This is a genomic window from Bradyrhizobium canariense, assembly GCF_018130465.1.
In the GTDB taxonomy this organism is placed as follows: Bacteria; Pseudomonadota; Alphaproteobacteria; order Rhizobiales; family Xanthobacteraceae; genus Bradyrhizobium; species Bradyrhizobium canariense_C.
The window spans coordinates 57,672-288,357 of record NZ_JAFCKJ010000010.1 but is presented as its reverse complement, the minus strand read 5'-3'; the positions used below and the strand labels follow the sequence as shown (position 1 = coordinate 288,357).

The following is a 230,686-nucleotide window of genomic DNA, read 5'->3' as shown; positions in this document are numbered from 1 at the left end:
TCTTCATCGGCATCAACATCGCATATGTCGTTACCCATGCTTCGCCGATTGATCCCGTCGAGCAGTCGATCTCGGCGGTGACCTCCTACGGCAACACCGCGCCGGCCGCGATCGAGCAGATGCGCAATTCCTTGCGCGAGCTCTATGGTCTCGGCGGTACGCCCGTCGAGCAATATCTCCAGTTCTGGAAGCGGATCCTGCGCGCCGATTTCGGTCCTTCGATGTCGGCATTTCCAACACCCGTCGGAACCCTCATCGCACGCGCATTGCCCTGGACCGTGGGACTCCTTGCGGTTTCGACCATCGTCGCCTGGGGGCTTGGAAACCTGCTCGGTGGACTTGCAGGCTACTACCGGCAGAGTCAGGGTCTGAAGCTGATGGGAGTGGTCGCGATGGGGCTGCATCCGATCCCGTACTACATTCTGGCAATGCTGTTGCTGATCGTGTTCGGATTCCTTTGGCCGGTGCTTCCGATCTCCGGCGGATCGGCGATGAATCTGCCCCAGACGTTGACGCCCGAATTCGTTCTGAGCGTGCTGCAGCACGCGATCCTGCCCGCGCTCTCGCTGATTCTGATCGGCGTGGGCAGCTGGTTCCTTGGCATGCGCTCCCTGGTGTCCCATGTCGTGGCCGAGGACTTCGTCGTCTATGCCGAGCTCGCCGGCGTGAGGCCCCGGCGCATCCTGACATCCTACGTGATGCGCAATGCGCTCGTGCCGCAGGTGACGGGGCTCGCCATGTCGCTGGGCGGAATCTTCAACGGCGCCGTGATCACCGAAAAGGTGTTCGGCTATCCCGGTCTTGGTTCGCTCCTGGTCGACGCCGTCTATGCCGGAGACTACGGGCTTGTCCTCGGCGTCACCACCATCTCGATCCTCGGCGTGTCGATCGGCGTGCTCGCCATCGATCTCCTGTATCCGCTGCTCGACCCGCGGGTGAAGATCAGCTGATGGCCATGCTCCTGCGCGACCTGCTGCGCCACAGCACCGAATTCCGGATCGGGGCGGTGCTGGTTGCCTTCGTTCTGTTGCTGTCCGTGCTGGCGAGCTTCTCGCCCTATGCGCCGGAGAGCGTGTATGTGGTCCCGCCCGATCTGCCGCCATCGCTGGTCTACTGGTTCGGCACGACATCGCGTGGCCAGGACGTGTTCTGGCAATTGAGCTTCGCCATCCGGAACACGCTGATGTTCGGATGCACTGTCGCCCTGGTCAGCCGCCTGATCGCGCTCGTGGTCGGGCTCGTCAGCGGCTACAAGGGAGGCTGGATCGATCGCGCCCTGATGTCGGTGAACGATAGCTTCATCGTCATTCCCCTGCTGCCGATCCTGGTGCTGTTCTATTTCATGATGCGCGACCGCATCTCCTGGCTGATGCTGGCCCTGATCATGGCCTGTTTCGGCTGGGCCTACGACGCGCGGCTGATCCGTTCTGTGGTCATGAGCCTGAAGGCGCGCGAATTCACACAGACCGGCCTGTTCTCCGGGATGAGCACGTGGGAAGTCCTGACCGAGGAGCATCTGCCCTATGTCATGCCGGTCGTGTTCTCTACGACCATGAACAACATGGTGTGGTCGATCGGGCTCGAGGTGACGCTCGCGGTGCTCGGCTTTACCGACATCAACACGCCGACGATCGGCGGCATGATCTATTGGGCCAACCAGCACACGGCCATGGTGGCCGGAATCTGGTGGTGGATCGCCTTTCCCACCGTCACGGTGATCATGGCGTTCATCGGGCTCTTCCTGCTCGCGGTATCGGCGAACGCCTACATCGATCCGCGAAGTCGCCTCTGGGGTATCGGAGGGGCCTCGTGATGCACGCCAACACCGAGCAGCCGCTTCCGCGCCAGGAGCAGCCAATTCTCCGGGTGCGCGACCTGCACGCCCAATACCGGACCAGCCCTTTCGGTGTCGGACGCGGCGTCAAGGCCGTCGACGGAGTGAGCTTCGCGGTTCGCCGTGGCGAGGTCTACGGGCTTGCCGGAGAATCCAGTTCCGGAAAGACCACGCTGATCAAGAGCATTGCAGGCGCGATCAGACCGCCGCTCGAGATCGTGGGCGGCAGCGTGGAGTTCGCGTTCCTGCCCGGCTATGGCGGACTCCAGCGCGCGCCGCGAGCGGACGTGGCGCGGATCCGCTGGCGGAATCTGTCCTACATCATGCAGGGATCGATGAGCGTGCTGAACCCGGTCCGCCGGGTCGGATCGGCGTTCGTCGATTTCGCATATCCGCATATCGGCGGCAGCCGAAAGCAGTTTGAGCGGCAGGTGATCGCCCATCTGGAGCGCGTGAGGCTGGACGCTTCGGTGCTGGCTGCCTTTCCGCATGAGCTGTCCGGGGGCATGCGTCAACGCGCCACGCTTGCCCTCGCAACGATTTGCCGCCCTGATTTCATCATTGCCGACGAGCCCACGACCGCACTGGATGTGGTGGTGCAGAAGGAGGTGCTCGGCATGATGCGTGGCATTCAGCGGGAGACCGGCTCGTCGGTCCTGTTCGTCACCCATGATATGGGCGTGCATGCGCACGTCACCGATCGCCTCGCCATCATGTATGCCGGGCGCCTTGTCGAAGAGGCCGCAACCGCGCGGATTTTCCGGAAGCCGCTGCACCCTTATACCAGGCATCTCATTTCCAGCCTTCCGCGCATCGGGGATGACGCGCCTCGCGAGGGACTTGGCGGATCCCCGCCAAATCTCGCCGATCCCCCGTCCGGATGCCGCTTCCATCCGCGCTGCCCGCTCGCAACCGAAATCTGCAGGCGTGAGGTCCCAGCCATGCTGGAGGCCGACGACGGGCATCGCGTTGCCTGCTTTGCCGTCGACCAGGGTGGCCGGGCATGAACGATCTGCTGCTCGACATCTCCGAGGTCAGCAAGTCCTTCGTCCGGGGAGGGCTGTTGTCGAGACAGAAGATTGCGGCTGTGAACCAGGTGAGCTTCCAGCTTGCCGCCCGGCGACCGGAGATCCTGGCGATCATCGGCGAATCCGGCAGCGGCAAGACGACGCTTGCGCGGATGATCCTGAATCTGGAAACGCCGACCAGCGGCAAGCTGGTGCTCGACGGCATCGACCTAGCCGGCATCAGCGGCAGCGCCGGTCGTATGGCCTTCATGCGCAAGGTGCAGCCGATCTTTCAGAATCCCTTCGAATCCTTCAACCCGCTGAAGCGGCTCGATCGATATCTGTTCATGACGCGGCGCCGGTTCTCCGGTGCGGCCGGCGAACCGGCAGCCGAAGCGGTGGTTGATGACGCGCTGCACAAGGTCGGCCTCTCGCTGAGGGAGGTGCGCGATCGATACCCGCATGAGCTGTCCGGCGGACAGCTTCAAAGGGTCGCAATCGCCCGCGCAATGCTCGCCCAGCCAAAATTGATTGTCGCCGATGAGCCGGTGTCCATGATCGATGCGTCGCTGCGCATATCCATCGTCAACCTGTTCAGGAGGCTGCGGGACGATCTTGGGATATCCATCGTCTACGTCACGCATGATCTGGCGACTGCCTACTACATCAGCGACCGAATCATGATCATGCAAAAAGGTCGCGTCGTCGAAAGTGGCGATGCGCGAGCGGTGCTGAAGGCGCCGCAGCATCCCTATACGCGCCAGCTGCGCGACGCCGTGCTATTGCCTGAGGTCGCCGACGCTGCTCCAGACCCGTCTCTCAGCATCAACGAGCTCATCAGCCCCGGGGCACCCGAGAGAAGACCATGAGGAAAGCCAGAGTTCTGATCGACCGCGACTTCACCATCGGTCACACCGATCCTCGTCTGTTCGGTGCGTTCGTCGAACATTTGGGTCGATGCGTCTATGGCGGCATTTACGAGCCCGGCCATCCGACCGCGGACGAGAAGGGTTTTCGAAAGGACGTGCTCGCGCTGGTGAAGGAGCTCGGTCCGACGCTGATCCGATATCCCGGCGGCAATTTCGTCTCAGGATACAATTGGGAGGACGGCGTTGGTCCGCCGAAGACGCGACCGGTGCGGCTGGACCTTGCCTGGTTCAGCACGGAACCGAACAGCTTCGGCACTAATGAATTCATGGACTGGTGCGGGGCTGCCGCCGTCGAGCCGATGATGGCGGTCAATCTCGGCACCCGCGGCGGCGATGCTGCGCGTAACCTGGTCGAATATTGCAACCATCCGGGCGGAACGGCCTGGTCGGACCTGCGTCGCGCACACGGCTGGGATAGGCCGCACGACATCAAGCTGTGGTGCCTCGGCAACGAAATGGACGGACCCTGGCAGATGGAGCACAAGAGCGCCGCTGCCTATGGCGCGGTCGCGAGCGAAACGGCGAAGATGATGCGATGGGTGGATCCGACCATCGAGCTTGCGGCATGCGGTTCGTCGGGGCGCAACATGCCGACATTCGGCCAGTGGGAGGATACTGTCCTCGAGCACACCTTCGATCACGTCGACTACATTTCGCTCCATACCTATCTCAACAACTACAGACAGGACACGGCCTCGTTTCTCGCGAGCGCCGACCTGATGGACAGGTTCATCGACGAGGTCGTCGCTTTGGCCGATGCGGTTGCGGCCAAGCGGCGCTCCAGCAAGCGTCTCATGTTGAGCTTCGACGAATGGAACGTCTGGTATCGAACGCGCCGCAGCCGCGCCGATCGGGTGAAGGAGGGCTGGCCGGTGGCACCGCCAATCCTCGAGGAGATGTATACGATGGAGGACGCACTCGCCTTCGGCGGCGCCTGCATTTCCCTGCTCAATCACGCCGATCGGGTCAAGGTCGCCTGCCTTGCGCAACTCGTCAACGTCATCGCACCGATCATGACCGAGACGGGCGGGGGCGCGTGGCGCCAGACCATCTTCTTCCCGTTCGCGCATATGAGCCGGTTCGGCCGCGGCAGCGTTCTGCGCACGCAGGTCGAGTCGGAGACCTACGATTCATCCTACTACGATCCCCGCGGTACCCAGGAGCAGACCTTTCCGGTGCCGAACGTGCCGTATCTCAAGATCGCGGCAGTTGCGCAAGACGGCGGCGGCCTCTCGCTCTTCCTGCTCAATCGGGATCTGGAGCAGGAGATGGAGGTGAGCGTCGCGGCCAGGAGTTTCGGCCGGCTCACGGTCGGCGAGCGGCTTGAACTCCGGCACGATGATCTCACGGCAACGAATTCCAAGGACGCGCCGGGCGAGATCAAGCCGGTGCCGCTGCAGGGGGTGACCTTCGACGGCGAACGGTTGCAGGCGACGCTCAAGCCGGCGTCGTGGAACGTGATCCATCTGCGGGCAAACTGAGGAAGGGGAGCGGCACGCTGTGAAAGCGGGCAGAAGGGAGCGCCGATCGCCGAGGCAATCAGCTCGGGACCTCGCGACGCGCACGCGAGTCGAGAACCTGACGAATCGAACGCGCCAGGTCCGCCGGCCGGTAGGGTTTGCTCAGCAAGGTGATGCCGGGGTCCAGCCGGCCGTCATGCATCATGGCGGCTTCCGGATACCCGGACATGTAGAGCACCGGCACGCCGGGCCGCTGCCGGGTGACGGTCTCGGCCAGTTCGCGCCCGTTCATTCCGCCGGGCATCACGACGTCGGTGAAGAGCAGGTCAAACGCCACACCCTGGTTCACCAGAACGAGTGCATCGGGACCATTGGCGGCGGCGATCGTGCGATAGCCGAAGCTCTTGAGCTGCGCCACGACGTAGTTGCGCACCAACTCGTCATCCTCGACCACGAGGATGGTCTCGCTCCCGCGTTGCAGTTCGCTCTTCGGCGCAGCCTGCGAAACTGCCGCGGCCTGAACCGAGCGCGGCAGATACAGACTGATCGTCGTTCCGCGCCCTTCCTCACTGTCGATCCTGATATGACCGCCGGATTGCTTGATGAAGCCGTAGACCATGCTCAATCCGAGGCCCGTGCCCTTGCCAAGCTCCTTGGTGGTGAAGAAGGGCTCGAAGATCTTGTCCCGGATCGCGAGCGGAATGCCGGTGCCGGTGTCGCTGACGGTGACCAGGACGAAGTCGCCGAGAAGCCCCTCCGGTCCGGAATTGTTCGCGTCGAAATTCGCATTCGTGGTGCCGAAGATTATCTTGCCTCCGCCCGGCATCGCGTCACGGGCGTTCACCGCCAGATTGATCAAGGCGGTCGAAAGCTGACTCGGGTCGATCAGGGCGTGCCATCCATCGGCTTGCAGCGTCGCGCCGATCTCGACATGTTCGCCGAGCGTCGGCCGCAGCAGCTTGGCGGTATCGACAATGAGGTTGTTGACGTCGATGTCGCGCGGTTGCAGGGGCTGTTTGCGGGCGAACGCCAGCAGTTGCATCGTCAGATCGGCCCCGCGCGTGGCGGCCCCGTCGATCATGCGGGCGATGGTAACGAGCTCGGGCTGGTCCGCAAGACCATCGATCACGATCTGTATGGTGCCCGTGATGACTGTCAGGATGTTGTTGAAATCATGGGCCACGCCGCCGGTGAGCTGGCCGATCGCATCCATCTTCTGCGATTGGCGAAGCTGCTGCTCGAGGCGCAGGCGGTGAGCGATATCGCGCGCGATGACGATGATCAGCTCTTGGCCGCCGGTCGATACGTGAGCGGCGGACAGCTCCGCGTCGAGACCTCTTGCGTCGGGACCATCCAGACGCAGTTGCAGGAGGCCGGCCGAACCCGGCGCAAGCAAGCTGTCGAATTCGATCGCTCCCGCGGGATCCAGAACGGAGCGGAACGGGACGCCGACAATCTGCTCCCGGGGCCGCCCGAGCATGGCCTCGGCGGTGCGGTTTGCTTCGATCACTAGCCCGTTCTGATCGAGCACCAGGATCGCATCCCGCGCTTGCTCCATCAGCAGGCGGTATTTCTCTTCCGCCTGCTTGCGCGCAGTGAGATCGAGCACGAACGAGATGCATTGATCGGACGACCCGGCAATCGAGGCGGAGCCGATCAGGACTGGAACGCGGCTGCCGTCCTGCCTGATGAACTCCTTCTCTCGAGGCGCGGTCTGACCCCATGCCCGGAGGTGTTCGATCCGGTGCGTGTCCTCGTCCCGGTATTCGGCCGGAGTTATGTCCCTCCAACGGACCGCACCGGAAACCAGGTCGTGGCTGGAGTATCCGGTCATGCCCAGGAAGGCATCGTTGGCGTAGCTGATGTCGCCGTTGCCGTCCCAGAACAGTATTCCGATGATGTTGGAATCGACGAGCCGCCGGATCCGGGCCTCACGTTCCTGGAGGTCACGGTAGAGGAGGGTGTTCTCGAGTGAAATTGCAGCCTGCGCTGCCAGCAGGTCGAGCACTGCGACACGGTCGGGCGTGAACGCGTGGGTCGTCAGCGTGTTTTCGAGATAGAGCAACCCGGTGAGCTTGGCCTGCTTCATGAGCGGCAGGCAGAGGATCGATCTCGGATGCCGGCGATGAACATAGTCTTGGCCGCAAAGCGGATCAGGCCGGGTCGCATCGTCGATGATGAGAGGCTTTTGCGAACGAATGACGTAGCGCACCAAGGCCTCGGGGCAGTCGGGCGCGGAGAGGGGAGTCCGCTCCGTCACCACTGCAAACTCGTCGCCCTTCGACTGGCCCTCGGCCTCGATCCAGAAGTCGTTCTGACGCGACAGGATCAGCAGGCCGCGATCCGCGCCCGCGTTCTGCAGCGCGATCTTCATCAGTGTCTCGATGAGCTTCGGCAATTCGATTTCGCTCGAGACCGCCTGGGACGCCTTCACCACGGTGGTGACGTCCATTTGCTGGACGGTCGGCCTGCCGACGGGACTGCTGTCCTCCGCGACGTGGAGGCGAGGATAGAGACGTTCGAGCTGTCTGACTTTGGCCTCGGCTCCCCAGCGAAGAAATCCATAATGAGCATCGTGCAAATAGGCATACGCGATCTTCTCGAACCCGCGCGTCGCGTAGAAGCGCCCTGCAAGTTCGTTCGCGATCGCCTCATTCTGAGGAAAGCCGTTCGCGCGGGCCGAGGCGATGGCTTGATCGTAAAGGCGCATCGCGTCGAGATCGCGACCTTCAAGCCGCGCGATCTCCGCGGTGATGAGAGCCGCGCGGTCGGCAAAATCTTCAGGACAGATCTCCGCCCATCGCTGAAGCTGGCGATGGTGAACGGTCAGGGCGCCGGGCTGCAGGACTCCCCCGAGGTCGGCTGCGGTTTCGCCCGACGAGGCTTGCGCCAGAGCGGCATAGTAGTGAAACTCGACCCGATCGAAGAGTGCCTTCGACGTCCACAGCAGCTGATCGGCCTTCGCCGCCGCGGCGATCGCGCACGGGTCGTCGGCAAGAACACATGCCTGCAGCTTGCGGACCCAATACCAGAAGCCGGCCTGTTCCAGGCGTGGGTCTGCCTCAAGACGATGTTCGAACTCGGCTTCGTTGAATCCGGCGTCATCGAAACAGCCGAACTTCGCGGTGAGACCGCGCAGCGTCCGGACAAGCTGGAGCTGCCCGGCAATTCGATCGACCGCCAGATCAACGCGCGCCCGGCGTGCGAAATCGAGGCCGGCCTCGGCCTCCAGCTGCACACCCGGGAGTGGATCGCCGCAGGCGAGAAGATGCGTGAGGAGATGATGTCGGGTAAAGCTGGCGTAGTTGATGTCGCCGACCTGCTGTGCGGCGTCGAAGGCTCGCCGCAGCCACGGACGGCCTGTCCTCAAATGGCGCGTCCAGCTCCCGAAGCCGAGATAGACGCGAGCCTTGAACCGATCCAGTCCTTGTCGTTCGACGAGGTCGAGGCCGAGCTGGGCGAAGCGGTAGCCGGCGGCATAGTCGTCAAAGTCGGGGCCAAGCACGGTACCAAGCACGATGTAGGCGAGGCACGAGGCGTCAGAGTTGCCGAATTCCATGCTCAGATTGGCCATGCGTCCAATGATGAGACGGCGCAGATTCTCGTCGATGTACCAAGCGGGGGACACAAGGACCGTGAGTACGTCCATGGTTCCGCGCGCGACCGGATCGGTCATCTGGGCCAGGTCGAGCAGGGCCTCGATCGGGCGCTCACCGATCTGTCGCCACATCCGCTCATATTCGCGCCGGACTACCTCCGGTGTCGGATGCACCGACCAGGTGATGCCGACGCGATGCAAATAGGCGAGAGCAACCTCGACGTCGCGGTCGCCAGGCTCCATCCGAAGTCGGGTGACGGCGGCGAGATCGGGCAGATTTGCCGCTTGGTTCGCCAGTTCGGCAAGGCGCGTTTTCGCCGTTGCCTGATCACCGACAAGGAACTCGCATTCGGCCCGCTGCAGCGCCAGGGCGAAGCTGAGCGAGTAGTGCTGCTCCCAGCGATCCTTCGGCAGCATGGCTTCACCGAGGGCGAAGTGAGCGAGTGCCATGCCGAACGCGGTCGCCGCCTTGGCGCGCCGGCCGGCCAACAAGTTCAACTCCGCCAGCTTCACCCGCTCCTCCGCCGCGGTGATCAAGGCCTCGCCGCGGTTGAGTTGGCTCACGATCTCGAAAACGTTTTCCTCGACCGCTTCCGGCGAGGTTCGCGCCGCGAACAGTCGGCCGATACGCAGATGGGCCGAGGCGCGTTCTTCCTCCGGTATCAGCGCGTAGGCCGCCTCCTGGAATCGGTCATGGACGAACCGATAGGCGTCGGCCTGGGGTTCTACGAATTCCTGGCGGACGGCGGGCCACAGGTCCGCATGGACCTGCTCACTCGACGTGCCAAGGACGATAGAGAGCACGGCGACCTCGGCAACATTTCCGAGACAGGCCATCTGCTGCAGGGCAGTGCGCGTTGCCACGGGCAGCCGCGTGAGCTTTCCGAGCATGAGGTCGATGACGTTGTCGGTGTATCGCTTGGCGTGGATGCGATCGAGATCCCAGGACCAGTGCGCCGCATCATGGTCGAACGCGATCAGTCCTTCGTCGACCAGCGAAAACATGAACTGGATGGCAAAGAACGGATTGCCACCCGTTTTATCGTTCACGAGCTGCACCAGCGGCGCAGCACGCCTCGGTTCGCAGCGAAGCGCGTCTGCAAGCAACTGGCCGAGATGTCTGCGGCCGAGCGGCGCAAGCCGGATCTCGACGACCCGTCCGCCCCGTGCCTTGATGGCCTCGCGCATGCGCACGACCGGATGAGTGGAGTCCACCTCATTGTCACGATACGCGCCGATCAGCATCAGATGCTTCAGATTCGACCTGGTCGAGAGATCCTCGAGCAGTTCGAACGTCGCCATATCGAGCCATTGCAGATCATCGAGAAACAGCACCAGCGGATGTTCGGGTCTGGCAAACAGCCCGATGAATTGCTCGAAGACGCGGTGAAAGCGGCTCTGCGCGTGCTGGAGTGGCAGCTCAGGGACAGGCGGTTGTTCGCCGATGATCGCCTTCAGGTCCGGGATCAGGTCGACGACGAGCTGCCCGTTGGGACCGAGCGCGCTCAGCAGATCAAGGCGCCATTGGCTCAGCTCGGTCTCGGGCTTGCCCAGAAGGGGCCGAACGAGGGTCTGGAATGCCTTGGCGAGCGTCGCGTACGGGACGTCGCGCTTGTGCTGGTCGAATTTGCCCGATGCAAACAGCCCTCGTGAGGGCACCAGCACCTTATGGAGCTCGTTGACGACAGATGATTTGCCAATTCCCGAATATCCCGAGACCAGCGCCAATTCCGGCACGCCGCTCTTGACGATGCGCTCGAACGAAGCAAGCAAAGTCTCGCGTTCGCGCGTTCGTCCGTACAGCTTCTCGGGAACGAGCAGCCGGTCAGGCGTGTCGTGCTGTCCCAGCGGGAAGTCGTCGATGCGGTGCCGAAGTTCCCACTCCGCAAGACAGTGCTGCAGATCCCTCTCGGCGCCGGCCGCAGTCTGGTAGCGCTCCTCGGCCATCTTGGAGAGCAGCTTCATGATCAGCCCGGAAACCGCAGCGGGGACGTTGCCGGATCGCTTGCTCGGCGGCTCCGCCTCTCTTGCGACGTGGCAGTGCACCCACTCCATCGGATCGGACGCTGCGAATGGAAGCGAGCCAGTGGCCATCTGGTAAAGCGTGACGCCGAGGGAGTACAGGTCGCTTCGGGAATCGATCGAGCGGTTCATCCGGCCGGTCTGCTCGGGTGACATGTAAGCGAATGTGCCGGCGATCGACTCGGGCGCGGCCAAGGACTGCCGTTCGCGCGGCCGCCGCGAGGCAAAGCCGAAGCCGGTGAAGCGGACGCTGCCGTTGCTGCGGTTCACCAGGATATTCGCTGGTTTGATGTCCTTGTGGATCAGACCGCGCTGGTGGACCTTGCTCAGAGCCGCAGCGATCTGGGCCGCAAGGCGCAGGAAGCTCCCCGTCTCCATGGGCGTGTGTACCAGCCAGGTGAGGGGCTCGCCGCCGAGATCCTCGAGGACAAGGATGGTGCGGCTGCGATCGTGGACAAGCTCAAGCGGCTTGGCAGCCCAGGCGCTGTCCAATTCGTCCTTCAGCGCAAATTCGTGCGCCAGCCGATCAAGACTTTGCGGGGTTGGATGCTCCGCCGCCGGGACGACGGCCAGCACAACCTGTCGCTCTCCGTCGATGCGTTCGCGGGAGGTTCGGCACAGGAGGACGCCTTCCTCGTCGCAGAGTACCTGCGGACCGTGGGTCCAGCCAGCGCCCATAAACGATGAAAGGTTCATGTCGGTAGACCATGTCGCGGTCGAGCCCAGGTCCGAGCCGAGCGGGCTCGTCCGGTACTCCGGTTCGTCCTCCTTAGAGCTGCCCTGATGCGGCAAGGCGCGCGCCGTTACCGATTCTCTGTTTCCGCGTGCGGGACGCACGAAGGGCAGGACGCAAGTGCGACGATTGAGACGATGGGGCGGGCCCCTCCCGCCTTCATTCCGGCGCCTGGTTCGATTGGTTTAGGCCAGGCGCCTCGAAATCGTATCATTTGCCCCAATCTCGTCAACGTGCCGCCTGCCTGCGGCAAGGCGACGCGCATCCAGTGCGGGCGCAAGCGTTCGTATATTATGGTGCCTTCATCTCTAATCTACTGAAATCGCAGTGCTATCCAATCTCCGTCGCGGCCAGGATGGATTGGGCCGAGAGTTTTGCTTGGAAGGCGATGTGTGCACGACGTGTGCGCCGAGAGATCAAGGACAATCTATCGCCAGCAAGCGCGGGAAGCGGTTCTGCCCCCGGGGACTTCGCCTGCGTGTGCATGGCCGCGAGGGTCTCACCACGGTTGTTGAGCATCGTCACGCGATATCTTCGATCGTGACCATGTCGCGATCAGGCACCGACGCCCGGGCGCCGGATGTCTTGTCCCTAACGCTAGGGACAGACGTGTCCCTGCGGTCCGCTTAGGGTGCGGACAAGGAGGAACAGGACATGAAGATCGGTTTCGCGCGAGTTTCGATTCTCGTGGCATGCGTCCTTTACGGAAATACTGCTAACGCGGAAATCAAAATTGGAATTGTGATTTCGGCAAGCGGGCCAGGATCTGCGCTGGGGCAGCCGCAGCTCAAGACGGTTGCAGCTCTTCCGAAAGAGATCGGAGGAGAGAAGGTGACCTATATCACCCTGGACGATGAGTCGGATTCGACCAAAGGGGTCCAGAACGCACGCCGGCTCGTGATCCAGGACAAGGTCGACGTGCTGGTCGGCTCCTCTCTGACCCCGGTGACCATGCCGATGCTGGATGTCGCGCTCGAATCGAAAACGCCGCTGTTGTCGCTCGCTGCCGCTACCGCCATAGTTCAACCGATGGATGAGAAGCGCGCCTGGGCTTTCAAGGTCGTTCCCAATGATGACCTCATGGCGGCCGCCATCCTCAAGCATATCGCGAAATCAGGCGTGAAGACGCTCGGCTATATCGGCGTTTCGGATGGGTACGGCGAGGGCTACTACAAGGAGGTGAGCCGCCTCGCGCCCGCGCTGGGGCTGACCGTAACCACACATGAGGTCTATGCGCGAGCCGACACGAGCGTCACCGGTCAGGCGCTGAAGGTGATGTCGACCTATCCCGATGCCGTCTTCATTGCTTCCGCAGGAACTCCGGCGGTCTTGCCGCAGCAGGCGCTCCGCGAGCGCGGATACGCCGGGAAGATCTTTCAAACACACGGCGTGGCTAGTGAGGAGTTCATCAAGCTCGGTGGCGCCAACGTCGAAGGTGCCATATTCGCAGGCGAGGCCTTTACCATTGCCGCCGATCTCCCCACAGGAGATCCGTTCCGTCGCTCGACGGAGGAGTTCGTGACCGCGTATGAAGCGGCGAACGGGCAAAAGCCCAACATGTTCGCTGCTCACCTCTGGGATGTCGTTGCGCTGATCGGAAAAGCTGCACCTGATGCGCTGAAGACGGCAAAGCCTGGCACAACCGAATTTCGCGCGGCGCTGCGCGACGCGCTCGAGCGTGGGCAGAACATCTATCTCAACAATGGGCTGTCGAACATGAGCAAGGCCGATCATAACGGCTACGATGAGCGCTCGGCCTTTCTGATCAAGGTCGAAGGCGGGAAGTTCCGCCTGGCAAAATAGCGGCGCGCCAGTCGGCGTCCCCAGCGATGCGTTCATCGCGCAGAAGCTGGGACCGTCCGATAACGCGGACTGCGGAAGCACTGCACACAGGCGTTTCGTGCCGCCGCGGATCTCAGACCCAGCCGCCATCGACGATGTAGTGCTGAGCTGTGCAGGCGGAGGCTTCGTCGGAAGCGAGGAAGACGGTGAACTTCGCGACCTCGTCCGGCATGAGCTTGCGTTTCAGGCATTGTCGTTGCATCAGCTCGACCTCCCCCTGTGGCGTCATCCATTTGTCGAGCTGGCGCTCAGTCATGATCCATCCCGGCGCTATCGCGTTCACGCGGATATTGTAGGAGCCGTAATCGCGCGCCAGAGAGCGTGTGAGACCGATCACGCCTGATTTGCTGGCGGTGTAGGCGGCCATGCCGCCTTGTCCGGCGATCCACGACACCGAGCCGAAATTGATGATGGCGCCGGCGTTCGCCGCCTTCATGTCCGGCAATACGGCCTGCGCAGCAAAGAACTGGTGCTTCAGATTGACCGCGATGCGGTCGTCCCAATACTCCGGTGTCATCTCCTCAGTGTTGTGCCGCTCGTCATGTGCGGCATTGTTGACGAGGATGTTGATCGCGCCGTGCACGTTGCGCGCCTCCGCGACACCGGCACGTAACGCGGCGATATCGGTCAAGTCGACACGCATGAAATGCGCGCTCAGACCTTGATCCGACAGCTCGCGTGCCAGGGATTGGCCCTCGTCAACTTTGATGTCGAAGAACACGACATTGGATTTCTGCTGTGCAAAGCGCCGCACGATCGCAGCGCCAATTCCAGATGCGCCCCCGGTGACGAGAACGACCTTGCCGGCGAGGTCGGAATAAACGGCAGCCATGGGTACCCTCGATTTGCGTTACGGCCAGTGCGGCGCGCCGCCCGACTCTCCCCGCCAACCTTAGCGATCTCCCTCGTGAGGTGCATAGATCAGAATTTTAGTTGCGCACCTCAAAAATCGAAGGCAGGATTGCAGCCAAAGAATAAAAGCCGTTGGGAGGAATGTGATGAGACTGCTCGGGAAACTGGGACTCGCCGTTGTCGCATGCCTGATTGGAGCGAAACTCGCTGCGGCCGAAACGACGGTTAAGTGGCTGCACATCGAGGCCAATCCGGCCCAGGTAAAAATCTGGGAGGAGGTCGCGCGCGCCTATGAGGGATCGCACCCGGGCGTCAAGGTCGAGATGCAGTTCCTCGAGAACGAGGCCTACAAGGCCAAGCTGCCGACCATCCTGCAATCCAAGGACCGACCCAACATCATCTACAGCTGGGCCGGCGGTGTCCTGAAGACGCAGATCGAGGCCGGCGTGCTCGACGACATTACCGATCAGGTGAAGGGTTACAGCGACAGTCTCACACCGGCGGCGCTCGCCGCCTTCACCAGCAACGGCCGCGTTTATGGTCTGCCCACAGCGCTCTCGCAGGTTGGCTTCCTCTGCAACAAGGAGCTGATGGCCAAGGCGAAGGTCGATCCTGCCGGGATCAAGAGCTGGGACGATCTGCTTGCTGCCGTGAAGGCGTTGAAATCTGCCGGCGTAACCCCCATCGTGGTCGGCGGCGCCGACAAATGGCCGCTGCACTTCTACTGGACGCATCTTGCCGTGCGCATCGGCGGCAAGGCGGCGTTCGATGCGGCGCTGCGCGGCGAGGGCGGCGGCTTCGCCGGGGAAACCTTCCAGAAATCCGGCGAGCTGTTCAAGCAACTCGTCGATCTCCAGCCGTTCCAGAATGGCTTCCTTGGTTTCAAAAATCCGCAGGCTGTCGGCTATTTCGGCGACGGCAAGGCGGCGATGACGCTCGCGATCAGCACGGTCTATCATCTGCAGCGCGCTCTCGCCGCCGACAAGGTCGGATTGAACGAAGACAAGCTGTGCTGGTTCGACTTCCCGGTCGTGACGGGCGGCAAGGGCGCGGCGACCGATACGCTCGGCGGCATCACCGGTTGGCTGATTACGAAAGGCTCGCCCAAGGAGGCTGTCGATTTCCTGAAATACTTCGTCTCCAAGGAGGTGCAGACGCGGCTTGCCGCCGGCAACTTCATCATCCCGGTAGTGCAGGGCGCGGACGTCGGCCTCAACAACACGTTCATGAAGCTGATCGCGGCCAATCTGGCGAAGTCGAACTACCACCAGAACTTCTATGACCAGAGCCTGGGTCCATCGGTCGGCCGCGTCGTCAACGACGTCACCGCCGAGATCGCCGGCGGCAGCATGAGCCCGCAAGACGCCGCCAAGGCGATCGAGGCGGCGTGGAAGCAGGGTAACTGACGATGGCGCGGCGGACCGCGAGCGTGTCGGCGATCGGCGCTGCTGGCGGCGAGATGGTACCGCAGGTCGCGGTCCGTGGCCCGAGTTGGGACGGCAGGCTGACGGTGCTTATCCTGTTCCTGCCGCCGGCGCTGCTATTGTTCACGCTGTTCGTTGTGCTGCCGATCGGCGAAGCAGCTTGGTATTCGGCCTTCAATTGGAACGGGTTCGGCAGGCCGACCAACTGGATTGGCTTGGACAATTACCGCTTTGTATTGGAGACACGCGCCTTCTGGCTCGCGCTGCGCAACAACGGGCTGATCATCGCTGTTTCGCTCGCCATTCAGCTGCCGCTTGCGCTCGCGCTGGCCCTGATGCTCGCCGAACGCTTTCGTGGGGCGGTGGCGCTGCGCATGCTGTTCTTCATGCCCTATATCCTGGCCGAGATCGCGACCGGGCTGATCTTCAGCTTCGTCTATGACGGCGACTACGGCCTTGTGGCTTCGATCTGGCGCACCTTCGGCGCCGAGCCCCCGCATCTGCTTGCCTCGACGAATACGGCCATGCCGGCGGTGCTGATCGTGATCGTCTGGAAGTATTTCGGCTTTCACATGATGCTGTTCATCGCAGCGCTCCAGAGCCTCGACAAGAGCCTGATCGAGGCGGCGCGCATCGACGGCGCGACCCGATCGCAAGCCTTGCGGCATGTGGTCATTCCCTTGCTCTATCCGACGATAAGGCTCTCCGTGTTCTTCGCCATCGTCGGCTCGCTGCAGCTGTTCGACCTCGTCATGCCGTTGACGCGCGGCGGGCCTGCGGACGCCTCGAACACGATGGTAAGCTTTCTCTACAACAACGGCATCTCGCGCATGCGCGTCGGCTACGGCAGCGCCATCGGTGTCATTCTGTTCGCGATCTGCGTGACCTTTGCCTTCACGTACAAGCGATGGTTCATGCGCGATGAGTGACACCAAGACCATCCGCGCGCCGTTCGATCCCTCAATGCTGTTCAAGATGGTGTTCCTCGCCGTCGTCGCCATCATCGTAGTGGTTCCGCTGCTCGCGACCTTGTTCGGCGGCTTCAAATCGCTGGGCGAACTGCGCGTCAATCCGTTCGGCCTGCCACGTCACTGGGAGTGGCAGAACTATGCTGATATTCTGTTCTCCGCACGCTACTGGCAGCTCTTGCGCAACTCGCTGATCATCTCGACCCTCACGGTCGTCCTGACCCTGATCGTCGCCTCGATGGCGGCGTTCACCTTCGCCCATATCAAGTTCTACGGCAGTTCGATGCTGCTGAGCTACCTGACGCTCGGCCTGCTGTTTCCGGCCGCGACAGCGGTGCTGCCGCTCTTCATCAAAGTGCGGGATCTCGGGTTGCTCGATACATATTTTGGCGTTGCCCTGCCGCAGGCGGCCTTCAGTCTTGCGATGAGCGTGCTGCTGCTGCGGCGTTTCTTCAAGGATATCCCGTACGAATTGCTAGAGGCCGCGCTGGTCGACGGCTGCAGCTATATCAAATTCTTCCGCTATGTGACGTTGCCGTTATCGCGGCCGATCCTGGCGACCGTCGGTACCATCACCTTCGTCAACAGCTGGAATGCCTATCTGTTGCCGCTGGTGATGCTCAACACCGACGCGCTCTATCCCTGGCCGCTCGGGATCATGATTTATCAGGGCGAGTATTCGTCCGAGTGGCATCTGATCCTGGCCTTCATCACGCTTACCATCCTGCCGACGATCATTCTCTTTCTTCTGGCGCAGAAACACATCGTCGCAGGACTCACCGCGGGCGCGGTCAAGGGATGAACGGTACCTCACGGAGATCGAAATGAGAAAAGTCGGCATCGGAATCATCGGTTGCGGTAATATCAGCACCGCCTATCTGAAGGCAGCCCAGCGCTTTCCGGTCATGGAGATCAGGGCGCTCGCCGATATGCGCAGCGATATCGCGGAGCGGCAAGGCGCCGCCTTCGGGCTGCCGGCGATGCGGGTTGATCAACTGCTCAAGCGGGACGACGTCGAGATCGTCATCAATCTCACCGTGCCACTCGCCCACACCGACGTCAGCCTCGCGGTGCTGAACGCCGGCAAGCACGTTCATTCCGAGAAACCGCTCGGCATCAACGTCACCGAAGCCCGCAAGGTAATGGATCTTGCCGCGCAGAAGAGTCTCCGCGTCGGCTGCGCACCCGATACGTTCCTTGGCGGTGGGCACCAGACCGCGCGCAAGCTGATCGACGACGGCGCGATAGGCACGCCCGTGGCCGGCAGCGCGTTCTTCGGTTGCCCCGGCCACGAGCGTTGGCATCCGGCGCCGGGTTTCTACTATTTGCGTGGTGGCGGGCCTATGCTTGACATGGGCCCGTACTACATCACCGATCTCGTGCAGCTGCTCGGCCCGGTCGCGAGCGTGATGGGCTCGACCGCGCGCCCGAAATCCGAGCGGCTGGTCACCAGCCAACCGATGAACGGAACGCTGATCCCGGTCGAAGTTTCGACCCATGTCGCCGGCACGCTCGAATTCGAGAGCGGGGCGGTCGTCTCGATCGCGATGAGCTTCGATGTGCCAAAGCACCGGCACGCGCCAATCGAGATCTATGGCGACAAGGGCAGCATGCTGGTGCCGGACCCGAACCGCTTCGGCGGCGAGGTGCAGGTCGCCAAGACCGGCGGCGAATGGGAGCCGGTGCCGCTGACTCACGGTCATGTCGATGGCGAGTTCCGTTCAATTGGCGTCGCCGACATGGCCTCCGCGATACTCAACAACCGGCCGCATCGTGCCAGCGGCGCACTCGCTTTCCACGTGCTGGAAGTGATGGAGGCGTTCCAGACCTCTGCCGACGAAGGGCGACGCGTCAAGATCGAGAGCTGCGTCGAGCGGCCGGCGATGCTGCCGGCCGGGCGTGAAACCGGACAGATCGACTAAGGACAAAAACATGCGCAAGGCAATGATTGTATGGGGCGGTTGGCCGGGGCACGATCCCGATCTCTGTGCTTCGATGGTCCGGGGCTGGCTGAAGGCGGAAGGTTTCGAGGTGCGGACCGAAACCACCACCGCCGCGTTCGCCGATCCCGCGATTCACGACCTGTCGCTGATCATCCCGATCTATACCATGTCGAAGATCGAGAAGGCGGAGGCGCTCAATCTCTGCGCAGCGGTCCGTAGCGGCGTCGGGCTTGCCGGCCATCATGGCGGCATGTGCGATGCGTTCCGCGATTCCGTCGACTACCAGTTCCTGTGCGGCGGGCAGTGGGTTGCACATCCCGGCAACATCATCGACTACAAGGTCGACTTGACGAAGCCGGATGATCCCATCATGAAGGGGCTGAAGAGTTTCGAGCATCGTTCCGAGCAGTATTACATGCATGTCGACCCCGCCAACGAGGTGTTGGCGACGACGACCTTTACCGGCGAGCACGCGCCCTGGATCGAGGGCGTGGTGATGCCCGTGGTCTGGAAGAAGCGCTACGGCGCGGGCAGGGTGTTCTATTCCTCGCTCGGCCACCGCGCTTACGAGCTCGACGTACCAGAGATCCGAACGTTGATGGTCCGCGGCATGCTGTGGGCGGCGCGCGAATGACTGCTGTCGCGACCCAGTCGGTGATTCGCGCCACGCTTGAGGACGTCGCGCGCACGGCGGGTGTTTCGCTCGCCACCGTCGACCGCGTCGTCAACCGGCGCGAGGGCGTGCGCGCCAAGACCGTCGCGCGGGTCGAGGCCGCGGTGGCAAAGCTCGGCTATCGTGCCGACGTCGCGGCCGCTCGGCTCGCCCGCGGGCAGACGTTCCGCTTTGCCTTCGTGCTGCCGACCGGCAGCAACAGCTTCATGACCAACCTGACCGAGCAAGTCCAGCGCACCGCGGACTGGCTCGCCGGCCAGCGCGGCTTCATTGATATCCTCCATGTCGACGTGTTCGATCCGGATGTACTCGCCGCGGCGCTGGAAAACCTGTCGCCCGCCTACCAGGGCGTCGCCGTCATCGCGCTCGATCATCCCAGGGTGCGCGCCGCGATCGACGAGCTCGCCGCGCGCGGGGTCGCGGTGGTGACCCTGGTGTCGGACGCGCCGAGCTCGCGCCGCCTGCATTATGTCGGCATCGACAATCCGGCCGCAGGCCGCACGGCCGCGACGCTGATGGGACGGTTTCTCTCTGGTCGCGAGGGGACGGTTGCCGTGATCGCGGGATCGTTGTCGCTGCGCGATCACACCGAGCGGCAATTCGGCTTCCACCAGATTCTGTCCAGCGAGTATCCGAAGCTGCTCGCGCTACCCGTGATCGAGGGCCGCGACGACAGCGAACGCACGCGGGAGCTGACTGCCGCGCTGCTGGCGCGCCAGGCCGATCTGCGCGGCATATACTGCTGCGGCGCCGGGAACCGTGGCATCGCCGACGCGCTCGAAGCCTCGGGACGCGCGCGCGAGGTGGTCTGGATTGCCCATGAGCTGACCCAATACACGCGGCGTTTCCTGGTCCGCGGCACGCTCGATGCCATCATCAACCAGGATCCCGGCCACGAGGCACGGTCTGCGGCGCGAGTTCTTCTCGCGCATTGTTCGGGTGAGCCGATCAGTCCCGACCAGGAGCGCATCCGCATCGACATTTTTCTGCGGGACAATCTGCCGTAACCTCGAGGCGCTTGCGGGATCATCAGAATCTCGCGGCCATTGCGGCCAGACGTTGGTGGGCTCTTTCGCGGGCCGCATCGATGGGCTGTTGCGGTCCGGTGGTTGGCCCGATCGGAATGAAGCGGACATTGTTGATGCCGACAAAACGCAAGATTTCGCGCAGGTAAGGCGTTGCCATGTCGATGCGCCCGCGGTTCATTCCGGTGGCGAAATCGCTGCCACTGGCGATGATGACCATGGTCGGCCGGTCCTTCAGCAACGGGACATATCCCAGGGCCGGGTCGAACCGAAAGGTGAGCCCGGGCTGGACGATGACGTCGAACCATTGCTTCAGCTTATAGGGAATGCTGAAGTTCCACATCGGCGTCGAGATCAGCACCCGATCGGCGAGCGCCAGGCGGAGCGCCACACGCTCGGCCTCCGCGAAGCTGTTCCGTTGCGCGTCGTTGAAGGCTTGCGCCTTCATCCGTGCATATTTGGCCTCGACGATAGGGCCTGAAAACTCCGGCAGGCGCTCGCGCCAGAGATCCATGACATCCACGTCCCAATCAGGCCGGGCGCGGCGAAAGCCGTCAAGGAAGACGCGTGCGCCGGCACTCGACTCGGAGTCGCCGCGGGGCGAGCAGGACAGGTGCAGGAGCTTTGCCACCGCTCATCCCAGCGCTTTGATGACCGCATCGGCCTTGGTCACGACGGCGACGTTCTGCATGGCGAAGTTGATCGACGCAGTGTGCCAATCGGCATTCATGGTCGAGCAGCAATCCTCAGGAACGATCATGAAGTAGCCTTTGTCGGCGCCGGTTCGCGCCGTATGCTCGACCGACATGTTGGTCCAGGCGCCGGTGTTGATGATCATGTCGCGGCCGGTGGCTTTCAGGATCGTTTCGAGCCTCGTGCCCTCCCAGGCGCTCATTCGTACCTTCTCGACCACGAAATCGCCGGGCCGTGGCTCGAGACCTGACACCGGTGCCGCGCCCCAGCTTCCGCGCACCATCGCCTTGCTGTCGACGAGCCCCTCGAACAGCGGCGCATTCAGCGTCACGCCGGGCGCGCCGGGCTCGACAACGAACCAGACATGGATGATGGCGACGCCGCGCGCCCGCGCGGTTTCCGCGAGACGGCGGACATTCTCGACGACGTGCTGCTGGCGCGCATGCCCCGGCGCACCAGAATCGGCAAACGCACCGCCGTCCATGATGACGTCGTTCTGGAGGTCCTGGATGATCATGGCGCAGCGCTGGGGATCGAGCTGCATTTCGCCGTCGGCGAGGACTGGTGCAGCGGAAGAAGAGCCGGCGGCTGCAGTCCCGCTGCCTCGCTTGCCACTCATATAGGGCTCGTGGCGCGGTCCGACCTTGGTGGGAATGGCATAGACCGAATGCGTCGATGTCAGATACAACGTGCGGAAATCCGGCCCGCCCCAGGCAAGGTTGGCGACGAGCTCGGGGAGGCGGAGCTTGCCGAGCAGCTCGCTCCGCGGCGAATAGACCCAGACCCCGCCGGGTGCCGTGACCCAGACATTGCCGTGCTGGTCGCACTTCATGCCGTCGGGCAAACCGGGCTCGAGCTCGGAGCGGATGCCGCTTGCGAACACCCGCGCGGTCGACAGAGAACCGTCGGGATTGACATCGAACACGCGGATCAATGCCTGTACGGTGTCGTTGACATAGAGCAGGCTCTCGTCCGGCGAGAAGCACAGCCCGTTCGGCTGGTCGAACAGATCGCGGTCCACGACGAGCTTCGGCTCGGCGCCGGGCACGACGCGATAGACGCCCTGGAAACCGAGCTGCCTTGGCCGCTCGACGCCATAGACCGGCATGCGGCCATACCACGGGTCCGAGAAATAGATCGCGCCAGAGGAGTGCACGCAGACGTCGTTGGGGCTGTTGAGCTCCTGGCCCTGGAAGTGCGAGGCCAGCACCTCGCGCCGCCCGTCCGGCCGCTCGCGGATCAACGACGATGTCGCGTGTTCACAGACGATCAGATTGAGCTCGGCATCGTAGGTCATGCCATTGCATTTGTTCGACGGGCGTTTGACCTCGGCGACGCCGCGCCGCGCATCCCAGCGCCGCCGAACGTCGCCCGGCATGTCCGAGAACAGCAGATAATGATCGACCGGATGCCAGATCGGTCCCTCCGTGAAGTCGAAACCCGTACCGACCTGGCCGACCGGCGCGTAGGGGTCGATCAGGGTTTCGAATTCGCCCCGCAGGGTGACATGCGTCATCGTCCATCCTCCGGCGTGCTAGGCTGGAAACCAGTTGCGCTGAGGCAGGGACTGCACGATCGGTCCGGGGACCTGATCGTGCAGCCGGCCGACGACGTTGCCGCCTTCGATCTTGGCGGGACGGTCGTGGACCGGCAGCAGGTAGCGCGAATTGCTCAGCAGCTTTTTGATGGCAGCCTTCTCGGCCCGCTTGGTGGTGCCGTGGTTGCCCGTAGTGCGCGGCTCCCAGTCGTGGATCTCGTTGAAGGGCGTCACGATCTGGTCGTTGAAATCATAGATGACGTCGCCGCAGATGGTCGCGATGCCGTCGGCGGTCTCGACGATGACGTTCATCGAGCCCTCGGTGTGGGCATTGGCGGCATCGCAATAGACGCCGGGCATCAGCTCGATCGGGCCGGTGATCTCGAGGTCAAGGAAGCGCAGCGCGCTCTTGGTGTGCAGGCGGTCGATCAAATGCTTGATGTCGGGTGCCGGATATTGCGGGTGCATCAAGCCGGAGACGGAATATTCGAGCTCCTTGCGGTTGAGGACCACGGTCGTGTTCATCGGGAACAGATCGTCCTTGCCGGCGTGGTCGATGTGCAGATGGGTGTGGCAGACGAAGCGCACGTCGCCCATGCGCACGCCGTGGCGGGCGAGCTGGTTCTCGATCATGTGCTCGTGATACTGCAGGCCGCGCATGCCCAGCGTTTCCATGATCTGGTTGGAGCGGTAACCCGTATCAACCACAACCGGATACTTGCCGCCGAGGATCAGGAAGCCGAGGGTGAGGACGCGGCGGGTGCGGCCGCAGTCGTGGCCGAGAACCAGAAAGCTCGATTCCAGCTCGATATCGCCATAGTCCAGGATCTTGATCTCCAGCGGCATTCCATCCCTCCTTATGTCCGTTCTCGTTCGTTTCCCCAGCGCTCAAAGCCGATAGACGCGCATGGCGGTGGTCTTGAAAATGGCTTCGCGCTGGTCATCGCTCAGCGGCGCTGCGGCTGCACGGAACGCATCGATCAGCTCGCGGTAACTGGTCCACAATTTCTCGATGGGGAAATTCGAACCGAACAGGCAGCGTTCGGCGCCGAAAATCGCAATCGTGTCGGTCAGGACGGATGCGATATGCGCGGGGTCGTTGCGGTGGATGAAGGTTCCGAGCCCCGACAGTTTCGACACGACGTTCGGGCAGGCGGCGAGGCGGGCCATCCCGGCGCGCCACGCCGCGCGGCCTGAGGGTGAAAGGTCCTCCAGCATGCCGGCGTGCTGGAGGATAAAGGTCACCTTGGGGCAGGCTTCCACAAGGTGCGCGGCGTCGGGCATCTGCGGCGTGAACACCTGGAGGTCAAAACTCCAGCCATAGTCCGCAAGGCGGGCGACGTTGCGCTGGATCACGGGATCGGTGCAGAGATCCCGCCGCGCGGCAAAGCGATAAAGCGGGTTCTCGTGCCAATGCAGTTGCATGCGGAGGCCGCGTACGAGGGAATAGCGCTTCAGGCGGTCGAGCTGCGGACGCACGTCGCCCACTGAGAAATCGGCGTAAGCCACGATGGCATGCGGCCAGCCGTGCCCCTCGGCGGTCTGCTGCACCCAAGCGGCCTCGTCCTCGAAGCGGTCATTGGCCCAGTTGGTCTGGACATAGACCGAGCGAGTGACGCCGCTGCCTTTGAGGTCGCCGAGATATTCCTCGATCGGGTAATCGCGCCGGATCGGCTCGTACGGCCCGAAGATGCGCGGCTGCATCGGACCCACCAGCCAGGGCAGGTCGGCCTGGCGCCAGATATGATGGTGCCCATCGACGATGTCGGTCACGCAACTCTCCTTTGTCCCAGCGCCAGCACATGCGCGACGATCGACGCGCTCGATCCACCATCGACGAGGTCGTCGACGAAGCGTTCGATCGCGACCAGCGCTTCGGTCTGCGGGCGAAAGCCGGGACCAGCCGCGAGCGGGGTCAGCCAGCTCACGCGCCACGCACGGCGCGATAGTTTCGCTACCGCATCGCGTAGCGCATTGGGTTCGCCCCGCTCCAGGCCGTCGGAAATGATGATCACGGCGGCTCCCCGCGCGTATCCGCCGAAGCGGGGCACGGCGAGAAAGGCCTGAAGCGCATCTCCGATCCGGGTGCCGCCGTCCCAGTCGCTGACGACATGGGCCGCGGCGTTGAGCGCCTGTTCTCGGCGCTTGAGACGCATCGGGCGAGTGATGCGGGTCAGCCGGGTGCCGAAGGTGAAGACCTCGACATTGGGCGCTGCCTGCACCAGTGTGTGTGCGAGCTTCATATTCTCTTCGGTGCGGGTCTTCATCGAGCCGGAGACGTCAATCAGGAGCAACACCTTGCGTGGACGCTGTCGCCGCTTCAAACGTCCCAGCCGAAGGATTTCGCCGTCGCTGCGAACGGAGTCGCGCAGGGTGCGACGCAAATCGGCGTAGGGCCCGCTGCGAGCCCGCATGCGGCGATGGCCGCGCCGCTTCGGCAGGCGCCTGGGGGCCTCACGGGACAGCCGGCGCAGCGCATCGGTGGTGGAGAGCTGCGCAAAGCGGCGCTCGACCAAGGCTTCGGCACGCGCAGCTGCGAGACCGGACTCGTTGGCCTCGTCCGACAACAACGGCTCGTCGTTTCCGCGGGCCTCCTCCTGTAGCCGAACTGTCTCGTCGTCCTCACCGTCATCGACGCGCTCGATTGCCTCGTTTCCGCGAAAGTGCAGATCGAACAGCCGATCGAACGTTGCACGACGCTCCGGTGGAGGGGCCAGTGTTGCGAGGGCTGCCTGCCGAATGTCTTCCAGGCTGCGGGGGCCGAGCAACTGGATCGCGGCCAGGAACGAGGTCGTCTGTTCCGGTGCGGCGGCAAACCTGTTCGTTCGCAACAGCCCGACGAAGGAGATGAAGACACGCGCAGCGCGCGGCAGTTCGGGTTCGGCGCTCATGCAGAGGCCTCCGCCAGCAGGGCGTCGAGGCGCGGCGAAATGAAGTGCAAATCCTCCTCGTCCTTCAGGGCAACGCCGATCGAGCGCCTGAAGGCATCGGGCCAGCGCGCGCCGCCCTGGTGCAGCAGCGTGGCGGCCTCAGCCCAGTCGACGGCCTCGGCGATCCCGGGCGCCTTGCTTAGCGGCTCGCGTCGCAGCTTCTCGACGGCCGCGACGACGGCCCGCGCGGTCCCCTCGGCGACGCTGGAGGCCCGCATCATCACGATGCGTGCCTCGCGCTCGGCGGAGGGATAGTCGATCCAGTGATAGACGCACCGCCTCCGCAAGGCTTCATGAAGATCCCGCGTGCGATTTGAGGTCAGTACGACGACCGGGCGCTCCGAGGCGCGCACCGTACCGCGTTCTGGGATCGAGATCTGGAAGTCGGACAGGAACTCGAGCAGGAAGGCTTCGAACTCCTGGTCGGCGCGATCGATTTCGTCGATCAGCAGCACAGTTGAGTCGGGCGCGCGCAGCGTCGCCAGCATCGGTCGCTCGATCAGAAACGCCTCGCCGTAGATGTCGATGCTCTCATCGCCGGCCTGGCGGATTGCGAGCATCTGGCGCGGATAGTTCCATTCGTAGAGTGCGGCGGACGCGTCGATGCCTTCGTAGCATTGCAGGCGGATCAGGCGGCGGCCGAGTACGGCGGCGATGGCTTTGGCGGCCTCGGTCTTGCCGACGCCAGGCGCACCTTCGAGCAGCAATGGCTTGCCGAGTGCCAGCCCGAGATAGGCTGCAGTCGCCAGCCCCTCGTCGGCGAGGTAATAGGCCGCCCGAAGCGCCTTCTCCAGTGCCTCGGGGCTGTCGATGCCGACGATGTTGCTGCGGACAGCCATCGCGACCTCAGCGCCGCGCCTGAGGGCGCGCGCCGCCCTCGGCCTTGATCGCGCGCAGCACTTTCTCGGGGGTAATCGGCAGGTCGTCGATGCGGACGCCGACGGCGTTGAAGATGGCGTTCGCAACGGCCGGCAATACGGGATTCGCGCACATTTCGCCGGGGCCCTTGGCGCCGAAGGGCCCATCGGGAGCAGGGCGTTCCAACACGGCGATGTCGTGCGGGCAGATGTCGCCGGGACCAGGCATGACATATTCGACGAAGTCGCGAGGGCCGTGGATAGGGTCGGGATAATAGGGTTCAGGCGTCTCGTAGAGCGCGTGGCTGACGCCCATCCACGCGCCGCCGACGAGCTGTTGCTCGACCAGGCGCGGGTTGAGCGCACGGCCGAGCTCATAGGCAGAGTCCATGCGGATCATCGTGACTTCGCCGGTCTCGTCGTCGACCTCGACCTCGGCGACAAGACAGGCATGGGCGTAGCAGGTCGCCGGCGACATCTCGCCGGTTTCCGGATCGACGTTGGAGAGAGGAACCAGGAAGATGCCACGGCCCGCGATGGTCTTGCCCTGTTTGAACTGCGCGGCGATGGCGACGTCCTTGGTGGAGATCGAGCGGTGCGGCGCGCCCTTGACGTGGATGTTGCCGCGCCCGTCGGTTTCGAGATCGGCGGCGTTGACCTCGAGCTCCTCTGCGGCGGCCTCCATCATCACGCCGCGCGCCTCGCGCGCCGCCGCCATCACGGCATTGCCGACGCGATGGGTGCCGCGCGAGGCGAAAGAGCCCATGCAATGCGGGCCGGTGTCGGAATCGGCGGTGTCGACATAGACGTCCTCGACGGGTACGCCGAGCGTCTCTGCGCAGATCTGCCGTGTTACCGACTTCATGCCCTGGCCGAGATCGATCGAGGATAGCGCCACGGTAAATTTGCCGCTTGGATTGGAATGAACCAGGGCCTGGCTGGGATCGCCGCCGAGGTTCATGCCGATGGGATAATTGACCGATGCGATGCCGCGTCCGCGATGTCTGGTCATCTCAACGTCTCCTGGTGCCGAACACGGATGAGAAGCGGCCCGCCCCATGCGAGGGCGCCGCCGGTCGCGGTGACGGCGGCGGGGGCGGTGGCGGCTCGCGCGGTGGTTCGCGCAACGCGGCCGTCGGCAGGCGATCATAAGTCGTGCGCTGCTGCGCCGGCGCGGTCGTCCGTGTGTGGGTGTCGGTAGGCGTCCGCGGGATGGCGGCGCGGCTGCCGCCGCCGTCCTTGCGGGAGGAGGCGCGCTTGAACTCGTCGCGGATCGGCCATTTGGCTTTCTCGGCGGCGACCTGGACGCATTCGATCAGCGCCGTGTTCTTGGCCTCGCGCCGGTGCGCCTTCATGTCGCCGTCGCGATAGGCATTGAGGATGCGGAACTCCATCGGATCCATGCCGACGAGGTTCGCGAGCTTGTCCATCTGGCACTCGATCGCAAAATCCATTGCAGTGACGCCGAAGCCGCGCATCGCGGTTGCCGGCGTACGGTTGGTGAAGACGCAGTAGACGTCGCCATAGACATTCGGGATGGTGTAGGGCCCTGGCAGATGGGCTGCGCATTTCACCGCGGCATAGCTCGAGAGCCGCGTATATGCGCCGCTGTCGAAATATGCGCGGACCTTTCGCGCGACGACACGGCCGTCGCGCATCACGCCGTCCTTGATGTAGATGCGCTCGGCGCCGCGCGGCGGGCCGTATTGCATCTCTTCTTCGCGTCCGAACACGTAGCGCACGGGACGTCCCGTCAGCATCGCGCCGAGGATGCATAAGGGCTCGGTCAGCGTGTCCACCTTGCCGCCAAAGCCGCCGCCGACAGTGCCGCCAATGAAATGGAAGGTGTTGGAGGGGACGTCGAGGATCTTGGCGCAGGTGTCGACCGAGAAGAACAATGCCTGCGTCGACGTATAGACGACATAGCGCCCGTTGGTGTCGGGCGCCGCGATCGACCCGTTGGTTTCGGTCGGCGCGTGCTCGATAGGCGACATCTGGTAGCGCTGTTCGAGCACGTGATCGGCGGTCGCGAGTGCGGCATCGGCGTCGCCGAAGCGGAGTTTTTGGTGGTCATATACGTCGTGATAAATGAAGGCATTCTTCGGATAAGTGTCATTGACGACTGGTGCACCGGCCTTCAGAGCATCTTCTACGTCGAACACGGCCGGCAGCGGTTCATAGTCGATCCGCACCTTCGCGATCGCCTCGAAGGCCTCGCGCTCGCTGTCGGCGACGATGGCCAGGATCGGTTCCCCCTTGTAGCGGACCTTGTCGACGGCCAGCGACGGCTCGTCGTCCTTGCCGAAATTGATCAGGCTCAGGAGCGTGTTAAGATTGCGGGGCACGTCGGAGCCGCGGATGATCCGGCGCACGCCGGCTGAGCGCTCCGCGTCGGCTGTGTCGATCCGCCGGATCCTTGCATGCGAATGGGTCGAACGGACGACTTTCAGGTGCAGCATGCCCTGGAGCTTGTGGTCGTTGAAATAGCTCGATGTCCCCGTGACATGGCCGAGCATGTCCTGGCGCTGTGTGCCCTTGCCGATCTCCTTGAGATTGTCGTCGCGCTCGTCGGCGAAAATGTCCTTGCGCAGTTCCAGCATGATCTGGTCCTTCAGGCGCTCGCCCGGCCGCCGGAGGCGGCGAGGATGGCGTTGATGATCGGCTCGTAGCCGGTGCACCGGCAGATGTTGCCGGAGATCGCCTCGACGACTTCGGCGCGGCTCGGGGAGGGATTGCGATCGAGCAGCGCCTTGGCAGCCATCAGCATGCCCGGCGTGCAATAGCCGCACTGGGCGGCAAAATTATCGGCGAAGGCGCGTTGCAGCGGATGGAGGTTGGGTCCCTGCTTCAGGCTATCCAGCGTCTCGACGGAGCGACCGGCGACGGTCTCGGCCAGCGTCAGACAGGAGAGATGGAGTTCGCCGTCGATCAGGACGCTGCACGTGCCGCAGCCCCCCTGTCCGCAGCCGAACTTCGGCGTCATGTCGCCGATCAATTCGCGAAGCGCGACGAGCAGGTTGGTGCCGCCATCAACGAAAATGGCGACATCGCTGCTGTTGTGACGAAATTGCAGGGCAGTCTTGGCCATACGATCTATTCCTGACCCAAGAGAAGACGACGCAGGTGTACGCCGACGATCTCGCGGCGGTACCAGGCGCTGCCGAGCGCGTTGTCGGACGGCGATGTTCCTTCCGCGGCTGCAGAGGCTGCGGCCGCGACGGTCGCGGCATCGAGCGAGCGGCCTTCCAGAGCGCGTTCGGCCGCCCGCGCACGTATTTGCGTCGGCGCCATCGATCCCAATGCAATTCGCGCCCCGGCGATCCGTCCGCCACTGATAGGCAGATGTGCGGCGAGCGTGATGACCGAGCCGCCCTTGGGCTTGATCCGTGCGATCTTGCGGTAGCGGAAAGCCTCCGCGCTGGTCGGTCGCGTGCAGGACACCGACAGCACGAGCGAGCCCGCCTGCCTTTCACGCGACTGCAAAAACTCCTCGATTGGAATGTCGCGCGATCCAAAGCCGCCTTGCAGGGCCACCGTGGCATCGAGCGCAAGCAGGGCGACGGTGAAATCGCCATAGGGATTGGGCGCGAACAGATTGCCACCGACCGTACCCATGTTGCGGACCGCCGGGCCACCGATCGAGCGGGCAGGAGCGTGCAGGAAAGCGAGGTCGCGCTCGCCCAGAATCCTTGCGAAGGTTACGCCAGCCCCCAGGGTGATCCGCGGGCCGGATGGATCGATGCGCATCAAGGCATGGTCATTGGCGCGCACGACGGTCGAGATCGAGACGTCGCCTTCGTTCAGTGCGCGCATCACCAGCGTGCCGCCGCCGAGATAGCGCGCGTTGCGATCGGACGACAGCGCGGCGGCGGCCTCGCTCGAGCTCGTGAAGGTCTTCACCGTCACAGTCATGTTGACACAGCCTCCTTGAGGTGCCGGCGGATCGCTTCGAATCCCGCCTGGTAGATGTCTTCCGCGACCATGTGCGTGATGCGGTCCTTGTCCTCCGGCCGCGTCGAGAAGCGGGATTCCCAGTGCCAGAAGGTGCGGTCGCCGTCCGTGACGGGCAGCAGCCGGACATGGGCCACATAGTTGAACATCGGGACCGGCGTATCGAGCAGGCAATAGCTGAAGGTCTGCTCCAGATCCGACAGCGTCAGCAATTGCTCGCGCAGCTCCGAGCCGTCCTGCAGCTTGAAGCGCCTGACACAGCCGATCTTGTCGGAGGCCTGCGCGCGCTCGATCGTGGAGGTCGCGACCGCCGGATGCCAGCGATCGTGCCCGTTGAAGTCGCGCAGAACGGCCCACACGGAGCCGGTCGGCGCATCCAGGATCGTGCTCTTGACGATATGCGGCACGGCGCTCAGCCTCCGAACTGGCGTTTGAGGGCGTCGAAGCCACCCTGGAACACGCCGCCGCCGATACTTGCGACGAGCTCCGCCTCCCGCTCGGGTGCGCAGTCGAACTCGGCGGTCCACTCCATGAAGGTCTGGTCGCCATCCGTGACCGGCGTCAGCCGAAGCGTCGCGACGTAGTCCTCGACCCCCATCGGGGATTCGAGGATCGAGTAGGTGCAGAACATGTCGTAATCGGACAGGCCGAGCAGCTTTTCCCGGATGCGATCGCCGTTGCGCAGGCGAAAATCCCTGACGCAGCCGATCTTGTCGGAGGGCTCGCCGCCCTCGATGCGGCTTTCCGCAATCGCGGGATGCCAGTTCGGCAGACCGTTGAAGTCGCGTACCCGCGCCCAGACGCGATCGTTGCGCGCGTTGACGACGGTTGAGACATAGACGCGGGCCATGGTGCGACCTCAGCCCTTCTTCCGCGGGCTGCGCTCGGCGGGCGGCTCGCCGTCGGCTGAAGGCGAGGGCGCAGCGGCCGGCTTCTCGCCGCCGCCGCCACCCTTGCGTGCGGAGTCCTTGATGCCCTGCATGTCGCGCGCTTCCCGGATCAGGCCCGGCATCTTGGCGAGGCTGCCGCCTTCGACGCCGATGTCCGCCAGAAGTGAGTCGATCAGCGGCGCCTGGACGCGGTAACGCAGCGCCGAGTCGATCACCTCGTCGGTGGCGCTGCGGCCGCCATTGCCGCCATGGCCGCTGCCGTTGAGGCCATCGACCTGAAGGATGCGGATGCCCTCGATCTTCTCCATCGGCTTGACGCTCTCACGGACGATGCCCTCGATGCGGTCGAGCAGCTTTCTACGGAACAGCGAGTAGCGCGCCTGGTCGGTCAGCACGTTCTCGGCTTCGTTGAGCATGCGCTGCGCCTCGGCCTCGACCGCGGCGCGGACCCGTTCGGCTTCCGCGGCAATTCGCGTCTCCTCGGCCTGCTTCTCGGCGATCAGTATCTCCACGGTCTTCCGGCGCTTCGCGATCTCGCTCTCGCGCGCGGTAATGACGCGCTCGGTGGCTTCGGTGGCATGCACCCGTGCCTCCTCGGCCGAGGCTTTGGCCGCGGATTCCTCCAACGACTTCAGGTGGATCGCAATCGCCTTCTCCATCAGAACGGTCTCGACCTCCTTCTCGCGATTGATTTCAAGCTTGCGCAGCTCGCGCTCGCGGCCGATGCGCGCCTCGTCAAGGCCGCGATCGGAGGCAATGCGGGCGCGATCGACCTCTTCGCGCGCGGCAATCTCTGCTTCCTGGAGCGACTGGACACGGGCGACTTCGAGTTGTTCGATCGAACGTCGGCGTTCGATCCGCGCCGCCTCCAGCGCTTGCTCGCGCGAGACGTCCGTGGTCTCGACCTCCTTGCGCGCGACGATCTCGGCCTGCCTGACCTGGCGGTCGGCGTCGATGCGCTCGGACTTCTTGGCCGAGAGCGCGATGACGCGGTCCTCATCCGCGATCTCGATCGCCTTCTTGTGCTCGATATTGAGCACTTCGCGCTTCCTGGAGGAGGTGATGCGCTCTGCTTCGAGCGCGAGATCGACGCCAATGCGCTGGCGCTCGATGGCGTCGCGCCGCTTCAACTCGGCGGCCTCGAGCACGCCTGTACGCTCGATCTCGAGCGCGCGTGTGTCACGCTCGGCCTGGATACGCTCGGCTGCAACGGACTTTTCCTGCGCGATCCGGGCGGCCTCGATGGCTTCGCGTGAGGCAATGTCGGCTTCCTCGACGGCGCGGTTGCGGGCGATTTCCAGGGACCGAACGCGTTCTTGCTGGGTGATGCGGGCAGCTTCCGTGGCTTCGCGCGCCGTGACCTCTGCGACTTCCAGCGTCTGATTGCGTTCGATCTCCAACTGCCGGGTATTCTGCTCGACCGCGATGCGCTCGACGGCGAGCCTGTGCTCGCGGGCGATGCGCGCCGCCTCGACCGCGCGCTGCGCCTCGATCTCGGCTTCCTGGATGTTACGCACCTGCTGGATCTCCAGCGCGCGGGTGCGCTCATCGGATGCGATGCGCTCGACATTGACAATCATGGTCTGGGCGATGCGGGCCTTTTCGGTCGTCTCGCGGGCTGCGATCTCGGCTTCGTCCACAGCGCGGGTCCGCTCGATCTCGCGGCGCCGGGTCTCCTCTTCGTTGGCGATGCGGGCGTCGGTCACGACGCGGTCTTGCTGGATACGCGCTTTCTCGATCGCCTCGCGGGCGGTGATCTCGGCTTCCTCGATGGTCTGCATCCGCTCGATTTCGCGCTGGCGTACCTCGCGCTCGGAGGCGATGCGGCTGGTGTCGATCGAGCGCTGGTTGGCGATCCGGGTCTTCTCGATCTCCTCCCGTGCGAGCAGCTCCTTCTCCTCGATAGTGCGAGTACGCTCGATCTCCCGCTGGCGGGTCTCACGCTCCGAGGCGATGCGGGCTTCGGCGATCGCCTGGTCGTTGGCGATGCGCGCCTTCTCGATGGTTTCACGGGCGGAAATCTGCGCCTGCTCGGCTTCGGTCTCGCGCAGGGCCCGCTCACGCGCGACCTCGGTGCGCTGCAGGGCGCGGCGCATCTCGATGTCACGCTCCTGTTCGAGGCGTGCCGTCTCGCTTTCGCGCTCGATCTCAAGGGCCTGCCGCTCGGCCTCCAAATTGCGGGAGCGGATCTTGATCATCGAATCCTGCTCGATGTCGTTGCGCAGCTTGCGCTTGGCCTCGATGTCCTCCATCAGGCGGGTCAGACCTTCGGCGTCGAAGCGGTTCGAGGGGTTGAAGAATTCGAGATCGGTCTGGTCGAGATCGGTGATCGCGACCGATTCCAGCTCGAGTCCGTTCTGGGCGAGCGCTTCTGCCGCGTTCGCCTTGAGGCGGGCGACGTACTCGCCGCGCTGCTCGTGCATCTGCTCGAGGGTCATCTCCGAGGCAACGGAACGAATGGCCGAGATGAATTTGCCGGCGAGGAGGGCGTGAAGCTGTTCGGGCTCCATGGTGCGGCGGCCGAGCGTAGCGGCCGCGATAGACACGGCTTCGCGGGTCGCCTGGACCCGGACATAGAAATCGGCCTCGATGTCGACGCGCATGCGGTCGCGGGTGATCACGGCGTCCTGCCGGGAGCGAACGATGCCCATCGGCTGCACGTTCATGTTGACCGGCGTGTAGTCGTGGATGAACGGCAGCACGAAGGCACCGCCGTTGATCACAACGCGCTCGCCGAGCAGGCCGGTCCGAACGAATGAGGTCTCCTTGGACGAGCGGTGATAGAGCCAGTTCAGGATATAGACGCCGACCACGATCACCACGACGGCGACGATGAGCCAGAGGATCAATTCACCGACCAGAGTCCCTGACATGTTTCCCTCCCTCGAGCTTTCGGCGTTATCGCGCGCCGATCGCCTTGAATTTGCGCACTTGATCCGTCAGCGCCCGCTCGACCGGCAGCCGTTCCATCGAGGAGGCGCCGTAGAAGCCGTGGCAATTGCGTGTGTTCCTCATGATGAAATCGGCATCGTCCGGATCGGAAATCGGTCCGCCGTGAGCGAGCACCAGAATGTCCGGATTGACGCTGAGCGCGGCGGAGGCCCAGGTGTCGATATGGGCCGGGCAATCCTTCAGCTTGAGTGCGGTCTGCGCGCCGATGGTGCCCCCGGTCGTCAGGCCTAGATGACAGACGATGATATCCGCGCCCGCGATCGCCATCGCGGCGGCTTCCTTCTCGCTAAAGACGTAGGGCGTCGTCAGCAGGTCTTTTTCGCGCGCCTTTGCGATCATGTCGATCTCGAGCGCATAGGACATTCCGGTCTCTTCGAGATTGGCGCGGAACACACCGTCGATAAGGCCGACGGTCGGAAAGTTCTGTACGCCGGCGAATCCGAGCGCCTTCAACTGGTCCAGGAAAAGATCCATGTCGCGGAACGGATCCGTGCCATTGACGCCGGCGAGCACTGGCGTCCTGGTCACGACGGGCAGCACTTCGCCGGCCATCTCGAGCACGATGGCGTTGGCGTCGCCGTAGGCCATCAATCCCGCGAGCGAGCCGCGGCCGGCCATGCGGTAGCGACCGGAATTGTAGATGACGATGAGGTCGACACCGCCGGCCTCCTCGCATTTGGCCGAAAGGCCGGTGCCAGCGCCGCCGCCGACGATGGGCTCGCCGCGCCTTGCCATGTCGCGGAACCGTTTCAACAGTGCAGCGCGTTCAAACCGGACCATCGGTCACCTCGCTAGTCTCCGGCGCGCCCCGGTGCGGCCGAACAATGTTCGGAACGCGCTGACAATGGTGGAGGCGAACTCGGGATCGTTGACGTTCTTGGAGACGCGGATGAGCTGACGGTTGGCGGTCTGCCGCACGTTCCGTTCCAGCGTTCGGAACAGCGCCGCATCGGCGTCCGTATCCCAGAATGGCTGTCCTCGTGCGTCGAGCGCGGAAACGCCGCCCTCGGGCAGGAAGAAGCGCACCGGACCGTCCATCCGGTTGAGCCGATCGGCGATCCAGTGCCCCATGCGCTCGTTCTCTTCCGCCGTGGTCCGCATCAGCGTGACCTGCGGGTTGTGGACGTGGAATTTCCTGCCGCGGTAGCGCTCCGGGATGGTCTCGGGGGCGCCGAAATTCACCATGTCCAGCGCGCCCACCGAGCCGACGTAAGGCACCCGGCTGCGGATGATGGCGCCGAAGCGGTCGTCGGTGGCCGGGAACACGCCGCCCATCAGGAGATCACCGACCTCCGTGGTCGTGAGGTCGATGACGCCTGCGAGCTGTCCGGAATCGACTAGCTTCTCCATTGAGCGCCCGCCGACGCCGGTGGCGTGGAAGACGAGGCACTCGAAATCCTCGCGCAAGTCGGCCGCGATCTTCTGCACCGCCGGCGTGGTGACACCGAACATGGTGATGCCGACCGATGGCAATCCGCTGTCGCCGCGATCCTTCCGTGCATGCTGATCGAGGCGCGCCTTGACCATGCCGGCCACCGCATTGGCGCCGTTGGCCAGCACGGCGCGCGAGATCGAGTTGAGGCCCTGCACGTCGGCGACCGAATGCATCATGGTGATGTCCGAGGGGCCGACGTAGGGCCCGACGTCGCCGGAGGCGACGGACGAGATGATGAGCTTCGGCACCCCGACAGGAAGGGTCCGCATACCCGGGGCGACCAGTGACGCCGCGCCCGAGCCGCCCGCCGAAATCACGCCGGCAACATTGCTCTGGCGCCGCAGCCAGCTGGCGAAGGCCTCGCCCATCGCGGTGACGGCGGCGCCGCGGTCGGGTCCGAACACCGCCGATCCGCCGCGACCATGATTCAAGGCGATCTCCTGAGCGGAGACGTCGCTGGCCGCGTGCCTGCCGCTGGTGGAGACATCGACCAATCGCGTTCGCAGGCCGGTCCCGGCGATGATGTCGCGGATGAAGCGGAGCTCCGTGCCCTTGGTGTCGAGCGTACCGACGACGAGCACGACCGGAGACCCCTGCGTTTGCGCCGCGACCGGTTCGCGCCGGCGCCGTGCCGTCTCGTCGAGAGACATCACCTGTGTCGAGAGCGTGCGGGCTGCGGCCTCGATGCGGGCGATCGGCACCGGCGGCGACCAGCGCGTCGGCGGCGTCGGGTTAGACACGTAGATGCGGATCGCGCCGCTTGGACGCGTTTGCTGCGGGACGGGCTTCGCCTCCGTCCCCGCCGCCGGCACATCGAGGTCGAGCTCGAGCTCGGCGTGCAACCCGACACCGAGCAGGCGCTGCTGCAGTTCGCGATCGGCGGCAAGCCGGGCCGAATCGATGATGCGGTTGACGCGACCGTTGACCATGATTGCGACGTTGCGCGACACGGCCGTGGCCACGCCGATATTCTGCTCGATCACAAGTACGGACATGTCGCCGTCCTCGCCAAGCCGCAGCAGCATCTCCTCGACCTGGGCGACGATGACAGGCGCAAGCCCCTCGGTGGGCTCGTCCATGATCAGGAGCCGCGGGTTGGTGAGCAACGCGCGGGAGATCGCAAGCATCTGTTGCTCGCCGCCGGAGAGCTGGCCGCCGCCGTGATCCTTGCGCTCGGCCAACCGCGGAAACGTCTTGTAGATGCGCTCGACCGTCCAGGCGCCGCGGCGCAAGCCGGCGGCGAGTTGCAGATGCTCGTCGACGCTGAGTGAACGCCACAGCCGCCGTCCCTGAGGGACGTAGCCGACGCCGAGTCGGGCTATATGGGCGGGCGACTGCCGGGTGATGTCATCGCCGCGGAGGCGGATCGAGCCGCCGCTGACCGGGGTCAGCCCCATGATGGCCTTGCACAGCGTGGTCTTGCCCATGCCGTTGCGGCCGACGACCGAGAACACGCCGGCTTCGAGCGTCAGGTCCACGCCTTGCAGCGCATGCGAATGGCCGTAGTAGACGTCCAGGCCGCGGACTTCGAGCGCGGCGGCGGAACGGCGGACCTCATTCATGGCCGCCTCCGAGGTAAAGCTCCTGCACTTCGGGATCGGACTGGATCTCCTGCGGACGGCCTTCCTTGAAGATGCGCCCGTTGTGCATCATCGTGACGCTCTCGACGACGCGCAGGGCCACGTCCATGTCGTGCTCGATGATGATGTAGCCGATATGCGCCGGCAGCGAGGTCAATATCTCGATCAGCTCGGCACGCTCGGTTGGCGACAGTCCCGCGGCCGGTTCGTCGAACAGGACGAATCGCGGCGCGCCGGCAAGCGCAAGTGCGATCTCGAGCTGGCGCTGCTGGCCATGCGCGAGCTCGGCAACGTGCCGATCCTTCACGCCGGTGAGATGGACGGCCTGCACGAGATTTTCGGCCGCGTGCATCAACGCGTCGTTCTGACCGGGGCGGAGAAACGAGAAGCGCCCCCGTGAGACGCCACGGCAGGCGAGGTAGACATTGTCCTGGACGGTGAGGCCGGGAAACAGCGCGGAGATCTGATAAGTCCGGCGCAGGCCGCGGCGGATGCGCTCATAGGGCGGGAAGTGCGTAACGTCCTCGCCGAAGAAGCGGATGGTGCCGGAAGAAGGTGGGAAGTCGCCGGTGATGCAGTTGAACAGCGTGGTCTTGCCGGCGCCGTTGGAGCCAAGCACGGCGCGTCGTTCGCCGGGGCGGACGGTAATGGTGACGTCGGTGAGTGCCGCGAGCGCGCCGAACAGACGCGTCACGCCGCGCAGTTCCAGCGCCGCGCCGGCGCCCACGACAGAGAGGCGTTGCGCGACGCTATCCATGGCTGGATCCTTGGGCAGATTCTCGGCCAGATTCTTGGCCACGTCGTCCGCTTGAACTCGCCGCCCCGAAGCGTTGGCGGTGTCGCCAGCTCTGCCAGAGCCCGATGACGCCGTCCGAGGACCAGAACACGATGGCGAGGAAGCCGAGGCCGATCAGGAGCCGAAATCGGTTGCCGTCGAGCCCCAGCTTGACCAGGAAGTCGAGTGCGAAAGTGCGCAGCAGCACGAAGATCAGGGCGCCGATAAAGGGGCCGACAGGGCGCGTGATGCCGCCGACGACTGCGATGATGAGGATATCGATGCAGGCTCCAACGCTCACGGATCCCGGCGAAATCTGCCGGTAATTCCAGACCTGGAGCACCCCTGCCAGTGCCGCAACGAAGGACGCGAAGGCGTAGGCCGCGACGCGATGCGCATTGACGTTGAAGCCGAGTGCCGCCATCCGGCGGGGATTGTCGCGTACGCCTTGCAGCGCGAGGCCGAACGGCGCGCGGGAGATGTAGTCGACGGCGAAGTAGCAGAGTGCGGCTACCGCGAGCACGATATAGTAAAAGGGAATGTCGGCGCGCCAGTTGACGCCCCAGAAATGCGGCGTGGCAACGGTATTGATGCCGGTATGACCGTTGAAGATCGCCCAGTTCTGGTTGGTGAAATAATAGAACGCCGCGCCGATCGCGAGCGTGATCATGATGGTGTAGATGCCCTCGGTGCGCACCGCCAGCGCGCCGCCGAGCGTGCCGAAGATGGTCGCGAGCGCGAGCGCCATCGGGACCGCAAGCCACCACGGCCAGCCCAGGCTGATATTGGCGTTGCCGCTGACGCCAAACACCGCGACCATATAGGCGGAGAAACCCGCGATGGTGAGCTGCATCAGGCTGACCATGCCGCCATAGCCAGCAAGAAACATCAGGCTCAGCGCCATGATTCCGAGGATCAGCGTGGTCGCAAAGATCTCGATCAGGAAGAAGCCGTTGGCGATCAGCGGCATGATCAGGAGAATGGCCGCGACGGTCCAGGCTGCCGGATTGTCGATCTCGGGCCATCCGCGCAATTTGGAGCGCTGCACCGCAGCGGTGGGACGAACCGTGACCCGGGCGTCGTGAGCGAGGGACATGTCAGCGCCTCGCCAACAGGCCCTGCGGCCGAATTGCCAGCACCAGAACCATGATCAGGAAGGTCACGACGATGGCGTAGGTCGGGATGTAGACCGAGCCGAGCTGCTCGGCGAGGCCGATGATGAGCGCGCCCAGCGCAGCCCCCGGGATCGAGCCCATGCCACCGACGATCACGACGACGAGGGAGGCGAGCAGGAAGCGGATATCTTCGCCGGGTGAGAGCGACTGGAACGTTCCGCCGACGACGCCGGCGATGCCGGCGAGGCCGGCGCCGAGCGCAAACACCCCCACGAAGACGAGCTGGATCCGCACCCCGGTCGCAGCCAGGATGTCGCGATCGTCGACGCCGGCACGGATGATCATGCCGATGCGCGTGCGGTTGAGCGCCAGCCACATCGCTACGCCGATCACGACGGAAGCGGCGAAGATCACGAGTCGGACCAGCGGATAGCGGAGATAGACCGGCTCGCCTGAGGATTTAACCGCGGTGACCAGCGGCAGCTCCACAGGTCCGATCAGCCAGTTCGGGGTCTGGATCTGATAGAAATCGCCGCCGCAGGCCCACAGCATCAAATCGGCGAACACGATCGAGAGACCGATCGTCACCATGGTCTGGCGCAGGTCCTGGCCTTCCATGCGGCGGAAGACGAGAACCTGGAGCAGGACGCCGACCAGCGCCGTCAGGATGAAAGCGACGATGAAGCTGAGGACCCATGAGCCGGTCGAGGCGCTGATGGCGTAGCCGACATAGCCGCCGAACAAATAGAGCGAGCCGTGCGCGAGGTTGACGTTGCGCATCAGGCCGAAGATCAGCGTAAAGCCGCTGGCGACGAGGAAATAAAGACCGCCAAGCGTGATGCCGTTGAAGAGAGCGTTGAGGAAGACCCGCTTGCGGCCGATCGCATCTTCAAGGCCCTGCGGCCATACTGCGAAAATCAGCCAAAGCGCCACCGCGATCACGATGATGACAATCAGTGCCCAGGCGGGATGACGTTCGACAAAGCGGGTCATGATAGCCGCTCCGTCTTCACGTCGCCCCAACTCTCGCCCCGCAAGTGGGGCGAGGGGGCACGCAAACCGTTGCCGGCCGCAAGCCCTGCCATGAACGTCCGCTCCCTATCGAGCGCGATCCTCTTTTCGGGATCGCGTTTGGCGCATCCTAATGCGGCTGTAAGGGAGGCGCTTGATCGTGAGTATCTTTTCGCGTGCCGTCAGGCGCGCAAAACCTTGGCCGCGCGGCGATAATCGGTCGGCGCCATGCCGACATTGGCGGCGAAGAAGCGGGTGAATCCGCTCTGCGACGAGAAGCCGAGATCGAAGCCGATGTCGGCGATCGGCGCTTCGCTCGCCACCAGCGCCTCCAGCGCCTGCTCCATCATCAGCGTGTTGAGATAGAGGTGTGGCGTAACGCCGGTCTGGGTGCGGAATAGCCGGTAGAAGTGCGGCCGCGACAGGCCGGATTCGCGCGCGATGGTATCGAGCTCGATCTCGGCGCCGGGACTCTCCGACATCATCTTGATGCACTTGCGCACGCGAAAATCCGTGACGGAACCGTTTGTGCGCGGATCACGCGCGGTCGCAGCCTGCTGCCAGCTTTCGTCGTAACAGATATCGATCAGACCTCTCAGCTCGCCATCGAGGCTGTTGAGCGAGGGTGCGCCGCACACGAGGGCGGCTGCGTGCCTGATATGCCTGTCCAGCGCAACCGACCGCGTGAACTGGGTACGGCCGAAGCGGAGGCGGTCGGCGCCGGGCGCATCGGGCGCGAACCACTCCGCATTGACGTAGAGCACGAAGAAAACGGCGCCGCCTTCGAGATCGGACGGCAGGAAATTATGCGGCTCCCACGGATTGACCGCGACGACGGAACCTTCGGTGAGCTCGTAACGTCCGTCGCTGACATCGATGCATGCGGAACGCCCGCCGACATGGAAGATCAAATGACCTTCGCGATGCGCGTGGATGTTGAAAGGGCGGTTCAACTGATAGACCGTCGCCCGACCAAAGCGGCCGTGGAAGACGGCGAGCGCCCGGCTCATGCCTTTCCTCCCAAAAGCTCTTGCTATTTTTTGGTAGCGTTCAACAACCGGGGAGAGAATGCAAGGGCGCACGATGTCCGCGCCTTGCAAATCTCTCCCCGGTCAACCATGGCTCGCGAACGAGATTACGTCAGTATTTCTTACATTCCGGTACTGTGCGGCTTGGCAAGCCGATCTTGGAAAACACCGCGGGATCGTAGCCCAGCGTTTGGTTGACGTTCGGGATCACCTTGACGACCTTTGAAAAAAGCGCGCCCTTGCCGTCGTCGACGACCTCGGTGACGAAGTTGGTGCCGATCGCCTGGCGGTTGGAGTCCAGCTTGATCTTGCCGTTGGGTGCGTCGAGCTCGATCTTGGCAAGGGCTTCCTTGTACTTGGCCTGGTTGTTGGAGAGATCGCCGTTGACCTGACGCAACGCCAGGATCAGCGCCATGGTCGAGTCGTAATAGTTGGTGGCGAGCAGCGAGGGGCTCGGGAAGCGCTTGTTGGGTGGGAAGGCGTCCTGATAGTCCTTCACGAACTTCTGCCAACTCGGGTTCTCCCAGGTGTCGGCCTGACCGCTGGCGGCCAGCGTGCCGACCAGCGCGTTCTTGGCGTTGCCCTTGGACGACAGAATGGTTTGGTCGATCATGATCGAGCCGCCCATCAGATGCGCCTTGCCGCCGGCCTGCTGGTACTGGTTCAGGAAGTTGACAGCGTCAGCGCCGCCGAGGCCGAGATAGATCGCATCGACATCATCGGGCAGCGCGGCGATAACCGAGGCAAAGTCCTTGGTGCCGAGCGGCACCCATTGCCGGTTGGTGACCTGTCCGCCGGCACCGCAGAATTCGAGCACGAGCCCGAACACCTGGGTATAGATGAAGGAATAGTCTTCGCCGACGGTCGCGATCTTGCGATACTTCTTTTCCTCGTAAGCGTATTTGCCGAGGCCCACCTGCCACTGCGCGCCGTCCATGTTGTAGCGGAAAAAGTTCGGAGCCGGATCGACATAGGTCGTTTCCTGCGCACCGGAGGCGGCGTTGATGAAGGTCAGTTCGGGATGGGTCTTCGCAAAATTCTTGACCGCGATGCCTTCGTCTCCGGACAGCGGCGACAGCAGGATCTGCACCTTGTCCTGCTCGATCAGCTTGCGCACTGCTCGCACAGCGGAGTCCGGCGTCGCGTCGGTCGAGGCGATGACAAACTCGAGTTCCTTGTCGCCGACCTTCTTGCCGAGCACGTTGAGAGCCGTCTGGAAGCCGCGGATGCCGTCCTCGCCGAGCACGGTGTAGGTGCCTTCGAGCGTCGCGGTGACGCCGACCTTGATCTTCTCCTGTGCGAAGGCGGTGCCCGAAAGTAACAGGCTGCTCAACGCGATCAGTCCTAGACTGCCTTTCAACATTGCTCTCCTCCCTGGGCGTTCTTGTCGCTGGTTTTCACCTCGCCCTGGCACGTCCGCCGCGCGGTGCGGCGTTCGGGCAAGGCCAACGGTTCTTGAAATGGAGGCTAACCGAACTCGGATGCAGTGCACGTGCCGGAGCCGTGCGTGGCTTAACGGGCAGTCTCATTTTGAATGTTGCGTCGCGATCAACATCGCGGTGCAATAGGCGTCAGGCTCGCCGAATTTTCACGCGCCTGCCGCATGGCGGTCGCGACTGCCGTGGACTGCCGCCGCGTGCAATAGGATCGCTTCGAATGAAAGAGAAATCAATCGCAAGCGTTGCCGGCCCAGCGCCTAGCGTAGCCCGTTTCCTTCCGAATTCGATCCGCTCTTCGCGGGTGATGTCCTGGAGTGGCACGCTCAGCTCTTGGCGCAGGGCGGACGAAGTCGTCTCGTACGAGCTACTACCCCGCGAGAAACCCGCCATCCACAGCAACGACGGTGCCGGTCGCATATTGCGAGGCGGGCATGCAGAGGAAGGCGACTGCGCCGGCGATGTCCTCCGGTTGTCCCCAGCGCTTGAACGCGGTGCGGTCGGCGATGCGCTGATAGTGCGCGCGATCGGTTCTGCCAGCAGCGTTAATCGCCGTTTCGATGTAGCCGGGAGCGACCGCTTTGACGCGGATGCCGTCTTCTGCCCACGCCAAGGCAAGCGCCTTGGTCAGCATCACGACGCCGCCCTTGCTGGCGCAATAGGCTGGAATCCGCGGCAGGGCCAGCGTCGCATTCATCGAGGCGATGTTGACGATCGAGCCCTCCTGCTCCGCCAGCATCGGGCGGAAAGCCATGCAGGTCCGGAACGTGCCGGTGAGATTGACGTCGAGCACCTTCATGAAGGTCTCGACCTCGAATTCCTTGTCGCGCGCGAGAATACCGGCGCAGTTAACGAGCGCGTCGACGCGCCTTTGCTCTCGCGCGAATGACGTCACGGCGTCGTCGTTCGTCACATCCAGTGCCGCGAGCGTCAGGTTCGCACGCGGCTTGAGCAGGGTGCGCGCGAGATCCGCCTCGTTGGCTCCGGTTGCGGTCACCGTCGCGCCAAGATCGCAGAACTGGTTGCTGATCGCAGCGCCAATGTCGCCGGCGCCGCCGATCACGACGGCATGAAAGTCGGGGGCGAGGGAAAAATTGGAATTCATCGGGAGGGTCTCACGTCAGGATTTGAGCGGCGGAGCCGTCGATTCGCGGACCACCAGCGAAAAGTCGATTTCGCGGTGGATGATGGTCTGCTCGCCGGCGAGGTTTCGCACCAGATATTCCCCGGCGCGCTGCCAGGTTTCCCCGGTCGGGACGTGGATCGTGGTCAGGCTCGGTCGCAGATGGCGGCTCCAGTCGAGGTCGTCGAAGCCGATGACTGACAAGTCGCGCGGCACGGAATAGCCGCTGCGCTCCGCCTCGAGCAGCACGCCATAGGCGATGACGTCGTTGCCGCACACTACGGCGGTCGGGCGGTCGTCGAGACTGAGGAGATAGCGGGCCGCCTCGCGCGCATCGTCGAGCGTATAGGGCACCTCGACGTGCCATTGCGGGGGCAGCTCGAGGCCGTTCTCGACGAGCGCGCGGCGAAAACCGGCGACGCGCGCGCTGGCGCGGTCGTTGTTGCGCTGAAGCGCCGAGACGATTCCGATGCGGCGGTGGCCGAGCTCGATGACATGTGCAGCTGCGCGGTGAGCAGCAGCTTCGTTGTCGGTTCCGACGCAAGGGTAAGGACGGTCGGGCTGATAGATGCCGACATTGATGAAGGGCACCGCATTGTCCGCGAGCAGCTTGCGCAATCCGTCATGATGACAATCGCCGCGCAGCACCAGGCCGTCGACGCCGCGGCTGACCAGGTTGCGCGCCTGCTCGAGCTCGACGTCAAGATCATATCCGCTGGTGGTGAGAAACAGCATGTATCCGACTGACGACAGATATTGCTGCAGGGAGGCGATACCGCGCGCGAACATCGTGTTGTCGATCGTCGGCACGATCGCGCCGAGCGTGCGTGAGCGCCGCGACGACAGGATGCGCGCCGGTGCGTGCGGGATGTAGCCGAGCGCGTCGATGGCCTGTTCGATGCGCGCGCGCAAGGAAGGGCTCACCGCGCCGGGATTGTTGAGTGCGCGCGAGACGGACGCCGTCGACACGCCGGCGCGCGCCGCCACCGCACGGATGCCCTGCTTCACAGATTTGGCGTTCGTCAGTCTCATGAATGTATCGGTACATCCAGCTAGGGGCTGATCAGTAGCGGCAATATTGTGAATTTGCCGCAGATTACCCGGCTTGTCCATCGCTTGACAGCGCTGCGACGATGCTTAGGATGTAACCGTTTTCAAGTAGTGTTCAGAAAAGGCCGCCAGCATAAGGCGGCCGGCCGGGAGGAGAGTTCGATGAAGGCCAGGATGCTCGCGACGCATGTCGCGTTGCCGGTTCTCGCAATTGCCGCGGTCAGTGCGCAGGCGCATGCGGCCGACTTCGACTGGATGAAGTTCAAGGGCAAGACCGTCACTTTTCTCGCCAATAACAACCCGGTGTCGCAGGCGCTCCTGACCTTCAAGGCCGATTTCGAAAAGCTGACCGGCATGACCTTGAAGGTTGACGGCTATCAGGAACAGCAGATGCGCCAGCGTCTGGTCACGGTCATGAATGCGAACAGCGACGAGGTCGACGTGTTCATGACGCTGCCATCGCGCGAGGGCGAGCAATTCGCCGCCGCCGGCTGGTACGCCGATCTCACGGCGATGGCCAAGAGCGAGGTTGCCAAGGACTACGAACCGGCCGGGTTGAGCCAGGCCTTGCTGAAGGCCGCGACCTTCGGCGGCAAGCTGACCAGCATGCCGATGAATCTGGAAGGGCCGATCTTTTATTACCGCACCGACATCTTCAAGAAGTGCGGCCTCGAGGCGCCGAAAACCATCAAGGACGTAGAAGCAGCCGCCGAGAAGATCAAGGCCTGCGACAGCGCAGTCACGCCGTTCGTTTCGCGCGGCCTGAAGCCCGCGGTCGCCTACACCTTCAGCAATATGTTGCACAATATCGGCGGAAGCTACATCGCCAACGGCAAGTCGAATCTCTGCTCGGCCAAGGCCAAGGAGGCGCTCGACACCTATAGCCGCCTGCTGCGCGATTTCGGACCGCCCGGCGTCGTCAATTACAGCTTCCAGCAGATTTCGGCACTGTACCGCAGCGGCCGCGCAGCGATGGCGTTCGAATCGTCGAATGAATTGCGCACGGTGACGGAAGGTGGTGCGCGCCTCAAGGACACCGGCCTGTTGCCGTTCCCGGCGGGTGAAGCCGGCCAGGTGCCGACCACGATCGGTTGGGGCATGGCGGTGTCCTCGCACAGCAAGCAGCCGGACGCGGCCTGGTACTTCGTGCAATGGGCGACCAGCCCGGAGGTGCAGAAGAAGATGGCGCTCCAGGGCATCGCGCCGCCGCGTCCGTCCGTCGCCAAGGATCCCGAGTACCGGAAGTGGATCGACGAGGAGCCGGTGCGCAAGGAATGGCAAGCCGCGCTCGACGTGCTCGCGACCAAGGGTTCCTCCGAGGTTGGTTATCCCATCGTCGCCAATCCGGAATCGCGCGAGTTCATCGGGCAGGCGGTACAGGATCTGATCCTGAAGCAGAAGCCGATCGACCAGGCTTGTGCGGATGCCGACAAGGCGCTCGATGCGCTGATCGCGCAGAAGTAATCGCCCGGTGCCGGCGGCTTCGCGCCGGCCGGCATCTCACTCGATCAAGGAAACGGACGCATGTCTGATGCGGCTGCGACACTCACGCAGGACCGGCAGAAGCTGGAGATGTCTGCGCTATCGGCGCCGGCCGTGATCTTCACGGTCGCGATGATCGCGTTTCCGGTCGTCTACACGATCTGGCTCGGCTTCCAGACGTTTTCCTCGACCGGCAAGCAGTCCTTCGCGGGCCTTGCCAATTACTCGAAGCTGATCTCCGACTACGAGTTCTGGCATGGGCTGTGGGTCACGGTTGCGCTCTTTGTGCTCTCGCTGGTGCTCCAGCTCGTCTTCGGTGTCTGGCTCGCGCTGGTGCTGTTTCACGCCAAGCGCCTGCCGGGAATCGTGCGTTCACTGTTCATCTCGCCCTTCATGATGCCGCCGGTGGTGGCCGGCATGATGTGGCTGGTGATCCTCGATCCCTCGCTGGGCGCCGCCAACTATATCCTGCAATCCTTCGGCCTGCCACCGTCGGACTGGCTGGCTTCGCCGACCTGGGTCATTCCGACCGTCGCGCTGATCGACAGCTGGCAGTGGACGCCATATGTCGCCTTGATCGTGCTGGGCGGCCTGCAATCCTTGCCTCCCAGTGTCTACGAGGCTGCTCAGATCGATGGCGCGTCGCCATTCAAGACCTTTCAGCGCATTACACTGCCTTTGTTGCTCCCGACGATCGTCACGGCGGCGATCCTGCGCAGCGTCGACCTGCTCCGCTTTTTTGACATCATCTACATCACGACCCAGGGCGGTCCCGGCAACGCGTCGAACACGCTCAACATCTACGGCTTCCGGGTCGGCTTCGAATTCTTCAACATCGGCTATGCCAGCGCCTTGATGCTGACGCTGACGGCGATCGTGTTCGGCGCCGTACTGGCCTTCAACCGCCTACGCGGCGCGGTGGCGTGGTCATGACGGACGCAGCCAATACCGATCGCTGGATACGATGGCTAAATTTGGTGCAGCTCGTGCTGGCCGGTGTCATCATCATGGCCCCTACAGTCTGGATGGTTCTGTCCTCGTTCAAGCCGTCGTTCGAGGTGACGGCTTATCCGCCGACGCTGATCTTCACACCGACGCTGGATAATTACGTCGAACTGACCAAGACCACACCGTTCATGAGCTACGCCGTCAACAGCCTGATCGTGACCGTCGGCTCGACCGCGCTCGGATTGCTGTTCGGAATTCCCGCCGCCTTCGCCGTGTCCTGGACGCGGATTTCGTGGCCGGCGATCCTGACGCTGGCGGCACGCATGGCGCCGGGCACTCTGTTCCTCCTGCCGTGGTACGTCATGTTCCGGCAGGTCGGCATGATCGGCTCCTACACTGCGCTGATCCTCAGCCATGCGGTGATCACGCTGCCGATCGTGATCTGGGTTCTGCTGCCGTCCTTCGATGGCATCCCGCGTAGCGTCTTCGAGGCCGCGCAAGTGGATGGATGTGGCGTTACGCGCATCCTCTGGCGCATCGCGCTGCCGCTGGTGGCGTCCGGCGTCGCGGTGTCGGCGATCCTCGCCTTCGTATTTTCGTGGAACTACTTCCTGTTTGCGCTGGTGCTCTCCAATGGCGACACCAAGACGCTGATCGCGGCGGCCTTCAATTTCATTGGCGAAGGCTCCACGCAATGGGGCGCACTCATGGCTGCGGCGACGCTGATCGCATTGCCGCCGCTGGTGCTGGCGGCTCTGGTTCAGCGCTGGCTGGTGTCGGGACTGACGCTCGGCGCGGTGAAAGGCTAGGTATCTGATGAACATATCGCCCCGTCCGAAGTCGATCATGCAAGCAGCGGTCTTTCACGGCAACGACCGCATCACCATCGAACGTGTGATGCTGCCCGACGTCGGGACGGGCGAGGTGCTGGTGCGCGTCTCCCGCACCGCGCTGTGCGGCTCGGACTTCAAGCTCTGGCATAAGGGCGCCGAATTCACCGCCGGGCACGAGATCTTTGGCGTGGTCGAACAGCCCGGTCATCGGCTGCATGGCAGCCGCTGCGCCGTGTACATTCCGTTGCACTGCGATCACTGCGCTGCCTGCAAGCGCGGCGACACCCAGATGTGCCTGGAGGTTTCCAGCCTGATCGGCTGGAACAGGCCGGGTGGCTATGCCGAGTATGTGCCAGTGCCGGAAAACTGCCTGCTGCCGGTCCCCGACGACATCGAGGACAGCCTCGCGCCGCTGCTGCTCGACACCATCGGCACGTCCGGCCACGCCGTCCGGTTCGTCAGTCGTGTCGTGCCTCCGGGCGAAGCGGGATCGGTCCTTGTGATGGGCGCTGGACCCGTCGGTCTTGGTGTCGTGCTGGCGCTGCGCGCGCTCGGCTACGACGACATCTACGTGGCCGATCCGAATGCGGCGCGGCTCGAGATCGCGCAATCGTTTGGCGCGAAGGCGCATCCGGTCGGAGATACCTCGAAGCGCTTCTCTCTCATCATGGAATGCTCCGGCGCGCATGCGGCCCGCAACCTCGGCATCGAGCTCGTCCTGCCGCGCGGTGCGCTGGTGCTGGTCGGCGAGAACGCCGCCCCCTGGACCATCGAGGAGGGCAAGGTGTTCCGCCGCAAGGATTTCTACATGATCAGGACGTTCTACTTCCCGGTGTCCGATTTCGAGCCGAATGTCGAGCTGCTGCGAAAGTACAAGGGCGAATACCGTGTCCTCGTCGATGGCGAGTTCGGCCTCTCGACTTTGCCTGAGAATTTCGCCCGCTTCGCCAAGGGCGAGCTGATCAAGCCCGTCTTGGCGCTGGATTAACCGATCATGGCCTCGATCTCGATCCGCAACCTCGTCAAGCGCTACGGCAATTTCACCGTGATCCCGGATCTCAATCTGGAGATCGCGGACCATGAGTTCGTCGTGTTCGTCGGGCCGTCCGGTTGCGGCAAGTCGACCTTGCTCCGGATCATTGCAGGCCTCGAGCCGATCACGTCCGGCGACATCTACATCGGCGACAAGCGCGTCAATGGCGTGCAGGCCGCGCAGCGCGACATCGCGATGGTGTTTCAGGACTATGCGCTCTATCCGCACATGCGAGTCTACGACAACATGTCGTTCGCCCTTGAGCTGCGGGGAACGCCGAAAGCGGAGATCGACGCGCGGGTGAAGCGCGCCGCTGCGCTCCTGCACATCGAGCCTTATCTCGACCGCAAGCCGAAGGAGCTCTCCGGCGGCCAGCGCCAGCGCGTCGCCATGGGCCGTGCGATCGTGCGCAATCCCAAGGCGTTCCTGTTCGACGAACCGCTGTCCAACCTCGACGCGAAACTGCGCGGGCAGGTCCGCGCCGAGATCAAGGCGCTGTCGCAGCAGCTCATGACCACCATGGTCTTCGTGACCCACGACCAGATCGAGGCCATGACCATGGCCGACCGGATCGTGGTGCTCCAGAGCGGCACGATCCAGCAATACGACACGCCCGAGACGGTCTACGAGCGGCCAGCCAACCAGTTCGTCGCCGGTTTCATCGGCTCGCCCGCCATGAATTTCTTCCCGGTCGCGTGGCGGGAGGAGCGGGCGACCCTGTCGCAGGGCGGAGCGGTTGTACCCGTGGACGGCGAGACCGCGAGCCACCTGCGGCAGGCCGGCAGCGCCGTCATCGGCATTCGTCCCGAGCATTTTGCCGTGGCCGCTGCTACTGCCGATGGCATTGCCATCAACGTCAAGCTCGTCGAGCCGCTCGGCTCGGATACGTTGATTCATTTCGATCTCGCCGGCGTATCGGCCATCGCGCGGGTCGATCCGTCGTTGCGGCCGAAGGTCGGTGATCGCCTCGGCCTTCGTCCGCAGCCAGGCAAGACGCATTTGTTCGATGCGGCGAACGGGCAGGTCTTGCGGTGAGTGCGGCGGCAGACATCGGAAATATGTCGGCGTTGGCGGACGTCGCGTCGAGGGCCCGGCATGCGCACGTCATTTGCCTCGGGCTTTCTGCGCTCGACCAGGTCTGGCGGGTCGATCGGCTCTTCGCGGGTCGGAGCGAGAAGATCAAGGCCGTCGGCTACGGCACTTTTGGCGGCGGCATGGCTGCCAATGCCGCGGTCGCGGTTGCGCGGCTCGGCGCTTCCGTCGCGTTCTGGGGGCGGGCGGGGGACGATGCCGCCGGGCACGAGATGCGGTCGGCCTTTGCCGCTGAAGGTGTCGATGTCGAGAACTTCCGGCTGTTTCCCGAGGGCCGGTCGTCGGTCTCCGGCATCGTCGTCGACAGTTCCGGCGAGCGGCAGATCGTCAATTTCCGCGGTCATTTTCCCGAGGCTGCTGATTGGCTTCCTCTGGAAGCGGTCGCCCGCGCATCTTCCGTGCTAGCTGATCCTCGCTGGGTTGAAGGGGCCGCGACTCTGTTCCGCGAGGCGCGCTCGCGAAGCATCCCCACGGTGCTCGACGGCGATATGGCCGACCCCGAGGTGTTCGAGCGACTGCTGCCCTTGACCGACCACGCCATCTTCTCAGAGCCTGCGCTCACGTCCTTTGCTGGGTCGGGTGGGGATGAATCCCTCGCCGCACTCGCGCGCTTCGGTTGCCGAGTCGTCGCCGTCACGCGCGGCGAGAACGGCGTGAGCTGGTACGAGAATGGCCAGTTGCACCGCCAGGCCGCCTTTGCGGTCGATGTCATCGACACCACCGGCGCGGGCGACGTCTTCCACGGCGCCTATGCGCTTGCGATCGGCGTCGGCCTCGATGTGCGCGACGCCATGGCGTTTTCGGCAGCGACGGCTGCGATGAAATGCGGCCACGCCGGCGGCCGCAACGGTATTCCTACGATCAACGAGTGTCTTGCATTCATGAGGACGAAGCCATGAGAACGATTGGAAAGAACCGCGGGCTGGCACGCCTTGCTGACGCGGGCGGCCACTTTCGTATGGTCGCGCTGGATCAGCGGCCGCCATTGTTCGATGCCATTGCAAAGGCAAAAGGCATCACGCGGGACCAGGTCGAATATTCCGATGTCACGGCGGCGAAGCGCCTGCTCGTGGAGAACCTCGCGCCGCATTGTAGCTCGATGCTGTTCGACCCGAATTTCGCGGTGCCGGCCGCGATCGACCTGCTGCCGCCGCGCTGTGGTCTCATCATGACGCTCGAGGAACACCGCGTCGAGGAAACCTCGGGCGGACGCAAGTCCCGGGCGATCACCGATTGGAGCGTGGAGAAGATCCGCGCCATGGGCGGCGACGCAGTGAAGGTATTGGCCTGGTACCGGCCGGATGCCGATGCCGCGGTGAACGAGCATCAGAAGCGCTTCGTCCGCGAGATCGGCGAGGACTGCGCCCGTCATGACATCCCTTATGTCCTGGAGCTCTTGGTCTATCCGTTCCTCGGCAGTGCCAATCACACCGCCGACTACGTGGAGTCGCCCGGGAAACTTCCCGGCCTCGTCATCGACAGCGTGCGCGAATTCGCCAAGCCTGAATACGGCGTCGATCTCTTGAAGCTGGAGAGCCCGCTTGCGGCCAACGGCCTTCCGGCCCGTGACGGCAGCGCCGAGGAGAGCGCCGCGCAGAAGGAATTCGACGCGATCGGGGACATCTGCCGCGAACGGAGCATCCCCTGGGTGCTGCTGTCGGGTGGCGCCGCGCCGGAGAAGTTCGAGCGTGTGCTGGACTTCGCCTACGCAGCCGGGGCAGGCGGCTTCCTCGCCGGCCGCACCATTTGGCTCGATGCAGTTCTGAGGAACTTTCCGGACCGCGCGGCGGTCTCGGCAAGTCTGCGCAAGGATGGCCTCGGCGTGCTCGAACGGCTCAACGAGCTGACCACGGCCAAGGGAACGCCATGGAAGGCGCGCTTTCCGGTGTTCACTGACATCAAGCAGGAAGGTGACTTCGCGCGCGCCTACTGACATGGTGGCGGCTCCGCGTGGTCTCAACTCGGTCGCAAGGACCCGTCGCATGACTGACAGCTTCACCATCCGTTCGGTCGGGGCGTTCTGCTATCGTTATCCGCTGGCAACGCCAGTGGTGACGTCGTTCGGCAAAATGCTGAACCGTCCCGCCGTCTTCGTTCGCGTCGTCGACCAAGATGGCGTCGAGGGATGGGGTGAGACCTGGTCCAACTTTCCCGCACCCGGCGCGGAGCACCGTGCCCGGCTGGTCGACGAGGTGCTCGCGCCCGGCCTTGTCGGACGCAGGTTTGACAATCCTGTTCAGGCCTTCGAGACCCTGACCAAGGGCACCGAGGTGCTGGCGCTTCAATGCGGCGAGCCCGGGCCGTTCGCGCAGGCCATCTCGGGTATCGATCTCGCGCTGTGGGACCTCTCCGCGCGACGCCAACGCGTGCCGCTGTGGCGGCTCATCGGCGGGCAGTCGAGCACGATCAAGGCCTATGCCAGCGGCATCAATCCCGGCGGCGCCGCTCAGACGGCTGAAGCCGCGCTCAAGCGTGGCCATCGTGCACTGAAGCTGAAGGTTGGCTTCGGCGCGGAGATGGATCTCGCCAACCTCGCTGCGCTACGCGCGACCGTCGGCGCCGGCATGCTCGCCGTGGATGCCAATCAGGGCTGGTCGGTCGCGCAGGCGCTGGAGATGCTGCCGCGGCTGGCCGAGTTCGACCTGCGCTGGCTGGAAGAGCCGATCCGCGCCGATCGGCCGCGCGAGGAATGGCGCAAGCTGCGCGCCCACGCGAAGATGCCGATTGCCGCCGGTGAAAATATTTCGAGCGCCGAAGGCTTCGAGGAGGTCCTGGCCGAAGATGTGCTCGGCGTGGTTCAACCCGATATCGCAAAATGGGGCGGGCTCAGCGCCTGCGCTGGACTGGCTCGCAACATTCTGAAAGCGGGCAAGACGTTTTGCCCGCACTATCTCGGCGGAGGCATTGGCCTGCTTGCGTCCGCGCATCTTCTCGCCGGTATCGGTGGTGACGGCTGGCTGGAGGTCGATGCCAATGACAACCCGTTGCGGGATCTGTTTTGTGGTCCGATCCTCAATCTGAGGGAAGGCACGGTTGAATTGAACGAAGACCCGGGGCTCGGAATAGTACCTGATCTTTCATGTATCGAGTGCTATCGCAGTATCTAGGCTTGCTGGAGACCTGTCAGCTTCTGACCACGGTGGATCACTCTTGATTGACCTCGGCCTCCTTGACCAAACATGGCTCAAATTGGTCCGTGATGGACTCGAGCGAGAGTTTAGGTTTTTCAATCGTTAGAAGGTGACGCGCACACGATATGTGCACCGCGAGGTCAAGAGAAGTGTCACCACAGCCAACGTGAGCAGACTTTATGAATTGGGCCCCTCGGGTGAGCAAGCGCGCCCCGGTCCATGGCGCACATCACGACAGAGTGCGCGGCCGAAGGGATGACCATCAGCGAAATTTCGCTATCGGCCGGCCGCTAACGCACCATGATCGCAACAGCAGACTTGCGTCTTCCGACGTGGTTAGCTCCAGACCGGTTGTTTCTGATGTGTCATTCGCGTTGCGATGAAGACAGAGAAAAGGATGGCCTCAGAATGCTTATGCTGGAAATCTTTCCTACCCATCGGTTCTGACCAGGCGCGCATCCGCATCGACATTTTTCTGCGGGACAATCTGCCGTAACTTCGAGCTCGTAGGTGATGCGCACCTTGCGGGCTGCTGGCGGTGTCAGTGTCGCGGGCCCGACATTCCGAACCCGTGTCTCGCGCGGCAGAACAGATCGACTTCGCCAACCTGCCCGCCCTTCAGCGCGATCTCGATTCTGGCATGCGCGCGATCCGACGACGCGCGGCAGAGCGGGGCTCCCTCTGCGAGCGGGGCGATCGCAGTTAGCGCGTAGATACCCATGGCCTGTAGCACGTGGCCGGATGTGTCCCCGCCGGCGACCACGGCGCGTTGGAGCCGCGCGGTTTCTAGAATAGAATCCAGCGCCTGGCCCAGCCCGACGCCGATGCGGTCGTTCACCGCGGCCGCCGTTCCGCCGCTCGCCCTGATCGCCGCGTTGAGAGCGCCGACCGCCGGATCGTCGGGGCCGCTTGCGGTGATCAGGAGCGCATCGCGCCCCGACGAGAGCGCGGCGAGCGCGCGCTCGACAGCGCGGCCGATCTCCTTGGCCCATTCAGCCGTATCGACGGCGCGCGCTGCATCGAGCCGCTCGACGTTGAAACCATTGCTTCCGGCATGAGCGATCTGCGCGGCAGTGACGGGTGAGCATGAGCCGGACACGCAGGCGATACGCTCGACGCCGGTAAGGCGAAGATCGGGCTTGCTGTCGGGAATCAGGCCCGCCGACCGCCAATAGGCAACCAGGGCCTGCTCGACCCCTTGCGAGCCGGCGACAAAGAGCCGCTCGCCGCGATATTCCCAGATCAGGCGGCCGGCTTCGATCAGCGATGCGTGGTCGAGCACGTCGAGCGAGATGATCTCGGTGCCCGCGCCCCTCGCGCGCATCAGCGCCAGATCCGCGCCGCCATTGGCCATGGTGACGAAGTCGATTAGTCCGATCGATCGCGTCGTCTGCTTTGCAAGATGCCGGCCGAGATCGGACTCGTCCATCGGCGTCACCGGATGACGCGACATGGTCGGATGCCGGTCGAGGCGATGGCCGACGCCGTTCACAGCCGCGAACAAATGGCCGAACATCTGGTAGCGGCCCATCGCCGGGGAGCCGACGAGGAGCGGATGCCAGCGGCCACCGAGTCGCGGCACGGCGAGATCAATCGCGCGCCCGATCGAGCCGATATGCGGCGCGGAATCGAAGGTCGAGCACACCTTGTAATGTGCGATTGGGGCGCCGATGCCGGCGAGCACGTCGAAGGCCGGCGGAAGGTTTTGCTCCATCCAGGCCGGGTCCTTTGCCCGCGCCGTGCCGGCGATGCCGATGCCGCGATACTGCCTGGAGGCCGCGAGATGCTCGGGCGTCGGCGGCTCCAGGAACAGGATTGTCGGCAGACCCGCGAAGGTGAGCGCCTCCATCGCCGCGGACGAGCCGGTGTAATCGTCGCCGTAGAAGGCGACGAGCGGACCGTCGGGCAGGGCGGACGTGTCGCTCATGGTTTGCCTGCGATCCCCGCGTCCCACGCCGCACGCAGATCGGCGACGCCTGCGGCGGGTCCATCGGGGTGTGCAAGAATGCCGCCACCGGCTGCGAAGATCAGATCGGTCGAGCCGAGCGCGCGCCAGGTCGGCACGGCCTGCGCCGGCGATTGGCCCGACGAAAACACAGGCATCGCGATGCACGGCTTGTGCGCGAACATCGGCGTCAGCGCGGCCTGCGCGGATTTGACCACGCTGTCATCGGTCTCGCTGAATTTGTTGCCGATGCCGTTGACATGCATGTGGTCGGCGCCGGCGAGCCGCCATATTTTGTGCCACGCGGTATAATCCCAGCCGAGCGCGGGATGACGGTTCAGCGCGCCCCAGCCGTTGCGATGCGCATGAACGGGGAGTTGCGTGTGGCGGCCGAGCTCGATCATGCCGGCGAGCCCGACCGAGTTGATGCTTGCCATCACGCAGGTGCCGCCCTCGGCCAGCACCAGATCGTGGCGGCGGCGCATCTGGTCGATCTCGCCGGTGAGGTTGAAGGCAACCATGACCTTCTTGCCGGTCCGGCCGGCGTGGTCGTTGACGACGCGCATCACGGCGCGCACCCGTTCGTCGAACGGACAATAAACGCCGTCCGATTGCAGCTCATCGTCCTTGATGAAGTCGATGCCGGCCTCGCACAGCGTGGTGACGAGATTAGCCGTCTCGGCCGGGCTCAGCCCGATGCTCGGCTTGATGATGGTGCCGATCAGCGGACGGCCGCTGACGCCGGTGAGCTCGCGTGTGCCGGCGACGCCGAACTTCGGCCCGGGATAGGCGGAGGCGAAAGCGACCGGCAACCGCAGGTCGAGCAGCCGCAGGCCGGTCAGCTGGCGCAATTCCCAGAGATTGCCGGCGATCGCCGTGACGAGATTGGGCAGCGAGGCGCCGATATTGTCGAGCGGCCATGACAAGGTGACGCGCGCGCGTCGCCAGGGGCCATCGGCGTTGATTGGCCGGGCGACCGGGAGCGATGGTGCGCCGACTGTATCCAGCAGGTCGAGGCTCTCGACCCGAGCAGCTGCACGCGCTTTCAGCTCCGGCGTTTCGCCGGGCACCGCGACGAACGTTCCGCTCGACTGCTCGCCCGCCATGGTCTCCGCGGCAAGCCGCGGATCGCTGGGCGTTTCGATCAGATAGTCGGCTTCGATGCGAACAGGATTTGGCGTCACGGGATCACAGACAGTCTAGAGCTTGGTGAGATCGGGAAATGGCCGCACGGGGTCGCGACCGTCCCAGTCCTTGGCGGCTTCGCGGATGAGGTCGAACATCTTGCCCTTGGGTCCTGCGACTTCAGACAGTTCGATCACCGTTCCCGGATGGTATTCCGTGTCGAAATAGACGAAGCGTCCGCGCGCGCCGACTTCGCCGCTCATGACCGGCTTGAAGCCCTCGGCCTCGAGGCGCGTCAGATCCGCGTCGTAGTCTTCAGTCCAGTAGGCGACGTGCTGCAGACCCTTATGCCCGGCTTTCAGGAAATCGGCATACATCGACGGCGCGTCGTTGCGGATCTGGATCAGCTCCATCTGCAATGGCCCCGAATTCGCAAGCGCCACCGAATTGTGCGGCTCATAGGCCTTGCCGCGATAATGGTAGTTCACGATCGGCACACGCGGATTGTAGAACCACGGCCCGATGCCGAGCTCGCGGCTCCAATGGTCCATGGCCTTCTCGATGTCGTCAACGACGTAGCCGGCTTGCCGGATCTCACCAAAAAAACGGCTCATTGCGTGATTCCCATGATCTTCAGAACTTGAGGAAGCCGATGGACAGCCACGGCACGGCTGCGACGACGGCGAGGCCGATGAAGAGCGCGGCGACATAGCCCCAGATATGCTTGAGGCCTTCGTCCGGCGATATCTTGCTGATCGCGCAGGCGCCGTAATAGCCGACGCCGAACGGCGGGGCGAACAGGCCGATGCCCATCGCGAGGATCACGACCATCGCATAGTGCACTTCGTGCACGCCGGCCTGCTTGGCGATCGGAAACAGCAACGGGCCGAACAGCACGATGGCCGGAATGCCTTCGAGCACGCTCCCGAGCACGACGAAGGCAAGGATCGAGATCGCGAGGAAGCCGTAGGCGCCGCCCGGGATCGCTGCCATCGCCTTCGCCAATTGTTGCGAGAAGCCGGATTGCGTCAGCCCCCAGGCCATCGCCGTGGCGCAGCCGATGATGAAGATGATCGCGCCGGTCAGCGAAGCCGTCTCGACCAGCATGGGTTTCAGCCGCCGCCAGGGAAACTGGCGATAGACCAGAAGACCCATCAGCACGGCGTAGGCGATGCCGATCGTCGAGACCTCCGTGGCGGTGGCGACACCTTCGACCACGGCCGTGCGGATCACGAAAGGCAGCAAGATCGCGGGCAGGGCGACCATCGAGAGTTTTGCGATCTCGCGCTTGGAGGCACGCCGCACATGGCTCAGATCTCCATTCCGGTAGCGCCGCCAGACCACCACACAGAGCGCCGTGCCGACGACCAGGGCCGGCAATAGCCCGCCGGTGAACAGCGCCGCGATCGAGACACCGGTCACCGAGCCGATGGTGATCAGCACGATGCTCGGGGGAATGGTCTCGGTTTGTGCGCCGGTGGCGGACAGCAGCGCCACGAGATCGCCGGGCTTGGCGCCGCGCCGCTGCATTTCCGGCAGCAGCACCGGCGCGATCGCGGCCATGTCGGCGATCTTCGATCCGGAGATGCCGGAGACGAGGTACATGGCGCCGATCAGCACATAAGACAGTCCGCCGCGGACATGGCCGAGTAGGCTCGCCAGAAACTGGATCATCGCCCGCGCCATGCCGGTCATTTCGATCAGCGCGCCGAGAAAAATGAACAGCGGCACCGCGAGCAGGATCAAATGTGACATGCCTTCGTCGAGGCGGCCGACCATCACCATCATCGGAACGCTCGTCGTCAGCGCCAGATAGCCGAAGGTCGCGAGCGCAAAGGAGAAGGCGATCGGCACGCCGGCGAACACGTTGGCCGCGACCACGCCGACGAAGAAGATGATGAGGTTGTACCGTCCGAGCGGGGCTAGCAGCGGCCCGGCAAGCCAGAATGCGGCGATCAGGATGGCGGTGGTGACGAAGGCCGCGGCGATTAGCGCGGGGCGGTGATGCGTCGCGAGCCGGATCGCGGCGACGACGGCCATCAGGGTCATCCCGACGGGAATTGCGGCTGCGCGCCAGGCGTTGCTGATCTCCAGCGCCGGGGTGACGATGATCTGCTCCTCGCTCGCATAGTCGAAGGCGGGGTGCAGGATCAGCGCCAGCAAGGCCAGCGGCGCCACCGCCGCGATCGTGTCGAGAAAAGCACGCGCGCCGGGGCCGACATGGCTGACGAGCCCCGTCATGCGCATGTGCTCGCCCCGGCGCAGCGCGATCACCGCGCCCAGCATCGACAGCCACAGAAACAGGATCGAGGCCAGCTCGTCCGACCAGATCAGCGGGTTGTGGAAGACATAGCGCATGATGACGCCAGCGAGCATGATGCCGATCTCGGCCAGCACGAGGCCGGCAGCGATGGTTTCGACCACCGCACCGAGCCAGCGGTCGACGGTGCCGAAGACGCTCGCGAACCTGCGTGTGCCCGCATCGGAAGCAGGATGAGCGGCTGCTTCCAAATAGTCCGTCATCTGATGCTCTGCGATCGTCATTGCGCTCAGGCCAGCTTGCCGACGGTGCCCTCGAGCAGCGCCCAGGCCTCGTCGCCGAAACGGCCCTTCCATTCGCCGTAGAAGCCGGAGTCGCGCAGCTTTGCGCGGAACGAGTCCGGCGAAGGATTGGTGAAATTCATGCCCTTGCTCTGGAGATCGGCCTGTACAGTCACATTGAACGCTTTGATGTCCTCGCGCTGCTTCAACCCGGAATCGTTGATGGCGTTGCTGACGATGGTCCTGAGGTCGGCGGGAAGGGCGTTGAAGGCGCGCGCGTTGGCGATGAACCAGAAGCCGTCCCAGATGTGGTTGCTGATGGCGCAGTACTTCTGCACCTCGTAGAGCTTCGCTACCTGGATGATCGGCAGCGGATTTTCCTGCGCGTCGACAATGCGGGTCTGGAGCGAAGAGTAGACTTCGCTGAATTGCAGGCTTGTCGGCGATGACGAGAGCGCCTTGAACATGGAGATGCTGAGCGGGCTTACCGGCACGCGGATCTTCAGTCCGTCCATGTCCTTGGCGCTCTCGATCGGCTTGGCGCCGCTCGTGATCTGGCGGAATCCGTTGTCCCACATCTTCTCGAAGGTATGGAGGCCGACCTTCGCCATGGCGGCACGGATATGCGCGCCGAGCGCGCCGTCCATTGTTTTCCAGACCTGGTCGTAGTCGGCAAAGGCAAAGCCCACGGCATTGATCGCAGCGAGCGGCACCAGCGTCGCGACCACGAGAGCGGAGGGCGTGAAGAAGGTCAGTGCGCCGCTGCGCACCTGGGCGAGCATGTCGGTGTCACCGCCGAGCTGGTTGTTCGGGAAGATGACCATCTCGACCCGGCCGTTGCTCTCCCTGGCAATGCGGTCGGCGGCTTCCTGGGCGCGGATGTTGAGCGGATGCGTCAGCGGCAGGTTGTTGCCGTATTTCAGCGAGAACTCCGCCGCATGGGCCGGGCGGGGGAAAGCGCTGATGAGGCCGGCCGCGGGAAGGGCGGACAGGGCTTGCAAGGCGCGCCGGCGGGTTAGGGACATGGCTTCTCCTCCAATAACGAGTTTGATGTTATTTGATGTCTCTGCGACAATCTTGATGCGAAAATTGCGACTTCCCGCTAGCGTGTCAAACGATAAAGATGATGGTTTTTGATGTAGACGAGGCCTCAACCCTGAGATGGACAAGTCGGTAGCACCGTCGCTGAGCCGCATCGTCGACGTGGCGCGCCGGGCAGGCGTGTCCACGGCGACGGTCGACCGCGTGCTCAATCGCAGGCCCGGTGTGCGGGCGATTACACAGCAGCGCGTGCTCGCCGCCGCGTCCGAGCTCGACTACATGCCGGCCGAGGATCTCCTGGCGGCGATGCGGCCGGAGCCGATGCGGCTCCTGTTCCTCCTGCCGGCGGGCACGAACCGCTTCCTGTCGACGCTTGGGCAGTTGATCGCGCATTCCGACGGCCGGCTCGCCCCTTTCAATGTCCGTTGTCAGGTCGACACCATCAAGAGCTTCAATCCAGAGCTCCTGGCACGTCGGCTCTGGCAGTCCCGTGACAAGGCCGACGGCATCGCTTTCATGGCGCTCGAGCATCCCGTCGTGAGGGAAGCCGTCGACAGGCTCGCGGAGCGGGGAGTGCCGACGGTGACGCTGATCTCGGATATTCTGAACGCGCGCCGCGCGGCCTATATCGGACTGGACAATCGCTCCATCGGGCGCACCGCCGGCTATCTGATCGCGCGCTTTCTGGGCGAGCGTCCGGCCAAGGTCGCTATGATCGCGGGCAGCCTCAGCTACCGCGCGCATGAAGAGCGCGAAATGGGCTTTCTGCACGTATTCGAAGAGTTGTTCCCAGCCATCAAGGTCGTGGGCCTACGCGAAGGCCACGATGATGCCGACCGCAACTATCGTCAGACCCGCATGCTGCTCGGCCAACATCCGGATCTTGCCGGCATCTACAACATCGGCGGCGCCGCCGACGGTGTCGCCCGGGCGCTGAAGGACATGAACCGAGCACGCGACGTGGTCTTCGTTGGTCACGGACTGACTTCGGATACCCGCAGCTTCCTGCTCGATGGAACGATGGACGCCGTCATCACCCAAAATCAGCTCAACACGATGATGACCTGCGTCGGCATCTTCGACAATCTGCGCGCCGGCCGCAGCGCCATGCACGGCATCGAGGCGCCGCGCAGCGAGATCATTTTTCGCGAAAACATTCCGGCGCTGAGGAGCTAGGATCCAACGGGATCTGCATCTCATCGCAGCCAATGTGAGAAGGCCTTCTGAAGTGGGTTCGAGGCGCCCCAGGTCGGGACGTGCACGTCTCTGGGTCGCGCGTGCTCAGACCTGAAGCACTTGCCGCGGCGAGCGCGTCAGACACTCGAGCGACCGCTATCGACAAATCTCCAGAATGGCCAGCATGTAGATGCGGATCATGTCGACGAAGTCGACGATGTCGACGCGTTCATCGGGCATGGTGTTGTAGCGGCCACCGGGGCCGCAGACGATGCCTTCCATCCCGCCGAAATGGTGCAGATGACCGGCGTCGGTGCCGTAGAAGCAGCTCGGGGCAACGGCGCCCGTCGGCTGCTCTTCCCCGCGTACTACGCGATAAGCGCGGTTGATGGCCGCGACGATCGGGCTCGTGCGTGCCACTTCGAATGGTGGCATGGTTGGGACACCGGAGCGGTCCTCCGACATGATCTCGGCCTTGAGGCCAGGAAACCGTGCTTCGAGCGTGTCGAGCTCGCGACGCATGTCGGCCAGCGCGCCGGCCTCGGTCTGGCCCGGTGCATAGCGGCCCGAGCCCTTGATCCGCACGAAATCCGCGACCTGGGGCGTGCGCCATTCATGCAGCTCGCGCCCGAGCGCGCCGTGGACAACGCCGACATGGACGCGATTGATCCGCTCATGTTCCGGCGAGAGCGCGCCCGAGAATTTCATCGCATTGAGGCGCGGAATGAGATCGCACGCCGCAGTGATGGCATCGACCGCCTCTTCGCGCTTGGACAGATGACGGGTATTTCCGGTCAACTCGATGATGAACATGAAGGCCGCGGCATGCATCGTCATGGCCTTCAGATCGGTCGGCTCGGAGTTGATGAAATAGTCGGCCCGAAGTCCCTGCTCAACCAACGAGTAGGTGCCGACGCCGCCTTGCAGCTCGCCCACCACGTAGGTGAGCACGACGTCGCCCCTGAGTTTGACGCCGGCGTCGATCAGCGTCTTGACCGCGCAGAAATAGGCGGCATCGCCGGCCTTCATGTTGGAAACGCCGATGCCGTAGATGAAGGTGTCGTCGACCTTGCCTGCCCAGGGATCGACGGTCCAGCCCTCGGTCACCGGGTTGGTGTCGAGATGGCCGTTGAACATCAGGCTCTTGCCGCCGCCCGCACCCTTCCAGCGGCCGACGGCGTTGACGCGCCCCTCACTGCCGAAGGCGGCGAGCTCGGTATCGAGGCCGATCTCGCGCATGCGGCCAGCCATGAAGGCTGCGAGCTGCTTCTCGCCGTCCGATTTGGAGTAGCTCTTTTGCTGCACCATGCGCGACAGGAGATCGAGGGCGGCGGGCACATCGATCCGGGCGAGAAGCGTGTCGTGATCCATGGGGGGAGTCCTTGTCGTCACCCGACCGGTATGGGCGAGGCGGCCATCAGTTCGCGGGTATAGGGATGAACGTGGTCTGCGTCGAAATCCTCGACCGGCAACAGGTCGACCATCTCGCCCCGGCGCATCACGGCGATGCGGTGGGCGATTTGACGGATGAGGTTGAGATCGTGGGTGATGAAGAGAAAAGCGGTTCCGGTCGCGGCGCGCAACGCCAGCAGCAATTCGATGATCTGTGCTTGCACGGAGACATCCAGCGGGGCGGTGATTTCGTCGCAGATCACGAGCTTCGGCCGCGCAGCGAAGGCACGCGCGATGGCGATGCGCTGCTTCTCGCCACCTGAAAGCTGATGCGGCCAGCGGTTGGCGTAGGATTGGGGCAGGCGCACCTGGTCGAGCAGGCGGGGAATATCCGCAAGATGACCGCCGTAGAGCTTGAGAGGACGCGACAGGATCTCGTCGATCCTGTGACGCGGATTGAGCGACGAATCCGGATGCTGGAAAATGATCTGCACGTCGCGGCGGTAAGCGGCGTCCATGTCGCGCATACCGTGGATCTCGTGCTCGTCGAAGGTGATCTTGCCTGAGAAGCGCGCAAGCCCGGTCAGGGCCCGCGCCATTGAAGACTTGCCAGAGCCGGACTCGCCGACGAGACCGAGGATCTCGCCGCCACGAACCTCAAGCCCGATTTTTTTTGTGGCCGGGGGCGGTGCGTCGCGGAACAGCCCGCCGCTGCCATATCGGACTTCGATCTCGGAGGCCGCGAGGAGGACCTGGTCGCGCGGCTTGTCATGGACAAGACGACGTTCCGGTCTAGGTACGGCGTCCACAAGTGCGCGCGTGTTGGCATGGCGCGGCGCACGGAAGATGTCGGCCGCCGGCGCCTGCTCGACCAAGCGACCGCGCTCCAGGATCGCGACCCGGTCGGCGACGCGCGTCACGAGCGCAAGATCGTGGGAAATATAGAGCGCGGCAACGCCCGTCTCCCGGCGCAGTCGCGCGAACAGTTCGAGGATGCGCGCGCCTGTGATGACGTCGAGTGCCGTGGTCGGCTCGTCGAACAGGATGACGTCGGGCCGGCAGCCGAAGGCAGTGGCAATGATGACGCGCTGTTTTTCCCCGCCGGAGATCTCGTGAGGGTAGCGCCGCATGATCGCGGCAGGATTGTTGAGATCGACGTGGCCAAGCAGATCGATGGCGAGCGCGTCAGCGTCGCGCGGCTTGAGGCCGCGGTGCTGGATCAGGGCTTCCGTGATTTGACGACCGATGGTGAGCGTCGGGTTGAGTGAGGTCGACGGATCCTGAAACACCATGCCGAGCCGGCGTCCGCGTATCCTGGTGAGCTCGCGTGGGCTCAATCGTTGCAGGTCGATGTCACCGAGACGCAACGAGCCGGCGACTTCGCGGGCATTGCCCGGCAAATGGCGCATCAGCGCCCAGGCGAGCGAGCTCTTTCCGGAGCCGGATTCTCCGACAAGGCCCAGCACCTCGCCTGGTTCGATCTGCAGCGAAATGTCGTGCAGCACACGTACCGGGCCAACGGACGAGATGTAGTCGAGTGTATAATTCTGGATCGAAAGTACGGAGGTCACCGCTCGTCCTTCGGATTGAGGGCGTCGCGAAGACCATCGCCGACCAGGTTGAAGGCAATGGCTGTGAGTGCAATCGCGGCCGAGGGCGCGATCAACCCCCACGGCGCCTGATGCATGTATTGGCGCGCGTCCGCCACCATGAGACCCCATTCGGATGCGGGCGGTTGGGCGCCGACGCCGAGAAAGCTCAGCGTCGCGAACAGCATGACGGCGAAGGACACGCGGATGGTGGATTCGATCACGATCGGCGCCATGACGTTCGGCAACATCTCGCGGAAGATGATCCAGGGCGCTGCCTCGCCACGCGCGATGGCGGCCTTGACGTAGTCCTGATTGCGTATGTTGAGCGCGGCCGAGCGGGTCACCCGCGCCATGCCCGGCGCAAAGGCCACCGCGATGGCAATGACGGCATTGCCGGCGCCGTTGCCGAGCGTTGAGACCAGCAACAGGGCCATCAGCAGGCCCGGGATCGCCATCACTGCGTCGATCGTGCGCATGATGGCTTCGTCGGTTCGTCCGCCGAGATAGGCCGAGCCAACGCCGATGATCGCTCCGGCTGCGCTGCCGACGAAGGTCGCGATGAAAGCGAGCGGCACGGTCGAACGCGCGCCGACCATCAGGCGGCTCAGGATGTCGCGGCCGAATTGATCGGCGCCAAGCCAGTTCTGCCAGCCGGGTGCGCGAAACCGGCCGAGAAAATCGATCTTCTCCGGCGCATAGGGCGCCAATGCGGGCCCGAACAGGCAGGCGGCTGCGATCAATGCCAGCAGCACGAGTCCGACGAAACCCTGCGGCTTCCGCATCAGGCGGATGAACAGCTCAGTCATAGCGGATCCGCGGGTCGAGAAACGCATAGGCCATGTCGGCCAAGGTGTTGGTGACGGCATAGGTCGCGGCCATGATCAACGCACCCGCCTGGATCGAGGGCAGGTCGCGCGTGGTGATGGCAACCATCAGCGCGCGCCCGATGCCGGGAATGGCGAAGATCTCCTCGATCACGATGATGCCGCCGAGCAAATAGCCGACGTCGAGCGCGATGATGGTGACGACCGGCAACAGCGCGTTGCGCAGGGCGTGGCGAAACAGCACCGTGCGTTCCGGCAGGCCCTTCAGGCGCGCGGCGCGGATATAGTCCGATTTCAGCACGTCGAGCGTCTCGGAGCGCATCATGCGCATGACATGTGCGACGAGGATCATCGAGACGGTGAGCACCGGCAGCACCAGGTGACGGATGCCGCCGCCGAAATCCTCCAATGGGGAGACGTAGCCGGTCGCCGGCAGCCAATGCCATGTATCTGCCAGCAGAAGGGCAAGCAGTGTCGCGGTGACGAATTCCGGCAGCGAGACCCCGAGATAGGCAATGAGGCTGACACCCGTGTCGGTGAGCCTGCCTTGCCGCAGCGCCGCTACCACGCCGAGGGGCACGGCAATAGCCAGCGTGACCAGGATGGCCGACACGGCAAGCAGCAGCGAGCGCGACAGCGCCGCCAGCATTTCCGGGCCGACCGGCAGGCTCGTGCGCATCGAGATACCGAAATCGCCGGTGAAGACGTGGCGGGCCCAGCGCACATATTGCTGCCAGGCCGGATCGCCGAGCCCGAGCTTTGCCCTGAGCGCGGCCAGCATTTCGGGCGTCGCGTTTTCCCCTAGCAGCGACTGGGCGGCGTCCGCCGGCAGGATCTGCGTGATGGCGAACACCAGCATCGAGACCACGATGACGGTGTAGATCATCAGCATCAAACGGCGCGCAAACCAGGCCAGTGTCACCGAGCGCCTCCGACCTCAGGCGCGCTTCGGCGCGGCAGCGCCGAGCGAGACCATGTCGAGGCGGAATACCGATCCGCGTGGGTGCAGCACGTAACCCTCGACGTAGGAGCGCTGTGCCGCGAGCAGGTCGAAGAATGCCGAAATCACGGAGGGGACCTCGGCGTTCATCATGTCCTGAGCCTTGGCGTAGAGTGCCGTGCGCTTTGCTTCATCGGTCTCGACGCGGGCAGCATTGACGACGGCGTCGAAGTCCGCATTGTTCCAGTGGGTCTCGTTCCAGGCGGCGTCGGAGGTGTAGAGCAGCTTGAAGACGGCGTCGGCGGTTGGCTGCATGTTGTAGAAGCCGACGTAGAAATTGCCTTTCTTCCAGACCTGGTCGAGATAGGTGGCATGCGGCATGGTCTGCACGTTGATGCGGAAGCCGGCTGCGGCCGCCATCTCGCGGACCGCGACGCCGAGCTGCGTGCGGGTTGACGGCCTGTCGGACGCGACCAGCGTCAAATCGATGCCATTGGGATAGCCCGCGTCGGCCAACAGCTTCTTCGCCTTGGCGATGTCGGGCTTCTTCAGCGGAATATTCTTGTAGAAGTGGTAGGCGGAGCTCAACGGCGTGTCGTTGCCTGGCGTGCCGTAGCCGCCCGCGACGAAGCCCACGGTTGCCTCGCGATCCACCGCCAACGCCAAGGCCTGGCGGACGCGCACGTCGTTGAACGGTTTCTGGTCACATCCGAGGTTGATATTCAGGAACTGGCCGGATGGGGTGCGTAGCGCCTTGACGCCATCGGCCTTGGCGAGACGCTCATAGTCGCCAGAAGTGGTCGTGAGCAGCAAATCAATCTCACCGGAGATCATTGCGGACGCTTCGGCGGTGCGGTCCGGATAGACCAGCAGCTCGATCCGGTCGAGGTAGGGCCGTGCCGGATCATAATAAGCGGGGTTACGTTCGACGACGATCCGGCGGTCGGGCTCGTACGACGCCAGCTTGAATGGGCCGGTGCCGTTTGCGGTGGTCGAAAGGCTCGCGAGGTCGCCGGCGATGACCTTGGCCGGAACGATACGCGCATTGAGATAGGTGAGTGCCACCGGCAGGTCGGCATAGGCGCCAGTGAGCGTAAACCTGACGGTCAGCGGATCCACCGCGGCGACCTCCTTGATCGGACCGACATTGGTGCGGCCGGGCGAAGCGGTCTTCGGATCGAGGATGGCATTGATGGTGGCGACGACATCGTCTGCGGTCAGTGGCGAACCGTCATGAAACGTCACGCCCGGGCGCAGCTTGAAGGTCCATTCTGTCAGTGTCGCGTTCGGCTCCCACGAGATCGCGAGGTCCGGCTCGACGGTCATGTCCGGCTTCAGCCGGGTGAGATTGGAGTAGAGCAATTCGGTGACGAGATATTCCGGGTTCACGCGCGCCAGCATCGGATGGATGACCGATGCTGCCTGGTCGACCGACATTCGGAGCACGCCGCCGCGCTTCGGGGCTTCGGCGAGGGCGGTCTTGGGCAGGCCGGCGAGGCTGATCGCGGTTCCCGCAAGGAAAAGACGGCGCGTGACGGACAGCATGGATGCGTGCTCCTTGAGCTAACGGGCGGCAGGTGTTTCGGGAGACAGATCGGAACGGAATTCGGCCGACAGATAGGCAAGGACCGATTTCGCCAGCGCGACGATGTCGGCGCGCGTGGTAAATTCGCCGGGCGCGTGAATGCGGCTTTCCGGCCGGCCGAGGCCGGTCAGCAGGATCTCCTGCATTCCGGTCCGTTGGACCCAACCGAAATCGGAACAGCCCGTCGCACCCCATTTGGCGAAATCGTCCGGTGCGTATCCGAATCCGGCCGACAGCGCCTCCTGCCAGCGCGGCCAGTGCGGGCCTGTCGGATCGGATGTCGGCATGAGGTGGCCGGTGAGAACGACGTCGACGTCGGCCCCGGGGGCCGCCGTAAAGATTGCGTTCTCGATTGTGGCACGCGCGGCCTGAAAGTCTTCTTCCGGCGCATAACGCCGACAGACGAGAACTTCAAAGAGCGATGGAGTCTGGCCGCCGCATTGGCCGCCATGGGCTGCGGAAATATCAAGCTGGGCTGCGAGCGGATGCGTCGCATGCGGCGGCGCAGGCAGGGCGGACGTCCGCGCGGCGATTTCTGGTTTCAATGCTGCGAGCGCATTGAGGATCGGCAGTGCGGCCTCGATCGCGTTGGCATTCAAGCCGGCGGTTCTGGCTTCGCTTGCGTGAACCGTCCTGCCGCGCACGCGCACCAGTAGCGTGAAGAGACCAAAGCAGCCGGCCCAGATGCGCGGCGCTGCGGCACCGTTGAAGTTCAGTATGTGGCCTTCGAGCAGACCCTGCTCCGCCAGATAACGCACGCCGGGATAGAGTCCGGCTTCTTCGTCGGTGCAAAGCAGGAGCATCGGGTCGTAGCCGAGTGGAAGACCGATCGCGTCGGCGGCGCGCAGCGCGAGCAGCACCGCCGCGATGGTGCCTTTCATGTCGGCGGCGCCGAGGCCGATCAGGCGATCGTCGTCGCGCGTCAACTGGAACGGATTGGTGGTCCACCCGGGCGCTGCCGGTACGGTGTCGACATGAAAATACAGCCCGAGCACCGGTTTGTCCGAGTGGCGGCGCGCGATGAGATTGGTTCTGCGCCCTTGCGCCGGGCCGCCCGCCACTCGCCACAAATGTTCGGGGACGTCGACGCGTTGGCAGTCCAGGTCGAGCGTTGCAACCGTGCTCTCCATCAATCCGGCAAACGCTTCGTATCCTGCGCCGGGCGGGAAAGTCGTGTCGATCGCCACCATCCGCGCAAGATCGTCGATCGCACGTTCTACCGTGCGCTCGATCTGGGCGAAACCGTCGGCCAGCGTCGGGCTGGCCCGTCCAGGGCCTGGCGATGGAGAAATCATTTGCGGCGGCTCATTTCTATATTCTATAAAGAAATAGGCAAAGCCGATTGCTGTCAATTCCGAAGAATGAGGCAGGCGTGACCGGTAAAGAGGCAAAAGCAGCGGCGAGCGGCTCATCTAGCCTTCCGGTTCCTTTGTATGAGCACGTCAAGCGGCAGATCGCCGAGGCGATCCTGGTGGGCGAACTATCTCCGGGCACGGTTCTTCCCGGTGAAGTTGCGCTTGCCGCGCGATATGGAGTTGCGGTTGGCACCATCCGCCGGGCGCTCGCGGACCTGACGGCCGACGGCATGCTGGTGCGCCGGCGCAAGACCGGGACGGTCGTGACCGGCCGCGCGCCGCAACACAGTCTGCGCTTTTTCTTCCAGTATTTCCGACTTCATGGCGAAGACGGCAGCCTCCAGCGCTCCGCGCCCGAAGTCTTGTCCGTGGTGTTGCGGCCGGCAGATGCGGAGGAGGCGGTGCTCTTCACGGAAGCCGTTGGTGAGCCGCTGCTCTGTCTTCATCGCATCCGACGTGTTGGACGCGTGCCGGTGATGCATTCGCGAATACGGCTCATTGCGCGCCGCGTGCCTGATTTCCCGCACAAGGCGGAGAAGGTGCCTGCGCTGCTCTACCTCCATCTGCTCGACGCCTACGGCATTCGCATTGCAGCGATACGCGAGAAGCTCCTGGCAGAGCTCGCCGACAAGGAGGATCGGCGTCTACTTGCGCTAGCTTCGCCGAACGCCGTTCTGGTGATCCGCGAGGAGGCGTACGATCAAGCCGGTACGCTTGCACTCCTGAGCGAGCACCGCGCCACGACTGCGCATCATCACTACGTGAACGAGATCCGCTAGCCTGTTTCGCGCCGGTGCCAAGCGCCCCTTATCCTTCCTACTGACCGACGATAGCGTCGATTTCCTCCTTCAGGAGAGCGCCGCAATGTTCGAGGGCGCTGGACGCCATAGACCGCCATGCGTGCACCGACCGATGCTCGTCTGCACGGGATGGTTGGGCGGCACGGCAATTTAGGTTTGCGCGCCGCCAGCCGGCCCATACGGCGACCACGAGCCGCCCTGCACAGTTTTGCTACACGTCGACACGAAGTGCGGCAATTTTCGCTGCAACAACGCGCTTGACATAATATCCGTTCTCAACGACCGTATTGGGCGAGCGTAGGGCAAAATGGCCCGTCAACGCGGTAAGTTCAACCATTTCCAACACCACGCGTTCGTCGCGTGTTCGGTTGGCGGCGAGGGCGCCCTCGGCTTCACAGCCGGTGGGCGCTTTTTTTGTTTTTGGATCGAGTGATGACGCGAAAACTATATCGGATCGGCGTGATGTTCTCGACGACGGGCTCCTACAGCGTCGTCGCACGTTCGATCCTCAACGGCGCATTGCTCGCGTTAAGGGAAGTCAATGCGAGCCGGGACGACATCGCGCTGGAGCCGGTGGTGGTCAACCCGTCCGGCGACCTCGCGCGCTATCGTTCGCTCAGCCTCGATCTCCTCGGCTCCGGCGTCCGGCACGTGGTCGGCTGCTACACTTCGTCGAGCCGCAAGGAGGTGATACCGTGCTTCGAGAAGTTCGACGGCCTGTTGTGGTATCCGTCGCACTATGAGGGCTTCGAAAGCTCCGACAACGTCATCTACACCGGCGCCGCGCCGAACCAGCACGTGCTTCCGCTGGTCGACTATCTGGCGTCCCGGGTCGGCTCACGCGCCTTCTGCGTCGGCTCCAACTACATCTGGGCCTGGGAGAACAACCGCATCTTCCGCGAGGCGCTGATCGCGCGAGGCGGCACCGTGCTCGCCGAGCGCTATCTCCCGGTCGGCGATACCGAGGTCGACCAGGTGATCGCGGCGATCATCGACCAGCGCCCCGACTTCGTCTTCAATAATTTGATCGGCACCAGTGCCTATGCCTTCTTCCGCGCATTTCGGGCCGCCTGCCGGGCGCGCGGCATCGACCAGGCCGCGGAAATTCCAGTCGCGAGCTGCACGCTGTCGGAACCGGAATTGCCGGAGATCGGCCCGGACGCGGTCGACGGACATTTGTCCTCGAGCGTCTACTTCTCGTCCCTGAATTCGCCGGAGAATGCGGCCTTTATCGGCGCCTATGCGCAATCCTTCCCGGACGGACCGGTCTCTTCGGCAGATGCTGAATCGTCCTACATCGCCGTCAAACTGCTCGCGGCGGCATTGGCACAGGCCGGCACCGACGACGCCCGCACGGTGCGTGCCGCCGTGGCTGATCAGCGGCTGCGCGCTCCGCAAGGCGAGGTCCGCATCGACCGGCAGACCTTTCATGCCTGGCTCACGCCGCGCATCGGCCGCTCGTCCGCGAACGGGCAGTTCGAGGTGCTGTTGGAGTCCCGCGAGCCGATCGCGCCCGATCCCTATCTCGTCCAGTCGTCGCCGCGCTTTGCGAGCGCAATGCGCTCTCCGCTGTTGAAGGTGGTGCAATCATGAGCTCACGATTGCTGCAGAATTTCAAAGGTGGCCGGGCCATTGTCGTCACCCGACGAGGCGGGTGGGAGAGCACGCTCGAAACTACGCTGGCCAAGCTCGGTGTCTCGACCGAATATCCGGAGATCGTCGAGGGCCGCGCGCAGATCGACATCGCCGGTCTTCAGCCTGATCGCGACATCCTGTTCGTCGACGGGGATCTCGAAGGTGCGGTTGCGATCGAGGTCAATCCGGCCTCGCGGCTGCCGCCGGTACCAGTGATCGGCCTCGTCGGCGTCGAGGCGCCGAGCCGGCTCAAGGCGCTCGTCAATCTCGGAGCGACCTCGTTCCTGCGCAAGCCGGTGCATGGCGGCGCGGTCTACACGTCACTGTTCATGGGCATCAACCAATTCCTGTTGCGCAGCGAGATGTACGAGCGCCTGCAGGGCCTCGAGGAGCGCCGCCGCGGGCGCCGCGCGGTGATCCGGGCGGTCATCCTGCTGATGCAGCAGGACGGCCTCGACGAGGAGGGTGCCTATTCCCAGCTCCGCCGCGACAGCATGCGCGCGCGGCAGAACATGGAACTCTATTGCGAAGAGTTTCTGAGCAAGCGGGCGAAGCCGCCCGATACGTCCGGCCGCACAACCGGCATCTCGCTGCAAGGCGGCAACAAGCAGGCCATCTAGGAGAAGCAAATATGACCAAGTCTGTATTGCGGGGGCTGCGCGCCGCAGCCCTCACGGGGACGCTTGTCTTCGGCTCACATCAGGCGCTCGCGGCAGAAAACCCGATCAAGCTCGGCGTGCTGGAAGATCAGTCGGGCGATTTCGCCGCCGCTACCATCGGCAAGGTCCACGCCATCCAGCTCGCCGCCGACGAGATCAACAAGTCCGGCGGCATCATGGGGCGGCCGCTGGAGCTCGTTCCCTACGACACGCAATCCGACAACACGCGCTACCAGGAGTTCATGCGGCGCGTGCTCCAGCGCGACAAGGTCGACGTGGTGTTCGCGGGCTTCTCCTCGGCCTCACGCGAGGCGTATCGTCCGATCGTCGACCAGTTCAACGGCTTCGCCTTCTACAACAACCAATACGAAGGCGGCGTCTGCGACGGCCACATGATCGTGACAGGCGCGGTGCCGGAGCAGCAGTTCTCGACGCTGATTCCCTACATGATGGAGAAGTACGGCAAGAACGTCTACACGCTCGCCGCCGACTATAATTTCGGCCAGATTTCGGCCGAATGGGTGCGCAAGATTGTCAAGGAGAACGGCGGCAAGATGGCCGGCGAGGAGTTCATCCCGCTCGGCGTGTCGCAGTTCTCGCAGAGCGTCCAGAACATCCAGAAGGCCAAGCCGGACTTCGTGGTCACACTGCTGGTCGGCACCGCGCAGGCCTCATATTACGAGCAGGCCGCTTCCGCCAACGTCAACCTGCCGATGGCGTCCTCCGTCAACGTCGGCCAAGGTTACGAGCACAAGCGCTTCAAGCCGCCGAGCCTGAAGGACATGTACGTCACCACCAACTACATCGAGGAGATCGATTCGCCCAAGAGCAAAGAATTCTACGCCAAGTTCAAGGCGAAATTCCCCAGCGAGCCCTACGTGAACCAGGAGGCCGAGAATTCCTATCTCGCCGTCTATCTCTACAAGCAGATGGTGGAGCGGGCGAAGTCGACCAAGCGCGAGGACATCCGCAAAGTGATCGCGATGGGCGATGTCTGCATGGATGCGCCGGAAGGCAAGGTTTGCATCGACCCGAAGAGCCAGCACATGTCGCATACGATCTATCTGGCGAAGGTCGACGCCAATCACGCGATCTCCTTCCCCAAGGTCTGGGAGGACATCAAGCCCTATTGGCTCGGTGATGCCGGCTGCGATCTCACCAAGAAAGATCCGATGGCCCAGTACACGCCGTCGAACCCGCCGCCGAAACCCTGACGGGCTCGGTCGCCCCGGCGTTCTCGGCACGCCGGGGCGACCACGCATATCCGCGGCGGCGACGCCGCTTCTCACACCAGTCTGGCAGGTCCATGGACATCGCGACCCTTGCATTCTCGGCTCTCTATCAATTCGGCGACGCCTTCGCGTTCCTGGTGCTGTCGGCCTGCGGGCTCGCGGTGATCTTCGGCATGATGGGCGTGATCAATCTCGCCCATGGTGAGTTCATCATGTGCGGTGCCTACGTGACGGCGGCGGCCGTGCATGCCGGCCTGCCATTGCCGCTGGGGATACTGGCGGGCACGATCGTGTCTGCGCTGGTCGGCGTGCTGGTGGAGCTCGCCGTGATCCGCCATCTGTACGATCGGCCTCTCGATACCATTGTCGCGACTTGGGGTCTGAGCCTGATCGCCACCCAAGGCACGTTGATCATGGTCGGCTCCACGATGGCGGGCGTCGGCACGCCGTTCGGCAGTTTCCAGGTCGGCGACTACTCCTATTCGATCTATCGCATCGTGCTGTTCTGCTCGGCACTCGGCGTGCTGGCGGGTCTCTACGCCCTGTTCAACTGGACGCGCTTCGGGGTGCTGGCGCGCGCCACCATTCAGGTGCCGCATATGGCGGCGGCCCTCGGCGTCGACACGCGGCTGATCTACAGCCTTACCTTCGCCTGCGGGGCAGGGCTCGCCGGTCTTGCCGGAGGCCTGTATGCGCCGACCATGACGCTGGTACCGACCATGGGCGCGACCTTCATCATGGAAGCGTTCGTCACCGTGGTGATCGGCGGGGCGGACGTTTTCCTCGGCACGGCGCCGGCGGGCGGCGTGCTTGCGGTGGTGAAATCGGTGATGACGTCGTGGCAGGGGCAGTTGTTCGGCCAGATCGGTCTGTTGGTCGCCGTGATCATTGTCGTCCGGGTCCTGCCGAAAGGCATCTCCGGCTTCGTGCTGCGTGAGCGCACCTGACGGAGTGATGGCGTCGTGAGCGGTTTACTGTCCTTGTTTCAACGTCTCGAAGGCCCGCAGACCGTCGGTCGCGGCCGAGCCTTCTGGGCTGTGTTTGCCATCATGCTGCTGGTCGCGCTGGCCTATCCGCTGTTCAGCGACGGCTACACCGTCGGCAACACCGTCTACTTCTTCGTCTGGGTGTTCATCGCGCTCAGCCTGTGCCTGATCTGGGGTTATGGCGGTTCGCTCTCGTTCGGCCAGACAGCGTTCTTCGGAATCGCCGGCTACGGCTACGGCGTCCTGACCATCAATTTCGGCTCGGCCTATGGCTTTACGCTGGTCGCGATGGTGGCAGCGGTCGCAATTGCCGCGCTGTTCGCCGTCCTGCTCGGCTATTTCATGTTCTTCGGCCGCATCGCCGGCGTCTTCCTCGGCATCGTCACGCTCGCCGTGACCTTGATGCTGGAGCGCTTCATGGCCCAGACCGCGGGACCGGAATGGCATATCGGCAGCGCGCGGCTGAACGGCTTCAACGGCATGAGCGCGATGCCGCCCCTGACCATTCCCTGGCCGGGCGAGCCGATCGTGCTGTTTGCCGATGTCGGGCTTTACTACTTCGTGCTCGGCCTCCTCGTCTTCGTCTATCTCGGCCTGCGCATCCTGATGAACTCATCATTCGGAAACGTCATCGTTGCGATCCGCGAGAATCCCGAGCGGGCGGAGATGCTGGGTTACGACGTGCGCAAGTACCAGCTCGTCACCTTCGTGATCGGCGCCGCGCTCGCAGGGATATCCGGCGTGCTCTACACGGTGTGGGGGCAGTACATCACGCCCTCGAGCATGGGCATGACGGCGGCGGCGCTGCCGCTGATCTGGGTCGCGGTCGGCGGTCGCAGCGATTTGACGTCGACCGTGATCGGCACGCTGGTGGTGCTTGCTGCGTTCCAGGCGCTCACGATCTATGGCAGCCAGTATGCCCTCATCTTCATGGGCGTGCTGCTGGTGCTCACCGTCCTGATCGCCCCGAATGGCCTGGTGCTCGGCCTGATGAATTGGCTCGGGCGGCTCGCCGGCCGCCTCACGCAGAGGGCAGGCTGATGTCCCTGCTCGAGCTTCGCAATCTGAACAAGCATTTTGGCGGCCTCCACGTCACGAACGCCGTGGATCTCACACTCGAAGCCGGCGAGATTCACTGCCTGATCGGTCCGAACGGTGCCGGCAAGAGCACGTTGTTCCGCCTGATCCTCGGCGAGCATCATCCCGGCAGCGGCGAGATTCTCTTTGCAGGAGAGAACATCACGGCGCTGAAGTCGTTTGCGCGTATTCACCGCGGCCTTTCCGTCAAGTTCCAGGTGCCCGGCGTCTTCAAGGGGCTGTCGGTCCGTCAGAACCTCGAGATCGCCTTGCAGAGCCGTCATCGCGGCGCCGAGCTCGCAGCGGAGATCGACCGGCTGCTTGCCTTCCTCGGACTGGAGAGCGAGCAGGTCCAGACCGCCGGCAATCTCAGCCACGGCCAGAAGCAATGGCTGGAGATCGGCATGGCGATCAGCCTGAAGCCGCGTCTTCTACTGCTGGACGAGCCGACTGCCGGCATGTCGCCGGAAGAGACGCGCGCGACCGGCACGATGGTGCAGCGGCTCAATGCCGACGGCATGACGGTGCTGGCGATCGAGCACGATATGGCATTCGTGCGCCAGGTCGCCCAGCGCGTCACCGTGCTGCATCTCGGCCAGGTCTTTGCGCAGGGCACGATCTCCGAGATCGTGGCCGACGAGCGCGTGGCGGCGATCTATCTGGGGCAGGCCCATGCTTGATATGCCGCGCAAGGAGGTGATCCTCTCGACGCTGGGCCTGCGCGCCGGTTATGGCGGCAAGCCGGTGCTCCAGGGCCTCGAGATCGAGGTACGGGAAGGCGAGATCGTTGCCGTCATCGGACGCAACGGCGTCGGGAAATCAACGCTGATGAAGAGTCTGATCGGGCTGGTGCCGGCGATGAGCGGCTCGATCGTCTATCGCGGCGAGGCGGTGGATTCGTTGCCCGCGCACAAGCGGGCACGCCTCGGCATGGGCTACGTGCCGCAGGGGCGCGATGTGTTTCCCCGGTTGACCGTTGGCGAGAACGTCGCCGTCGGTGCCGCGATCAGGGGCGGCGGCATTCCCGAAGCGGGCCGACGCAAGATCCTCGAGGCGTTTCCAATCCTCGGCGAGCGCTGGACCCAGCGCGCCGGCACCTTGTCCGGCGGCCAGCAGCAACAGCTCGCGATCGGACGGGTGCTGATTGCAGATCCGAATCTCATCTTGCTGGACGAACCGTCCGAAGGCATCCAGCCCAACATCGTCCAGGACATCGCACGCAACATGGTCGAGCTCAATCGCAGGACCGGCGTTACCATCATCCTGGTCGAGCAGAATCTCGACATGATCCGCGCCATGGCGCAGCGCTGCTACGTCATGGACAAGGGACGCATCGTCGCAAGCCTCGACCGCAGCGCGCTCGACGACGAGGCGGAGATGCGCCGCCATCTGGCGGTTTGAAAAAAAGACGCCCAACCAAGGAGAACAGCAATGGCCTGGCAAGACACTTCCATCATGGCACGCAAAGGCGTCGCCAAGGGCGAACGCGGCAAGCAGTACACCATCACGGAGAGCGAGCAGGGCAAGTATCATTATGTCTACGGCCCCTATGTGAAGCCGGTGCTGACGGTCGATCCCGGTGCCGTGGTCGCCGCCGAGACCCATGACGCCTTCGAGGGTGCGATCAAGCACGAAACCGACAGCCCGTCGAAGATCCTCAATTTTCCATTCCTCAATCCGCAGAACGGACCGATCCACGTCAACGGCGCCGAGAAAGGCGACGTGCTCGCTGTCTATATTGAAAATATCGTGCCGCGCGGGCCGCAGCCGTGCGGCACCACCGTAGTCATGCCGGACTTCGGCGGCCTTGTCTCGACCGGGCAGACCGCGCTGCTCAACCCGGCGCTGCCGGAGCGGGTGAAGAAGCTCGTGATCGACGCGAAGACCGGAACCAAGTGGAACGACAAGATCACGCTGCCTTATGAGCCGTTCATCGGCACGATCGGCACGTCCCCCGAAATCGAGGCGATCTCGTCGCTGGTTCCGGACTATTACGGCGGCAATATGGACCTGCCGGATGTCGGCGTCGGCGCCGTTATCTATCTGCCGGTCAACACCAAGGGCGCGCTGCTCTATCTCGGCGATTGTCACGCAGCGCAGGGCGATGGCGAGCTCTGCGGCGTCGCCATCGAGCATCCGACCGTGACCACGGTGCAGATCGACCTGATCAAGAACTGGACCATCGCCTGGCCGCGGCTCGAGACCAGGGATTTCATCATGACCATCGGCTCCGCGCGGCCAATGGAGGATGCGGCCCGCATTGCTTATCGCGAGCTCTGCCGCTGGATGGCGACCGACTACGGTTTCGACGAGATCGACGCCTACATGCTCCTGACCCAGGCAGGTCGTGTCCGGCTCGGCAACATGGTCGATCCGAAATACACGCTCGGCGCCTCCATCAAGAAATCCTTTCTCGTTTGAAGCCGGCCGGATCATGTCCACCATCCACAAAGTCGCCGCCGTTCAGTTCGAGCCGACCATGTTCGAGAAGGAGCAGAACATTGCACGCCTGCTCGAGCTCTGCGAGCAGGCGGCGACGGCCGGCGCCAGGCTCATCGTCACGCCGGAAATGGGAACCACGGGCTATTGCTGGTTCGACCGTGCCGAGGTCGGGCCGTTCGTCGAGAAGGTCCCGGGGCCGACGACCAATCGCTTTGCGGCGCTGGCGCGCAAGCATGATTGCCATATCGTCATCGGCATGCCGGAGGTCGACGAGGACGGTATCTACTTCAACACGGCGGTGCTGATCGGGCCTGATGGCGTGGTTGGCCGCCATCGCAAGACGCATCCATATATTTCCGAGCCGAAATGGGCGGCGGCGGGCGATCTGCACAATCAGGTGTTCGAAACGCCGATTGGGCGCGTTGCACTGCTGATCTGCATGGACATCCACTTCGTGGAAACCGCGCGGCTGATGGCGCTCGGGGGCGCCGACGTCATCTGTCACATCTCGAACTGGCTGGCCGAGCGCACGCCAGCACCGTACTGGATCAGCCGCGCCTTCGAGAACGGCTGCTACGTCGTTGAAAGCAATCGATGGGGGCTGGAGCGCACCGTGCAGTTCAGCGGCGGCAGCTGCGTGATAGCGCCAGACGGGCAGGTGAGCGCCGTGCTCGACAAGGGTGACGGAGTCCTGCTGTCGGAGATCGATCTCGATGCCGCGCGCGCGCGCCGCGTCCTCGGCGAGACCGTGTTCGCGCAGCGGCGGCCGGAGCTCTATCCGGAGCTGCTTACCGATACCTTCAGCTGGAACCCACACGATTTTTTCGGTCTCTACGAGCACGAGCCCTGGCCGCCCGGAAAGACCTCGCGAGTCAGCGTTGCGCAATTCGCCCCTGTCGACGACGTCGTTCAAAATCTACGGCAGATCGAAGCGCAGGCGCGGGCGGCCAAGGCGGAAGGCGCCGAACTTGTCGTCTTCCCGGAGTTGGCGGTGACGGGCCTTGCCGATCCCGCGAAATCGGCGCAGTCGATACCGGGACCCGCGACAGACCGCCTGCGCAGTATCGCAGGCGAGTTCGGTGTCTACCTTGTCTGCGGACTGGCCGAGCGTGACGGAGATGTGCTCCACAACAGCGCATGCCTCGTCGCGCCTGACGGAAAGATATCGATTTATCGCAAGACGCACCTCGCGGCTGACGAGAGAAGCTGGGCAACCGCCGGTGCCGGATGGAGCGTTGTCGACACGCCGATCGGTCGCATCGGGATGTTGATCGGCCACGACGCATCGTTCCCGGAAGCGGGGCGAGTGCTCGCACTTCGCGGCTGCGATCTCATCGTCTGCCCCGCGGCGATCAAGGGGCGCTTCAGCTCGTCGCACGCGGGCACGGAGGTAATCCAGCCAGGCTCTATTCCGACGGGAGCCGATCCGCACCACTGGCATCACTTCCGGGTGCGCGCCGGCGAGAACAACGTCTTCCTTGCCTTCGCCAACGTTATCGATCCCGAGCGCGGCTATCCCGGTCTGAGCGGCGTGTTCGGGCCGGACACATTCGAATTTCCGCGCCGGGAAGCGATCGTTGCCAACGGCACAGGCCTTGCCACGGCGCTGGTCGACACCGGCAATCTCGACAGCGTCTATCCGACCAACGTGGTGCGGCGAAAGGACCTGGTCTCGATGCGCATGCCGCACAGCTATCGCGGCCTGGTCAAGGCGGCTGCGAGCAACTACTGACCTGGTGGCGAATGCGATCTACGGAGCTAAACAAAGAAGAGGAAACCGACCATGGATCTCGGACTCAAGGGCGCCAAAGTTCTCATCACCGGCAGCACCAAGGGCATCGGCCGGGCGATCGCTGAAACGTTTGCAGCAGAAGGCGCCGACGTTGGTGTCTGCTCCCGCAATCAGGCCGAGGTTGAGAGCACGGTCGCCGCGCTGAAGGCCAAGGGCGTCGCGGCTTTTGGTGGCGCGGTCGACGTCTCCGACGGTGCCGCGCTAAAAGCCTGGGTCGGCGATATGGCGGCCAAACTCGGCGGCATCGACGTCGTCGTCGCCAATGTCAGCGCGCTCGCGATCGGGCAGGACGACGAAAGCTGGGAGAAGGAATTTTCGACCGACATGATGGGCACGGTCCGGCTGGTGAATGCGGCCATGCCCTATCTTGAGAAGAGCAAGGCCGGCGCGATCGTCACGATCTCCAGCGTTTCCGGGCGCGAGGTCGATTTCGCGGCAGGTCCCTACGGTACCTTCAAGGCGGCGATCATCCACTACACCCAGGGCCTCGCCAGCCAGCTCGCCGGCAAAGGCATCCGCGCCAACTCGGTCTCGCCGGGCAATACCTATTTCGAGGGCGGGGTCTGGAACATGATCAAGGACAACAATCCCGAGCTCTACAAGACCGCGCTAGCCCTCAATCCGACGGGGCGGATGGGGACGCCGCAAGAGATGGCCAACGCCGCCGTGTTTCTCGCCAGTCGCGCAGCAAGCTTCATCACGGGGACAAATCTCGTCGTCGACGGCGCCCTGACACGTGGTGTGCAGTTTTAGGCGTCGTCCCGAAGAAGCGTCTCGACGTACAGCGCGGCCCGCAGCAGAGTTCGATCCTGGCCGCGCCGGGCGATCAGCTGCAGACCGTAGGGAAGTCCAGCTGCGTCAGTCCCGCAGGGAATGGAGATAGCGGGAACCCGGGCGTGATTGACGAAGGGCGTGAATACGGCATGCGCGCGCGGGCTCGCCGGGCGGCCGCCGATCGTGTCAGGTCCAAGCTGGGTCAACGGCCAGGGGACGCAGGGGACGGTCGGCGCCAGCAGCAGGTCGATGTCGGTGAAGAAGGCCGCGAACGCGCTGGCGATCGCGGTGCTCGCAACCAGCGCGCCGGCAACGTCCGGGCCCGACCAGGACAGCCCGCGTTCGATCTGCTTCGCGATATCGGGATCGAACACGCTCGGATCCCTGCGGAAGGCGTCGCCATGGAGCGCGGCGAGGCCCGCGTGCTGAAGCGGCATGATGGCCTCTTCCGTCGCGCCCGCCGGCCAGACGGGATCACGCCGCACGATGCGCAGGCCGGCGGTGGAAAGGCACTCCGCGGCAGCAGCAAGTCCGTCGGCGACGACGTCGTCGACCGCGACGTCCAATCCCAGGCGCGGCGAGAACGCGATGCGCAGGCTGGCCGGGTCATCCGCCTCTTGTGCGATACCCGCGGAATCCGGGTCGCGCGGATCGACACCGGCCATGGCTTCGAACGCAAGCGTGACATCGGCGACGGTGGCGGCGATCGGTGCAATGACGGACAGTCCGAAAAACGGCTCGGCAAAGCCAGGCCCATAGGGGATCGCACCGTAGGACGGCTTGAAGCCGGCGACACCGACGTGGGCCGGCGGCCTGCGGCTGGAGCCGCCCGCGTCGGTGCCGATTGCGAGCGGCACAAGTCCGGCCGCGACCGCCGCTGCCGGCCCGCCCGATGAGCCGCCCGGCGTCAGCGCGGGATCGAGCGGATGCCGCGTGGGGCCGAACAGCGGCGAGGTGGTGAGGCCCTTGCAGGCGAACTCGGATGTTGCGCCGATGCCGACGACCACGGCGCCGGCGTTGCGCAGCCGCTCGATCGCAACGGCATCCCGTGGCGCTATGAAATCGGCGAACAGGCGCGAGCCTTGCGTGATACGCCAGCCGCCGACCCAGATGTTGTCCTTGACGACGACGGGGACACCGGCGAGCGGCATTGTCTCGCCTGCGCGCAGGCGATCATCGACCGCCGTGGCATCGGCAAGCGTGCGCGCGGGATCGATCGTCACCACCGCGTTCAACGCCTTGGCTGCCTCGATGCGGCCGAGCGCGGCCTTGGCGGTCTCGACTGCGCTCGTCCGTCTCGCCGTGACGTCGGCCGCTATCTCGCGTGCGCTATTTTCTCGCTCTGTCATGGCCTCCCCAGATCAGCGCCAATGTGCCGCACAGGGCAAGGCACGCCAAGGTGAAGAAAGCCACGCCGAGATTGGCTGCGCCATCGACGATCGACACCAGCGCCGGAGCGGCCAGCAGGCCCATATAGGACGCCGTCAGCACCGCGCCGGTGGTTTCGCCGATCCGGTCCTGCGGGGCGAGGCGGGCGATCTCGGCGATGAAGACACCGTTCCAGCCCGATGCCGTCAGGCCGAACAGGGCTGCGATCGTAAATTGACCGGTGCGACCGAGCGATGCGCCGTCGAGGCCCAGCAGCGCGGCGCAGAAGGCCATGCCGAGGCCGATGACGACGAGCACCATGCGCGAGGCTTCGAAGCGCATCGCGACATAGCCCCAGCCGAGCCGGCCGACGAGGCCGCCAGCTTGCGCGCAGGCGAGCGCCAGGCCGGCCTCGATGTGGCTAAGCCCCAGTTCGCGCGTGCCGAGCGTGACGAAGACCGTGTTGAGCGAGACCTGCATGGCGCTGAACGGCATCGAGGCCAGCGCCAGCATCGCGATCTGCCGGTCCGCGGTCACCAGTGCCAGCCGCGCGCGCAGATCGAGCTTCGGCGGCGGCACGATCTTGCCGGCATAGGCCGGCCGCAGCCACTCGAAAAAAACGATCGCCAGCAGCGCGCAGGCACCGACGGCCGCATAGCACCAGGCCGGCCCGAACGCGATGGCGATGGCGGGCAACGCCAGCGAGCCGCAGACGGCGCCGATCTGGTTGCCGGTCTGGCGCACCGAGAACACAAAGGCGCGCCGTTCGGCGGTCACGAGCCGCGCCAGCAGCGCCGCGCTGGCCGGCGTCTCCGGACCCATGGCAAGACCGAGACACAGCCCTGCGGCCAGCAGCGCGGCGGTCGATCCAAGCGAGGCCAGCGCCATGCCGACGACGATGGCCGTGGCGCAAAGGCTTGCGATCCGCAGCGAGCCGAGCCGGGCGATGAAGCCGCCGCCCCAGAACGATGCGGGGATGCCGACCGCGAACACAGCGCATGAGAACATCGAGAGTTGCCAGACCTCGATATGGGCACGCGGCGCCACCACGCCGGGCGCGAACAAAGCGAGGGCGACGATGGCCTGAAGCGAGGTCATCGCCGTCAGGGCGGGGAGCAGCGCGGGCGCTGGCCGAATGGGCGTGTTTCCGTCTAACATAGCGGCGCGCTTACGGGAGGGACATTGTGGCAGGCGGTATTTCCATTCACGCGGTCGACGTGGCGAGCGGGCGTCCGGCGCAGGGGCTGCGCGTCGAGATATGGCGGATCGATCCGGACTCCTCGCGCATCGCCGACGGGCGGCTCGGCGCAAATGGCGTGCTCGATCATCCTATTGCCCAGGGCGCTGGTGTGACGGCGGGAGAGTACGAAGTCCTGTTTCATCTCGGCGAGTTCTTTGGCGAGCGCGACGGTTTTCTCACGGTGACGCCGTTCCGCTTTCGCATCAAGGATGTCAACGAGCATTTTCATCTGCCGCTGAAATTCACGCGCTGGGGCTATTCGCTGTTCCGCGGCGCCTGATCAGTTCGTCAGCCGCCGCGACAGTCCCGTGACGCGCTCCATGATCGCGACCATCACAACGGTCGCGATGATCAGCACGCTCGACAGTGCGGCGATGGTGACGTCGAGCTTGCCCTCGAGGTCCTGCCACATCCGGATCGGTAGCATGTCGGTCGCGGCATCGCGCAGGAATAGCGACACCGGCACGTTGTCGAAGGACGACATGAAGGCGATGAAGGCGCCCGCGATGATGCCTGGCCGGATCAGCGGCAGTACGATGCGGCGGAAGGTGTAGAGGCGACTCGCGCCCAGCACCGCCGAGCTCTCGAGCAGGGTCGGTTCGAGCTGGGCCAGCGCCGCAACCGTGTTGCGCACGACATAGGGCACGCAGACCACGGTGTGGCCGATCACCAGCGTCAGCGGCGACACCGGCAGGCCGACCAGCGAGAACAGCATCAAGGCGGCCAGACCAAAAGCCAGTGCCGGGAGCACCAGTGGTGACATGAAAAGGGAATCGAGCAGCCGCGCCGACAGCTTCGGCGAGCGCGAGATCGCCAGCGCGGCCGCGACGCCGAGCACGACGGACAGACCGGTCGCCCACAGCGCGACGATGAGGCTGTTCTTGGCGGCGAAGTGCAGCTGCCAGGCATCCCAGAGCTCGGCGTACCAGCGCAGCGAATAGCCGGGAGGCGGGAATTTCAGCGAGAAGCCGCTGGTGAAGGAGACGATCAGCACCACCAGCGACGGCGCGATGATCACGATCAGCGCGATGATCGCGATCACGGTCATGACCAACTCGAAGCTGATGGCTTCCAAGGTCCGCTTGCGCCCGCTCATCATGCGCCTCCATAGCCGCGCGACAGGCGCCCGAGCGTGGTGAAGACGGAGACGACCGCGAGCACGGCGAGCAGGAAGATGATCGAGATCGCCGATGCAAACGGCCAGTTCTGCAGCGTCGAGGCCTGCTGATAGAGATACATCGGCATGAACAGCATCTGCCCACCGCCGATCAGCGACTGGGTGATGAAGGCCGTGATGGCGGCGGCATAGGTCAGCGTGCAGCCGGCGATCACGCCGGGCAGCGACAGCGGCAGCACGATCCTGAAGAAGGTTCGCCAGCTTCCGGCGCCGAGCGAGCAGGAGGCATCGTCGAGATTGGAGTCGATGCGGCCAAGCGCGGTGATCAGGGGTAACGTCATCAGCGGCATCTGCACCTGCGCCAGCGCGATCACCACGCCGAACTGGGTGTAGAGAAGTTTTAGGGGCGTATCGATGACACCGAGCGATTGCAGCGTCGCGTTGATGATGCCTTGGCGTCCCAGGATGACGATCCAGGCGAAGGTGCGGACCACGACGCTGGTGAGAAGCGGCAGCAGCACGATCAGGATAATGATGGTCTGAAGCTTTGGTCCGACCCGCTGATAGAGCCAGGCGATGGGAAAGCCGAGCACGAGGCAGACGGCCGTCACCTCGGCCCCCAGCAGCAGCGTCGAGCCGAGCACGCTCAGGCTGAAGGGATCGGTGAGGAAGTGCAGGTATTGGCCGAGCCCCCAATGGAGCGCGGCCGTGTCGTTGTGCAGCGAGAGCCATAGCAATTGCAGCAGCGGCGCCACGAAGAAGACCAGGAAGAACAGCGCCAGCGGCGCTGCCAATCCCATCCCGTAAGAGGTGACGTCCCGTGGTGCCGGTGCTGCGCCCATGTCAATATCCTGGGAAGGCCCTAGATCTTGATCTCACGGTTGAAGCGCTCGATCCAGGCCGAGCGCTGCTCGTTGATCTTCTTCCAGTCCTGGAACACGAATTTCTGCTTCAGCTCGGCGGTGTCCTTGGCGAGCACGCGTGCGATCTCGCCGCCCATCGTTACCTTGGAATTGGTCGGCACGATCAGATAGGGCGGGTTCATCAGCGTGGTCTGCACCTCCGCTGTCAGCGCCCCCTCGATCAGCTTGAAGGCAAGCTCGCGGTTCGGCGAGTTCTTGACGATGTGGATCGTGGTCTTGAAGGCGATGGCGCCTTCCTTGGGTGCAACGAACTCGACCGGCACGCCGCGGGCTTTGAGGATCTGGATGGCGTTGAAATTGCCGGGCGAGATGTCGATCTGGCCCTGCTGGAACAAGGTTGCGAGCGCACCGGGATTGGCGGCGACCGCAGCGAGATTGGGCTTCAGCTCCTCGATCGCCTTGAAGCCGGGATCGACATTGGCTTCCGAGCCGCCGCGCATTTTGGCGATCTCGACCAGCCATCCGGTGCCGAGCGTCGAGTTGAGATTGGTGATGCCGACGCGGCCCTTGAATTCCGGCTTCCAGAGATCGGCCCACGAGGTGGGCGGCGTCTTGACGGCTTCCGGATTGTAGGTGAGGCCGACGACCTGGAAGAACGGAGCGGGACCCATCGGCTCCTGCGCTTCGCTGATCAGATCCTTGTAATAGGCGCTCGTCTCGACTGGATACGGCTCGACGAGATCCTGGCCGATGGCGACGAGGGCGGGGCCGGGATCGTGCAGCATGACGTCGATCGGCGGATTGGCCTTGGCGGCATTCACCTTCGCGATCTGGTCGACCGAGAGCATGGGGTCTAGCACGATTGCGGCATCGGCGTTCGCCTTGCGGAAGGCCGGCACCAGCACAGCCTTGTGCGCTTCCTCCCAGCTTCCGGTGAAAGTCGCAAACACCAGCGGGCGGGCCTGAGCAAAACTCAGTCCGGGAAACGCCTTCATGGCGCCCAGTGTGAGCGCGGTCGTCATCAGGCTTCGGCGGTTGAGGATCATGTCGAACTCCCTGTGGACAATGAATGGGTTTAAATTATTGCGGGAAAGGCGTTGGCGAGTGACGCCGCGAGCGGAGCGAGGCGCACCGCGGCGCCGTTCTCCAGCGCGCGCGTCTCGCCAATGCGCGCCTGGGAGACTTTGACGCCGGAGCCGTCGGCGGTCTTGATCTCGTGGACGACGGTGGCGCCTAGCGGCAGCGACATGCCGACCACGCCGGCAAAGCCGGTCTCATCGCCGACGAATTGCAGATGTTCGGGGCGTATACAGACTGTGACGCGGCCGCCCTCGGTGAGGGTGCCACCCGCGGGCCGTGCGATGATCTCCGCGCCTGCATCGAGGCGCACCTTCGCGGCCGTGCGGTCCGCCGATATCACGATGCCGGGCATGCGGTTGCTGGACCCGACAAAAGTGTTCACGAACAAGGTCTCCGGCCGGTCGTAGACATCCGATGGCGATCCGAACTGTTCGAGCTTGCCGTGGCTCAGCACGGCAACGCGGTCGGCCATCGAGAGCGCTTCTTCCTGGTCATGCGTGACGATCAGCGTGGTGATCCCGGAGACGCGTTGCAGTCGCTTGACTTCGATCTGCATGTCGAGCCGCAGATTCTTGTCGAGCGCGGCAAAGGGCTCGTCGAGCAGCAGGATCGAAGGCTTGATCGCGAGCGCGCGGGCGAGCGCGACGCGCTGTTGCTGGCCGCCGGAGAGCTGCCGCGGCAGCCGCTCCGCCATCGACGGCAGTTGCACAAGCTCGAGCAGGCGCTGCGCCTCGCGCTGGCGCGTCGCTTTGTCGATGCCGCGCGCGGCGAGCCCGTAGGCGACGTTCTCGCTGATCGAGAGATGCGGAAACAGCGCATAGTTCTGAAACACGATGCCGACCGCGCGGCGGTTGGGCGGCAGCGCATCGACGATGTCGTCGCCGATGATGATCCGCCCCTGGCTCTGAGCGATGAAGCCGGCGATGATGCGCAGTAGGGTGGTCTTGCCGCAGCCGGAGGGGCCGAGCAGGGCGATGATCTCGCCGCCCTTGATGTCGAGATTGATGTTCTCGACCGCAAGCGCGCCGCTCGGATAGCGGTGGGTGACGGCGTCGACGACGAGCGAACGGCCGCCTTGCGCTTCAGCCATGGTGTTGCCTCCCATTCTCCCGAGGAAGAAAGCAAGTCTCGTGCCCGCGCCGGTCGCTTTTCAACGCGAGTTTTGGCATGGTGGTCCGATGATACCCAAGCCATCGATCTGCGATCTCACCGCCACGGAGCTTGCGCGCGCCATCGCCGGGGGCGAACTGTCCTCGCGTGACGCCGTCGAGGCGCACCTCGCGCGGATTGCGAACCTCGATCCCCAATTGGCGGCGTTCGTCACGGTCGATGCGGAAGGCGCCCGCCGCGCGGCGGACATCTGCGATGCCGCGCCCACGCCGATGGGGCCGCTGCATGGCGTGCCCATGGGGATCAAGGACCTCACCGAAACCGGCGGGCTGACCACCACGTACGGATCGGCTCTGTTCCGCGATCATGTCCCGGCCGAGGACGATCTCGTGGTCGCGCGGCTGCGGCGCGCCGGTGCGATCATTCTGGGAAAGACCAACACGCCGGAATTCGGCTTCGGTGCGGTCTGCAGCAACCGGTTGCGCGGGCCGACGCGCAATCCCTTCGATCCCGCGCTGACCTCCGGTGGATCGTCCGGTGGCTCTGCCGTTGCGGTCGCGGCCGGCATGGTGCCGCTCGCGCACGGCGCCGATTTCGGCGGTTCCGTACGCACGCCCGCAAGTTTTTGCGACGTCGCCTCGATCCGGCCGACGCCCGGCCGCATTCCGTCGCCGCGCCGTCCGCTCGGCTGGGACATGCTGGCCACCCACGGCTTCCTCGCCCGCGGCGTCGATGATCTCGAACGGGCGCTGTCGGTATGCGGGGGAAGCGACGCGCACGATCCGCTCTCGGTCGGCTTTGTCGGTGACGATCGAGCGATCGCAGGGCGTCACCGGATCGCCGTCACGCCCGATTTCGGCGTTGCACCGGTTGCGTGCGACGTCCGAGCCCGCTTTGCCAACGCCTGTGAGGCACTCGCGCGCGTTGCCGATCTCGTGCCCTCGTCGCCCGATTGCGGCGGCGCGATCGAAGCCTTCCGCACGCTGCGCGCCGCACATATCGCCAATAGCTACGACGATCTCTTGAAGACGCGCCGCGCCGAACTGACGCCCACCGTGATCTGGAACATCGAGGCTGGCGCAAAACTCTCCGCCGAGGATTATCTCAACGCCGAGCGCCGCCGCACGGCGATCTATCGCAGCTTTCGCGGGCTGTTTGCGCGTGCCGATTTCCTGGTTGCGCCGGCCGCGTCCGTCTTCCCCTGGCCGAACGAGGTCAGTGACGTCACCGCGATCGACGGCACGGCGCTGGAGACGCCGATCGACTATCTCGCCGTCACCTTCATCGTGTCGCTGGTCGGCTTCCCGGTCCTGACCTTGCCGGCGCGGCGGGGGACAAACGAGCTGCCCTTTGGCATCCAGATCATCGCGCCGCCGGGATGCGAATCCCGCCTGTTTGCCTTCGGCCGTGTCATCGAAAACGAACTGGGTTTTTCGCATCGCTGGCCGCCTCTCTGATCAGCTGTCGCGATGCTCGAGCCGGGCGGCGAGCGCCTCGGCAAGACCGATGGTGGGTTTGGCGGCGGGCCGGCGGAACGTGCCTGCCGTTGCCTTGCGCAAGCGCAGCGCATGAAGCGCTTCGGCCTGCTTCACGGAGGCGACGACTTGATCGACGACGGGGACGGGGATCCGGTCGGCGACGCGTTCGGCGAGGCCCGAAAGCGGCGCGCCGGCGAAGATCAGCACGTCGGCGTCATCCTCTACGATGGCGCGCTGGGCGAGATCGACGAGCACGTCCTCCTTCTCGGTACCGACCTTGGAGATTGCCAGAAACGGCGTATCGAGCATGCGGATGCCCGCACAGCGTTCCCACAGTCCGTGGGCGCGGACGCATTCCTCGTACCAGGGGCCCAATGCCTGCGCGAAGGTGACGATGGCGAAGCGGCGGCCGGCCATGCAGGCGGTCAGCATCGCCGCCTCCGCCATGCCGACGACGGGAATGTCGAAGGTTTCGCGCGCGGCGAACAGGCCGGGATCTCCGAAGGCGGCGATGATCGCGGCATCGACCTTCGTGTGCTGCTCGGCAAGCATCTCCAGCGCGATGGCGCCGCCGATCTGTGCCTCGGTCCGCGTCGCGATATAGGGCACGCCGCGGGTCGCGGTGCAGGGGATCAGCTCGGTCCCGGGCGACGCCGCGCGCTGCCCGACCCCCATCATCAGGTGCGTGACCTCGGTGCTGGTGTTGGGGTTGAGCAGGAGCAGCTTCATTGTCACGCCGCTGTCTGCTTGGCTTGAGAGGTGGCGATCACTTCGAGCAGGGCGGTGCCGGTACGCGCGACGTGCGCGCCAAGCAGGCGGCCGGCCGCTTCGCTGTCGCGCGCCTCGAGCGCCGCCAGAATGTCCGCATGCTCGTCGACCGAATTGCTCCAGCGCCGGTCGGCGCCGAGCGCGAGGTAGCGCGCGCGTTCGGCGCGGGAGATCAGCGTCTCGTGCGCCTCGCGCAGAGGCGTGTTACGCGCCATGCGGACGATGGTGTTATGGATATCGCCGTTGATGGCGAAGTAATCGTCGAGCTTACCGTTGCGATGATGACCCTCCATGCGGGTCTGAAGCGTGCGCAGGCGGGCGAGATCGCGCTCGGTCGCACGCTCCGCGGCAAGCTCTGCGGCCAGCCGCTCGATGCCGGCCAGCGCCTCGAACAATTCCGAGATGCCGTCGACCGCGAGGCCCGCGATGCGCGGGCTGCGGTTGGGGCGGAGCTCGATCAACCCTTCGGCGGCGAGCACCTTCATCGCCTCACGCAAGGGTGTGCGCGACACGCCCAACTCCTTCGACAGTTTGGTCTCCTGGGTCTGCGAACCCGGCGGCAGTTCGCCACGAATGATCATCGTCCGCATCCTCGCGGCGGCGCGTTCATGCAGGCCCATCCTCTTGAGTTTGGGCGACTTTCGTCCCTTCGGCGCTTCCGATTTTGGCTGCACGCGTGCCTCATTTCTCACGTTGATCTTAGCCGTTTCTGGCCCTTTTGCCTGCCCAAAATAGCGACGTATCTCGCTGAAAACAATGGCATAGCGCGTAAATTGTATGCAGCATGCAAAAACCGGATTGCGCTGCGGCGAAGAGCGACGGATGATCCTGCGCGACGCGCGAGATCTCGCGCTTTCGAAACGGAGTAAGCGATGCGGACGAGTTTGCGACTGGGCCTCGTGGTGATGGCGGCGATGTTCGGCGGAGGCGATCTGGCCATCGCGCAGACCGCGAAGATCAAGCTCGGCTACGCCAAATGCGCGCACTGCCTGCCGATGTCGTTGATTTCAGGCATGGCGAAAGGCGTCGAGGTCGAGGCCACCGGCTTCAACTCGGGCAATGACGTGCTGACTGCGCTGATATCGAAGAGCATCGACGTCGCGCAGGTCACCTACCTCCACTACATCACCGCGCTGGACAAAGGCTTTGACGTCGTCGCCGTGTCCGGCCAGATCAACGGCGGCTCGGAATGTCTCTCGTCTACGAAGCTGAACCTTCCGCCTGATGACTGGACCGCGTTCAAGGCGATCGTCGCCAAGGGGAAGAGCGACGGACAGCCGCTGAAGGTCGCGGCGTCCCGCGGCAACGCGCAGGACATCCACATGCGCGGCGCGTTCCTCAAGCAGGGCGTCGATCCCAACAAGGACATCCAGTTCATCAACATTCCCAATCCGTCCGATCATCTCGCGGCGCTCCAGCGCGGCGAGGTCGACATGATTTGCTCGGTCGAGCCGTTCGCCTCGCAGATCCGGCTTGCCGGGGCCGGCAAGCATTTTGTGCTGCCTTACGATCAAGCCGCCGGCAATCTGACCAACCTGATTGTCACGCGTTCGGACGTGATCGCCAGCCAGCGCGCCGGCGTCCAGGGCGTCGTCAGCGCGGTGGTCGAGCTCGACAACAAGCTGATCGCCGACAAGACGCTGTGGATCGACGTCATCAACAAGCTCACCGGCCTCGACAAGACGGTGGCGACCGAGGCGCTGAAAAATGCTTCGCCGGATCCCGCGATCCATCGTGCGCAGACGCTCGCGATCGCCGGGATGATGCGCGACCTCAAATACATCTCGAAGGATGTCTCCGCGGAAGCGGAGAAGAACATGGACTATTCGTTCCTGGAGCAGGCCACGGGAAAAGCCAAGAATGACCTCGGTTACTGACGTTTCGCCGGCAAGGCGCGCGTTTCGACTGACGCGGGTTTTCCAGGGGCTCGAGCGCGTCGTCGTGCCGGCACTGCTGATCGCGGGCTGGGAGGCTTTTGCCCGCAGCGGCATGCTGCCGCCCGCGTTGCTGCCGGCGCCGAGCGCGGTGCTGCATGCGCTCGGCGACTGGGTGTTCGGCTTCGACGAGACAACGCAGACCTATTCCGGCCATTGGCTGCGCGATGCGCTCGCCAGCGCCTTGCGTGTGTTCGGCGGTTTTGTACTTGCAAGCCTGCTCGGCATCCTCGCCGGCGTCGCCATCGGCTGGTCGCGTCTGTTCGAGAAGACGCTGGAGCCGACGCTGCAGATGCTGCGGCCGATCCCGCCGGTGTCCTGGATTCCCCTAGCGATCATCTGGTTCGGCATTGCCGACAAGCCGGCGATCTTCCTGGTCTTCCTCGGTGCCTTCTTTCCCGTGCTGATGAACAGTATTCATGGTGTGAAGACCGTGGACCATAATCTCGTGCGAGCCGGTGCGATGATGGGCGCAAGCCAACGGCAGATGCTGACCGATATTGTGTTGCCGGCGGCGCTGCCCTCGATCTTCGCCGGCCTGCGCATCGCGGTCGGCTCGGCCTGGATGCTGACGGTCACCGCCGAGATGGTGGCGGTGAAGAGCGGCCTCGGCTACGTCTTGTGGGATTCTTACTACTTCCTTCGCTACGACATCGTGCTCGCGGCAATGATCTCGATCGGCCTGCTCGGCTATCTCTCCGATCTCGGCCTCAAGGCGATCATGGCGCACACGCTGCGCTGGCAGCAGACAACCACCGTGCAGGGCAGGGCAGGCTGATGGCGGCCATCGAGCTTCGCAACATCGTCAAGGTGTTTTCCGACAAGCGGCGCGGCCGCGACCTGTTGACGCTGGACAACATCAATCTCGACATCGAGGCCAATGATTTCGTCTGCCTGCTCGGCCCGTCCGGCTGCGGCAAGTCCACCCTGCTCAACATCATCGCCGGTTTCGAGCAGGCGACCTCCGGGCGGACGCTGGTCGACGGCAAGCAGGTGGAGCGGCCCGGCTCGGACCGCGGCGTGGTGTTCCAGCAGCCGACCCTGATGCCGTGGCTGACCGCGATCGACAACATCGCCTTCCACCTCAAGCTCAAGGGTGTCGGCAAGGCCGAGCGGTACGATCGCGCCATGGAGTTCATCGATCTCGTGGGCTTGCGCGGTTTCGAGCATCATCATCCCTCCGAGATGTCCGGCGGCATGAACCAGCGGGTCGGCATCGCGCGTGCACTCTTGATGAATCCGAGCGTCATCCTGATGGACGAGCCGTTTGCGGCGCTGGACGCGCAGACCAAGCTCGAAATGCAGGAGGAGCTGGTTGCGATCTGGCAGAAGCGCCGCTGCACCATCGTGTTCGTGACCCACAGCGTCGACGAGGCGCTGGTGCTTGGTAACAAGATCGTGGTGATGACGAAGCGGCCGGGCCGCATTCGCGAAGCCGTCAATTTCGACCTGCCGCGCCCGCGCGACATCACCAGCCCCGAATTCAATGACGCCAAGCGCCACATCCTGGCCTTGATCCGGGAGGAGTCGACGCGCCTTGCGCAGGCGTCGTAGAGTATGACCATGCGCAAGCGCCTCGGCATGATCACGCCATCCTCCAACTCGGTGTTGGAGCCCGTCACCAGCGCCATGCTGGCCGGCGTGACGGATGTCACTGCGCATTTCTCTCGCTTCCGCGTCACCGAGATCGCGCTCGACGCCGCCGCACTGAACCAGTTCGACGCTTCGGTGATGTTGCCGGCGGCGGATCTGCTGGCCGATGCCAAGGTCGATGCCATCGCTTGGAACGGCACGTCCGCAAGCTGGCTCGGCGTTGGCCGCGACCGAAGCTTGTGCGAGGCGATCACGGCACGCACGGGTGTGCCCGCGACGACGTCCACGCTCGCCTGCATCGATGCTGCCAGCGCGCTCGGCGCCAAACGTATCGGTCTCGTCTCGCCCTATACGGATGACGTGCAGCGGCGGATCGGCGATGTCTGGGCCGAGGAGGGCGTTGGCCCGCATGCCGAGCGGCATCTGGGGCTGCGCGACAACTTTTCCTTCGGCGAGGTCACGCCTGCAACCATCGCAGACATGATCCGCGCGGTGGCGGCAGAGGGCGCCGACGCGGTCGTCATCCTCTGCACCAATCTCGACGGAGCCGCGCTTGCGGCCTCGCTCGAACGGGAGTTGGATATCGCGGTGCTCGACTCGGTCGCGGTCACGCTGTGGCGGGCCCTTAGTCTTGCCGGCGGCGACATCGGGGCTCTCTCCAGTTGGGGCCGGATCTTCCAGACATCGGCGGTCATCAAGTGACGGAGACGGATGTGACGCAGTTCGATCTCGCCGTTCGCGGCGGCACCATCGTGACGGCCAGCGACGAGTTTCGCGCCGATATCGGCATTCGGGACGGCCGCATCGTGAGCATTGCCGACAGCATCCAGGGCGCCGCGCGCGAGATCGACGCGACGGGGCTGCTTGCACTGCCGGGCGGCATCGACAGCCATGTCCACATCTCGCAACCGTCTGGCCCCGACGTGGTGATGGCCGACGATTTTGCGTCCGCAACGCGCGCGGCTGCGGCCGGCGGCAACACCATGGTCCTCCCGTTCGCGCTTCAGGAGAAAGGCACATCGCTGCGGGCCTGCGTCGAGGACTACCGCAAACTCGCCGAAGGCGAATGCTACATCGACACCGCCTTTCATTTGATCATTTCCGATCCCACCGCGGTCGTGCTGGGGCAGGAGCTGCCGGCACTGGTCAGGGACGGCTATACCTCGTTCAAGGTGTTCATGACTTATGACGACCTCGTGCTGAGCGACAAGCAGCTGCTCGAGGTGTTCGAGGTCGCGCGCCGCGAGGAAGCTCTGGTGATGGTCCATTGCGAGGGCTACGACGCCATCCGGTTCCTCACCACGAAGCTGGAACGCGAAGGCCACATCGCGCCCTATTATCACGGCACCTCACGGCCGCAGGCGGTCGAGCGCGAGGCGACGCATCGCGCCATCAGCCATGCCGAGGTGATCGGTGTGCCCATCATGATCGTGCACGTCTCCGGGCGCGAGGCAATGGAGCAGGTGCGTTGGGCCCAGCAGCGCGGATTGCCTGTTCACGCGGAGACCTGCCCGCAATACATCACGCTCACGGCCGACGACATGAAGGGTCTGAACATGGACATCACGGGCGCGAAATATGTCTGTTCGCCGCCGCCGCGCGATGCCGAGAGCCAGCAGGCGATCTGGGAGGGCATCACGACTGGCGTGTTCCAGACCTTCTCGTCCGATCACTGCCCGTTCCGCTACGATGATCCCAAGGGCAAGTTGACGCCGAATGCACGCACCTCGTTCCGCTGGGTGCCGAACGGCATCCCCGGTGTCGAGACGCGGCTGCCGATCCTGTTCTCCGAGGGCGTGTCGAAGGGACGGATCAGCTTGCAAAAATTCGTCGAGCTGACGGCGACCAACCATGCCCGCATTTACGGCCTCTATCCGCGTAAGGGCTCGATCGGTGTCGGCTTCGATGCGGATATCGTGCTGTGGGACCCGAAGCTGAAGAAGCCAATTCAACAGGCCGACCTGCATCACGGCGCGGACTATACGCCGTGGGAGGGCTTTGACGTCACCGGCTGGCCCGTCACCACCATCGCGCGGGGCCGGGTGGTGTACGAGCAAGGCAAGATCGTCGGCGACAAGGGCGCGGGCGAGGTGCTGAGCCGCGGCAAGTCGAGCCTGGTGTGATGCCACGAGCTCAATCGTCATCCTGAGGTGCGCGCTCTTGCGCGCCTCGAAGGATGGGCTGCGAGCGCCCGTAGCTCATCCTTCGAGGCTTCACCTTGCGATGCTGTTGCATCGCAAGGCTCGCACCTCCAGCGACAACCGCTTCGCGGTTGCGCGGGGATGACGGCGGTGAATGTGGCAGGCGCGCCCGTTCCTCAGTTCGTCGGCCCGTCGCCGCGAATAGCGAACGTCGTGGCCTTCAGCTTGGTCATGCCGAACTTGTCGAACAGCTTGTCATAGGTACCGTCGGCGCGGGCTGCGGTCAGCGCGTCGGCGAAGGCTTGTGCGAGCAGCTTGTCGCGGAAGGCGAAGGTGATGTCGGTGCCGGCGATGTCGCGGACCCAGATCTTGGCGATGCCCTTCTGTTCGAGCGCGTTGGCGGTCTCGTTGATGTTGAGCGCGGCCTCGAGCTGGCCGGCGCGCAGCGCCGCCGAGGTCGCGGTGACGGTGGTGAAGGTGCGGAGCTCGATCGGCTTGAGGCCCTTGGCGACCATCTCGGTGTTGAACTCGCGCGCCTTGCGCTCGGTGTAGGTCGCCGATTCGAGGCCCACGACGCGGCCGGCGAGATCCTCGAACTTCTCCAGCTTCAGGCTCGAGGTTGGATCGGTGTAGATGCTGATCGCCTGCTGCGCGTAAGGCACGAGGTAGAGCATCTTCGAACGCTCCTCGGTCCAGAACAGGCCGGTGTTGATGGTGTCGAAGCGGCCGGAGCGCAGTGCCGGGATCATCGGCGGGAAGTCCATGCGCAGGAACACCGGCTCGACACAGATGCGTTTGGCGATCTCGCGGGCGAGCTCGACATTGAGCCCCTGCAACTCGCCCTTGTCGTCGACGAATTGCTGTGGCGGCAGCGTCGGGTTGATCGACATTTGCCATTTCTGCGCCTCGATCAGGCTCGATGCCGGCACTTTCGGCGTACAGGTCTGGGCGTCGGCCGCTTGCGTAAGGCCGACCAGCAAAGCGAGGGCGGAGAAGGTCTTGGGAAGTCGCATCTGAATACTCCAATCAAATCGTGGGTGGCAGAGGAGCCGTTCTCCGGTCCGACGTCTTCGTCGTTGTCACGTGGCCGCCGTCGCGTCGGCTTGCCGGGTCAGGATCAGCGAGATGTGACGGGCAGCCGTCACCACCTCGTCGCGTTGGTTGAGAAGGTCGAGGGTCTCGATGACGATGCCGCGCCCGGGATTCTTGGTCGGCCGCTTCTCGACGAAACGAAAGCGCACGCGCAAGGCGTCGCCGGCGACGATGGGTCCCTTGAACCGCACCTCGTCCCAGCCGAGCGAGGCGACTGAGGTCTCCTCGTACAACTTCAGCTCCGATTTTAGCCCTTCCATCAGCGACAGGCCGAACAGGCCGTGGCCGATCACGGCGGGAAAGCCGCGGGAACGCGCGTAGGCACCATCGAGATGAAGCGGATGATGGTCCCGCGTGACGTCGGCAAAGGTTGCGATATCGGCCTCCGTCACCGTGTGCACGGCGGTCTCGAACTCCGCGCCGAGCGCGATGTCCTCGTAACGGAGATTGATGGGAGCGCTCGTGTCCATGCGTATCCCTCAGGCGACCTTGCGCGGCCGCGCCGGCAACGCCTTGAAGCTCTGCGCGATCCCCATCGGGCCGGACCGGAAGATGCGCGCATCCATGTCCTTCAGTTGCGGGCTGATGCTAGGCCTGAAGCCCATATGGGCGAGAATGTCCTCCTCGAGCCGAACACCCGGCGCGATTTCGGTCAGCGTCACGCTGCCGTTCTCCAGCTCGAACACGGCGCGCTCGGTGATGTAGCTGACATGCTGGCCGCGTTGCGCGGCGAGCGAGGCGCTGAAGCTGATCTGGCCAACTTGCGGCACGAACTTGCGGAACGCACCGTCGCGCCGGATCGCGAGGCGGCCGTTCTCGACGCCGATGTCGAACTTGCCGCCGGTCATGGTGCCGCTGAAGATCAGCCGCTTGGCATTCTGTGTAATGTCGATGAAGCCGCCGGAGCCGTCGCGGCGGTCGCCGAAGCGGGTGACGTTGACGTTGCCGGCTTCGTCCACCTCCGCGAAGGAGAGGAAGGCGCAGGATAGCCCGCCGCCGTCATAGAAGTCGAACTGATAGGCCTGGTCGAGAATGACGCGCGGATTGATCGCGGTGCCGAACTCACGGGCATGGCCGGGCACGCCGCCGACCACGCCGGATTCCACCGTCAGCGTGATCAGGTCGGAGATGCCTTCCTCGGCCGCGACATTCGGGATCATCGCGGAGATGCCGACGCCGAGATTGACGATGTCGCGCGGGCGCAGCTCGAAGGCGGCGCGACGGGCGATTACCCGTCGCTCGGTCAACGGGTCTGGCGTGATCATCGCCTCGGGCACACGCGTTTCGCCGCACCGCGCCGGGTCGTAGACGGTGCCGTAGGTCTGCATCTGGTCGGGTTCGAGCACGACGTGATCGATCAGGAAGCCCGGGATCTTTACCATCTGCGGATGGATCGAGCCACGCTTGACGATCCGCTTCACCTGGCAGATCACGGTGCCGCCGGCATTGTGCACGGCTTGCGCGATCGACAGATCTTCGCGCGTGGTGCCTTCGTGCTCCATGCTGATGTAACCGTCTTCATCGGCGGAGGTGCCGCGGATGATGGCGACATCGGGCGGGGCGGGGACGCGGTAGAGCAGCCACGACTGGCCGTGCAGCTCGAGCAAATCGACCAGCGGCGCGGTGGTGCGCTTGTTCATGCGGCCGCCGTCCTGGCGCGGGTCCATGTAGGTGTTGAGGCCGACATGGGTTAGCACGCCGGGATGTTTCGCCGCCATGGCGCGGCAGAGCTGGCTCATCACCCCTTGCGGGAAGTTGTAGGCGTCGATCAGCTCGTCGCGGACGAGGCGCATGAACGGCACTTGAAGCCCGAAATTGCCGCCGATCACGCGCGCGATCAGGCCTTCATGGGCGAGGTGGCAGAGGCCCTTCTCGGTCACCGCGCCGACGCCGGTGATGTTGATCAGCGTCAGATTGTGCGGGCCCAGGCCACTGATGAAGAGCTGCTCCAGCGCGACGAGGATGGCCTCGGCAGCGCCGGTGCCGCCATTGCCACCGACGATCAGCGTATCAGTGTCGCGGATCAGGCCTGCGGCCTCTGCCGCGGTGATGATGCTCAGCATGCGCGCGCGCTCCGCATCATGCGGCCTCCTTCTCGACCTGGCGGGCGATGATGAGCCGCTGGATCTGGTTGGTGCCTTCGTAGATCTGGGCGAGGCGCACGTCGCGGAACAGCCGCTCGATGCGATACTCGCGCGAATAGCCGTTGCCGCCATGGATCTGGAGCGCGTTGGAGACGTGTTTCATCGCCATGTCGGTCGTGAACAGTTTTGCCTGCGCCGCCTCCTTGGCGATCGGCTCACCGGCATCGTGCAGGCGTGCGGCGTGGTGGATCAACAGGCGCGCAGCCGCGATGTCGGTGGACATGTCCGCCAGCATGAACTGCACCGCCTGGAACCCGATGATGGCCTGGCCGAACTGCTTGCGGTCCTTTGCATAGGCGGTGGCGTCCTCGAAGGCTGCCTGCGCCATGCCGAGCGCCATCGAGGCCATCATCAGCCGGCTGAAGTTGAAATTGCTCATGGCCATCTTGAAGGCCTGGTTCTCCGGTCCCATCACGCTGTCGGCCGGCAGCTGCACGTCCGAGAAGGTGATCTGGCAGTCGTCGAGGCCGTGCATGCCGAGCAGCTCTTCGTTCTTGCCGCGGGCGATGCCGGGCAGGCTGCCATCGACGAGGAGGCAGGAGATAGAGCGGTGGCCTGCATCCGCGCCGGTGCGTGCGAACACCATGATGCGGTCGGCGACGCCGCCGAGCGTCACCCAGGCCTTGGTGCCGTTGAGCCGCCAGCCGTTGCCCTCGCGCACCGCGTTGGTGCGGATGCCCGCGACATCGGAGCCGTGGTCGGGCTCGGAGACGGCGGTGGCCGGGATGATGTCGCCGCTCAGGAGTTTTGGGATCAGTGCCTTGTGCGCATCGGTGCCATGATGGTCGAAGAACAGCACGGCTTCGACCGGAATCGCGAAGGCATTGGCAACCGCGCCGGAGCAGCGCGCCAGTTCCTCCATTGCGATGCAGGCGGCCACTGCATCGAGCCCCGCGCCGCCAGCGCCTTCGCGCAGGCAGATGCCGAACAGGCCGAGATCGGCCATGCCCTTGTAGAGCGCGCGGTCGAACCGGTCCTCGCGGTCGATAACAGCGGCGCGTGGCAGAATCTCCGCTTCCGCGAAACGGCGGGCCGTCTCACGCAGGGCTTTCTGGTCTTGGGTGTAAAAGCGGTCCATGGCGAGCTCCCGTCAATCGCTGGCGAGCTTGGAATCGTGGGAGACCTCGCTTCGCTCGCGGTCGAGGAAATAGACCGCGACGTCGTCGCCGGGTACGCCATAGGCGCTGCACACGCCGCGGGTCAGGGCTATGGCGGCGGCGCGGCGCTCGGCCTCGCTGCGCCGGAACGCGTGCACCTTGAGCAGGATGCGCTGGCCGGTGTCCTGCGCGCCGAATGTGCCGGCATGCGCGTAGTCGCCGGGCGCAATGGGAAGGAAATAGAGCGTGACCGTGTCAGCCGTCACGCCGAACGCCGACATCAGGCCGTCGGTCACGGACCTCGCCAGCGCGGCCCTGCGCTGGGACGGAACTGGCGGGGCGAGCACTTCGACATAGGGCATCGATCAGACCTTCGCGGGCTTCACGGCGGACGATTTGGCCGCAGACGATTTGGATTTGGGGATGGACGGCTTGGGCTTGCTCGCAGGGTCGATCTGGCGGCATGAGTCGCGCTTGATCAGCCGGGCGCCGACGCGATATTCGCGAACGCCGTCATTGCCATTCCCCTTGGCATCCATGCGCTGCAGCAGCCGGTCGACGGCGAGATTGGCGAGATCGCGTGCGCCATTGTCCACGATGCTGATGGCCGGACGATGCCATTCGAACCAGGGCATGTCCTCGTAGCAGAGCAGCGAGAGATCGTCGGGAATAGCGATGTTCCTCTCAGAGGTGACGCGCAGCACGCCGAGCGTTGCTTCGTGGTTGGCGACGAAGATCGCGCTGGGCGGGCGGGAGAGGTCGAGCAGCTTGCGCGCGCCGGTTGCGCCGGTCTCGGGTTCGAAATGGCCGGCATGAATCAATGTGTCGTCCTTGGCGATGTCTGCCTCGCGCAACGCGCGGACATAACCGGACAGGCGCTCGCGGCCGGACGTGGTGTCCTGGCGGCCGACGATCAGCCCGATGCGCCTGTGCCCGAGCTCGATCAAGTGGCGCGTGCCGAGATATGCGCCTTGCGGATCGTCGGCGAGCACGGTCTCAAGATCGGTTGCGTCATCGCGACGCACCAGGCAGACGATCGGGACGTCCTTCGCCAGCGCCTTGAGCTGCGGGCCGTTCTTGCCGGTGGGCACCACGATCAACCCGTCGATACGATGATCGACCAGTGTGGTGAGGGTGTCGCTCTCCTGCTTGGGGTCGTCGCCGCCGATGCACAGAAGCATCTGGTACCCCAGCGCCTTCAGCCGCGCCTGCACCACTTCGGCCATCACCTGAAACGAGGCGTTGGTGAGGTTGTGCACGAGAAGCGCGACAAGCCGCGATTGTCCGGTCTTCAGTCCGCGCGCGATCGGGTTCGGCCGATAGCCGAGCTCACGCGCGATGCGCGTCAGGCGCTGCTGCGTGCGCTCGCTGGTCAGGCCCGTTCCGGTCAGCGCACGAGAAGCGGTGCTGATCGAAACGCGGGCCGCGTGTGCCACATCTTTGAGCGTGACGCTCATCCAACCTGCCGATAGACTGCAAACGATTGCAAAAAGCTATGAGCTAATTTCGCGCGGATCAAGCTCAAAAAATGGATGGTGTTGCCCAATGCAGAGCCAGTTACGCAATCGTTTGCATAAACACTGCGGATATTCCGCAGTTGGCCGCCAGTCCCTGAGTTCACCCGATCGCCCGGCAGTTCCCTGATGAAGTCGTTTCGCGGCACCTACACCGTCATGATCACCCCGTTCACGCCGTCCGGCGAGGTCGATGTCGCGGCGCTGCGCGCGTTCGTGGACTGGCAGATCGCGGAAGGCATTCACGGGCTGATCCCGCTCGGCTCAACCGGCGAGTTCCTCTCGCTGGACGATGACGAGAAAGCGCTGGTGGCCGAGGTCGTCATCACTGAGGCTGCCGGGCGCGTGCCCGTGCTGATCGGCACCGGCGCGGAGGACACGCGCGAGGTGGTTCGCCTCAGCCGCCGCGCCGAAAAACTGGGCGCGGACGGCGTCATGATCATTCCGCCGTTCTACTCGACACCGACCGACGACGAACTCGTCCATCACTACAAGACGGTGGCGGACGCGATCTCGCTGCCGATCATGGTCTACAACAACCCGGCGACCGCCAACGTCGATCTCAAGCCGCCGCTGGTGGCGCGCATCGCCGACATCGACAACTGTCTCTACATCAAGGAGTCGACGCTGGAGGTGACGCGGGTGCGCGACATCATCCGGCTCTGCGGCGACAGGATGACCGTGTTCGGCGGCATTCTCGGATTCGAATCCTTTGTCGAAGGAGCGCAGGGCTGGGTCGCTGTCGCCTCCAACGTCGTGCCGTCGGAGATGGTTCGCATCTTCACCCTCGTCGCCGATGAGGGGGCGATCAAGGAGGCGCGCGAGCTGTATCTCAGATATCTGCCGGTGATCGAATTCGTCGGCGGCCAGGCCTATGTCGCCGGCAGCAAGGCATTGCTCGGCCATATGGGTTTTTCGGTCGGCGGTCCGCGTCCGCCGCGGCTGCCGCTGCCGGCTGCGCAGGATGCGGCCGCGTACGCCCTGGTCAAGACGTTCGATCTAGCGTGGCGCGGCGCGCCAGTTGCGGCCGCTCAAACTGGGTGAGAACGGATGAACCTGCTCGACGGCGTCAAGATCCTCAGCTTCAATCACTACCTCGCGGGCCCGCTGGCTGCGCAGACGCTCGCCGATCTCGGCGCCGACGTCATCGCAGTCGAGCCGATCGAGGGCGCGTTTCAGCGCAACTGGGCGGTGGCCAATCATTTCGTCGCCGGTGACAGCGTCAATCATCTGGCGACCGGGCGCAACAAGCGTAGCCTCGCCGTCGATCTCAAGCATCCCGACGGCATCGCGGCGGTGAAGAAGCTGGTCGCGACCGCGGATGTGGTGATGGAGAATTTCCGCCCGGGCACCATGGCCAAGCTCGGCCTCGGCTACGACGTGCTCAAGGCGATCAATCCAGGTCTGATCTATGCGGTGGCAACCGGCTTTGGATCGGATGGGCCGTATAAGGATCGTCCGGGACAGGATCTCCTGCTCCAGGCGCTGTCGGGCCTTGCGATGCGGACCGGGCGCGCCGATGGCGAGCCGACCGCTGTCGGTGCTGTCATCGTCGATCAGCATGCGGCTTCGCTCTATGCCATGAGCATTCTCGCCGCTCTGCTCGCGCGGACGAAGACCGGGAAGGGGCAGCTCGTCGAGGTCAATCTCTACCAGGCCGCCCTCGATCTCCAGGTTGAGCCGCTGACGGCATGGCTGAACGGCGCTCCGTCGCCGACGCCGCGCGGTCCGGCTGGCATCGCCGCCTGGTTCAGCCCCGGGCCCTACGGCATTCACGCCACGGCGGACGGCCATTTGGCGATCTCCATGGCAGCGCCCAAAGCGCTCGCGGCAGGGCTCGACTGTGAAGAGTTGAAGGGCTTTGGCGAGGCCGACAGTTTTTCGAAGCGTGAGGAAATCACGCGGATCGTCGCAGCGCGTCTGAGGCAGAAGTCGACGGCGGAATGGTTGCCCTCGCTCGAAGCGGCGCGGATCTGGCACGCGCCGGTGCAGGACTATCGCGACCTAGAAGCCGATCCCCAGTTGAAACATCTCGGCGTGTTCAAGAGCGCCGAGAGCGCCGGGGGCGTGCAAATCCGGATGGTCGCGCATCCCGCCCGCTATGACGGCCAGACACCGGAAGTGCGGCTGGTGCCGCAGCGGTTGGGTGCGCAGACCCGCGAGGTGCTCGGCGAGATCGGCTACGGCGCTGCCGACATTGACGCCATGGTTGCCGGCAAGGCTGTGGGAGTCGCGCAATGATCGACTTCTCAATCCCTGAGGAGACGCGCCTCCTGGTCGACACCGTCCGCCGCTTCGTCGAAACGGAGGTGCAACCGCTGGAAGACGAGGTCGAGCGGACGGCCACGGTGCCGGCCGACGCGCTGGCGGTCACCAAGGCCAAGGCGCAGAAGCTCGGCCTCTATGCGATGAACATGCCGGCCGACGTTGGCGGCGGCGGGCTGTCCTGCATCGAGCATTGCCTCGTCGAGGAAGAGTTCGGCAAGACCTCCGATGCGCTGATCCGGCGCGTGTTCGGCCAGGTCTATCCGATGCTGATGGCCTGCAAGGGCGAGCAGGCCGATCGCTATCTGCTGCCCACGGTGAAAGGCGACAAGATCTGCGCCATGGCGATCACCGAGCCGGGCGCCGGTTCCGACGCCGCATCGATCAGCACCACGGCTCATCTCGATGGCGACAATTGGGTGCTCAACGGCACCAAGCATTTCATCAGCGACGGCGACATCGCCGACTACGTGATCCTGATGGCGCTGACCGACAAGGAGAAGCGCGCGCGCGGCGGCATCACGCTGTTCCTGGTCGATCGCGGCACGCCCGGCTTCAAGGTCGCGCGCACCCAGCCGATGATGGGCCATCGTGGCTATGGCCATGCCGAGCTGAGCTTCGAGCATTGCCGCATTCCGAAGGCGGCCGTGCTCGGCGAGGTCGGCGGCGGCTTCAAGCTGATCATGCAGAGCGTGCTCCAGATCCGCCTCGCCCATATCGGTGCCCGGGCCGTCGGCATGGCGCAGCGTGCGCTCGAGATGATGCGCAAGCACGCCGGAGAGCGGCGCCAGTTCGGCCAGCTGATCGGTGACTTCCAGATGGTGCAGAAGCTGATTGCCGATTCCGCCACCGAAATCTTCGGCGTCAAGATGATGGTGATGAACGCCGCCTGGGACATCGACCAGGGCAGGGATGCGCGCGACAAGGTCTCGATGATCAAGGTCGCGGCCTCCGAGATGCAGGGCCGCGTCGTCGATCGCGCCATCCAGGTGTTCGGCGGCATGGGTTTCAGCAAGGACCTGCCGCTGGAGCGCATGTATCGCGACGCCCGCGTCACCCGCATCTATGACGGCACCTCCGAAATCCACCGCATGCTGGTTGCGCGCAGCACCATAAAGAACGGCTTGCAGCTCTAGGAACGCTTCATGTCTCACGCACCTCTCAAGCCCGGCGCGGCCTTCGCCTTCCGCAAGACCATGACGGTCGCCGAGCAGGCGATGTTCACCGGCATCAGCGGCAATCTCGGCGGTCTCTATGTCGATGCCGTCCGTGCCAAAAAGGCCGGCGCCTCCAACATGGTCGCCTTCGAGCTCGCGGTCGGCGGCCTTGCCACCACCTGCCTCAGCCAGCTCGGCGGGCCGACGCGGCGGATCGGCAGCATCGCGCTGAATTTTGCGGCGCCGGTGATCGTCGGGGATTCCGTCGAGGCCAGGGCCGAGATCGTCTCGGTTGCCGGCGATGACGCGGTCTGCCGGGTCACCTGCACACTGTCTCCATCAGGCGTCACCGCGGTGGACGGCACCGCGACGCTGGTTCCCTTCGCGAAGGGCTGAGCGATGTACGAGCCAAAGTCCTTCGACGATCTCAAGGTGAACGACAGGGTCAGCCTTAGCAAGACCATCACCGAGGCGGATGGCGCGCTCTACATCGCCGCGACCGGCGATTTCGGCCCCGTCCACGTCGACGAGGTCTATGCGGGCGCGACGCGCTTCGGCCGCAGGCTCGCGCCGGGCATCATGGTCGCGGGTCTCTGCACCAGCGTCCTCACCAGCGAGCTGGTCGGCACGATCGGCGTGTCGGTGGAGGATCGGTTCTGGTTCACCGGCCCGGTCTTCTATGGCGACACGCTTACCTTCGACGTCTGGATCGCCGAGCAGCACGACGAGACCCGCACCATCATCTGGGAGGCAAGCGCCCGCAACGAGGGCGGCCTTGAGGTGCTGAAGGCGCGGGCGAGCCTGAAATTTCCGCGGCGGAAACCGTCATGAGCAAGCCGATGAAGACACCCGACTTGCGCGGCGTCACGGTCGCGACCGTACTACCCTTCAGGGATGACAGCTCGATCGATTGGGACGGTTATGCCCGCGTGCTCGACTATTGCGCCTGTCCGGGCGGGATCGCGGCGGTGTTCGTCAACGGACATGCTGGCGAGGGCGGATCGCTCTCGGACGACGAACGGCAGGCGGTGATCGAGCGGACGCGTGGGCAAATCGGCGGCAAACCGCTGCTTTCAGGCATCATCGCGCATTCCACCGCGGAAGCGATCCATCAGGCGCAGCTCGCGGAAGCAGCCGGCGCTGATTGCGCGGTGTTGTTCCCGCCCGCGCCGCTCGGCGGCGGCGCATCTGCGACCTCGCACGCGCCAGTGGCCTTCGTGCAGGCGGTCAGCTCTGCCATCGGGATTCCCGTGTCGATCTTCCAGTATCCGCTGGCGTCCGGATTTGGCTTTTCACCGGAGACGCTGGCGAAGATTGCGGCCCTCGATAGTGTCATCGCGATCAAGGAAGGTAGCGACACCATGCTGGCCTACGACGAGAACCGTCGGGCGGTGAAGCAGGCCGATCCCTCCGTCGCGATCCTGCCGTCTAACTTCAACTGGTTCCTGCCGCAGCTGGCCGTTGGCGGCGACGGCATTCTTTCGGGTCTCGTCAGTCTCGCGCCGGATCTATTCGTCGCGCTGTGGCAGGCCTCGCTCGCCGACGATCTCAAGGCGATGCGCGCCGTCAACGAACGGCTCTATCCGGTCGTCCGGGCGGTCTATGGACCCGCGCCGATCATGGACATGCATACGCGCATGAAGGTCGGGCTCAAGGCTCTCGGCCTGATCCGTAACGCGGATCCGCGGCCGCCGCTGCTGCCGGTCCTGCCTGCGCTGTGCGACGCCATTGCAACGACCGTCGGCGCGGCGCGCGCGGCGGGCGATATTCGTCTTGCGTGAGGGGCGAACCCATGACTGACGAAGCCTTCGTCCACATCGTGCGGATCGATATCGATCCCGAGCACGAAGCTGCGTTCAACGCCTGGTACGAGCAGAGGCATTTTCCCGATCTGCTCGCCTGTCCCGGCTGGCTCTCCGCAAAGCGCTTCGTCTCGATCGGCGACGGCCCGAAATACGCGGCCATGTACGAGGTCGCGGGACGATGGGCGTTCGAAACGCCGCAATTCCTGAAGGTGAAGGGCTTCGGTCCGTTCGAATCCCTGGTGAGGAATTTCATGCGCATCCAGCTCAAGCCGATGTCGGGACCGGCCTGAGGGATGAAGACGATGCTGCCTGTCGTGTCGTGAGATCCGGCCGGCCGTATCCAAGAACATAGAGAGGAATCCCGGACGAGGGACTGGTTATTGGCGTCTTATTGGAGGTATCACATGCTCTCGACACTGCTTCGCTTGGGTGCCGCTGCGGCACTCGTTCTCGCATCCGCGGCAGCGCATGCCGCCTGCGCGCCCGCGATCACCGACGACAATCTGATTGCGCCCGGCAAGTTGCAGCTCTCCATCAACCCGACCAATCCGCCGCAGCAGTTCGTCGACAAGGACGGCCAGTTGCAGGGCCTCAACGTGGAACTCGCCGCCGAGCTCGGCAAACGGTTGTGTCTTCCGGTCGAACTCGTCCGGATGGATTTTCCTGCGATGATCCCGGCCATGAACGCGGGCCGCATCGATGGCATCGACACCGGCATGTTCTGGACCGAGGAACGATCGAAGCTCATGTACATGGTGCCGTATGCCATTCAGGCCATTTCGGTCGTGGTTGCGCCCGATAGCGGCATAAAAATTGCTACCGAAAATGACTTGATCGGAAAAACGTCCGCTGTCGAGGTCAGCACCTACCAGATGAATTGGCTCAAGAAGCTCAGCGATGCGAATGTAGCGAAGGGCGGTCCTGCCGTCGAGATGCGCACGTTCCCGACAGCGACCAACGTCGTGAGCGCGCTGCTCGCGGGGCAAGTCGACAATGCGCTCCTCGTCGACAGCGTGGCGCGCGATCTTGTTGGCCGCGGTCGCGTCAAGGAAGTGCTGAGCGGTCTTGGCACGGCGCGTACCACGCTCGGCTTCCGCAACAAGACGGTGGTGGATGCCATCGTCAAGGCGCTGAACGCGATGCGTGCTGATGGCAGCTACCAGGCGCTGTTCGACAAGTTCGGCCTGACCGGCATGCCGGCTGATCAGCCGCTTGCGATCGCCGGCCCCGGTCCGGCCTGAGATAAGGAGACGAGCCGATGAGCCATTTCAGTCCGACGGCCGCCGTCAACTACTTCTTCAATTACTTCCTGATGAAGGGGGTGCTCGTCACCATCGGACTGACAGTGGCGGCCGTCGTAGGCGGATTGATTCTCGGCATGGGCATCGCGTTGATGCGCATGTCGTCCAACCCGGTGCTGTCAGGATTCTCGCGGCTCTACGTCTGGTTCTTCCGTGGCACGCCGCTGCTCATCCAGCTCGTGGTGATCTATAGCGGATTGCCGCAGTTGGGGATCAAGTTCTCGGTGATCACTTGCGCGCTGGTCGGCCTGATCCTCAACGAGGCGGCCTATCTCGCCGAGATCGTGCGCAGCGGCTTCATGGCCGTATCGGCGGGGCAGCGCGAAGCCGCCTGGGCGCTCAGCCTGTCGCCCTGGGTCACGTTCCACCGTGTGACCTTGCCGCAGGCGTTCCGGCTGATGATTCCGCCGCTCGGCAACTCCATCAATTCACTGCTGAAGGCAACCTCGCTCGCGTCGGTGATCTCGGTCGAGGAGCTGATGCGGCGCAGCGATATGCTGATGCAGGAACACTTCCAGATTCTCGAAGTTTATGCGGCCGCAACGGCATATTACCTGATCCTCACCTCGGTCTGGGATGCGGTTCAGCGCCGGCTGGAGAAGCATTTTGGTCGGTCGAGCGCCGCGAAATCCAGGCGGGTCGCGGCAAGGGCGCCAGTTGCGCAAGCGAACGTGGAGGCCCGCGCATGAGCGAGATATCGATGAATACGGCTAGTGCTGCCGAAGGCACAATGGCGCAGCCGCAATTGCGCGAGGTGCCTGCGGTTCGCATGGAAGCCGTCTACAAGCACTATGGCGACTTCACCGCGTTGAACGAGGTCGATCTCAAGGTTGCCAAGGGCGAGAAGATCGTGGTCTGCGGTCCCTCCGGCTCGGGAAAGTCGACGCTCATCCGCTGCATCAACCATATCGAGAAGCACGACGAAGGCCTGATCTACGTCAACGGCATCGAGCTCGACCACCAGCGCAAGAACATCGATGCGGTCAGGCGCGACACCGGCATGGTGTTCCAGAGTTTTAATCTGTTTCCGCACATGACGGTGCTCGAGAACTGTGTCCTGGCGCCAATGACCGTGAGCAGCATGTCGCGGGCGGAGGCAAAGGACCTCGCTATGCATTTCCTCACCAAGGTCCGGATTCCGGACCAGGCCGAAAAATTCCCTGGGCAGCTCTCCGGCGGCCAGCAGCAGCGTGTGGCCATCGCCCGCGCGCTCTGCATGCGGCCGAAGATCATGCTGTTCGACGAGCCGACCTCGGCGCTCGACCCCGAAATGGTCAAGGAAGTGCTGGAGACCATGAAGAAGCTCGCGGAAGAGGGCATGACCATGCTGTGCGTGACGCACGAGATGGGCTTTGCCCGCGAGGTCGCCGACCGCATCGTGTTCATGAACGAGGGGAAGGCGGTCGAGCAGGCTGCGCCGGAGGAGTTCTTCAAGAATCCGAAGTCCGAGCGTGCCAGGACGTTTCTCGACCAGATCATTCACTAGGTGATGTCAGCCGGGATGCGGACATTCAGCGACCGCCTGCGCGGCATTCATGCCGCCACGATCGTGCCGATGACGCCTGACTTTGCGATCGACGAGGCGAAGCTCGCGGCGCATCTCGCTTCGGTCACGTCCGCGCCCGGCATCAACGGGCTATTGGTCAACGGCCATGCCGGCGAAAACTTCGTGCTGTCGCTGGCCGAGAAGCGGCGCGTGGTGGAGCTCGCGCGTGAGCACGCGCCGAAGGACTGCCTGATCGTCTCCGGCGTCAATCACGAATCCAGCCTGGAAGCTGCGCGCGAGGCGGCCGCGCTTGAGCAGGCCGGTGCGGACGGGCTCCTGGTGTTCCCTCCCAACAGCTGGGCGCTCGGCCACGCCGACGACTGTGTCATCGCACATCATCGCCATGTCCGAGATGCCACGACTGCGCCGTTGATGCTCTACGCCGCGCCCGTCGGTGCGGGCGCCATGGCCTATGCGCCGCCGCTGCTGGAGCGTCTCGTCGCCGATCCTCGCTTCGTCGCGATCAAGGAGGGCAGCTGGGAGGTTGCGACGTACGAGCAGAATCTGCGGCTGATTCACAGGCTGCGTCCGGAGTTCGTCATGCTCGGCTCCGGCGACGAACATCTGCTGACGAGCTATATCGTCGGCTCGGCCGGCAGCCAAGTCAGCCTTGCCTGCGTGGTGCCGGAACTCGTCGTCAGCCTCTGGACTGCGGCCGACGCCGGCGATTGGGCGCGGGCGCGCGCGGCGCACGAGAAGCTTTATCCGCTGGCGGTCGCGATCTATCGCGATGCGCCCGGAGGACGGGCGACGGTGCGGCTCAAGGCCTGTCTGAAATTGCTCGGGCGTCTCTCATGCGACGCGGTACGGCCTCCGCAACCGCCGGCGACGCGGGGCGAGTTGCAGGCGCTCGAACAGGCGCTGCTGATCGCCGGCGCACTCTAAGTGTCGAAGAACGGATTGGCCGGTCGCGCGAGGCCGAGATGATCGCGCAACGTCGTTCCCTCATAATCCGCGCGGAACAGGCCGCGCTCCTGCAAGATCGGCACGACGAGCTCGACGAAATCCTCAAAGCCTTCGTGGAAATACGGCGGCATGACGTTGAAGCCGTCGGCGGCGTGCTCTTCGAACCAGAGCTGGAGCGTGTCGGCGATACGCTCGGCCGAGCCGCACAGCACCCAATGGCCGCGGGCGGCGGCAGTGAGATTGTAGAGATCGCGCAGCGTCATGTTCTCGCGGCGGCCCTTGGCGAGCATGACGCTGGCGAAGCTGTGATAGCTGTCTGATGGTGCGATGTCCGGGATCGGCCCGTCGAGATCGTAGGCCGACATGTCCCGGCCGAAGCGGTCTGACAGGATCGCCAGCGCATTGCTGCCGCTGACAAAACTCTGGAGGACGTTGAGCTTCTCGAACGCCTCCTTGTCGGTGCGACCGACCACGGGCATCACGCCCGGCAACACTGTAACGTCCTCGGCCTTGCGGCCAAATGCCGGCAGCCGTGTTTTCAGCGAAGCATAGCCGGCCTTGGCCTCGTCGATGTCCTGCACCACGGAGAACACAATATCGGACGTGCGCGCGGCGAGCGCTTGCCCGGCTTCGGAGCCGCCGGCTTGCAGCACGACGGGGCGGCCTTGCGGGCTGCGGCCGATATTGAGCGGGCCCTTCACCTTGAAGAACGCGCCGTCATGGTCGATCGCGCGCAGCTTCGCCGGATCGATGTAGAGACCGCCAGTGCGGTCGGCGACGATGGCATCGTCCGCCCAGCCATCCCACAGGCCTTTGACCACGTCCAGGAACTCGCCGGCCATCTCGTAGCGGTGGGCGTGGTCGGGATGGGTGGTGCCGAAATTCGCCGCCGTCGCCGGATTGGCCGTCGTCACCGCATTCCACGCAGCTCGGCCCTTGGAGATGTGATCGAGCGAGGCAAAGACGCGCGCGACCGAGAACGGGTCGCTGTACGTGGTGGAGACGGTGGCGCCGAGGCCGATATGGCTAGTCGAGGTCGCGAGCGCGGCCAGCATGGTCAGCGGCTCGAGCCGCAGCGTGTAGGAGGGATGGGCGGCGGCATCGGCGTAGAGATTGTCGCCCATGAAGATCAAGTCGAACTTGCCGCGCTCGGCGGTGCGGCCGATCTCCTGGATCGCGGCAAAGTCCTGAAAGCTGTCGACCGCGCCGGGATAGCGCCAGCCCGCGACGTGGCTGCCGGTCCCGAGGATGAACAGGCCGAGATGCATCTGTCGTTTCATGGTGTTTTTCCTGGCGTCACGTCCAGAACAGGATTTTGCGTTCGAGGAAACCGATCAGGCCGAAGAAGGCGAGGCTCGCCGCGGACGCGACAAAGATCGCCGACCACACCTGGACGAAGTCGATCTGAAGCACGGCCTGGTAGATCACCCAGCCGAGACCGCCCTGGGCGCCGAGCATTTCGGTGACGATCGCCACGATCACGCTGCGCACCGTGGAGACGCGCATGCCGGCGAGCAGCAGCGGCAGGGCGGTCGGCAGGCGCAGGCGCCACAGCACGCCGAAGCGGCTTGCGCCAAAACTCTTCATGAGATCGACGGCCCGGCGATCGACACGGTCAAGCCCCGCCAGCATCGACAGCAGGACAGTGAAGCTCACCGCCATTGCCACCATCACGATCTTCGAGCTGACGCCGATGCCGAACCAGAGCAGGATCAGCGGTGAATAGCCGACCACGGGGACTGAATTGATCGCGGTCGCAAGCGGCAGGATCGCGCTGCGCAACGCCGGCACCAGGGCGATGGCGACGGCAAGGCCGATCCCGATTAGGCAGCCAAGCCCGTAGCCGACCACTGCTTCGAGCAGGGTGTAGCCGGCAGCATCAATGAGGATTGCACGCTTGGACCAGAGGCCGACGAGGATGTCGCTGACGGCTGGAAGAACATAGGCCGGCAGATGGAGACCGCGCGCCGCACCTTCCCAGCACGCGATCAGGAGGACAGCGCCCAGAATACAGCGCTGGACGGCGAGCGAGGGGGAGGCTAGCGCGCGGCTCATTGCTCGGCGTTCCAGAACACGAGCCTGCGCTCGACCGCGGCGACCACCGCATAGAAGCCGGTGCCGAGCAGGGCGGCGGCGAGCAGGGCGGCCCATATCGCGACGACGTTCTCGGTGAACATGGCCTGGAGCAGCAGCACCCCGAGCCCGGTGGTGTCGCCGAACCATTCGCCGACGATTGCGCCGACGAGGCTCAGCGATGCCGCAAGGCGCAGCGCCACGAAGATCTGCGGCAGCGCGGTCGGAAGCTGCAAGCGCAGCAGGAGCTGGCGGTTGGAGGCACCGAAGCTGCGCATCAGGTCGACCTGCTTGGGATCGAGGGTTTCCAGGCCGAGCAGTGTGTTCACCGTCACCGGGAAGAAGGTCAGATAAAACGCGATGATCGCCTTGGCGAGCAGCGTATTGCCGAACCACAGCACCACCAGCGCGCCGAAGGCGATGACCGGAATGGTCTGCGACACCACGAAGATCGGAAAGATCATTTCGCGCAGCGCGCGGACGCGGAAGAACACGACGCCCATGAGCACGCCGAACGCGCCGCCGGAAGCGAAGCCAATCAGCGTTTCCGCAAGCGTACGCAGGAAGCCGTCGACATAGGCGCGCGGCGTCGCCGCCATCGCCATCAGGATCGTGCTGAGGCGAGGCAGGTAATAAGGCCGGATGCCGAACAGCAGCACCGTGCCCTCCCAGACCACCGCCGCGATGGCGAGGCCGAGCAGCAGCCGGATCAGCTTGCGGAGCGAATCCGGCATCGTGATCGACCGCGCAGCCGCGCGGCCGTCACCAAGCGATGTCGCCGCAGGGCTGCTCACGGCAGCCGGTCCGCCGCCGGGATGCTCTGGATGAAGCTCGCGTCATAGGCCGCAGCGAGATCGACCGGCTTGGAGATGACGCCATATTTCAGGAAGAAATCGTGAGCGGTCTTCACCGCATCAGCATCGATCCAGAACATGCCGTTCTTCGCTGCTGCGCCGGCCGTCATCAGCCGCTTCACCTCGGTGAGCATGAACTCCTGCTGCGCGCGGTCGAGCGTCGGGGCTGCGGCCATCACGGTGTCGACGGCGCCCTTGGGATCGGAGAACGCGTCCTTCCAGCCCTTGAGCGACGCGCGCAGGAAGGCCTTGACGAGCTCCGGCTTGTCCTTGGCGGTCGCCTCGGCCACGATCAGCGTGTCGCGCGGGAAGGTGATGCCATAGTCCTCGGCGACGAAGGTCTTCAGGCTGTCCTTCGGCATGCGCGACTGGATGGTGTAGAACTCATTGTAATAGGTCGCCGTGATGACGTCGACGTTGCCGTCGACGAAGGGCGTCACCGAGACCTGCTGCGGCTGGATCTTGAGTTCATCCGGCTTGATGCCTTCCTTGGCCAGCATGCCGTTCAGCACATGATTGGCGCCGGTGAACCAGGTGGTGACAGTCTTGCCCTTGAAGTCCTGGATCGTCTTCACCGGCCCGTCCTTGCGGGTGACGAAGATGAACGGCGTGATCTGGTGTGACACGCCGATGCAGACGATCGGAAGTCCCTTGTCGCGCGCCGCGAATACGCTGTCGGTGCCGCCGGACAAGCCGAACGTGTCGGCGCCGGTCGCGACCAGGTTTTCGGTGAGCAGGTTGGGCCCGCCGGGATTGATGGTGAGGTCGATGCCCTCGGCCTTGTAGTAGCCCTTGGCGGCCGCGACGTAGAAGCCGGCGAACTGGGCCTGCGGCAGCCATTTCAGACGCAGGCTCGCCTTCTGCAACTCGGCGGCGGGTGCGGCCGTGACGAGCGAGCCGGTCGCCAGTGCGATGGCGGAGAGGACGGAGAAGGCGTGGCGACGGCTCAACATGGTCATACTCCAGACGGTGAAAATCAATTGCGATAGGATGGATCGGTGCGGTCGAGCTGGCGCATCAACGCCGGCCATTCGCGTTCGCCGGGCACGAGGATGTCGCCCTGCAATTCCCAGAACTGGCGGGCAGCCTTTTCGCAGACCTCGTGCGGCGGCATCACCAGCTTGGCACCGGCCGCGGCCGCCGCCTGCATCTGGAGCTGGATCCGTGCGGCGCGCTCGAAATAATAGAGCAGCATGAAGGCCTCGCCCGGCGTCCGGCCGACGGTGAGGATGCCGTGGTTGCGCATCAGCATCACCTTTTGCGGGCCGAGATCACGCACCAGGCGGACCTGCTCGTCGAGGTCGATGGCAACGCCTTCGTAATCGTGGAACGCCTGACGGTCGTAGAAGCGCATCGCAAACTGGCTGAGCGGCAGCAGGCCCTTCTCCTGTCCGGACACCGCGACGCTGGCATCGGAATGGGTATGCAGCACGCAGGCCGCGTCGTGGTTCGAGGTGTGGATCGCCGCATGGATGACGAAGGCCGCGACATTCACGGCTTGCGGCGTGTCATCGAGCTTGTTGCCATTGGTGTCGATCTTCACCAGGCTCGACGCCGTGATCTCGTCGAACAGCAACCCGTAGGGATTAATGAGGAACTGATCCTCATGGCCGGGAACGCGCAAAGAAATGTGATTGTAGATCAAGTCGTCCATACCGAGCCTGGCGACCATGCGATAGCAGGCTGCAAGCTTAATGCGGGTATCCCACTCCGCCGGTTCGATCCCGTGCGGCGCGGACTCCCTTGCTGATATCGCGTTCACTGTGTCTTCTCCTGCGCGATGGAGGATTGGAACGATTTCATGCTTTCCTCCTCGATCGCATCCAGCAGCGCGCGCTTGAGCCGCACAAATTCTGGGGAAGTGACGATCTCCGGCTTACGCGGGCGCGGGAGATCGACGATTTGTTCGAGCTTCACCGAGCCGGGACGCGCCGTCATCACCAGCACGCGGTCGCCGAGGAAGATCGCCTCGTCGACATCATGGGTGATGAAGAGGATGGTGCGACGGTATTTCTGCCAGACGTCGAGCAGCCAGCGCTGCATCATCGCCCGCGTCAGCGCGTCGAGCGCGCCGAACGGCTCGTCGAGTAGCATCAGGCCGCGCTCGAACAGGAAGGTGCGCATCAGAGCGACGCGCTGGCGCATGCCGCCCGACAACTGATTGGGATATTGCTTCTCGAAGCCGGCGAGCCCGAACTCGGGCAGCATCTTCAGCGCCTTGGCGCGCGCCTGGTCGCGCGGCATGCCCTCGACCTCGAGCGCGAGGATGGCGTTGTCCACCACATTGCGCCAGGGAAACAGCAAATCGCGCTGCGGCATGAAGGAGACGCGGCCGAGCAGGTCGGCGGCATGGCAGCTCTTGCCCTCGAAGCGCAGGATGCCGCCGGCATCAGGCTCTTCGAGGCCAGCGACGATATTGAAGAGGGTGCTCTTGCCGCAGCCGCTGGGGCCGACGACGGTAACGAACTCGCCGGGGGCGACGCTCGCCTCAAGTCCCGACAGCGCCGTGATGGAGCCGAAGGTCTTGTTGATCGCGCGCAGTTCGAGCAGCGGCTCAGGCTTTGGGTGAGCCTGCGGGGCTTCGGTGGCCGGTCCTGGATTGGGGAGGCGGGCAGCCTGCACCGGGATGTCCTTGTATAATGGCGGCGACCATTCGCATACGAAAGCGGGCCGCATCGAAATCTCTTAGCAACTCGTGTGCCAGTGCGATTTCCGGGCAAATCAGGCATAAGACTTGCGAGGTCGATAGCGAATAGGTTGGAGTCGCGCGCGTCTTCGCGAGAAAATCAGCCTTTCAGCTGGAAGATGGACGCCATTTTGTATACTTATATTGGTATGGGAGAAACATGATGGCGGATATTGGTGCACATGTCGGAGGCATGCGCGTGAAAAACGGGCAAGAGTCCCTGGCGCCAAGTCCCGGCATGACGCTCGCTGAGAGGTTGCGCCAAAAGCTTGAGGGCGCGATCGCGGCGGGCCATCTGGAGCCGGGCAGCCGGCTCGACGAGCAGGAGATCGCCCAGCGCTTCGGCGTCTCGCGCACGCCGGTGCGGGAGGCGTTCCGCCTGATGGCCGCCAACAATCTGGTCGAGCTGCGCGGCCGGCAGGGCGCGACCGTCCGCAGCATCAAGGCCCAGGCGCTGATCGAGATGTTCCAGGTCATGGCGGAGCTAGAGGGGCTTTGTGCAAGGCTCGCCGCCCGGCGTGTCTCCCAGGCCTGGGGGGCTGAAATTGGCGAGATTCACCAGCGGCTTGTGGCGGCAGGCGAAACCGGTGACATCGACGTTTTCTACGACATCAACCAGGAATTCCACGAGGCGATCTACGAGGCCTCGCGCAACACTTTCCTCGCCGACCAGACCCGCAAGCTGCGCAACCAGGTGGCCGCCTATCGCCGCCGGGTGACGCGCATGCCGAACCGGATCGCAGATACTGTCCGCGAGCATGAAGCGATCATGCAGGCGATCCTGGCCCACGATCCGGAGCGGGCCCACAGCACCATGCGGGACCACGTCAACCTGCTCGGTGACAACCTCCTGGACTTCCTCGCCGCCTTCGAATGACTCTCGGTGTCGCTTGGTATGCAAATTGCTAGACCTTGTATATCTAGCTTGCATCCTGGAGACCCGGAGTGGACCTGAAGCTGACGAACAAGACCGCCCTGATCACCGGCGCGTCGAAAGGAATTGGACTTGCGGTGGCCGAGCTCTTCGCCGTGGAGGGGTGCCATCTGCATCTGGCCGCCCGCAACGGCGAGGCGATGCTCGAGGCCAAGAAGCAGCTCGAAGCGCGCCATGGCGTGAAGATCACGATCCACGCGCTCGACCTGTCGAGCACGGCTGCGATGGAAAAGCTCGCTGCCGAAGTCGGCGATATCGACATCCTCATCAACAATGCCGGCGACATCCCGGCCGGTTCGCTGGAAATCCTCGATGACGCGGCCTGGCGGCGCGGCTTCGATCTCAAGGTGTTCGGCTACATCACGCTGTCGCGTCTCTATTATCCGCGCATGAAGGGCAAGGACGGCGTCATCATCAACATCATCGGCAATTCCGGTGAGAACTGGGACGCGAGCTACATCGCGGGTTCGACCGGCAACGCGGCGCTGATGTCCTTCACCAAGGCGCTCGGCGGTCGCAGCCTCGATCACGGCGTACGCGTGGTCGCGGTCAATCCAGGCCCGGTTGCCACCGATCGCATGCTCAAGATCATGAAGCGCAAGGCGATCGACATGCTCGGCGACGAAAGCCGCTGGGAGGAGCTGTTCGACAAATACCCGGGCAAGCGGCCGGCGACGTCGGAAGAGGTCGCCGATCTCGTCGCCTTCCTGTCTTCGCCGAGGTCGGGCTACATCACTGGCACGGTGGTGACGATCGATGGCGGCATTGCCGCGCGCGGCTCGGTGATCTGAGGCATCGATGTCGAAGCCTCAATCCGCGGCGCTGGTCCGCAACCGCTATTTCGACGAGCTCTCGGCGACGCCGGGACTCTTCTGGCTCGGTCAGAACACCAACCATATCGAGAGCCATCCCGCCGTGCGCGAGGCGATGCTGCGCTCGATCGAGGCCGGCGAGTTCAACGCCTATGCCCCGCCGCTCGGCTTCGAGGCGCTGCGCGCCGCGATCGTCGCCGATCTCGGTGTGCCCGGCGCAGAAGCGCTGGTGACCGAGGGCGGCGTCAATGCGCTCGCCATGATCTGCCGCGCGCGCTGCAAGCCGGGCACAACGCTGGTGACGACCGATCCGACCTGGAAATGGCCGTGCCTGTTCGCGCGTCAGCAGGGCGCCGCGGTGATCGAGATTCCGATCTACGATCCCGCCTGCAATTATCGCCTGACGCCGGAGGCGCTGAAGGCGAATGTCGACGAGCGCACCGCGATCATCTATCTCGTCGATCCCAACAATCCGCTCGGCATCCGCTACACGCGCGAGGAGATCGAGAGCTTCGCGGCGATCGCGCGCGATTGCGGCGCGCTGCTGGTGCACGACTGCACCTATCGCGATTTCGCCGATGGTCACACGCCGGCGCTTCACGTGGCCCCCAAGGGCTCGGTGGTCTCGACCAGCTTTTCGAAATGGCTTGGGCTCGCAGGTCTGCGGATCGGCGCTCTCGTTGCCGCACCTGATCTGTTCGAGGAGTTCGCGCAGACCTCCACGAGCGTGCTCGGCGCGAGCGTCATCGCCCAGCGCGCGGCGCAGGCGGGGCTGTCGGTCAAGACCGAATGGATGAAGAAGGTCCGCAGCACCGACCGGGCCAACAAGACGATGATCCAGGAGGCGGCTGCCGCGATCGAGGGATTGGCGCTGCCGATCATGCCCTCGCACGGAAACTTTCTGGTGCTGGAGACCATCGCGGCAGGCATCCGTCCTGAGGCGCTGGTCGAGTGCTACCGCCGGCAGGGCATCATGATCCGGCAGGGCACCTACCACACCCAGCGCTTCGGCGACCGTTTCGTCAAGATCAGCACCTCGGTGCCGCAGGCCTGGGCCGAGAAGTTTTGCACGCTGCTGCCGGAGGTGGTCGCGCAGGCGCGCACGCTCAACGACCTGCCGCCGCAATTCTAGGGACGATTTCGATGACGATGATCACAACGAAGGACGGCGTGAAACTCTACGTGGAAGAAACGGGTGAGGGCACGCCGATCCTCTTCATCCATGAATTCGGCGGCAATCACGAAAGCTGGGAGCCGCAGTTGCGCTATTTCAGCCGCCGCCATCGCTGCATCAGCTACGCCGCGCGTGGCTATCCGCCCTCGGATGTGCCTGACAGCATGGAAGCCTATTCGCAGGCGATCGCCGCGGATGATGCGGTCGCCGTACTCGACGCACTCGGAATCGACAAGGCGCACATCGTCGGTCTCTCCATGGGTGGCTTCTGCACCGTGCATTTCGGCCTGCGCACGCCGGAACGGGCTTTGTCGCTCACCGTGGCCGGCGCCGGCTATGGCTGCGAGAAGGAGTTCGAGGAGTATTTTCGAGGCGTCTCGCTCGAAGTCGCGGATAATTTCGAGAAGCAGGGTGCCAAGGAGTTTTCCAAGGTCTACGCGCTCGGCGCGAGCCGGGTACAGTTCCAGAACAAGGATCCGCGCGGCTGGCAGGAATTCGCCGATCGCCTCGCCATCCATTCGGATCGCGGCGCCGCCAACACCATGCGCGGCGTCCAGGCGCGGCGACCGTCGTTCTACGACCTCGAAGACGGCCTGAAGACAATGATGGTGCCGACGCTGGTGGTTGTCGGTGACGAAGATGATCACTGTCTCCAGCCAGGCATCTTCCTGAAGAAGACCATTCCGGCTTGCGGGCTCTCGGTCTTCCCCAAGACCGGCCACACCCTCAACCTCGAAGAGCCGGCGGCGTTTAACGCTCTGCTCGCCGAATTCATCGCTCAGGTCGAGGCCGGACACTGGCTGCCACGCGATCCGCGCGCGCTGCCGGGGCAGATCATGCGTACGAAGTAGTCGATGACGAGCAAGCCCCTGATCAACGCCGATCGGCTTTGGGCGCGGCTGATGTCGCTCGCCGAGATCGGCGTGACCCCCGCCGGCGGGGTCAACCGTCAGGCATTGAGCGACGGCGAGATCGCCGCCTGGCGCCGCGTCATCGGCTGGGCGCGCGAGGCGGGATTGACACCGTCGACCGATGCCGCAGGAAATCTGTTCTTGACGCTAGCCGGCCGCGATCGCGCCATGGCGCCGCTTCTGCTTGGGAGCCATCTCGATAGCCAGCCGACCGGTGGCAAATTCGATGGTGCGGCCGGCGTCATGGCCGCACTCGAAGCGGTCGTTTCAGTCGCCGAGCAAGATGAGAAGCCCGCGCGTGACGTTATCGTCGTTGCCTGGATGAACGAGGAGGGCTCGCGCTTCGCCCCGGGCATGATGGGCTCGGAGGCGTTCACCGGTGAGCGTGACATGGATGCGATCCGCGCCGCGCGCGATGCCGACGGCGTCAGCGTCGGCGAAGCGCTCGATCGCCTCCACCAGGCCTTCCCTGACATGCCGCACAGGCCGCTCGGCTCTTCCGCTGGAGCCTATCTCGAATTGCATATCGAGCAGGGGCCATTGCTGGAAGCAGCTGCGTGCACCATCGGTGTCGTCACCGGCATTCAAGGCAAGAAGACATTTCAGGTGGTTGTCGAGGGCGCTGAGGGACACGCCGGTACACTGGCGCAGTCGGAGAGGCGGGATGCGCTCGCTGCCTTTGCCCGAATGGCGACCGGGCTGCATGCCGAGATCGGCACCCTCGATGCCGACATCAAGTTCACGATTGGACGCCTCTTCGTCGAGCCCAACGCGCCTTCGGTGGTGCCGTCGCGCGTCAGTTTCAGCATCGATCTGCGCCATCCGGACAATTCCGTGCTTGACGCGGCGGGCGCGCGCATCACAGCGCTCTGCGGTCGGCACGCTCCGCCGTGCCTGGTTACGGTGACGACGCTGGTCGACGCACCCTCGAACGCGTTCGATCCGCGCTTGCGCGAGCTGATTGCGCAAGCGGCAGGTGACCAGGAGTTTCCGGCCATGGACATTCTGTCGGCTGCCGGCCACGACGCGCGCCATCTGGCAAAGATCTGTCCGGCGGCGATGATCTTCATCCCGTGTCGGGACGGTGCGAGCCATGTGGAGCACGAGTGGACTGAGCCGGCCGATGTCGCGGCCGGCGCGTGCGTCCTTGCGCAGGTGCTGCGAGAGCTTGCGTTCACCACCCGGTCTTTCGCTGCGGGAGGTGAGGTGGGGGGATGACGGAAATTGCCCCGGACCACTATCGCGATGCGATGGCATGTATCGGCGCCGCGGTCAGCATCATCACGACCGATGGTCCAGCAGGTCGCGCGGGTTCACTGCGTCCGTCATGTGTCGTGTCACCGACGATCCGCCGACGCTTCTGGTGTGCATGAACCGCGCATCCTCGGCGTATGCAAGCGTGGCTAGCAAGCTGTCAGCTCAGCAAGAGCCACTGTCACGGCTCTTGGGCGGCAAGGTTCCCATCGCAGAACGGTTCGCCGCGGCGGTATGGTCGACGTTCGAAACGGGTGCACCCGTTCTCTCCGGCTGCGCGGTTGCCTTCGACTGCCAGATCGCTGATGTCGCTACGACCGGCGCGCACTGTATTGGCCGCGCAAGAGCGGCGAAGTCGGCAAACGGTCGGGGCAGACATCCAGCATTGGTGATGCTGACACAAGACCGACGTTGAGTTTGGCTGGCGATTTCAGAGCGCTGGTCCTAAGGCACTTGTTCGATGTGAGCCCGAATCGCGTTTCGCTCAGCATCAATCCAGCCGTGCACACGGGCTTTGGCGACCATCTCTGCGTAATCCTTATCCCAACTTGCATCGTCAGGGCGGCCCGTCAGCGTTGGGACCAGATCGATCGAAACAAGTGCATTACAATCATCGAGCAGGCTAATCCCCTTCCAGCTCTGCGTTCCGGGCAACGGGTCGGCATGCAGCATCAGCTTGAACTTGCGGAAGTCGAGCGGCTCGTCCAATCGGACAGCGCCATCGCGGAAGCATTCGATGATCATGATGCCGGCCTTCTTGTGAGTTTGCCGCGATCCGTCCGGTGTCGGATTCGGTCGCCAGCGGAGGTCCAACTAAGCTTGAGCTAACGTTCGAAGCGCGCCGTGGAAATTGACGAGAGGATCGCCGTTTCCCCCGCGCGTGGCCACGATCCTTCCGATGAAGAGACCGTGCGTGCCGACCGGCTGGTGATGATGCAGCACACATTCCAGCACGCCGATCGCTGGTTCGAGCAACGGCACGTCGAGCATGCCTTGCTCCCATGGCGCCGTTGCGAAGCGCTCGACTCCCTTGGCGCCGCCGGCAAACCGCAGCGCCAGGTCCTCCTGGCCCCGGCCGAGGAGACTGACGCCGAAGCGGCCGTTGGCGAGGATGGCGGCATGCGTTTCGGAGCTCGAATTGACGCCGACGAGCACGCAGGGTGGATCCAAGCAGAGCGAGGTGACGGAGCTGACCGTCAGCCCGCGCCGTGTCGTCTCTGTTCCCGTCGCTACGATAGCGACCCCGCTCGCCAAATTTCGCATCGCCAACCGGAATTCGGCCGCTTCGACAGAACGGAAATTGGTGATTTGAGCGATCTGACATCCCATGATGTACCTCCGAGCACCACGCCGGCGCTGGGCTATGCCGAAACCGCTTCGCCCGCGATCGTGCCGCGTCCGGTTTGGCTGGACTTCAGCTCGCGCCGGATCGCCGGAATAATCTTGCTGCCCCACAGTTCGATCTGGCGCAGCATCGTGCTCTGATCGAAGTCGCCGAGCTGGGTCTGAAGCGCGATGTGGGTGGGCTTGAGAATACTGATCTCTTCCAGCATGCGGTCGATCACCTGGTTGACGCTGCCGACAGGCAGGTTGTTCCGCATCGTCTCCAGGCTCATGTCGTTCGGGCCGGCCTCTTCCTTGATCAGATAGCCGTCGTCGCTCTGGGCGCGCCGGAACTTCAGGCTTTCGGAGAGCCGGCGCTGAAAGCGCGCGTTGTCCAGATACGACTGGATCTCGCTGTCGTTGTCGCTGGCATAGGCGCAGCGCAGGAAGCCGAAATGGGTGTCGTCGATGGAGCGTCCTTCCTTGGCTGCGATCCCCTCGAGCCGGTCGCGCAGCGCCTTGATTGCGTCGAGGCCGTTCAGCAGCGCGGTGACGAACAGATTGTGGTTGTCGCGAATGGCGCGGCCGAGCGTCTCGCCATGGCCGGACGTCACCCAGATCGGCGGCATCGGCTTCTGGACCGTGCGCACGGCGATCGCGGTCGGCGGCATGTTCAGGTGCTCGCCCGAATAGGAGAAGATGCGGTCGCGCAGGCCGGCCTGAAGCACGTCGTAGAATTCGGCGAACAATGCGTGCGAATGGTCGAGATCGACGCCGAAGCGGTCGAATTCGAACTTCTGGTAACCCGAGCCGATGCCGAGATCGAGGCGGCCGTTCGAGACCGTGTCGGCAAAGCCGATTTCGCCGAGCAGTCGTGCCGGATTGTACAACGGCAGCACGCAGACGGCCGAGCCGAGGCGGATCCGCTTGGTCAGGCCGGCGCAATGCGCGACCATCATCAGCGGCGAGGGGCACAGGCTGTAATTGTTGAAATGGTGCTCAGCGTACCATGCGGTATCGAAGCCGGCGTGCTCGGCGGCAACCGTCTGTTCGACCGCGTTGTTGATGACCTGCTGCGAGCTCTGATGATAGCCGCGCTGCTGCGCCAGAATGAATACGCCGAATTCCATCGGTTGCGTCCTCCATTAATCGGTCGCTCTTGCGACGCGTTATCAGCAAGCTATGGCCTTGAGCTTTTTCGAACAATTGGCATAATCTGAGCATGTCCTTTGCAAAATATGAAAAGATCGAATGAACCGACTTCAGGCCATGGAATTGTTCGTCGGCGCCGTCCGCGAGGGCAGCTTCTCCGCGGCCGGGCGTCGGGTCGGACTCTCGCCGGCGTCCGTGTCGCGCTACATCGGCGAGCTCGAGGCGCAGCTCGGCGTGCAGCTCCTGAACCGCAGCACGCGCCATCTCGGATTGACCGACGCCGGCAAGATCTTCTTCCAGCGCACCGAGCAGGTGCTGCACGGTATCGAAGACGCCGAAGCCGCGGCGCTTGCTCTTCAGACCGCGCCGCGCGGAACGCTGCGGGTGCACTCGCGGACGCTGTTCGGCATCAAGGTGCTCTCGCCCCTGATACCGGGCTTTCAGAAGCTGTATCCGGAGCTGAAGGTGGAGCTGCGCCTGTCCGAGCGGCGCACCCTGCTCCGCGAAGACGAATTCGACGTCGATTTCCAGATCGCTGCGCCGAAGGATCCCGGCCTGATGCAGCGAAGGCTGCTGCGGAGCGAGCGGATTCTCGTGGCTTCGCCGGACTATGTCGGGCGGATGCCGAAATTGCGGGCGCCGGAGGAGATTACCCGCCACAACTGCCTGACGTATTGGATGGGCCCGGACGACGTGGTCTGGAAGTTCATGCGGAGGAACAGGCTCCAGGAGATCGTCGTGCCTTCGTCCTTCGGCAGCAACAACGGCGTGGTGTTGTGCGATCTCGCCGTCGCGGGCCACGGCATCGCTTTGCTCGACGACTACACCGTGGCGGAGGAGCTGAAGAGCGGGCGCCTGATGCGTCTGCTGCCGGGCTTCCGGGTGACGAACTCTACCTTCGACGAAGGGATCTATGCGGCGTTTCTCCAGAGCAGCTATTTGCCGGAGAAGATCAGGGTCTTCGTGGACTACATGGCGGCGAACGTGCCGCAGCAGATCAAGAGATCGTCGCAGTAACCGAGGGAGCCGATCATCAGTCCGAGCGGAACCTGTGTGCCGGCAGACCGCGAACGCCGAGGCCTTCGACGGCGAACAAGCCGCCGGCATCCGGGTGGTCGTCCACGAGGGCGTGGCTGCGCGAGATCGACGTCACGTACAGGACATCCAGATCGGGCCCCCCAAACGTCACGCTGGTCGGATGACGGACCGGCATGTCGATCGTTCGCGCGATCGTCCCGTTCGGTGCAAACCGCGCGATCTTGCCGATGCGCACGAGGACGGACCAAAGGAACCCTTCGGAATCGACCGTCGCGCCGTCGCAACCGGACTGCTGCGCCTCCGTGTTGACGAACACGCGCTTGTTCGCGAGGGGGCCGTCCGAACCGTAGTCATAGGCCCAGATGATCCGTCTGGCGCTGTCCGCGAGATAGAATGTCCTTCCGTCGGGGCTGAAGCACGGCCCGTTGCTCACGGCGAGGTCGGTCTCCAGCAATTCCAGCGCGCCTGCTGCGTCCAGGCGATAGAGACCGCCGTACGGCGCCTTATCCGGGGCGCGGTCGGCGTGCATTGTGCCTGCCACGAAACGCCCGTGGCGATCGGCCTTTCCGTCGTTCAGCCGCACCTTCGGGTCGTCGAGCCCGATGGACGGACCTTCCGTCAGTACGCGCATGCCGAAATCATACTGCGCAAATCCGTGGCGCAGCGCCAGCACGGCGCCGCCGTCCTGTCGCAGAACCATCGAACCGATCGGCGCGGGCGCGCTGAACTGCGTGACGTCGCCGGTAGCGGGATCGAGCGAGTGGATCAGTCCGGCCAGCGCGTCGATCCAATAGAGGCGCATGCGGGCCTCGTCCCACACCGGGCTCTCGCCGAGCTGGTCCCTCGTCGTGCCGATACGGCTGATCCGGATTTCGCTCATGGTTCCTCGCGCGGGATTCGCCGGGCTTGACCGATCGGTCGGTGAAAACCTAGTTTCGTGCCGTAAGGCCTGTTTTGGCATGGAGCTGGCGGATGGATTGCGGATTTCATGACTGAACTGTCAACGATGAAGGATGGCGTTGCGAACCAGGCCGAGGCCTCGGATCGCGTGCTTCAGATCCTCGCCGAGGCCGGGCGGCTGTTTGCCAGCAAGGGATTCGAGGGAACGTCGATGCGCGACATCGCGCTCGCATGCGGCATCTCCAAGTCTCTTCTCTACCATCACTTCTCCAACAAGGACGAGATCTACGCACGCGTGGCGGTCGGCTCGACGCTCGAACTGTATCTGTTCGTGCGCGATCGCATTCCCGACGGACCGCCGTCGCAGAAGATCCGCGCGTTCATGGTCGCCACGGCGGAATACTTCCGCCGCTACCGCTGGGCCTGGATCGCCTCCACGACCGCGTTCTGGAACGATCCCGACCGGCAGCGGCACAAGGAACGGCTGACGCGCCGCGATCGATTCGAGAACTTCCTGCGCGGCCTGATCCAAGAAGCCATCGATGCCGGGGAAATCCGAAAGGTCGATGTTCCCATGACCGGGCGGCTGATCCTGTCCTCGCTCAATTGGATGCATCGCTGGTACAACCCCAACAAGTCCGCAACGCCCGAGCAGATCGCCGAGATCTTCTTCGACATGCTGTTCAACGGCTTGCGCAGTGGCGAATTGATCGAGTTTCCCGGGGCGAAGCCGCCACGCGCCGGCCGGCGAAAATCACGCTGACCGGCCGGCCGAGTCGAACGTCGCGCCTTACTCCAGCGAGATGTTTTGCGCCTTGATCACCGGTCCCCACAGCGCGGCGTCCTTGGTCAATTGGGCATCGAGCCGTTCCGGTGCGCCGGTATCGACCATGAGGCCATCGGTCTCGAGCTGCTTTGCGATCTCGGGCTTCTGCATCGCTGCGTTCGCTGCCGCGTTCAGCCGCGCGATGACATCGCGCGGCGTGCCCGCCGGCGCGTGCAGCGCGGTCCAGAACGATGCCGTGAGGTCCGGATAGCCGGATTCGGCCAGCGTCGGTATCTCGGGAAAGCTCGCCATGCGCTTGTCCGAGGAGACCGCGAGGATGCGAAGCTGGCCGCCGCGCGCATGCTCGATCACGGCGGCGGGCGTCGCGAAGTTGAGATCGCATTCTCCTGACAGCGTCTCCATGATGGAGGCCGGATTGTTACGATAGGCAACCTCGGTGACGGCAAACCCCATCGACTTGCCCATCATGATCCCGAACAGGTGCGTGACGCTGCCCGGGCCGAGCGTGGCGTAGAACAGCGGCTTGTCGCGTCCCTTGGCAAAGGCGACGAAGCTCTTCACGTCGGCGGCGGGTGTCCGCGCGTTCACCGTCAGCGACAGTGGCCCGTTGCAGAGCATGGCAACCGAGGCGAAGTCCTCGAGCTTGTAGGGCAGGTTCTTCCGCAGCAGCACGTTCAGCGAGATCGGGCCGGTGCCGCCGGCCAGCAGCACCGATCCGTCCTTGGGCGCTCGCGCCACATATTGTGATCCGACGATGCCGTTGGCGCCTGGCTTGTTGTCGACCAGGACCGGCTGGTCCAGTGTTTCCGCCATCGCTTTCGCGATCGAGCGTATCAAGCTGTCGATCGAGCCGCCGGGTGCGTAGGGAACGATGATGAAGATCGTCTGCGCGCGCGCCCTTACGATCGCAGGCGCGCCAAGCGGGGCGACGAGGGCGCCGGCGAGCAGAGTTGTCGCCTGGCGTCGGCTGATCCTGGGCATGCGCGTCCTCCTCACGGTCGTTCCTTGATTGGATTTGAATTTATCGGCTGACCGATCGGTCGGTCAATAGGGGTATAGCAGGATATTGCAAGTCGTTCTCGTTGGTGATATCAGTACAGAAAGCTGACCGATCGGTCAGGCGTAACAAGCAAGACGAACCAAAAGCCCAGGAGGAATGCATGTCAGGAGATATCGTCACGCTCGAAGTGTCCGATCACATCGCGCTGGTGACGCTGAACCGCCCTCCCGTGAATGCGCTCGATCGCGCGATGCGCGACCGCATCGTCGCCGTGTTCGACGAGATCTCCGAGCGCAGCGACGTCAGGGTCGCGATCCTGACCGGCGCCGGAAAGGTGTTTTGCAGCGGCGCGGATCTGAAGGATCGCCCGGATCCGGCAAAGATCGGCGCGTTTCACAGCCATAACCGGATCACGCGCGAAACCGGCAACTGCATCCGCGAATGTTCGAAGCCGGTCATCGCGGCGATCAACGGCGTTGCGCTCGGGGCGGGAGTCGGGCTGATGGCCTCCTGCGATATCTTCTACGCCTGCGAGGAGGCGGTGTTCGGCATGCCCGAGATCAACGTCGGGCTCGCCGGCGGTGCGGCAATGTTGAACACCTTGTTCGGCCGCTCCCTGATGCGTCGCATGTTCTTCACCGGCTACCGCGTGCCGGCCGCCGAGCTCTACCGTCTCGGCATCATCGAGGCCTGCACGACCAAAGAGAACCTGATCCCGGAAGCGATGAAGATTGCCCGGGAGATCGCCTCCAAGAGCCCGATCGCGATGGAGTATGCCAAGAACGCGGCGAACATGGTCGAGCTGATGCCGCCGCGCGACGCCTATCGCTTCGAGCAGAACATCACGATGGCGCTATCCAAGACGGAAGACGCCAAGGAGGCGCGGCAGGCCTTCCTGGAGAAGCGCGCGCCGGTGTTCAAGGGGCGCTGAGATGCGGCCCGGAGAAGGTCTCGACGCGCTGATGTCGCCGCGGTCGATCGCGATCATCGGCGCCTCGCAGGAGGCGACCAAGATCGGCGGTCGGCCGGTCGATCTCCTGCGCCGCCACGGCTATGCAGGCCGCATCTATCCGGTCAACCCGAAGGCCGCGACGGTGCAGGGCCTCAAGGCCTACGCCTCTGTCGCCGATCTACCCGAGGCGCCGGATCTTGCCATCGTCGCGGTCGATGCGGAGCGCGCGAGCGAGGCCGTCGAGCAGTGTGCCGCCCGCGGCGTCCGCAGCGTCGTCGTGTTCTCCTCGGGCTTTGCCGAGCTCGGCGAGCAAGGGCGCGCGATGCAGGAGCGGCTGCGGCTGGCCGCGCGCCGGACGGGCATGCGCGTGCTTGGCCCGAACTGTCTCGGCGCGGTCAGCATTGCCGAGAAGAGCATCGCGACGTTCTCGATCGTGCTCGAGCACGGTATGCCTGCCGCCGGTTCGCTCGGCATCGTGTCGCAGAGCGGCAATCTTGGCAGCTACACGATGCGGCTCGCCAGCGAGCGCGGCGTCGGCGTCAGTCGCTTCATCACGACAGGCAACGAGTGCGACATCGACATCGCCGACGGGATTGCCTGGCTGGCGCGCGATCCCGCCACCAAGGTAATCCTGTGTTGTCTCGAGGCCTGCCGTGATGCCGGCCGCCTGATATCGGCGCTCAAGGAGGCGCGTGATGCCGGCAAGCCCGTCATCGCCATGAAGATCGGGACGTCCGCTGCCGGTCAGGCCGCAGCGGCCTCGCACACCGGAGCAATGGCAGGATCTGACGCCGTGTTCGACGCGCTGTTTGTCCGGTACGGCGCGGTGCGCGTCCGCAGCATCGACGAGCTCATCGATCTCGGCCACGCTGCATCGATCCTGCTGCCGGACCGGCTGCCGAAAGGCCCGGGCGTAGCGATCCTCACGGCGTCCGGCGGCTTCGGTGTGCTGCTCGCGGATGCGGCGCAGTCGGTCGGGCTGACATTGCCGGAACTCGGATCGGAGACGCAGCGCCAAATTCTGGAGCTGGTACCCTTTGCATCGGCCCGCAACCCGGTCGATGCCACGGCGCAGATGTCGAGCCGACCCGATCTCCTGGGAAAGATCATGTCTGCCGTGGTGGCGGACGAGCGCGCCGATACGGTGATCCTGCCGCTGCCGTTCTCGCTGCATCTGCCGCGCCTGCGCTCCATCTATATGGACACGCTGCGCAACATCCGCGCGCAATTTCCCCACCGTCCAGTCATCCTCTGCGTCGACGGCCCGGAGGACGCGCTGACCGAGTTGCATGCGCTGGGATTTCCGACAGTAGAAAGTTTCGATGGTTGTTGCGCAACCGTTGCTGCCCTGGTGCGATTACAAGCTGTATCGAAGCGGCCACAGGACGCGCCCGCGGCAGTCGCACGGGCGCAGCCGCTTGCAGAGGGTGCGTTCCGCCATGAACTCGGCGCCAAGCGGGCGCTTGCCGGCGCCGGTGTCCCGGTGCTGGCCGAACGTCTCGTGCAGGATGCGGATGCGGCGGCGCGTGCTGCTACCGAGATCGGTTATCCCGTGGTGCTGAAAGTCGCCTCGCCCGATCTGCCCCACAAGACGGAAGCCGGTGGCGTAATCGTGGGCGTTGGCTCGGAAGCCGACGTGTGGCGTGCCTATGCCCAGATGCTCGATCGCGTCGCGACCAAGGCACCCAACGCGACAATCGACGGCGTGATCGTTGCGCCGATGGCCAAGGGCGTCGCCGAGCTCATCCTCGGCAGCCGCATCGACCCTGTCTTCGGGCCGGTGGTGATGGTCGGCCTCGGCGGCATCTTTGCGGAAATACTCCAGGACTCCGCCGTGCAGATGGCGCCGGTCAGCGAGGCGGAGGCAATGGCGATGCTGAAATCGCTCAAGGCGTTCGCGGTGCTCGACGGTGCGCGCGGCCGGCCGCGCGCCGACCTCGAAGCCGCGGCCCGGGCCGTTGCCGCGTTGTCACGCTTTGCCGCCGCGCATGCCGACACGATCGCAGAGATCGACGTCAACCCGCTGCTATTGCGCAGTGAGGGCGAGGGAGCCGTGGCTCTCGACGCGCTGCTGATCCCGCACGGCAAGAGTTCAACGCACGAGCATCACTGAATCCAAACGACAAGAGGCCGCAGAAGCCGGCCCAGAGGAAACGCAGGAGCAGGAGGAAAGCATGAGGACATCGACGATTACTGCGCTCGGCATGATTGGCTTGCTGCTCACGAATGCACCCCTGTCCGCGCAGGGCATCTCCGGCGACGTGGTCAAGATCGGCATCATGAACGACCAGAACGGTCCCTATGCCGACAATTGCGGCCTTGGTTCGGTCGCGGCCGCCAAGCTCGCCGTCGGCGATTTCGGCGGAGCGGTCAACGGCAAGAAGATCGAGCTCGTCATCGCCGACGACCAGAACAAGCCTGATGTCGGGGTCGCCATCGCATTGCGGTGGGTCGACAATGAAGCTGTCGATGCCATCGTCGGCTGCTCGGCTTCGTCGATCGCGCTTGCCGTGCAGGAGATCATGAAGAATCGCAAGAAGCCTTATCTTCTTGCCGGCACGGCGGGCTCGTTCTTCACCAATGACAAGTGCTCGCCGATGACCACGCAGTGGATGGTCGATACCTACGCCCAGCCGAAGGCTACGGTGAAAGCGCTGCTCTCACAGGGAATCGATAGCTGGTTCTTCCTGACGGTCGACTACGCCTTCGGCAAGGCGTGGCAGGCGGATGCAACCAACTTCATCAAGGCCGGCGGCGGCAAGGTGGTCGGCTCGGTGCTGCATCCGCTCAATTCGTCGGATCTCTCCTCCTTCCTGCTGACGGCTCAGGCCAGCGGCGCCAAGGCCATCGCGCTCGCCAATTCGGGCGCGGACTTCGCCACTGCGATCAAACAGGCCCAGGAGTTCGGGCTGACCAAGACGCAATTGCTCGTCCCCCTCGGCCTCATGATCAGCCAGACGCATGGCATTGGCCTCAAGGACCTCCAGCACGTGCGGCTGACGACGCCCTTCTATTGGGACATGACGCCGGAGAGCCGGGCGTTTGCCAAGCGCTATGCCGAGGCGACGAACGGTCAGTTGCTCAACGAGGGCAAGGCGGCCACCTACAGCGCCATCACGCACTATCTGAAGGCGGTTGCCGCCGCAGGTTCCGACGATGGCGATGTCGTGATGCGGCAGATGAAGAACACCCCGATCGATGATTTCGAGATGAAGAGTGTTGCCATTCGCGCCGACGGCCAGGTGATGCGCCCGCTCTATGTCGCGCGGATCAAGGCTCCGGCGGAATCCAAGTACACCTACGACTATTACGAGATCACCGGCACGATCGCGCCCGAAGATGCGTGGCGGCCGGCATCGGAGAGCGCTTGCGACCTTCTCAAGTCGCAGTGAAGAACGGACAGCCGGGCAGGACATGTCGGCAGGTATGGCGAAAGCAGGAAGCGGGCGATGAGTGTAGCTGAAGCGGTATCGACGCAAGCCGGCGCGGTTGAGAACCTGACGGGCGAGGCCTATCGCGACGTTGTGCGCCGCTGGCTGCATGCCAGTCTTCCCGTCGGTTTCCGCAGCGACAGCGCCGCCTTCGCGCCGCCTCCGCTCCAGCAGTCCGTCGCTTGGGAGGCGTCCATGTACCGCGCAGGGCTGACGGGCATCACCTGGCCTCAGGCCTATGGCGGGCATGGCCGCTCCCTGCGTGAACATCTCATCGCCAACCAGGAAATCGGCGCGCTGGCGATGCCGGAAAGCGTCAACTCGATCGGCAAGGAGCTTGCCGGCCCGATTATTCTCGCGGTCGGCACCGAAGAGCAGAAACGCCGTTTCCTGCCCGCGATCCTCGATATGCGCAACATCTGGTGCCAGGGCTTCTCCGAGCCGGAGGCCGGCTCCGATCTCGCCGGGCTTCGGACGCGCGCCACGCGGAACGGTGACGGCTGGCGGATCAACGGCCAGAAGATCTGGACCAGCGGCGCCTATCGGGCGCAGCGCTGCCTGGTGCTCGCCCGCACCGGGCCGCTGGAGGACCGCCACCGCGGCCTTGCCATGTTCGCGGTGCCGCTCGACGCGGGCGGCGTGCGCGTGCGCACCATCAGATCGATTGATGGACGCGAGAGCTTTTGCGAGGTCTTCTTCGACGACGTCGAGGTCGCACAGGCCGACGCGATCGGCGCGCCGGACGAGGGCTGGGCCGCGGCGATCCGCGTGCTGGAGATCGAGCGTGCGACCAACCGCATGTATCGCGCCTGGCGATTCGAGAACGAGCTGCGCCATCTGATTTCGGCGAGCAAGACGGACCCGGTGCTGACGGAGATGGTCGGGGACCGGCACTACGCCGTCAGGCTCGGCGAGGTCGCGGTCGAGATCGAGGTGCTGAAGGCGCATGTCGAGACCGCCGTCGAGGCGCTCGCGAGCGGTGACAAGATCGGCGCTCGCGGCAGTCTGGCGAAACTGTACTGGAGCGAATCGCATCAGCGCTTTGCGGCGCTTGCGATCGAGCTGCTCTCGCAGGCATCGTTGCCGCAGAATCCGGCGATCAGGGTGGCGCGGCGGCGCTTCGAGGCGATCTATCTCCAGGCGCGCGCCGAGACCATCTACGCCGGCACGACCGAGATCCAGCTCGGCATCATCGCCGATCGTATCCTCCAGCTGTCACGAGGCAAATGATGGTTTCCCCGCGCATTGGCCCGCCGCGAACGGCAGGAAGCCGGTGATGTCCGATGGCCGAAGTCAAGCGGGCCTGCTGGAGGACCGTCTCGTCGTGGTGACGGGAGCGGGCCAAGGGATCGGACGCGCAATAGCGTTGGGCGCGGCCGCTGCCGGAGCGAGGGTCGTCGTGACCGATCTGCAGCAAGACCGGGCGGACTCCGTTGGGCGCGAGATACGGGACGGAGGCAGGCGGGCAATTACCTGTTCGCTCGACGTGACTGATGCTATGGCCTGCGGTGAGGTGGCGAAGCGGGTCGACGAGGAGCTTGGTCTCGCCGACGTCGTCGTCAACGATGCCGGGATCATCATCCGCGAGCCGATCGACAGCCCGCGTGCTCACGAGAATTGGCGCCAGGTGTTCGACGTCAACGTCAACGGCACCTTCAACGTGGTTCACGCGTTCGTTCCTGCGCTGCGAAAAACGCGGGGAACCATCATCAACGTTGCTTCGGTCGCGGCCTTTGGCGGCATGGGTGGTACGCTTGGCTATTCTCCGTCCAAAGGGGCGGTGAGGCTGTTCACGCAGGCGCTTGCCCGCGATCTGGCGCCGGACGGCATTCGGGTCAACGCCGTCGCGCCCGGCATCATCGCAACCGAGATGAGCGAGAGCACCCGGGATAATCAGGCGCGGCTGACCGGCCTGATGGCGCGCACGCCGTTGAAGCGCGTGGGACAGCCCGAAGAGATCGCAGCGCCGGTGATCTTTCTCGCCTCGGCGATGGCGTCCTATGTCAACGGCGTCATCCTGCCTGTCGACAGCGGGTATCTCGCCTAGTGAGCAATGTAGTCGCGCAGGTTTCGAAGAGGACAATGATGACCATGGCCGGTGAAGGACTTCAGCCCGACGAGTTCGCGGCAACCGCGGCACGCGCGGTGACCGCATGTACGGGTTTGGACGTGCGGGCGCAGGCGCAAAATCTCGCTAACGACGGGCTGCTCGGGATCGTCGCAAACGAGGAGGTCGGGGGGCTTGCCCTGCCGCTCGGCTTCGCGGTGCCGGTGATCGCGGCTGCTCACTCGGGATTGCTCGAATTCCCGCTGCTGGAGACCGTTCTCGTCGGTCGCCTGCTGCAGTCGTCGCTGCCGCGGCTTGCCGCTGCGGTCGTGTCGGGTGAGAAATTGGTGACGATCGCCTGGCAGGGCGAAGCCGTCGCCGAGCAGCTGGGCGGAGCGATGGTGCTGAGTGGCACGGTGGCGCGCGCGCCATGCGCGGCGAAGGTCGATTACGTCCTGGTGCGGATGATGGCGGGCGCCGCGGCATTGATTCCGACCGATGCCGAAGGTGTCGTGGCGGAGGAGGCGGCCGGCCTCGACCTGACCGTGCCGGAGCACGTGATGCGGCTCCAGAAGGTCGAGATTCCGGCAGGCTCCATCCTGCCCGTGAACACATGGGATGTGCTCAGCTCGGACGCGAACGTGCTTCGGGCCGCGGCGATCCTGGGATCTGCGGAAGCCTGCCTCGCGCTCGCGCAGGAGCATGCGTCGACGCGTCGCCAGTTCGGCCACGCCCTGTCCTACAACCAAGCCATCCGCCATGCCTTGGCGCGGCAGAAGCTCGGGCTCGAGAGCATCCGTCATGCGATCACGCGCAGCCTGTCCGAGGGTGGCGGTCTGGTCCAGCGCGATGCGGCATTCCTGGCCGCGGCGACCTATGGCAGCTCGATCAGCGAGGGCGCCTTGCAGATCCATGGTGGCATGGGTTTCACCTGGGACGTTCCGGTGCACCGTCATTTGCGTCGGATCCGCACGCTGCAGGCACAGGGCGATGCCAGCGGTCTGATCGGCGCGTTCGGCCGTCGTTACATATCGGAAGTTGCTCCGTTCGCTGAAGCGGAAGCATGAAGGAGATTGCCATGACCGAGACCAGGGATCAGACGCTCGCAGGCCGGGTCGCACTCGTCACCGGCGCCGGAAACGGCATCGGCCGTGCGACCGCGCTCAGGCTCGCCGCGCGTGGTGCGATCGTCGGCGTCAACGATCTGAAGCCGGAGTTCGTTGATGGCACGGTGGATGCGATCAAAGCAGCCGGCGGCAATGCGGTTTCGCTCACGCAGGACGTGTCCAGTCGCGATGGCATGCGGCAGGCGGTGCTTGGAGTGGCGGAGCGACAAGGTCGCTTCGATATCCTGGTCAACAACGCGGCCTGGGTCCGCTATCAGTCGGTTGCCGACATCGCACCGGAGACGGTCGAGCGTATGCTCAACATCGGCTTCAAGGCGGTGATGTGGGGCATCCAGGCCGCCGCGGAGGTCATGGATGCGGAACGCGGCGGTGCCATCGTCAACGTCGCCTCGGTCGCCGGCCTGATCTCGGCCAAGAACAGCATCGTCTACAGCGGCATCAAGGCCGGTATCATGGGCATCACGCGCGCTGCGGCGGCGGAGCTCGGGGCGCGCAACATCCGGGTGAACGCGGTGGCCCCCTCGGCGATCCCGACCGAAGGAACCATGCGTAACCGCAACGCCGAGCTTGACGCACGCCGGATCGCACGGACGCCGCTTGGACGGCTCGGCACGGTCGATGACATCGCCAAGGCAATCTGCTTTCTCGCCGGCGACGAGAGCGGATTCATCTCGGCGCAGGTGCTCACCGTCGATGGCGGGATCGCCGTGACGAACATTGCTTGAGGAGGCGGTCGCGATGTCCCGTCTGACTGCGGAACAGCAGGTGCTGAAGGAGGGCTACGTCAGGGCGCGTGGCTATTGGCGGCCCTGGACGGAGGGCCTGTTGCGGCTCGATCCCGAGTTTCTCGAAGCCTACGGCAAATATGCAGGCTATTCGGCGGAGACGGGACCGCTCTCCGCCAAGATGCGGGAGTTGATCTATGTCGCGCTCGACGGGTCGGCGACGCATCTGTTCCGCTCCGGCCTCGCGCTGCATCTCGATCTCGTGCTTCAGGAAGGGGCCTCGGCACGGGAAATCATTGACGTGTTCCGCCTCGCGACGGCCCAAGGGCTCGACGGCTGCAATGTCGGCATCGGTATCCTTGCGGAGGAGTTGGCGAGTGCCGGGCTCGAAGTCGATCATCGCGGACTGACGAGAGAGCAGAGCGCGCTGCGGGATGCCTATGTGGCGCAGTTCGGGGATTGGCCTGACTTCTGCGAGCAGTGGCTGCAGCGCGATCCCGGCTATTTCGCGGTCTTGCTGGGTCTTCTCGCAGGCGGGCAGGCCGGGGACGGTCTCGACCCTCGATCGCAATGTCTGATTTCGATCGCACTGAATGCCTGCTTCACGGCGCTCAATCCGCTCGGGCTGCGTGTGCAGATCAAGCGGGCCTTGCGGCTCGGCATTGACCAGCGGGAGATCCTTCAGGTTCTCCAGATGACCGCCCATCTCGGCGTCCATGCCTGCGCCATCGGCGTGCCGGTTCTGATGGAGGCGCTCGATATGCGTGCCGCGAAGGCCGGTGCAGGTGCGCAGAGCCAGGAACCGGGCGAAGGAGGAGGACGGGAATGAAGGGATTGGCGATCCGCAATCAGAGGGCTTTCGCGTCAGGCGCCCTGTTCCTCGCCTTTGCAATCTTTTTCTTCGTCGAGGCGCTGACGTATCCCGCCGGCACAGCCGCGAAGATGGGGCCGGGTTATTTCCCGCGCCTGCTCGCAATGGTGCTCGCCACCATCGGCCTCGTCGTGATCTTCGGTGCATTGAGCCCGACCGCCGAACGGGAGGTGCTGCGCAAATGGGATTTCAAAGGCCTCGCCTGGGTGACCGGCTCCGTGGTCCTGTTCGGTGCACTGCTGTTTCCGCTCGGCCTGATTGGCGCACTGTTCGTCCTGATCATGGTGTCGAGCCGGGCCAGTCCCGAGTTCACCTGGACCGGTGCGCTGGCGAATGCGGCCGTCCTCATCGTGCTGTGTCTGGCCGTCTTCGTCTACGGCCTCGGGCTGCAACTGCCGGTCTGGCCATCCTTCCTCAACTGAACGAGCCGGCATATGGATCTCTTTCATAATCTGGCGATAGGCTTTGCCACCGCAGCCCAGCCCGCCAATCTGCTCTACGCCTTCTTCGGCTGCCTGCTCGGTACCTTGATCGGCGTGCTTCCGGGTCTCGGTCCGCTCGCGACCATCGCGATGTTGCTGCCGATCACCTATGCGCTGCCACCGGACTCCGCGCTGATCATGCTCGCCGGAATTTACTATGGCGCGCAATATGGCGGCTCGACCACAGCCATCGTGGTCAATCTGCCCGGCGAATCCTCGTCCGTCGTGACCACGATCGACGGCTATCAGATGGCGAAGCAGGGCCGCGCCGGCGTCGCGCTTGCCACCGCCGCGATCGGCTCGTTCTTCGCCGGATGCGTCGCCACGCTCGCGCTGGCGGCCCTTGCGGGCCCGCTGACGGCGACGGCCCTTCTGTTCGGCCCCAAGGAATTCTTCGCGCTCATGATCCTCGGCTTGATCCTTGCCTCGGTGCTGTCGAGCGGTCCGTTCATCGAGGGCATCGGTATGGTCGTGCTCGGCATGCTGTTGAGTCTCGTCGGCACCGACCTGAGCAGCGGCAGCCAGCGTTTCGCCTTCGGTGTTCCCCAGCTGTTCGACGGTCTCGATTTCGTGCCGCTGGCGATGGGCATCTTCGGCTTTGCCGAGATCGTCAAGAATCTCGAGCAGGACGACAAGCTGTCGCTGGTCACCCAGAAGATCACCAATCTGTTTCCGACCCGCGAGGACTTCCGTCGCATGGTGCCGGCGATCCTGCGCGGCACGGCGTTGGGCACGTTGCTCGGAGTCTTGCCCGGCGGCGGCGCGGTGCTGTCGTCCTTTGCCTCTTATACGCTTGAGAAGAAGCTGTCGCGGTATCCCGAGCAGTTCGGCAAGGGCGCCATCGAGGGCGTTGCGGGCCCGGAATCGGCGAACAATGCCGGCGCCCAGACCTCGTTCATTCCACTGCTGACGCTCGGGGTGCCGTCCAACGTCGTCATGGCCCTGATGGTCGGCGCCATGAACATCCACAACATCCATCCCGGTCCGGAGGTGATGACGAAGAACCCGACCCTGTTCTGGGGCCTGATCGTGTCGATGTGGGTCGGCAATCTGATGCTGCTGATCCTCAACCTTCCGCTGGTCGGGCTGTGGGTGAAGCTGCTCACCATTCCCTACCGATATCTGTTTCCGGCGATCATGGTGTTCTGCTCGATCGGCGTCTATTCCATCAACAGCGGAACGTTCGAGGTCTACGAAGCTGCCGTGTTCTGCGTGTTCGGCTACGTTCTGATCAAGCTGCACCTGCCGGCGGCGCCGCTGTTGTTGGGCCTGGTCCTGGGGCCGGCCATCGAGGAGAACTTCCGCCGGGCCATGGTGCTGTCGCGCGGCGACGTCACCGCGCTGTTCACCTCGCCGCTTTCGGCGAGCCTCCTGGCCGCGGCCGCCATCGCGATCCTCCTGATCATGCTGCCCACGATCCGCGCGCGGCGAGAGGAGGCGCTCCAGGAATGAGATGCATCGGAAGGCCATTGCCATGATACGCGAAGCTGCTGCGTTCGACGCCATGCTGGCGCGTGTTCGCCGCTTCGTCCGCGATATTGCCATTCCCGCCGAAGCGCGTGTCGAAAGCTGCGACGAAGTCCCGGCGGACATCGTCGCGACCATGCAGGCCGAAGGGTTCTTCGGCTGGAGCATTCCCGAGGCTTATGGCGGAGCCGGCCTCACCACCGAGGAGCTCGTTCTGGCCGCGTTCGAGCTGTCGCAATGTTCGGTAGCCTTTCGCGCCCGCGTCGGGACCAACACCGGCATCGGTTCGGAGGGGATCGTCGCCGATGGCACCGCGCAGCAGAAGCAGGCCTATCTGCCTCGCCTTGCCCGCGGCGAATGGACCGGCTGCCTCGCCGTGACCGAGCCCGAGGCCGGCTCGGAAGCCTCGAACGTGCGGACCACCGCCCGCCGCGACGGCGATCACTACGTTCTCGACGGCGAGAAGTCCTTCATCACCAACGCGCCGCTCGCTGAAATCTTCACCGTTACGGCGCGAACGGATCTGCGTTCGAAGGGCGCAGCCGGTGTCTCGGCTTTCATCGTCGAGCGCAGCAGCCCCGGCCTTGCGACTGGAGCGCCCTATCGCAAGATGGGGCAGGCGGGTTCGCCCGTGAGCGCGGTCTATTTCAACCAGTGCCGGGTTCCCGCGGCCAATTTGATCGGCGGCCGCGAAGGCATAGGCTTCAAGACCATCATGAAGGTACTGAACAAGCAACGCATTCATCTGGCCGCGCTGTCGACCGGGCCCGCGATCCGCATGCTCGACATGGCCATCCGCCATACCAGCAGCCGTGTCCAGTTCGGCGAGCCGGTCGCGAACTATCAGCTCGTCCAGGCGATGATCGCCGATTGCCGGACGGAGATCTTTGCGGCGCAATCGATGATCCTCGAGACCGCGCGCAAGCGCGACCGCGGCGAAGACGTCGCGCTCGAAGCGTCGATGTGCAAATATTTCGCGACCGAGATGTGCGGTCGGGTGGCCGATCGCTGCGTGCAGATGTTCGGCGGTGCCGGCTACATAGCGGATCACTCCCCGATCGAGCGCTGGTACAGGGACGTCCGGCTGTTTCGCCTCTACGAGGGGACCAGCCAGATTCACCAGCTCAACATCGCACGCCTGCTGCTTCGCGATGCGGCGTGAGCCCGCCTACCATGTCAACATGATCGAGGAAGTACAATGAGTGGACCGCTCGAAGGCCTGAAGGTCCTCGACATCGCGACGATCGTGGCGGCACCTTTTGCGGCAACGCTGCTCGCCGACTACGGCGCAGATGTACTCAAGATCGAGATGCCTGGGCAGGGTGACGGGGTACGAGCCTTTCCGCCCTTCAAGGACGGCAAGCCGTTGTGGTGGAAGGCGGTCAACCGCAACAAGAAATTCGCCACCCTCGACCTTCGCAAGCAGGAAGGCGTCGAGCTGTTCAAGCGGATGCTACCGCATTTCGACGTGCTGATCGAGAATTTTCGTCCCGGCACGCTCGACCGCTGGGGACTTTCAAAAGAGGTGCTGTGGCAGGTGCAGCCGCGCCTCGTCATCCTGCGCGCGACCGCTTTCGGCCAGGACGGACCTTATCGCGACCGGCCCGGGTTTGCGCGCATCTTCGAGGCGATGGGCGGGCTCACCTACATCACCGGCGAAGCCGACGGTCAGCCGATGCATCCCGGCTACCCGATCGGCGATGCGATTGGCGGATTGTTCGGCGCGGTCGGCGCGCTTGCTGCGCTGTGGAAGCGAGCGAAGAATCCGGACGCGCCGGGCGAGGAGATCGATCTGGCGCTGACGGAAGCGGTTTTCCGTCTGCTCGATGTCCTGCCCATCGAATTCGACCAACTGGGGGAGGTGCGCGGCCGCATTGGAAACGGCAATGCCTATTCCGCGCCGGCGGCGGTCTATCGAACCAACGATGATCGCTGGGTCACGCTGGCGGGATCGACCGATGCGCTGTTTGCCTCCAATTGCCGGGCGATCGGACGGCCGGACTTGATCGATGATCCCCGCTTCTCCAACAACTCGCGGCGTGTCGACCATTCGAAGGAGCTGAACGCGATCTTTTCGGACTGGTGTCGAGGCCACCCGCTCGCTGATGTCCTTGCGGCCTTTGCCGCCGAGGAGGGAACGGTGGCGCCCATTTACTCGATCGACCAAATTGCCTCCGATCCTCAATGCAAAGCGCGCGAGATGATCACCCGTGTTCCGGACCGGGATTTCGGCTCGGTGGCAATGGCCAACATTGTGCCCAGGTTCACGGTTGATCGTGCGCAGTTGAGCAAGTCCGCCGGCGACATCGGCGAGGACAACCGCGAAATCTACCAGGGCTGGCTCGGGCTTTCAGAGCCCGAGTTCGAACGGCTTGCGCAGCAAAAGGTCATCTGACCACTGATGTGGCTTTGAAGCGGACCAGGTCTGGACAAGCGTTATTGTTGCTTCCCTGATACGAACAGAATTTGCAGCAGTCGCTTATGGCGAGCCGCGCCACCCTTGGCACGAGACCTTTCTCGCGCTCCTAACAACCGCTTCGGCCTTCGCAGATCTCCCGGTGCACACATCGAGCAAAATCCAGCAAGGCCGAGACGATGATCGCGACCTGTTGGCTTGCCGATTGCCAGCTGGCGTAAAAAACCGTCTTTCCCGGTGTGGCCATTGCGCGGCAGGCTCTCGCCCTGCTGTCGGCAAATGTCCGGACGGTCTGTGCGGACGGATCCAATCTCGAGGCGAGGTCGCAAATGCTGCTGGGGTCGATGCTGGCCGGCATGGCCTTCGCCAACTCCCCGGTCGCCGCCGTGCACGCGCTGGCCTATCCGATCGGCGCGCTGTTCCACGTGCCGCACGGCCTGTCTAATGCCTTGGTGCTGACCCAGGTGCTGCGGTTCAATTTGCCGGAGGCAGAAGGCCTCTACGCGGAACTGGCGCCGATCGTCGATCCCAAATCGGAAGGAATGAGCGTCAGCCAGCGGGCACGGCTGTTCGTCGATGCGATCGCGGCGATCTGCCGGGATTGTAACGTGCCGGCCTCGCTGGCCGATGTCGGCATCGCGAGAGGCGACCTGAACAAGCTCGCCGAGGACGCGATGAAGCAGACGCGGCTTCTCGTCAACAATCCGCGGGAATTGAGCTTCGACGATGCGCTGGCGATCTACACCGAGGCGTTCGGCAATCGCGCGGCGGCCTGAGCGGTACAAAGAGTGAGCAGCATGAGCGAGAACGACAAATCGGCTTCCGCTGAGTCCGATCCCGGCCTTGAATGGGCGAAGCTGTGGCAGACGATGGCCGAATCCTCGAACCGCATGGTCGAGGCGTGGTCGGGGTCGATGGCGCCCTTCATGCTGGCACGTCTGTCGGAAAAGCCGGGTGGTTTTGGCGACGGCAACGAATTGTCGGCGGCGATCGAGCGGATGGCGCAGGGGCCGCGGCTTGCCGACGTCTGGGACATCGACCGGAAAATGGCACTGGCTTTTGGCGCCTGGATCGAGATGCACCAGCGGCTTGCAAGCTACAATGCGGTCGCTGCCGCTCCGTGGCCTGAAGCGTCGAAGCGTTTTTACGAGACGATGTCCGCAACCGGTAGCGGTGGCTCCCCGCATCCGAAGTGGCGCGAGGCGTTCGCCAAATGGAGCGAAATCTCCAACGAGGAACTGATCCGCAACCAGCGCTCCGACGGCTTCTTGCAAGCCCAAAAGGAGCTCCTGCAGGCTGGATTGAAATTGCGGAGCCGGCAGGATGACGTGGCTGAAGCGGCGTCAGCCATGTTGGGCCTGCCGACTCGCAAGGATTTCGACGACGTGACGCGGCAATTGACCGAACTCCGCCGTGAAGTCCGCACGCTCACCCGCCAGATGCGTGACCAGAAGAGCGGAGGCGCACGATGAGCGACCTTGAGAATCAGACCTCGCGCTTCGCCCGCGACATGGCGGCCAACCCCGAGAAAATGTTCAAGGCGACACAGCTGATCGCCAATACGCGGGATGAAGACGTCGCCATCGGCACGACGCCGAAGCATCTCGTCATGCGCCGCGACAAGGTCGAGCTGTTCCATTACGAGCCGATGGCGCAAGCGAGTGCGAAGACGCCCGTCCTTTTGGCCTACGGCCTGATCGGGCGGTATACCATGGCTGATTTACAGCCCGACCGTTCGCTGGTGCGCAGCCTGCTCTCAAAAGGGCTCGATCTCTGGCTGATCGACTGGGGCCAGCCGGGCCGAACCGAGCGATGGCTGAAAATTGATGATTACGTCGATGACTAAAGATCCGGATCGTGCGCGCCATTCCGTTGAATCCGCGGGCGACGTTTGCGCTTACCCGATTGTCCCTCACTTCTGCGCTTGCCCGATCGCGCAAGCGTCAACATCAGCCGAGGGCTCAAGGATTCCGAACATGCGTCGATACAATAGCGGCTGCCGGAACACGCGTCGCCTGCCGAGCTCCTTCCTGGTCCTCGCCTCCTTGCAGCAACTTCAGGACACCCCGGACCACGTCAGGTGACGAGGCGCCTCCATGCTCTGAAGGCATCGGGCATCCCTCGCGCACCGGCAGCAGAGTGTGCACCCGTTCAGAAGATGATCGATGCCTTTGCTGATCGCGTCGCTCGTCAACTGGTTGCCTGAAGTGGGTTATCGATCTTCATCCAGACAGGAATCTGAACTGGAGTCGGGTTCTTGCCGGTACAGGAACTGTTCCGCGGCATGATCCGATGGATACGTCAGTTGCGCTGACTGTCTGACACCGACGCAAGCGCCAACGCGTCGCGGGGGGCCAAGCCGGCTAGGGCTGAGCGCTCCTGGAAACGCCAGCACGCTGTCGCGGTCGATCGAACTCCGGCTGATCAGCGAATGGTTAACGGGAAGGAGGAGTACCCCCTTTGATCCACAGCACCACTCTACGGAGCACGCGAAACGTTCGGATCAGACATTACAAAGAAGGCTGGTTGGCTGCAGGGTCTTTTCGCCAACGAACGTTCCGATGTTTGTCACCTCAACAAAAGGATATTTCCTATGCTGCGTTATTACATCATCGCGAAGGACGCCATGAAGCATCTGCGCACGGACCAGGACGGCGTGGTGTCGTTCGAGTACATCATTGTCGCGGCTTGCATCATCGGCGCAGTGACTGCTGCGTTCGGTACTGGTGCCGGCGGTGCAATCGCGACGGCGCTGAGCGGCGGGATCACCTCGATCACCAACGCCTTCACTGCGGCCGTGTAATACAGGCATGCCGCCCCAGAAGGGGGCATGGGAATCTGCCCCCCGCTTTCTGAGGCATGCATTCATGAATTGGATTGCTGCCACAGCCTCATTTCTGAAAGTCCTGCCTTCGGGCCCAAGAAGGAATCCTCTCCCAATGCTGCGGTATCGCGTTAAGTCCACGGACGCGTTGAAGCGTCTGCGAACTGACCAGGACGGCGTGGTGTCGTTCGAGTACGTGATGCTGGCGGCTTGTCTCGTCGGCTCAGTCAGTGCTGCTTTCGGTACAGGCACTGACGGAGCTGTCGCGACGGTGCTGACGAGCGGCGTCAACATGATCAGCGCCGCAATCAGTGGCGCCGTCGGAAGCTAGCACAGCCGTCTGGGCCATGAAGGCACGGGAGATCTGTCACTACATTGTCTTCACTACATTGTCTAAGGCGTGAATTTGATGAGTTGGATCGTTTCCATAATCTCGTTTCTCGAAATCCTGTTGTTGCTCTATGTCGCGACGACCGACATCGCGACGCGATTGATCCGAAATGAGATTTGTCTAGCTCTGGCGCTCCTCGGGATCGCGGGTCAATTGGCGAACCCAATGGACCTTACCCAGTCGGTGATCGTGGCTGCGATCGTGTTCCTGCTCCTGTTCGGCATCTACCAACTCGGCAAAATCGGCGGCGGCGATGTCAAGTTGCTGGTTGCCTTGGCGATTGGTCTCCCGCTGACAGGCGTGATTCAGTTGTTGACCGTCACCGCTCTGGCCGGCGGCATTCTTGCTTTGGTGCATCTGATGATGCGCCTCCTTCCATGTCCCAGGCTGGCGCCCGCCGGATCGTCGCTCGTGCGCCGAGTCTATGCGGTCGAGCGTTGGCGCCATTTGCGACACGCACCGCTACCTTACGGGGTTGCCATAGCGTGCGGTGGTATCTGGACCGTTTTCAGCAAAGGACTTTGACATGTCATCCGCTTTGCGTCTCTCGATCATCATGGTGTTCCTGTTCGCGGCCGTCGCGCTCGGGCTCATCGCCTACAGCATGAACGTGCCGAAAGCGGAGGTCCCGGTCGCACAGGTCACGGAGAGTATTCCGGCGCCTCCCACTGTCGGGTACTTTGTCGCGGCACACCCGCTGCCGAGAGGGACACTGGCGCGCGACGAGGATTTCGAGGTGCGCTCGTCGCCGCCAGGTAGTGTTCCGACAGAGGCGATCCGTGATACGCCCGACGCCAAGATCGGACTTCGCGGATCTCTGGTTCGCAACTTCCTCGACACTGGCAGTCCCGTCACATCCAAGGACATATTGCGCCCGCGCGAACGGGGTTTTCTCGCTAGCGTCCTCGCACCGGACAGCCGTGCCATCAGCATCAACGTTGACGCCGCGTCTGGCGTCTCGGGCCTGATCTGGCCGGGTGACTATGTGGATGTCGTGTTGACCCTGGAGTCGACGACGCTGGCCGAGAAGCCAAATCCAGACTACCAGCATGGCACGCTGAGCGAATCCGTTGTTCACAATGTTCGAGTTGTCGCGATTGACCAGGATATTGTGCAAAGTGGCTCGGCCAGCAATGCCGCAGCCGGTAAAGTCGCGCACACTGTATCGTTGCAGCTCGCGCCAGAGCAGGTCAAGAAAGTCACAGTTGCAGCAGTGCTCGGAAAGCTCTCCTTGGCCGTACGGTCAGCGGTCGATCGACAGGACATCGGCGACACGGCCGCGACGGTGGTGGTTTATGCACGCAACAGCGGCACGAAATACTCAGTCAGAAGGGACGATGCAGGCAACACGCGCACGCTGTTGAGCGGTGACGTGTTGCCGGCAATTGGCCCGTCAACGCCGGTCGCTTCGGCCGTTTCGTCACGTCGGTAAGGGGAGGCAGTGGTGAACGTTAACATTGCAGCAGTCAGTCCGCCTCAAGAATCAGCATCGGTTGTAACGCGCAACCAAATCGTCTGTTTCGTCAACGACGAGCTTAGCGCTGCGGCTCTGCGCAAGGGCCTCGAGGGTAGCAATTTATCGATCAGGCGCGGCACGATCCGTCATGCCATACGGATGCTCGAAACCGACACCGAGCTATCTGCGTTGGTGGCGGACATCAGCGGAATCGATGATCCATTTTCCGAACTGGAAAGGTTGGCCGCCGTCTGCCCCCCCGATGTCCGGGTGGCTCTGATCGGCGAGAGCAGGGAGATCACCTTCTACCGCGAGCTCATGGAAATCGGTTTGAGCGAGTACCTTCCGAGGCCGCTCACGCGCGATCTGGTGCTGCACCAGCTACGTCCGAAACTGCTTGGCGACGTGGCGCCCGGTGCTGCCGATCGCGGCGGGCATGTGATCTCGATCTGCGGCGCGCAGGGCGGCGCCGGCGCAACGAGTATCGCTATCAATCTCGCGCTGCAACTGGCCGAGACCACAAAGGCCAAGGTCGCACTGCTCGACCTTCATCTACAAAACGGTGAAACAGCCGTGATGCTGGGTGTTCGGCCCGGGCCAGGGCTTCGCATCGCTCTGGAAAACCCGATGCGGGCGGACACGTTGTTCCTCGAACGCGCGGCAATCGATATCAACGAGCGAGTTTGCCTGATCTCCGCCGATGAGGAGTTGGACGCGCAGCTCGACATCACTGAAGCGGGCGTGAGACATGTCCTGGGTCTGCTCCGTCAACGGTTCAATTACATCGTTGTCGATATACCGGTCCCGTTTCCGCCATCGATCCATCCGGTGATCACTCTTTCCCGGCACGTGCTGGTGCTGCTGGAAGCGGAGGTGACCGGACTTCGCAATGCCCATGCACTCCGCACCGCCGTCACCAACATCGCCGGTAAGGATCGCGTGTTTACTTTGCTCAATCGTGCCGATCGTCCCGGCGGCCTTCCCAGGGCGACGATCGTCAAGGCCTTGGGCGCAGAACCCGACATGGTGATTCCCGATCTCGGGAAGGGGATGACCCAGGCGGTCAATCTCGGAATTCCAGCCCTAAAGCACGTACGAGGATTGCGACGTCACCTCGCCCCAATTGTCCGGGAGATCGCAGGCGTCGGTGCCGAACGGAAGGGATGGTTGAGGAGGCTGCTCGGGTGACGAAAAAATTTGGTAGGCGCGAAGACGACACGCCAGCTCGTTTGCCTGCATTGCCGCTTAGCTTGCCTGCATTGGCGCCGGATCTGCCTGTGCCAACCTCGCCAGCAGCTACGCCAAGGCACGACGAACCTTCTACCCAGCGGCCGGTGATGCCGGCCTTGCTGCGTGAACGGGTCATAGAGCAGATTGAGCCGTCGGTGGCCGCAACGGTCTCGCGTGACGTTCTTCGGCGTCAGATTGAGGAAATCATCCATGGAATCGCCAACGAGGAACGGCTCGAACTGTCAGGTCGCGAGCAGTTTCAGCTAGCGGACGAGATTGCGGACGACATGACCGGCTACGGGCCGCTCCGTCCGCTTCTGCTGGATCAATCGATCAACGATATCATGGTCAACGGACCGAGTAACGTTTACGTCGAGCGACACGGCAAACTGGAACGGATCGCGGTGCGATTCCGCGACAATGATCACATCGCATCCGTAGCACAGAAGATTGCCGCGCAGGTCGGCCGGCGCGTCGACGAATCCAGTCCGATGGTGGATTGCCGCCTGCCGGACGGCAGCCGGGTCAACATCATCTTCCCGCCGCTGGCGATCCACAGCCCCTGCATCTCCATCCGAAAATTCCCAAGCCGCCGTCTGGACATGGCCGGGATGATCCAGAACGGATCAATGACCGCGGCCATGGGACAATTGTTGGAGATTGCCGGCCGGTCCCGGCTCAATATTCTGGTTTCTGGCGGGACCGGTTCCGGCAAGACGACGCTGTTGAACGCCATGAGCCAATTCATTGATCACAGCGAACGTATTGTCACCATTGAGGATGCTGCGGAGTTGCAGCTTCAACAGCCGCACGTGATCAGCCTGGAGACCCGGCCTCCTAGCCTCGAAGGCACAGGCCAGGTGACACAACGCGATCTGGTGTGGAATGCCCTGCGCATGCGTCCCGACCGGATCGTCGTCGGCGAGGTGCGCGGCGCCGAAGCGTTTGACATGCTGCAAGCGATGAACACCGGCCACGATGGTTCGATCTCCACAGTGCATGCCAACTCCGCCCGCGACGCGCTGACCCGCATCGAAAACATGGTGCAGATGGGACAGCCGAATCTGCCGCTGCGGGCGATTCGATCTCAGATCGTGGCTGCGCTGGATATCGTCGTGCAAGTAGAACGCATGCGGGACGGACAGCGTCGCGTTATCCAGATCAGCGAGGTGATCGGGCTGGAAGGCGAGGTGATCACCACCAACGACATCGCGGCGTTCGAGTACGAACAAGAGGATATTCACGGACGGATATCGGGCACCTACAGATCCACCAACGCTGCCCCGAAATTCAAGAGCCGTCTTACCTATTATGGGCTTGATCGAGCCTGGGCTGAGGCCATGAGGCAGCTATAATGCCGGAGTTCTTGACCACGATTGACCTGATGCTCCTGATATGCGCAGCAGCCACCACGTTGTGGCTCGACGCACGACAGCGACGCTTCGATCGTCAACTGACGATAGCTCTGCCAGTTTCAGACTTGGCGGACCTACCATCCATTCGTCGGTTAGAGACCGGGTCCCGCTGGCAGTTTGTCTTCCGCATCGTCAGTTACGACGCCGGGATCGCTTACGCTTGGCACCCCGCGTATGTGCTATTTGCCGGTGTGGTCGCAGCGGCTGCAATCCTTTATGCCAATAGCGTGCTCAAATTTTCCGACTTCTACGCGTATCCGGCGGCTGCAATTGTAGCGATCGTGGTGGTGCGAGGTCTATTTGGATGGCAGCGAGATCGTCTCGCCAGTCAACTCTTTCGACAACTGCCCGACACGATCCAGCTGGTAACAAGTACTGTTCGATCTGGACTGCCCGTGACCGAAGCATTTCGCACCATCGCTCGCGAGATGCCGCAACCGACAGCTGGTCAGTTTGCCATCGTATGCAGCGAAGTGAGTATGGGGAGACCTCCGGAGGAGGCTGTAGAAGCTGTCTATCGGCGAACGCAAGTGGCCGAGTATGGGATCTTTGCGGTCACACTTGCAGTCCAGCTCAAGGCAGGTGGCAGTTTGACCGAAACCCTGCAGACACTGGGAGATACTGTGAGACAGCGGGTTGCGCTCGCTGCTCGCGCAAAGGCTCTGGCAGGAGAGGTGATCTTTTCCTCACGTGCGCTTTCGTTGTCGCCCATAATTGTCGGTGGGCTGCTGTACACGATCAATCCGGTAACGGTCGATCTGCTGATCTATGATCCGACGGGAAACAGGCTGCTGGCTTACGCGGCAGCCTCGGTGATTGTCGGGTCCCTTGTGATACGTTGGATGGTCAGAAGGGAAACAGAACTATGACTTTTGGTCTCGGTTTGGCGGCCCTGGCCATAGCACTTGCGACTGCGACCCTCGTGCTGATGATCCACGAACTACACATTCGTGCCTTGAACCAGCGGGTGTCAAATGCGGTGCTGGGTGTTCCTGGCCGGTCAGCGCCCCTCCAGGACATGACCGGTTGGCTTTCGTCGCTCGGCATGCGGTATCGACGCTTCTACTCTGCGGAAAATCTGGACCAGCTCCGAACCATCGTTCAATCGTCAGGTTTGAATCCTCATCGAGCCTTGTCGATCTGGATCGGTGTCAAAACCATCAGCATGTTCTTGTTCCCGGTCATTGCCTTGTTGGTTGCGCAGATTCTTGGGAAGCCACTCACGGACGTGCTGGTCTTCAGTCTCATTGGCGTGGTGATCGGGATTATGGGGCCGCGGTTGATCCTGTTGGTTCTAAGACGCCGGTTTAATGCCGGCATTCGGCTGGGCACGCCGGATATGATCGACTTGCTGGTTGTCTGCAGCGAAGCGGGAATGGGTCTTGAAAGCGCGCTGGAACGCGTAGCGGAAGAAATGAAACAGACCAATCCCCCCATGGCCCGGGTTTTGTACGGCCTTCTTGATGATCTCCGGATATTGCCAAATCGCAGCGAGGCATTCGAGAAACTGGCATCTACGTCGGAGGGGCTTCGCCGGTTCGGCACCATGGTCAGCCAAAGCCTGCAATACGGAACGCCACTGAGCCAGGCTCTGCGCAGTATCGCTATGGACCTCCGGCGAGAGCGGATTACCGACCTCGAGGAAAGGGCGCACAAGTTGGGTGCCAAGCTGACTATTCCGATGGTGTTGTTCCTGCTTCCAGCCATGTTCGTCATTCTAGGTGGGAGTCCGTTTCTGCACCTCGTCCGTACATTCTCCAGCATCGGTGTGAAGTAGCCATGAGTACCATGACGCTGTCGAAGAATCCGTCTTACGAGTGGGTGATGCAGCTGCTCGGCAGCATGTGGTTCACGTTGCTGGCACTTTGCGTCGCCATCAGAATTGGGTCATTTATCGATCCCTGGCCATCGCTTCTGTCGAGTTTTTGCCTTGCCGTCTTCTACATGCTCCTGGCGGTCTTGATCATGACGAGGTCGCCGGCAAAGGCGCATGCGGATGGGGTGTTGCCTAGGGCAGCTGCGTTCGTCGGCTCCTATTTACCGTGGACGATCTCGTTCTTCGGCAAAACCGAGCAGGCGTTGCCAAACTTGCTGTCCACCGCTTGTGTGCTTGTCGGCATGATCATGATGCTTGTCACCATCCGACATTTGGGGCGGTCGTTCAGCTTGGTGCCACAGGCGCGTTCGGTCGTGCAAACCGGCCCCTATCGATGGATCAAGCATCCGCTCTACTTCGCGGAAGAGATCGTGATTGTGGGCGTGGTGCTGCAGTATCTGACGCCGATTACGGCGCTCGTGCTGGTCCTGCATATCGGCGTTCAAATATGCCGGATTCTCTACGAAGAAGATCTGCTTCGGCGCACCTGCCCGGAGTATTCCAGTTACGAAGCATCGCGTTGGAGATTGGTCCCTTATGTTTGGTGAGCGGCTATGCGTGGTCGAATTGTCATGGATGTCGTTCAAATCGCTCGCGATCGGAGCTGGCGTCGGGACGTGGTAGCTGCCAGTCGAGGCGGGTGCGCGGGCCATACAAAATCTCTCATCGCGGATCAGCGCGGCGCCGTCGCGTTTGAGACAATGTTCGTCTATGCTTTGATGGTGGCGTTTCTGCTGATGCCGCTCGCCGACGTCGCCGCCGCAGGCTTCCGGTTCATCTCCGGGTGGGCGGCGTTGCGTTCCTTCGGGCAATACATCCAGTACAAGAATCCGCCCGATCCGGCTAACCCGGGGACGTGGAGTTCAGGGCTGCAGAAGAACATCGCAGGATACACCATCAGCAACATTCAGGTTTGGTGCGGAAGCAGTGTGTGCTCCTCAGGCAACCTTACTCTGATCCCCAAATACTTCACGTTTTCGACGACCGTCACTTTGGCTCCGATCGTGTGGAGACCGGTGCTGTGTCCAAACTCTTGTACGTACACGCTATCTTACTCAGAGCGCTTCCAGTAGGTGTTCCCATGCGTAATCTGCTCCGTTCCCAACGCGGCTCGGCCGCATTCGCAACAGTCATCGCCCTCGTGCCGCTCATCGGAGCGGTTGCGCTCGGGGCCGAGGCCGGGTCGTGGTACGTCACCAGGCAGCAAGGGCAGAACGCCGCCGATGCAGCGGCCTACGCGGGGGCCTTGCGGCTTTCGTGCGATATTGCTGGTGCGGCGAACTGCGGTACATCAGTGGATTATCAGAGCAGGGTATTCGCGGCGCAGAACGCGTTCTGCAACTCCGGCGACGCCTATTCAGGCTGCGCGACCAGCCTTCCGAGCCGGGTCTCCCGGACTGTGCAGGTCGATATCGGCAACTACAGTGCGGGCTCGTTCACAACGCCGGCTGCGGGCACCGGGAACGCCGTTCGCGTCAGGGTGAGCCAGCAACAGCCGGCCTACTTGGCGGCGGTGCTGGGTGCGACCACTGTCCCCATCCCCGCCCAAGCCATTGCTGAGGTTCAGAAGCCGAGCAAAGTGTGCGGCTTGGCGCTTGGACCTGATCCGAACGGTGGCGGCGCGCTGAAAATTGGCGGTAACGTCACCAACAACGGAACGGGCTGCCCGCTGATGTCGGATGCGAGTGTCCAGTTTGCCAGCACTCCATCTTTCACTGGTTCGGGGTGGGGTGTCTATGGTGCAACGGGCTGCAGTCCAGCCAGCAACTGCGCTAGCCCCGGAGTAACACACAACTACTTCATGCCTCCTGCGATGGATCCACTGCAGGGACTGCAAACTGCGTCGTTCAACAATACCTTCATCAGTACGAATATCACGGGCAATGTTAACCTCGCACAATCAACGTGCCCCGCTTCGGCGCCTGCGGGCACGACCAAATGTTTTCCGATAAGTGCCAACAGCGCTAGTACGGCATACAAAAGCATAAACGTGTCGAACGGAGACTATTACTATTGTTCCTCAACAACCACAGCAAGATACTACTTTAGCGGAAGCATAACCGTTAACGGCGGCGGGGCCTTCGCGTGTAATCCAGGATCGCCTGTGACAGCCTACTTTAAGGCCGGCATAACTGTTAACGGCGGGACCCTAACTCTTGCCGCAGGAACGTACTTCTCTAATGGGGACATAAGTCTTGGCGGGACAGTCACTGGCACGAACGTGACGCTCGTGTTGCTCGGGAATTCAAAATTCACCATCAATGGCGGTACGATTAACCTTTCCGCCCCTACGACGAACAATTTCTCGTCTTCTCTGAACGGCGTTCTGATTGACGATCAATCGACCGGGGCCGTCAACATCAACGGCAACGGCGCAGTTCGGCTTGCGGGAGCGATGTACTTTCCCAAGGCAGACGTGTCGTTCGGCGGGACGGCTCAACCCACCAATTCGACCTGTTCGCAAATGATTGCCAAGTCACTCAACATGACAGGCAGCGCCTACCTGAGCACGGATGCATGTCTTCCGTCGACCATCGCTTACACCCAAGTGGTCGCTTTGGTGCAGTGATGAGAAAGCTCGATCAGCGCGGCATGGCGGCGTTCGAATTGATCCTCGTCTTCATACCGCTTTTAACATTGATGTTCGCCATCTTCGATCTGGCACGCTATGCGATCACCGTGCAGTCATTGCGCACGCTCTCGAGCGCTAGCGCGCGGGCAATGATGATTCAGTGCTACGCGCCCGCCGTGACCGGTCTGACGCAGAGTACATCTCCCTCGAGCTGCACCGGCGACTACCTGTCGACCACGCAGAAGCAGGCTGCTGCCCCCTTCTTGTATAGGAATGGCAGTTCCGCCCCGACAGTCAGCACGACTTCGGGAGCCTCTGCACTGACGGTGACGGCCTCTCAGGCTGGCTTCGCCATGGTGATGCCGATCTGGGGCAGAGCATTGAACGCGCCGAGCGCGTCCACCACAATTCCGTTCTAGCGGTAATAGCCGCGGGAACTCGCCCGCGGTCTCCGCAGCACGATAGTTCCGAGCAGCAGAGAAAGTGGTGCTCGATGGCAACATCGGAAGGTTTTCTCTGCTCTTTGCCGCAGTGCGGTAAGCCTCTCTTCTTGCAACGAGGCAGCATGAAGGATGATGATCTCAGAAATACGCAGTAACGAATTGTAGTGGGACAGATTGTAAACTCTACGACGTCGTGCGCGAGGGAGAGTCGTTAGGACGCCGAGGACGTAGATTTACGGGGACAGCCGCGGCTGGCGGCGAAGGGGACTCGGAATGAGTTGGGGTCGCGTTTCTGGGAAGGAGGGAGCGGGGCTTCCCGCCTTGGGAGTGATGGCTCTTGGCGCCACGCTTGCCCTGTTCAATTCCGTTGATAGTGCCGCGGCCGCAGACCGGCGGGGCTCCTCCGGCGGCGGCGTCTTCGTCAGCGAAATGAACGACGTCCAGCGGGTCAAGGTAGTCGTCAACAAGTCACGCACCTTCAAGGTCGACACCGCGTTTGCGACGATTGTTGCGGGCTCACCTGACATCGTCGACGTGAAGTCGCTGAGCGATCACCTGATCTACGTCCAGGGCAAGCAGACCGGCACCACCAACGTCATTTTGTTCGACAGCTCGATGAAGCAGATCGGGATCCTCGACGTCGAGGTCGTGATCGATACCAGCAATCTGCAGCAGAACATCCGGACCGGAACCGGCATGCAGGGGGTTCGCGTCTCGGCCTCCGAGGGGCAGGTGGTGCTGAGCGGAACGGCTGTCGACGCAGTTGCGGCCGAGCGGGCCATGGCAATCGCCACCAGCACTGTCGCGAAAGGAGGCACTGTCGTCAACGCGATGAGCGTCGCGGCGCCGCAGCAGGTGATGCTGGAAGTGCGCTTTCTCGAGGTCAACCGGGACGCGGGCCGAAACCTCGGCGTCAATCTCTATGCGGCGAATGCCAACGGCACCAACGTTGGGAATACGGGGCTCGGAGCGGCGACGGCAGGTCGACAGCCAATCGGTTCGCCTCCGGGGGCAGGAAGCCTCCCGGTCCTCGGAACATTGGGTACGCTTGTTGGCACTGCGGGCGGTATAGCTCCGGTCCCGTTCGGAAGCTTGTTGACCAGCATCGTTCGGACGTCCAACGGCGGCTCGGTGGACTTGTTGATCTCGGCGTTGGAAACCAAGGGATTGGCTCGCCGGTTAGCCGAGCCGAACTTGACCACGCTTTCCGGCGATGCCGCTCGCTTCCTGGCCGGCGGTGAATTTCCAGTGCCTGTAGCGTCCACGGCCGGTACCGCTGGTCTCGTGCCAACAGTGACGATCGAATTCAAGAAGTTCGGCGTTGAGCTGGCTTTCGTGCCCACCGTTCTCTCGCGCGGCGTGATCAACCTTCGGGTCGAACCTTCGGTCAGCGAGCTTGATTTCTCCAATGCGGTTCAGATTGCGGGGACGATCATTCCGGCGTTGACCCGCCGCGACGCGCGGACCACGGTCGAGCTGCGCGACGGCCAGAGCTTTGCGATCGCCGGCCTGCTCCAGACTCGCAACCGCCAGGACGTTTCGCAATTGCCCTGGATCGGCTCGGTGCCGGTGATCGGAACCTTGTTCAGCAGCAAGTCGTACCAGCAGCAGGAAACGGACCTCGTCATCATCGTGACGCCGCGCCTGGTCGCGCCGGCGGCGCCCGGCCAGCAACTGGCGTCGCCGCTGGACTCCCGCCTTCCGGCCAACGATGTCGACTTCTTCCTCAACGGCCAGATGGAAGTCCGCAAGCGCTACAATGACTACGTCAATTCCGGTGGCGACGTGAAGGGCCCTTACGGCCATATCATCGCTCCTGAGCTCAGGACGCCCGTTCCGCCACCGGCCGCTGCCGACCAACCGGTCGTAAAGACCCTCAACTAGGAGCGAGAGAGATGACCATAAGGTATCTGGTTCTGTTCGCGCCCTTCTTGCTCGGGGGATGTTACGGTCTCGCCGGTCATGACGAGGTGGACCGCTACTTCCAGCGTTCCGATACCATCACGATGACCGCCGGCGATGCCAAGCAGGTCAACGCCGTCACCCATACGATCCATCCATGGCCGCGATACGTCGGCGACCGCAGGATCGCGTACGACGCTCGGCGCGTTGGTCCCGCCGTCACACGTTATGGCGAGACGAAACGCCCCGTAGATCAGCTTCCCGATATGGGACAGCCGACGGAAGCGATGGGCCAGCGGCCTCCCGTCACCCAGAATGTCAACATAGAAGGTTTGCCGCCTGGATCGGCGGCTGGAGTATCGGTGCCAGTCGGCGGCGGAGCACCGGGTAGGTAAGAAGCCAGGGGGCCTTGGCGTTGGATCACTCAACAATGATATTTCAATGAGTCCGATGAGCCGGGCGGGGACAAGATTTATGCGGCGCATCATCTTGATGCTGACCTGTTGCTGGTTGGCGACCGGCCTTGCGGCGTGTGAGACCACGCTGAGAGACGCGGCTATCGTCGCTCCCGTGGAGCCGCCGGGCGGCGACCCCGTGCAGGAACCGACCGACGTCAAATATTATCCTTCGGACGAGCCCGTGCGGCTGGGGCTGGAGCATTTCAATCGTGGCAGTTACGGAATTTCCCAGCGCTACTTCAAGGACGCCGTCGAGAAATCGCCGAAGGACGTGACAGCCTGGGTTGGCCTGGCAGCAAGCTACGATCGGTTGCGTCGGTTCGATCTTGCGGACCAGGCTTACGCCCAAGCGATCAGACTTGGCGGCGAGACAGTCCAGATCCTCAACGATCAGGGCTATTCATTGATGTTGCGGGGCAATTTGAACGGCGCGCGTCGAAAATTTGAGAAGGCTTATGCGCTCGATCCGACCAATCCGGTGATCGCCAATAACCTTGAGCTCCTCAATGGCAGCCGTCGGTTCATCGAAAGGCCGCCGAACAATCAACCCTAGGCGGAACAACTGGCCGCAGTTTGATTTTTATTGAAATTTTGGTCTCGGCTAGTTCGAACCCAGCACGGCGTCTACCCGCCGACTGCCATTTCTGACGATGATGATCACCCCGTTTCGAATTGTAAATCTGGCGCCGAGCAGTTTTGGAATTTTCTCCGTGAGCGGTGATGGCAGCGGGATCATCGCACCATCCACGAAATCGCCGACCTTGATCGCGTCTGCCGGAGCGCCTATCGAGGGAGCCGGCTTGATATACACCTTGATCTGTTGAATCTCCTCGGACGAGAGAGTCAATGCGGCCTGCGTTTCGCCAAGACGATTGCTTCTCTCGATCGCAGCCTTGTCCTTTGCATCCTGCTGCTGTTCAGCCTGACGCCTTGCCTTCTCGGCTTGATCCAGTTGCGCGACCCGCTCCTTGAGCGGTGCAAGCTCGCGATGAAGCGCGACGACCTCCGATTTCAAAGACCTGACCTGGGTGAGGGCGATCGCCGCGCCGACGCATGCGACGATCACGATCAGGCTGATCAGCGCAAGGATGGCGCCCGTCGCTTCCCGGCCCCGGCGTTCGGATCCGGCATCGGAGATGTCTTGCGAAGGACCAGGGCGTATCCGATCTAGCAATGATCGTGCTTTTGCCATAACGGAAGTGAACATGCCTGGTCTCCGAGAGTGCTTCGCTTGATGCGGCGGCTAAGCCGGCAACTTAGGTGGACATTGAGACGGCCCGGAGACCGCCCGATCGCTGCGGGGCCCTGCATTCGACTGGGAGCAGGCGGGCCAGCCGATGTCCTGATGGGACAGTGTACGGCCTGCGGCGATGACGCGAACTCCGGCAACCCGTAAATTTCCCAAGTGTCGGCAACCAGCCGCGCTGGTTGAGTGGCGCCAAGTTGAGTGCCGCATCATGAAAACACCAAAGCCAAAGCAATGGAAGGATCACGAGGTCCAGCAATTGTCCAAGCTAGCCAGGGCAGGAGCTGGCGTATCGAAGATAGCAGCCGAACTGGGCCGCCACACCGGATCAGTGAGGCGAATGGCGCGTACTTTGGGAATGCTGTTGAAGAAGTAGATTTCGAAGAACATGCCTCGCTGAAGCATCTCGGCTTCAAGGTTCGCCTGTATGCGCTCGCCACCGGCGCACGGAGCTATGAAGCCATCTTTCGCTGTGACGGATCTGGCGAGTGTCCTACCTGTTGAGTTGGACCTCTGTTGGACGCTCTCGATCTCGCAGCTCGATAGGGGGCCGAGAGCAGGATCAGGAAAAGTGCCCTGGCTGCTCTGTATCTGGCAGCGGCGCGGCTGTCCTCCCGTCCGGACATCACGGTCGTCCGTTCCCGGGTGCACACGCGCCAGGTCCATGCTCGGCCTCGCCGTTCTAAGGCGATGTCAAAGATTTCGAGTCGGTCAGGCATTGCGTTGCACAAAATTGCGGACAAGTCGAGCATAGCCGAAGCGGCTGATCCTATCCACCTGGGACGGACATACCCTTTTACGCGGGCCGGGCGGAATTTTCGTAGCCCTGGGGTGTTGCGAATTTAATTTTGGCCAAAGCAAAACTGTTTGAAGGCTAAAGGACCGCAGTATAGCATGTGAAAGTCCGCTTTGATGAAAGCTTTGGAAGTGCCGCCTCATTGGCGGGTTCATATTCCCGCAGCATGGCACTTCGTGCTTCCGAGATCACAACATGTCGTCTCCCAGCAAGATTGCGCTCTTCATCGACGGAGCCAATCTCTATGCCACAGCCAAGACGCTCGGCTTCGACATCGATTATAAGCGCCTGCTGGGCGAATTTCAGAGTCGCGGTACGCTTCTGCGCGCATTCTACTACACTGCCACAATCGAGGACCAGGAGTATTCCTCGATACGTCCGCTCATCGACTGGCTTGATTATAACGGCTACACGGTCGTCACCAAGCCGACCAAGGAGTTCATCGACGCCGGCGGCCGGCGCAAGGTCAAGGGCAACATGGACATCGAGCTCGCCGTCAATGCGATGGAGCTCGCCGAGCATATCGACGAGATGGTGCTGTTCTCCGGTGACGGCGACTTCAGGTCCTTGGTCGAGGCGGTGCAGCGGCGCGGCGTGCGGGTCAACGTTATTTCCACGATTGCGAGCCAGCCGCCGATGATCGCCGACGAGCTGCGCCGCCAAGCCGACGTGTTCACCGACCTTACCGAACTCCAAGCTAAGATCGGTCGCAATCCGTCCGAACGCCCAGCTCCACGCGAGCGTGAGTTGCGCTATCGCCCGCGCCAGATCCCCGAGCATCAGACCGTCGCGGGACCGAAGGGAAACGACAGCGTTCTCGAGAGCTGATCCTCTGCGAGGCTGCTGGTTGCAATCCAGAAATTGCTAAGGCTCGGTTGCCAGCGCACTTGCTCGTTCGTCGAGCTCGGTCCGCGGGGATGAGCGTGACGAATAAGCCCAGCATTTGCGCCGGGCTGATCGCCAATATGGTTCGGTTCTCAGCAACGGACCGACTAAAGAAGATTCTTCGTGGCCAGTCGGTTCGGATTCTGACATTGAATGCCTGCTGGCGAGCGTCGCGCATGGTGTTGCTGCCCGATACCTCCGCGGAGTGCGCCGGTCGTGCGGAGCTGCGCAATGACGTTCAAACCAATACATTCGAAATGGATGTGAAATCTGATGCGAAATAGTTCCGCTCGGATGCATCGTCGGAACCGAACGGGTGCCGCCAAAACCACAAATTTGATTATGGCGCATAATCATGTTGCTCCACCGCAAAATAAAAAAATATGCTTGGGGAAAGAAAACACGGGAGGTTGGAGATGGAAGCTGTCCGCCGTTTTCGCGCAATGGCGTCGCTCTGCCGGCAGACCGCCGCGCGTTGTCCCGAGCGGAGCTGGAAGCTGCTCGCAGAAGCAGAGTACTGGGAGCATTTGGCGGCTTCAGCTCCAGCTCACTGAGCTTCGCACCGACCATTTCCGTCGACTCCCGAGTCCGGGTCATTCAGGGGCAGGTAATGTCCAGTAATCGCCTGGCTTGTACCTGTGCCAGTGAACGTCTGCGGACGATTGTGGAGGAGCTTAGAGGGGACTGTCATCGTAGTCGAATGTCCGTCTAACGCGGTGCTAAACTGAGGGCAGGCGCGCGGAACCTTTGTTCGTGTGGCAATTCGGCTATAGCAGCGCCAGGAGTTCGTTGATCGCGCGGCGGCGCGTCAGGGTATGCCAGAGGACGCAGGCGCCGTCGAAAGAGTTTTGAGTACCAAACCAGCGAAGCAAAATCGCAAATAATCGGACATCGAAAACTCCCGGTGTTGCGCCCCCGCCCCCCATGACCCTTCGCGCCGAGATGGGACGCCATGCGGCTCAAATCTGGAGGCACGGTGGTCCATTGTGCTCCTGACGATAGATCCGGGCGCGGATGCAAGCTGGTCGCGCAGTTCACGCTTGTGAAACATAATCCCCGCCGTCAACCGGTCGCGCCCATGCGGCCGCCAGACATCGACCTTTGTCTGCTAGGTGATCCACTGCTGTCTTATTCGTGCTGAGGTGCATCGGCTGTTAAGGGTTGGTTTAGTTCCCGGTATGATCATTGGGGATCACAAGGGACCCGAGCATGCAATTGCACCATGCGAATACCTTGGAAAGGATCGAGACGGTCGCGGATCACGGCAGTGGGGAGGTCGCGACGTGGCCCGTCACTCTCGACCAACTGGATTTCTCGGCCTCCAATCGAAATGAGGTCCTGGCGCGGCTGGCGCCAAACGGTCATTCAAAACGTACTATTTTGCTCCTCATGGTCGCATTGGGTGGGGGCACTGGATTGGGATGGGCGGGCGCTTGGTATGGTCCTGCAACTATCTCGGCTCTCAACCCAATTGCTCAGATAGAAACGGCCTCGCGCCGCATGCCTGACACAAAGTCAGGCGGTAAGGCCGAAAGCGCTCGAAAGATAGCACGAACACCGGCTGCTTCAGGTCAACTCTCCACAGTCAGCGGGAGCTTTGCTCCGAAGCCGCTGGCCAAAGCGTCCAGTGGGACGCAATCGGCGGAAGCTTCGAACCCAGCTTCTTCGGCTGTCGAGGCGGACATGTCTGTGACCGGCTCGGTTGAGCCTGCGAGGCGGTTCCTGTCGGTCCCCGAGACAAGACCAACGACTATTGAGGGTTGGGCAGTCCTTGACGTTCGCGGCGGAACGGCGGTGCTCGAAGGGCCCGATGGGATTCGGATGGCAGCACAGGGCGACGTGGTCCGCGGCATTGGCCGAATAGACTCTATCGTGCGTTGGGGCGACCGCTGGATAGTTGCAACAGCTCGTGGATTGATCTCGACGCCGTAGGCGTGAGGGCTTGCGAGGAAGAGACATGCCACTCGCTCATGCGGCCACCGATCGGCATCAGCTCTCGCGACTCGATTGTCGGAATGGACATTGACGTTCCCAGCAAATCATACGCCGCTTAATCAGCGGCTCCCTCGGAATCGTGAATTTTACGTCGGCGCACGGGCGTGCGTGGACCGCGTAAGAACGGCGGCCTCCGGCGGGCTATCAAGGCACAAGGTCGGAGTTAAGCTGCCCTCCGGTAAAAGAACAGCGCCTCCGCAGTCGTGGGTTTAGCCATGTAGCGCTCTCCCGCTACCAAATTCATCAACAAGATTGGCCGCTTAGGGAATGCGCTCTTTGCGTCGATTTCTCGTACCACGCTAGGACTCGCGCCTCAACTCGTCCACGGATCGGGGCATGGTCGTACCCTCTTCTGTTATTTTTGGATTTCTTTGAGGACGAACTCACTTTTTATGAATCGTTCCACAAAGCGATGGTGCCGAAACAGCTGAGCCTCTGAGCTTCCGGAAATTCTCTCTGACGTCGCGAGACGAACAAGCAGGATCCGAACGCGGCCAGCCGTCAAGCGCGGCCGGTCAAAGGTGAGCTTTTCGAGCCCCGGCGTTAAGCTTGGCGGCACCAGTGTGTATGGGAAACATCGTAGAGGGCAGTGGCAAGGAGTTCGGCGCCGGCTTGAAGTATGCTGGTCTGCACGAAAGCTAACCGTCCAAAATGTGGGTGTGGAGATGACAATCTGGATGCTGCGCTCGCCGAAGTCGCAAAGCATCGGAGACGCGGCGCTGCCTGATGGGAAGGGGTGCGGACGGCCGTAGTAATACAGGTCAAGGATGGAAGAGGCCCACTACGTTCCGTCTCACCATCCTTCGTGATTACCGATCTGGCAGATGAACCGGGGGCCGAGCTTAGAGGGCGGGAGGTCATCGGGCCAGCGATCGACAAATTCTGCCGAGAGCGTCACGTTGTGGCTGCACCGGTTACAGAAAACAAGCAGGTCACACACTCGTGCAGAGTGCATCTGGCCTAGCTTCTTGTTGGGGCCGCATGCCGCCTCGAAGCAGCCGACGGAACACCTCGCGATCATGATTCCCCGGCGGTCCGGCTTCCTGGCGGGCGAGGGTGGGGTCAAACCGGGCAGCCCAAACCTACAGTTCAGCTGCGCTCCAATCTGTCCCTTAGTGCCTGGCCGCTCTCTCAAGGAATTCCAGCATAGAAGGCGCCACGTCGTCGAATTCGACGAAGCGACGGCGCAGCTCATCCGCGATATCCCCGGTCACATCGCGCGACCATCCCTCGCTCGTGTTGAAGGCGACAATGCGAGCTGGACGAATGTAATGGCCTTCGATGAGGTGCCGCAGCAGAGTCGCACGATTGCTACCCTCTTCTGCCGTTTCGGACCAGGCTCGCCCGAGACGGCCGCCGAAGTCCTCGAGCACAATGTAGACGTCGTGGTCAGCCGCACTCTGCGGCACGACCGATGGCGAGTGAACCATGAGAACGCTCTTGGCTAGAGTTCCCTTCAGGACTGAACCTGACCCTAACCGGTCGAAAATGCCACGGCTAAAAAGGATTAGGTTGTAACGGGCTTGTCCGGACCGCCCGCGAGCCGCCGTGCTGCTTCGCCGCCTCTTTCGGCAGGTTCTCCGGACAATCTATCCGGTCCATCAGTTTGGACGCGGCGACGAATTCAGCTAGACGAAGACGGGGGACACGTCTCACTCGTCGATGGGATTTCCCCTAACCCTGCCGCTGTGGGCATTTGCACAAGCCATTCTCGGTCGCCTTCATGGAGGCGAAAAAGTTGGCCCAGCCGGGGCCTCCAGTTGCTCTGGAGCGGCTTTTCCAGCGGCGCTATGCCTCCGGTCAGCTTGGGCAGGTGTTTAAGCCTTTACCTTTCATGAGGGTGCGGAGCTCAAGCGCGGTCTCGGCCACAGCGTCTATTCCATGCCCTCACCGGGATCGAGGTCGAAGTCTTTCGCAGCTTTATAACGAACTACCACGCTATTGATAGGCTTCGTTGTAAAGCTCATCAGTCGGCGAAATTCTAACATTCGATTCGCAATTGCTAGGGCGAGGCGCGTCGCCCTGTGCGCTTTCCTTGAACTACACTTGAGTTAAGCGGATGGGCCGCGGGGAGACGTGAGCCATTATGGAGCCGCCATATAGCGAAACTGTTTGTAGCCTCTGCGGCCGGGGCAGGACCACGCGTAGGGGCCCTGCATGCTGAAATTGGTCTTTTTCACTTCATTTGCGAGCGCGAGTGAACCCGAGCGGCGTGTGGTGGTGTCGCCCGGCCGGTTGCCCGTCACGGCTGTGGCGCGGCGCTCCGGGTGTTCGGTCGGATAATACGGATCTGAACCTTGCGGCAAATTGGCTCCGCTTTCCCCGCGCGTCACTGGCACCTGGAATGGTCGCTGCCCGACGCGGCCATGTCTTTCTTTTGAACAGCACGTCGGCGGCGACATGTGGATAGCATTGACGCCAATTCCGACGGGCGCGCCTCACGATTCCATGCCTATTTATTGAGAGGATATCCGGTCGTGAATCCGCATGTGATCTAAGTGCATACTCACCAGATAAGCTCCTGCGCAGCTGGATAGCGGTTTGGGTTCGCCACTCGCTCGCGGAGCGCAAGAATGTGCGCGCACCTATTTGCCAAGAAGGCCTTCCTGCTTGTCCCACCCAATGGGGATCGAATCCGTCAACTGAGAGATCAAGCCCCGCCGGCTGGAAGCCTGTCAGAATGCCCTCGGTGCGAGGCGGCGGTTTAATCCCGGGCCGAGTTCTGCGGATGGGGAGGTCAGGCCCTGTTTGCAGGGAAAAGCACATTCCAGAACTCGTCGACAAAGGAGGGCGTCGCGAACGTCGGTCTCGCTGATGTCCTTGCGTTTCTTGCGGCGGGCGCCAGGTCTGAAGGATGCCGTTCGGGAAGCACGCGAAGCTGATCCATGACAATCAGCTCGAGTTCGGCAGCCGGTGCGAGCCTGATAGGACTTCCGATTGACCACGCTGATCGCGCTCTGACTAATTAGTAGCGATAAAGCCGTCCTGACTTCCGGGTTTGGGTACGAGACATGGCGGCGCCGTCCGTACCAAACATGAGGCGGTCCATAAGCGCGGGGCCTGAGCGCGCGCGTCACCTGCTTTAGTTCTTAGGCTCACCTTGTGGACGGCCTCACCGATATAGGCTCGATTGTTGAGGAGTGTATACACACGCCCCCGCCGAGGAGGTGGCCGTTTCGATTGCGCTCATCGGCGGCCACGTGACAAAGAAGGTTCCGACCATCTGGTCCGCTACGGTACCGGAGGCGGTTGCGGTACGGCACTTTTCGAAGACGACATGCTCTCGAGCGGCACGGCGCTCGCCGTTATGTTTTGCATCGCTAAGCTTTCTTCCGCTAAGCGCCTTTCGACGAACTGCCGCTCATAGTGGGTCAGGTTGCCCCTGAGCAATCCGCGATAACGATGAATATTGTTGCGGTGTGCTCTCAAGCGCACAAAATGCTCGTCGATCATCTTCATCACCATGCTGAATCGGAGGAATGCACGGCCGGCTTAGCTGCCGGCCGATTCCAAGTTCCGCAGACAGGCAGGATGTCGCCCTACTGCGCCGTTTGAGCTCAACAGTGCTTGATGGACATTGCGGCTTCATCCTTCAGGGGTTCCGGCGGGCACGATGCGCACGGACGGCTCACAGTCCACGCAAGGGGTCATGGGTTATCATCCGCTCGCTCTAACGAGGGCAGCTGACGTCGTTACTCTGTTCGGCCGTCCCTGTGCAGAGCGCTAGATGGAAATTTCGGAGTAGTTCATTGGGTACAGCAAGGCAGCGCAAGGCTTGTTCTCCGTGCCGCCAGACCCTAGCTAGACCCCGGCAAACCAAATCTTCGGCATGCGATCTTTAATTCCAATCAGGGCTCGCTATGAAAGTCGTGAGCCAACAGCGGTGATGCGGGCACGCCCGTGGGATGGGAAGAACATGCGCTTTAGCTTGTTGACGGCACGAACGACCAAACCTAGCCCCAACGGGTTTGTCTGGCGAAAGAAGGCCACTTTCTTCACGTGGCCCTCGACATGCCATTTGGCCTGCGCACCATTTCGAAAAAAGATAACGTCGCCGACGCCGTAACGCTTCGGCGGCATACCCTCACTCTCGAGCACGATCGATCCTTCCTGGATCACGATGGTCTCGTCGACATCGTAATACCAGTTGAACTTGCCATCGGTGCAAGACCAGATGACGGTTGTCGCAGTGCCATCCGCGCTGGTCGCCAGCACGTGCGATCGGGCTTCAGGATTGCCATCGATAATCCAGGATGGCTCGATCGGCGATGGCTTGAGATCCACGTTGCAATGGCCGGTTTCAATAAGGGCAAACCGCATTGGTCACCTCGAAAAGTGTAATGGCGCATGCTTCATGCGCCGTGGTGGCCGCAAATTATCTTAAGGTCCAACATAATCCGACGTTCTGCAAAGAATATAAAGAGACCATTTTGACGCAAGCGACACCACCATGGCCAATTCCTCCCAGCAGCCTCATCCTAATTTGGATGAGCTCGCAAGAAACCCGACCGACGAGATGGCCTTGACTTGTACAGACCGTGATGAACGAGGTGCCAGCTGCCTCGAAGTATTGGCAAATCGTATTGATCTGCGCCACTGGATGCTTGTGAGTGCGTTCATTGTCCAAGCCATCAGGCGGTGTTGCCGGCGTCTACAGTCAGGAGGGTGCCGGTGATGTTCCGACCGCCTTCGCCTAGGAGATACTCGACCATCGACGCGACGTCGTCGACCTCGGGCAGGCGGCGCAACGCGCTGCGTCCCGCGATGCGCCGGCGACCCTCATCGTCCAACGATCTGGTCAGTTCGGTGTCGACAAAGCCGGGTGCGATCGCATTCACGGTAATCCCGAGCTTGCCAACTTCGCGAGCCAGCGAGCGGGTGAAACCGGCGGCGGCCGCCTTTGAGGCGGCATAGACCGACAGGCCGTGGTAACCGGTTGAGGCGATGATGGATGAAATGTTGACTATACGCCCCGCTCCCTCAGCCATCATATGACGAGCCACGTATTTGGTCAGAACGATCGGCGACAGGACATTCAGACGGATCAACGCCTCGATCTCGGAATTGTGCATGTTGGACAGCAGGCCTTCGGTGCCGATCCCGGCATTGTTGATGAGGCCATAGATCGCGCCGAAGGCGTCGCGCAGCTCTTTCACGAACGCGGGAATCCGGTCGATTTGGGCAAGATCGAACGCTCTGAAGTGCAGGCGGTCCGGCCCAGCATCGCTGATGACTCGCGCAAGGCCGTTGCTCTCGCTGCGGGCGATCGCGACCACGTTGTAGTCGCCGGATGAGGCCAGCCTGTTAGCCACTGCAAGGCCGATGCCGCGACTGCCGCCGGTGACGAGGACGTTACGCATCGGTGCGCGCCAGCTTGCCGGCTGCAGTGACGTCCAGCCGCTCGACGAAGCAGACCACGGCAGGCACCTTGTGTGCAGGCAGCGAGTGCTTGCACCGGCTGAGAATCTCCAGGCGGATCGTTTCGCGGCAGGCCGCATCGGTGCCATCGGCGAGGACGACGTCGGCGATGACGATGGCGCCAGTTATCGGGCTCTTGCGCGGTCGCGCGCGCGACATCCGGACGGAGCCATGTTGATTGATAACGGCCTCGACCTCCTCTGGATGGACCTTCAGTCCGCCGATGTTGATGATGCCGCCGCGCCGGCCGACGAAGTGATAGCGTCCGTCGCGCAATTCCACCATGTCACCGGTGTCGACGAAGCCCTCGGCATCCAGAAGCGAAGGCGCGCCGGCACCGATATAGGCGTTCGCGGTGCGGTGGGAGCGTATACGAAGCGATCCCTCGATGATCTTCATCTCGACGCCGTCGCAGTTTCGGCCGATCAGGGCGGCGGGAAAACCTTCATGCCCATCATCGACCGAGAAGCCGACGCCGGCCTCAGTCGAAGCATAGGCATGGCCCACCGATGCTCCCGGAAAGGACCGGGCGAGGCCGTCAAGCACGGCCTGGTCGCTGATTTCCCCGGACAGGCGAATATAATGCGGTGAAAAGTCTGCGGCAGCACCGCTCATCAGGAGCTTACGCCAGTGCGACGGTGTTCCTGAAATGTGGGTGACGCTCCCCGCGCGCAGCCGAGCCACGTGATCCGCGATGGCTTCTCCGGGCTCCGACAGCACCAATGATCCACCGCCGATCACGGCGCGCAGGAAGATCTGCAAGCCGCCGTAGCGACGGATGTCATAGAACGTCGCCCAGGTCACGTTCCGGTGCCGCGCGGGCCCATCGGCGACAACGGCACCGGCCAGCCCGTCGAGCGTATGGGCGACGATCTTCGGCAGCCCGGACGTGCCAGAGGTCAGCATCAGCCATTCGGTTGCGCGTTCAGTCTTCCAGACCGTGCCCGGCCGTTCGGGTAGGCAGGCGCCGATGACCACGTACGTGCCAGCATCGCATCCGGGCAGGGGTCGATCGGTGACGATGGTGTCGACCTCGGCTTGCGCAAGCAACGCCTGGATATGATCTGAATGCAAGTCGGGCGGGCACAGAAGCATGCGGCGGACGACGCCGTCGAGCTGGATCATCACGAGCGCGGACAACAGCTGGCTCGACGTCGCAAGCAGCACCGAGCAGCCGGACAAGTCGCGAGATTCACCGGTGAGAGAGCTGTGCCCGAGAATGTCGGTGAGCGAGACGACGTGCCGAGCATCGGAGATCGTGCGGCCCTTCAGCTCCGGGCCGAGATAGTCGCGCAGTGCCAAGACCTCAGGCTGGGACATTCTCATAAGCCCGGACGAATTCGCCGACGGTCGATGGGAAGGCAGCGTCCTCCGCGACGGTGAACGGGTCGCTGCCGAGATCGTCCTCCAGTCGCGCAACCAGGATAGCGAACGCGAGCGAATCGAACCCGGTGTCGTGCAGAGCGAGATCGTCGTGGAGCGGCGGAAGCGTGACGTTCTGTTCATTTGCGATCTGCTGCATCGCCTTGAAAATTCTGGACCTTGCCGACATGCACACTCTCCTTTTCAAAAAATGGCTTCTTGAGCCGATTAGATCCTGGTTTCATTCCCTACGAGGCGCGCGTGGAGGGTCTGGTCGATCTCGTGATAATTTCCGCTCGCTGCATCGCGTAAAAACAGCCGATCCCCCACAACGGCAGGATCGAAGCCCTCGCGGATCAGCCGCTGCTTCTGCTGCTTGAAAGTGTCGGTAGCGTCAAGCGCCTCGCAATATCTGACGAAAACGGGAATGGCATAGACGGGGAGCTGGCGAGCCAAATGTTCCGCGAACGTCGCGATGTCAAAATCTGGATCTACCACTAAAGCCGCCATGCCCGCGCGACCATCGGCACCGGGTACGGTGACCCCGTATGTCGAGGAGTCAACAACGCCGGGGCATTCCCTGATCGCGTCGTTGACCTCACTGGTCGCGACGTTCTCGCCCTTCCAACGGAAGGTGTCGCCGACCCGGTCGACGAAATGAAAGTAGCCCTGCACGTCGCGAAGCATCAGATCTCCGGTCCGAAACCAGACGTCGCCTTTCGCAAAGACGTCGCGCAGGATCTTCTTCGCGGTCTCAGTCGGATCTGTATAGCCTTCGAAATGTCCGCCGCCCCGGTCTGCGGTGCCGATGCGCCCGATCGCCTCGCCAGCCTCACCATGGTTGCAAGCGATGCAGAGTCCGCCGTCGCCGCGGACCGGGCCGCCGTGCTCCGGATCGACTTTCATGATTGCGGCGGGAAAGCGATGCGCTAGCAGCGGCGGAATTCGGCCGATCGCGCCGGGTTTCCCTTCGACGTTGAACAGCGAGAAGTTGCCTTCAGTGGCGGCATAGAACTCGAGAATCTGCGGAATTGCGAACCGCCTCGTGAACGCCTCCCAGATGTCGCTGCGCAATCCGTTGCCAACGGCCAGTCGCAGCCGGTGTACGGCCTCTAGCCCGGACACCGGCGCGTTTAGAAGGTAGCGGCACAGTTCGCCGATATATTGGACGATGGTGCAGTCGAAATACATGATGTCGTCCCAGAAGTCTTCTGCGGAGAATTTCTCCGCGATCACGACCGAGCCACCGGCGCGAAGCATGCTGCAAGGCGCAACGACACCGCCCACGGAATGATGAAGGGGCAAGCAGTCGTAAAGGCGGTCGTCGACGGAAGCGTCCATCAGCCCGGCAAACCATCCGCCCCAGCTGAGGATCCGGCGGTGACTGACGTTCGCGGCCTTCGGCAACCCCGTTGTTCCTGACGTGTAGATGAGCAGAGCGCGGCCATCGATCGTGACGTCACCTCGCTCGACGGAAGACAGCGGGCGCGGATCTGCGTCAGCGAGCGCCGCGCCAAGATCGGCGCCAGCGCCTCCATGACCCAGTCTCCAGATTTGCGGTATGCGATCCAAGTGCGGACGAGCGGCTTCAAACCTATCCACACAATCGGCTGCAAGAATGATGTGGTCGGCACGTGCAAGGTTGATGCAAAAAGCGAGCGACTGGCCAACCAGCCTTGTGTTGATTAGCGCCACGGTGCCGCCAACGCTGCTGATGCCGAGCCAGCAGGCCAGATAGTCAGGTCGGTTCGGCATAAGTAGGCAGACGGTGCGACCAGAACCGACGCCGAGATCTCGTGCCCAACACGCATATCGGTTGATTCGTGAGCTGAGCTCCTTGTAGGTGTAGGATTCGCGATCCGAGAGCAATGCAGGGCGGTCGGGCTGCTGGCTCGCCCATTCTTCCACAACATCGGCGAACAGTCGTAGTGGCTCGGCCTCAATCCGCGAGGTGAGTTCAATGGCCTTCAGCCAGGCCTTGGCGACAGAGGGGCCGTGCCGCGGCCCGCAGCTTGCGGCGGCCCGCTCAATCACGCCTGCTTTCATATCTGACCTTGCAAATGATTTCATTCGAGTTTCTGCCGACGATCGTAGCCGGACAAGCTGCGGCTCAATGCGTCAATTCAATGCTTCAATTCCTATCGCGGCCTGGCGCCGAGTTGATTGAGAATCAATATTTCCAGCGTCTTGACCGATTGGAAGTTTTCGGGCGTGATTTCGGGCTGAGGAAGGGTAAGATCGAATTCGGCCTCGACCTTGAGCATTAGGGTGACCATGTCCATCGAGCCGAGTCCAATATCCACCAACCGCGACTCCGGATAGACGGCCGCGATGATCGCGTTCTCCTTAAGGACGCGTTTGACGACCGAAAGAACACGGTCCTGAACTGTGCCGGTAAACTGTTGCATTTCAACTCCATCACGCGACGTGGCGGATCATGATCGATGTGAGGCTAACTGAGTGAAGTGCGGGTCAGTAGCTCTACTTCGGGGGTACTCCGCCTGAGAGCACGTCCTCGGTCACATCCACCTTTGCTCCGCCCATGCCTCAACTGACGTCGATTAGATTGCCTTCGCCGAATTGATGTGGTCCGGGGTTGGCCGACCACCAAACTGGAGGCGGGCATGAATGTGCAGGAAGTCCGGTTCCGCAGCTTGGCTGCGGAACGCAGCCGAGCCGTATCATCTCGCGACAGCACTTCGTTCCCCCAGCGAGCGGCCATCGTCGTGGAGGCTGCGGCGATGGAGGCAGAAGAGGTCGACCGTGAGGCGCGTTTCCCACGAAAGGCCATCGAAGCAGCACGGAAGGAGAGACTTCTGGGCGCCCAGATTCCGATCGAGTTCGGCGGCGACGGCGCTTCGATCTCCGAGGTGGCTGACATGTGCTACGCGCTCGGCCGCGCCTGCAGCTCCACCGGAATGATCTTCGCGATGCACCAGACCAAGATCGCGTGTCTGGTTCGCCACGGAGTAGGCAGCCGCTGGCACGAAAGCCTTATGCGCCGCGTAGCGGCCGAACAGCTGTTGCTGGCGTCGTCCACGACGGAGGGACAGAACGGTGGAAACATTCGCTTCAGTTCGGCCGCGGTGGAGCGCGAAGGCGCCGAGATCTCGCTGGTGCGGGACGCGACTGTTATTTCCTACGGCGCGGAGGCTGACGGCATCGTCACCATCGCCCGCCGCTCAGACGACGCAGCCGGATCCGACCAAGTGCTGCTGGCGATTACCCGGGAGGACTACACGTTGGAGCCCACGCTCGCATGGGAAACGCTCGGCATGCGTGGGACCTGCAGCGCGGGCTTCAAGCTGAACTTCAAGGGCTCTTCGGAGCAGATATTCCCGGTTGCGTACGACAAGGTACATGCGCAGACGATGACGCCCGTCGCTCATTTGTGCTGGTCGTCGGTTTGGGCCGGAATCGCGGCCGCAGCGGTCGACCGTTCGCAACTCTTCATCCGCAACGCCGCCCGCGCGGCCGGAGGTAACATGCCTCCCGGCGCAGCGCATTTCACCTCGGCCAGAATGACGCTGACGAAACTGCGCGCCCTGATCGCGGCGAACCTCGACTCCTATGCGGCGCGCGAACTCGATGAGCGCGAGCTCTCGTCTCTCGACTTTCAGTCCTCGATCAACCTTCTCAAGGTGGAGGCTTCCGAGCTCGCGGTCTCGGCCGTCATGCACGCGATGCGCGCCTGCGGCCTCTCCGGCTATCGCAACGATACCAATGTCAGCGTCGGTCGTCACCTCCGCGATGTCCTTTCGGCTCCGATCATGATCAACAACGACCGCATCCTCGGCAGTATGGGTGCCGCCACGCTGATGAGCGCAGTCCCGCTCTCGCTTCACGATTGATTTGTGATTTCTCGAACAAAGGGGCTAGATGTGAACGTCGCCATGTTTGCCGCACCGGCTGAATCCACTCCGCTTCTGCCCGATCCGCTGGATCATTTGGCCAGCGTGCTGTTCCATGAGATGGGTTCGCCAGGAGTGTATGGCCGCACTGCGCTGTATGAAGACGTCGTGGAGAGGCTCGCTGCGCTGATCTCGCTGCATCGTGAGCCGGGCACCGAGGTCATGCGCTTCCCTCCAGTCATGAGCCGCGCGCAGCTCGAGCGGTCGGGTTATCTGAAGAGCTTTCCGAATCTCCTTGGCTGTGTCTGCGGCTTGCATGGTACGGAAGCCGAAATTGACGCGGCGGTCAGCCGGCATTCCGGAGACTGGACCCTATCGCTTTCGCCGGGCGACCTCGTGCTGTCGCCGGCCGCCTGCTATCCGGTCTACCCGATCGCCGCAAGCCGCGGTCCCGTGCCAGCCGGCGGCTGGTGCTTCGATGTGGCTGCCGATTGTTTCCGTCGCGAGCCCTCGCGCCATCTTGATCGGCTGCAGTCCTTTAGGATGCGCGAATATGTCTGCATTGGCAGCTCCAAGCAGGTTTCTGCGTTCCGGGAGCGCTGGATTTTGCGTGCCCAGGAAATTGCCCGCGATCTCGGGCTGAGCTTCAAGGTTGACTACGCCAGCGACCCGTTCTTCGGCCGGGTCGGCCAGATGATGGCGGTGAGCCAGAAGCAGCAATCGCTGAAATTCGAGCTATTGGTGCCTCTACGCTCCCAGGAGCAGCCGACTGCTTGCATGAGCTTCAACTACCATCGTGATCACTTCGGCACCACTTGGGGCATCGCCGATGCATCTGGCGAGCCGGCCCATACCGCCTGCGTGGCCTTTGGAATGGATCGTCTCGCCGTCGCTATGTTCCACACCCACGGCGAGGACGTTACCAGGTGGCCGGCGGCGGTGCGGGAGCTGCTCCGCTTCTCGCGGACCGAAAAGGCGACGACGTCTGCATTCGAGGTACTTTGATGCGCCTTGGAAACCCAGAGGTCGGCCGGGACCGAAGAGCCGGAGGGCCAGCCTCCATGAAAAGAGAGACTCTTGCCATCCACGGTGGCTATGACATCGAGCCAACCACGAAGTCGGTCGCAGTTCCGATCTACCAGACCGCCTCGTACGCCTTCGACAGCGCAGACCACGGAGCCGCGCTCTTCAACCTCGAAGTGGATGGCTTCCGCTACACCCGGATCGGCAATCCGACTAACGCGGTGTTGGAGAGGCGCGTCGCCGCCATGGAAGGAGGGATCGAGGCGCTCAGCGTGGCGTGTGGTCAGGCCGCGATGAATTATGCGATGGTCAACATTGCGGAGATGGGCAGCAACATCGTTTCGGTCCCGCAGCTATACGGCACGACGCATACGCTTTTTGCGCACATCCTGCCCAGGCAGGGCATCACGGTTCGGTTCGCGGAGGACGACCAGCCGGCGAGCATTGAGAGACTGATCGACGACAACACGCGTGCGGTGTTCTGCGAGAGCGTCGGAAATCCGGCGGGAAACGTCTGTGACATCGAAGCAATCGCCGAGGTCGCCCACACTCACGGCGTGCCGCTTATCGTAGACAACACGGTGCCTACCCCGATTCTGCTCAGACCGATCGAGTACGGCGCGGACATCGTGGTGGCGTCGCTGACGAAGTTCATGGGTGGGCACGGCACCACGCTTGGTGGCATCATCGTCGATGGGGGCAGGTTCCCATGGAAGGACCATCCCCGGCGCTTTCCGATGATGAACGAGCCCGAGGAATCGTACCACGGGCTGGTCTTTGCCCAGCGCTACGGGGCCGCTGCCTACATCGCGCGCTGCCGCGCCGTCTCTCAGAGAACCACCGGTTCGATTCTGGCGCCGTTGAATGCCTTTCTGCTGCTCCAGGGCATCGAAACTGTTGCGGTGAGGATTGATCGACATGTCCAGAACGCCGAGAAGGTGGCGCGGTTTTTGCGCGACGACCGTCGCGTCGAATGGGTGAACTATGCGGGCTTCACCGACAGTCCTTACCACGCGCAGACGCAGAAATATCTGGGCGGGCGCGCGTGTTCTTTGCTGACCTTCGGCGTGGCCGGGGGGTTTGAAGCTGGCAAGCGATTCTATGACGCGCTGGGCCTGGTCAAGCGGCTGGTCAACATCGGCGACGCGAAGTCACTCGCCTGCCACCCTGCATCGACCACCCACCGGCAAATGTCGCCGGCAGAGCAGCAGAAGGCGGGGGTAACTCCTGAGATGATCAGGCTGAGCGTCGGGATCGAACACGTGGAGGACATCGTCGCCGACCTCGATCAGGCGCTCCAGGCTGCAGAATGAGTCCATGTAAGCGTTGAAAGCATTCCTATGCCCATTTTGGTCGATATAGACGCCTACGAGCACCACCTGTTCTCGAGAGCGCTCGGCAGAGGCGCGGCCGCAAAGGCGTCAATGGGAACTCGGATCGAGTGCCTCGATATCGGGCTGGTCAACAACATGCCCGATGCCGCATTGATGGCAACGGAACGCCAGCTGTTCGATCTGCTCGAGGCGGCGGCTGGAAAGCTGGTGGTCAGGATGCATTTCTACACGATGCAGACCACACCGCGCTCCGATTGGGGGCGCGACTACGTGCGTCGCTACTATCGCAGCACGGACGACCTCCTGATGGGGAGCCTCGACGGTATCATCGTGACGGGTGCCGAGCCAAAGGCTCCCCACCTGACGGAAGAGCCATACTGGACGAGCATTGTTCAAGTGATGGACTGGGCCGCGGAGAATACGACCTCTTCGGTGTATTCCTGTCTCGCGGTCCATGGGGCTGTGATGCACATTGATGGCGTGGAACGCCATAAGCTTGCCGCGAAGTGCATTGGTGTTTTTGCTCAAACGAAGGTGAGCGATCACCCCTTGATGCACGATGTTCCAGCGACATTCAGAACACCGCACGCCCGATGGAACGAGGTGAAGGAAAGGTCTCTAGCGGACTGCGGATATTCCGTTCTCACCAAATCTGTGGAGGCCGGCGTCGACTGCTTCGTCAAGCAGCAGAAGAAGAGTCTCTTCGTCCATTTCCAGGGCCATCCGGAATATGACACGCAGAGTCTGTTAGGCGAATTCAGAAGGGACATAGGTCGCTTTCTCCGAGGGGAAAGTGAGGTCTGCCCGACGATACCAAAAAGCTATTTTGATGCAGCGGCGGAAGCGACGCTGGTGGACTACCGGCGAAAGGCCGTTTCGAACAGGTGTCCGGAGCTTTTCTCCTGTTTCCCGGCCGATCAATTGACGAAAGGCCTGAGAAACGTCTGGCATCCGTCAGCCAGGCGCGTCTATCGCAACTGGCTGCTGTACATGGCATCTCGGCGAGCCGCTCGCTCAAGGCCGTTGGCCCTCAATGAAAGCTCTCGAAAAAAGGCGGGTTGGGCAACAGCGTAAACCACGCGCTCACGCACCTTGGCGAGCCAGAAGAGGCGCGAGAAGATGGCCCTTCCACCACCAAAATTTCGGCCCACCATCACGTCCACAAGCTCGTCGGCACCCGATTGGATACTCGCCGAGCCAGACTACACTCGCGATCCGCTAGTCGGGTTCGTGCCTGTCGATCCGGCAACGAAGAAGCGGGACCGGATCTTGGGAAGGAGTTCAGATCATGATCCGGTGCCGCGAAATTGAACCAACTGATCTTGATGCCGTAGCCAATCTCTTGGCGCACGGTTTTGCGCGTCGCCCGCGCTACTACTGGATGAATGGGCTCCGGCGCATGTCCGTGCGTGACGTGCCCCAGGGCTTTCCGCGCTTCGGCTACATGCTGGACTATGCGGGGATGCCCGTCGGCGTTCTGCTGTTGATCTACACCGCGCGGGAAGATGGTTGCGGAACCTCGATCCGTTGCAATCTCTCAAGCTGGTATGTGGATCCGGCCTACCGCAACTACGCGTCGATGCTGACCAGCGTTGCGCAGCGCCACAAGCAGGTGACTTATATCAACATCAGCCCGGCGCACTGGACCTGGCGGACAATCGAAGCGCAGGGATTCCATGCCTATTGCGGCGGAGTGTTCTTCTCCTTTCCGGCGCTGTCTTCGTTGGCGAAGAGCATGCGTGTCGAGATCGTTCCGCAGGACGTGAAGGCGATCGACGGTTTGTCTGAAGCCGACGTCGTGCTGCTTGCGCGCCACGCTTCTTGCGGCTGCCTCAGCGTGGTGTGCCGCGCGGGCGACGGGCGCGTTTATCCGTTCGTCCTGCTGCCGATGCGCATACGCGGGGTCCGCGTACCGGCGATGCGCCTGATTTACTGCCACGACGTAGCTGATTATGTCGCTTGCGCCAACGCGATCGGACGCTTCCTGCTCTGGCGTGGCCGGATCATGATCGCTCTCGATGCCAACGGCAGCATGAATGATCTGGTGGGCTTCTATCGGGGACATCGCGGCCGTAAATACTTCAAGGGCCCGCACCGTCCCCGGCTTGCAGATCTATCGGACAGCGAGCTGGTGATCTACGGACCGTAACTCAGGAGGAGCGTCATGACTGCCGCCAGCAGATCCGTTAGCTATTCGCGCACATGGACGTTCTTCCAAGGCCAGTGGCACGAGGGCAATATTCCGATCATGGGCCCGCGCACCCATGGGCTGTGGCTCGGTTCTACCGTATTCGATGGCGCGCGCGCCTTCGAGGGCGTCACCCCCGATCTTGAGCTCCATAGCGCTCGCGTCAATCAATCCGCGATCAACTTCGGGCTCAAGCCAATCGTTGGCCTCGAAACCTGGCTGGGTCTGGCTCGCGAAGGCATCAAGCGCTTTCCACCCAATGCCGAGCTCTATATCCGCCCGATGTATTGGCCCCAGAATGGTGTGGGCGGTGGCGTGCTGTTCGATCCGGAAACAATGGATTGGTGCCTTTGCGTTTACGACGCGCCGTTGCCCAAGCCTGTCGGCAACGCAATCACGCTGTCGCCGTTCCGCCGACCAAGTTCCGAAAGCGCGCCGGTCGATGCCAAGGCCGCCTGTCTTTACCCGAACTGTTCGCGCGCGCTGAGCGAGGCCGCGTCACGCGGCTTTCAGAATTGCTTGATGCTGGACATGCTTGGCAACGTTGCGGAACTTGGCAATGCCAATGTATTCATGGCGAAGGATGGGGCGGTCTACACGCCGGCGGCAAACGGTACCTTCCTAAACGGAATTACCAGGCAGAGGGTGATCGGGCTCTTGCGCGATAGTGGCACCACCGTAGTGGAAGCCACGCTGCGCTATGCCGACTTCCTTGCCGCAGACGAGATCTTCTCAAGCGGCAATTTTGCCAAGGTTTTGCCGGTGATCCGAATCGATGATCGACCTCTCACGCCGGGGCCATTCTACACGCGTGCGCGGAAGCTGTATTGGGATTTCGCGCACGCAGCCGCGCTCGCAGCGTGATGATGGTCTTCAAACCCGGACGTGTGCTTACCTTTCGAGTTACCGATCTAATCTTTGAATTGGTCTCATCGCGTGTGGGTTCGACCACGAAGATGGCTACGAAGGCTTGGTCATCGCAACGGTCCGATGTCCTGCGGGAACGCGCGATCTCTTGCTACAGGTCGAGCTGGTAACCCGGTAGCATCGGCCCTCGTGGGAACAGGGGCCTTCGCGTGTTGCGCGCACGGCATCACCCGGAAGGGGTAGGCGCCGCTCCTCCATGCGAGGAATAGTATGCCCAGGCGAAGTGTACGAAGCTGCGTAATGGGCCGGGAAGAGGACGATGCCATCATGAGACAGCTGAGGCTACAAGGGGCGTGGAACGCAAGGTCTGGCTTGTTCCCGCTGCTTTTGCTGCCGGCCTTGGGCTTGCTGCTCGTGGCGGTTCAGCCCGCCCGCGTGGAGGCGCAAACGCAGCCGGCTCCGCGTCAATTGCGACGTGAGGCACCGCCACAAAAACCGCAGGTGACGATGAATGCCTGGACGATTGGCCTCGCCGGAGGTCTGCTTGAAGGCGCGCCAATCCGTCTAGCGGCTGAAATCGCCCGCGTCGTGGACGATGGCGAGAAGCTGCACGTGTTGCCAATCGTCACGCGTGGGCCGACGGAGAACGTGAATTCACTGCTCTATTTGCGTGGCGTCGATGTCGCCATCGTCAATTCCGACTCGCTTGACGAGTACAAAAGCCAAGTGCCCGATATCCAACAAAGGCTGGCCTACGTTCTGAACCTTTTCCCGTCCGAGCTGCATATCTTCGTTCGTCCCGAAATTCGGAGCCTGGGCGACCTCGTAGGCAAGAGGGTGAACTTCAATACCATGGGCACTGCCGCAGCCTACTCGGGACCCTTGATTTTCAGTCGTCTTGGCCTCGACGTGCAGAAGACATTCATCCCTCATCAGATCGCGCTCGAGCAGATGCGCCAAGGCGAAGTAGCCGCAGTTGTCTTCATAACGTCGAAGCCTGTGGATGCTTTCGTGCGCGGCCGGTGGGAACCGGGTTTCAAGTTCTTGCCGGTCCCCTACGATAGCAGATTCGAGGACTACTATCTTCCCGCAGCGCTCGATGCCACAGAATATCCCAATCTGATCAAGCAAGGCGAACGAGTGACGACGATTGCAGTGCCGACTGCTCTCGTCGCTTTCAACTTCCCGGCTAAATCGAACCGGTTTGAGCGCGTGGCGCGTTTCGTGGACTATCTGTTCTCGCGGATTGAGCGGCTGCAGCAGCCAGGCTTCGACCAGAAGTGGAGATCGATCAATCTCGGCTCGACCGTTCCGGGCCTCGGCCGCTTCCTTGCGGCGCAGGCATGGCTGGATCGTGAGCCGCGCGCCACGCGTCCATCGCAATGAGACGCGTGCCCGTCCACTTCGTGGCTGGGATCACGCTGGCAAGCAGCATCGCTTTGGCGCAAGAAGGAGAGCATCCGCCGGCCCAGCTTCGCGAATGTTCCGCGACGGAGCGCGCCCAAGGCCTGGAATGCCCCGAGAAGGCGCCGCGGACCGCCGCGCACGGTCAGGCTAGCAAGAACAACTGGATCATCAGCCTGACGACCTCGCCGGTCGACTATTCACCAGTTGCTACTGCCACGACATCGTCACGCGATGGTACTTCCGAGTCGGGAATGAAGCTTTCAATTCGTTGCCGCGCAGGACGGAACGAACTGGTAGTCACGGGACCCAGCGTTCCCGGTCGCGGTGACGATTATGCGATTCACTACCGCGTCAACGAGGACCAAACGCTACAGAGCCCGGCTGCCGTTCCGGCCTTTGGAGCCGGCATTGCGTTCGGAGGCGACGTTGTAGGCCTGCTGCGGTCTCTTCCCGACAATGGAAGCCTCTCTATTCACCTCGCACCCCGGACCGGCCCAGCGCTGGATGCGGTGTTCTTGCTGAGTGGATTGGAAGTGGTGCGCGCGAAGTTGGCCCCGGTGTGCAGGTGGCCACATCCGGCAGCAAAACCCAACGGGTGAGGAGTCAATGACATGTGTTCAATGGGAGAAGCGCTATGAGCATGTTTCAACATTTTGCCAAGGCAACCACCATAGGAGCCGCAATGGCCCTGTTTGGCGCGTCATTCGCTGTGGCGGAGCAGGGCGGACGGTATTGGGAGCCGGGAACGGTGAATTCCGCTACGGATCGACCGCGCGTTGCAGCAAAGCCTGTCGCCCGGCATAAAGCCACCACACAGATGCATCATTTGATTTTGCAGGTGAACACGAACGATGTCGCCGCCATGAATCTGGCGCTCAACAACGCCACGAACGTTGCGCAATACTATAAGGATCTCGGCGAAAAGGTAAAAATCGAGGTGGTCACGTTCGGGCCCGGCCTCCACATGCTGCGGGAAGACACCTCGCCGGTTAAGGCCCGTATCGAAGAGATGGCGTTGAGTGCACCGGAGGTATCGTTCAAGGCCTGCGGCAATACTCAAGAAAGAATGCATAAAGCCGAGAGCAAGGATATCCCAATTATTCGTCAGGCAGAGGTGGTGAAGTCAGGCGTCGTGCGCGTGATGGAGTTGCAGGAGCGGGGCTGGTCCTATGTAAAGCCGTGAGCGAGGCGCCCGATCCTGACATCGATCTCAGTGCCCGACGATGGCGATTGGCTGCGCTTCGCTGGATCTAGTTCTCCGGCGGAGCTAACCGACGTATGTCTCACCAGCAGGCGCGGGTACTCCGGAGCCTAACCCGAAAGGGCGGCCGGGTCCTCCATGCGGAGTATAGGATTCGCGAAAGGTTCACCGCATAATGGCGCACCTGAACAGTCCGTATTGCGCTGTGACGGGTGATTGCAAATGGATCGCGCGATTATACTCAGTGACGAGGTGAGTACGGCCTGCGCTATCGCGGGCTCGTCGCGCGAGGAGTCAGACCAGACGCCGCTTGCGGTGACGACAATAAGGCGCTTGCCCGCCGCCGGAAGATCCGCGCTCCGGTTGATCGTCGCTGCCATGCTCGCGACGACATGGACGTCGGACTCCCAGGCTTCTCCCGATTTGACGCGACCCTTGGCGGATGCGCAGCACGCGAGGGCTGTCCGCAATCGTCTTTCAGGTGATGGCGATGTCCAAGCCTTGCCGCCACGCCGCGGCGGTAGCGATGCCTTGTTGCGCGTTGTGCAAGCGACGCCGAGTGATATGGGACAGTCTCTGAGACCGGAACGCCACTGGGCGGAGGCGATGTCCTGCGAACTTACCAATGCAAGGAGCGATATTCAGTTACTGCAACGTCTCGAGCTGGAACGCGATCGGGCCGAATGGCTGGGGAAGGGTCTTGCCGCTGCGCGGCGCGATGTCGACATCCAGACTGCGCTGAAGGCCGAGGCGGTCGAAGAAGCTGCTCGGTTGAAACAGACGTTGCAGAGTGGTGCGGCAGAGCTGCAGAGGTCCCTGCAGCAGGAGCGCGAAAGGGCGGAGCGGCTTGAGCAGGATCTCGCGACGACGCGGCGCGATGTCGAGACCAAAATTGCCTTGGCGGCAAAGGCAGACGAAGCTTCCCGGCCGACAGGAGCGGAAGGGACTGGCGGTACGGAGCGACAGACGTCGCTGCAAAAGGAGCGCGAGCGGTCGGCGCAGCTGGAGCAGGACCTTGCGGCAGCGCGACTTGATGTTGCGGCCCAGACTGCACTTGCTGCAAAGGCTGGGCAGGAAGCCGCCCGGCTGAAACAGGTAGGAGAGGGCGACGCGCAGAAAGTGCAGAAGTCCTTGCAACAGGAGCGCGAGCGGTCGGCGCGGCTGGAGCAAGAACTTGCGGCAGCGCGGCTTGATGTTGCCGCCCAGGCGGCACTTGCTGCAAAGACGGCGGAGGAAGCTGCCCGACTGAAACAAGGGGGAGAGGACGATGCGGCGAAGTTGCAGAAGTCCTTGCAACAGGAGCGTGAGCGATCGGCGCGATTGGAGCAGGATTTGGCAGCGGCTTGGCGTGATGTCGAGACCCATACCTCGCTGGCTACGAAAGCAGGCGAGGTGGCATTCCGACTGAAAGCGGCGGAGAGGAGCGGTGCGACAGAGCTGCAACAGGAGCGCGAACGATCCGCACGGCTGGAACAGGAACTCGCCGCCGCGCGGCGCGCTGTCGAGACCCAAACCGCGCTAGCGGCAAAGGCAACGGAGGAAGTGTTGCGGCACAAGCAGGCAGCCGAAGCCGGTACGGCCGAGCTGAGCCAGTCGCTTCCAACGCTAGATGCGCAGGCCCAAAGCCTCTCCTTGTCGCGGAGCGCGATCTATGCGTATGAGGCTCAGGTTCGCAAAGCCGAAGATCAAGCGGCGGAGCTCAGACAGATCGCCGCAAATGGCGCGCCGTCCGCTGGCGAAACCGCGCAGGAGACGCGCGACCGCCGTCTGGAGCGGGATCTCGCGCTTGTGCCGGGCGCTGTGGCCAATGTCGTGACGACTGGCTCGGCGACGCGTGATAGGTCCGCCGAGATGGCTGCTACGGAGCGGACAGCAGAGACGCCAGCCCGCGCGAATAGTCAGCTCAACGCGGAGCGGGCCGACGAGGCGACACTGTTGGGCGCGCGCGCGAGCGCGCTGCTCCGGCAGGGCGATATCGGCGCGGCTCGACTGATCCTCGAGCGGGCTGTCGAGATGGGGAGCGCCCAGGCAAGCTTCGCGCTGGCAGAAACTTACGATCCGTTGACCCTTGCGAAATGGGGAACTTTCGGCACGCGGGGCGATACCAGAAAGGCTCAAGACCTCTATGCCAAGGCGGATGCCGCAGGAGTCGAAGAGGCGAAAGCGCGGCTAGAGTCGCTACGACGCTAATGCGCTATCATCTCCACGCCCAGCATCCCCAATGACCTTCCTCGTTGCAGAGCGGGCAGCGATTTGGCTGCCAGCAGTGCCTACCGATGGGGCTCCCGCTTGGGCTAGCGCTCTCGCAGGGACTCCTGCCTGTACCGTGCCAGCGGCGAGAGCAGATAGCTGATGATCCTGCGTTCGCCGGTCTTGATTTCGACCGTTACCGCCATACCAGGACCTAGCTTGACGAGCTTGTCCTCCACCTGCATGTGCGTACGATCGACCGAGACGCGCGCGGCATATTCCAGCTCCTGACCTTTCGGCTCACTGCTGCTCTGTGCTGCACTCGAATTGCGGTCATTCGAGCCGGCCTGCGGCCTATCGCGCGTGATGGCATCCGTCGACACGCTGAGCACGTCTCCATGAAGGAGCCCGTAGCGCGTGAAGTTGAACGTATCGACCTTAATCTCCGCTTTCTGTCCCGGATGAACGAACCCGATGTCGCGGTTGGAGAGCATCGCCTCGATCTCAAGCTGGCTCTCGCTCGGGACCACCACGGCCAGCGCCTGAGCAGGCGTCACCACGCCTCCCACCGTGTGAACGGCGAGCTGTTGCACGACGCCGTCGACCGGGGCAGTCAAATGCTGAAGCCTCGTGCGCCGCTCTGCCTTGACCGCTTCCTGCGCGGCGCTCGCAGCTTTCTGCTCGGCTTTCGCAAGCGCGTCATAGGTGGCACGCCGATACTCCGCAGCGGTCCTTTCCTTCGTTTCCTTCAGCAAGGCAGTGGCGGCGTCGGCTTCGCGAAGCCGGCTCTGCTGCAGGACCAGATCCTGCTGAAGGCCGACCAACTCCTGATATTCGGAGAGATAGACGACCTTCGAAGCCAAGGCTTTGTCGACGAGAGTCTTACGAATGTCGACCCGTTCCTGGAGCACCGGTATCGTCGCCTGGAGCTTCGCCACGCTGGCCGAGGTGGTCGCCCGCTCCGCTTCCTTCTGACCCTGCTGGCGCTCGATCTCGGCGAGCTTGGCATTTTGCTCGGCACGCTGGCTGCTCAGAAACTGGCGATGCATCTCGATCTCCGCGGCGCTTGCGCCCTGCGGTGATCGGAAGGCGGCAAGCGGATCGTCAGTGAGCGCAGCACGCAGTCGAGCGACGTCGAGTTCGGCCGCAACCAGATCGCTTCTCTGGCGTTCCTGATCGGCTTCTGTCATCGTCGGGTCAAGCTCGATCAGGACGTCGCCAGCCCTGACGCTTTGTCCATCGCGAACCTTGATGGCGCGGACAACGCCCGTCTCGAACGGCTGGATCAGCTTGGTGCGCCCACCTGGCACGATCTTGCCCGTCGCGCTGGCCACAATATCGACGCTGCCGAGCGTCGCCCACACCAGCGCGCTGCAGAACACCGCGATGATCGTTGCCCCGATCGAACGCCCGATTGGCGACGGCGGCGATTCAGTGATCTCGAGCGCCGCCGGCAGGAACGCAATTTCATGCTCGCGGCGGCGAGGTTCTCGTCGCGGAAACGGAACGATGTTGCGACTAGCGGATGTCATGGATGCCGGCCTGCAGGTAGTGGAGATTTGCGTAACGCCCGTTTGTGCGGATCAATTCGTCATGGCTGCCGTCCTCGACGATGCGACCATGCTCGAGTGTGATGATTCGGTTCGCATTGCGCACGGTCGAGAGCCGGTGAGCGATGATGAACACGGTCCGTCCGGCGGAAATCCGCTTCATGTTCTGCTGGATCGCGCGTTCGCTTTCGTAATCTAGGGCGCTGGTTGCCTCGTCGAGGATCAGGATGCGTGGATCGGTGATGAGTGCGCGCGCGATTGCGATGCGTTGGCGTTGCCCGCCCGACAGGCTGCTGCCCCGCTCGCCCACGATGGTGTCATAACCTTCGGGCAGTTCGAGGATGAAGTCGTGAGCGCCGGCAAGCATTGCTGCCTCGATCACGCGCTCCATCGTCATGGTCGGATCGGCCAGCGCGATGTTGTCGCGGATGGAGCAATTGAAGAGCACGTTTTCCTGCAGTACGACACCTATCTGGCGCCGCAACCAGCTCAGATCGATCATCGCGAGATCTACGCCGTCGACCAGAACGCGGCCGCTTTCCGGAACGTACAGACGCTGGATCAGCTTTGTGATCGTGCTCTTTCCAGAACCAGAGGAACCCACGATGCCGATAACCTCGCCCGGCTCAACGCTGAAGGACACGTCGTGAAGCACCTCGGGGCCGTCGATGCGGTAGCGGAAGGTCGCGTGCTCGAACGCAACCTTGCCGCGAATCGGCGGCAGAGCCGCGCGGGCCGGAGTGAAGCTCGGCTCGGGAATGGTGTTGAGGATGTCGCCGAGACGATTGATCGACAGTCGCGCTTGATGGAAATCTTGCCAGATCTGCGCCAGCCGCAGCACCGGCGTGCTGACGCGCGCCGCCAGCATGTTGAACGCGACGAGCTCGCCGACGGTCAGGTCGCCGCCGATCACGAGGCGGGCGCCAAAGTAAAGGGTAGCGGCGATGACCAGCTTGTTGATCATCTGGACTGCCTGGCTCGCGGTGTTGTTCAGGCTGAGCACTCGGAAGCTTGCGGCCACATAGCCGGCGAGCTGTTCCTCCCAGCGGCGTTGCATCTGCGGCTCGACCGCCATGGCCTTCAGCGTCTCGACGCCTGTGACGCTCTCGACCAGGAATGCCTGGTTCTCGGCGCCGCGATTGAACTTCTCATCGAGGCGCCGGCGGAACAGCGGCGCTGCTCCCGCGGAAATACCGATGTAGAACGGAAAGGACGCCAGGACAATCCACGTCAAGGTCGTCGAGTAATAGAACATCACCGCAAGGAAGACGAAGGTGAACAAGAGATCGATGACCAGTGTGAGAGCGGAGCTCGTCAGGAACTGGCGAATGTTCTCAAGCTCGCGGACGCGAGCAACCGAATCGCCGACGCGGCGGGTCTGAAAATATGCGATCGGCAGGGCCATCAGGTGACGAAACAGCCGGGCACCGAGCTCGACGTCGATGCGGTTTGTCGTGTGCGCAAAAAGATAGACACGCAGCGTCTCGAGAACTGTTTCGAACACGGTGAGCGCGACCAGGCCCATGACCAATACGTCGAGCGTGCTCATGCTTCGATGCACGAGTACCTTGTCTATGACCACCTGGAAGAACAGCGGTGAGACGACGGCAAAGATTTGAAGAAAAAACGATGCGACCAGCACCTCCCCAAGAAGGCGGCGATACTTCTGCATCGCGCCGACGAACCAACCGATATCGAAACGCCGCGCCAGATCGGTCAGGCTCGCGCGCCGGGCCATCAAAATGATGTCGCCGTCCCAAATCGCCTCGAGTTCGGTTTGCGTGATGGCCTCGGGTCGGGGAGACAGCGGGCGCTGAACGAGGAGATTGTCGTCGATGACCTTGCCTAGGATCAGGAAGCCGCCGTCACGCAACACCGCGATCGCCGGCAGCGGGGTGACCACAAGCCGATTCCAACTCGTCCTTTGAACCCGTGCCTTGAGTCCAAAATCCTTCGCACAGCGCAGGATTTCGGTGACGCCCACGCGTGCCCTCCCCAACTGATGGCGGATTTGGTCAGGGTCGGCCGCGATTCCATGGCAACGCAGCAATATCGCCGCTGCAATGAGCCCGGATTCATCGGCATTCTCGGCTTCGGAGTCCGCTGCAGGGGATTCGTTTTCCGGGGGGCGGGAAGCTGTATCGTCTCGAGCGACGAAACGCCCGCCGATCAAGGTGTTGCGGGTCTTCGCCAAGATGGCATCGCCGGCCTTCAGCAGGCTATCGCGGACACGCATCAGGGCGCCGCTGCAGCGACGCACCATGTCAATTCCGCGGGCGTTCATGCCGCCAAATGTTTGTAGCGCGCGATGGGCGAGGCTCCGTGATCCGGCCAGGAGGCTCCGTGATCCGACCGAGATCAAGCCGCCGTCCCAGATCGCTTCGAAATCCTCACGGGCCATCAACGCCGGATGCGACGAAGTTGGGTGCAGCACAAGCGCGGCCTGCCCATCGATCTTTCCCAGAAGGAGAAATCCGCCGTCATGCAAGGACGCGATTCCAGGCAGTTGGATGCTCGCAAGCCGTTGCCAATTCATCGTTCTCGAACGAACTTTGACCCCGAGATCGCGCGCGCAGCGAAGCATTGCGCGGATGCCGATGCCACTATCCCCGCAGCGATCTCGGAGCTGGTCGGGCTCAATGGTCACGCCATGAAGGCGCAAGAACAGAGCTAGCGCTCGGAGCCCCAGTTCTGAGGTGTGGGCATTTCCGTTCTGGATAGCCATTTTGGACTTTAACCCTTCACGGCAACCTGGCCGCGTTTGATGTTCCTTCTCCGGACTTCCAAGTCTTGGTAATGCCGCACCGAGGCGCTGAGCGCCCCGGTGCGGTAGCGGATCAACCTTGAGGTCTGGTCAGGAACGAACCCTGTGTCCAGGTGGTGCCGTTCGACACAGCTGCCACGATTTGACCTGCGTCGATCCGACCGGCGTGGCCTGCCAAATATTGGTTCAGCAGCGCAAAACTCTGGCTTGCCTGGGATGCCGTGGTGGTGCCGTGATCCGGCGAAGCGACCGCGTCCGTCGCGGAGGTTGCAAGAGTCCTGGTGAAGCTGTTCATACGCTGCTGCAACTGGGCAAAGCCCTGATTTGCCAAGTCCCCTGTGCTTGCGGCAGGCGCAGCAGCCTGAGCGGTCGTGACGCTCGTCGTGTGCGGGGACCATGTAGCTGGCCTGGGATCCGTCACGGTAATGGTCTGCGGCGCCGCGGATGTGACAGCGCCGGTGACCGGGTCCTTGGCGCTTGCGGTCAGCGTGAGGTCCGCGACCGGATGGCCGCCGCCCCTGTACCAAGACGTCAGCGTCAGTCCGCCGTCGACCTGCGCGGCGGTCAAGGTGAAGTCGCTGCCGCTGAACTTGCTGCCATCGCTGGTGGTGATCGTCTCGTATTTCGGGAGCCCTTGGATGTTGAGGGTGACACGATCGTTGGAGTCTGTCGTTGTAACATCCACCCCCAGGTCGACCTTGCCTCCTCTCCCGGCCACCCACAGTGAGCTATCCGCGACGGAGAGGATCGGTTTGGTCACGGACGGAGTCGATGGGGGCGTTGGCGTGGCCGATGTAGTCGAGATCTGGAGACCGGAGAACGTCGTTACCGCGCCCGAGAGGTTTGCTGCGAGACCGCCGGAGTCCTTGATGCTTGCACCGTTCGGGAGATTGGCCCCGGTGATGGCGAGCGCCAGAGTATTGGTATTCGTCGACGCGACGGTCGTGCTGAAGGTGAGAGAACTCGTCCCGGACCCGCCAACATAGGTAGCCTTGGCGCCATCATTGAGCGACAGCGTAGGCGTACCGGAGACCGTCACGGCCTCGCTGAAGCTAAGCGTCAATTTAACGGAATCGCCGACATGCTCGACTCCGGTTCCTGGCGAAGCGAAGACCTGTGTCACCGATGGCGCGACATTCGGTGTGATCGGTGTCGTAGGCGTGGTCGGCTGCGTGGGTGTCGTGGTCCCGGAGGTGCTCTGCAGGGGAGGCGGTGGATCGGCCTGCAACTGCGCTGTGCTCATCGAGGTGAAATAAAGGGGCTTCCATTCGGTGGTCAGTTCGACCCAATCGCTCATCCCGACCCCGGGATTATTCACGAACACTCCATTTTCGTAGAGATACGTCGCTGTGGCGCTTCTCCACCAGTCAGCGCCAAGATTGGCCACCAGATGCTCGTTCGGATCGTCGGTCTTCATGCTCGCCTGAACGTAAACACCATCGATCGTCCCGGGCGTGTACGTTCCGCGTCCTCCTCCAGGCCAAAAATGGTCGTTGTATCCGCTTAGTGGCGCAACGACGCTTACGGTGCCGTCCGCTAGCTTTGTCTCTTGCCATGGAACGTTTGAGTTTCCGGAAAAGTCAGCGACATACTGGGCCCCGCCGATGGAGCCCGTCGCCTGATCCTGCACCTTGACCCAGCTGCCGCTTGTGAGATGCACCCAGGTCTCAAAATTCGCGATCTGAACATTGGCCGGATTAGAATCGATCGGCTGGCCGGCCATGGGATAGATCTGGCCCCATCCGGTAACAGCCGAGAAGTCCGAAGGAGGGCTGCTCGAAGAGCCGGTCTTGCCGGAATACCAAGAGTAGTACGATGGTACGCCCAACGGGAATCCTTCGCTATTTCCGGCTGTATTTTGATAGATTGCATCGGTCAGAGCAGTCACGCAGATTCTCCATTGCAGACTAAGTTGAAGACGAGGAATTCCACTGCCGCGCATGGGGAACGCGCGACATACCGCATGCCCGCAGTCTCAAGCTGCGAACAGATTTCCAGGTATTGCAGCCTCGAACCGCGAGGATCTTTCAAAGCAGTGGGATTTTGGGAATGCTGGCCCCCCGACTGCTAAGGCGGTTCGTTAAGAGCCAAAAATGGCGAAAAAAGTTTCAAACTGTGATTAGAACAGTCAAAGCTCTGGTTCTATACACACGTATTATTTTCCTAAACGCACGCATTTTTCAGCGATGTGCGCGCCGAATGTCGATTTGGGGCGCACAGCAGAGGTTCTCCATTACCGGAGTGTCAGCCGAAGCGAGGTGCCGTCCAGCGGACCGAGTTGCCTCAGCCGAACTCGACGATTGCGGCATGGCGCGCCGATCATTCTTCTAGCGCGCGTTGTCGCGCAATGAAGGGCGACAGCATTTTCGGGCCGATCGCATTCTCTGCGCGGGGTAGCTCCTAAGGGTTATTGCGAGACTCGCGACATCCGGGACACATTGGGTCGCGGACGCGAATGGGTCTCTTCAATGACGGCTTTTGAGTTGACGAAGCTACGACCCGACTATTTGGCGATCAAGCGGCGCCGCAAGGACACGCGGCCGCCCGAGCGCCTTGTCGCGCACTACGAGCTCGAACGCAGGCTTTCGGATCGGCTGCGATTCGCCGGCCGCGGCGAGCGCTCCCGGCTCTACACCGAAGTCTATTCGGAGCTGTTCGACAGCCTGCCGGACCATCCGCAAAAAACTGCTACGGACTCCCGTGTGGAGAGGATCGCGAAGCAAGTCAGGCTTCTCAAGACTTGGATCCGGCCGAGTGACGTGTATTTGGAGATCGGCTGCGGCGATGCCTTGCTGCCCTTCGCGCTGTCCGGGTCCGCCGGTGAGGTGCTCGGCCTCGATGTCACGGACGTGCTCGTGGATTTTGCCGCCGCTCCGAGCAACTTTCGCTTCCTGTCGACGGACGGCGTCGATATTCCGCTCGCCGACAACTCGGTCGATCTGGCGCACTCGGACCAGCTCATGGAGCATCTGCACGTTGAGGACGCGGAGACCCAGCTCCGGGAGATCTACCGGGTGCTCAGGCCCGGCGGACGCTATGTCTGCAAGACTCCGAGCAGCGTCACCGGACCGCACGATATCTCGGTGTTCTTTGACGAGGTGGCGCGGGGCATGCACATGCGGGAGTACGACTATAGTTCCCTGCGTGCCCTGATGCTCAAGGCCGGTTTCCACTCGGTCGAATTCCCCTTGGTGGCATCCGGACATCGGATCGCCACACCCCCTTATCAGTTGATGCGGGGCATCGAGCAGGCCTTGCCTCGGCTTCCCGGTCGTTTGCGGCACACTTACCTGGCCCGCTTCCTGATGGGTATCACCGCAGTCGCTACCAAGTAACAACCTTGAGCTCGAGCGGTAATCGCGGCGATGGTGCCCGGCGAACTAGGGATCGGTCGAGGCAAGCTGAATCGCCGCTTGCTGGGTCCGAATGCACGCCTCTGATAGTGAGGCAAGAACTAAGGCCAGTCCATTGGCTTACCTCATAATGGGAGTCGCCCTGTCTGCCGTTTCTTCGGAGTATGTGCATCTTGCAGGCACTGATCGCGGAAGAGCACGACACGGCCAATAACAACTTGGTGCAGCCGCCGCCGATCCTTCTGCAGGAGAAAGAGAACCGCAGAGTGGACGGGTCTTACCGACAACTCGAGGCGTGGTCCCAAAAGGCGGCATTATTCCGGGAGCCGATTTAGTGGGGGTGCGTGGACCCGTGCAGTTGCATGCGCTGCAGCAGGGCAGGGGCCTGGCGGCGATGGCCGTCGTCGCCTATCACCTTTCGATCACCCTGTCCCTGCCGCGATATCTCGGTCAGGAACTATTTGTCGACTTCACGCGACGCGGGAATCTGGGCGTCGATTTCTTTTTCGTGCTCTCTGGATTCATCATCGCCTTCGCCCATGGTCGCGATGTGGGTCGCGCGGACCGTCTACGCAATTATCTGGTGCGCCGTTTCGCGCGCTTGTTCCCGTTCTACTGGATGTGTGTCGGCATCTTCTGCTCACTGGTGGCATTGGGCTTTGGAACGGCTGTCGAGCTGCCGCACACAGCCAGCCAGTGGATTTCGACCGCATTCCTCATCCGTCTCGACAATTTCGCATTTCCGATTGCGCCGGCGTGGACCCTCGTCCACGAATTGGCCTTCTATCTCGCTTTCGCGCTTTTCATCGTCGGCGGGCGCGTCGGCGTGGCAGCCTTCGCGCTCTGGATGCTGGCCTGTCTGATGGTTTTTGAATATCCCAACGAGCCGAACGGATCGCCATGGGCCACCTATTTCTCGCCGCTCAATCTCAATTTTCTTGTTGGCATGCTGGCCTTCTGCGCTTGGACGCATGGTAGGCCGGTCATCGTCAAATGCGCCTTCGCGGCGGGGTTGGCACTGCTGGGCACCGTCTACGTGCTCGAACGCGGTGGCATGCCATACAACCTGCTGCAGATTGCCTACGCCGTTGCCTTTGGATTGATCATCGCCGGAGCTGCGGCGCTGGAGTCGGCTGGGCAATGGCCCTCCAATGCACGGCTTCTCAACCTCATCGGCGATGCATCTTATTCGATCTACCTGACCCATCTGGCCTTTCTCGGCCTGCTCGCGAAGTCCATGATCTGGCTCTCGGGTCACGTGCCGTTGCAGCCGGAACTGATTTATACCGTAGTCTTCGTCAGCACGGTCGCATGCGGCGGCCTGCTGCATCTGCTGGTCGAACGCCCGCTCATCGAGGCCTGTCGCAAGCGCTTGGCCGACAAGCCCAAGCCCGTTCTCCTAACTCAGAACGTCGGCTGACTTCCCGTGACTGGGTCCGGTCCGACAGCCGGGTGGCGAGCCCGGACGAAAATTCCTCCGCGAACAACCATTGCGCAGGAGCCGACAGCTCACAGCCGTCGATCAGTTGTGGCGTCCCAAAACGAGGAGTTTACCCATGTGTTGGTCGAAGTATGAATGCCGCTTTCGCGGAAGGGGGACATCCGAGCGGCTCAGCAATCGGGGGTGGTGAACAGGCATCGCACCTGTGGAATGAGCGCCAGCCCAGTTTAAGTGCGGATTAGTCTCGCCGCGCGCCACCAACAGCTCATCTCAAAGGTGGAGGCGGGTCGGCTTGCAGCTGCGGTTTAGTCATGGTCGTGAAGAAGAAGTACTGGTAACTCGTTGTCAGCTTGACCCAGGCGCCCATACCGATGCCGGGATTATTTACGAACACTCCGTTTCGGTAGAGGTAGGGAGCCGAGCCATTTCTCCACCAGTCCCCGCCAAAGTTTGCGATCAGATTCGCACTTGCGCCATCGGTGCGCAATTGTGCGATCGAGAACACCCCGTTGACTGTGCCGGGAGCATACGACCCCCGCGGCTCAATCCAGAAATGGTCATTGTAGCCGGATGCAGGCGAGTTCATTTTGACGCTCCCGTCGGATTGGACGACGAGGCTCATTGCCGAAGAGGAGTTGTTGGCAAAAGTTGCCGCGTAATGCCCGCCGCCGACAGAATTAGCAGCCTGATCCTGCAGGAGCTGCCAGCCGCCGTCCGTCAAGTGCACATAGACGCGATAATCTTTCAAATAAATGCTGGCGGCAGAATTCGAAGCCCCGACTTGCGGGTAGATCTGTCCCCAACCTGTCAGTGAGGAAAAATCGGCTGGAGGGGCGGTTTTCCCCGTGGCTGCAGGGCCTCCTGGATACCACGAGAAATAGATCTGGACGCCGTCTGGATACAACCCGGTGTCATACCCCGAATTCTGCGAAACGACGCAATCGATAGACAGGGACGTGCAGGCGCGATGACCCGCTACACGCTCCTCGCAGACACCAGCCGACGGGACAAGGGCTTGGAGGAAGATGAGGGCCCCGGATGAAATGGCAAGATACTCGTTCATGAAAAGGCATCCTCATAGCAGAGCCATCAGCGGCTAGGTTGCGGTTCAGATAACCCCTCGGCTGCCCAAGGCTTCAGTCGGCTTTGCGAGTAACGCGATCCTCGCTCACGTTCAGTGACGGATTCGACTTCGGTCATGACCACGAACATGCCAATTATCAAGTACGATAACGCTACCGTTTCCTTGTTGAAGCTAGCATCGAACAATGCAACCAGCGTCACACCGGCAAACATGGCAATCCAGAAGTGCAGAATTTCAGCTTTTGCTGACTGTTTCCCAGACGGGCCGACACGTCGCTGTGGGGCCGACGTTGCAGCCAGCGACAGACTGAACCAGAACCCGGTAAAGGAGATCAGGCCGATGACGCCCGTCTCGAAGAATATTTCAACGAACTGACTGTGCGCTAACAAGGAAAACGGGCTGTATAGTGTTACTTGACCGGGACCACTACCGATCCACGGTCGTTCCAATGCAAGCGTGGATAGATAGTACCAGTGGTGAATGCGCCAATGAAATGAGGTCGGCGCCGTGCGCCAATCCCACGACATAAAGTCTCCGCTCAGAATATATTCAGGGACCGAGCTCAGCTCCGAGAAAGATTCGCCGAGTGGAGATATCCATATGATCGCGGCGAATGCCGTAGCGAAGGCTGGTAGGAGGGCGGGTCTCTGAGCAAAGAGAAATATTCCGAAGGTCACTCCCAGCAGCACGACGCCGGTTCTGGAGGCAGCGAGGCCCAGTGCGACGAGAAAGAACAGATATACAACAATGTGGGAGCGTCCAATGGGAAGGCGCAATTTACGGCGTGATAGCTCGCAAACGCAGAAGACCAGCACCAATTCCAAGCTGAAGGATACTGGGTGGGAAGAAAGACCCGCCACCCGTCGATGCTTGTCGTAGGCGGAGACGAGCTCCGTATAACCGGTCAGGTGTTGCGCCAGTCCCATCACCGACATTAGAAACAGCAGAAACAGAAAAACACGATGGACGTTTGGACAAAAAGCTGGGGATCGATAAAGGGAAGCAACCAACATCACAAACATGAACAGATAGGCGTATCGCAAGATTTCGTACGAGGCAGCATACCGGTCGATGATGTTCCTGGCTTCGAAGGCGTTGACAAAAGACGAGAGCCCGCAAGTCACGATAAAGATCGACAAGCATATCAATGTGGTGAAAAGGCTCCTGTGTATCCTGACATGTCGCATGTGCCAGGTCGCCACAAGGCCCACCAAAATGGCGGTGACCGAGAGAGTCGATGAAAAGTTGATGTTGTACAGGCGATCGATACCGTTGGAGAGCGATCTCAACAAGGTAAAGGCAAGAAAAAATACCAAGAGCGCGTTCATCTGGAGCGGTGCCCTCATTCTGCCAGAGGACGGAACGCAGCCCAATGTCTAGGGCGACGTCGGCGTTGCTGCGTGCGCTCACGAAGCAACGCGACCAAGACTGCCATGCCATCCCGCGACGCGAGCCGTCCGCTAGACGATGCGGGATGGCGCTGTGCTAGGCTGTGCATGAGGACCTCCTCGGCGTGGCTCGATGGCATTTCGATAACAACCGATGGTTCGCTCGGCGACCGAATGCCAGTCTTCTCGTTCGGCCACCCAGGTGCGAGTTCGCTCGCGGCGCTCTGACGGCCACGGATCGCGCGCAAACCGCGACAGGCGATCGGTGAGAGCCGATACATCTCCCACGTGGAAATAGTGTGCATCATCCAGTCCGATCTCCAAATGAGCGGGAATGTCACTCACCACCGCCGGCAGACCAAAGCTCAGGGCTTCCAGCAGCGCGATGGGCAACCCTTCGTGCGAAGACGGCAAGACGAAAAGCCCTGCATGGGCGTATAATTCCTGAAGTGCGACACCGCACTGGAAGCCAGCCATGATAACCCCGGTTGTCGTTTCGGCGAGTGCTGCCAGTGCCTCAGTATAGGCGTTCGGATGCTCGCTAGCTCCGACGAACACGAGCTTCCATCCGTCGAGCCTGGCATTGGCAAAGGCCTGGATCAGATCCATGTGCCGTTTCTCCGGCACCAGCCGTCCCACCATCAACACGTATCGCCCCGGCGCGAGCCCCAATCGCTCCAGCGTCGAAGTGCTCTTCGGCACTTCAGGCAAAGTGACGCCGTTCGGAATGAGACTGGAACTAAGCCCGTACTTGTCCCACACCAGCTTCCGAATGGTCTGGGAGATGACGATGCGCTCATTGGAAAACCGCATGCCGCAGGCCTCGCCGGCATGCAGAACAATTTTGGCGAAGCGGCCCCACTTCTCCCTGTCGTAATCCGGGCCATGGTGCGTCACCACAACATGCAGCCCCAGAAGCCGCGCGAGCGGCGCAACCAAGGCCGGTCCGATGGCCTGGATGTGCAATACGTCAGGCCGCTGCCATGCGGCCACCAGAACTCCGAATAGGGAGTGAACAATCGTCTCAAGTCCTGAAATCTTCGGACACCATACCCGCAGGTAACGTACCCCGTGCCACTCATCACCGCGGTCATGTGGCATATATGCGGAACGGACAATCACTTCGACATCGCAGCCGAGTTCCTTGAGGAGAGGGCACAATTGCTCCGCGTGAGTTTCTACTCCTCCCTGGACATTTGGGAATCCACGCAAGCCAAGCATGATCACCCGCAACACCAGATGGTCCGCGCTCACTACACCCTCCCACTACAGGCTCGATATTGACGAACTCCTCGAGCAATATTCGGCTTTGGCCGAGCCACTCCCACTTACCAGTGACTGGTAGACGGCCATCAGCTCGGCGTTGTGCTTCTCGAGAGAGAATTCACGTTCCACACGGAGCCTTCCGGCGGCGCCCATGCGCGCGCGGAGTCCGGGGTCGCTCATAAGGCGCTCGAGGCGGTCTCGAAGTTCGTCGGTATTGTTGGGCTCAAACAGAAATCCGGTGGCCAGATCGTTCACGAGCTCCGGAATGCCGCCAATGCGGCTCGCAATGACCGGCTTGCCATGTGCCATGGCCTCCAACACGGACATCGGGCAGTTCTCGCACCACTCCGACGGCACAACTACGACGGATGATTCAGCGAGCATCGTGCTCAGCTCCGGACCGGACAGGTGCCCCGCGAACTGCACGTTCTCGGTGAATTGCGATTTCAGCTCATCTGTCAGCGGACCGGTACCGGCGATGACGAGTGGCCACCGACTCCCCGCAGCCTGATGGGCGCGCAGCAAGGTCTCTGCACCTTTTCCCGGCGCAAGGCGGCCGCAATAAAGCAAATAACCCTTGTCTAGGCCGCTCGGCGAGATCGTCGCAACGTCCACACCGTTGTGGAGCAGTGCGACGCGGTCCGCCGAAAATCGCCGTAGCACCGAGTCGCGCATGAATTGGCTTGGTGCGATAAACCGATCGACTTTCTCGTAACTTCCAAGCCAGCGTTGCGTGACGGCTTCCAAGTAGAGGGCAGCGCTTTGTGCTATCGAGCCGTCGGAGCAACGGTGCTTCAGCACATGATGGAAATCGCCCCCAATGCATAACGAACACAAGTTGTTTCCCAAAGCGCGAGTGTGCACCGGACACACCGGCTTGGTATCATGCAGGGTCAGTACAACTGGAATTCCACGCGACTTCGCGACGCCGACGATCGATGGAGTGAGCTGATGGTAGATGTTGTGACAGTGCATCAAGTCCGGCCGCGTTTCATCGACCAGCGATGCGAGTTTGCGCACGGCCTCGCGCGAGTGGATCAACGCAAGAGCGCCCTTTATCTTGGAGAGATAGCCGCCGGTCCGGTAATCCTGGCGGGATACAAAATGTGCAGCGTGCGGCGAATGAACATTCCGCTCATGCTGCATCGCGAAGTCGATGACTTCCGTTCCGGTGTCCGTCAGGAAGGTTCTTTCCTGAAAGAGAACGGTCTCTGCACCGCCTCTCTCGTATAGAAATTTATTGGCGAGCAGTACCTTCATTAAGAAGCGGTCCTCGACGTACAAACACAAAGGCCGCAACATCTGCGACGGGAGCGTTTTGTGTTCGATAGGAAAAGCTACCTTCAAAGGTGCCCAGCCGGGTCGGCGCATTCAGAGTGAAGGCGGCGAATTGAGAGGTACCCACTAGTAAGTACCGGCTCCGCGGTTGCGTAGATGACGTGGTTCGTCGATAAATGGAGGATCGTCTTATAGTAGCGCCCCCGGCTGCGCTCGCGACGGATCTCTTAGGGATGCGCATCGATAGCTGCAGCTTTTGGAATCAACCGGTCTCTGGATTATGCAATCAACTCTCGGGCGGGCGACCCAGCCTGATGGAGGCGGGTCGTGAAGCAAATTCTTAAGACCACGATTTTCCATGTGGCTCGTTGGTCTGGACTAACGCCGGCACTTCGCAAGGTGTTCGCCGGCAGGGCGGCTATCTTGATGTTTCATGAGGTTCAGAATGATTGCCGCTCGGAGCTAATGACTGGAACGTCAGCTGACTTGTTTGAATATTCCCTCAAGTGGCTACGACGGAGCGGATGGGAGATTGTCAGTCTTGAAGCATGTCTCGAGGGACTGGCAAAAGATCCCAGACCGCGCCGCTATGCGGTGCTGACCTTCGATGATGGGTACCGTGATAACGTCTCGACGGCGCTTCCGATCCTCGAGCGAAACGATGCGCCTTTCATGGTGTACGTGCCAACCGGCGCCCCGACGCGAACGCTCCAGTCGTGGTGGCTTGGCTTGCGGGAGCTACTTCGCTCGAGAGACGCCATTACGATCGACGCGATGGGCATCTGCTTCTTCTGTCCTGACCTCGACAGCAAGGTATCGGCCATGAACCGGATAACCGAGTGGATACACGAAGACTACAACCGTGCTGAAATGCTCGAGCCAACGTTCCGCAAGGCCGGCATAGTGTTATCGGCTCTGAATGACACCTATTTTCTGAATGAGCGCGAGCTTCAGAACCTGTCGCAGCATCGTCTCGCTTCGATTGGTGGGCACACGGAATCGCATCCCGCACTGGCATGCCTGGATGCCGTTTCTGCGCGATCCGAAATGGCGAGCAACCGCAGCTATCTGGAGAATCTCCTTCAGCGTCCCGTTCTGCACGTGGCTTATCCGTACGGGACCGTCGGTGCCTGTGGCCTTCGGGAGGAGCAGCTTGCGCGGGAGATAGGCTTTTCGTCCGCGGTGACAACGCGGCATGGTCAGGTCTCGGATTGCAAGCTAAATCAGTTTGCACTGCCCCGCATCGGTGTTGGCGGTAAATTCGATACGAGAGTGGCCTTTGAGGCTCGAATGAGCGGCATTCAATCGGCGGTGCAGATGCTGATGGGCCGTGGCTAGAGCGCGGTTCCGAAAGGTGACATGCGGCGTTGGCTGGAGTGCTCTTGTGGTTCGAAGGGAGGCTCGAGCGCGGAGCGCGCGTCTCAGTAAAGACGAAGTGGCGGGTCTGCCGAGCTAACGTTCGTCTTCCGCGCCACGATCATCTCCAGCATGCTCAACCGGCAATTCCCTCTATCCACCGGTGGAAGCCGCAGCCTGGAGGACAAGTCACGAAATTGTAGCCTAATCTCCGGTCCGCCTTTAGCCCATCTAAGGCGCTGAGGTCCTCGATCTTTGTAATCGCCCCATCCGGGGCAATTGAAAAGACAGGAAATCCAAGCGCGTCGAGCACATACCTCGTAGTCGTGTGGCTCCTATCGTTGCCGTGATCTTCGTAGATGATCAGCGTGTCCCGCTTCAGTACTTCACGTGAGCCCTTGAAGGCCGAGATCTCCGCGCCCTCGACATCGAACTTGATTACGAGCCGATCGCGATCGGTCATCCGTAGCTGCTGTGCCAGCGAATCAACCGTTATCGATATAACCGGCTCGGTGTGTTTTGGGGCGGGGCCCGGCGACGCCACGATGTGCCGCGCGGCATGGGGGCCGTCGTCGGAGAAAGACAACACTTGTCCGTCGGTCTCGAACAAAGCCTTGCGGCAAATCTCGAAGCGGCGGCCGTTTGCGTTGCAATTCTGCTCAAGAATCGCGATGGTCTCCTGGGAGGCCTCGACGGCCAGCGCGCGCTTCCCACCCAGCATTTCCGACGTGACGAGAACGGACCAGTATCCGATGTTGGCGCCACAATCAAAGAAGGTGTAGTCGACATCCTTCAATCTCAGAAGGAGCTTACCCATCTCCGGTTCGTACGCGATGTCGGGCTGACGGATGAATGAATTCCAGTAGACATCGTCCAGCCGGAAGAACAAGCGGCTGCCGTCCGCGAAATGGACGCAAGGCAGCTTGGAACTCAGCAGCGGCTTGACCGCTTGCATGGCGAGTCCGATTCCCCGCCCGGTAAGCTTTGCAACAGCGGTGTGCAGAACTCTCACCAGCCCCATGGAAAGCCGGCTTCCGGACACCTCGTAGTCGAATGCACCCCAATCGTGCTTCAAGTATCGTCTCCCGAGCTGCCTTCCGTCCTTGCGGCGTCGGTGCGCGGCACCGGTGGCTATTAGCGGGGCCATTTCCAGGCGCCTTTCCCTATTATGCGCCTTGCGAACTCGCACAGCATCGTCGTGGCGGTGAGATCGATCCCTTCCGTGGCGTAGAGGTAGGCAGCCGACCACGCCCTGCTCGCGGCACCTGTGCTGGCGGCTGCGATCGCTGTTCCCAAAATCCCAAACATCCAGGTCGCGCCGACCATTGCGATGGTCCCAGACGCCCAGGTGATGACTACGATGTGCATCGCGGCCCGCTGATGTCCGGTCATGTTGAGTGCGATCGCGCCGATACCGCAATATGTCGACACCAACAGGCCGATCGCCAGCACGATCAGTACATCGTGCGCGCGGATGAACGTCGTTCCGAATGCCATCAACACGAAGTCGCCACACAGCGCCAATGCGACGACGCATCCAAGGACCGCGATGAAGGCAGCCGATGCTGCACTCGACGCGACACGCGTGATCTCGCTGCGGCGGTCCTCGTCGAAAAGACGGGCGATGAGAGGGGCCGCAGGGATGCAGAAGGTTACTAGAAAGAAGTCGAGAAGGAGGGCGACTCGACTGGCGGCGTAATAGTATGCGCCAGCTTCAGGACCAGTCATGACCGAGACGACGACGACGTCAATCGTGCCATACAGAATACTGGCGATGCTGGTTACCCAGAAGGGTGCTGAAGTAGATAAGACGTTGCCGATGGCATTCGAAGGCCCTCCTGCCATGGTGAATAGCCGATGGCCACCCGCGAGTTGTCGCAGATAGACGTTCTGAACAGCGATCAGCAAGACCAGGACGCCAGTAGCAATCACCAGGACATCTGCCGCCGTCAGGGGGTGGCCATACGTTATGAAGAGCGCGCAACCGAGCAATATGATGAGCAAGCGCCACAACACGTCCTTAGGCACGAGCGCGAGGTTGACTGAGCCAAGCGCGCGACCTACCGAGCTCTGCATTTCAATCAATGCCAATGGGAGAATTAAAAGCAAGCTGGTGGAATAGCCCCAGCTTCCAAAAATTCCGCTTCGCCCGTGAGCGGCGACGAACAGGAGGAGAGAGATCAAGGTTATTGCGATGCTGCCCAAACATGCCACGCGAACCCGCTTGGCGACCAGCGAACCGATATCCGGATAGCGTTTTTGGGCGGCGAGGCTGGGTACTTCCCGCAGCACACAAAGCTGCTGGCCAGCGAGGCCGCAGGCAGAGGCGATAAGCGCGAAAGTCATGAGCGACATGAGCGCACCGTACTCTTCTATGCTCATGATCCGCGCAAAACTCACGCCGAAGAGGAAAGTGACCGCCGCCCCCGAGCAGCGATACACTAAGGCCAGCCACGACTGCCGGAAGATGTTAGTTAAGATAGTCCCCGGTACGCTGGTCGCTTGAATAAAAGCCGTCATTGCTCACGCTAATGTTGCCGGACGCTGTAGGACGTCCTGTGATTGGGATCGAGCTCTTGCCCGGAATTCCCGGTCTTACCCGCCTCGCGGTCGGATCTCGCGCAACGAAGGCGATTTGCCGCATCGGTACATTGGTACATCCTACGGTCCGATTGAATTCAACTGGATCGAATATAGCCTTGGGATTGCAGGGAGCTTCGGCCCTTCAGGAGTACCCATTCCGGTATCGTGACAGAATGGTTCGAGTATTGCGGTTGTTTGACCTGCATCGCAATGAAGACGTTTTTGATGAGCCGTCGATTGGCGACGACATCACGTCGGGTGAGGAGGGATCAAGAGCGAGTGCGATGTGAAGCCAAGGGCCCTCGGACGTTGTTCGAAAAGACTTTCGCGTGGCTGTTCCGCTATTCGGGACGGGCCTCCCGCAGACGCTTTTCGGCCCTGAACGAGCCATCGGAATAGGATCTGTCAGCCGTGGCCCCCCCGACAATTCTGGTTCCGGATTCAATCGCTCCGGGCCAGGGTGCCGGTGCTCGTCCTCGATTCAACAGATCGCGCAACATTCCAAGTGCGATACCAAGAAAAACTCCTCCGAAAAGAGCTATTACGAGCACCATTCGTGCTTTCGGTGAGCTGGCCGTGTAGGGACGCGATACCTCGGTGAGGAGACGCGCCTCGAGCACCGGTGCGGATTGTTGTTGCATCGCGTCCGTGTAACGAAGCATACGCAGGAAGCTGTCATACGTCCTTGCGGCCGCGTCCGCCGCGGCTTCCAGTTCGCGCAGGCCGCCATCCGTGATCGTGGTCGTTTGAAACGAGGGCGCGCCTGGCTCGGCAGTCGCCCCGGAGTTCGCGATCTTATTCGTGTTGTAATCCGCCACAGCCTGTTTTGCTGCCGACGCCTGGCCGCGCAATTCGTTGACTCGATCTTTCACCCAGTTGTCGTTTTGCAGACTCCATTTGTATTTGGCGTCCATTTGCGCCGTGACGTAAGTTTCCACGACGGTGCTCAAGATTTGCGAGGCTCGCCCAGGGTCGGAAGAGTCAAAGGCAAGATCGACGATGTACGTAAGGCCGGAGCGTCTTACCGAGAGCTTGCGTTCGAACGCTTCAATGGCATAGCGTGTCACACCCGAGTTGACTTCTGGCTTGCTCCAGCCGAGCAGGTGGGACAGCGAGCTGTTTATGCGTCGCGCCATGCCCCCGGAAAATTCCGGATCCGTTACCAGGCCGCGCTTTACTATCACGGCGCGAGCGACGCCCTCCGACTTCAGGATTGCGATCTGACTTTCCACGGCCGTCGACACGGACGCTGCGTCTCCGGACGCCGATTTCGCGTCTACGATGAGTTGCGCGGTGGCCGTAAATGTCGGGACCGTAACGACAAGATAGAGCACAGCCACGCCGAGCGTGAGCGAACATGTCAATAAGATGATCGTGAAGCGTCGCCGCACAAAGGCGAGACCTTCCGACAGGATTTCGGCAGGCGACCGAAGTTCAGGCCTTATCGCGTCCTGATTTGGCGAGTTATCGAGTCTGTCCAGCATTGTCTTGTACCTGCCTGTTCCTGACTTTACCAACGACCGGTCCGCGAAAGGGGGATCAACTCCAATGGGCTGGAAATCTGCCAAACAGACAAAAAGAGGCAGGCGGTATCGACATCTTAGAAAGCATTCCAATAAACCTTTCGGGAAAAGAAGGTCATCACGACAATTTTGAGATCGAGAGGTAGTGACCAGTTATCGATGTAGTACAGGTCATGCTCGATACGACGCTGCATCTTATCGAGGGTGTCGGTCTCGCCGCGGTGGCCGTTGACTTGAGCCCAGCCGGTGATGCCGGGCTTGACGTTGTGTCGACGAGAAAATGACGAAATCAGTTGAGCGAAGGCCTCGTTCTGCGACGTCGCGTGCGGACGTGGCCCGACGAGCGACATGTCGCCGACGAGGACATTGAGAAGCTGCGGAATCTCGTCCATATTGGTGTGGCGTATAAAACGTCCTACACGGGTCACACGCGGATCGTGTCTGGTGGCCTGCTTGAAATTGTCGCCGTCCTCCATCACGCTCATCGATCTGAATTTCAGCACGCGAATGAAGTCGTTGTTGAAGCCGTGCCGCGTCTGCCGAAACAGCACCGGTCCGGGGGAATCCAGCTTTATTGCAAGTGGAATGATGATGAACAATGGGCTGGCCAAAATCAGTCCGATGATTGCAGCGACAATGTCAAATGCTCGTTTTATCACCCGGTTGAGTGGCGTGAGAGGAGATTGGAAGATCCGCATCGTCACCATGTTGCCGAACTGGGTGATTCGCGACACGGCTAACAAATCGACTGCTCCAGCAGGTACGACGTGAACGTCAACCGGGAGCTCTGACAGGGCGCTGGCAAGTGCCAGCGAAGCCGAAACGCCCGACTCTGAGCTTAGGATGACGATGTCGTCCGCTCGGAGGAGACGGCAATCCGCGATGAGTTGGCGGGTGTGAGGTAATCCTTGGACCCCATCGCAGCGCGCCGGCGGCAAAGAGTTGGCTCGCAAGGTCGGAAAGTCGAACGAGCGAATGGTCCGAATCCCGGCGGCCATTGCCCGTGCGGAAAAGCCGGCACAGTGACTCGAGTCTCCAATGAGGATGACCCGCCTGGCCTCTATCAAGCCGGATGCGATCGCAGGCTGCAGCAATGAGAACCAGATCGCCCGTGTGCACAGCACCGTAAGAAGAGCGGTCACAGCCTGGGCTATGACGGTAGCACGAGAGTAGCCGTCCGAGATCTTGAGAAGGAAGATCGTCGAGATAAAGAAGGAGAATACGAAGAAGACGGAGACGGCGCCGCTCCACAAAAACACGTGCCGGGGTTGCGTCTGGATCCGAGAATATTGCCGGAGCCCTAAGGAAACGAACAGCTGTAGTGTTGAGATCAAAATCGACTCTTGAATGTACTTTGGCGCGTCTGGAGAGTCGAGCAGGACGAGCCCGTGGTAAAGGACAGCTGCGCCATAAGCGGCAACCGCTACGAGTACGAATTCGGCGCCGGCGGCGAATACGAGCGCGGCGACCAATCGGTTGATTGCAATCGGTGGCGCCGGATGCACCGGCCGACCGGTGGAGACCGGCGAATTGGTATAGGACGCAAAACTACTCACCGGTCACTCCCAGCCAGCCACTCCGTCCCGCAGCAAAAACAGTAGCATCCGGGTCACGCGACGGAATTGACAATAAATGGGTAGAGTGGGGTAACTACGATGGTCGATTGAGCTGGGATGCCGCGGGACTAAATTATCGATCTCTCCTGCGAACAGGTCCATCACGCCATGCCGAACTTCAAACTGCGCAGTTATTGTCACGTTGATCGATACGGCAAGGTTCTCGGTCGCCGCATTCGATGGGGCTTGCTGGTCCTTGGCCTGATGATTCCCGTTCAAGCGAAAGCCGAGTATCGGGTGAATGTTGGAGATGTCCTGGAGGTGGTGGTGGCCGGCGTGCCGGAACTCCGGCAGCGTGCTCCAGTCCAAGTGGACGGCAATATTTCGTTGCCGCTGGTTGGAATGCTCTCGGTCGCTGGCCAGCCCTTGCTGGAGATCCGAGCCAGGATCGGGGCTGCACTTGCGAGCAAAGTCTTTAGGCAGAGGACGGTAGACGGCCGAGAGGTCGTGGTCGTAATAGACGCAGATCAGGTCACCGCGATCGTGGCGGAGTACAGGCCCGTTTACGTCAATGGAGACGTATCGAAACCTGGCGAGTACCCCTATCGTCCAGCCTCCACCGCACGCCAACTCGTCGCCATGGCGGGCGGCTACGACATCATGCATGTCAGAATGAACAACCCCTACCTCGAGTCGGCAGACCTGAGAAGCGAGTATGCGTCGCTTTGGACGGAGCTTGCCAAAGAACAGTCGCGTATGTGGCGCATCAAGACCGAGCTCGGAGAAGGGGCCGAGATCAGTGCGGTCGCCCCGACCGATGCCCCGGTAGCGCGATCGGCGATTTCGGAAATCGTCAATGCTGAAACGGAATACCTGAAGACGAAGCAGCGCGACTATCAGCAGGAAAAAGCTTTCCTTCAGCGCGGCGTTCGACAGGGGGACGAAGAGGTTCGCGTGCTGTCTGAGCAACAGAAGAAGGAAGAAGAGGGATTTCAGTCAGACGTCGAAGACCTGCAAAAAGCGACCGACCTGTTCGGCAAGGGCTCCTTGACCAGCCCTCGCGTGACGGATGCGCGTCGTGCGGTGCTGCTGTCGTCAACCCGGAAGCTGCAGACCTCCGCGCAACTCCAGCAGGTCAAGAAGCAACAGGACGAGTTTGCCAGAAAGCTAGCAAAACTCGACGATCAGTTGAGGCTGGACCTGCTTCGTGAGCTGCAAGACACGAGCTTGAGGCTTAATCAGATCCGCGAAAAGCTGCAGAGCGTCGGTGAGAAACTTCAGTATACCTCCATGGTTCGGTCGCAACTCGTACGTGGAGCCGGCAGTGCGCCGGAAATTGACATCATTAGAAAAGGCGAGAAAGGTCCGGAACGGATTGTCGCGAGCGAAGATACTGAGTTGCAGCCGGGTGATGCCGTCGAGGTCGCGCTGCGATACCAGGACGGTCCTGACGCGCCTCCCCGAAAGCTAAGCAGTTCAAATAACCCTCTAGCAGGGTCGGGCACAGGCCGGGCCGAGGCTGGCGGGGACAACCCGTTGCTCGCCGGCAGGAGATGACGAGAGCGGCCGCAGCTTTCGGCCGAGGCAGTATTTCCAGCGTCCTCGCTCTCGAGCGCCTTTGTCGCGTGCCTCATCGAAAACTCCTCAAGGCTCCCTGGGGGTACTCTTTCGGAGTTGTTGCACGGGACCGCAAGCGAGAGTCATGTGGACGAATGACGATCTCAGGAGTGCGTAAATTGCGCTCGCAGGCATCGCGCGAATCCGGTCGAGCCAATAGGGAAGGCGTTGCTGATGATCATGGTGACTGGAGGCGCTGGCTATATCGGGTCCCACGTCTGCGTGGCGTTGCTAAACGCCGGGCTCGACGTCGTCGTCGTTGACAATCTCGCCAACAGCAAAGAAACGTCTCTTAGGCGGGTTCGATCGATCTGTGGGCGCTCGTTCTACTTTCGGCAGGTCGACATCCGGGATGAACACGCCATCTGCGAGATACTTAGAACCTACGAAGTGACTGCGGTTATCCACCTTGCGGGCCTGAAGGCCGTCGGCGAGTCCAACGTTCGCCCGATGACTTATTATGAGAATAACGTCTTCGGTACCATGAGCCTCGTGTCGGCCATGAAAAGCGCCAAGGTCAAGACACTGGTCTTTAGCTCGTCCGCCACTGTTTACGGTATACCAACATACCTGCCGCTCGATGAAGACCATCTTCTTCGACCGACCAATCCGTACGGCCGCACAAAGCTCTTCATAGAAGAGATGCTCAACGATCTTTATCGGTCGGACGGTGATTGGCGAATCGGTATTCTGCGCTATTTCAATCCTGCTGGCGCGCACGAGAGCGGACTGATCGGGGAAGATCCGCTGGGCGTTCCAGGCAACTTGGTGCCGTTTTTGGCGCAAGTGGCGATTGGGAAGCGCGAGAAGCTTCGGATCTGGGGGAAAGACTATGAAACCCCTGACGGCACCGGAATCCGCGACTTCATTCATGTCGTCGATCTTGCAGCCGGTCATCTAAGCGTCTTGCGCTACGTGGAGCGGCCTGGGGTGCTCACGGTCAATCTTGGGACGGGGCGCGGCAACAGTGTCTTGGAAGTCGTTCGGACTTTTGAGGCGGTGAGCGGCAAGCCGGTCGCCTATGAGTTTGCGGAACGTCGGGCGGGCGACGTCGCCGTCTGTTATGCCGACCCGACGCACGCAAAAGAAACGTTGGGCTGGAGATCGACGCGGTCTTTGGCACAAATGTGTGCCGACCATTGGCGTTGGCAATTGCAGAACCCCAACGGCTATGAGGGTAACTATGATGAGACAGAAGCGGTCCGGGCATTTCCGGCGTTACGGTCCAATGCGAGTGCTTGAAGGAGCGCGGAGCGGTTCGAATGGGAGGGCGGCAAGCGGCAACAAGTCGCCCACCAGAGGTAGCTCGCAATGACGCAAAACCACCGCGTCGCAGGGCTGGGTCGTAGGTTAGGATGCTGTCGCGCGCGGGGATTTGGTAGGATGCCACACTATCGTGCATACTTTCTGGATGAACATGGTGAGTTAGGGGGAGCGGTCAACCTTCACTGCCCAGACGACGCGTCCGCAACCGAGCGGGCCGGGCGGTTAGCAAGCGGCCACGAGGTTCAGCTTTGGCGTCTGGTAGCCGAGCTCAAGTTGGAGGCGCCGCCCCGGTCCAAGCCTCGGCGTCGCGTCCGCGCGGTGCATTAGGAATTGAGCCAGGCTTGCGCGCCTTCGTAACGGGGTACCGATGCCGGCGGGGCGAGTACCGGCACACTCACCTTCAGACCGGCGCGGGCGACGGAGCAGCAGTGAGCTGAACGACGACGACCTGCCACGCGCACGTCGGCCGATGCAAATGCATATGCAAGCGGCAGACAAGCTCGTCAGCCAGGCCCGGGCCCGGACGGCGGGAAGTCGCGAAGATGCAGCCTCACTCCGCGGTGGAAACATCGCACCTCGGACGTCCCATTTCCCGCATCTATTTGTAGAGTCGTACGGCCGAGCCAACTCCTTGAACTACGCTCTTAAGGAGCAGGCCCTCGATCGAGGGGACGGCCACGTGACTTGAGGAGGGACCAATGGAGTCGAGGACTGCAACGTTGCGCAGATCTTCGCGATCTCCCTCTGCATCAAATGCCGAGGGCTCGCGGCTGGGTGCGACCCGTACCAGCGACGCATGGTTCATTCCCCAGATGGCCGCTTGTGTCCGGTTCTGGACCCGGATCTTGCGCAGGATCGCCTTGACGTGAACCTTCACGGTGGCCTCGGCGATTTTGATCTTTCTGGCGATGCACTTGTTGGAATGGCCTTCGATAAGGCAGGCTAGAATTGCTTTCTCTCGCGGGGAAAGTTGCGGCAAGATCGCTTCCTCTGCAGCCGCCAGATCGACTGGTTCACAGCCGCTGGGCTCTGCGATTTCGCGTTCATGATGGCTACTGGCATCAAGGACGAACGATAGGAACGCAGGCGGAAAGACGGTCTCGCCTAATGTCACGAGTTCAACCGACTTGACAAAAGCGTCGCACGAATTGACGTTGACAAAGTAGCCGTTGGCGCCTGCACGAAATGCCGAGGCGAGGTCGACTGGTCGATAATTGTCAGATACGATCGCGATGCGCGCCTCCGGATAACGATCTTTCAAGGTGCTGATTTGTGCTATCGCTAGATTGAAGCCGTCGCCCGTGTGGACGATGAGGAACATCAGTTTCTCTGAATGAAGTGAGCTCGGCAATTCGTCGAGGCTCGAGGCCGAGACCGGAATGTAAAAATTTGCCGCGTGCAGGATTCTAGCAATTCCTTCTCTAATTAAAACGTTCTTTCCAATGAGAACGGTCTCGTATGACTGCCGCCTCCTCATTCTACCCTCCAGATACTACGCAACGACACAATGGCGATGGTTGGGATTGCTGCTCAATTTCTTGGTTTCTCAAGAGACGAACGAACCTGTTAACTATTTGGTCGTTCCCCCGAGACTAATGGTTTTCAGAAAAAATGGGGTACCTCGAGCGTGATCCTCCTCTTTACGTCGTCTAGTTGTGGATTTCGGAAGCGTTTGTCTTTGTTTACCCTTTTATGATTGTTAATTGAGAATTTGGGATATCCATATATACCATTGGTTATAGCAGCACTGCCCGTGGCGATGCTTTTTTGCGCGAAAGATACAGTCTCAGGGCGTGTTAGTGGCGGGAGAAATATTAGAAGTAGATTTGAAAGCATTCCGTAGAGGATTGCGCTGTTGTCCAGCAACAATCGCCGCAGCAACTCCGATTTTGGCGGTGAACTGGACGAGGTGAGCCGAGTTTATATTCGGGGGTGCGGGCTGAGGAGCGCCAATGCGAGGCTTCAGTATAAGGATAGTCATTGCTGACCGGCATCCGGTCGTCCTGCAAGGGCTGATCAACGTTCTCAGCGCGGTAGCCGATTTCAATATCGTTGCGTCTTGTAGCGACGCCGAAGGCTGCATCGAAGCTATTTTGGACTTGGCGCCCGATATCGCGATTATCGATCCCGCGTTGCCCGACCTTACTGCCCAGAAACTCCTGCCAACCATTTATTCAGAAAAACGTTCGACTGAATTGGTCTTTTTCGCCGCGAGTGAAGATTGCGAGCTGGTACCTGCGGCGATGCCCGTTACCTGCAGTATCATCCTCAGAGAGACTGATCCCCAGGCGTTGGTGCAGTCGCTGCGGCACATCGCCAATGGTCACAACGTGTTGCCGCCGGCGTCATCCGAGTCAAGCCCGTCGCAGGAGCAGGGGACCAATTCGGAGAGCGTGCTGAACGCTCTAACGGACCGCGAGCGTCAGATCATGCGTCTGGTCTCAGAAGGATTGTCGAACAAGGAAATCGGGCGGCGGTTGAGCATTGCCGACGGCACCATCAAAGTGCACCTTCACCACATTTTTCAAAAGCTTGAGATTAGCAATCGGACGGTGCTGGCGGCTCTCGCCATCTCGCAACTTGATCGCGAGACCGCCTCGCACGACAAGACTCCGCATCCCGGATTGAGTCCGACAGGTGACAAGCCCTGAGAAGATCTTCGCGCCCCGGCTCCCGGGCCAAGGCACAACTCAGCCGAGACGCGGGACGCCGGCACGATCTGGGCAACCTGCCGCTAGGCGTGTGATTTTGCATACCGCGGGGACTCGTAACGCCGGAGCAGCATCGCCGGGGCGGCGTCCAAGTGGGTCTGCGCGTCAATACCCACCAACGGGACGCGGATCAGGTCAGACGGCCAGCTTCTTGCCTGGAGACTAAGAGACTAATTTCAAGCGCCGCTTGATTGGTTAGATCAATGCGCGAGAATCTACATGGGGTAGTCCGTCAGAACCGGCGGCTCGTCCGGTATCGCTGCTAAGGCAGCCGGAGAGACGTGCCATTATTCGCCATCTGCAGGGTCTGGGACGAACAGGCTTGTCCGTTGTCAGGTAAAACGAAGTCGCGGGCAACAGATTCGGCTCCAGATGCCATTGCAGACATGTGCCGACTGGATATCGGTACATCTGGAGCGGCGGCCCTGGCGCTTCCTGCCCTGCCCCCAGCGGTCAGGGCCGCTTCCCCAATCTGCCAACAGGACTGAAGCCCTGTGGTTGAGCTGAAGCGAGTGCGCGGACGCATCTTGATGACCCTTCTGTTTCGTCGTGCGGTTGAAGAGTTGAAAATCCGGAGCGCGACCTGCGAAGGTATTCCCTTGTGAAAACTATGAGATCCCCGCTGGTCGCGACTCTCATGATACGGTGGCTAGATGGCGCGTCTTGGCGGCCGCTCTATCGGGTGACGGCGCAGTCAAGATTGGCAGCTCGGCGTTCGTAAATTTCGCGGAGGCGGAGAGGGCCTGCACACGATGCTTGATCATTTGGGAGCGGTCGCTGGAATGAACTGTGGACCCTGGAGTCAAGGTATGTCGACGCTATTGAGCCAAGGGAAGAGACCTCCACACAGGTCGCCTTAGGATCCGGTTCACGCTCACCTCGCGTTCAGAGGACGATATGATCGTATCTGACATTGCAGAAGTCTGCTTCTTGATTCAGATCTCGCTTTGGTCGTTAGGAAAGTCTCGCCTTTGCTGCTGGAAGAATGGCAACAACTTCCTGAAAATCTCATCGCGATTGCGGTCGATCTCCCGAGTGAGCGCGTCGCTGAAGCCTGGCGCATACGCGTGGATCGTTTCACGGTCTGCTGCGACTTTCGTTGGAATTCCGTCGAGGATTACCCAGCCGCTCAGCACTTTTCCATCCCATTCAATCGTCTGCGTGCGACTGGTCAAACAATTGGCCTCCGAGTAGCGCCTTCCTGGCTGGCCACCATCTTGATCTTGAAACCTGAGGCCGCCGGAACAACTGCGATGGGTAGGTACTTCCTACACAGGCAGGCACCAACCGGTGCTGATGCCGAGCCAACCTGTGTTCAACTGGCTTCGCCGGATCCGAACGGCCCGGACAATCGTTACGCTTTGAGCGCGTGGAGTATCGAAAGTTCGGTGAAGTTGGGTCACTTCTTCACGACCTCTAGATACGTGAAGTGTAGGGTTATGGGCGATTTTGATCCGTCCAAGACGATCCGGAGACTTTCCGGATGATAACCAATACCAATTACCGTTCCGCTCTTGCCACTCAGGCGCGGCCCCGCTGCTGGCTTTACCTCTATGCGAGATCCGATCGCAAATTCGCCTTTGAACGAGGAGGACCTGTTCATCTGTTGATACGCCTGGGAATAGTGCGCCCAAGTCATTGGTGACGCCATTTGTCGACAACTGCGAAAGCATCAAGCCCGGCGCGCGGTTCCATGAAGCTTAGCGTGGTTGCTGCGGCAACAGCGGTGGCAATCCAGGCTAGGTTAGCACGGGAGCCTACGCCCAAATCCCGGAGGAGTAGTTGTTCAAAAGAGGCACCTCTGTTGAATGACCTCGTTCTCTTGTTCGTGTCGGGGAACGTGCGGAAGCGGCTCGAGAATTCGCTGACCCAACGCCATCGCACACATCGGGGCCGCTTGAGCACACCAAGCGGCAAATTAGGATGCGCCTTATCGCCGGTGCTGGGGGAGGGTGAGCGTTCGAAGGGAGAAGGCTGAACTGAGCGCTAGGCGCGGAGTCGCGAATATGCGATGGTCACAGCATTGGAAGCGTCTCGGAGGAAAGCCGATGCGCATTGCATTGCCGTACCTGGGAATTGGCGTCTGCGTGTCGCTCGCGACCTGGCTGACCATCCTTCTGATGGTCTAGAGATCAGGGTCCAGGCCTCAGCAAGTCGCCTTTCGTGCAGCTCGTGTCCGCCATTCTCGATTGTGTGGTGGAGGATGGCGCCGAACTCGGTGCCCTTGCCGCCAAGCGTAAGCAGAGGGGGCGTTAATCTTCTTGCGAGCCGAACAGCTGGCGGGGCGGCTCCGGATAGGGAGTAAGGCGGTCCGGCCGGCGGACCACTTAGTGAAATGCAGTCCCCGAAGTGCAGTATGATGAGCCATTTCGACGCTGGCAGTCTTCGGATACCTCCGAGGAGGCCGCCAGCGGTGAAGTCGCGGCACCTTCGGTAGAGGCCACGAACTGACGCGGCCTCTACCGCGCTTTAGAGATAAGTTGCGCTATCAGGTCCGCACACGGCGGCATCGGCCGCAGCCCCGCGCCCTAGCTTCGCACCGCCGGGGCTGGACGCGGTACCAAGCTGGATGCAGTGACTGCGGCCGCCCCATCCGCGCGGCCAGCATGTTCGACTAATCGTCGCCTCCTTCCTCGTCAGAGGTCGCGCGCGAAGAACTCAGCGAGCGCGCGAGCGCGCGCTCATCTGTATCATCCAGCTACAGTTCGAAAGGGCCACGAGAGAACTGCGGTAGGGCCAAAGCATTTCCATGGTCGTCTGCTCATAGGACCGGCAGCAGTCATACTCGTAATACCGTCGTTGCGTTGACACATGGTCGACGTAATTAAAGCCGAGCGGCCGGGCATAGGCGTCGCGTCGCCCCTGGCTAGGCCTTTCGTGACTGCCGAGCATGAATCTCATCATCGTGTCCTTCCCGGCAGGCCCATCCGCCGATCGTCTCGCCTCTCAAGCCGCCGGTTGGATACGTCCCTCGATTGACGACGCCGCTTCGTGATGAATCGCATAGCACTCGTAACCGCAGTAACGAATTTGCGTCCTGGCATCGCGCAGATAGCCGGTGCTGATTTCCTCGCAACACCACAGACAGAACGTCTTGCGGAAAGGGGTTCTGCCGTTCACCAGTATGAATCTCACGTGGCACCTCCCAGCGGGAAGCAAAAGACCGTGTCAACCAGAGAGGCGGAGGGCTGCGTCGCACAAAGATGGTTGCGGCGGTCGGATCAGCTCAAATAGAATCTCCCGTGGAGGAATGATCCTTGGGAGGACGAAGACGATGGGCACTATTCTGTCCAACCTGCTCAGCTGCCACTCCCGTCATCAGCGGCAGCACGAATGCCAAGAGGAGCTTCCAAGCGCGGTTCAAGACGCAGTTCTCCTGATTCCGAATTGCCGAGCAGAGCGGCTGCTGATCCTCACGCCGCCTGAAATCGAAAGACCCATCGGTGGTCGCGTTCGCGGCGCATCCTGAAGCGCTCGAGACATTTCCTGGAACACAGCGGTGTCCGCCAGGAGTAATATCGAATCAAACCAAACTTCCCGCCACAGACTGCGCAGTCATTTGCGCCAGGACGGCGCTCGGAGTGTTCGGGCTTATCGCACATGATCCTCTCCTCTTGGCCTCTGATCGGGCCTGGCTTTCCCGCGGGCGAATGTACGGTCGCCACGTTCGTCGATGAAATGCGGCTTCGCAGTCTTGGACACGCCAAGTCATGCGGCAGGTTGGTGAGGCGCGGACAGGGTTTTCCCTTAGGTGGAGCACACCGGCTACTCGGCGGTTGTGCTCCGCACCGACCCCACTTGACTGGCCGTAAGACTACTCGGCTCGCGACGACCCGCTCAATTGTACGGAGGTAAATGCGCGCCACGACTAAGCATGCGCGAGCTATACGTAGGTTTGTCTCGTAGTTCTCCAGAACTTCGCCGGGCCGGCGCAACGAGACGGCGCAAGATTGGCAAGTTGCACGGAGCCCGCGAACGCCGAGCCCTATTTTGGTAGCAGCCAATTGCCCCTCCCGCCGCAAAATGCTCTACTTGCCTCGACCCTAGCGAGCCGGGACGCCTGGGATGATGCCTAGCCAGATCGCGAAACTCGGGAATTCGGCTGCACAGTTCCTGCTCGGCGGCCTTGCGGCGCTTCGATCTTTCGGCACCGGGGAGAAGGCCAGGCCTGCGCTCGGAGACGACTGCCGGCAGGACAACATCGATCTCCGCGAAGCCGTGAAGCAATGGCGGGAGGTGTTCGAGCACAATCCGGTCATGTACTTCATGGTCGACGCGGCCGGAACGGTGCTCAACGTCAATACATTTGGCGCCGCACAGCTGGGCTATACGGCGGCGGAACTGATCGGTCAGTCCGTGCTGGACGTATTCTTCGAAGAAGACCGCGACTCTGTTCGTCGATGCGTGGCGTTGTGCCTCGAGACCCTGGACCAGCCGCGGACCTGGGAAATCCGCAAGATTCGAAAGGACGGCTCGGTCCTCTGGGTTCGTGAAAACGCGAAGGCCATGCTGCGCGGCGACGCCACGCCGGTCGTGCTGGTCGCCTGCGAAAATATCACCGAGCGCAAAGAGGCGGAGGATGCGTTGCGGCAGAGCGAGGCCTATCTCGCCCGGGCGCAGGAATTGAGCCGCACCGGCAGCTTCGGCTTGAGCGTCGCGACCGGCGAGATCATCTGGTCAAGGGAAACCTTTCGGATCTTCCAATGCGATCTCGCCGTGAAGCCGACCTTGGAGTTCGTTTTTCAGCGCATCCATCCGGAGGATCGCGATGCGGTCAGTATGACCCTCGATCGTGCCTCCCGCGCAGCGGAGGATTTCGACCATCAATATCGCCTGCTGATGCCGGATGGATCGGTCAAATATCTCCATTCCGTGGCGCGCGCGATGAGACAAGCACCCGGACGCATCGAGTTTGTCGGGGCAGTCACCGATGTCACAATTGCAAAGGAAGCGGAACAAAGGCTGCGTCGCAGTGAGGCTTATCTGGCCGAAGCCCAGCGCCTCAGCCACACGAGCAGCTGGGCCTGGGATGTGCGCCGTCAGGAGTTCGCCTACCGATCGGCTGAACTCTATCGCTTGTTTGGATTTGAGCCGGACCAGGTCGGACTGGCAGCACGGGCTTTCCAGCAACGAATCCCCTCCGACGACTTTGAACGGATTGTCGAGGTGGAACGTCGCGCAATCCAGCAAAGGGAGCCCTTCGATCTCGACTTCCGGATCGTGCGTGCGGATGGTTCGGTAAGACGTGTCCATACGGAGGGGCAACCCATCATAGGCACCGATGGCGAAGTGACGGAAATCATCGGCACGCACGTCGACGTTACCGATCAGTTCACCGCAAAAAATGCGCTGCATAAGGCCTTTGACGAGCTTAAGCAATCCGAGCAGCGATTCCGCGACTACGCCGAAACTGCATCGGACTGGTTTTGGGAGACCGGACCGGATCACCGCATCACGCGGATATCGGAACATGCTGATACGGCCACTGCCGTGCCGACGGGCTTGATCGGGCTGTCCCGTTGGGACATTCCGCCCGATGCCGAGTTCCAGCCGGACAAGTGGGAGCAGCATCGCGCGGCGCTCGATGCCCAACTTCCGTTCCGCGATCTGGTTTACCGCAGCAGGGATCGCAACGGATCTCCCATTTACGTGCGCACCAGCGGCAAGCCCTTCCACGATGCGCACGGTCATTTTCTCGGCTATCGTGGCGTCAGTAGCGATGTAACCGCGGCGATCCGGGCCGAGGAGGCCGAAGAAGCGCTGCGCAACGCGCAAGCCGAGCTTGCCCATGTCACGCGCGTCACGATGCTGGGCGAACTCACCGCCTCGATTGCCCATGAAATCAACCAGCCTCTTGCCGCCGTGATCGCCAATGCAGACGCCTGCATCGGCTGGCTGGAGCGCGAACCCGCCGATCTGAAAGCCGCGCGCCGTTCCGTGGAATGGATCGTCGAGGACGCCAATCGGGCCGCTGAGGTGATCCGCCGGATCAGGGCGCTTGCGAAGAAAGCTGAGGTCGAGATGGTTCCACTCGACATCAACCAGGTCGTCAGGGAAGTCATGGCTCTCGTTCACCGCGAGCTGGCGACCCACGCTGTGTCGGTGCGAATGGAGTTGGCATCCGATCTGCCCATGATTTGCGGCGATCGAATCCAGCTTCAGCAGGTGCTCATCAACCTTGTCATGAACGGCATCGAAGCCATGGAGACCACTGTCGGCCGGCCGCGCGAGTTAGCGATCCGCTCCAGTGACGTGGGTGAGGACAGCGACCGCCGTCTCGTCGTCACCGTGAAGGACCGTGGTGTGGGCCTTTGTAAGGACGCGGCCGAACGCATCTTCACACCCTTCTTCACGACAAAGTCGGGCGGCCTTGGGATGGGACTGTCGATCTGCCGATCGATTATCGAGGCACACGCGGGCCGGCTCTCGGCCTTTCCCAATGAAGGGCACGGTACAACATTTCAGATTGCCCTGCCCTTGCCGCACGAGGATACGTCGTGACCAACGACGCCAAGCAGACCCAGGCGGAAGCAGGCGCCGATAATCCGGTCGTCCTGATCGTGGACGACGATCCATCCATGCGCCGCGCGCTCACCAATCTTTTTCAATCCGTTGGCCTCAAGGTCGAGGCCTTCGGCTCGGCAGCGGAGATCATGGAAGCCAAACCGCCGGTGGTCCCCAGTTGCCTTGTGCTCGACATTCGCCTGCCGGGCTCGAGCGGCTTCGACCTCCAGGCGGAGCTCGCGAAGGCCAACATTCACACGCCCATTATCTTCATCACCGGTCATGGCGATATTCCCATGACCGTCAGGGCCATGAAGAGCGGCGCCATCGATTTTCTGACCAAGCCGGTGCGCGACCAGGACATGCTCGACGCGGTCCAGGCTGCGATCGAACGGGATCGCAAGCGGCGCGATGCCGAGAAGTCGCTCTCGGGCGTGCGGTCCCGCTTCGAAGGCCTGACAAGCCGTCAGCGCGACATCCTGGCCCTGGTCGCGTCCGGCCTGATGAACAAGCAAGTCGCCGCCGAGCTTGGATTGGCCGAGATCACCGTCAAGATCTATCGTGGGCAGATCATGCGGAAGATGGGCGCGAAGTCATTGGCCGATCTCGTCAGGATGACCGAGACGCTCGGAATCGCGCGTCCAAGGGGAAAGGTACAAACCTAAGTATGCTTTTCAATCTCGCTCCGGGAGCCCACTTTCCGATGGGTGGTTGCGCCGCGGCCGGCGGCTCCGCGATCAGGAGCGATCATCTTGTCTGTCCCTTCGGTCATTTCCGTCATTGACGATGATCCCTCCGTCCGGCTCGCGACGAACAATCTTCTGACGTCGCGGGGATACACGGTCTACATCTTTGGCTCCGCTCACGAATTTCTCCAATCGGCCGAACTGAACACGACGTCCTGCGTAATCGCGGACGTTCAGATGTCGGCCATGAGCGGTGTTGATCTGTTGATGCATATGCGCGGCCTCGGTCACAGCACGCCTTTCATCTTCATGACGGCCTTTCCCGACGATGCCGTGCGCGAGCGCGCCCTGAAGGCTGGCGCCATCTGCTTTCTCGCGAAGCCGTTTTCCACGCCGGCTCTGGTCCAATGTCTGGAGACCGCCCTGTCGGTGACTCTGCCATGAGCCCCGTACGTCTGCTGCTCGGGACAGATCGTTAGAGGGCGGCGACTGTGGGAACCGCGCCGCTGACCAGATGCGGACTTCTTCACCGCACTATCCCTATTTCAGCTCGACGGCCTACCGCTGCCCATCCGGCCAGCTGCGGCCCTACCACTACACCAGTACGGAATGACGCTGCGCCGTTACTGGTCGACGGCAGCCTGCCAAGGCTGCGCGATCAAGAGCCAATGCACGCCGTCAAGGGAGCGCCGCATAACGTGCTGGGAGCATGAGCATGTAGTCGAGGAGATCCAGAGGCGGCTCGATTCAAATCCTGGCACCATGCGGACGCGGCGCGACGCGGTCGAGCATCCCTTCGGCACGATCAAAACCCGTATGGGTGCGACACACTTCCTGACGAAGCGCCTACGGAATGTAGCCGCTGAGATGGCCTTCATGATCGATGTGTCACTGCCAGAAATGACAAAGTCGTAGTCGCTGGCCAGCATTGCTCGAGCACGTTCAGGCCCAAGCGCAATGCTCCCCATCCGCATTCCAGAATGCTTAATAGCACTTTCGGCCTGCGCTATGACGTTCGATGCTTCGCTATCGTCATTTTCCCTGGAAAATCAGAGGACAAACTCGTCTCTCGCGGCAGCCGGCTTCACGTTCGATCAGCAGTCAAGGACCATATCGACGCTGTGTCCGGGACAGAAATCCCGCTTGGGGCGGTTGGCGCTCCGAATGACGGAGCCGAACCTATACCTCATGGACGAGCCAACAAATCATCTGGACATTGAGGGCCAAGAGCAGCTCGAAATGGAGCTGAGCTCGCGCGGGGCAGCCGCGATATTGTCTTCGCACGATCGTGCATTTTGTGAAAACGTTGGTACGCGATTTTGCTCATCGAGAACGGTCGGTTGTATGAATTGGAATCGCCCGAACCATTCTATCGATCTCTTATCGAGAATGTTGCCGTATCCCGGCTCGTAGGCAAGCTCGTGGCGTGCTGAGGGCGCGTGCCCTTCATGCACCGGATAGTTTCGGTCGCAGGTTCGATCTAGGCGTAAGCTTTGGACATTTAGGCGCCTAACTCGCAATCAGCGTTGCTACGAATTGTTCCATCAAGGGTTGTGAAGCCTTCTGCATTTTGTGCAGGTCCTCAGGTTTTAGGTTCGTGTAACGCCGCAGCATGCGCCAATCTTTATGGCCGGTCACCATAGCGACTTGCTGGGTTGAAAAGCCGGCTTCGAACAAGCGACTGGTCCCTTCATGGCGCAAGTCGTGAAAACACAGATCGTCGATTTCGATAGCGTTGCACGACCGATGAAAAGCAGCTCCAACAGATTTCGAGTGGTGAGGAAACACACGCCCTATGCCGCGCGTGACGATACGTTGCTCGAGAACGAGCTGCCACGCGTCATAGCCTGTGGAATTGAGAAGGGCGACTACCTGATGGTTTCCGTCTTTTCGTCGCGGATCTTTGCGGTCGCGTATAGTGAGTGTTCGCTTTGACATATCGAGGTCGGACCTCTATTCGGCAAATCTCGGCTTGGCGCATTGCAGTCGCAACGGCGAAACGAATGATCCTTCCAAGCGGAATGAACTGTTGAGGGTTAGACCCAGCATGAGCGATCAATTGGGCTAGTTCGTCCTGAGTAGGGCGACGATCGCGTTCGTTTGACTTGCCTACCAGATCGAGATGTTTAAGCGCAGCTCGGGCTAGCTGAACGCCCTCGACGGAGACCTCGATGCCGTGGACTGCCGCAGCGTGCAGCAGGATGGCTCGAATGAACGAGAAATCAATCGCAAGGGTTGCCGGCCCGGCGCCTTGTGCGGCCCGCTTCCGTCCAAACTCGATCAATTTCTCGCGGGTGATGTCTTTGAGCTTCACGCGCCCGAGGGATGTCTTGAGCGCTTTAAGGACCATGGACTTCGACCGTCGAACAGGCTTGCCGACCTCAGCAAGATCGTCGAGATGCAACGCGATCAGGTCGGCAAAGATACGCGGCTACTCATATGGCCGAGAGCGCCGGATGGGAGCGCCCCGATCGATTGAGCGTTCTGCGTCAATGGCCCACTCTTCGGCGTCACGCCGCCGGACAAACGTGTTCGCAACGTACTGGTTCTTTCTCCTGACCTGAACGCGCCAGCTCCCCGACTTGAGCTTTGTAAAGGTTCGGCATTGCGTGTGCACTCCACTCCGATTTCGTGTGCGCTACGTGTGCACCGAGAGATCAAATGCGGTACAAACGTGTGCAATTTTGGCTAGTTTGGAGTGCACACGTGTGCACTTGTTCCTACTCTAGTCCATTGTAAGGATAGGATAACTAGTTGAAATATCAAGACTATCGCTTTTCCGTTGCCCCCATGATGGATTGGAGCGAGAGTTCAAGTTTATCAGTTAGTTAGAAGGCGGCGTGTGCACGACGTGTGCACCGGGAGATCAAGAAAAATCCTGCCTCGGCCAATCCAGGCAGGTCTCGGAAGTGGGGCTGCATCCGATCTGCGAACATACGAGCAAGCTTCAACTACGTGGGGCTGGGCGAGGTGGCGCCCGACAGCTCCGCGCATCCGCTGCGTTTAGATGGTGGAAAGTCGAACGAAGGTGCAGCGCAGCTTGTCGCAGTTTTTGGTCGCCGTCAGTGCAAGTCTCTGCCGTAAAGTATCACTTTCGGTCGGGCCTAGCAGCATCGGCTCGTGCTGGCAATGCACGAGCATTTCGGAGACCGACGCATCGTTCGACAGCATGAGTGCGGTTTCCACCAGGCCGGCGGTGTCGCCCGGCTGGCTCATCTCGTGGCGGGGAATCTCACAGGCTCGCCACGGAAGTAAGACACCCAGTTATGACTTGATAGTCTATTCGGTAGGCGTCTTTGTTGCTGAGCTCGGGTGCCTCGCCTCATCATCTGAGCCGGCGTGTTTGCCTGAAAAACCTGCCTCCGGCTTTTGCGAACTTGGCTCGTAGCCAAGACGTATCGAGAGAAGCTCTGCATGCGTCATCACGGCCCGCGCCAGCTCGGGCACGCGTTCGGGCGTGACGCGCCGGCTTGGCCCGCTGGCGCTGATTGCAGCGAAGACTCTGCCGGCACTGTTGCGGATCGGCGCGCCGACGCAGCGCAGCTCCGGCTCATGCTCGCAATCGTCGATCGAATAGCCGCGCGCTCTGATCGCGGCGAGCTCGGCCCTCAGCCGTTTCGGCTCTACAATGGTGTTGGGCGTGAAGTGGGCAAGGCCGGCGCGGATGACGCGCTCGATCACCGCCTCGCTCTGGAAGGCGAGCGCCGCCTTGCCGACGCCGGTCGAGTGGCAGGGCGAAGCCTCCATCGTGATTACGGTGTTGTGCGGCCGCGCCACCTGGTTGCGGCGGTTGACGAAGACCATCTGCGCGCCGTCGAAGATGCACAGATGCACGTCCTCGCCGGTGAGCTTGGCGAGCGTGTCGACGAAGGGGGGCGCCTCGCGATAGAGCGGCAGGTTCGTCAGCGCGTTGCCGCCGAGCTCGAACAGTTTCAGCCCGAGCCGGTAACGGTCGCGGCTGGCATCCTGCTCAAGGAAGCCGACGCTGCGCAGGCTGTCGACGATGCGATGGACGGTGGTGCGGGGCAGGCTGGTGCGCCGCGCGATCTCGACGACGCTGAGCTCGGGGTCGCTCGAGGAGAAGGCCTCGAGCACCTCGAGCATCTTGAAGAGCGACTTCACGCTTTGTCGACTGCCGTCGGCGCTCGTCATGTCGGGACCTTCCGGGCGGCGCGGCCTTGCGAAGCGCATGCCGCGATCCAGCCCCGGCTTAGACGGAATCGGGCGCGGCGGCAATGCGGCCGCGCCCGTTGTCGAATGCTCACTCGGCTGCGGCGAGCCTCACGCCGCCGTCGAGCTCCATCAGCGGCTTGAGGGCTGCTGCGATCGCCTCCTTCTGCCGGCTGGTCGGCGCCGGCATCGGCTGCCGCGGCAGGCCGCCCGGTGAACCCTGGAGGGTGAGGGCGTGCTTCACGCAGGCCGGCAGATTGTCGCCGACGATCGTGTTCCAGAACCGCAGCAGGCGCTTGTGGATCTCGAGCGCGGTGGTGTGGTCGCCACGCTGAACCGCGTTCCACAGTGCGACGCAGGCACCGGGCACGGCGGCCGGATTGGCCGCGATCGTGCCATGCGCGCCGAGCGCGAAGGACGGATAGAGCAGTGCGTCGACCGCGGTCAGCACCACCTTGCCGGCGGGCACGTCGAGCAGCAAATCGGCCATCAGCTTGAGGTCGCCGGCGCTCTGCTTGACGCCGATCACGCCCGGCAGCTCGTTCATGATGCGCAGGAGCAGTGCGGGGCTCAGATAGTTCCAGGGCACGACGTTATAGATGATGACCGGTTGCTTGACCCCTTCCGACAGTGTCTTGAAGTGGCCGACGGTGGCATCCTCGTCCGGCTTGAACAGATAATGCACCGGCGTGATCTGGAGTGCGGCGACGTTGACGTGCTCGATGGCGCGGGCACGCGCAATGGCTTCACGCGTCGAGTTGGCGATGATGCCGGCCACGAGCGGCACCTTGCCGTTCAGCTCCTCCGCGCAGGCCTCGATCAGTTGGCGGAATTCGTCGGCGGTGAGCGTGTGGCCCTCGCCGGTGCTGCCGCCGACGCAGACGCCGTGCACGCCCTGCTCGAGCAGGAACTTCACCTGGTGGCGAAATGCCTTTTCGTCGATGTCGCCGTTCGGGTCGAACGGTGTGGTGAGCGGCGGAATGATTCCGGTGATCTTTGCTGGCACGATTTCCTCCATTTTATTGTTCACAATGCGGACAAATGAATACGACAAATGATCGCAAGGCGTCAAGCATGGGCAGCTATGCGGTGGAATTTTAGCTCTTAGAATTAAACGAGATGGCAACCTCGGCCGAAAAATCCTCTTGACATGTGGGATGAGTCATTGCTCATGATGTCCGCAATACGGACAAAAGTCCGAGCAGGGGCGTTTCCCTGCCGAGCCCGGGAAGGTAACGTCATGAGCGAAATGGTTGGGTCGATTGGGTCCGGCAGGGTTGCGGATCAGCAATCCTCCGCCGCGATCACGGCGCGAGAGTCGAGCGACATCCGCAAGGTTGCGGTGGCGAGCGCCATCGGCAACATGATCGAGTATTACGACTTCACGCTCTACGCGACCGCGACCGCGCTCGTGTTCAACAAGATCTTTTTCCCGAGCACCGATCCGCTGGTCGGCTCGCTGCTTGCGTTTGCCACTTTCTTCGTCGGTTATTGCGCACGGCCGCTCGGCGGCGTGCTGTTCGGCCATTTCGGCGATCGCGTCGGCCGCAAGACCGCGCTGCTCCTCACCATTTTGATCATGGGTTTGGGCACGTTCCTGATCGGATTCATGCCGACCTATGAGCAGGTCGGCGTGCTCGCGCCGATCTGCCTGATCGGACTGCGTCTGCTTCAGGGCATCGGCATCGGCGGCGAGTACGGTGGCGGCATGACGATGACGGTCGAGCACGCGCCGACAGACCGCCGCGGCTTCTTCTCCTCGCTCGTCCATGTCGGCGTGCCCGCCGGCTTCCTGCTTCCGATCGCGCTGCTCGGACTGCTGTCGACCTCGATGAGCGAGGGCGATTTCCTGGCCTGGGGCTGGCGGATTCCGTTCCTGTTCTCGATCGTTCTCGTCGGCATCGGCATCTTCATCCGCTTCCGCATCTCTGAGACGCCCGCGTTTCAACGTGTGCTGAACGAGGAGGGTGCGGCCAGCGTGCCGGTAGTCGAGGCTGTGCGCGATCATACGGGCAACATCCTGTTCGGCATCGGCGCCAAAATCGCCGAGAGCGGGCTGTTCAACATCTACGCCGTGTTCGCGATCACCTATTGCAAGACCAAGCTCGGCCTGCCCAGCCTGACCATCCTCAACGGCGTTCTCGTCGGCTGCGCGCTGGAATGCCTGACGTTGCCCTTCTTCGGCGCGCTGTCGGACCGGATCGGACGGCGCGCCGTCTATGTCGGCGGCATGCTGTTCCAGGTCGCACTCGCGCTCGTGTTCTTCCAGATGCTGAACACCGGGCACACCGGCATGATCTGGCTGGCGATCGCGCTCGGTCTCGCGCTCGGCCATGGTTCGGTCTATGGCGCGCAGGGCGCCTATTTCTCGGAGCTTTTTCCGGCGCGCATCCGCTACAGCGGCCTGTCGCTGGTGCAGCAGCTCGGGCCGATCTTGGGCGGCGGTCTGTCGCCGCTGATCGCGACGGCGCTGCTTGCCGCATACGGCTCGCCCTTCTGGGTCGCCGTTTACATGGCCGCGATGGCGTTGTTCTCGGCCGCCTGCACCTTCGGTCTCCGCCCGCTTCGTGCGGGCGGCTGAGCCGCGCGTCCACCTTTCGAAAATACCCGTCCGATCGAGGCGGGGGCCAGCGAAAATATCGGAGGAATTCCATGGTGTCTCCTTTGCACGTCTCTCGACGCAGTCTGATCAAGGCAATCGCGCTCGCGCCGCTCGTCACGCCGGCCATCATCGGCCGCGCCTACGCAGCCGATCCGATCCGGATCGGCATCTCCGGGCCGATGACGGGCCAGTTTGCCCAGAACGGCCAATGGATGAAGAACGGTGTTGCCATCGCGGTGAAGCAGGCCAACGACAAGGGTGGCATCAAGGGCCGCATGATCGAGGTGCGGATCGCCGACGACCTCGGCCCGAACCCGACTGCGGCGGCCAACGCCGTCACCAAGCTCGCGACGCAGGATGAGGTGGTGGCGCTGGTCGGGCCGCATTACACGCCAGGCATTTTGCCGAACGTGCCGCTGCTCGGGAAATACAAGATCCCGGCCTTGACCGGCGCGACCGGTCCGGTCGTCACCCAGCAGGGCAGCCCCTGGGTGTTTCGGGTGCGCCTCAACGACGCGATCGGCGCCGACCTCCTGGTTAAATACGTCACCGAAGATCTGCAGTGGAAGAAGATAGGGCTCGGCTACGTCAACACTGCGTTCGGCCAGTCCGGCATTGCCGTGGTCAAGGCGTCCCTAGCCAAGCGCAATGTCGAGCCGGTGCTGGTGCAGGCCCATACCGATGCGACCAAGGATTTTACGTCGCAGATACTCGCCTTCCAGCAAGCGAGCGTCGACGGCGTCATCGTCTGGACTGATGATCAGCCGGCCGGGCTGATTGCCAAGCAGAGCAAGACGCTCGGCGCGAAATTCGGCATTGCCGGCAATACCGCGTTCTCGCAGCCGATCTTCCTCGGCCTCGCCGGCGAAGGCGCCGACGGCTGCATGGCGATCGGCGAGTTCGTCAAGGACAATCCCGACGAGCGCGTGCAGGCCTGGAAGAAGCTCTATGCCGCCGCCTATCCCGGCGACGAGCCGGAGCTCTATGCCACCGTCTATCACGACGCTGCCAAGCTGATCATCGCAGCGATGGAGCGAGCCGAGACCATCTCAGGCGAAGCGATCCAGCAGGCGCTCACCGGAGTGCGCGACTTCCAGGGCATCGTTACCCGCTACGGCTGGACCGACAATGGCGACATGACCCATTCCGGCATCATCACCAGGGTCGCCGGCGGCAAGCCGGAGATCGTCAAGGTCATCACGAGCTGACGCGCGTGGCTGCCGGATAGTGCCGGCTGCCGACGCCAGCGATGGGGGCAAGCGATGCTGCAGACGTTCATTCAAATCGTACTGGTGGGATTGGCGGTCGGCGCGGCCTATGCGCTGGTGGCGCTCGGCTACACGCTGATCTGGAACGCGGTCTCCCTGGTCAATTTCGCGCAAGGCGACCTCGTAATGTTAGGTGCCTTCGTCTCGGTCGGCTGGCTCGCCAATCGGCTCGGCATGCCGCTATGGTTGAACCTCATCACCATGCTGGTGATCCTCGGCCTGTTCGGCGCCGGGCTCGCCTGGGGGATCTATCACCCCTTGCGCAACGCGCCGCAATTGTCGGCGATCGTGGCGACGCTTGGTCTGTCCATGGCGTTGCAAAACATCGCCGTGATCATCTGGGGACCGCAGCCGCTCAATTTCGCCGGTCCCCTGGGCACGACCTCGGTGCATTTGTTCGGCTCGACGATCTATGCGCAGTACCTCGTCATCCTGGCCGCGCTCGCGGCGATGATGGCGATCCAGCACGTGCTGTTCCAGTACACCGCACTCGGCCGCGCCATGCGCGCCACCGCGCAGGACGCCGAAGCCGCGCGGCTGATGGGCATTCCCACCGCGCGCATCATCGCATTCATCTTCGCCTATGCGACGATGCTCGCCGCCCTCGCAGGCTGGCTGATCGCGCCGCTCTCCTATGTCTCGTCGGACATGGGCGTCAACCTGTCGCTGCGCGCCTTCGCCGCGACCATTCTCGGCGGTTTCGGCTCGATCCCCGGCGCGCTCGTCGGCGGGCTCGCCTTCGGCGTGATCGAGTCGGCTGGGTCCTTCTACATCTCGTCGGAATATATCGACGTCATCGCGTTCGGCGTGCTGATCGCGGTTTTGATGTTCCGCCCGCAGGGCATCTTTGGCGAACTCGAACTGGAGCGTCCCTGATGTCCACCGAGGCGAATTCATTGACGATGCGCACGCTCGTCATCCTGGTGATCGCGGTCGCCATCCTCTGCGGTCTTCTGCTGCCGCGGTTCCTGTCGGTCTATTATCTCCAGGTCGCCGACGTCACCCTGATCAACATCCTGCTTGTACTCGGGCTCAATTTCATTCTCGGCTTCGGCGGCCAGATGTCGCTGGCGCAATGCGCGTTTTTCGGCATCGGGGCCTACGCCTTCACGCTGCTTCAGGCTGCCGGCATGCCGGTGCCGGTGGCTGCGGTCGGCGCAATCGCGCTCTCGGCCGCGGTCGGAATGGCGCTCGGCTGGCCGACCCTGCGCCTCAAGGGCCACTATCTCGCGCTTTGCACACTGGCCTTCGCGCTGATCGTCGAGCGGCTATTGGTGAACTGGGAAGGTCTCACCAACGGCGCCAACGGCATCACTGCAATCCCCGGCATCGGGCTTGCCGGCGAGAACGACAAGATGCTTTGGGTGCTGCTCGCGGTCGTCGCCAGCGCCTATCTGCTGCAGGCCTGGATCGCCAACGGTCCGCTCGGCTTGCGCATCCGCGCGCTGCGCGACGATTCGCTCGCGGCGCAAGCTATCGGCGTCGACGTCTCGCGGCTGAAGATCATGCTGTTCGTGATCTCGGCGGCCTATGGCGGGCTCGCCGGCATCTGCTACGTGCTGCTGCGCGGCTATATCAGCCCCGACGTCTTCTCCTGGCAGTCGACCTTCTCCTATCTCGCCATGGCCGTGGTCGGTGGCCTCGGCAGCCCCCTTGGCGCGGTGTTGGGCGCGATCCTCTACACCTTCGTGCCGGAGCTGCTGCGCTTCATGCAGGAATATTACTTCGCCGTGTTCGGCGTGATGGTGATCCTCGTCATCACCTTCTTTCCCGCGGGCCTCTCGGGGATGGTCCTCTCCGTCCTTCGCAGCCTGCGCCGACCTGGAAAATCCTTTGCACGATCGGATGTGACGCATCATGAACGCGCTGCTTGAACTCACCGGCGTTACCAAACGCTTCGGTGGCCTGACCGCGCTCGAGGGCGCCTCGCTCTCGGTCGCGCAGGGGACGATCCACGCCGTGATCGGGCCGAACGGCTCCGGCAAGACCACGCTGTTCAACATCATCAGCGGCATCTACATCCCGACCGAAGGCGAGGTTCGCTTTGCCGGCGCCGTGGTGACGTCGAAGCCGCTGCACCAGCTCGCGGCGATGGGGCTGGCGCGCACGTTCCAGAACACCCGCTTGTTTGCCTCGATGACCGTGCGCCAGAACGTGCTCGCCGCGCGGCACGGGCGGGCGCATCCATGGCGCTTCGACCAGGAGAACGCGCGCCGGGTCGAGGAGATCATCCAGTTCGTGGGGCTCGCTGACGTCGCCGACACCAGCGCGGCCTCGTTGCCGCAGGGTCAGCGGCGTTTGCTCGAAATCGCCAAGGCGCTGGCGCTGGAGCCGCGCCTCGTGCTGCTCGACGAGCCGCATGGCGGCCTCAACCACGCCGAGACCGCGCGGCTGATCGAGGTGATCCGCCAGATTCATGCGCGCGGCATGACGATCCTGCTGATCGAGCACGAGATGGAAGTGGTGATGACGCTCGCCGATCGCATCACCGTGCTCAATTTCGGCAAGGTCCTCGCTGAAGGATCTCCCGCGGAGATCCAGAGCAACGAGGCCGTCATCGAGGCCTATCTCGGCCGGGCCGACCGCGAGGCGGAGCTTCATACGCAAATCGGCCGTGCCGCCGAAGGCACCGGCGCGCCGCTGCTCGAAGTCGCTGACCTCACCGTCCGCTACGGCGATATCGAGGCCGTGCGAAAAGTGTCGCTCAATGTCGGCACCGGCGAGTTCGTGGCGCTGCTCGGCAATAACGGCGCCGGCAAATCCTCGACGTTGAAGGCGATCGCGCGTCTAGCGCAGGCGTCCGGATCGGTACGCTTCGCCGGCCAGGAATTGACGAAGGAGCCGACCGAGCGCTTGGTCGGCAGAGGCCTCGCGCTGGTGCCCGAACGCCGCCGCCTGTTCGGCGGGCTGACCGTGATTGAGAATCTCAAGATCGGCGCCTATGGCCGGCCGCATACGGAGCTCGCCCGGCTGATCGAGGAAATGCTCGAGCTGTTTCCCAACCTTAGGCGTCTGTCCGCATCGCTCGCTTTCTCGCTCTCCGGCGGCGAGCAGCAGATGCTCGCGATCGCGCGCGCCTTGATGAGCCGGCCGCGCCTGCTGCTGCTCGACGAGCCGTCGCTTGGCCTTGCTCCGCTGCTGGTCGAGCAGGTCTTCAGCAAGCTCGTCGAGGTCAATCGGCAAGGGACGGCCATCCTGCTGGTGGAGCAGAACGCGCGTATGGCGCTGTCGGTCGCCCATCGCGGCTACGTACTGAGCTCGGGCCGCATCGTCGCCGAGGGCACCGCCGCCGAGGTCGCGCGCGATCCCCGCCTGATGGGCGCCTATCTCGGTCACGGTGAAGCCGCGGAATAACCAAGTCGAAATCAGTGCTCACGATCGCAAGCGACGTCGCGGGCAGGCACGGCATCGGCGTGCGAATGGTAGTCGCTGGAGCTGTGCAATGAAGAAACTGATGAATTCACCCGATGTCTTCGTCGACGAGATGCTTGCGGGCCTCGTCGCCGCCCATCCCTCACTGGTGCAGGAGGGGCGCGTCATCCGCCGCGCGAGCGGGACGAAGAGGGGCAAGGTCGGCATCGTCTCCGGGGGCGGCTCTGGCCATTTGCCGCTGTTCACCGGCTATGTCGGCGATGGCCTGCTCGATACCTGCGCCATCGGCGACGTGTTCGCGGGTCCTTCCGTCGATTCCTGCATTCAGGCGATCCGCGGCGCCGATGGCGGCTCTGGTGTGCTGCGGCTCTACGGCAATTACGGCGGCGACCGCATGAATTTCGACCTCGCCGGCGAGATGGTCGAGATGGACGGCATCGAGACCACGACCGTGCGCGGCACCGACGACATCGCTTCGGCCGCGCCGGAGGACAGCGCCAAGCGTCGCGGCGTCGCGGGTATCATTTATGCCTATAAGATCGCGGGCGCAAGGCCGATACCGGCGCGGGTCTCGCTGAAGTCACCGCCGCGGCGCAAGCCGCCGTCGATGCCTGCCGCACGATTGGCGTTGCGCTGTCGCCCTGCCAGATTCCCAGCGCAGCGAAGCCGACTTTTGAATTGGGCGCCGACGAGATCGAGATGGGCATGGGCATCCATGGCGAGCCCGGCATCTGGCGCGATAAGCTGCGTCCGGCCGACGAGATCGCCGACGAGATGGTGCGGCGCTTGCTCGCGGACCCCGTCGCTCACAAATCGGAGCGCGTCTCTGTGCTGGTCAACAGCCTCGGTGCGACGCCGCTGGAGGAGCTGTTCATCGTCTATCGCCGCGTCGTCGCGCTTCTGAAGAAGGAGGGTCTGACCATCATGCGTCCGCTGGTCGGGCATTACGTGACCTCGATGGAGATGGCGGGGCTGTCGATCAGCATGATCCACCTCGATGCCGAGCGCGAAGAGCTGTTGGCCGCGCCCTGCGCCTGCCCGTTCTGGAGGGTGTGACGTGGCGATCACGGCAAATCATTTACGCCACGCCGCGGACCGGGCAAAGGAGGCAGCTGCGCTTGCGCAGGGCGATCTCAATGCTGCCGACGGAAAGATCGGCGACGGCGACACCGGTGTCATGCTGCGTCGCCTGTTCGAGAGCGTTGCCAACGCCATTCCCGATCAGGAAACGGACATTGGCAACGTGTTTCAGGCCTGCGCCAAGGCATGCGCCAGCGGCACCGGTTCCAGTCTGGGAACGCTGGTGACGGTCGCGATGATGACGCTTGCCAAGGCGACCAAGGGGCGCAGCGAGATCGGCTGGGACGAGCTAGCGCCGCTGCTGGCCTCGGTCCGCGATCAGATGATGGCGCGCGGTGGCGCGAGGCTCGGCGACAAGACCGTCGTCGACATGATCGATGCGGTCGCAGTTGCGCTCGATGCGTGCCGGACGCGGGACGAGGCTTCTGAAGCCGCGCAGAACGCCGCCCGTGAAACGCTCGCGATGTACCGCGAGCGGCCGAACAAGCTCGGCCGCGCCCGCATGTTCGGCGAGCGCACCATCGGGCTCGACGATCCCGGCATGCTCGCCTTTTCGCACCTGCTAAATGCCGTCGCAGCTTGAAAGGCACGCCACCGTCGTGCAGATGGAGGCAGGGAGAAAAAGGAGGCCGATATGAACGCCCATGCCCTGTCGCGCCCGGCGCCCGGGACCATCGCCGAGGTCAAGACGGGGCTCGTCGAGCGCCTCGATGCGCGCGTCACGGCGGTGCAGGCGGTGCTTGAGCAGCACAGCCATGGCGAGGGCCTGCCAGCCGTCGGCGTCCCCGATCTTGTCGCTTTCCCCGAGACCAACGAAGAGGTCGCCTTCATCCTCGCGCTGTGCAACCAGCGCCTTGTGCCGGTGACGCCGTTCGGCGCGGGGTCCTCGCTCGAGGGCCAACTCGCCGCGCTCGCCGGCGGCGTTTCGCTGGATATGAGCCGCTTCGACAAGATTTTGGATGTCTCGCCCGATGCCCTCGATTGCCGCGTACAGGCCGGTGTGACGCGGGAGGCCCTGAACGCGGAGATTCGCGACACTGGATTGTTCTTCCCGGTTGATCCCGGCGCCAATGCCTCGATTGGCGGCATGGCCTCGACGCGCGCCTCCGGCACCAATGCGGTGCGCTACGGCACCATGCGCGAGAACATTCTCGGCCTCACCGTGGTCACGCCCGACGGCCGCATCGTGCGCACCGGCAGCCGCGCGCGAAAATCCTCCGCCGGTCTCGATCTCACGCACCTTTATGTCGGCAGCGAAGGCACGCTCGGCGTCATCACCGAAATCCAGCTCAAGCTCTATGGTCTGCCGGAGACCATCGTGGCCGCGGTCTGCCAGTTCCGTTCGCTTGAGGGCGCGGTCGCCGCTGTCGTGGCGGCGCTCCAGTCCAATCTGAAGATGGCGCGCGTTGAGCTGCTCGACGAGGTGCAGATGCGCGCCGCGATCCGCTACTCCAAGCTCGACTATGTCGAGACGCCGACGCTGTTCCTCGAATTCCACGGCACGCCGGCCGGCGTGCAGGAGGAGGTCGAGCTGATGCAGGCGATCACCGCGGATCAAGGCGGCGGTGAATTCCAGTTCGCCGAGCGCCCCGAAGACCGCAATCGCCTCTGGAAGGCGCGCCACAATTCTTACCAGTCGGTAATGGCGCTTAGCCCAGGCAAGAACAACATGGGCACGGACGCCTGCGTGCCGATCTCGGCTTTACCGGCCTGCCTGCTTGAGACCAAGGCCGATATCGTTGCCTCCGGGCTGACCGCACCGATCGTCGGCCATGTCGGTGACGGCAATTTCCATCTCGGCATCCTGTTCGATCCCAAGGATGCGGACGAGACCGCGCGTGCCGAAGCGCTTGCCTTCCGCACCGCGCGGCGGGCGATCGGCATGGGCGGTACCTGCTCCGGCGAGCACGGCGTCGGGGTTCATAAGATCGTTCACATGGAGACCGAGCACGGCGAGGGCGTCGCGTTAATGAAGGCGATCAAGCAGGCGCTCGACCCCAACGGGATCATGAATCCGGGCAAGATCTACCCTTGAACAACGCTTCCAGGTCTGGCCGCGTTGCTCGCCGAAAACCGACCGCCGTTTGCGAACGACGTTTGGGGCAGCACGTTTCAGCGCAAGCGCGCCGCGGCAGGGATGGGCCAGACGTGTTCGATCCGTCTTCCGCGAACGGCGAAAATCTCGCTGTGGAGATGCATCGTCGTGTCGGCATAGCCAACAACGAAACGAATGTGCTCGCCGATAAGCGGCGCGGCGTGCGGTGCGTTGAGCTCGATCCTGGCATGCTCGGCCGAGAAACCGACACGTTTGACATCTGGCACATCTAGCGGGAGCGGCATGCCCGCATCCGTGCTCATGGCCTTCTTGCCGGCATCGGCGATTATGCGCGTCGGCGTCGGCCGACTGGTCACGGTAGAGAGCACCGTCAGTGCATATTCCACCGGCACGTTATAGATTGTACGATAGCGCACATCGCCGAAGATGCCGCCTCCCGCCTGAATCTCCGTGATACCCGAAATCATCGTTGACGTCTCAAAGGTGCCGGTACCGCCGCAGCTCACTATCTTAGTTGAAATACCAGCGTCGCGACAGAGTTGAGCGCTCGCGACTACCGCGCCTACCGCCTGCTCGATGGCCCGACGCTTCTCTCCCGGATCGACAATCCGGGTAGTGTGGCCTTCCCATGTCATCAGCCCCGCAAGATCAAGTGAACCGAATCCCCCAATGACGCGTGCGAGGGCCAGCACTGGTTCGCCCGGCAGCACGCCCGCGCGCGCCGTGCCCGTGTCGACCTCAATAAGGACCCGCAGCCGTACACCGGACGCATTCGCCGCGCGGGCCAACTGCGTGACATTTTCTATGCTGTCGACCGCCACTGCGATGTCGGCCCGGCTGCGCAGTCTCATCAGGCGGTTGAGCTTGATCGGGCCAACGATTTGGTTGGCAATCAGGATGTCGGGGATGCCGGCATCAACCAGCATCTCGGCTTCGGAAAGTTTGGCGCAGGTGATCCCCATCGCGCCCGCGGCGATTTGCAGACGAGCGACGTCAGGGGATTTGTGGCTCTTGCAGTGTGGACGCCAGCTAACGCCACCGGCAGCGCACGCATCGACGATCCGCGCGACGTTGCGCTCCATGACGTCGAGATCGACAATCAGCGACGGCGTGTCAAGTGCGTCGAGGGAAGTCCCGATCAGGTCGGTCACGTCGGTCATGCGGCTAGGGCTCCGGGTCGGCACCGCAGAAACAAATGCACAATCTCACGCGCATCGCCAAGCCCGTCGAGTTGCATCAGCGCCTGCTGGAGCGCGGCGATCCTGCTGTCATCCGCATCGAAGCCCCATTGCACGCAGGATCTGAACTTGGCGAATACTTCCGCCTCGCTCATCGGCTCGTCCGGTGAGCCTTTCATGGCCCGGCGCTCCTCCGCAATGATGCGTCCATCCCGAAGGTGCAGCCGCACGCGAGCCGGAGCGATAGCGGTGGACTCTATATCTGCGGCGGCGACCGTCTGCACTAGCGTGGCAAATGCGACATCCGCAGCGCGGATGCGATTCGGTGCGAAAGTCGCAATCTCGACTTTGCCATCCGTCAAAGCCGCAGCAAAGGCATAGGCGGCATTGAACTGAGCGTGCACTACCGGATTCGGATGCCCGCGATCGAAATTCGCGCCGACGATCTTGGTGTTCACCTCGCTTAATTCGATGGTGCCGCTGGTGATATCGTCGCCGTTGATCCCTTGCGCGCGTACATCGAGAGCAAGCTGGATCGTGGTGTGAACACAGCGGCAGCACGGATAAGGCTTCATGCTAAGATCGCGCATGCGCCAGTCTGTGCCGAGTCCATTTGTCAATATCTCGGATCTCACTTCACCGCGCTCGTACAGCTGGAACAATC

Annotated in this window: 204 protein-coding genes and 3 pseudogenes (2 of these 207 only partly in view); 119 read left to right on the top strand and 88 right to left on the bottom strand. The window is 62.7% G+C overall.

All coding sequences use genetic code 11. The annotated features are described in order from the left end of the window. The 5 genes in view from JQ591_RS25380 to JQ591_RS25360 are tightly spaced (each overlapping or abutting the next) and all read left to right on the top strand, a layout consistent with a single transcriptional unit that may run on beyond the window. Nucleotides 1-950, top strand: partial view of an ABC transporter permease gene (locus JQ591_RS25380; protein WP_211398717.1) — the 3' portion only. Its footprint begins 55 nt before the window's first position; 950 of the gene's 1,005 nt are visible here — the last part of the coding sequence; its start codon lies beyond the left edge, outside the window; its stop codon occupies nucleotides 948-950. Continuing rightward, on the top strand, nucleotides 950-1,813 hold the full coding sequence (locus JQ591_RS25375; RefSeq protein ID WP_211398716.1) for an ABC transporter permease: 864 nt from the start codon (nucleotides 950-952) through the stop codon (nucleotides 1,811-1,813). The genes JQ591_RS25380 and JQ591_RS25375 overlap by 1 nt, the downstream gene beginning before the upstream one ends. Beyond that, nucleotides 1,813-2,841 (top strand): ABC transporter ATP-binding protein, encoded by a 1,029-nt coding sequence (locus tag JQ591_RS25370; RefSeq protein WP_211398745.1) that lies wholly within the window; start codon nucleotides 1,813-1,815, stop codon nucleotides 2,839-2,841. The genes JQ591_RS25375 and JQ591_RS25370 overlap by 1 nt, the downstream gene beginning before the upstream one ends. Continuing rightward, nucleotides 2,838-3,710: an ABC transporter ATP-binding protein gene (locus tag JQ591_RS25365; RefSeq protein ID WP_211398714.1), complete on the top strand. Its 873-nt coding sequence runs from the start codon at nucleotides 2,838-2,840 to the stop codon at nucleotides 3,708-3,710. Before JQ591_RS25370 ends, JQ591_RS25365 begins: the two co-directional genes overlap by 4 nt. After that, nucleotides 3,707-5,251, top strand: a complete 1,545-nt coding sequence (locus JQ591_RS25360; RefSeq protein WP_211398712.1) for an alpha-N-arabinofuranosidase — start codon at nucleotides 3,707-3,709, stop codon at nucleotides 5,249-5,251. The genes JQ591_RS25365 and JQ591_RS25360 overlap by 4 nt, the downstream gene beginning before the upstream one ends. Nucleotides 5,252-5,309: 58 nt before the next feature. Here JQ591_RS25360 and JQ591_RS25355 read toward each other — a convergent pair whose 3' ends face one another. Beyond that, nucleotides 5,310-11,642 (bottom strand): AAA family ATPase, encoded by a 6,333-nt coding sequence (locus tag JQ591_RS25355; protein ID WP_249137643.1) that lies wholly within the window; start codon nucleotides 11,640-11,642, stop codon nucleotides 5,310-5,312. A 595-nt stretch (nucleotides 11,643-12,237) separates the two neighbouring features. Between JQ591_RS25355 and JQ591_RS25350 the strand changes: the two genes are divergently transcribed. Further along, nucleotides 12,238-13,386 carry an ABC transporter substrate-binding protein gene (locus JQ591_RS25350; protein WP_211398710.1) on the top strand — a complete coding sequence of 383 codons (1,149 nt, stop codon included), beginning with the start codon at nucleotides 12,238-12,240 and terminating at the stop codon, nucleotides 13,384-13,386. Between the two features lie 112 nt (nucleotides 13,387-13,498). Here the strand turns inward: JQ591_RS25350 and JQ591_RS25345 are convergent, their stop codons facing one another. Further along, nucleotides 13,499-14,257: an SDR family NAD(P)-dependent oxidoreductase gene (locus tag JQ591_RS25345; RefSeq protein ID WP_211398708.1), complete on the bottom strand. Its 759-nt coding sequence runs from the start codon at nucleotides 14,255-14,257 to the stop codon at nucleotides 13,499-13,501. Nucleotides 14,258-14,423: 166 nt separating this feature from the next. Between JQ591_RS25345 and JQ591_RS25340 the strand changes: the two genes are divergently transcribed. From JQ591_RS25340 to JQ591_RS25315, 6 genes are read left to right on the top strand one after another with little or no spacing between them, the layout of a single operon-like run. Next, nucleotides 14,424-15,683 (top strand): extracellular solute-binding protein, encoded by a 1,260-nt coding sequence (locus JQ591_RS25340; RefSeq protein WP_211398707.1) that lies wholly within the window; start codon nucleotides 14,424-14,426, stop codon nucleotides 15,681-15,683. 2 nt (nucleotides 15,684-15,685) lie between these two features. Beyond that, the gene (locus JQ591_RS25335; protein WP_211398705.1) at nucleotides 15,686-16,630 is read left to right on the top strand and encodes a carbohydrate ABC transporter permease; all 945 of its coding nucleotides are present in this window, start codon (nucleotides 15,686-15,688) and stop codon (nucleotides 16,628-16,630) included. Then, nucleotides 16,623-17,471, top strand: a complete 849-nt coding sequence (locus JQ591_RS25330; RefSeq protein ID WP_211398703.1) for a carbohydrate ABC transporter permease — start codon at nucleotides 16,623-16,625, stop codon at nucleotides 17,469-17,471. Before JQ591_RS25335 ends, JQ591_RS25330 begins: the two co-directional genes overlap by 8 nt. A 22-nt stretch (nucleotides 17,472-17,493) precedes the next feature. Continuing rightward, the gene (locus tag JQ591_RS25325; RefSeq protein WP_211398702.1) at nucleotides 17,494-18,591 is read left to right on the top strand and encodes a Gfo/Idh/MocA family protein; all 1,098 of its coding nucleotides are present in this window, start codon (nucleotides 17,494-17,496) and stop codon (nucleotides 18,589-18,591) included. A 10-nt stretch (nucleotides 18,592-18,601) separates the two neighbouring features. Further along, a complete protein-coding gene (locus tag JQ591_RS25320) occupies nucleotides 18,602-19,246 on the top strand; it encodes a ThuA domain-containing protein (RefSeq protein WP_211398700.1) in 645 nt (214 codons plus the stop codon). Next, a complete protein-coding gene (locus tag JQ591_RS25315; RefSeq protein WP_211398699.1) occupies nucleotides 19,243-20,292 on the top strand; it encodes a LacI family DNA-binding transcriptional regulator in 1,050 nt (349 codons plus the stop codon). Before JQ591_RS25320 ends, JQ591_RS25315 begins: the two co-directional genes overlap by 4 nt. Nucleotides 20,293-20,314: 22 nt before the next feature. Here the strand turns inward: JQ591_RS25315 and JQ591_RS25310 are convergent, their stop codons facing one another. The 22 genes from JQ591_RS25310 to JQ591_RS25205 all read right to left on the bottom strand — a co-directional run bounded on the left by JQ591_RS25310 (nucleotide 20,315) and on the right by JQ591_RS25205 (nucleotide 44,655). After that, a complete protein-coding gene (locus tag JQ591_RS25310) occupies nucleotides 20,315-20,941 on the bottom strand; it encodes an FMN-dependent NADH-azoreductase (RefSeq protein WP_211398697.1) in 627 nt (208 codons plus the stop codon). 3 nt (nucleotides 20,942-20,944) lie between these two features. Then, nucleotides 20,945-22,519: an isochorismatase family protein gene (locus tag JQ591_RS25305; RefSeq protein WP_211398695.1), complete on the bottom strand. Its 1,575-nt coding sequence runs from the start codon at nucleotides 22,517-22,519 to the stop codon at nucleotides 20,945-20,947. 18 nt (nucleotides 22,520-22,537) lie between these two features. Further along, a complete protein-coding gene (locus tag JQ591_RS25300; RefSeq protein WP_211398693.1) occupies nucleotides 22,538-23,386 on the bottom strand; it encodes an MBL fold metallo-hydrolase in 849 nt (282 codons plus the stop codon). A gap of 42 nt (nucleotides 23,387-23,428) precedes the next feature. Beyond that, nucleotides 23,429-24,313, bottom strand: a complete 885-nt coding sequence (locus tag JQ591_RS25295; RefSeq protein ID WP_211398691.1) for an amidohydrolase family protein — start codon at nucleotides 24,311-24,313, stop codon at nucleotides 23,429-23,431. Continuing rightward, complete coding sequence (locus JQ591_RS25290) at nucleotides 24,310-25,431, bottom strand: vWA domain-containing protein (protein WP_211398690.1); 1,122 nt, start codon at nucleotides 25,429-25,431, stop codon at nucleotides 24,310-24,312. Before JQ591_RS25290 ends, JQ591_RS25295 begins: the two co-directional genes overlap by 4 nt. Beyond that, the gene (locus JQ591_RS25285) at nucleotides 25,428-26,309 is read right to left on the bottom strand and encodes an AAA family ATPase (protein ID WP_211398688.1); all 882 of its coding nucleotides are present in this window, start codon (nucleotides 26,307-26,309) and stop codon (nucleotides 25,428-25,430) included. Before JQ591_RS25285 ends, JQ591_RS25290 begins: the two co-directional genes overlap by 4 nt. A 7-nt stretch (nucleotides 26,310-26,316) precedes the next feature. Next, nucleotides 26,317-27,339, bottom strand: coding sequence for a xanthine dehydrogenase family protein molybdopterin-binding subunit (locus tag JQ591_RS25280; protein WP_063992928.1), 1,023 nt, complete (start codon nucleotides 27,337-27,339; stop codon nucleotides 26,317-26,319). A gap of 1 nt (nucleotide 27,340) precedes the next feature. After that, nucleotides 27,341-28,927: a xanthine dehydrogenase family protein molybdopterin-binding subunit gene (locus JQ591_RS25275; RefSeq protein ID WP_211398686.1), complete on the bottom strand. Its 1,587-nt coding sequence runs from the start codon at nucleotides 28,925-28,927 to the stop codon at nucleotides 27,341-27,343. Between the two features lie 11 nt (nucleotides 28,928-28,938). Then, nucleotides 28,939-29,415, bottom strand: a complete 477-nt coding sequence (locus JQ591_RS25270; RefSeq protein ID WP_211398684.1) for a (2Fe-2S)-binding protein — start codon at nucleotides 29,413-29,415, stop codon at nucleotides 28,939-28,941. A 5-nt stretch (nucleotides 29,416-29,420) separates the two neighbouring features. Further along, entirely contained in the window at nucleotides 29,421-30,239 is an 819-nt protein-coding gene (locus JQ591_RS25265) for an FAD binding domain-containing protein (protein ID WP_211398683.1), read from the bottom strand. Continuing rightward, nucleotides 30,236-30,685: an SRPBCC family protein gene (locus tag JQ591_RS25260; protein ID WP_211398682.1), complete on the bottom strand. Its 450-nt coding sequence runs from the start codon at nucleotides 30,683-30,685 to the stop codon at nucleotides 30,236-30,238. The genes JQ591_RS25265 and JQ591_RS25260 overlap by 4 nt, the downstream gene beginning before the upstream one ends. Nucleotides 30,686-30,690: 5 nt before the next feature. Further along, on the bottom strand, nucleotides 30,691-31,128 hold the full coding sequence (locus JQ591_RS25255; protein WP_106942226.1) for an SRPBCC family protein: 438 nt from the start codon (nucleotides 31,126-31,128) through the stop codon (nucleotides 30,691-30,693). Nucleotides 31,129-31,137: 9 nt separating this feature from the next. Further along, the gene (locus tag JQ591_RS25250) at nucleotides 31,138-34,041 is read right to left on the bottom strand and encodes a flotillin family protein (RefSeq protein ID WP_211398681.1); all 2,904 of its coding nucleotides are present in this window, start codon (nucleotides 34,039-34,041) and stop codon (nucleotides 31,138-31,140) included. Between the two features lie 25 nt (nucleotides 34,042-34,066). Beyond that, nucleotides 34,067-34,900: a phosphoenolpyruvate hydrolase family protein gene (locus tag JQ591_RS25245; protein ID WP_211398680.1), complete on the bottom strand. Its 834-nt coding sequence runs from the start codon at nucleotides 34,898-34,900 to the stop codon at nucleotides 34,067-34,069. 3 nt (nucleotides 34,901-34,903) lie between these two features. Continuing rightward, entirely contained in the window at nucleotides 34,904-37,117 is a 2,214-nt protein-coding gene (locus JQ591_RS25240; RefSeq protein WP_211398679.1) for an ABC transporter permease, read from the bottom strand. Continuing rightward, nucleotides 37,110-37,892 (bottom strand): ABC transporter ATP-binding protein, encoded by a 783-nt coding sequence (locus JQ591_RS25235; RefSeq protein WP_211398678.1) that lies wholly within the window; start codon nucleotides 37,890-37,892, stop codon nucleotides 37,110-37,112. The genes JQ591_RS25240 and JQ591_RS25235 overlap by 8 nt, the downstream gene beginning before the upstream one ends. Beyond that, nucleotides 37,885-39,006 carry a branched-chain amino acid ABC transporter permease gene (locus tag JQ591_RS25230; RefSeq protein ID WP_211398677.1) on the bottom strand — a complete coding sequence of 374 codons (1,122 nt, stop codon included), beginning with the start codon at nucleotides 39,004-39,006 and terminating at the stop codon, nucleotides 37,885-37,887. Before JQ591_RS25230 ends, JQ591_RS25235 begins: the two co-directional genes overlap by 8 nt. A 1-nt stretch (nucleotide 39,007) precedes the next feature. Continuing rightward, on the bottom strand, nucleotides 39,008-40,018 hold the full coding sequence (locus JQ591_RS25225; RefSeq protein WP_211398675.1) for a branched-chain amino acid ABC transporter permease: 1,011 nt from the start codon (nucleotides 40,016-40,018) through the stop codon (nucleotides 39,008-39,010). 200 nt (nucleotides 40,019-40,218) lie between these two features. Further along, nucleotides 40,219-41,046 (bottom strand): AraC family transcriptional regulator, encoded by an 828-nt coding sequence (locus JQ591_RS25220; protein ID WP_211398673.1) that lies wholly within the window; start codon nucleotides 41,044-41,046, stop codon nucleotides 40,219-40,221. Nucleotides 41,047-41,176: 130 nt separating this feature from the next. After that, nucleotides 41,177-42,427 carry an ABC transporter substrate-binding protein gene (locus JQ591_RS25215; RefSeq protein ID WP_211398671.1) on the bottom strand — a complete coding sequence of 417 codons (1,251 nt, stop codon included), beginning with the start codon at nucleotides 42,425-42,427 and terminating at the stop codon, nucleotides 41,177-41,179. 443 nt (nucleotides 42,428-42,870) lie between these two features. Further along, complete coding sequence (locus JQ591_RS25210) at nucleotides 42,871-43,605, bottom strand: SDR family NAD(P)-dependent oxidoreductase (RefSeq protein ID WP_211398670.1); 735 nt, start codon at nucleotides 43,603-43,605, stop codon at nucleotides 42,871-42,873. 15 nt (nucleotides 43,606-43,620) lie between these two features. After that, the gene (locus tag JQ591_RS25205; RefSeq protein WP_211398668.1) at nucleotides 43,621-44,655 is read right to left on the bottom strand and encodes a LacI family DNA-binding transcriptional regulator; all 1,035 of its coding nucleotides are present in this window, start codon (nucleotides 44,653-44,655) and stop codon (nucleotides 43,621-43,623) included. Between the two features lie 180 nt (nucleotides 44,656-44,835). Here JQ591_RS25205 and JQ591_RS25200 point away from each other — a divergent pair, with 180 nt between their 5' ends. Genes JQ591_RS25200 through JQ591_RS25165 form a run of 8 tightly spaced genes read left to right on the top strand, consistent with a single transcriptional unit; the run spans nucleotide 44,836 to nucleotide 53,168 of the window. Next, the gene (locus tag JQ591_RS25200; RefSeq protein ID WP_211398667.1) at nucleotides 44,836-46,137 is read left to right on the top strand and encodes an ABC transporter substrate-binding protein; all 1,302 of its coding nucleotides are present in this window, start codon (nucleotides 44,836-44,838) and stop codon (nucleotides 46,135-46,137) included. A 60-nt stretch (nucleotides 46,138-46,197) separates the two neighbouring features. Next, nucleotides 46,198-47,088 (top strand): carbohydrate ABC transporter permease, encoded by an 891-nt coding sequence (locus JQ591_RS25195; protein ID WP_211398665.1) that lies wholly within the window; start codon nucleotides 46,198-46,200, stop codon nucleotides 47,086-47,088. Further along, nucleotides 47,085-47,912, top strand: coding sequence for a carbohydrate ABC transporter permease (locus JQ591_RS25190; protein ID WP_211398663.1), 828 nt, complete (start codon nucleotides 47,085-47,087; stop codon nucleotides 47,910-47,912). The genes JQ591_RS25195 and JQ591_RS25190 overlap by 4 nt, the downstream gene beginning before the upstream one ends. A 7-nt stretch (nucleotides 47,913-47,919) precedes the next feature. Next, on the top strand, nucleotides 47,920-48,924 hold the full coding sequence (locus tag JQ591_RS25185) for a zinc-dependent alcohol dehydrogenase family protein (protein WP_211398662.1): 1,005 nt from the start codon (nucleotides 47,920-47,922) through the stop codon (nucleotides 48,922-48,924). A 6-nt stretch (nucleotides 48,925-48,930) separates the two neighbouring features. Next, a complete protein-coding gene (locus tag JQ591_RS25180) occupies nucleotides 48,931-50,004 on the top strand; it encodes an ABC transporter ATP-binding protein (RefSeq protein ID WP_211398660.1) in 1,074 nt (357 codons plus the stop codon). A 23-nt stretch (nucleotides 50,005-50,027) separates the two neighbouring features. Further along, nucleotides 50,028-50,960 carry a sugar kinase gene (locus JQ591_RS25175; RefSeq protein WP_249137640.1) on the top strand — a complete coding sequence of 311 codons (933 nt, stop codon included), beginning with the start codon at nucleotides 50,028-50,030 and terminating at the stop codon, nucleotides 50,958-50,960. Next, complete coding sequence (locus JQ591_RS25170) at nucleotides 50,957-51,994, top strand: tagatose 1,6-diphosphate aldolase (protein ID WP_211398657.1); 1,038 nt, start codon at nucleotides 50,957-50,959, stop codon at nucleotides 51,992-51,994. Before JQ591_RS25175 ends, JQ591_RS25170 begins: the two co-directional genes overlap by 4 nt. 49 nt (nucleotides 51,995-52,043) lie before the next feature. Further along, nucleotides 52,044-53,168, top strand: a complete 1,125-nt coding sequence (locus JQ591_RS25165; RefSeq protein WP_211398656.1) for a mandelate racemase/muconate lactonizing enzyme family protein — start codon at nucleotides 52,044-52,046, stop codon at nucleotides 53,166-53,168. A 565-nt stretch (nucleotides 53,169-53,733) separates the two neighbouring features. Here the strand turns inward: JQ591_RS25165 and JQ591_RS25160 are convergent. Genes JQ591_RS25160 through JQ591_RS25140 form a run of 5 tightly spaced genes read right to left on the bottom strand, consistent with a single transcriptional unit; the run spans nucleotide 53,734 to nucleotide 59,828 of the window. Beyond that, a complete protein-coding gene (locus tag JQ591_RS25160) occupies nucleotides 53,734-55,119 on the bottom strand; it encodes a four-carbon acid sugar kinase family protein (RefSeq protein ID WP_211398655.1) in 1,386 nt (461 codons plus the stop codon). Next, a complete protein-coding gene (locus JQ591_RS25155; protein ID WP_211398654.1) occupies nucleotides 55,116-56,321 on the bottom strand; it encodes a ribulose-bisphosphate carboxylase large subunit family protein in 1,206 nt (401 codons plus the stop codon). Before JQ591_RS25155 ends, JQ591_RS25160 begins: the two co-directional genes overlap by 4 nt. A gap of 15 nt (nucleotides 56,322-56,336) precedes the next feature. Further along, nucleotides 56,337-56,876: a VOC family protein gene (locus JQ591_RS25150; RefSeq protein WP_211398653.1), complete on the bottom strand. Its 540-nt coding sequence runs from the start codon at nucleotides 56,874-56,876 to the stop codon at nucleotides 56,337-56,339. 19 nt (nucleotides 56,877-56,895) lie between these two features. After that, complete coding sequence (locus JQ591_RS25145) at nucleotides 56,896-58,785, bottom strand: TRAP transporter large permease subunit (RefSeq protein ID WP_433995215.1); 1,890 nt, start codon at nucleotides 58,783-58,785, stop codon at nucleotides 56,896-56,898. A gap of 26 nt (nucleotides 58,786-58,811) precedes the next feature. Further along, the gene (locus tag JQ591_RS25140; protein WP_211398650.1) at nucleotides 58,812-59,828 is read right to left on the bottom strand and encodes a TRAP transporter substrate-binding protein; all 1,017 of its coding nucleotides are present in this window, start codon (nucleotides 59,826-59,828) and stop codon (nucleotides 58,812-58,814) included. Between the two features lie 136 nt (nucleotides 59,829-59,964). On the opposite strand from JQ591_RS25140, the gene JQ591_RS25135 reads away from it, so the two are divergent. Beyond that, complete coding sequence (locus JQ591_RS25135) at nucleotides 59,965-61,020, top strand: LacI family DNA-binding transcriptional regulator (RefSeq protein WP_211398649.1); 1,056 nt, start codon at nucleotides 59,965-59,967, stop codon at nucleotides 61,018-61,020. A gap of 156 nt (nucleotides 61,021-61,176) precedes the next feature. Here JQ591_RS25135 and JQ591_RS25130 read toward each other — a convergent pair whose 3' ends face one another. From JQ591_RS25130 to JQ591_RS25105, 6 genes are read right to left on the bottom strand one after another with little or no spacing between them, the layout of a single operon-like run. Beyond that, complete coding sequence (locus tag JQ591_RS25130; RefSeq protein ID WP_211398647.1) at nucleotides 61,177-62,391, bottom strand: M20 family metallopeptidase; 1,215 nt, start codon at nucleotides 62,389-62,391, stop codon at nucleotides 61,177-61,179. 17 nt (nucleotides 62,392-62,408) lie between these two features. Next, a complete protein-coding gene (nikE, locus tag JQ591_RS25125; protein WP_211398645.1) occupies nucleotides 62,409-63,983 on the bottom strand; it encodes a nickel ABC transporter ATP-binding protein NikE in 1,575 nt (524 codons plus the stop codon). Further along, the gene (locus tag JQ591_RS25120) at nucleotides 63,980-64,810 is read right to left on the bottom strand and encodes an ABC transporter permease (protein WP_211398643.1); all 831 of its coding nucleotides are present in this window, start codon (nucleotides 64,808-64,810) and stop codon (nucleotides 63,980-63,982) included. The genes nikE and JQ591_RS25120 overlap by 4 nt, the downstream gene beginning before the upstream one ends. Next, complete coding sequence (locus JQ591_RS25115; RefSeq protein WP_211398642.1) at nucleotides 64,803-65,750, bottom strand: ABC transporter permease; 948 nt, start codon at nucleotides 65,748-65,750, stop codon at nucleotides 64,803-64,805. Before JQ591_RS25115 ends, JQ591_RS25120 begins: the two co-directional genes overlap by 8 nt. 15 nt (nucleotides 65,751-65,765) lie before the next feature. Then, on the bottom strand, nucleotides 65,766-67,313 hold the full coding sequence (locus JQ591_RS25110) for an ABC transporter substrate-binding protein (RefSeq protein WP_211398641.1): 1,548 nt from the start codon (nucleotides 67,311-67,313) through the stop codon (nucleotides 65,766-65,768). A gap of 18 nt (nucleotides 67,314-67,331) precedes the next feature. Continuing rightward, a complete protein-coding gene (locus tag JQ591_RS25105; protein WP_211398743.1) occupies nucleotides 67,332-68,648 on the bottom strand; it encodes a M20 family metallopeptidase in 1,317 nt (438 codons plus the stop codon). 77 nt (nucleotides 68,649-68,725) lie between these two features. Here JQ591_RS25105 and JQ591_RS25100 point away from each other — a divergent pair, with 77 nt between their 5' ends. The 11 genes from JQ591_RS25100 (at nucleotide 68,726) to JQ591_RS25050 (ending at nucleotide 80,084) form a co-directional block, all read left to right on the top strand. After that, a complete protein-coding gene (locus JQ591_RS25100) occupies nucleotides 68,726-69,487 on the top strand; it encodes a GntR family transcriptional regulator (RefSeq protein WP_211398640.1) in 762 nt (253 codons plus the stop codon). Between the two features lie 453 nt (nucleotides 69,488-69,940). Continuing rightward, entirely contained in the window at nucleotides 69,941-71,101 is a 1,161-nt protein-coding gene (locus tag JQ591_RS25095) for a transporter substrate-binding domain-containing protein (RefSeq protein WP_211398639.1), read from the top strand. Then, nucleotides 71,098-71,763, top strand: a complete 666-nt coding sequence (locus JQ591_RS25090) for an ANTAR domain-containing response regulator (RefSeq protein WP_211398638.1) — start codon at nucleotides 71,098-71,100, stop codon at nucleotides 71,761-71,763. The genes JQ591_RS25095 and JQ591_RS25090 overlap by 4 nt, the downstream gene beginning before the upstream one ends. A gap of 11 nt (nucleotides 71,764-71,774) precedes the next feature. Next, a complete protein-coding gene (locus JQ591_RS25085) occupies nucleotides 71,775-73,016 on the top strand; it encodes an urea ABC transporter substrate-binding protein (protein WP_211398637.1) in 1,242 nt (413 codons plus the stop codon). Nucleotides 73,017-73,108: 92 nt separating this feature from the next. Then, on the top strand, nucleotides 73,109-73,981 hold the full coding sequence (locus JQ591_RS25080) for an ABC transporter permease subunit (RefSeq protein ID WP_211398635.1): 873 nt from the start codon (nucleotides 73,109-73,111) through the stop codon (nucleotides 73,979-73,981). Between the two features lie 15 nt (nucleotides 73,982-73,996). Continuing rightward, nucleotides 73,997-75,061 (top strand): branched-chain amino acid ABC transporter permease, encoded by a 1,065-nt coding sequence (locus JQ591_RS25075; RefSeq protein ID WP_211398634.1) that lies wholly within the window; start codon nucleotides 73,997-73,999, stop codon nucleotides 75,059-75,061. After that, a complete protein-coding gene (locus tag JQ591_RS25070) occupies nucleotides 75,061-75,777 on the top strand; it encodes an ABC transporter ATP-binding protein (RefSeq protein WP_211398632.1) in 717 nt (238 codons plus the stop codon). Before JQ591_RS25075 ends, JQ591_RS25070 begins: the two co-directional genes overlap by 1 nt. A 1-nt stretch (nucleotide 75,778) precedes the next feature. After that, the gene (locus JQ591_RS25065; RefSeq protein ID WP_211398742.1) at nucleotides 75,779-76,498 is read left to right on the top strand and encodes an ABC transporter ATP-binding protein; all 720 of its coding nucleotides are present in this window, start codon (nucleotides 75,779-75,781) and stop codon (nucleotides 76,496-76,498) included. Nucleotides 76,499-76,528: 30 nt separating this feature from the next. Further along, on the top strand, nucleotides 76,529-77,518 hold the full coding sequence (locus JQ591_RS25060; protein WP_211398630.1) for an acetamidase/formamidase family protein: 990 nt from the start codon (nucleotides 76,529-76,531) through the stop codon (nucleotides 77,516-77,518). A 13-nt stretch (nucleotides 77,519-77,531) separates the two neighbouring features. Next, nucleotides 77,532-79,271, top strand: coding sequence for a nitrilase-related carbon-nitrogen hydrolase (locus JQ591_RS25055; RefSeq protein WP_211398629.1), 1,740 nt, complete (start codon nucleotides 77,532-77,534; stop codon nucleotides 79,269-79,271). Between the two features lie 51 nt (nucleotides 79,272-79,322). Next, nucleotides 79,323-80,084, top strand: a complete 762-nt coding sequence (locus JQ591_RS25050) for an SDR family NAD(P)-dependent oxidoreductase (protein WP_211398628.1) — start codon at nucleotides 79,323-79,325, stop codon at nucleotides 80,082-80,084. Here JQ591_RS25050 and JQ591_RS25045 read toward each other — a convergent pair. Both JQ591_RS25045 and JQ591_RS25040 read right to left on the bottom strand, forming a co-directional pair. Then, complete coding sequence (locus JQ591_RS25045) at nucleotides 80,081-81,454, bottom strand: amidase (protein ID WP_211398626.1); 1,374 nt, start codon at nucleotides 81,452-81,454, stop codon at nucleotides 80,081-80,083. The genes JQ591_RS25050 and JQ591_RS25045 overlap by 4 nt on opposite strands. Continuing rightward, complete coding sequence (locus tag JQ591_RS25040; RefSeq protein WP_211398624.1) at nucleotides 81,435-82,631, bottom strand: MFS transporter; 1,197 nt, start codon at nucleotides 82,629-82,631, stop codon at nucleotides 81,435-81,437. Before JQ591_RS25040 ends, JQ591_RS25045 begins: the two co-directional genes overlap by 20 nt. 26 nt (nucleotides 82,632-82,657) lie before the next feature. Here JQ591_RS25040 and JQ591_RS25035 point away from each other — a divergent pair, with 26 nt between their 5' ends. Then, on the top strand, nucleotides 82,658-82,993 hold the full coding sequence (locus JQ591_RS25035; protein ID WP_211398622.1) for a hydroxyisourate hydrolase: 336 nt from the start codon (nucleotides 82,658-82,660) through the stop codon (nucleotides 82,991-82,993). Here JQ591_RS25035 and JQ591_RS25030 read toward each other — a convergent pair whose 3' ends face one another. Genes JQ591_RS25030 through JQ591_RS25015 form a run of 4 tightly spaced genes read right to left on the bottom strand, consistent with a single transcriptional unit; the run spans nucleotide 82,994 to nucleotide 86,863 of the window. Further along, nucleotides 82,994-83,809 (bottom strand): ABC transporter permease, encoded by an 816-nt coding sequence (locus JQ591_RS25030; protein WP_211398741.1) that lies wholly within the window; start codon nucleotides 83,807-83,809, stop codon nucleotides 82,994-82,996. Further along, on the bottom strand, nucleotides 83,809-84,672 hold the full coding sequence (locus JQ591_RS25025) for an ABC transporter permease (RefSeq protein WP_211398621.1): 864 nt from the start codon (nucleotides 84,670-84,672) through the stop codon (nucleotides 83,809-83,811). Before JQ591_RS25025 ends, JQ591_RS25030 begins: the two co-directional genes overlap by 1 nt. Before the next feature lie 20 nt (nucleotides 84,673-84,692). Next, nucleotides 84,693-85,739: an ABC transporter substrate-binding protein gene (locus JQ591_RS25020; RefSeq protein WP_211398620.1), complete on the bottom strand. Its 1,047-nt coding sequence runs from the start codon at nucleotides 85,737-85,739 to the stop codon at nucleotides 84,693-84,695. A 29-nt stretch (nucleotides 85,740-85,768) separates the two neighbouring features. Continuing rightward, nucleotides 85,769-86,863: an ABC transporter ATP-binding protein gene (locus JQ591_RS25015; RefSeq protein WP_211398619.1), complete on the bottom strand. Its 1,095-nt coding sequence runs from the start codon at nucleotides 86,861-86,863 to the stop codon at nucleotides 85,769-85,771. Between the two features lie 88 nt (nucleotides 86,864-86,951). On the opposite strand from JQ591_RS25015, the gene JQ591_RS25010 reads away from it, so the two are divergent. Then, nucleotides 86,952-88,340, top strand: coding sequence for an amidase (locus tag JQ591_RS25010; protein WP_211398618.1), 1,389 nt, complete (start codon nucleotides 86,952-86,954; stop codon nucleotides 88,338-88,340). Here JQ591_RS25010 and JQ591_RS25005 read toward each other — a convergent pair whose 3' ends face one another. Together JQ591_RS25005 and JQ591_RS25000 are read right to left on the bottom strand one after the other, a co-directional pair. Continuing rightward, nucleotides 88,341-89,090: an aspartate/glutamate racemase family protein gene (locus tag JQ591_RS25005; RefSeq protein ID WP_211398740.1), complete on the bottom strand. Its 750-nt coding sequence runs from the start codon at nucleotides 89,088-89,090 to the stop codon at nucleotides 88,341-88,343. Between the two features lie 2 nt (nucleotides 89,091-89,092). Then, nucleotides 89,093-89,803, bottom strand: a complete 711-nt coding sequence (locus JQ591_RS25000) for a GntR family transcriptional regulator (protein ID WP_211398617.1) — start codon at nucleotides 89,801-89,803, stop codon at nucleotides 89,093-89,095. A gap of 198 nt (nucleotides 89,804-90,001) precedes the next feature. Here JQ591_RS25000 and JQ591_RS24995 point away from each other — a divergent pair, with 198 nt between their 5' ends. The 5 genes from JQ591_RS24995 to hydA are packed head-to-tail and all read left to right on the top strand — an operon-like array spanning nucleotide 90,002 to nucleotide 94,779. Next, nucleotides 90,002-91,006: an ABC transporter substrate-binding protein gene (locus tag JQ591_RS24995; protein WP_211398616.1), complete on the top strand. Its 1,005-nt coding sequence runs from the start codon at nucleotides 90,002-90,004 to the stop codon at nucleotides 91,004-91,006. Then, nucleotides 90,990-91,841: an ABC transporter permease gene (locus JQ591_RS24990; RefSeq protein WP_211398615.1), complete on the top strand. Its 852-nt coding sequence runs from the start codon at nucleotides 90,990-90,992 to the stop codon at nucleotides 91,839-91,841. Before JQ591_RS24995 ends, JQ591_RS24990 begins: the two co-directional genes overlap by 17 nt. Further along, nucleotides 91,841-92,617: an ABC transporter ATP-binding protein gene (locus JQ591_RS24985; protein WP_211398614.1), complete on the top strand. Its 777-nt coding sequence runs from the start codon at nucleotides 91,841-91,843 to the stop codon at nucleotides 92,615-92,617. Before JQ591_RS24990 ends, JQ591_RS24985 begins: the two co-directional genes overlap by 1 nt. Nucleotides 92,618-92,620: 3 nt before the next feature. Continuing rightward, the gene (locus JQ591_RS24980) at nucleotides 92,621-93,358 is read left to right on the top strand and encodes a maleate cis-trans isomerase family protein (protein WP_211398613.1); all 738 of its coding nucleotides are present in this window, start codon (nucleotides 92,621-92,623) and stop codon (nucleotides 93,356-93,358) included. Between the two features lie 11 nt (nucleotides 93,359-93,369). After that, the gene (gene hydA / locus JQ591_RS24975; RefSeq protein ID WP_211398612.1) at nucleotides 93,370-94,779 is read left to right on the top strand and encodes a dihydropyrimidinase; all 1,410 of its coding nucleotides are present in this window, start codon (nucleotides 93,370-93,372) and stop codon (nucleotides 94,777-94,779) included. A gap of 194 nt (nucleotides 94,780-94,973) precedes the next feature. Here hydA and JQ591_RS24970 read toward each other — a convergent pair whose 3' ends face one another. From JQ591_RS24970 to JQ591_RS24945, 6 genes are all read right to left on the bottom strand, one after another. Beyond that, entirely contained in the window at nucleotides 94,974-95,810 is an 837-nt protein-coding gene (locus JQ591_RS24970; protein ID WP_211398611.1) for an ABC transporter substrate-binding protein, read from the bottom strand. Nucleotides 95,811-95,876: 66 nt separating this feature from the next. Beyond that, nucleotides 95,877-96,359, bottom strand: coding sequence for a MaoC family dehydratase (locus JQ591_RS24965; protein WP_211398610.1), 483 nt, complete (start codon nucleotides 96,357-96,359; stop codon nucleotides 95,877-95,879). A gap of 9 nt (nucleotides 96,360-96,368) precedes the next feature. Next, nucleotides 96,369-97,952 carry an acyl CoA:acetate/3-ketoacid CoA transferase gene (locus tag JQ591_RS24960; protein WP_211398609.1) on the bottom strand — a complete coding sequence of 528 codons (1,584 nt, stop codon included), beginning with the start codon at nucleotides 97,950-97,952 and terminating at the stop codon, nucleotides 96,369-96,371. 16 nt (nucleotides 97,953-97,968) lie between these two features. Beyond that, nucleotides 97,969-99,111 carry an acyl-CoA dehydrogenase family protein gene (locus JQ591_RS24955; RefSeq protein WP_211398608.1) on the bottom strand — a complete coding sequence of 381 codons (1,143 nt, stop codon included), beginning with the start codon at nucleotides 99,109-99,111 and terminating at the stop codon, nucleotides 97,969-97,971. Nucleotides 99,112-99,123: 12 nt separating this feature from the next. Then, the gene (locus tag JQ591_RS24950) at nucleotides 99,124-99,492 is read right to left on the bottom strand and encodes a tautomerase family protein (protein WP_211398607.1); all 369 of its coding nucleotides are present in this window, start codon (nucleotides 99,490-99,492) and stop codon (nucleotides 99,124-99,126) included. 3 nt (nucleotides 99,493-99,495) lie between these two features. Further along, nucleotides 99,496-100,587 (bottom strand): LacI family DNA-binding transcriptional regulator, encoded by a 1,092-nt coding sequence (locus tag JQ591_RS24945; RefSeq protein ID WP_211398606.1) that lies wholly within the window; start codon nucleotides 100,585-100,587, stop codon nucleotides 99,496-99,498. A 183-nt stretch (nucleotides 100,588-100,770) separates the two neighbouring features. On the opposite strand from JQ591_RS24945, the gene dapA reads away from it, so the two are divergent. The 11 genes from dapA (at nucleotide 100,771) to JQ591_RS24890 (ending at nucleotide 109,603) form a co-directional block, all read left to right on the top strand. Continuing rightward, nucleotides 100,771-101,688, top strand: a complete 918-nt coding sequence (dapA, locus tag JQ591_RS24940; protein ID WP_211398739.1) for a 4-hydroxy-tetrahydrodipicolinate synthase — start codon at nucleotides 100,771-100,773, stop codon at nucleotides 101,686-101,688. A 6-nt stretch (nucleotides 101,689-101,694) separates the two neighbouring features. Then, a complete protein-coding gene (locus JQ591_RS24935) occupies nucleotides 101,695-102,885 on the top strand; it encodes a CaiB/BaiF CoA transferase family protein (RefSeq protein ID WP_211398605.1) in 1,191 nt (396 codons plus the stop codon). Then, complete coding sequence (locus JQ591_RS24930; RefSeq protein WP_211398604.1) at nucleotides 102,882-104,045, top strand: acyl-CoA dehydrogenase family protein; 1,164 nt, start codon at nucleotides 102,882-102,884, stop codon at nucleotides 104,043-104,045. The genes JQ591_RS24935 and JQ591_RS24930 overlap by 4 nt, the downstream gene beginning before the upstream one ends. Before the next feature lie 9 nt (nucleotides 104,046-104,054). Further along, nucleotides 104,055-104,462 (top strand): MaoC/PaaZ C-terminal domain-containing protein, encoded by a 408-nt coding sequence (locus JQ591_RS24925; protein ID WP_211398603.1) that lies wholly within the window; start codon nucleotides 104,055-104,057, stop codon nucleotides 104,460-104,462. A 3-nt stretch (nucleotides 104,463-104,465) separates the two neighbouring features. Then, nucleotides 104,466-104,897 (top strand): MaoC family dehydratase, encoded by a 432-nt coding sequence (locus tag JQ591_RS24920; protein ID WP_211383233.1) that lies wholly within the window; start codon nucleotides 104,466-104,468, stop codon nucleotides 104,895-104,897. Beyond that, a complete protein-coding gene (locus JQ591_RS24915) occupies nucleotides 104,894-105,847 on the top strand; it encodes a dihydrodipicolinate synthase family protein (RefSeq protein ID WP_211398602.1) in 954 nt (317 codons plus the stop codon). The genes JQ591_RS24920 and JQ591_RS24915 overlap by 4 nt, the downstream gene beginning before the upstream one ends. Before the next feature lie 11 nt (nucleotides 105,848-105,858). After that, nucleotides 105,859-106,161 carry a DUF4286 family protein gene (locus JQ591_RS24910; RefSeq protein ID WP_211398601.1) on the top strand — a complete coding sequence of 101 codons (303 nt, stop codon included), beginning with the start codon at nucleotides 105,859-105,861 and terminating at the stop codon, nucleotides 106,159-106,161. Between the two features lie 231 nt (nucleotides 106,162-106,392). Beyond that, nucleotides 106,393-107,112 carry an ABC transporter substrate-binding protein gene (locus JQ591_RS24905; protein WP_249137636.1) on the top strand — a complete coding sequence of 240 codons (720 nt, stop codon included), beginning with the start codon at nucleotides 106,393-106,395 and terminating at the stop codon, nucleotides 107,110-107,112. A 17-nt stretch (nucleotides 107,113-107,129) separates the two neighbouring features. Then, on the top strand, nucleotides 107,130-107,861 hold the full coding sequence (locus tag JQ591_RS24900) for an amino acid ABC transporter permease (protein ID WP_211398599.1): 732 nt from the start codon (nucleotides 107,130-107,132) through the stop codon (nucleotides 107,859-107,861). Further along, the gene (locus JQ591_RS24895) at nucleotides 107,858-108,658 is read left to right on the top strand and encodes an amino acid ABC transporter ATP-binding protein (RefSeq protein WP_283817921.1); all 801 of its coding nucleotides are present in this window, start codon (nucleotides 107,858-107,860) and stop codon (nucleotides 108,656-108,658) included. Before JQ591_RS24900 ends, JQ591_RS24895 begins: the two co-directional genes overlap by 4 nt. Before the next feature lie 15 nt (nucleotides 108,659-108,673). After that, on the top strand, nucleotides 108,674-109,603 hold the full coding sequence (locus JQ591_RS24890; RefSeq protein WP_249137634.1) for a dihydrodipicolinate synthase family protein: 930 nt from the start codon (nucleotides 108,674-108,676) through the stop codon (nucleotides 109,601-109,603). Here JQ591_RS24890 and JQ591_RS24885 read toward each other — a convergent pair. From JQ591_RS24885 to JQ591_RS24860, 6 genes are read right to left on the bottom strand one after another with little or no spacing between them, the layout of a single operon-like run. Beyond that, nucleotides 109,600-110,904 carry an LLM class flavin-dependent oxidoreductase gene (locus JQ591_RS24885; RefSeq protein ID WP_211398598.1) on the bottom strand — a complete coding sequence of 435 codons (1,305 nt, stop codon included), beginning with the start codon at nucleotides 110,902-110,904 and terminating at the stop codon, nucleotides 109,600-109,602. The genes JQ591_RS24890 and JQ591_RS24885 overlap by 4 nt on opposite strands. A gap of 16 nt (nucleotides 110,905-110,920) precedes the next feature. After that, entirely contained in the window at nucleotides 110,921-111,679 is a 759-nt protein-coding gene (locus JQ591_RS24880; RefSeq protein ID WP_211398597.1) for an ABC transporter permease, read from the bottom strand. Continuing rightward, nucleotides 111,676-112,491, bottom strand: coding sequence for an ABC transporter permease (locus JQ591_RS24875; protein WP_211398596.1), 816 nt, complete (start codon nucleotides 112,489-112,491; stop codon nucleotides 111,676-111,678). The genes JQ591_RS24880 and JQ591_RS24875 overlap by 4 nt, the downstream gene beginning before the upstream one ends. Further along, nucleotides 112,488-113,504 (bottom strand): ABC transporter substrate-binding protein, encoded by a 1,017-nt coding sequence (locus JQ591_RS24870; protein WP_211398595.1) that lies wholly within the window; start codon nucleotides 113,502-113,504, stop codon nucleotides 112,488-112,490. Before JQ591_RS24870 ends, JQ591_RS24875 begins: the two co-directional genes overlap by 4 nt. A 23-nt stretch (nucleotides 113,505-113,527) precedes the next feature. Continuing rightward, complete coding sequence (locus tag JQ591_RS24865; protein ID WP_211398594.1) at nucleotides 113,528-114,313, bottom strand: class II aldolase/adducin family protein; 786 nt, start codon at nucleotides 114,311-114,313, stop codon at nucleotides 113,528-113,530. After that, nucleotides 114,310-115,173 (bottom strand): ABC transporter ATP-binding protein, encoded by an 864-nt coding sequence (locus tag JQ591_RS24860; RefSeq protein WP_211398736.1) that lies wholly within the window; start codon nucleotides 115,171-115,173, stop codon nucleotides 114,310-114,312. Before JQ591_RS24860 ends, JQ591_RS24865 begins: the two co-directional genes overlap by 4 nt. A gap of 224 nt (nucleotides 115,174-115,397) precedes the next feature. Between JQ591_RS24860 and JQ591_RS24855 the strand changes: the two genes are divergently transcribed. The 6 genes from JQ591_RS24855 to JQ591_RS35695 all read left to right on the top strand — a co-directional run bounded on the left by JQ591_RS24855 (nucleotide 115,398) and on the right by JQ591_RS35695 (nucleotide 120,737). Then, a complete protein-coding gene (locus JQ591_RS24855) occupies nucleotides 115,398-116,114 on the top strand; it encodes a GntR family transcriptional regulator (RefSeq protein WP_211398593.1) in 717 nt (238 codons plus the stop codon). A gap of 68 nt (nucleotides 116,115-116,182) precedes the next feature. After that, complete coding sequence (locus JQ591_RS24850; protein ID WP_211398592.1) at nucleotides 116,183-116,962, top strand: SDR family oxidoreductase; 780 nt, start codon at nucleotides 116,183-116,185, stop codon at nucleotides 116,960-116,962. A gap of 7 nt (nucleotides 116,963-116,969) precedes the next feature. Beyond that, on the top strand, nucleotides 116,970-118,115 hold the full coding sequence (locus JQ591_RS24845; RefSeq protein WP_211398591.1) for a pyridoxal phosphate-dependent aminotransferase: 1,146 nt from the start codon (nucleotides 116,970-116,972) through the stop codon (nucleotides 118,113-118,115). Nucleotides 118,116-118,126: 11 nt separating this feature from the next. After that, nucleotides 118,127-119,008, top strand: a complete 882-nt coding sequence (locus JQ591_RS24840) for an alpha/beta fold hydrolase (RefSeq protein WP_211398590.1) — start codon at nucleotides 118,127-118,129, stop codon at nucleotides 119,006-119,008. A 3-nt stretch (nucleotides 119,009-119,011) separates the two neighbouring features. Continuing rightward, nucleotides 119,012-120,286 (top strand): Zn-dependent hydrolase, encoded by a 1,275-nt coding sequence (locus JQ591_RS24835; protein ID WP_211398589.1) that lies wholly within the window; start codon nucleotides 119,012-119,014, stop codon nucleotides 120,284-120,286. Then, on the top strand, nucleotides 120,192-120,737 hold the full coding sequence (locus JQ591_RS35695; protein ID WP_349630406.1) for a flavin reductase family protein: 546 nt from the start codon (nucleotides 120,192-120,194) through the stop codon (nucleotides 120,735-120,737). The genes JQ591_RS24835 and JQ591_RS35695 overlap by 95 nt, the downstream gene beginning before the upstream one ends. Before the next feature lie 29 nt (nucleotides 120,738-120,766). Here the strand turns inward: JQ591_RS35695 and JQ591_RS24825 are convergent, their stop codons facing one another. From JQ591_RS24825 to JQ591_RS24815, 3 genes are all read right to left on the bottom strand, one after another. After that, a complete protein-coding gene (locus JQ591_RS24825; RefSeq protein WP_211398588.1) occupies nucleotides 120,767-121,066 on the bottom strand; it encodes a hypothetical protein in 300 nt (99 codons plus the stop codon). A gap of 69 nt (nucleotides 121,067-121,135) precedes the next feature. Beyond that, nucleotides 121,136-121,585 carry a flavin reductase family protein gene (locus JQ591_RS24820; protein ID WP_249137681.1) on the bottom strand — a complete coding sequence of 150 codons (450 nt, stop codon included), beginning with the start codon at nucleotides 121,583-121,585 and terminating at the stop codon, nucleotides 121,136-121,138. A gap of 98 nt (nucleotides 121,586-121,683) precedes the next feature. After that, the gene (locus JQ591_RS24815; RefSeq protein ID WP_211398587.1) at nucleotides 121,684-122,775 is read right to left on the bottom strand and encodes an LLM class flavin-dependent oxidoreductase; all 1,092 of its coding nucleotides are present in this window, start codon (nucleotides 122,773-122,775) and stop codon (nucleotides 121,684-121,686) included. 121 nt (nucleotides 122,776-122,896) lie between these two features. Between JQ591_RS24815 and JQ591_RS24810 the strand changes: the two genes are divergently transcribed. Continuing rightward, the gene (locus tag JQ591_RS24810) at nucleotides 122,897-123,814 is read left to right on the top strand and encodes a LysR family transcriptional regulator (RefSeq protein WP_211398586.1); all 918 of its coding nucleotides are present in this window, start codon (nucleotides 122,897-122,899) and stop codon (nucleotides 123,812-123,814) included. Between the two features lie 16 nt (nucleotides 123,815-123,830). Here JQ591_RS24810 and JQ591_RS24805 read toward each other — a convergent pair whose 3' ends face one another. Continuing rightward, on the bottom strand, nucleotides 123,831-124,715 hold the full coding sequence (locus tag JQ591_RS24805) for an SMP-30/gluconolactonase/LRE family protein (RefSeq protein ID WP_211398585.1): 885 nt from the start codon (nucleotides 124,713-124,715) through the stop codon (nucleotides 123,831-123,833). Nucleotides 124,716-124,823: 108 nt separating this feature from the next. On the opposite strand from JQ591_RS24805, the gene JQ591_RS24800 reads away from it, so the two are divergent. Beyond that, entirely contained in the window at nucleotides 124,824-125,498 is a 675-nt protein-coding gene (locus tag JQ591_RS24800; protein WP_249137628.1) for a TetR/AcrR family transcriptional regulator, read from the top strand. A gap of 27 nt (nucleotides 125,499-125,525) precedes the next feature. Here JQ591_RS24800 and JQ591_RS24795 read toward each other — a convergent pair whose 3' ends face one another. Beyond that, a complete protein-coding gene (locus JQ591_RS24795; protein ID WP_211398584.1) occupies nucleotides 125,526-126,503 on the bottom strand; it encodes a tripartite tricarboxylate transporter substrate binding protein in 978 nt (325 codons plus the stop codon). Between the two features lie 179 nt (nucleotides 126,504-126,682). Between JQ591_RS24795 and JQ591_RS24790 the strand changes: the two genes are divergently transcribed. From JQ591_RS24790 to JQ591_RS24645, 30 genes and pseudogenes are all read left to right on the top strand, one after another. Then, the gene (locus tag JQ591_RS24790; protein ID WP_211398583.1) at nucleotides 126,683-127,453 is read left to right on the top strand and encodes an enoyl-CoA hydratase/isomerase family protein; all 771 of its coding nucleotides are present in this window, start codon (nucleotides 126,683-126,685) and stop codon (nucleotides 127,451-127,453) included. A 1-nt stretch (nucleotide 127,454) separates the two neighbouring features. Beyond that, nucleotides 127,455-129,587 carry an acetate--CoA ligase family protein gene (locus JQ591_RS24785; RefSeq protein ID WP_211398582.1) on the top strand — a complete coding sequence of 711 codons (2,133 nt, stop codon included), beginning with the start codon at nucleotides 127,455-127,457 and terminating at the stop codon, nucleotides 129,585-129,587. A gap of 61 nt (nucleotides 129,588-129,648) precedes the next feature. Then, a complete protein-coding gene (locus tag JQ591_RS24780; protein WP_211398581.1) occupies nucleotides 129,649-130,866 on the top strand; it encodes an ABC transporter substrate-binding protein in 1,218 nt (405 codons plus the stop codon). A gap of 57 nt (nucleotides 130,867-130,923) precedes the next feature. Then, nucleotides 130,924-132,135 (top strand): acyl-CoA dehydrogenase, encoded by a 1,212-nt coding sequence (locus JQ591_RS24775; protein WP_211398580.1) that lies wholly within the window; start codon nucleotides 130,924-130,926, stop codon nucleotides 132,133-132,135. A 46-nt stretch (nucleotides 132,136-132,181) separates the two neighbouring features. Further along, on the top strand, nucleotides 132,182-132,952 hold the full coding sequence (locus JQ591_RS24770; protein WP_211398579.1) for an SDR family NAD(P)-dependent oxidoreductase: 771 nt from the start codon (nucleotides 132,182-132,184) through the stop codon (nucleotides 132,950-132,952). A 35-nt stretch (nucleotides 132,953-132,987) separates the two neighbouring features. Next, nucleotides 132,988-134,019, top strand: coding sequence for an acyl-CoA dehydrogenase family protein (locus JQ591_RS24765; RefSeq protein WP_211398578.1), 1,032 nt, complete (start codon nucleotides 132,988-132,990; stop codon nucleotides 134,017-134,019). An 11-nt stretch (nucleotides 134,020-134,030) separates the two neighbouring features. Next, a complete protein-coding gene (locus JQ591_RS24760; RefSeq protein ID WP_211398577.1) occupies nucleotides 134,031-134,804 on the top strand; it encodes an SDR family NAD(P)-dependent oxidoreductase in 774 nt (257 codons plus the stop codon). A 13-nt stretch (nucleotides 134,805-134,817) separates the two neighbouring features. Next, nucleotides 134,818-135,633, top strand: coding sequence for a carboxymuconolactone decarboxylase family protein (locus tag JQ591_RS24755; RefSeq protein WP_211398576.1), 816 nt, complete (start codon nucleotides 134,818-134,820; stop codon nucleotides 135,631-135,633). After that, nucleotides 135,630-136,097, top strand: a complete 468-nt coding sequence (locus JQ591_RS24750; protein WP_211398575.1) for a tripartite tricarboxylate transporter TctB family protein — start codon at nucleotides 135,630-135,632, stop codon at nucleotides 136,095-136,097. Before JQ591_RS24755 ends, JQ591_RS24750 begins: the two co-directional genes overlap by 4 nt. A 12-nt stretch (nucleotides 136,098-136,109) precedes the next feature. Then, on the top strand, nucleotides 136,110-137,609 hold the full coding sequence (locus JQ591_RS24745; RefSeq protein ID WP_211398574.1) for a tripartite tricarboxylate transporter permease: 1,500 nt from the start codon (nucleotides 136,110-136,112) through the stop codon (nucleotides 137,607-137,609). Nucleotides 137,610-137,631: 22 nt separating this feature from the next. After that, the gene (locus JQ591_RS24740) at nucleotides 137,632-138,786 is read left to right on the top strand and encodes an acyl-CoA dehydrogenase family protein (RefSeq protein ID WP_211398573.1); all 1,155 of its coding nucleotides are present in this window, start codon (nucleotides 137,632-137,634) and stop codon (nucleotides 138,784-138,786) included. A 36-nt stretch (nucleotides 138,787-138,822) separates the two neighbouring features. Further along, nucleotides 138,823-140,019 carry a CaiB/BaiF CoA transferase family protein gene (locus JQ591_RS24735; RefSeq protein WP_211398572.1) on the top strand — a complete coding sequence of 399 codons (1,197 nt, stop codon included), beginning with the start codon at nucleotides 138,823-138,825 and terminating at the stop codon, nucleotides 140,017-140,019. 266 nt (nucleotides 140,020-140,285) lie between these two features. Further along, nucleotides 140,286-140,816: pseudogene (locus JQ591_RS24730) on the top strand (iron-containing alcohol dehydrogenase); the annotation flags it as partial. A 21-nt stretch (nucleotides 140,817-140,837) separates the two neighbouring features. Continuing rightward, the gene (locus JQ591_RS24725; RefSeq protein WP_211398571.1) at nucleotides 140,838-141,512 is read left to right on the top strand and encodes a poly(R)-hydroxyalkanoic acid synthase subunit PhaE; all 675 of its coding nucleotides are present in this window, start codon (nucleotides 140,838-140,840) and stop codon (nucleotides 141,510-141,512) included. Next, nucleotides 141,509-141,886 carry a hypothetical protein gene (locus JQ591_RS24720; protein WP_433995214.1) on the top strand — a complete coding sequence of 126 codons (378 nt, stop codon included), beginning with the start codon at nucleotides 141,509-141,511 and terminating at the stop codon, nucleotides 141,884-141,886. The genes JQ591_RS24725 and JQ591_RS24720 overlap by 4 nt, the downstream gene beginning before the upstream one ends. A 747-nt stretch (nucleotides 141,887-142,633) precedes the next feature. After that, complete coding sequence (locus JQ591_RS24715) at nucleotides 142,634-142,843, top strand: hypothetical protein (RefSeq protein ID WP_211398570.1); 210 nt, start codon at nucleotides 142,634-142,636, stop codon at nucleotides 142,841-142,843. Between the two features lie 136 nt (nucleotides 142,844-142,979). After that, entirely contained in the window at nucleotides 142,980-143,195 is a 216-nt protein-coding gene (locus JQ591_RS24710; protein ID WP_211398569.1) for a hypothetical protein, read from the top strand. Between the two features lie 78 nt (nucleotides 143,196-143,273). Beyond that, nucleotides 143,274-143,780 carry an A24 family peptidase gene (locus JQ591_RS24705; protein WP_211398568.1) on the top strand — a complete coding sequence of 169 codons (507 nt, stop codon included), beginning with the start codon at nucleotides 143,274-143,276 and terminating at the stop codon, nucleotides 143,778-143,780. 1 nt (nucleotide 143,781) lies between these two features. Further along, nucleotides 143,782-144,687 (top strand): Flp pilus assembly protein CpaB, encoded by a 906-nt coding sequence (cpaB, locus tag JQ591_RS24700; RefSeq protein WP_211398567.1) that lies wholly within the window; start codon nucleotides 143,782-143,784, stop codon nucleotides 144,685-144,687. A gap of 12 nt (nucleotides 144,688-144,699) precedes the next feature. Beyond that, entirely contained in the window at nucleotides 144,700-145,899 is a 1,200-nt protein-coding gene (locus JQ591_RS24695; RefSeq protein ID WP_211398566.1) for an AAA family ATPase, read from the top strand. 146 nt (nucleotides 145,900-146,045) lie between these two features. After that, on the top strand, nucleotides 146,046-147,296 hold the full coding sequence (locus JQ591_RS24690; protein ID WP_349630407.1) for a CpaF family protein: 1,251 nt from the start codon (nucleotides 146,046-146,048) through the stop codon (nucleotides 147,294-147,296). An 11-nt stretch (nucleotides 147,297-147,307) separates the two neighbouring features. Further along, nucleotides 147,308-148,225 (top strand): type II secretion system F family protein, encoded by a 918-nt coding sequence (locus tag JQ591_RS24685; protein ID WP_249137625.1) that lies wholly within the window; start codon nucleotides 147,308-147,310, stop codon nucleotides 148,223-148,225. After that, a complete protein-coding gene (locus JQ591_RS24680; protein ID WP_211398563.1) occupies nucleotides 148,222-149,133 on the top strand; it encodes a type II secretion system F family protein in 912 nt (303 codons plus the stop codon). Before JQ591_RS24685 ends, JQ591_RS24680 begins: the two co-directional genes overlap by 4 nt. A gap of 2 nt (nucleotides 149,134-149,135) precedes the next feature. Continuing rightward, nucleotides 149,136-149,780: a methyltransferase family protein gene (locus JQ591_RS24675; protein WP_211398562.1), complete on the top strand. Its 645-nt coding sequence runs from the start codon at nucleotides 149,136-149,138 to the stop codon at nucleotides 149,778-149,780. 24 nt (nucleotides 149,781-149,804) lie between these two features. Next, the gene (locus JQ591_RS24670) at nucleotides 149,805-150,305 is read left to right on the top strand and encodes a hypothetical protein (protein WP_249137624.1); all 501 of its coding nucleotides are present in this window, start codon (nucleotides 149,805-149,807) and stop codon (nucleotides 150,303-150,305) included. An 8-nt stretch (nucleotides 150,306-150,313) separates the two neighbouring features. Further along, on the top strand, nucleotides 150,314-151,801 hold the full coding sequence (locus JQ591_RS24665; protein ID WP_211398561.1) for a pilus assembly protein TadG-related protein: 1,488 nt from the start codon (nucleotides 150,314-150,316) through the stop codon (nucleotides 151,799-151,801). Then, the gene (locus JQ591_RS24660) at nucleotides 151,801-152,223 is read left to right on the top strand and encodes a TadE/TadG family type IV pilus assembly protein (protein ID WP_249137622.1); all 423 of its coding nucleotides are present in this window, start codon (nucleotides 151,801-151,803) and stop codon (nucleotides 152,221-152,223) included. The genes JQ591_RS24665 and JQ591_RS24660 overlap by 1 nt, the downstream gene beginning before the upstream one ends. 297 nt (nucleotides 152,224-152,520) lie before the next feature. After that, the gene (locus JQ591_RS24655) at nucleotides 152,521-154,131 is read left to right on the top strand and encodes a type II and III secretion system protein family protein (protein WP_211398560.1); all 1,611 of its coding nucleotides are present in this window, start codon (nucleotides 152,521-152,523) and stop codon (nucleotides 154,129-154,131) included. Between the two features lie 11 nt (nucleotides 154,132-154,142). Beyond that, complete coding sequence (locus JQ591_RS24650; protein WP_211398559.1) at nucleotides 154,143-154,544, top strand: hypothetical protein; 402 nt, start codon at nucleotides 154,143-154,145, stop codon at nucleotides 154,542-154,544. 79 nt (nucleotides 154,545-154,623) lie between these two features. Then, nucleotides 154,624-155,160: a tetratricopeptide repeat protein gene (locus tag JQ591_RS24645; RefSeq protein ID WP_211398558.1), complete on the top strand. Its 537-nt coding sequence runs from the start codon at nucleotides 154,624-154,626 to the stop codon at nucleotides 155,158-155,160. Between the two features lie 48 nt (nucleotides 155,161-155,208). Here the strand turns inward: JQ591_RS24645 and JQ591_RS24640 are convergent, their stop codons facing one another. Next, nucleotides 155,209-155,814, bottom strand: a complete 606-nt coding sequence (locus tag JQ591_RS24640; RefSeq protein WP_211398557.1) for a hypothetical protein — start codon at nucleotides 155,812-155,814, stop codon at nucleotides 155,209-155,211. Between the two features lie 1,030 nt (nucleotides 155,815-156,844). Between JQ591_RS24640 and JQ591_RS24635 the strand changes: the two genes are divergently transcribed. Next, entirely contained in the window at nucleotides 156,845-157,477 is a 633-nt protein-coding gene (locus JQ591_RS24635; protein ID WP_211398556.1) for an NYN domain-containing protein, read from the top strand. Between the two features lie 95 nt (nucleotides 157,478-157,572). Further along, a complete protein-coding gene (locus tag JQ591_RS24630; protein WP_211398555.1) occupies nucleotides 157,573-157,818 on the top strand; it encodes a hypothetical protein in 246 nt (81 codons plus the stop codon). Between the two features lie 2,823 nt (nucleotides 157,819-160,641). On the opposite strand, the gene JQ591_RS24625 is transcribed toward JQ591_RS24630, so the two are convergent. From JQ591_RS24625 to JQ591_RS24590, 8 genes are all read right to left on the bottom strand, one after another. After that, a complete protein-coding gene (locus tag JQ591_RS24625; RefSeq protein WP_211398554.1) occupies nucleotides 160,642-160,959 on the bottom strand; it encodes a hypothetical protein in 318 nt (105 codons plus the stop codon). A gap of 1,801 nt (nucleotides 160,960-162,760) precedes the next feature. Further along, the gene (locus JQ591_RS24620; RefSeq protein ID WP_249137620.1) at nucleotides 162,761-162,988 is read right to left on the bottom strand and encodes a hypothetical protein; all 228 of its coding nucleotides are present in this window, start codon (nucleotides 162,986-162,988) and stop codon (nucleotides 162,761-162,763) included. A gap of 399 nt (nucleotides 162,989-163,387) precedes the next feature. Next, nucleotides 163,388-163,849 (bottom strand): cupin domain-containing protein, encoded by a 462-nt coding sequence (locus JQ591_RS24615; protein ID WP_211398553.1) that lies wholly within the window; start codon nucleotides 163,847-163,849, stop codon nucleotides 163,388-163,390. Between the two features lie 311 nt (nucleotides 163,850-164,160). After that, nucleotides 164,161-164,889 (bottom strand): SDR family NAD(P)-dependent oxidoreductase, encoded by a 729-nt coding sequence (locus tag JQ591_RS24610; protein ID WP_211398552.1) that lies wholly within the window; start codon nucleotides 164,887-164,889, stop codon nucleotides 164,161-164,163. Then, nucleotides 164,882-166,267: a class I adenylate-forming enzyme family protein gene (locus tag JQ591_RS24605; RefSeq protein ID WP_211398551.1), complete on the bottom strand. Its 1,386-nt coding sequence runs from the start codon at nucleotides 166,265-166,267 to the stop codon at nucleotides 164,882-164,884. Before JQ591_RS24605 ends, JQ591_RS24610 begins: the two co-directional genes overlap by 8 nt. After that, the gene (locus JQ591_RS24600; protein WP_211398550.1) at nucleotides 166,254-166,499 is read right to left on the bottom strand and encodes an acyl carrier protein; all 246 of its coding nucleotides are present in this window, start codon (nucleotides 166,497-166,499) and stop codon (nucleotides 166,254-166,256) included. The genes JQ591_RS24605 and JQ591_RS24600 overlap by 14 nt, the downstream gene beginning before the upstream one ends. Nucleotides 166,500-166,537: 38 nt before the next feature. Continuing rightward, nucleotides 166,538-168,355 carry a long-chain-acyl-CoA synthetase gene (locus JQ591_RS24595; protein WP_211398730.1) on the bottom strand — a complete coding sequence of 606 codons (1,818 nt, stop codon included), beginning with the start codon at nucleotides 168,353-168,355 and terminating at the stop codon, nucleotides 166,538-166,540. Nucleotides 168,356-168,447: 92 nt separating this feature from the next. Next, the gene (locus tag JQ591_RS24590) at nucleotides 168,448-168,717 is read right to left on the bottom strand and encodes a phosphopantetheine-binding protein (RefSeq protein ID WP_211398549.1); all 270 of its coding nucleotides are present in this window, start codon (nucleotides 168,715-168,717) and stop codon (nucleotides 168,448-168,450) included. Between the two features lie 216 nt (nucleotides 168,718-168,933). On the opposite strand from JQ591_RS24590, the gene JQ591_RS24585 reads away from it, so the two are divergent. From JQ591_RS24585 to JQ591_RS24545, 9 genes are all read left to right on the top strand, one after another. Next, on the top strand, nucleotides 168,934-170,160 hold the full coding sequence (locus tag JQ591_RS24585) for an acyl-CoA dehydrogenase family protein (protein ID WP_211398548.1): 1,227 nt from the start codon (nucleotides 168,934-168,936) through the stop codon (nucleotides 170,158-170,160). A 42-nt stretch (nucleotides 170,161-170,202) separates the two neighbouring features. Beyond that, complete coding sequence (locus JQ591_RS24580) at nucleotides 170,203-171,165, top strand: amino acid--[acyl-carrier-protein] ligase (RefSeq protein WP_249137666.1); 963 nt, start codon at nucleotides 170,203-170,205, stop codon at nucleotides 171,163-171,165. A gap of 56 nt (nucleotides 171,166-171,221) precedes the next feature. Beyond that, nucleotides 171,222-172,496 carry an O-acetylhomoserine aminocarboxypropyltransferase/cysteine synthase family protein gene (locus JQ591_RS24575; RefSeq protein WP_211398546.1) on the top strand — a complete coding sequence of 425 codons (1,275 nt, stop codon included), beginning with the start codon at nucleotides 171,222-171,224 and terminating at the stop codon, nucleotides 172,494-172,496. 27 nt (nucleotides 172,497-172,523) lie between these two features. Further along, the gene (metA, locus tag JQ591_RS24570) at nucleotides 172,524-173,591 is read left to right on the top strand and encodes a homoserine O-succinyltransferase MetA (RefSeq protein ID WP_211398545.1); all 1,068 of its coding nucleotides are present in this window, start codon (nucleotides 172,524-172,526) and stop codon (nucleotides 173,589-173,591) included. Between the two features lie 214 nt (nucleotides 173,592-173,805). After that, complete coding sequence (locus JQ591_RS24565) at nucleotides 173,806-174,666, top strand: acyl-CoA acyltransferase (RefSeq protein ID WP_211398544.1); 861 nt, start codon at nucleotides 173,806-173,808, stop codon at nucleotides 174,664-174,666. A gap of 15 nt (nucleotides 174,667-174,681) precedes the next feature. Beyond that, complete coding sequence (locus JQ591_RS24560; protein ID WP_211398543.1) at nucleotides 174,682-175,569, top strand: branched-chain amino acid aminotransferase; 888 nt, start codon at nucleotides 174,682-174,684, stop codon at nucleotides 175,567-175,569. A gap of 330 nt (nucleotides 175,570-175,899) precedes the next feature. Further along, nucleotides 175,900-176,958: a TAXI family TRAP transporter solute-binding subunit gene (locus JQ591_RS24555; RefSeq protein WP_211398542.1), complete on the top strand. Its 1,059-nt coding sequence runs from the start codon at nucleotides 175,900-175,902 to the stop codon at nucleotides 176,956-176,958. A 655-nt stretch (nucleotides 176,959-177,613) separates the two neighbouring features. Beyond that, nucleotides 177,614-178,162 (top strand): DsrE family protein, encoded by a 549-nt coding sequence (locus tag JQ591_RS24550; RefSeq protein WP_211398541.1) that lies wholly within the window; start codon nucleotides 177,614-177,616, stop codon nucleotides 178,160-178,162. Nucleotides 178,163-178,402: 240 nt separating this feature from the next. Then, nucleotides 178,403-180,370, top strand: a complete 1,968-nt coding sequence (locus JQ591_RS24545) for a hypothetical protein (protein WP_211398540.1) — start codon at nucleotides 178,403-178,405, stop codon at nucleotides 180,368-180,370. A gap of 104 nt (nucleotides 180,371-180,474) precedes the next feature. Here the strand turns inward: JQ591_RS24545 and JQ591_RS24540 are convergent, their stop codons facing one another. From JQ591_RS24540 to JQ591_RS24530, 3 genes are all read right to left on the bottom strand, one after another. Beyond that, nucleotides 180,475-181,902, bottom strand: a complete 1,428-nt coding sequence (locus JQ591_RS24540) for an HlyD family type I secretion periplasmic adaptor subunit (protein ID WP_211398539.1) — start codon at nucleotides 181,900-181,902, stop codon at nucleotides 180,475-180,477. Further along, entirely contained in the window at nucleotides 181,889-184,645 is a 2,757-nt protein-coding gene (locus JQ591_RS24535; protein ID WP_211398538.1) for a type I secretion system permease/ATPase, read from the bottom strand. The genes JQ591_RS24540 and JQ591_RS24535 overlap by 14 nt, the downstream gene beginning before the upstream one ends. A gap of 112 nt (nucleotides 184,646-184,757) precedes the next feature. Further along, a complete protein-coding gene (locus JQ591_RS24530; protein WP_211398537.1) occupies nucleotides 184,758-186,572 on the bottom strand; it encodes a hypothetical protein in 1,815 nt (604 codons plus the stop codon). Nucleotides 186,573-187,152: 580 nt separating this feature from the next. On the opposite strand from JQ591_RS24530, the gene JQ591_RS24525 reads away from it, so the two are divergent. The 3 genes from JQ591_RS24525 to JQ591_RS24515 all read left to right on the top strand — a co-directional run bounded on the left by JQ591_RS24525 (nucleotide 187,153) and on the right by JQ591_RS24515 (nucleotide 189,457). Continuing rightward, nucleotides 187,153-188,019, top strand: a complete 867-nt coding sequence (locus JQ591_RS24525; protein WP_211398536.1) for a methyltransferase domain-containing protein — start codon at nucleotides 187,153-187,155, stop codon at nucleotides 188,017-188,019. Nucleotides 188,020-188,210: 191 nt separating this feature from the next. Then, entirely contained in the window at nucleotides 188,211-188,372 is a 162-nt protein-coding gene (locus JQ591_RS24520; protein WP_211398535.1) for a hypothetical protein, read from the top strand. 17 nt (nucleotides 188,373-188,389) lie between these two features. After that, the gene (locus JQ591_RS24515) at nucleotides 188,390-189,457 is read left to right on the top strand and encodes an acyltransferase family protein (protein ID WP_211398534.1); all 1,068 of its coding nucleotides are present in this window, start codon (nucleotides 188,390-188,392) and stop codon (nucleotides 189,455-189,457) included. A gap of 286 nt (nucleotides 189,458-189,743) precedes the next feature. Here the strand turns inward: JQ591_RS24515 and JQ591_RS24510 are convergent, their stop codons facing one another. From JQ591_RS24510 to JQ591_RS24495, 4 genes are all read right to left on the bottom strand, one after another. Next, on the bottom strand, nucleotides 189,744-190,541 hold the full coding sequence (locus JQ591_RS24510; RefSeq protein WP_211398533.1) for a hypothetical protein: 798 nt from the start codon (nucleotides 190,539-190,541) through the stop codon (nucleotides 189,744-189,746). A gap of 26 nt (nucleotides 190,542-190,567) precedes the next feature. After that, the gene (locus tag JQ591_RS24505) at nucleotides 190,568-191,890 is read right to left on the bottom strand and encodes an O-antigen ligase family protein (RefSeq protein WP_211398532.1); all 1,323 of its coding nucleotides are present in this window, start codon (nucleotides 191,888-191,890) and stop codon (nucleotides 190,568-190,570) included. 132 nt (nucleotides 191,891-192,022) lie between these two features. Then, nucleotides 192,023-193,204, bottom strand: a complete 1,182-nt coding sequence (locus tag JQ591_RS24500) for a glycosyltransferase family 4 protein (RefSeq protein WP_349630405.1) — start codon at nucleotides 193,202-193,204, stop codon at nucleotides 192,023-192,025. A 12-nt stretch (nucleotides 193,205-193,216) separates the two neighbouring features. Beyond that, entirely contained in the window at nucleotides 193,217-194,476 is a 1,260-nt protein-coding gene (locus tag JQ591_RS24495) for a glycosyltransferase family 4 protein (RefSeq protein ID WP_211398531.1), read from the bottom strand. 345 nt (nucleotides 194,477-194,821) lie between these two features. Between JQ591_RS24495 and JQ591_RS24490 the strand changes: the two genes are divergently transcribed. Continuing rightward, complete coding sequence (locus tag JQ591_RS24490; RefSeq protein WP_349630404.1) at nucleotides 194,822-195,832, top strand: polysaccharide deacetylase family protein; 1,011 nt, start codon at nucleotides 194,822-194,824, stop codon at nucleotides 195,830-195,832. Nucleotides 195,833-195,986: 154 nt separating this feature from the next. On the opposite strand, the gene JQ591_RS24485 is transcribed toward JQ591_RS24490, so the two are convergent. The 4 genes from JQ591_RS24485 to JQ591_RS24470 all read right to left on the bottom strand — a co-directional run bounded on the left by JQ591_RS24485 (nucleotide 195,987) and on the right by JQ591_RS24470 (nucleotide 201,512). Further along, entirely contained in the window at nucleotides 195,987-196,925 is a 939-nt protein-coding gene (locus tag JQ591_RS24485) for an FkbM family methyltransferase (protein ID WP_249137619.1), read from the bottom strand. A 59-nt stretch (nucleotides 196,926-196,984) separates the two neighbouring features. Then, entirely contained in the window at nucleotides 196,985-198,370 is a 1,386-nt protein-coding gene (locus JQ591_RS24480) for an oligosaccharide flippase family protein (RefSeq protein WP_249137618.1), read from the bottom strand. A 404-nt stretch (nucleotides 198,371-198,774) separates the two neighbouring features. After that, entirely contained in the window at nucleotides 198,775-199,917 is a 1,143-nt protein-coding gene (locus JQ591_RS24475; RefSeq protein ID WP_249137611.1) for a Wzz/FepE/Etk N-terminal domain-containing protein, read from the bottom strand. A 116-nt stretch (nucleotides 199,918-200,033) separates the two neighbouring features. Then, nucleotides 200,034-201,512: an undecaprenyl-phosphate glucose phosphotransferase gene (locus JQ591_RS24470; protein ID WP_349630403.1), complete on the bottom strand. Its 1,479-nt coding sequence runs from the start codon at nucleotides 201,510-201,512 to the stop codon at nucleotides 200,034-200,036. A gap of 168 nt (nucleotides 201,513-201,680) precedes the next feature. On the opposite strand from JQ591_RS24470, the gene JQ591_RS24465 reads away from it, so the two are divergent. Next, nucleotides 201,681-203,069 (top strand): polysaccharide biosynthesis/export family protein, encoded by a 1,389-nt coding sequence (locus JQ591_RS24465; RefSeq protein ID WP_211398530.1) that lies wholly within the window; start codon nucleotides 201,681-201,683, stop codon nucleotides 203,067-203,069. A 231-nt stretch (nucleotides 203,070-203,300) separates the two neighbouring features. Continuing rightward, nucleotides 203,301-204,371, top strand: coding sequence for a UDP-glucose 4-epimerase GalE (gene galE, locus JQ591_RS24460; protein WP_211398723.1), 1,071 nt, complete (start codon nucleotides 203,301-203,303; stop codon nucleotides 204,369-204,371). 622 nt (nucleotides 204,372-204,993) lie between these two features. Here galE and JQ591_RS24455 read toward each other — a convergent pair. After that, nucleotides 204,994-205,716: a LuxR C-terminal-related transcriptional regulator gene (locus JQ591_RS24455; RefSeq protein WP_249137608.1), complete on the bottom strand. Its 723-nt coding sequence runs from the start codon at nucleotides 205,714-205,716 to the stop codon at nucleotides 204,994-204,996. A 631-nt stretch (nucleotides 205,717-206,347) separates the two neighbouring features. On the opposite strand from JQ591_RS24455, the gene JQ591_RS24450 reads away from it, so the two are divergent. Further along, entirely contained in the window at nucleotides 206,348-207,046 is a 699-nt protein-coding gene (locus tag JQ591_RS24450; RefSeq protein WP_211398528.1) for a response regulator transcription factor, read from the top strand. Between the two features lie 995 nt (nucleotides 207,047-208,041). Here the strand turns inward: JQ591_RS24450 and JQ591_RS24445 are convergent. Then, nucleotides 208,042-208,281, bottom strand: coding sequence for a hypothetical protein (locus JQ591_RS24445; RefSeq protein ID WP_211398527.1), 240 nt, complete (start codon nucleotides 208,279-208,281; stop codon nucleotides 208,042-208,044). A 2,890-nt stretch (nucleotides 208,282-211,171) separates the two neighbouring features. On the opposite strand from JQ591_RS24445, the gene JQ591_RS24440 reads away from it, so the two are divergent. The 4 genes and pseudogenes from JQ591_RS24440 to JQ591_RS24425 all read left to right on the top strand — a co-directional run. Further along, nucleotides 211,172-213,607, top strand: a complete 2,436-nt coding sequence (locus JQ591_RS24440) for a PAS domain S-box protein (RefSeq protein WP_211398526.1) — start codon at nucleotides 211,172-211,174, stop codon at nucleotides 213,605-213,607. Continuing rightward, nucleotides 213,604-214,275: a response regulator transcription factor gene (locus tag JQ591_RS24435; RefSeq protein WP_211398525.1), complete on the top strand. Its 672-nt coding sequence runs from the start codon at nucleotides 213,604-213,606 to the stop codon at nucleotides 214,273-214,275. Before JQ591_RS24440 ends, JQ591_RS24435 begins: the two co-directional genes overlap by 4 nt. Before the next feature lie 87 nt (nucleotides 214,276-214,362). Beyond that, a complete protein-coding gene (locus JQ591_RS24430; RefSeq protein ID WP_211398524.1) occupies nucleotides 214,363-214,740 on the top strand; it encodes a response regulator transcription factor in 378 nt (125 codons plus the stop codon). 112 nt (nucleotides 214,741-214,852) lie between these two features. Beyond that, nucleotides 214,853-215,178 (top strand): annotated as a pseudogene (locus tag JQ591_RS24425) (transposase); the annotation flags it as partial. Nucleotides 215,179-215,805: 627 nt separating this feature from the next. On the opposite strand, the gene JQ591_RS35425 reads toward JQ591_RS24425, so the two are convergent. Continuing rightward, complete coding sequence (locus tag JQ591_RS35425) at nucleotides 215,806-216,234, bottom strand: tyrosine-type recombinase/integrase (RefSeq protein ID WP_249137606.1); 429 nt, start codon at nucleotides 216,232-216,234, stop codon at nucleotides 215,806-215,808. Between the two features lie 238 nt (nucleotides 216,235-216,472). Here JQ591_RS35425 and JQ591_RS35420 point away from each other — a divergent pair, with 238 nt between their 5' ends. After that, nucleotides 216,473-216,775 carry a hypothetical protein gene (locus tag JQ591_RS35420; protein ID WP_249137605.1) on the top strand — a complete coding sequence of 101 codons (303 nt, stop codon included), beginning with the start codon at nucleotides 216,473-216,475 and terminating at the stop codon, nucleotides 216,773-216,775. Between the two features lie 524 nt (nucleotides 216,776-217,299). Here the strand turns inward: JQ591_RS35420 and JQ591_RS24415 are convergent. The 3 genes from JQ591_RS24415 to JQ591_RS24405 all read right to left on the bottom strand — a co-directional run bounded on the left by JQ591_RS24415 (nucleotide 217,300) and on the right by JQ591_RS24405 (nucleotide 219,472). Continuing rightward, nucleotides 217,300-217,512, bottom strand: coding sequence for a hypothetical protein (locus tag JQ591_RS24415; protein WP_211398522.1), 213 nt, complete (start codon nucleotides 217,510-217,512; stop codon nucleotides 217,300-217,302). A 63-nt stretch (nucleotides 217,513-217,575) separates the two neighbouring features. Continuing rightward, on the bottom strand, nucleotides 217,576-218,487 hold the full coding sequence (locus tag JQ591_RS24410; protein ID WP_249137603.1) for an IclR family transcriptional regulator: 912 nt from the start codon (nucleotides 218,485-218,487) through the stop codon (nucleotides 217,576-217,578). Between the two features lie 70 nt (nucleotides 218,488-218,557). Then, the gene (locus tag JQ591_RS24405) at nucleotides 218,558-219,472 is read right to left on the bottom strand and encodes a dihydrodipicolinate synthase family protein (protein WP_211398521.1); all 915 of its coding nucleotides are present in this window, start codon (nucleotides 219,470-219,472) and stop codon (nucleotides 218,558-218,560) included. Nucleotides 219,473-219,706: 234 nt separating this feature from the next. On the opposite strand from JQ591_RS24405, the gene JQ591_RS24400 reads away from it, so the two are divergent. The 8 genes and pseudogenes from JQ591_RS24400 to JQ591_RS24365 all read left to right on the top strand — a co-directional run bounded on the left by JQ591_RS24400 (nucleotide 219,707) and on the right by JQ591_RS24365 (nucleotide 228,823). Continuing rightward, nucleotides 219,707-221,047 carry an MFS transporter gene (locus JQ591_RS24400; RefSeq protein WP_249137600.1) on the top strand — a complete coding sequence of 447 codons (1,341 nt, stop codon included), beginning with the start codon at nucleotides 219,707-219,709 and terminating at the stop codon, nucleotides 221,045-221,047. Between the two features lie 71 nt (nucleotides 221,048-221,118). Then, the gene (locus JQ591_RS24395; protein ID WP_211398520.1) at nucleotides 221,119-222,276 is read left to right on the top strand and encodes an ABC transporter substrate-binding protein; all 1,158 of its coding nucleotides are present in this window, start codon (nucleotides 221,119-221,121) and stop codon (nucleotides 222,274-222,276) included. 54 nt (nucleotides 222,277-222,330) lie between these two features. Continuing rightward, nucleotides 222,331-223,212, top strand: coding sequence for a branched-chain amino acid ABC transporter permease (locus JQ591_RS24390; protein ID WP_211398519.1), 882 nt, complete (start codon nucleotides 222,331-222,333; stop codon nucleotides 223,210-223,212). Then, the gene (locus tag JQ591_RS24385; protein ID WP_211398518.1) at nucleotides 223,212-224,210 is read left to right on the top strand and encodes a branched-chain amino acid ABC transporter permease; all 999 of its coding nucleotides are present in this window, start codon (nucleotides 223,212-223,214) and stop codon (nucleotides 224,208-224,210) included. Before JQ591_RS24390 ends, JQ591_RS24385 begins: the two co-directional genes overlap by 1 nt. Next, a complete protein-coding gene (locus JQ591_RS24380) occupies nucleotides 224,194-225,690 on the top strand; it encodes an ATP-binding cassette domain-containing protein (RefSeq protein WP_211398517.1) in 1,497 nt (498 codons plus the stop codon). The genes JQ591_RS24385 and JQ591_RS24380 overlap by 17 nt, the downstream gene beginning before the upstream one ends. An 88-nt stretch (nucleotides 225,691-225,778) precedes the next feature. After that, nucleotides 225,779-226,764: pseudogene (locus tag JQ591_RS24375) on the top strand (dihydroxyacetone kinase subunit DhaK). Between the two features lies 1 nt (nucleotide 226,765). Next, nucleotides 226,766-227,371: a dihydroxyacetone kinase subunit L gene (locus JQ591_RS24370; protein ID WP_349630402.1), complete on the top strand. Its 606-nt coding sequence runs from the start codon at nucleotides 226,766-226,768 to the stop codon at nucleotides 227,369-227,371. Nucleotides 227,372-227,422: 51 nt separating this feature from the next. Further along, nucleotides 227,423-228,823, top strand: a complete 1,401-nt coding sequence (locus tag JQ591_RS24365; protein ID WP_211398515.1) for an FAD-binding oxidoreductase — start codon at nucleotides 227,423-227,425, stop codon at nucleotides 228,821-228,823. Between the two features lie 77 nt (nucleotides 228,824-228,900). Here the strand turns inward: JQ591_RS24365 and JQ591_RS24360 are convergent, their stop codons facing one another. Next, a complete protein-coding gene (locus JQ591_RS24360) occupies nucleotides 228,901-230,004 on the bottom strand; it encodes a DSD1 family PLP-dependent enzyme (protein WP_211398514.1) in 1,104 nt (367 codons plus the stop codon). Next, nucleotides 230,001-230,686, bottom strand: the 3' portion of a protein-coding gene (locus JQ591_RS24355; protein ID WP_211398513.1) for an MmgE/PrpD family protein. Its footprint extends 730 nt past the window's final position; the window shows 686 of its 1,416 coding nt (coding positions 731-1,416); the start codon falls outside the window, past its right edge — the gene reads right to left on this strand; it ends in the stop codon at nucleotides 230,001-230,003. The genes JQ591_RS24360 and JQ591_RS24355 overlap by 4 nt, the downstream gene beginning before the upstream one ends.

Bases quoted from the DNA above. Each gene is read 5' to 3' on its own strand.
- JQ591_RS25375 (WP_211398716.1), top strand. From the start codon at position 950: ATGGCCATGCTCCTGCGCGACCTGCTGCGCCACAGCACCGAATTCCGG.
- JQ591_RS25370 (WP_211398745.1), top strand. From the start codon at position 1,813: ATGCACGCCAACACCGAGCAGCCGCTTCCGCGCCAGGAGCAGCCAATT.
- JQ591_RS25365 (WP_211398714.1), top strand. From the start codon at position 2,838: ATGAACGATCTGCTGCTCGACATCTCCGAGGTCAGCAAGTCCTTCGTC.
- JQ591_RS25360 (WP_211398712.1), top strand. From the start codon at position 3,707: ATGAGGAAAGCCAGAGTTCTGATCGACCGCGACTTCACCATCGGTCAC.
- JQ591_RS25350 (WP_211398710.1), top strand. From the start codon at position 12,238: ATGAAGATCGGTTTCGCGCGAGTTTCGATTCTCGTGGCATGCGTCCTT.
- JQ591_RS25345 (WP_211398708.1), bottom strand. From the start codon at position 14,257: ATGGCTGCCGTTTATTCCGACCTCGCCGGCAAGGTCGTTCTCGTCACC.
- JQ591_RS25340 (WP_211398707.1), top strand. From the start codon at position 14,424: ATGAGACTGCTCGGGAAACTGGGACTCGCCGTTGTCGCATGCCTGATT.
- JQ591_RS25335 (WP_211398705.1), top strand. From the start codon at position 15,686: ATGGCGCGGCGGACCGCGAGCGTGTCGGCGATCGGCGCTGCTGGCGGC.
- JQ591_RS25330 (WP_211398703.1), top strand. From the start codon at position 16,623: ATGAGTGACACCAAGACCATCCGCGCGCCGTTCGATCCCTCAATGCTG.
- JQ591_RS25325 (WP_211398702.1), top strand. From the start codon at position 17,494: ATGAGAAAAGTCGGCATCGGAATCATCGGTTGCGGTAATATCAGCACC.
- JQ591_RS25320 (WP_211398700.1), top strand. From the start codon at position 18,602: ATGCGCAAGGCAATGATTGTATGGGGCGGTTGGCCGGGGCACGATCCC.
- JQ591_RS25315 (WP_211398699.1), top strand. From the start codon at position 19,243: ATGACTGCTGTCGCGACCCAGTCGGTGATTCGCGCCACGCTTGAGGAC.
- JQ591_RS25305 (WP_211398695.1), bottom strand. From the start codon at position 22,519: ATGACGCATGTCACCCTGCGGGGCGAATTCGAAACCCTGATCGACCCC.
- JQ591_RS25300 (WP_211398693.1), bottom strand. From the start codon at position 23,386: ATGCCGCTGGAGATCAAGATCCTGGACTATGGCGATATCGAGCTGGAA.
- JQ591_RS25290 (WP_211398690.1), bottom strand. From the start codon at position 25,431: ATGAGCGCCGAACCCGAACTGCCGCGCGCTGCGCGTGTCTTCATCTCC.
- JQ591_RS25285 (WP_211398688.1), bottom strand. From the start codon at position 26,309: ATGGCTGTCCGCAGCAACATCGTCGGCATCGACAGCCCCGAGGCACTG.
- JQ591_RS25280 (WP_063992928.1), bottom strand. From the start codon at position 27,339: ATGACCAGACATCGCGGACGCGGCATCGCATCGGTCAATTATCCCATC.
- JQ591_RS25275 (WP_211398686.1), bottom strand. From the start codon at position 28,927: ATGCTGGAACTGCGCAAGGACATTTTCGCCGACGAGCGCGACGACAAT.
- JQ591_RS25270 (WP_211398684.1), bottom strand. From the start codon at position 29,415: ATGGCCAAGACTGCCCTGCAATTTCGTCACAACAGCAGCGATGTCGCC.
- JQ591_RS25265 (WP_211398683.1), bottom strand. From the start codon at position 30,239: ATGACTGTGACGGTGAAGACCTTCACGAGCTCGAGCGAGGCCGCCGCC.
- JQ591_RS25255 (WP_106942226.1), bottom strand. From the start codon at position 31,128: ATGGCCCGCGTCTATGTCTCAACCGTCGTCAACGCGCGCAACGATCGC.
- JQ591_RS25250 (WP_211398681.1), bottom strand. From the start codon at position 34,041: ATGTCAGGGACTCTGGTCGGTGAATTGATCCTCTGGCTCATCGTCGCC.
- JQ591_RS25245 (WP_211398680.1), bottom strand. From the start codon at position 34,900: ATGGTCCGGTTTGAACGCGCTGCACTGTTGAAACGGTTCCGCGACATG.
- JQ591_RS25240 (WP_211398679.1), bottom strand. From the start codon at position 37,117: ATGAATGAGGTCCGCCGTTCCGCCGCCGCGCTCGAAGTCCGCGGCCTG.
- JQ591_RS25235 (WP_211398678.1), bottom strand. From the start codon at position 37,892: ATGGATAGCGTCGCGCAACGCCTCTCTGTCGTGGGCGCCGGCGCGGCG.
- JQ591_RS25230 (WP_211398677.1), bottom strand. From the start codon at position 39,006: ATGTCCCTCGCTCACGACGCCCGGGTCACGGTTCGTCCCACCGCTGCG.
- JQ591_RS25225 (WP_211398675.1), bottom strand. From the start codon at position 40,018: ATGACCCGCTTTGTCGAACGTCATCCCGCCTGGGCACTGATTGTCATC.
- JQ591_RS25220 (WP_211398673.1), bottom strand. From the start codon at position 41,046: ATGAGCCGGGCGCTCGCCGTCTTCCACGGCCGCTTTGGTCGGGCGACG.
- JQ591_RS25215 (WP_211398671.1), bottom strand. From the start codon at position 42,427: ATGTTGAAAGGCAGTCTAGGACTGATCGCGTTGAGCAGCCTGTTACTT.
- JQ591_RS25210 (WP_211398670.1), bottom strand. From the start codon at position 43,605: ATGAATTCCAATTTTTCCCTCGCCCCCGACTTTCATGCCGTCGTGATC.
- JQ591_RS25205 (WP_211398668.1), bottom strand. From the start codon at position 44,655: ATGAGACTGACGAACGCCAAATCTGTGAAGCAGGGCATCCGTGCGGTG.
- JQ591_RS25200 (WP_211398667.1), top strand. From the start codon at position 44,836: ATGAAGGCCAGGATGCTCGCGACGCATGTCGCGTTGCCGGTTCTCGCA.
- JQ591_RS25195 (WP_211398665.1), top strand. From the start codon at position 46,198: ATGTCTGATGCGGCTGCGACACTCACGCAGGACCGGCAGAAGCTGGAG.
- JQ591_RS25190 (WP_211398663.1), top strand. From the start codon at position 47,085: ATGACGGACGCAGCCAATACCGATCGCTGGATACGATGGCTAAATTTG.
- JQ591_RS25185 (WP_211398662.1), top strand. From the start codon at position 47,920: ATGAACATATCGCCCCGTCCGAAGTCGATCATGCAAGCAGCGGTCTTT.
- JQ591_RS25180 (WP_211398660.1), top strand. From the start codon at position 48,931: ATGGCCTCGATCTCGATCCGCAACCTCGTCAAGCGCTACGGCAATTTC.
- JQ591_RS25175 (WP_249137640.1), top strand. From the start codon at position 50,028: ATGTCGGCGTTGGCGGACGTCGCGTCGAGGGCCCGGCATGCGCACGTC.
- JQ591_RS25170 (WP_211398657.1), top strand. From the start codon at position 50,957: ATGAGAACGATTGGAAAGAACCGCGGGCTGGCACGCCTTGCTGACGCG.
- JQ591_RS25165 (WP_211398656.1), top strand. From the start codon at position 52,044: ATGACTGACAGCTTCACCATCCGTTCGGTCGGGGCGTTCTGCTATCGT.
- JQ591_RS25160 (WP_211398655.1), bottom strand. From the start codon at position 55,119: ATGAGCGACACGTCCGCCCTGCCCGACGGTCCGCTCGTCGCCTTCTAC.
- JQ591_RS25150 (WP_211398653.1), bottom strand. From the start codon at position 56,876: ATGAGCCGTTTTTTTGGTGAGATCCGGCAAGCCGGCTACGTCGTTGAC.
- JQ591_RS25145 (WP_433995215.1), bottom strand. From the start codon at position 58,785: ATGACGGACTATTTGGAAGCAGCCGCTCATCCTGCTTCCGATGCGGGC.
- JQ591_RS25140 (WP_211398650.1), bottom strand. From the start codon at position 59,828: ATGTCCCTAACCCGCCGGCGCGCCTTGCAAGCCCTGTCCGCCCTTCCC.
- JQ591_RS25135 (WP_211398649.1), top strand. From the start codon at position 59,965: ATGGACAAGTCGGTAGCACCGTCGCTGAGCCGCATCGTCGACGTGGCG.
- JQ591_RS25130 (WP_211398647.1), bottom strand. From the start codon at position 62,391: ATGGATCACGACACGCTTCTCGCCCGGATCGATGTGCCCGCCGCCCTC.
- JQ591_RS25120 (WP_211398643.1), bottom strand. From the start codon at position 64,810: ATGACTGAGCTGTTCATCCGCCTGATGCGGAAGCCGCAGGGTTTCGTC.
- JQ591_RS25110 (WP_211398641.1), bottom strand. From the start codon at position 67,313: ATGCTGTCCGTCACGCGCCGTCTTTTCCTTGCGGGAACCGCGATCAGC.
- JQ591_RS25105 (WP_211398743.1), bottom strand. From the start codon at position 68,648: ATGATTTCTCCATCGCCAGGCCCTGGACGGGCCAGCCCGACGCTGGCC.
- JQ591_RS25095 (WP_211398639.1), top strand. From the start codon at position 69,941: ATGACGCGAAAACTATATCGGATCGGCGTGATGTTCTCGACGACGGGC.
- JQ591_RS25090 (WP_211398638.1), top strand. From the start codon at position 71,098: ATGAGCTCACGATTGCTGCAGAATTTCAAAGGTGGCCGGGCCATTGTC.
- JQ591_RS25085 (WP_211398637.1), top strand. From the start codon at position 71,775: ATGACCAAGTCTGTATTGCGGGGGCTGCGCGCCGCAGCCCTCACGGGG.
- JQ591_RS25080 (WP_211398635.1), top strand. From the start codon at position 73,109: ATGGACATCGCGACCCTTGCATTCTCGGCTCTCTATCAATTCGGCGAC.
- JQ591_RS25070 (WP_211398632.1), top strand. From the start codon at position 75,061: ATGTCCCTGCTCGAGCTTCGCAATCTGAACAAGCATTTTGGCGGCCTC.
- JQ591_RS25065 (WP_211398742.1), top strand. From the start codon at position 75,779: ATGCCGCGCAAGGAGGTGATCCTCTCGACGCTGGGCCTGCGCGCCGGT.
- JQ591_RS25060 (WP_211398630.1), top strand. From the start codon at position 76,529: ATGGCCTGGCAAGACACTTCCATCATGGCACGCAAAGGCGTCGCCAAG.
- JQ591_RS25055 (WP_211398629.1), top strand. From the start codon at position 77,532: ATGTCCACCATCCACAAAGTCGCCGCCGTTCAGTTCGAGCCGACCATG.
- JQ591_RS25050 (WP_211398628.1), top strand. From the start codon at position 79,323: ATGGATCTCGGACTCAAGGGCGCCAAAGTTCTCATCACCGGCAGCACC.
- JQ591_RS25045 (WP_211398626.1), bottom strand. From the start codon at position 81,454: ATGACAGAGCGAGAAAATAGCGCACGCGAGATAGCGGCCGACGTCACG.
- JQ591_RS25040 (WP_211398624.1), bottom strand. From the start codon at position 82,631: ATGTTAGACGGAAACACGCCCATTCGGCCAGCGCCCGCGCTGCTCCCC.
- JQ591_RS25030 (WP_211398741.1), bottom strand. From the start codon at position 83,809: ATGAGCGGGCGCAAGCGGACCTTGGAAGCCATCAGCTTCGAGTTGGTC.
- JQ591_RS25025 (WP_211398621.1), bottom strand. From the start codon at position 84,672: ATGGGCGCAGCACCGGCACCACGGGACGTCACCTCTTACGGGATGGGA.
- JQ591_RS25020 (WP_211398620.1), bottom strand. From the start codon at position 85,739: ATGATCCTCAACCGCCGAAGCCTGATGACGACCGCGCTCACACTGGGC.
- JQ591_RS25015 (WP_211398619.1), bottom strand. From the start codon at position 86,863: ATGGCTGAAGCGCAAGGCGGCCGTTCGCTCGTCGTCGACGCCGTCACC.
- JQ591_RS25010 (WP_211398618.1), top strand. From the start codon at position 86,952: ATGATACCCAAGCCATCGATCTGCGATCTCACCGCCACGGAGCTTGCG.
- JQ591_RS25005 (WP_211398740.1), bottom strand. From the start codon at position 89,090: ATGAAGCTGCTCCTGCTCAACCCCAACACCAGCACCGAGGTCACGCAC.
- JQ591_RS24995 (WP_211398616.1), top strand. From the start codon at position 90,002: ATGCGGACGAGTTTGCGACTGGGCCTCGTGGTGATGGCGGCGATGTTC.
- JQ591_RS24990 (WP_211398615.1), top strand. From the start codon at position 90,990: ATGACCTCGGTTACTGACGTTTCGCCGGCAAGGCGCGCGTTTCGACTG.
- JQ591_RS24985 (WP_211398614.1), top strand. From the start codon at position 91,841: ATGGCGGCCATCGAGCTTCGCAACATCGTCAAGGTGTTTTCCGACAAG.
- JQ591_RS24980 (WP_211398613.1), top strand. From the start codon at position 92,621: ATGACCATGCGCAAGCGCCTCGGCATGATCACGCCATCCTCCAACTCG.
- JQ591_RS24970 (WP_211398611.1), bottom strand. From the start codon at position 95,810: ATGCGACTTCCCAAGACCTTCTCCGCCCTCGCTTTGCTGGTCGGCCTT.
- JQ591_RS24965 (WP_211398610.1), bottom strand. From the start codon at position 96,359: ATGGACACGAGCGCTCCCATCAATCTCCGTTACGAGGACATCGCGCTC.
- JQ591_RS24960 (WP_211398609.1), bottom strand. From the start codon at position 97,952: ATGCTGAGCATCATCACCGCGGCAGAGGCCGCAGGCCTGATCCGCGAC.
- JQ591_RS24955 (WP_211398608.1), bottom strand. From the start codon at position 99,111: ATGGACCGCTTTTACACCCAAGACCAGAAAGCCCTGCGTGAGACGGCC.
- JQ591_RS24950 (WP_211398607.1), bottom strand. From the start codon at position 99,492: ATGCCCTATGTCGAAGTGCTCGCCCCGCCAGTTCCGTCCCAGCGCAGG.
- JQ591_RS24945 (WP_211398606.1), bottom strand. From the start codon at position 100,587: ATGAGCGTCACGCTCAAAGATGTGGCACACGCGGCCCGCGTTTCGATC.
- JQ591_RS24935 (WP_211398605.1), top strand. From the start codon at position 101,695: ATGAACCTGCTCGACGGCGTCAAGATCCTCAGCTTCAATCACTACCTC.
- JQ591_RS24930 (WP_211398604.1), top strand. From the start codon at position 102,882: ATGATCGACTTCTCAATCCCTGAGGAGACGCGCCTCCTGGTCGACACC.
- JQ591_RS24925 (WP_211398603.1), top strand. From the start codon at position 104,055: ATGTCTCACGCACCTCTCAAGCCCGGCGCGGCCTTCGCCTTCCGCAAG.
- JQ591_RS24920 (WP_211383233.1), top strand. From the start codon at position 104,466: ATGTACGAGCCAAAGTCCTTCGACGATCTCAAGGTGAACGACAGGGTC.
- JQ591_RS24915 (WP_211398602.1), top strand. From the start codon at position 104,894: ATGAGCAAGCCGATGAAGACACCCGACTTGCGCGGCGTCACGGTCGCG.
- JQ591_RS24910 (WP_211398601.1), top strand. From the start codon at position 105,859: ATGACTGACGAAGCCTTCGTCCACATCGTGCGGATCGATATCGATCCC.
- JQ591_RS24900 (WP_211398599.1), top strand. From the start codon at position 107,130: ATGAGCCATTTCAGTCCGACGGCCGCCGTCAACTACTTCTTCAATTAC.
- JQ591_RS24895 (WP_283817921.1), top strand. From the start codon at position 107,858: ATGAGCGAGATATCGATGAATACGGCTAGTGCTGCCGAAGGCACAATG.
- JQ591_RS24890 (WP_249137634.1), top strand. From the start codon at position 108,674: ATGCGGACATTCAGCGACCGCCTGCGCGGCATTCATGCCGCCACGATC.
- JQ591_RS24885 (WP_211398598.1), bottom strand. From the start codon at position 110,904: ATGAAACGACAGATGCATCTCGGCCTGTTCATCCTCGGGACCGGCAGC.
- JQ591_RS24880 (WP_211398597.1), bottom strand. From the start codon at position 111,679: ATGAGCCGCGCGCTAGCCTCCCCCTCGCTCGCCGTCCAGCGCTGTATT.
- JQ591_RS24870 (WP_211398595.1), bottom strand. From the start codon at position 113,504: ATGTTGAGCCGTCGCCACGCCTTCTCCGTCCTCTCCGCCATCGCACTG.
- JQ591_RS24855 (WP_211398593.1), top strand. From the start codon at position 115,398: ATGATGGCGGATATTGGTGCACATGTCGGAGGCATGCGCGTGAAAAAC.
- JQ591_RS24845 (WP_211398591.1), top strand. From the start codon at position 116,970: ATGTCGAAGCCTCAATCCGCGGCGCTGGTCCGCAACCGCTATTTCGAC.
- JQ591_RS24840 (WP_211398590.1), top strand. From the start codon at position 118,127: ATGACGATGATCACAACGAAGGACGGCGTGAAACTCTACGTGGAAGAA.
- JQ591_RS24835 (WP_211398589.1), top strand. From the start codon at position 119,012: ATGACGAGCAAGCCCCTGATCAACGCCGATCGGCTTTGGGCGCGGCTG.
- JQ591_RS35695 (WP_349630406.1), top strand. From the start codon at position 120,192: ATGTCGCGGCCGGCGCGTGCGTCCTTGCGCAGGTGCTGCGAGAGCTTG.
- JQ591_RS24825 (WP_211398588.1), bottom strand. From the start codon at position 121,066: ATGATCATCGAATGCTTCCGCGATGGCGCTGTCCGATTGGACGAGCCG.
- JQ591_RS24820 (WP_249137681.1), bottom strand. From the start codon at position 121,585: ATGCGAAATTTGGCGAGCGGGGTCGCTATCGTAGCGACGGGAACAGAG.
- JQ591_RS24815 (WP_211398587.1), bottom strand. From the start codon at position 122,775: ATGGAATTCGGCGTATTCATTCTGGCGCAGCAGCGCGGCTATCATCAG.
- JQ591_RS24810 (WP_211398586.1), top strand. From the start codon at position 122,897: ATGAACCGACTTCAGGCCATGGAATTGTTCGTCGGCGCCGTCCGCGAG.
- JQ591_RS24805 (WP_211398585.1), bottom strand. From the start codon at position 124,715: ATGAGCGAAATCCGGATCAGCCGTATCGGCACGACGAGGGACCAGCTC.
- JQ591_RS24800 (WP_249137628.1), top strand. From the start codon at position 124,824: ATGACTGAACTGTCAACGATGAAGGATGGCGTTGCGAACCAGGCCGAG.
- JQ591_RS24795 (WP_211398584.1), bottom strand. From the start codon at position 126,503: ATGCCCAGGATCAGCCGACGCCAGGCGACAACTCTGCTCGCCGGCGCC.
- JQ591_RS24790 (WP_211398583.1), top strand. From the start codon at position 126,683: ATGTCAGGAGATATCGTCACGCTCGAAGTGTCCGATCACATCGCGCTG.
- JQ591_RS24785 (WP_211398582.1), top strand. From the start codon at position 127,455: ATGCGGCCCGGAGAAGGTCTCGACGCGCTGATGTCGCCGCGGTCGATC.
- JQ591_RS24780 (WP_211398581.1), top strand. From the start codon at position 129,649: ATGAGGACATCGACGATTACTGCGCTCGGCATGATTGGCTTGCTGCTC.
- JQ591_RS24775 (WP_211398580.1), top strand. From the start codon at position 130,924: ATGAGTGTAGCTGAAGCGGTATCGACGCAAGCCGGCGCGGTTGAGAAC.
- JQ591_RS24770 (WP_211398579.1), top strand. From the start codon at position 132,182: ATGTCCGATGGCCGAAGTCAAGCGGGCCTGCTGGAGGACCGTCTCGTC.
- JQ591_RS24765 (WP_211398578.1), top strand. From the start codon at position 132,988: ATGATGACCATGGCCGGTGAAGGACTTCAGCCCGACGAGTTCGCGGCA.
- JQ591_RS24760 (WP_211398577.1), top strand. From the start codon at position 134,031: ATGACCGAGACCAGGGATCAGACGCTCGCAGGCCGGGTCGCACTCGTC.
- JQ591_RS24755 (WP_211398576.1), top strand. From the start codon at position 134,818: ATGTCCCGTCTGACTGCGGAACAGCAGGTGCTGAAGGAGGGCTACGTC.
- JQ591_RS24750 (WP_211398575.1), top strand. From the start codon at position 135,630: ATGAAGGGATTGGCGATCCGCAATCAGAGGGCTTTCGCGTCAGGCGCC.
- JQ591_RS24745 (WP_211398574.1), top strand. From the start codon at position 136,110: ATGGATCTCTTTCATAATCTGGCGATAGGCTTTGCCACCGCAGCCCAG.
- JQ591_RS24740 (WP_211398573.1), top strand. From the start codon at position 137,632: ATGATACGCGAAGCTGCTGCGTTCGACGCCATGCTGGCGCGTGTTCGC.
- JQ591_RS24735 (WP_211398572.1), top strand. From the start codon at position 138,823: ATGAGTGGACCGCTCGAAGGCCTGAAGGTCCTCGACATCGCGACGATC.
- JQ591_RS24725 (WP_211398571.1), top strand. From the start codon at position 140,838: ATGAGCGAGAACGACAAATCGGCTTCCGCTGAGTCCGATCCCGGCCTT.
- JQ591_RS24720 (WP_433995214.1), top strand. From the start codon at position 141,509: ATGAGCGACCTTGAGAATCAGACCTCGCGCTTCGCCCGCGACATGGCG.
- JQ591_RS24715 (WP_211398570.1), top strand. From the start codon at position 142,634: ATGCTGCGTTATTACATCATCGCGAAGGACGCCATGAAGCATCTGCGC.
- JQ591_RS24710 (WP_211398569.1), top strand. From the start codon at position 142,980: ATGCTGCGGTATCGCGTTAAGTCCACGGACGCGTTGAAGCGTCTGCGA.
- JQ591_RS24705 (WP_211398568.1), top strand. From the start codon at position 143,274: ATGAGTTGGATCGTTTCCATAATCTCGTTTCTCGAAATCCTGTTGTTG.
- cpaB (WP_211398567.1), top strand. From the start codon at position 143,782: ATGTCATCCGCTTTGCGTCTCTCGATCATCATGGTGTTCCTGTTCGCG.
- JQ591_RS24680 (WP_211398563.1), top strand. From the start codon at position 148,222: ATGACTTTTGGTCTCGGTTTGGCGGCCCTGGCCATAGCACTTGCGACT.
- JQ591_RS24675 (WP_211398562.1), top strand. From the start codon at position 149,136: ATGAGTACCATGACGCTGTCGAAGAATCCGTCTTACGAGTGGGTGATG.
- JQ591_RS24670 (WP_249137624.1), top strand. From the start codon at position 149,805: ATGGATGTCGTTCAAATCGCTCGCGATCGGAGCTGGCGTCGGGACGTG.
- JQ591_RS24665 (WP_211398561.1), top strand. From the start codon at position 150,314: ATGCGTAATCTGCTCCGTTCCCAACGCGGCTCGGCCGCATTCGCAACA.
- JQ591_RS24660 (WP_249137622.1), top strand. From the start codon at position 151,801: ATGAGAAAGCTCGATCAGCGCGGCATGGCGGCGTTCGAATTGATCCTC.
- JQ591_RS24655 (WP_211398560.1), top strand. From the start codon at position 152,521: ATGAGTTGGGGTCGCGTTTCTGGGAAGGAGGGAGCGGGGCTTCCCGCC.
- JQ591_RS24650 (WP_211398559.1), top strand. From the start codon at position 154,143: ATGACCATAAGGTATCTGGTTCTGTTCGCGCCCTTCTTGCTCGGGGGA.
- JQ591_RS24645 (WP_211398558.1), top strand. From the start codon at position 154,624: ATGCGGCGCATCATCTTGATGCTGACCTGTTGCTGGTTGGCGACCGGC.
- JQ591_RS24640 (WP_211398557.1), bottom strand. From the start codon at position 155,814: ATGTTCACTTCCGTTATGGCAAAAGCACGATCATTGCTAGATCGGATA.
- JQ591_RS24635 (WP_211398556.1), top strand. From the start codon at position 156,845: ATGTCGTCTCCCAGCAAGATTGCGCTCTTCATCGACGGAGCCAATCTC.
- JQ591_RS24625 (WP_211398554.1), bottom strand. From the start codon at position 160,959: ATGGTTCACTCGCCATCGGTCGTGCCGCAGAGTGCGGCTGACCACGAC.
- JQ591_RS24620 (WP_249137620.1), bottom strand. From the start codon at position 162,988: ATGAAGATGATCGACGAGCATTTTGTGCGCTTGAGAGCACACCGCAAC.
- JQ591_RS24615 (WP_211398553.1), bottom strand. From the start codon at position 163,849: ATGCGGTTTGCCCTTATTGAAACCGGCCATTGCAACGTGGATCTCAAG.
- JQ591_RS24610 (WP_211398552.1), bottom strand. From the start codon at position 164,889: ATGCGTAACGTCCTCGTCACCGGCGGCAGTCGCGGCATCGGCCTTGCA.
- JQ591_RS24605 (WP_211398551.1), bottom strand. From the start codon at position 166,267: ATGTCCCAGCCTGAGGTCTTGGCACTGCGCGACTATCTCGGCCCGGAG.
- JQ591_RS24600 (WP_211398550.1), bottom strand. From the start codon at position 166,499: ATGTCGGCAAGGTCCAGAATTTTCAAGGCGATGCAGCAGATCGCAAAT.
- JQ591_RS24595 (WP_211398730.1), bottom strand. From the start codon at position 168,355: ATGAAAGCAGGCGTGATTGAGCGGGCCGCCGCAAGCTGCGGGCCGCGG.
- JQ591_RS24590 (WP_211398549.1), bottom strand. From the start codon at position 168,717: ATGCAACAGTTTACCGGCACAGTTCAGGACCGTGTTCTTTCGGTCGTC.
- JQ591_RS24585 (WP_211398548.1), top strand. From the start codon at position 168,934: ATGAATGTGCAGGAAGTCCGGTTCCGCAGCTTGGCTGCGGAACGCAGC.
- JQ591_RS24580 (WP_249137666.1), top strand. From the start codon at position 170,203: ATGTTTGCCGCACCGGCTGAATCCACTCCGCTTCTGCCCGATCCGCTG.
- JQ591_RS24575 (WP_211398546.1), top strand. From the start codon at position 171,222: ATGAAAAGAGAGACTCTTGCCATCCACGGTGGCTATGACATCGAGCCA.
- metA (WP_211398545.1), top strand. From the start codon at position 172,524: ATGCCCATTTTGGTCGATATAGACGCCTACGAGCACCACCTGTTCTCG.
- JQ591_RS24565 (WP_211398544.1), top strand. From the start codon at position 173,806: ATGATCCGGTGCCGCGAAATTGAACCAACTGATCTTGATGCCGTAGCC.
- JQ591_RS24560 (WP_211398543.1), top strand. From the start codon at position 174,682: ATGACTGCCGCCAGCAGATCCGTTAGCTATTCGCGCACATGGACGTTC.
- JQ591_RS24555 (WP_211398542.1), top strand. From the start codon at position 175,900: ATGAGACAGCTGAGGCTACAAGGGGCGTGGAACGCAAGGTCTGGCTTG.
- JQ591_RS24550 (WP_211398541.1), top strand. From the start codon at position 177,614: ATGAGCATGTTTCAACATTTTGCCAAGGCAACCACCATAGGAGCCGCA.
- JQ591_RS24545 (WP_211398540.1), top strand. From the start codon at position 178,403: ATGGATCGCGCGATTATACTCAGTGACGAGGTGAGTACGGCCTGCGCT.
- JQ591_RS24540 (WP_211398539.1), bottom strand. From the start codon at position 181,902: ATGACATCCGCTAGTCGCAACATCGTTCCGTTTCCGCGACGAGAACCT.
- JQ591_RS24535 (WP_211398538.1), bottom strand. From the start codon at position 184,645: ATGGCTATCCAGAACGGAAATGCCCACACCTCAGAACTGGGGCTCCGA.
- JQ591_RS24525 (WP_211398536.1), top strand. From the start codon at position 187,153: ATGACGGCTTTTGAGTTGACGAAGCTACGACCCGACTATTTGGCGATC.
- JQ591_RS24510 (WP_211398533.1), bottom strand. From the start codon at position 190,541: ATGAACGAGTATCTTGCCATTTCATCCGGGGCCCTCATCTTCCTCCAA.
- JQ591_RS24505 (WP_211398532.1), bottom strand. From the start codon at position 191,890: ATGAACGCGCTCTTGGTATTTTTTCTTGCCTTTACCTTGTTGAGATCG.
- JQ591_RS24495 (WP_211398531.1), bottom strand. From the start codon at position 194,476: ATGAAGGTACTGCTCGCCAATAAATTTCTATACGAGAGAGGCGGTGCA.
- JQ591_RS24480 (WP_249137618.1), bottom strand. From the start codon at position 198,370: ATGACGGCTTTTATTCAAGCGACCAGCGTACCGGGGACTATCTTAACT.
- JQ591_RS24475 (WP_249137611.1), bottom strand. From the start codon at position 199,917: ATGCTGGACAGACTCGATAACTCGCCAAATCAGGACGCGATAAGGCCT.
- JQ591_RS24465 (WP_211398530.1), top strand. From the start codon at position 201,681: ATGCCGAACTTCAAACTGCGCAGTTATTGTCACGTTGATCGATACGGC.
- JQ591_RS24455 (WP_249137608.1), bottom strand. From the start codon at position 205,716: ATGTTCCTCATCGTCCACACGGGCGACGGCTTCAATCTAGCGATAGCA.
- JQ591_RS24450 (WP_211398528.1), top strand. From the start codon at position 206,348: ATGCGAGGCTTCAGTATAAGGATAGTCATTGCTGACCGGCATCCGGTC.
- JQ591_RS24440 (WP_211398526.1), top strand. From the start codon at position 211,172: ATGATGCCTAGCCAGATCGCGAAACTCGGGAATTCGGCTGCACAGTTC.
- JQ591_RS35425 (WP_249137606.1), bottom strand. From the start codon at position 216,234: ATGTCAAAGCGAACACTCACTATACGCGACCGCAAAGATCCGCGACGA.
- JQ591_RS24415 (WP_211398522.1), bottom strand. From the start codon at position 217,512: ATGAGCCAGCCGGGCGACACCGCCGGCCTGGTGGAAACCGCACTCATG.
- JQ591_RS24410 (WP_249137603.1), bottom strand. From the start codon at position 218,487: ATGCGCTTCGCAAGGCCGCGCCGCCCGGAAGGTCCCGACATGACGAGC.
- JQ591_RS24400 (WP_249137600.1), top strand. From the start codon at position 219,707: ATGAGCGAAATGGTTGGGTCGATTGGGTCCGGCAGGGTTGCGGATCAG.
- JQ591_RS24395 (WP_211398520.1), top strand. From the start codon at position 221,119: ATGGTGTCTCCTTTGCACGTCTCTCGACGCAGTCTGATCAAGGCAATC.
- JQ591_RS24390 (WP_211398519.1), top strand. From the start codon at position 222,331: ATGCTGCAGACGTTCATTCAAATCGTACTGGTGGGATTGGCGGTCGGC.
- JQ591_RS24385 (WP_211398518.1), top strand. From the start codon at position 223,212: ATGTCCACCGAGGCGAATTCATTGACGATGCGCACGCTCGTCATCCTG.
- JQ591_RS24380 (WP_211398517.1), top strand. From the start codon at position 224,194: ATGAACGCGCTGCTTGAACTCACCGGCGTTACCAAACGCTTCGGTGGC.
- JQ591_RS24365 (WP_211398515.1), top strand. From the start codon at position 227,423: ATGAACGCCCATGCCCTGTCGCGCCCGGCGCCCGGGACCATCGCCGAG.
- JQ591_RS24360 (WP_211398514.1), bottom strand. From the start codon at position 230,004: ATGACCGACGTGACCGACCTGATCGGGACTTCCCTCGACGCACTTGAC.